195 protein-coding genes, 3 riboswitches and 1 other annotated feature (1 of these 199 cut by a window edge) are annotated in these 230,686 nt (G+C 37.6%); of the genes, 145 read left to right on the top strand and 50 right to left on the bottom strand.

Annotated elements, in window-relative coordinates; genetic code table 11:
- Nucleotides 1-1,053 carry the 5' end (the start) of an RNA polymerase recycling motor HelD gene (gene helD, locus AAJG31_RS11425; protein ID WP_279493770.1) on the bottom strand. 1,173 nt of this gene lie to the left of the window's left edge, so only the first 1,053 of its 2,226 coding nucleotides appear in the window; the start codon lies at nucleotides 1,051-1,053; its stop codon lies off the left edge, out of view.
- Nucleotides 1,054-1,210: 157 nt separating this feature from the next.
- Between helD and AAJG31_RS11420 the strand changes: the two genes are divergently transcribed.
- Nucleotides 1,211-1,927 carry a glycerophosphodiester phosphodiesterase gene (locus tag AAJG31_RS11420; protein ID WP_115674303.1) on the top strand — a complete coding sequence of 239 codons (717 nt, stop codon included), beginning with the start codon at nucleotides 1,211-1,213 and terminating at the stop codon, nucleotides 1,925-1,927.
- 91 nt (nucleotides 1,928-2,018) lie between these two features.
- On the opposite strand, the gene AAJG31_RS11415 is transcribed toward AAJG31_RS11420, so the two are convergent.
- Nucleotides 2,019-3,041: a DUF2804 domain-containing protein gene (locus AAJG31_RS11415; protein WP_054549082.1), complete on the bottom strand. Its 1,023-nt coding sequence runs from the start codon at nucleotides 3,039-3,041 to the stop codon at nucleotides 2,019-2,021.
- 182 nt (nucleotides 3,042-3,223) lie between these two features.
- Between AAJG31_RS11415 and AAJG31_RS11410 the strand changes: the two genes are divergently transcribed.
- Both AAJG31_RS11410 and AAJG31_RS11405 read left to right on the top strand, forming a co-directional pair.
- Entirely contained in the window at nucleotides 3,224-3,718 is a 495-nt protein-coding gene (locus AAJG31_RS11410; protein WP_004229655.1) for an amidase domain-containing protein, read from the top strand.
- Between the two features lie 97 nt (nucleotides 3,719-3,815).
- Nucleotides 3,816-4,388, top strand: coding sequence for a nitroreductase (locus AAJG31_RS11405; RefSeq protein ID WP_048393315.1), 573 nt, complete (start codon nucleotides 3,816-3,818; stop codon nucleotides 4,386-4,388).
- A gap of 58 nt (nucleotides 4,389-4,446) precedes the next feature.
- On the opposite strand, the gene AAJG31_RS11400 is transcribed toward AAJG31_RS11405, so the two are convergent.
- The 3 genes from AAJG31_RS11400 to AAJG31_RS11390 all read right to left on the bottom strand — a co-directional run bounded on the left by AAJG31_RS11400 (nucleotide 4,447) and on the right by AAJG31_RS11390 (nucleotide 7,624).
- Nucleotides 4,447-5,829: a dipeptidase gene (locus tag AAJG31_RS11400; protein WP_054549083.1), complete on the bottom strand. Its 1,383-nt coding sequence runs from the start codon at nucleotides 5,827-5,829 to the stop codon at nucleotides 4,447-4,449.
- A gap of 277 nt (nucleotides 5,830-6,106) precedes the next feature.
- On the bottom strand, nucleotides 6,107-6,850 hold the full coding sequence (locus tag AAJG31_RS11395; RefSeq protein ID WP_279493772.1) for a glucose 1-dehydrogenase: 744 nt from the start codon (nucleotides 6,848-6,850) through the stop codon (nucleotides 6,107-6,109).
- A gap of 18 nt (nucleotides 6,851-6,868) precedes the next feature.
- Nucleotides 6,869-7,624: a glucose 1-dehydrogenase gene (locus tag AAJG31_RS11390; protein WP_048393320.1), complete on the bottom strand. Its 756-nt coding sequence runs from the start codon at nucleotides 7,622-7,624 to the stop codon at nucleotides 6,869-6,871.
- Between the two features lie 192 nt (nucleotides 7,625-7,816).
- Between AAJG31_RS11390 and AAJG31_RS11385 the strand changes: the two genes are divergently transcribed.
- Nucleotides 7,817-8,947, top strand: coding sequence for a LuxR C-terminal-related transcriptional regulator (locus AAJG31_RS11385; RefSeq protein ID WP_279493774.1), 1,131 nt, complete (start codon nucleotides 7,817-7,819; stop codon nucleotides 8,945-8,947).
- A 303-nt stretch (nucleotides 8,948-9,250) separates the two neighbouring features.
- The gene (locus AAJG31_RS11380) at nucleotides 9,251-9,799 is read left to right on the top strand and encodes an RNA polymerase sigma factor (protein WP_036078118.1); all 549 of its coding nucleotides are present in this window, start codon (nucleotides 9,251-9,253) and stop codon (nucleotides 9,797-9,799) included.
- A gap of 106 nt (nucleotides 9,800-9,905) precedes the next feature.
- On the opposite strand, the gene AAJG31_RS11375 is transcribed toward AAJG31_RS11380, so the two are convergent.
- The 5 genes from AAJG31_RS11375 to AAJG31_RS11355 form a co-directional block, all read right to left on the bottom strand.
- Nucleotides 9,906-10,352: a MarR family transcriptional regulator gene (locus AAJG31_RS11375; RefSeq protein WP_009371643.1), complete on the bottom strand. Its 447-nt coding sequence runs from the start codon at nucleotides 10,350-10,352 to the stop codon at nucleotides 9,906-9,908.
- 23 nt (nucleotides 10,353-10,375) lie between these two features.
- Nucleotides 10,376-10,780 carry a transcriptional regulator Spx gene (gene spx, locus AAJG31_RS11370; RefSeq protein ID WP_004225558.1) on the bottom strand — a complete coding sequence of 135 codons (405 nt, stop codon included), beginning with the start codon at nucleotides 10,778-10,780 and terminating at the stop codon, nucleotides 10,376-10,378.
- A 437-nt stretch (nucleotides 10,781-11,217) separates the two neighbouring features.
- Nucleotides 11,218-12,789, bottom strand: coding sequence for an ABC-F family ATP-binding cassette domain-containing protein (locus AAJG31_RS11365; RefSeq protein WP_048393326.1), 1,572 nt, complete (start codon nucleotides 12,787-12,789; stop codon nucleotides 11,218-11,220).
- 34 nt (nucleotides 12,790-12,823) lie between these two features.
- Nucleotides 12,824-13,009, bottom strand: a complete 186-nt coding sequence (locus tag AAJG31_RS11360) for an SE1832 family protein (RefSeq protein WP_279493775.1) — start codon at nucleotides 13,007-13,009, stop codon at nucleotides 12,824-12,826.
- Between the two features lie 192 nt (nucleotides 13,010-13,201).
- Nucleotides 13,202-14,248, bottom strand: coding sequence for a hypothetical protein (locus AAJG31_RS11355; RefSeq protein ID WP_054549087.1), 1,047 nt, complete (start codon nucleotides 14,246-14,248; stop codon nucleotides 13,202-13,204).
- Nucleotides 14,249-14,566: 318 nt separating this feature from the next.
- On the opposite strand from AAJG31_RS11355, the gene AAJG31_RS11350 reads away from it, so the two are divergent.
- From AAJG31_RS11350 to AAJG31_RS11330, 5 genes are all read left to right on the top strand, one after another.
- Nucleotides 14,567-15,397 carry an oxidoreductase gene (locus AAJG31_RS11350; RefSeq protein ID WP_048393330.1) on the top strand — a complete coding sequence of 277 codons (831 nt, stop codon included), beginning with the start codon at nucleotides 14,567-14,569 and terminating at the stop codon, nucleotides 15,395-15,397.
- Nucleotides 15,398-15,525: 128 nt separating this feature from the next.
- Entirely contained in the window at nucleotides 15,526-16,080 is a 555-nt protein-coding gene (locus tag AAJG31_RS11345) for an NAD(P)H-dependent oxidoreductase (protein WP_279493777.1), read from the top strand.
- A 112-nt stretch (nucleotides 16,081-16,192) separates the two neighbouring features.
- Nucleotides 16,193-19,975 carry an AAA domain-containing protein gene (locus AAJG31_RS11340; protein WP_279493778.1) on the top strand — a complete coding sequence of 1,261 codons (3,783 nt, stop codon included), beginning with the start codon at nucleotides 16,193-16,195 and terminating at the stop codon, nucleotides 19,973-19,975.
- A 1-nt stretch (nucleotide 19,976) separates the two neighbouring features.
- Nucleotides 19,977-20,729 (top strand): hypothetical protein, encoded by a 753-nt coding sequence (locus AAJG31_RS11335; protein ID WP_279493779.1) that lies wholly within the window; start codon nucleotides 19,977-19,979, stop codon nucleotides 20,727-20,729.
- 156 nt (nucleotides 20,730-20,885) lie between these two features.
- Nucleotides 20,886-21,956: a glycosyltransferase gene (locus tag AAJG31_RS11330; protein ID WP_259949339.1), complete on the top strand. Its 1,071-nt coding sequence runs from the start codon at nucleotides 20,886-20,888 to the stop codon at nucleotides 21,954-21,956.
- A gap of 265 nt (nucleotides 21,957-22,221) precedes the next feature.
- Here AAJG31_RS11330 and AAJG31_RS11325 read toward each other — a convergent pair whose 3' ends face one another.
- A complete protein-coding gene (locus AAJG31_RS11325) occupies nucleotides 22,222-23,163 on the bottom strand; it encodes an NAD-dependent epimerase/dehydratase family protein (protein ID WP_257961666.1) in 942 nt (313 codons plus the stop codon).
- Between the two features lie 386 nt (nucleotides 23,164-23,549).
- Between AAJG31_RS11325 and AAJG31_RS11320 the strand changes: the two genes are divergently transcribed.
- The 5 genes from AAJG31_RS11320 (at nucleotide 23,550) to AAJG31_RS11300 (ending at nucleotide 37,859) form a co-directional block, all read left to right on the top strand.
- Entirely contained in the window at nucleotides 23,550-29,039 is a 5,490-nt protein-coding gene (locus tag AAJG31_RS11320) for a type I polyketide synthase (RefSeq protein ID WP_279493780.1), read from the top strand.
- A 2-nt stretch (nucleotides 29,040-29,041) separates the two neighbouring features.
- A complete protein-coding gene (locus AAJG31_RS11315) occupies nucleotides 29,042-35,533 on the top strand; it encodes a non-ribosomal peptide synthetase (protein WP_279493781.1) in 6,492 nt (2,163 codons plus the stop codon).
- A gap of 102 nt (nucleotides 35,534-35,635) precedes the next feature.
- Nucleotides 35,636-36,391, top strand: coding sequence for a thioesterase domain-containing protein (locus AAJG31_RS11310; RefSeq protein ID WP_257961663.1), 756 nt, complete (start codon nucleotides 35,636-35,638; stop codon nucleotides 36,389-36,391).
- Between the two features lie 3 nt (nucleotides 36,392-36,394).
- Nucleotides 36,395-37,090: a 4'-phosphopantetheinyl transferase superfamily protein gene (locus AAJG31_RS11305; RefSeq protein ID WP_279493782.1), complete on the top strand. Its 696-nt coding sequence runs from the start codon at nucleotides 36,395-36,397 to the stop codon at nucleotides 37,088-37,090.
- A 109-nt stretch (nucleotides 37,091-37,199) separates the two neighbouring features.
- A complete protein-coding gene (locus tag AAJG31_RS11300; protein ID WP_257961661.1) occupies nucleotides 37,200-37,859 on the top strand; it encodes a DUF2306 domain-containing protein in 660 nt (219 codons plus the stop codon).
- 252 nt (nucleotides 37,860-38,111) lie between these two features.
- Here the strand turns inward: AAJG31_RS11300 and AAJG31_RS11295 are convergent, their stop codons facing one another.
- Complete coding sequence (locus AAJG31_RS11295) at nucleotides 38,112-40,304, bottom strand: DNA topoisomerase III (protein WP_279493783.1); 2,193 nt, start codon at nucleotides 40,302-40,304, stop codon at nucleotides 38,112-38,114.
- A 234-nt stretch (nucleotides 40,305-40,538) separates the two neighbouring features.
- Here AAJG31_RS11295 and AAJG31_RS11290 point away from each other — a divergent pair, with 234 nt between their 5' ends.
- The 19 genes from AAJG31_RS11290 (at nucleotide 40,539) to AAJG31_RS11200 (ending at nucleotide 59,847) form a co-directional block, all read left to right on the top strand.
- Nucleotides 40,539-41,408: a MurR/RpiR family transcriptional regulator gene (locus AAJG31_RS11290; RefSeq protein ID WP_004225544.1), complete on the top strand. Its 870-nt coding sequence runs from the start codon at nucleotides 40,539-40,541 to the stop codon at nucleotides 41,406-41,408.
- A gap of 5 nt (nucleotides 41,409-41,413) precedes the next feature.
- Complete coding sequence (locus tag AAJG31_RS11285) at nucleotides 41,414-42,529, top strand: M20 peptidase aminoacylase family protein (RefSeq protein ID WP_279493784.1); 1,116 nt, start codon at nucleotides 41,414-41,416, stop codon at nucleotides 42,527-42,529.
- A gap of 23 nt (nucleotides 42,530-42,552) precedes the next feature.
- Nucleotides 42,553-43,365 (top strand): GNAT family N-acetyltransferase, encoded by an 813-nt coding sequence (locus AAJG31_RS11280; RefSeq protein ID WP_279493786.1) that lies wholly within the window; start codon nucleotides 42,553-42,555, stop codon nucleotides 43,363-43,365.
- 1 nt (nucleotide 43,366) lies between these two features.
- Nucleotides 43,367-44,473 carry an o-succinylbenzoate synthase gene (menC, locus tag AAJG31_RS11275; RefSeq protein ID WP_279493787.1) on the top strand — a complete coding sequence of 369 codons (1,107 nt, stop codon included), beginning with the start codon at nucleotides 43,367-43,369 and terminating at the stop codon, nucleotides 44,471-44,473.
- 39 nt (nucleotides 44,474-44,512) lie between these two features.
- Nucleotides 44,513-45,565 (top strand): hypothetical protein, encoded by a 1,053-nt coding sequence (locus AAJG31_RS11270; RefSeq protein WP_279493788.1) that lies wholly within the window; start codon nucleotides 44,513-44,515, stop codon nucleotides 45,563-45,565.
- 305 nt (nucleotides 45,566-45,870) lie between these two features.
- Entirely contained in the window at nucleotides 45,871-46,488 is a 618-nt protein-coding gene (locus AAJG31_RS11265) for a TetR/AcrR family transcriptional regulator (RefSeq protein ID WP_036078131.1), read from the top strand.
- Between the two features lie 120 nt (nucleotides 46,489-46,608).
- Nucleotides 46,609-47,751 (top strand): acyl-CoA dehydrogenase, encoded by a 1,143-nt coding sequence (locus tag AAJG31_RS11260; RefSeq protein ID WP_036078132.1) that lies wholly within the window; start codon nucleotides 46,609-46,611, stop codon nucleotides 47,749-47,751.
- Nucleotides 47,752-47,794: 43 nt separating this feature from the next.
- The gene (locus tag AAJG31_RS11255; RefSeq protein WP_103117376.1) at nucleotides 47,795-49,429 is read left to right on the top strand and encodes an AMP-binding protein; all 1,635 of its coding nucleotides are present in this window, start codon (nucleotides 47,795-47,797) and stop codon (nucleotides 49,427-49,429) included.
- 15 nt (nucleotides 49,430-49,444) lie between these two features.
- Nucleotides 49,445-50,803, top strand: coding sequence for an acetyl-CoA carboxylase biotin carboxylase subunit (locus AAJG31_RS11250; protein WP_115674313.1), 1,359 nt, complete (start codon nucleotides 49,445-49,447; stop codon nucleotides 50,801-50,803).
- A gap of 67 nt (nucleotides 50,804-50,870) precedes the next feature.
- The gene (locus AAJG31_RS11245; RefSeq protein WP_004225532.1) at nucleotides 50,871-51,083 is read left to right on the top strand and encodes an acetyl-CoA carboxylase biotin carboxyl carrier protein subunit; all 213 of its coding nucleotides are present in this window, start codon (nucleotides 50,871-50,873) and stop codon (nucleotides 51,081-51,083) included.
- A 14-nt stretch (nucleotides 51,084-51,097) separates the two neighbouring features.
- The gene (locus AAJG31_RS11240) at nucleotides 51,098-52,015 is read left to right on the top strand and encodes a hydroxymethylglutaryl-CoA lyase (protein WP_259949349.1); all 918 of its coding nucleotides are present in this window, start codon (nucleotides 51,098-51,100) and stop codon (nucleotides 52,013-52,015) included.
- Nucleotides 52,012-52,794, top strand: a complete 783-nt coding sequence (locus tag AAJG31_RS11235) for an enoyl-CoA hydratase (protein ID WP_054549095.1) — start codon at nucleotides 52,012-52,014, stop codon at nucleotides 52,792-52,794. The genes AAJG31_RS11240 and AAJG31_RS11235 overlap by 4 nt, the downstream gene beginning before the upstream one ends.
- Before the next feature lie 53 nt (nucleotides 52,795-52,847).
- Nucleotides 52,848-54,386: an acyl-CoA carboxylase subunit beta gene (locus AAJG31_RS11230; protein ID WP_259949351.1), complete on the top strand. Its 1,539-nt coding sequence runs from the start codon at nucleotides 52,848-52,850 to the stop codon at nucleotides 54,384-54,386.
- Nucleotides 54,387-54,431: 45 nt separating this feature from the next.
- The gene (locus tag AAJG31_RS11225; RefSeq protein WP_048393357.1) at nucleotides 54,432-55,085 is read left to right on the top strand and encodes a VanZ family protein; all 654 of its coding nucleotides are present in this window, start codon (nucleotides 54,432-54,434) and stop codon (nucleotides 55,083-55,085) included.
- 326 nt (nucleotides 55,086-55,411) lie between these two features.
- Nucleotides 55,412-56,137: a hypothetical protein gene (locus AAJG31_RS11220; RefSeq protein ID WP_048393358.1), complete on the top strand. Its 726-nt coding sequence runs from the start codon at nucleotides 55,412-55,414 to the stop codon at nucleotides 56,135-56,137.
- A 24-nt stretch (nucleotides 56,138-56,161) separates the two neighbouring features.
- Nucleotides 56,162-56,656 (top strand): Cys-tRNA(Pro) deacylase, encoded by a 495-nt coding sequence (gene ybaK / locus AAJG31_RS11215; RefSeq protein ID WP_009371630.1) that lies wholly within the window; start codon nucleotides 56,162-56,164, stop codon nucleotides 56,654-56,656.
- Between the two features lie 119 nt (nucleotides 56,657-56,775).
- Nucleotides 56,776-57,411: a YitT family protein gene (locus tag AAJG31_RS11210; RefSeq protein ID WP_009371629.1), complete on the top strand. Its 636-nt coding sequence runs from the start codon at nucleotides 56,776-56,778 to the stop codon at nucleotides 57,409-57,411.
- Between the two features lie 101 nt (nucleotides 57,412-57,512).
- Entirely contained in the window at nucleotides 57,513-58,589 is a 1,077-nt protein-coding gene (locus tag AAJG31_RS11205) for a nucleotide kinase (RefSeq protein ID WP_048393360.1), read from the top strand.
- 58 nt (nucleotides 58,590-58,647) lie between these two features.
- On the top strand, nucleotides 58,648-59,847 hold the full coding sequence (locus AAJG31_RS11200) for a glycine C-acetyltransferase (protein WP_016992223.1): 1,200 nt from the start codon (nucleotides 58,648-58,650) through the stop codon (nucleotides 59,845-59,847).
- 175 nt (nucleotides 59,848-60,022) lie between these two features.
- Here AAJG31_RS11200 and AAJG31_RS11195 read toward each other — a convergent pair whose 3' ends face one another.
- The 6 genes from AAJG31_RS11195 to AAJG31_RS11170 form a co-directional block, all read right to left on the bottom strand.
- Entirely contained in the window at nucleotides 60,023-61,219 is a 1,197-nt protein-coding gene (locus AAJG31_RS11195; RefSeq protein ID WP_103117384.1) for a CoA transferase, read from the bottom strand.
- The gene (locus AAJG31_RS11190) at nucleotides 61,216-62,376 is read right to left on the bottom strand and encodes an alpha-hydroxy acid oxidase (RefSeq protein ID WP_103117385.1); all 1,161 of its coding nucleotides are present in this window, start codon (nucleotides 62,374-62,376) and stop codon (nucleotides 61,216-61,218) included. Before AAJG31_RS11190 ends, AAJG31_RS11195 begins: the two co-directional genes overlap by 4 nt.
- Before the next feature lie 14 nt (nucleotides 62,377-62,390).
- The gene (locus AAJG31_RS11185; RefSeq protein WP_279493795.1) at nucleotides 62,391-63,170 is read right to left on the bottom strand and encodes an enoyl-CoA hydratase-related protein; all 780 of its coding nucleotides are present in this window, start codon (nucleotides 63,168-63,170) and stop codon (nucleotides 62,391-62,393) included.
- A gap of 13 nt (nucleotides 63,171-63,183) precedes the next feature.
- On the bottom strand, nucleotides 63,184-63,855 hold the full coding sequence (locus AAJG31_RS11180) for a methionine ABC transporter permease (protein ID WP_048393370.1): 672 nt from the start codon (nucleotides 63,853-63,855) through the stop codon (nucleotides 63,184-63,186).
- Complete coding sequence (locus tag AAJG31_RS11175; protein ID WP_279493797.1) at nucleotides 63,848-64,873, bottom strand: ATP-binding cassette domain-containing protein; 1,026 nt, start codon at nucleotides 64,871-64,873, stop codon at nucleotides 63,848-63,850. The genes AAJG31_RS11180 and AAJG31_RS11175 overlap by 8 nt, the downstream gene beginning before the upstream one ends.
- 107 nt (nucleotides 64,874-64,980) lie before the next feature.
- Complete coding sequence (locus AAJG31_RS11170) at nucleotides 64,981-65,811, bottom strand: MetQ/NlpA family ABC transporter substrate-binding protein (protein ID WP_048393373.1); 831 nt, start codon at nucleotides 65,809-65,811, stop codon at nucleotides 64,981-64,983.
- An 88-nt stretch (nucleotides 65,812-65,899) separates the two neighbouring features.
- A riboswitch (SAM riboswitch) is annotated at nucleotides 65,900-66,004 on the bottom strand.
- A 122-nt stretch (nucleotides 66,005-66,126) separates the two neighbouring features.
- On the opposite strand from AAJG31_RS11170, the gene AAJG31_RS11165 reads away from it, so the two are divergent.
- Entirely contained in the window at nucleotides 66,127-66,630 is a 504-nt protein-coding gene (locus tag AAJG31_RS11165; protein ID WP_279493798.1) for a DNA-binding protein, read from the top strand.
- A 42-nt stretch (nucleotides 66,631-66,672) separates the two neighbouring features.
- Here AAJG31_RS11165 and AAJG31_RS11160 read toward each other — a convergent pair whose 3' ends face one another.
- Entirely contained in the window at nucleotides 66,673-67,842 is a 1,170-nt protein-coding gene (locus tag AAJG31_RS11160; RefSeq protein ID WP_054549107.1) for a pyridoxal phosphate-dependent aminotransferase, read from the bottom strand.
- Nucleotides 67,843-67,938: 96 nt separating this feature from the next.
- On the opposite strand from AAJG31_RS11160, the gene AAJG31_RS11155 reads away from it, so the two are divergent.
- Nucleotides 67,939-68,733 carry a carbon-nitrogen family hydrolase gene (locus AAJG31_RS11155; protein ID WP_048393380.1) on the top strand — a complete coding sequence of 265 codons (795 nt, stop codon included), beginning with the start codon at nucleotides 67,939-67,941 and terminating at the stop codon, nucleotides 68,731-68,733.
- A gap of 52 nt (nucleotides 68,734-68,785) precedes the next feature.
- Here AAJG31_RS11155 and AAJG31_RS11150 read toward each other — a convergent pair whose 3' ends face one another.
- Nucleotides 68,786-70,354: a PucR family transcriptional regulator ligand-binding domain-containing protein gene (locus tag AAJG31_RS11150; protein ID WP_066037027.1), complete on the bottom strand. Its 1,569-nt coding sequence runs from the start codon at nucleotides 70,352-70,354 to the stop codon at nucleotides 68,786-68,788.
- A 233-nt stretch (nucleotides 70,355-70,587) separates the two neighbouring features.
- On the opposite strand from AAJG31_RS11150, the gene AAJG31_RS11145 reads away from it, so the two are divergent.
- The 14 genes from AAJG31_RS11145 to AAJG31_RS11080 all read left to right on the top strand — a co-directional run bounded on the left by AAJG31_RS11145 (nucleotide 70,588) and on the right by AAJG31_RS11080 (nucleotide 86,890).
- Nucleotides 70,588-72,000 (top strand): amino acid permease, encoded by a 1,413-nt coding sequence (locus tag AAJG31_RS11145; RefSeq protein WP_279493801.1) that lies wholly within the window; start codon nucleotides 70,588-70,590, stop codon nucleotides 71,998-72,000.
- Nucleotides 72,001-72,024: 24 nt separating this feature from the next.
- Nucleotides 72,025-73,554 carry a CoA-acylating methylmalonate-semialdehyde dehydrogenase gene (locus tag AAJG31_RS11140; RefSeq protein ID WP_048393386.1) on the top strand — a complete coding sequence of 510 codons (1,530 nt, stop codon included), beginning with the start codon at nucleotides 72,025-72,027 and terminating at the stop codon, nucleotides 73,552-73,554.
- A 24-nt stretch (nucleotides 73,555-73,578) separates the two neighbouring features.
- Nucleotides 73,579-74,931 (top strand): aspartate aminotransferase family protein, encoded by a 1,353-nt coding sequence (locus tag AAJG31_RS11135; RefSeq protein WP_048393388.1) that lies wholly within the window; start codon nucleotides 73,579-73,581, stop codon nucleotides 74,929-74,931.
- Between the two features lie 482 nt (nucleotides 74,932-75,413).
- On the top strand, nucleotides 75,414-76,997 hold the full coding sequence (locus AAJG31_RS11130) for a glutathione ABC transporter substrate-binding protein (RefSeq protein ID WP_279493804.1): 1,584 nt from the start codon (nucleotides 75,414-75,416) through the stop codon (nucleotides 76,995-76,997).
- A gap of 66 nt (nucleotides 76,998-77,063) precedes the next feature.
- A complete protein-coding gene (locus AAJG31_RS11125) occupies nucleotides 77,064-77,987 on the top strand; it encodes an ABC transporter permease subunit (protein WP_048393392.1) in 924 nt (307 codons plus the stop codon).
- A 13-nt stretch (nucleotides 77,988-78,000) separates the two neighbouring features.
- Nucleotides 78,001-78,897, top strand: a complete 897-nt coding sequence (locus AAJG31_RS11120) for an ABC transporter permease subunit (RefSeq protein WP_048393395.1) — start codon at nucleotides 78,001-78,003, stop codon at nucleotides 78,895-78,897.
- An 11-nt stretch (nucleotides 78,898-78,908) separates the two neighbouring features.
- Entirely contained in the window at nucleotides 78,909-79,901 is a 993-nt protein-coding gene (locus tag AAJG31_RS11115; protein ID WP_279493806.1) for an ABC transporter ATP-binding protein, read from the top strand.
- Nucleotides 79,894-80,859, top strand: coding sequence for a dipeptide ABC transporter ATP-binding protein (locus tag AAJG31_RS11110; RefSeq protein WP_258859131.1), 966 nt, complete (start codon nucleotides 79,894-79,896; stop codon nucleotides 80,857-80,859). Before AAJG31_RS11115 ends, AAJG31_RS11110 begins: the two co-directional genes overlap by 8 nt.
- An 18-nt stretch (nucleotides 80,860-80,877) precedes the next feature.
- Nucleotides 80,878-81,756, top strand: a complete 879-nt coding sequence (locus AAJG31_RS11105; RefSeq protein ID WP_259949383.1) for a sugar phosphate isomerase/epimerase — start codon at nucleotides 80,878-80,880, stop codon at nucleotides 81,754-81,756.
- Between the two features lie 13 nt (nucleotides 81,757-81,769).
- Nucleotides 81,770-82,828, top strand: a complete 1,059-nt coding sequence (locus AAJG31_RS11100) for a Gfo/Idh/MocA family oxidoreductase (RefSeq protein ID WP_259949385.1) — start codon at nucleotides 81,770-81,772, stop codon at nucleotides 82,826-82,828.
- 1 nt (nucleotide 82,829) lies between these two features.
- Nucleotides 82,830-83,711 (top strand): sugar phosphate isomerase/epimerase family protein, encoded by an 882-nt coding sequence (locus AAJG31_RS11095; protein ID WP_103117394.1) that lies wholly within the window; start codon nucleotides 82,830-82,832, stop codon nucleotides 83,709-83,711.
- Nucleotides 83,712-83,725: 14 nt separating this feature from the next.
- Nucleotides 83,726-84,877 (top strand): ROK family transcriptional regulator, encoded by a 1,152-nt coding sequence (locus AAJG31_RS11090; RefSeq protein ID WP_054549117.1) that lies wholly within the window; start codon nucleotides 83,726-83,728, stop codon nucleotides 84,875-84,877.
- Nucleotides 84,878-84,895: 18 nt separating this feature from the next.
- Nucleotides 84,896-85,897, top strand: coding sequence for an asparaginase (locus AAJG31_RS11085; protein ID WP_259949387.1), 1,002 nt, complete (start codon nucleotides 84,896-84,898; stop codon nucleotides 85,895-85,897).
- 12 nt (nucleotides 85,898-85,909) lie between these two features.
- Nucleotides 85,910-86,890, top strand: a complete 981-nt coding sequence (locus tag AAJG31_RS11080; protein ID WP_048393411.1) for a BadF/BadG/BcrA/BcrD ATPase family protein — start codon at nucleotides 85,910-85,912, stop codon at nucleotides 86,888-86,890.
- A 56-nt stretch (nucleotides 86,891-86,946) separates the two neighbouring features.
- On the opposite strand, the gene AAJG31_RS11075 is transcribed toward AAJG31_RS11080, so the two are convergent.
- The gene (locus AAJG31_RS11075; RefSeq protein WP_259955547.1) at nucleotides 86,947-88,122 is read right to left on the bottom strand and encodes an FtsW/RodA/SpoVE family cell cycle protein; all 1,176 of its coding nucleotides are present in this window, start codon (nucleotides 88,120-88,122) and stop codon (nucleotides 86,947-86,949) included.
- A 234-nt stretch (nucleotides 88,123-88,356) separates the two neighbouring features.
- Between AAJG31_RS11075 and AAJG31_RS11070 the strand changes: the two genes are divergently transcribed.
- The 3 genes from AAJG31_RS11070 to AAJG31_RS11060 all read left to right on the top strand — a co-directional run bounded on the left by AAJG31_RS11070 (nucleotide 88,357) and on the right by AAJG31_RS11060 (nucleotide 93,140).
- Nucleotides 88,357-90,027: a methyl-accepting chemotaxis protein gene (locus AAJG31_RS11070; RefSeq protein WP_279493813.1), complete on the top strand. Its 1,671-nt coding sequence runs from the start codon at nucleotides 88,357-88,359 to the stop codon at nucleotides 90,025-90,027.
- A gap of 351 nt (nucleotides 90,028-90,378) precedes the next feature.
- Nucleotides 90,379-91,332 carry an L-threonine 3-dehydrogenase gene (locus AAJG31_RS11065; RefSeq protein WP_279493814.1) on the top strand — a complete coding sequence of 318 codons (954 nt, stop codon included), beginning with the start codon at nucleotides 90,379-90,381 and terminating at the stop codon, nucleotides 91,330-91,332.
- Nucleotides 91,333-91,520: 188 nt separating this feature from the next.
- Nucleotides 91,521-93,140 carry a long-chain fatty acid--CoA ligase gene (locus AAJG31_RS11060; protein ID WP_066037065.1) on the top strand — a complete coding sequence of 540 codons (1,620 nt, stop codon included), beginning with the start codon at nucleotides 91,521-91,523 and terminating at the stop codon, nucleotides 93,138-93,140.
- A gap of 43 nt (nucleotides 93,141-93,183) precedes the next feature.
- Here AAJG31_RS11060 and trpB read toward each other — a convergent pair whose 3' ends face one another.
- Nucleotides 93,184-94,347, bottom strand: coding sequence for a tryptophan synthase subunit beta (trpB, locus tag AAJG31_RS11055; RefSeq protein ID WP_048393416.1), 1,164 nt, complete (start codon nucleotides 94,345-94,347; stop codon nucleotides 93,184-93,186).
- Nucleotides 94,348-94,405: 58 nt separating this feature from the next.
- Nucleotides 94,406-94,605: a binding site (T-box leader), on the bottom strand.
- 68 nt (nucleotides 94,606-94,673) lie between these two features.
- The gene (locus AAJG31_RS11050) at nucleotides 94,674-95,156 is read right to left on the bottom strand and encodes a QueT transporter family protein (protein WP_048393417.1); all 483 of its coding nucleotides are present in this window, start codon (nucleotides 95,154-95,156) and stop codon (nucleotides 94,674-94,676) included.
- A gap of 6 nt (nucleotides 95,157-95,162) precedes the next feature.
- Nucleotides 95,163-95,207: riboswitch (PreQ1 riboswitch) on the bottom strand.
- A gap of 330 nt (nucleotides 95,208-95,537) precedes the next feature.
- Between AAJG31_RS11050 and AAJG31_RS11045 the strand changes: the two genes are divergently transcribed.
- The 3 genes from AAJG31_RS11045 (at nucleotide 95,538) to AAJG31_RS11035 (ending at nucleotide 98,460) form a co-directional block, all read left to right on the top strand.
- A complete protein-coding gene (locus AAJG31_RS11045; RefSeq protein ID WP_257961635.1) occupies nucleotides 95,538-96,560 on the top strand; it encodes an ABC transporter substrate-binding protein in 1,023 nt (340 codons plus the stop codon).
- 84 nt (nucleotides 96,561-96,644) lie between these two features.
- Nucleotides 96,645-97,673, top strand: a complete 1,029-nt coding sequence (locus AAJG31_RS11040) for an ABC transporter permease (RefSeq protein WP_009371612.1) — start codon at nucleotides 96,645-96,647, stop codon at nucleotides 97,671-97,673.
- Nucleotides 97,666-98,460 (top strand): ABC transporter ATP-binding protein, encoded by a 795-nt coding sequence (locus AAJG31_RS11035; protein ID WP_279493818.1) that lies wholly within the window; start codon nucleotides 97,666-97,668, stop codon nucleotides 98,458-98,460. Before AAJG31_RS11040 ends, AAJG31_RS11035 begins: the two co-directional genes overlap by 8 nt.
- A 520-nt stretch (nucleotides 98,461-98,980) precedes the next feature.
- Here AAJG31_RS11035 and ilvA read toward each other — a convergent pair.
- The gene (gene ilvA / locus AAJG31_RS11030) at nucleotides 98,981-100,243 is read right to left on the bottom strand and encodes a threonine ammonia-lyase IlvA (RefSeq protein ID WP_048393422.1); all 1,263 of its coding nucleotides are present in this window, start codon (nucleotides 100,241-100,243) and stop codon (nucleotides 98,981-98,983) included.
- A 289-nt stretch (nucleotides 100,244-100,532) separates the two neighbouring features.
- Here ilvA and AAJG31_RS11025 point away from each other — a divergent pair, with 289 nt between their 5' ends.
- Nucleotides 100,533-101,276, top strand: a complete 744-nt coding sequence (locus tag AAJG31_RS11025) for a TerC family protein (RefSeq protein WP_054549126.1) — start codon at nucleotides 100,533-100,535, stop codon at nucleotides 101,274-101,276.
- Between the two features lie 41 nt (nucleotides 101,277-101,317).
- On the opposite strand, the gene bshB2 is transcribed toward AAJG31_RS11025, so the two are convergent.
- The 3 genes from bshB2 to AAJG31_RS11010 all read right to left on the bottom strand — a co-directional run bounded on the left by bshB2 (nucleotide 101,318) and on the right by AAJG31_RS11010 (nucleotide 103,213).
- Nucleotides 101,318-102,007 (bottom strand): bacillithiol biosynthesis deacetylase BshB2, encoded by a 690-nt coding sequence (gene bshB2, locus AAJG31_RS11020; RefSeq protein ID WP_048393426.1) that lies wholly within the window; start codon nucleotides 102,005-102,007, stop codon nucleotides 101,318-101,320.
- Nucleotides 102,008-102,020: 13 nt separating this feature from the next.
- Nucleotides 102,021-102,371, bottom strand: a complete 351-nt coding sequence (locus AAJG31_RS11015; RefSeq protein WP_004225428.1) for a YojF family protein — start codon at nucleotides 102,369-102,371, stop codon at nucleotides 102,021-102,023.
- A gap of 560 nt (nucleotides 102,372-102,931) precedes the next feature.
- Nucleotides 102,932-103,213: a hypothetical protein gene (locus tag AAJG31_RS11010; protein WP_054548582.1), complete on the bottom strand. Its 282-nt coding sequence runs from the start codon at nucleotides 103,211-103,213 to the stop codon at nucleotides 102,932-102,934.
- 196 nt (nucleotides 103,214-103,409) lie between these two features.
- Between AAJG31_RS11010 and AAJG31_RS11005 the strand changes: the two genes are divergently transcribed.
- The gene (locus AAJG31_RS11005) at nucleotides 103,410-103,958 is read left to right on the top strand and encodes an acyl-CoA thioesterase (protein ID WP_054548581.1); all 549 of its coding nucleotides are present in this window, start codon (nucleotides 103,410-103,412) and stop codon (nucleotides 103,956-103,958) included.
- A 45-nt stretch (nucleotides 103,959-104,003) separates the two neighbouring features.
- Here AAJG31_RS11005 and thiD read toward each other — a convergent pair whose 3' ends face one another.
- Nucleotides 104,004-104,834 carry a bifunctional hydroxymethylpyrimidine kinase/phosphomethylpyrimidine kinase gene (gene thiD, locus AAJG31_RS11000; RefSeq protein ID WP_054548580.1) on the bottom strand — a complete coding sequence of 277 codons (831 nt, stop codon included), beginning with the start codon at nucleotides 104,832-104,834 and terminating at the stop codon, nucleotides 104,004-104,006.
- Nucleotides 104,835-105,009: 175 nt separating this feature from the next.
- Between thiD and AAJG31_RS10995 the strand changes: the two genes are divergently transcribed.
- From AAJG31_RS10995 to AAJG31_RS10975, 5 genes are all read left to right on the top strand, one after another.
- On the top strand, nucleotides 105,010-105,687 hold the full coding sequence (locus tag AAJG31_RS10995) for a uracil-DNA glycosylase (protein ID WP_054548579.1): 678 nt from the start codon (nucleotides 105,010-105,012) through the stop codon (nucleotides 105,685-105,687).
- A gap of 75 nt (nucleotides 105,688-105,762) precedes the next feature.
- Nucleotides 105,763-105,939, top strand: a complete 177-nt coding sequence (locus AAJG31_RS10990) for a hypothetical protein (protein ID WP_048393435.1) — start codon at nucleotides 105,763-105,765, stop codon at nucleotides 105,937-105,939.
- Nucleotides 105,939-106,205, top strand: a complete 267-nt coding sequence (locus AAJG31_RS10985; RefSeq protein WP_048393438.1) for a YwdI family protein — start codon at nucleotides 105,939-105,941, stop codon at nucleotides 106,203-106,205. Before AAJG31_RS10990 ends, AAJG31_RS10985 begins: the two co-directional genes overlap by 1 nt.
- 26 nt (nucleotides 106,206-106,231) lie before the next feature.
- Complete coding sequence (locus AAJG31_RS10980) at nucleotides 106,232-106,612, top strand: DUF423 domain-containing protein (RefSeq protein WP_048393440.1); 381 nt, start codon at nucleotides 106,232-106,234, stop codon at nucleotides 106,610-106,612.
- A 163-nt stretch (nucleotides 106,613-106,775) separates the two neighbouring features.
- The gene (locus AAJG31_RS10975) at nucleotides 106,776-107,951 is read left to right on the top strand and encodes a M20 family metallopeptidase (protein WP_054548578.1); all 1,176 of its coding nucleotides are present in this window, start codon (nucleotides 106,776-106,778) and stop codon (nucleotides 107,949-107,951) included.
- 82 nt (nucleotides 107,952-108,033) lie between these two features.
- Here the strand turns inward: AAJG31_RS10975 and gerQ are convergent, their stop codons facing one another.
- Entirely contained in the window at nucleotides 108,034-108,369 is a 336-nt protein-coding gene (gene gerQ, locus AAJG31_RS10970; protein ID WP_004227629.1) for a spore coat protein GerQ, read from the bottom strand.
- 22 nt (nucleotides 108,370-108,391) lie between these two features.
- Complete coding sequence (locus AAJG31_RS10965) at nucleotides 108,392-108,817, bottom strand: cell wall hydrolase (protein ID WP_004227631.1); 426 nt, start codon at nucleotides 108,815-108,817, stop codon at nucleotides 108,392-108,394.
- A 245-nt stretch (nucleotides 108,818-109,062) separates the two neighbouring features.
- Here AAJG31_RS10965 and AAJG31_RS10960 point away from each other — a divergent pair, with 245 nt between their 5' ends.
- Nucleotides 109,063-109,233, top strand: a complete 171-nt coding sequence (locus AAJG31_RS10960; RefSeq protein ID WP_004227634.1) for a hypothetical protein — start codon at nucleotides 109,063-109,065, stop codon at nucleotides 109,231-109,233.
- A 462-nt stretch (nucleotides 109,234-109,695) separates the two neighbouring features.
- Here the strand turns inward: AAJG31_RS10960 and hemQ are convergent, their stop codons facing one another.
- Nucleotides 109,696-110,445, bottom strand: coding sequence for a hydrogen peroxide-dependent heme synthase (gene hemQ / locus AAJG31_RS10955; RefSeq protein ID WP_036078203.1), 750 nt, complete (start codon nucleotides 110,443-110,445; stop codon nucleotides 109,696-109,698).
- A gap of 156 nt (nucleotides 110,446-110,601) precedes the next feature.
- Between hemQ and AAJG31_RS10950 the strand changes: the two genes are divergently transcribed.
- Complete coding sequence (locus AAJG31_RS10950) at nucleotides 110,602-111,435, top strand: lipoate--protein ligase family protein (RefSeq protein WP_054548577.1); 834 nt, start codon at nucleotides 110,602-110,604, stop codon at nucleotides 111,433-111,435.
- Nucleotides 111,436-111,471: 36 nt separating this feature from the next.
- Here AAJG31_RS10950 and AAJG31_RS10945 read toward each other — a convergent pair whose 3' ends face one another.
- Entirely contained in the window at nucleotides 111,472-112,122 is a 651-nt protein-coding gene (locus AAJG31_RS10945; RefSeq protein ID WP_004227650.1) for an RsfA family transcriptional regulator, read from the bottom strand.
- Between the two features lie 235 nt (nucleotides 112,123-112,357).
- Here AAJG31_RS10945 and AAJG31_RS10940 point away from each other — a divergent pair, with 235 nt between their 5' ends.
- The 3 genes from AAJG31_RS10940 (at nucleotide 112,358) to AAJG31_RS10930 (ending at nucleotide 119,903) form a co-directional block, all read left to right on the top strand.
- Nucleotides 112,358-112,582 carry a DUF1450 domain-containing protein gene (locus AAJG31_RS10940; protein ID WP_004227652.1) on the top strand — a complete coding sequence of 75 codons (225 nt, stop codon included), beginning with the start codon at nucleotides 112,358-112,360 and terminating at the stop codon, nucleotides 112,580-112,582.
- A gap of 202 nt (nucleotides 112,583-112,784) precedes the next feature.
- Nucleotides 112,785-114,092 carry an HD domain-containing protein gene (locus AAJG31_RS10935; protein ID WP_004227654.1) on the top strand — a complete coding sequence of 436 codons (1,308 nt, stop codon included), beginning with the start codon at nucleotides 112,785-112,787 and terminating at the stop codon, nucleotides 114,090-114,092.
- A 372-nt stretch (nucleotides 114,093-114,464) separates the two neighbouring features.
- Nucleotides 114,465-119,903 carry a collagen binding domain-containing protein gene (locus tag AAJG31_RS10930; protein WP_279493830.1) on the top strand — a complete coding sequence of 1,813 codons (5,439 nt, stop codon included), beginning with the start codon at nucleotides 114,465-114,467 and terminating at the stop codon, nucleotides 119,901-119,903.
- Nucleotides 119,904-119,958: 55 nt separating this feature from the next.
- Here AAJG31_RS10930 and AAJG31_RS10925 read toward each other — a convergent pair whose 3' ends face one another.
- Nucleotides 119,959-120,627: a class A sortase gene (locus AAJG31_RS10925; protein WP_257961631.1), complete on the bottom strand. Its 669-nt coding sequence runs from the start codon at nucleotides 120,625-120,627 to the stop codon at nucleotides 119,959-119,961.
- 121 nt (nucleotides 120,628-120,748) lie between these two features.
- Entirely contained in the window at nucleotides 120,749-120,934 is a 186-nt protein-coding gene (locus tag AAJG31_RS10920; protein WP_004231516.1) for a 2-hydroxymuconate tautomerase, read from the bottom strand.
- Nucleotides 120,935-121,100: 166 nt separating this feature from the next.
- Between AAJG31_RS10920 and AAJG31_RS10915 the strand changes: the two genes are divergently transcribed.
- Nucleotides 121,101-121,619 carry a YwhD family protein gene (locus AAJG31_RS10915; protein WP_004231517.1) on the top strand — a complete coding sequence of 173 codons (519 nt, stop codon included), beginning with the start codon at nucleotides 121,101-121,103 and terminating at the stop codon, nucleotides 121,617-121,619.
- A gap of 354 nt (nucleotides 121,620-121,973) precedes the next feature.
- On the opposite strand, the gene AAJG31_RS10910 is transcribed toward AAJG31_RS10915, so the two are convergent.
- Complete coding sequence (locus tag AAJG31_RS10910) at nucleotides 121,974-124,028, bottom strand: PBP1A family penicillin-binding protein (protein ID WP_048393764.1); 2,055 nt, start codon at nucleotides 124,026-124,028, stop codon at nucleotides 121,974-121,976.
- A gap of 300 nt (nucleotides 124,029-124,328) precedes the next feature.
- Between AAJG31_RS10910 and speB the strand changes: the two genes are divergently transcribed.
- From speB to AAJG31_RS10805, 21 genes are all read left to right on the top strand, one after another.
- On the top strand, nucleotides 124,329-125,201 hold the full coding sequence (speB, locus tag AAJG31_RS10905; protein WP_279493837.1) for an agmatinase: 873 nt from the start codon (nucleotides 124,329-124,331) through the stop codon (nucleotides 125,199-125,201).
- Between the two features lie 164 nt (nucleotides 125,202-125,365).
- Nucleotides 125,366-125,641, top strand: a complete 276-nt coding sequence (locus AAJG31_RS10900) for a hypothetical protein (protein WP_004231520.1) — start codon at nucleotides 125,366-125,368, stop codon at nucleotides 125,639-125,641.
- A 24-nt stretch (nucleotides 125,642-125,665) separates the two neighbouring features.
- Nucleotides 125,666-126,298 (top strand): membrane protein insertase YidC, encoded by a 633-nt coding sequence (gene yidC / locus AAJG31_RS10895; RefSeq protein WP_115674198.1) that lies wholly within the window; start codon nucleotides 125,666-125,668, stop codon nucleotides 126,296-126,298.
- A 155-nt stretch (nucleotides 126,299-126,453) separates the two neighbouring features.
- Complete coding sequence (locus AAJG31_RS10890) at nucleotides 126,454-126,885, top strand: DUF1934 domain-containing protein (RefSeq protein ID WP_048393761.1); 432 nt, start codon at nucleotides 126,454-126,456, stop codon at nucleotides 126,883-126,885.
- Nucleotides 126,885-128,552: an arginine--tRNA ligase gene (gene argS, locus AAJG31_RS10885; protein WP_048393759.1), complete on the top strand. Its 1,668-nt coding sequence runs from the start codon at nucleotides 126,885-126,887 to the stop codon at nucleotides 128,550-128,552. Before AAJG31_RS10890 ends, argS begins: the two co-directional genes overlap by 1 nt.
- A gap of 232 nt (nucleotides 128,553-128,784) precedes the next feature.
- The gene (locus tag AAJG31_RS10880) at nucleotides 128,785-129,174 is read left to right on the top strand and encodes a MerR family transcriptional regulator (RefSeq protein ID WP_279496417.1); all 390 of its coding nucleotides are present in this window, start codon (nucleotides 128,785-128,787) and stop codon (nucleotides 129,172-129,174) included.
- Complete coding sequence (locus AAJG31_RS10875) at nucleotides 129,167-130,669, top strand: long-chain-fatty-acid--CoA ligase (protein WP_112117309.1); 1,503 nt, start codon at nucleotides 129,167-129,169, stop codon at nucleotides 130,667-130,669. The genes AAJG31_RS10880 and AAJG31_RS10875 overlap by 8 nt, the downstream gene beginning before the upstream one ends.
- A gap of 1 nt (nucleotide 130,670) precedes the next feature.
- Nucleotides 130,671-132,338, top strand: coding sequence for an acyl-CoA dehydrogenase family protein (locus tag AAJG31_RS10870; RefSeq protein WP_112117310.1), 1,668 nt, complete (start codon nucleotides 130,671-130,673; stop codon nucleotides 132,336-132,338).
- Nucleotides 132,339-132,395: 57 nt separating this feature from the next.
- A riboswitch (cobalamin riboswitch) is annotated at nucleotides 132,396-132,579 on the top strand.
- 136 nt (nucleotides 132,580-132,715) lie between these two features.
- The gene (locus AAJG31_RS10865; RefSeq protein ID WP_279493842.1) at nucleotides 132,716-133,684 is read left to right on the top strand and encodes an ABC transporter substrate-binding protein; all 969 of its coding nucleotides are present in this window, start codon (nucleotides 132,716-132,718) and stop codon (nucleotides 133,682-133,684) included.
- Nucleotides 133,681-134,682 (top strand): iron ABC transporter permease, encoded by a 1,002-nt coding sequence (locus tag AAJG31_RS10860; RefSeq protein ID WP_279493843.1) that lies wholly within the window; start codon nucleotides 133,681-133,683, stop codon nucleotides 134,680-134,682. Before AAJG31_RS10865 ends, AAJG31_RS10860 begins: the two co-directional genes overlap by 4 nt.
- Nucleotides 134,679-136,139, top strand: coding sequence for an adenosylcobinamide amidohydrolase (locus AAJG31_RS10855; protein WP_279493844.1), 1,461 nt, complete (start codon nucleotides 134,679-134,681; stop codon nucleotides 136,137-136,139). The genes AAJG31_RS10860 and AAJG31_RS10855 overlap by 4 nt, the downstream gene beginning before the upstream one ends.
- 12 nt (nucleotides 136,140-136,151) lie before the next feature.
- On the top strand, nucleotides 136,152-136,715 hold the full coding sequence (locus tag AAJG31_RS10850) for a cob(I)yrinic acid a,c-diamide adenosyltransferase (protein ID WP_004231536.1): 564 nt from the start codon (nucleotides 136,152-136,154) through the stop codon (nucleotides 136,713-136,715).
- Nucleotides 136,716-137,075: 360 nt separating this feature from the next.
- The gene (locus tag AAJG31_RS10845) at nucleotides 137,076-139,307 is read left to right on the top strand and encodes a heterodisulfide reductase-related iron-sulfur binding cluster (protein WP_279493847.1); all 2,232 of its coding nucleotides are present in this window, start codon (nucleotides 137,076-137,078) and stop codon (nucleotides 139,305-139,307) included.
- Nucleotides 139,308-139,503: 196 nt separating this feature from the next.
- A complete protein-coding gene (locus AAJG31_RS10840; RefSeq protein ID WP_103117415.1) occupies nucleotides 139,504-140,709 on the top strand; it encodes an acetyl-CoA C-acetyltransferase in 1,206 nt (401 codons plus the stop codon).
- Entirely contained in the window at nucleotides 140,709-141,560 is an 852-nt protein-coding gene (locus AAJG31_RS10835; protein ID WP_004269435.1) for a 3-hydroxybutyryl-CoA dehydrogenase, read from the top strand. The genes AAJG31_RS10840 and AAJG31_RS10835 overlap by 1 nt, the downstream gene beginning before the upstream one ends.
- A gap of 59 nt (nucleotides 141,561-141,619) precedes the next feature.
- Nucleotides 141,620-142,756 (top strand): acyl-CoA dehydrogenase, encoded by a 1,137-nt coding sequence (locus AAJG31_RS10830; RefSeq protein WP_279493849.1) that lies wholly within the window; start codon nucleotides 141,620-141,622, stop codon nucleotides 142,754-142,756.
- 166 nt (nucleotides 142,757-142,922) lie between these two features.
- A complete protein-coding gene (locus AAJG31_RS10825) occupies nucleotides 142,923-144,059 on the top strand; it encodes an acyl-CoA dehydrogenase (protein WP_016993589.1) in 1,137 nt (378 codons plus the stop codon).
- A 3-nt stretch (nucleotides 144,060-144,062) separates the two neighbouring features.
- The gene (locus AAJG31_RS10820) at nucleotides 144,063-144,695 is read left to right on the top strand and encodes a TetR/AcrR family transcriptional regulator (protein ID WP_048393737.1); all 633 of its coding nucleotides are present in this window, start codon (nucleotides 144,063-144,065) and stop codon (nucleotides 144,693-144,695) included.
- A 90-nt stretch (nucleotides 144,696-144,785) separates the two neighbouring features.
- On the top strand, nucleotides 144,786-148,034 hold the full coding sequence (gene icmF / locus AAJG31_RS10815; protein ID WP_048393735.1) for a fused isobutyryl-CoA mutase/GTPase IcmF: 3,249 nt from the start codon (nucleotides 144,786-144,788) through the stop codon (nucleotides 148,032-148,034).
- Nucleotides 148,035-148,483: 449 nt separating this feature from the next.
- The gene (gene rpoE, locus AAJG31_RS10810) at nucleotides 148,484-149,026 is read left to right on the top strand and encodes a DNA-directed RNA polymerase subunit delta (RefSeq protein WP_279493851.1); all 543 of its coding nucleotides are present in this window, start codon (nucleotides 148,484-148,486) and stop codon (nucleotides 149,024-149,026) included.
- Nucleotides 149,027-149,470: 444 nt separating this feature from the next.
- On the top strand, nucleotides 149,471-151,063 hold the full coding sequence (locus AAJG31_RS10805) for a CTP synthase (protein WP_279493854.1): 1,593 nt from the start codon (nucleotides 149,471-149,473) through the stop codon (nucleotides 151,061-151,063).
- Nucleotides 151,064-151,114: 51 nt separating this feature from the next.
- On the opposite strand, the gene AAJG31_RS10800 is transcribed toward AAJG31_RS10805, so the two are convergent.
- Nucleotides 151,115-151,645, bottom strand: coding sequence for a DUF2529 family protein (locus AAJG31_RS10800; protein ID WP_054548562.1), 531 nt, complete (start codon nucleotides 151,643-151,645; stop codon nucleotides 151,115-151,117).
- Between the two features lie 153 nt (nucleotides 151,646-151,798).
- Between AAJG31_RS10800 and AAJG31_RS10795 the strand changes: the two genes are divergently transcribed.
- The 48 genes from AAJG31_RS10795 (at nucleotide 151,799) to AAJG31_RS10560 (ending at nucleotide 197,440) form a co-directional block, all read left to right on the top strand.
- Nucleotides 151,799-152,158: a response regulator gene (locus tag AAJG31_RS10795; RefSeq protein ID WP_004269444.1), complete on the top strand. Its 360-nt coding sequence runs from the start codon at nucleotides 151,799-151,801 to the stop codon at nucleotides 152,156-152,158.
- 614 nt (nucleotides 152,159-152,772) lie between these two features.
- Nucleotides 152,773-153,627 (top strand): class II fructose-bisphosphate aldolase, encoded by an 855-nt coding sequence (locus AAJG31_RS10790; protein ID WP_048395593.1) that lies wholly within the window; start codon nucleotides 152,773-152,775, stop codon nucleotides 153,625-153,627.
- Nucleotides 153,628-153,777: 150 nt separating this feature from the next.
- Nucleotides 153,778-154,428, top strand: coding sequence for a fructose-6-phosphate aldolase (gene fsa / locus AAJG31_RS10785; protein ID WP_004269447.1), 651 nt, complete (start codon nucleotides 153,778-153,780; stop codon nucleotides 154,426-154,428).
- Nucleotides 154,429-154,490: 62 nt separating this feature from the next.
- On the top strand, nucleotides 154,491-155,777 hold the full coding sequence (locus AAJG31_RS10780) for a UDP-N-acetylglucosamine 1-carboxyvinyltransferase (protein ID WP_048395599.1): 1,287 nt from the start codon (nucleotides 154,491-154,493) through the stop codon (nucleotides 155,775-155,777).
- Nucleotides 155,778-155,871: 94 nt separating this feature from the next.
- Entirely contained in the window at nucleotides 155,872-156,828 is a 957-nt protein-coding gene (glpX, locus tag AAJG31_RS10775; RefSeq protein WP_004269449.1) for a class II fructose-bisphosphatase, read from the top strand.
- Between the two features lie 223 nt (nucleotides 156,829-157,051).
- Complete coding sequence (gene rho, locus AAJG31_RS10770; protein ID WP_016992739.1) at nucleotides 157,052-158,335, top strand: transcription termination factor Rho; 1,284 nt, start codon at nucleotides 157,052-157,054, stop codon at nucleotides 158,333-158,335.
- Between the two features lie 133 nt (nucleotides 158,336-158,468).
- Nucleotides 158,469-160,370 carry a helix-turn-helix domain-containing protein gene (locus AAJG31_RS10765; RefSeq protein WP_279493859.1) on the top strand — a complete coding sequence of 634 codons (1,902 nt, stop codon included), beginning with the start codon at nucleotides 158,469-158,471 and terminating at the stop codon, nucleotides 160,368-160,370.
- A 75-nt stretch (nucleotides 160,371-160,445) separates the two neighbouring features.
- Nucleotides 160,446-162,170: an ABC transporter ATP-binding protein gene (locus AAJG31_RS10760; RefSeq protein ID WP_103117424.1), complete on the top strand. Its 1,725-nt coding sequence runs from the start codon at nucleotides 160,446-160,448 to the stop codon at nucleotides 162,168-162,170.
- 37 nt (nucleotides 162,171-162,207) lie between these two features.
- Nucleotides 162,208-163,002: an ABC transporter ATP-binding protein gene (locus AAJG31_RS10755; RefSeq protein ID WP_048395606.1), complete on the top strand. Its 795-nt coding sequence runs from the start codon at nucleotides 162,208-162,210 to the stop codon at nucleotides 163,000-163,002.
- Nucleotides 163,003-163,034: 32 nt separating this feature from the next.
- Nucleotides 163,035-164,087, top strand: coding sequence for an iron ABC transporter permease (locus AAJG31_RS10750; protein ID WP_054548709.1), 1,053 nt, complete (start codon nucleotides 163,035-163,037; stop codon nucleotides 164,085-164,087).
- Complete coding sequence (locus AAJG31_RS10745; RefSeq protein WP_259949453.1) at nucleotides 164,084-165,118, top strand: iron ABC transporter permease; 1,035 nt, start codon at nucleotides 164,084-164,086, stop codon at nucleotides 165,116-165,118. The genes AAJG31_RS10750 and AAJG31_RS10745 overlap by 4 nt, the downstream gene beginning before the upstream one ends.
- A 123-nt stretch (nucleotides 165,119-165,241) precedes the next feature.
- Nucleotides 165,242-166,291, top strand: a complete 1,050-nt coding sequence (locus tag AAJG31_RS10740; RefSeq protein WP_054548733.1) for an NAD(P)/FAD-dependent oxidoreductase — start codon at nucleotides 165,242-165,244, stop codon at nucleotides 166,289-166,291.
- 203 nt (nucleotides 166,292-166,494) lie between these two features.
- Nucleotides 166,495-166,698: a 50S ribosomal protein L31 gene (gene rpmE, locus AAJG31_RS10735; protein ID WP_004269457.1), complete on the top strand. Its 204-nt coding sequence runs from the start codon at nucleotides 166,495-166,497 to the stop codon at nucleotides 166,696-166,698.
- A 116-nt stretch (nucleotides 166,699-166,814) separates the two neighbouring features.
- Entirely contained in the window at nucleotides 166,815-167,387 is a 573-nt protein-coding gene (locus tag AAJG31_RS10730) for a thymidine kinase (RefSeq protein ID WP_048395608.1), read from the top strand.
- A gap of 173 nt (nucleotides 167,388-167,560) precedes the next feature.
- Nucleotides 167,561-168,637: a peptide chain release factor 1 gene (gene prfA, locus AAJG31_RS10725; RefSeq protein WP_004269459.1), complete on the top strand. Its 1,077-nt coding sequence runs from the start codon at nucleotides 167,561-167,563 to the stop codon at nucleotides 168,635-168,637.
- On the top strand, nucleotides 168,624-169,484 hold the full coding sequence (prmC, locus tag AAJG31_RS10720; protein ID WP_112117318.1) for a peptide chain release factor N(5)-glutamine methyltransferase: 861 nt from the start codon (nucleotides 168,624-168,626) through the stop codon (nucleotides 169,482-169,484). Before prfA ends, prmC begins: the two co-directional genes overlap by 14 nt.
- Nucleotides 169,485-169,528: 44 nt before the next feature.
- Nucleotides 169,529-170,122 carry a stage II sporulation protein R gene (locus tag AAJG31_RS10715; protein WP_066036937.1) on the top strand — a complete coding sequence of 198 codons (594 nt, stop codon included), beginning with the start codon at nucleotides 169,529-169,531 and terminating at the stop codon, nucleotides 170,120-170,122.
- A gap of 101 nt (nucleotides 170,123-170,223) precedes the next feature.
- Entirely contained in the window at nucleotides 170,224-171,258 is a 1,035-nt protein-coding gene (locus AAJG31_RS10710) for an L-threonylcarbamoyladenylate synthase (protein ID WP_279493868.1), read from the top strand.
- Nucleotides 171,259-171,427: 169 nt separating this feature from the next.
- Complete coding sequence (locus tag AAJG31_RS10705) at nucleotides 171,428-171,925, top strand: manganese efflux pump (RefSeq protein ID WP_048395616.1); 498 nt, start codon at nucleotides 171,428-171,430, stop codon at nucleotides 171,923-171,925.
- Nucleotides 171,926-171,947: 22 nt separating this feature from the next.
- Nucleotides 171,948-172,388 carry a low molecular weight protein arginine phosphatase gene (locus AAJG31_RS10700; protein WP_279493869.1) on the top strand — a complete coding sequence of 147 codons (441 nt, stop codon included), beginning with the start codon at nucleotides 171,948-171,950 and terminating at the stop codon, nucleotides 172,386-172,388.
- A gap of 8 nt (nucleotides 172,389-172,396) precedes the next feature.
- Nucleotides 172,397-173,680, top strand: a complete 1,284-nt coding sequence (locus tag AAJG31_RS10695; RefSeq protein WP_279493870.1) for a HAMP domain-containing methyl-accepting chemotaxis protein — start codon at nucleotides 172,397-172,399, stop codon at nucleotides 173,678-173,680.
- Between the two features lie 328 nt (nucleotides 173,681-174,008).
- Nucleotides 174,009-174,446 carry a ribose 5-phosphate isomerase B gene (gene rpiB / locus AAJG31_RS10690; protein ID WP_004269466.1) on the top strand — a complete coding sequence of 146 codons (438 nt, stop codon included), beginning with the start codon at nucleotides 174,009-174,011 and terminating at the stop codon, nucleotides 174,444-174,446.
- Between the two features lie 86 nt (nucleotides 174,447-174,532).
- A complete protein-coding gene (locus AAJG31_RS10685; RefSeq protein ID WP_279493871.1) occupies nucleotides 174,533-175,075 on the top strand; it encodes a TIGR01440 family protein in 543 nt (180 codons plus the stop codon).
- 58 nt (nucleotides 175,076-175,133) lie between these two features.
- Entirely contained in the window at nucleotides 175,134-176,375 is a 1,242-nt protein-coding gene (gene glyA / locus AAJG31_RS10680) for a serine hydroxymethyltransferase (protein WP_048395620.1), read from the top strand.
- Between the two features lie 285 nt (nucleotides 176,376-176,660).
- Nucleotides 176,661-178,817 (top strand): EAL domain-containing protein, encoded by a 2,157-nt coding sequence (locus AAJG31_RS10675; RefSeq protein WP_066036935.1) that lies wholly within the window; start codon nucleotides 176,661-176,663, stop codon nucleotides 178,815-178,817.
- Between the two features lie 124 nt (nucleotides 178,818-178,941).
- Nucleotides 178,942-179,571, top strand: coding sequence for a uracil phosphoribosyltransferase (gene upp / locus AAJG31_RS10670; RefSeq protein WP_004269470.1), 630 nt, complete (start codon nucleotides 178,942-178,944; stop codon nucleotides 179,569-179,571).
- Between the two features lie 157 nt (nucleotides 179,572-179,728).
- Nucleotides 179,729-180,850, top strand: coding sequence for a UDP-N-acetylglucosamine 2-epimerase (non-hydrolyzing) (gene wecB, locus AAJG31_RS10665; RefSeq protein ID WP_004269471.1), 1,122 nt, complete (start codon nucleotides 179,729-179,731; stop codon nucleotides 180,848-180,850).
- Nucleotides 180,851-181,387: 537 nt separating this feature from the next.
- Nucleotides 181,388-181,759, top strand: coding sequence for an ATP synthase subunit I (locus tag AAJG31_RS10660; protein ID WP_004269472.1), 372 nt, complete (start codon nucleotides 181,388-181,390; stop codon nucleotides 181,757-181,759).
- Nucleotides 181,760-181,795: 36 nt separating this feature from the next.
- Nucleotides 181,796-182,506, top strand: coding sequence for a F0F1 ATP synthase subunit A (gene atpB / locus AAJG31_RS10655; protein WP_004269473.1), 711 nt, complete (start codon nucleotides 181,796-181,798; stop codon nucleotides 182,504-182,506).
- Nucleotides 182,507-182,569: 63 nt separating this feature from the next.
- Entirely contained in the window at nucleotides 182,570-182,794 is a 225-nt protein-coding gene (atpE, locus tag AAJG31_RS10650) for a F0F1 ATP synthase subunit C (RefSeq protein ID WP_004269474.1), read from the top strand.
- A gap of 172 nt (nucleotides 182,795-182,966) precedes the next feature.
- The gene (atpF, locus tag AAJG31_RS10645; protein WP_279493877.1) at nucleotides 182,967-183,491 is read left to right on the top strand and encodes a F0F1 ATP synthase subunit B; all 525 of its coding nucleotides are present in this window, start codon (nucleotides 182,967-182,969) and stop codon (nucleotides 183,489-183,491) included.
- Nucleotides 183,488-184,024, top strand: coding sequence for a F0F1 ATP synthase subunit delta (locus AAJG31_RS10640; RefSeq protein WP_054548716.1), 537 nt, complete (start codon nucleotides 183,488-183,490; stop codon nucleotides 184,022-184,024). Before atpF ends, AAJG31_RS10640 begins: the two co-directional genes overlap by 4 nt.
- A 28-nt stretch (nucleotides 184,025-184,052) precedes the next feature.
- Nucleotides 184,053-185,561, top strand: a complete 1,509-nt coding sequence (gene atpA / locus AAJG31_RS10635; protein WP_279493879.1) for a F0F1 ATP synthase subunit alpha — start codon at nucleotides 184,053-184,055, stop codon at nucleotides 185,559-185,561.
- A gap of 47 nt (nucleotides 185,562-185,608) precedes the next feature.
- A complete protein-coding gene (gene atpG, locus AAJG31_RS10630; protein ID WP_004269478.1) occupies nucleotides 185,609-186,466 on the top strand; it encodes an ATP synthase F1 subunit gamma in 858 nt (285 codons plus the stop codon).
- A 51-nt stretch (nucleotides 186,467-186,517) separates the two neighbouring features.
- A complete protein-coding gene (atpD, locus tag AAJG31_RS10625; protein ID WP_004269479.1) occupies nucleotides 186,518-187,933 on the top strand; it encodes a F0F1 ATP synthase subunit beta in 1,416 nt (471 codons plus the stop codon).
- A 24-nt stretch (nucleotides 187,934-187,957) separates the two neighbouring features.
- Nucleotides 187,958-188,365 carry a F0F1 ATP synthase subunit epsilon gene (locus AAJG31_RS10620; protein ID WP_004269480.1) on the top strand — a complete coding sequence of 136 codons (408 nt, stop codon included), beginning with the start codon at nucleotides 187,958-187,960 and terminating at the stop codon, nucleotides 188,363-188,365.
- A gap of 81 nt (nucleotides 188,366-188,446) precedes the next feature.
- On the top strand, nucleotides 188,447-188,686 hold the full coding sequence (locus AAJG31_RS10615; RefSeq protein WP_004269481.1) for a DUF1146 family protein: 240 nt from the start codon (nucleotides 188,447-188,449) through the stop codon (nucleotides 188,684-188,686).
- A gap of 463 nt (nucleotides 188,687-189,149) precedes the next feature.
- The gene (gene murA / locus AAJG31_RS10610) at nucleotides 189,150-190,460 is read left to right on the top strand and encodes a UDP-N-acetylglucosamine 1-carboxyvinyltransferase (RefSeq protein ID WP_048395622.1); all 1,311 of its coding nucleotides are present in this window, start codon (nucleotides 189,150-189,152) and stop codon (nucleotides 190,458-190,460) included.
- 81 nt (nucleotides 190,461-190,541) lie between these two features.
- Complete coding sequence (spoIID, locus tag AAJG31_RS10605) at nucleotides 190,542-191,480, top strand: stage II sporulation protein D (protein WP_048395630.1); 939 nt, start codon at nucleotides 190,542-190,544, stop codon at nucleotides 191,478-191,480.
- Between the two features lie 37 nt (nucleotides 191,481-191,517).
- A complete protein-coding gene (locus AAJG31_RS10600; RefSeq protein ID WP_048395635.1) occupies nucleotides 191,518-192,195 on the top strand; it encodes a M23 family metallopeptidase in 678 nt (225 codons plus the stop codon).
- Between the two features lie 156 nt (nucleotides 192,196-192,351).
- Nucleotides 192,352-192,612, top strand: a complete 261-nt coding sequence (locus AAJG31_RS10595; protein ID WP_004269485.1) for a sporulation transcriptional regulator SpoIIID — start codon at nucleotides 192,352-192,354, stop codon at nucleotides 192,610-192,612.
- Nucleotides 192,613-192,821: 209 nt separating this feature from the next.
- Nucleotides 192,822-193,817, top strand: a complete 996-nt coding sequence (locus AAJG31_RS10590; RefSeq protein ID WP_004269486.1) for a rod shape-determining protein — start codon at nucleotides 192,822-192,824, stop codon at nucleotides 193,815-193,817.
- A gap of 21 nt (nucleotides 193,818-193,838) precedes the next feature.
- Nucleotides 193,839-194,672, top strand: coding sequence for a flagellar hook-basal body protein (locus AAJG31_RS10585; RefSeq protein ID WP_066036934.1), 834 nt, complete (start codon nucleotides 193,839-193,841; stop codon nucleotides 194,670-194,672).
- 24 nt (nucleotides 194,673-194,696) lie between these two features.
- On the top strand, nucleotides 194,697-195,536 hold the full coding sequence (locus AAJG31_RS10580; protein ID WP_048395638.1) for a flagellar hook-basal body protein: 840 nt from the start codon (nucleotides 194,697-194,699) through the stop codon (nucleotides 195,534-195,536).
- Between the two features lie 47 nt (nucleotides 195,537-195,583).
- Nucleotides 195,584-195,874: a DNA-directed RNA polymerase subunit beta gene (locus AAJG31_RS10575; protein ID WP_004269489.1), complete on the top strand. Its 291-nt coding sequence runs from the start codon at nucleotides 195,584-195,586 to the stop codon at nucleotides 195,872-195,874.
- Between the two features lie 56 nt (nucleotides 195,875-195,930).
- Nucleotides 195,931-196,374 (top strand): 3-hydroxyacyl-ACP dehydratase FabZ, encoded by a 444-nt coding sequence (fabZ, locus tag AAJG31_RS10570; RefSeq protein WP_016991806.1) that lies wholly within the window; start codon nucleotides 195,931-195,933, stop codon nucleotides 196,372-196,374.
- A gap of 147 nt (nucleotides 196,375-196,521) precedes the next feature.
- Nucleotides 196,522-196,905, top strand: coding sequence for a hypothetical protein (locus AAJG31_RS10565; protein ID WP_048395640.1), 384 nt, complete (start codon nucleotides 196,522-196,524; stop codon nucleotides 196,903-196,905).
- 109 nt (nucleotides 196,906-197,014) lie between these two features.
- Nucleotides 197,015-197,440 carry a hypothetical protein gene (locus AAJG31_RS10560; protein WP_048395642.1) on the top strand — a complete coding sequence of 142 codons (426 nt, stop codon included), beginning with the start codon at nucleotides 197,015-197,017 and terminating at the stop codon, nucleotides 197,438-197,440.
- Nucleotides 197,441-197,825: 385 nt separating this feature from the next.
- Here AAJG31_RS10560 and AAJG31_RS10555 read toward each other — a convergent pair whose 3' ends face one another.
- Nucleotides 197,826-198,251 (bottom strand): YwpF family protein, encoded by a 426-nt coding sequence (locus AAJG31_RS10555; RefSeq protein WP_048395644.1) that lies wholly within the window; start codon nucleotides 198,249-198,251, stop codon nucleotides 197,826-197,828.
- Between the two features lie 297 nt (nucleotides 198,252-198,548).
- On the opposite strand from AAJG31_RS10555, the gene ssb reads away from it, so the two are divergent.
- Complete coding sequence (ssb, locus tag AAJG31_RS10550) at nucleotides 198,549-198,947, top strand: single-stranded DNA-binding protein (RefSeq protein ID WP_279493886.1); 399 nt, start codon at nucleotides 198,549-198,551, stop codon at nucleotides 198,945-198,947.
- 245 nt (nucleotides 198,948-199,192) lie between these two features.
- Here ssb and AAJG31_RS10545 read toward each other — a convergent pair whose 3' ends face one another.
- Together AAJG31_RS10545 and AAJG31_RS10540 are read right to left on the bottom strand one after the other, a co-directional pair.
- Entirely contained in the window at nucleotides 199,193-201,955 is a 2,763-nt protein-coding gene (locus AAJG31_RS10545) for a DEAD/DEAH box helicase (protein ID WP_279493888.1), read from the bottom strand.
- Nucleotides 201,952-203,526, bottom strand: coding sequence for a hypothetical protein (locus tag AAJG31_RS10540; protein ID WP_279493889.1), 1,575 nt, complete (start codon nucleotides 203,524-203,526; stop codon nucleotides 201,952-201,954). The genes AAJG31_RS10545 and AAJG31_RS10540 overlap by 4 nt, the downstream gene beginning before the upstream one ends.
- Before the next feature lie 204 nt (nucleotides 203,527-203,730).
- Between AAJG31_RS10540 and AAJG31_RS10535 the strand changes: the two genes are divergently transcribed.
- On the top strand, nucleotides 203,731-204,207 hold the full coding sequence (locus AAJG31_RS10535) for an IDEAL domain-containing protein (RefSeq protein WP_004269498.1): 477 nt from the start codon (nucleotides 203,731-203,733) through the stop codon (nucleotides 204,205-204,207).
- A 172-nt stretch (nucleotides 204,208-204,379) separates the two neighbouring features.
- Nucleotides 204,380-205,210: a flagellin gene (locus AAJG31_RS10530; RefSeq protein ID WP_279493891.1), complete on the top strand. Its 831-nt coding sequence runs from the start codon at nucleotides 204,380-204,382 to the stop codon at nucleotides 205,208-205,210.
- A gap of 40 nt (nucleotides 205,211-205,250) precedes the next feature.
- Here the strand turns inward: AAJG31_RS10530 and csaB are convergent, their stop codons facing one another.
- The 5 genes from csaB to AAJG31_RS10505 all read right to left on the bottom strand — a co-directional run bounded on the left by csaB (nucleotide 205,251) and on the right by AAJG31_RS10505 (nucleotide 212,750).
- Nucleotides 205,251-206,330, bottom strand: a complete 1,080-nt coding sequence (csaB, locus tag AAJG31_RS10525) for a polysaccharide pyruvyl transferase CsaB (protein WP_279493892.1) — start codon at nucleotides 206,328-206,330, stop codon at nucleotides 205,251-205,253.
- Nucleotides 206,330-208,243 (bottom strand): DUF5693 family protein, encoded by a 1,914-nt coding sequence (locus tag AAJG31_RS10520; RefSeq protein WP_279493893.1) that lies wholly within the window; start codon nucleotides 208,241-208,243, stop codon nucleotides 206,330-206,332. Before AAJG31_RS10520 ends, csaB begins: the two co-directional genes overlap by 1 nt.
- Nucleotides 208,244-208,263: 20 nt before the next feature.
- Nucleotides 208,264-209,820, bottom strand: coding sequence for a polysaccharide biosynthesis protein (locus AAJG31_RS10515; RefSeq protein WP_279493894.1), 1,557 nt, complete (start codon nucleotides 209,818-209,820; stop codon nucleotides 208,264-208,266).
- Nucleotides 209,817-210,557, bottom strand: coding sequence for a WecB/TagA/CpsF family glycosyltransferase (locus AAJG31_RS10510; RefSeq protein ID WP_279493895.1), 741 nt, complete (start codon nucleotides 210,555-210,557; stop codon nucleotides 209,817-209,819). The genes AAJG31_RS10515 and AAJG31_RS10510 overlap by 4 nt, the downstream gene beginning before the upstream one ends.
- A gap of 342 nt (nucleotides 210,558-210,899) precedes the next feature.
- Nucleotides 210,900-212,750: an S-layer homology domain-containing protein gene (locus tag AAJG31_RS10505; protein ID WP_279493897.1), complete on the bottom strand. Its 1,851-nt coding sequence runs from the start codon at nucleotides 212,748-212,750 to the stop codon at nucleotides 210,900-210,902.
- 632 nt (nucleotides 212,751-213,382) lie between these two features.
- Between AAJG31_RS10505 and AAJG31_RS10500 the strand changes: the two genes are divergently transcribed.
- Nucleotides 213,383-217,189, top strand: a complete 3,807-nt coding sequence (locus AAJG31_RS10500) for an S-layer homology domain-containing protein (RefSeq protein ID WP_279493900.1) — start codon at nucleotides 213,383-213,385, stop codon at nucleotides 217,187-217,189.
- Nucleotides 217,190-218,855: 1,666 nt separating this feature from the next.
- Here the strand turns inward: AAJG31_RS10500 and AAJG31_RS10495 are convergent.
- Both AAJG31_RS10495 and AAJG31_RS10490 read right to left on the bottom strand, forming a co-directional pair.
- Entirely contained in the window at nucleotides 218,856-219,650 is a 795-nt protein-coding gene (locus AAJG31_RS10495; RefSeq protein ID WP_279493903.1) for a hypothetical protein, read from the bottom strand.
- 375 nt (nucleotides 219,651-220,025) lie between these two features.
- The gene (locus AAJG31_RS10490; RefSeq protein WP_279493906.1) at nucleotides 220,026-220,592 is read right to left on the bottom strand and encodes a hypothetical protein; all 567 of its coding nucleotides are present in this window, start codon (nucleotides 220,590-220,592) and stop codon (nucleotides 220,026-220,028) included.
- Nucleotides 220,593-220,755: 163 nt separating this feature from the next.
- On the opposite strand from AAJG31_RS10490, the gene AAJG31_RS10485 reads away from it, so the two are divergent.
- The 3 genes from AAJG31_RS10485 (at nucleotide 220,756) to AAJG31_RS10475 (ending at nucleotide 226,498) form a co-directional block, all read left to right on the top strand.
- Nucleotides 220,756-221,115: a hypothetical protein gene (locus AAJG31_RS10485; protein ID WP_279493908.1), complete on the top strand. Its 360-nt coding sequence runs from the start codon at nucleotides 220,756-220,758 to the stop codon at nucleotides 221,113-221,115.
- 931 nt (nucleotides 221,116-222,046) lie between these two features.
- The gene (locus AAJG31_RS10480) at nucleotides 222,047-223,939 is read left to right on the top strand and encodes a stalk domain-containing protein (RefSeq protein WP_279493910.1); all 1,893 of its coding nucleotides are present in this window, start codon (nucleotides 222,047-222,049) and stop codon (nucleotides 223,937-223,939) included.
- Between the two features lie 66 nt (nucleotides 223,940-224,005).
- Nucleotides 224,006-226,498, top strand: coding sequence for an S-layer homology domain-containing protein (locus AAJG31_RS10475; RefSeq protein ID WP_279493913.1), 2,493 nt, complete (start codon nucleotides 224,006-224,008; stop codon nucleotides 226,496-226,498).
- A gap of 362 nt (nucleotides 226,499-226,860) precedes the next feature.
- On the opposite strand, the gene AAJG31_RS10470 is transcribed toward AAJG31_RS10475, so the two are convergent.
- The 4 genes from AAJG31_RS10470 to AAJG31_RS10455 all read right to left on the bottom strand — a co-directional run bounded on the left by AAJG31_RS10470 (nucleotide 226,861) and on the right by AAJG31_RS10455 (nucleotide 230,377).
- On the bottom strand, nucleotides 226,861-227,703 hold the full coding sequence (locus AAJG31_RS10470) for an IS3 family transposase (RefSeq protein ID WP_066038259.1): 843 nt from the start codon (nucleotides 227,701-227,703) through the stop codon (nucleotides 226,861-226,863).
- Nucleotides 227,700-228,206 carry a helix-turn-helix domain-containing protein gene (locus AAJG31_RS10465; protein ID WP_066038258.1) on the bottom strand — a complete coding sequence of 169 codons (507 nt, stop codon included), beginning with the start codon at nucleotides 228,204-228,206 and terminating at the stop codon, nucleotides 227,700-227,702. The genes AAJG31_RS10470 and AAJG31_RS10465 overlap by 4 nt, the downstream gene beginning before the upstream one ends.
- 237 nt (nucleotides 228,207-228,443) lie before the next feature.
- Nucleotides 228,444-229,700: an HlyD family secretion protein gene (locus tag AAJG31_RS10460; RefSeq protein WP_279493915.1), complete on the bottom strand. Its 1,257-nt coding sequence runs from the start codon at nucleotides 229,698-229,700 to the stop codon at nucleotides 228,444-228,446.
- Nucleotides 229,700-230,377: a hypothetical protein gene (locus AAJG31_RS10455; protein ID WP_279493917.1), complete on the bottom strand. Its 678-nt coding sequence runs from the start codon at nucleotides 230,375-230,377 to the stop codon at nucleotides 229,700-229,702. Before AAJG31_RS10455 ends, AAJG31_RS10460 begins: the two co-directional genes overlap by 1 nt.
- Between the last annotated feature and the right edge of the window lie 309 nt (nucleotides 230,378-230,686).

Raw genomic sequence — 230,686 nt, 5'->3', positions numbered from 1 at the left:
ACGCATGATACAGTATTTTTCAATATAGACATCTTCGAATTGCTCTGCGATCTTTTGTTCCAGCTTTTGTACGTAGCGTTCGATGACATCACGATAGTAAAGTGAACCTTTCATTTCAGCAATCCAGGCAGTAGGCTGACTGCCTCCAGCAACGAGCAATTCTAATTGTTCATTTGGATTTTGAAGCTTAAGCTTTAATTTAGTGGCAGAAAGAACGTAGTCTGTAAAAGTAGTTTGGCATATTTTATCGACGCCAAGCTCTGGTAAAACATCGCCTATATAATCAATAAATAACTTATTCGGTGCTAAAATCATGAGCTGCTCAGGATTAAAATGTTCACCCATTGTATAAAGGAAATAGGATATTCTGTGTAGAGCAATGGTTGTTTTTCCACTACCAGCAGCACCTTGCACAATAATTGGTTGACGAAGATGTGCTCGAATAATTTCATTTTGTTCCTTTTGAATGGTTGAAACAATTTCAGTTAGACGGACATCAGCTTTTCCAGCTAATGCTTCTTGTAGTAGTTCATCATTTGTTGTTAGATCAATATCTCGTATATCGAGTAATTCGCCATTTTCGATCTTGTATTGCCTTTTAGCAAAGAGATGTCCTTTATGAACTTCACCACGGACATCGTACTCCATGTCACCAAGACGTCCATCATAATAAACATTAGCTACGGGTGAGCGCCAGTCAACAATAATGGGCTCATGGGTTTCACGATGAAATAGTGATGTTTTCCCAATATAAAGGAATTCTTCTGGGTCACCGGTTTTTTGGAAATGGATTCTAGCGAAATAGGGCTTCTTGCGAACGGCCTCTAGACCTTCTTTTTGATTACGTGCCATTTCAAAAAATCTGGCATTTGTTAAGATATTTAAATAACTTAAACTCGAATCTAAGTAATCAAGATCGGCCATAGATTTGCGGATATTTTCTTGAGCAGATTTTAAATCTCGTTGTGATTCGTCTAATATTTGTTGCATATAGCCTTGGGTATACGCTAACCGCTCTACTTCAGCCTGAAAATCTGGATGTTGTACAGTCATTTTTTAGCACCTCCTAGGTACTTACAATTTCAAAGTAGATTATCATACTACTATATATAATATTTACCAGCAAGTGAAAGCTAAAATGTTAATTATGCAACTATTACATGGGGCTGGAAGGTTTTTCTTTGAATAATAATAGAGGAGGTTATTGAATTTGGACATATTTGCACATAGAGGTGTTTCGATAAACTATCCAGAAAATACGATGGCTGCCTTTCAAGCAGCATCAAAGCTTCCTATAGCAGGGATAGAGCTAGACGTTCATTTAACCGCAGATAAAGAGGTAGTGGTTATTCATGATGAGACCATTGATCGTACCTCCAATGGCTCAGGCTATGTAAAAGATTTTACATTACAACAATTACGTACATTTGATTTTGGCTCGTGGTTTTCACGGGAGTTCGGAGATGAAGTAATTCCTACCTTAGGGGAAGTGTTGGAGTTATTTGCAGGTACCAATCACCGTATCAATATTGAACTGAAAACAGACATTATTGCATATGAAGGAATCGAAGCGCTCGTGCTCAAAGAAGTAGCAGCACAGCAAATGACAGAGCGGGTGATCATTTCATCTTTCAATCATGAATCATTGCAAACAATATCAAAAATAGCGCCTTATATAGAAAGTGCAGCATTGTTTGCAGAGGTGCTGGTGGATTTCCCAACTTACATTGCTCTTATACCAGCTAAGGCGTTACATGTAAGTTTGCCAACTTCCTTCCGTAAATCAGTTAAACTAGCTCTCGCTGAAGGTGCAACTGTACGTGTGTATACCGTCAATGAACAACGCGATGCTCGAAGTTTACAACAGCTCGGTGTACAGGCGATATTTACAGATGATCCAGAAAAAATATTAAGAGCCCTTAGTTAGAGCAAAAGTGGACAGTTAGGAGACAAAAGCTTCCGTGGAATCATTTGCATTTTCAAAATACCCACGGAAAGCAACGTCTTCTAGAGGGTTTTTACCATTTTGCACGATGTTCCTCAATACATCCGAGCATTTGTTGAATAACCAGTGTTTCACCATTGTCGAGTAAAATAGAACCGTCGTAATAGCCAAATAGTTGATGTACCTCTGATTTAACTAGTTTGGCATTCGTTTGGGCTATACGCTCAAAAAAGGGTGAAAAGGTTAAGGAGACCTGATTAGAAAATTTTGTTTTCACTTTCCAACGCTGCATGTAATCTTCAGAATCATATTGAAATAATAAATCCTCATGTATTTTTGTCATTTTACCATCAACAAAAACAGCATTTTCAGTCATGCCTGTGCCATCTGTCCATTTACCTCCTAAATTAAGTCCGATGCGTCGTCCACGTACTCGTTGAGAGGCCATTCCCCAATTCCATAATGCTTCACGTGGCCATACACCTCGTCCATAATCCAACACAGCAAAATTCTCCTCAGCTGAGAAATTAAAACGCCGAGTACCAATTGTGACAACACCTGATGTTGGCAATATGTGATGCTTGCCTGTGAACTGAAATGTTTTGCGATTCCAAGGAATGACTACATTTAAGGTTTCGTCCGCTGGTGGGTGCTGAATGATAAGCTTTGCTCGTAAAACATCTCCGTCAAAGTTTGGTATGGAAACAGATAGATGTGTTTCATTTTGTATATATAATAAATCAATCATCATTTCACTATTTTTAAATGAAACAGATTCTAAAACCTGTGTAGGCATTTTTAGTTTACCACCAAAGGGGATTGTGATCGTTTTTTCAAAATAGCGCTGTGTTTCATATTCAAGGAAATAAACGAAGCAGACTGCTGCGTAATCTAGATGACTAATCGTAGCTGAAAACAAGATTTCATCACCGTAGACACACCAATAGTTCCATTTCTTTTTGCGCATGAGATGGCCGCTTAAATTGCTATTAATAAGTGGTTTGCGTGCAAATCCGATGGCTGCTGGATTTAAATTACCTTTTTTATCGCATAAAAGAGTTGGCTGTAAAATCTCTTTTTCAGCATGCTGCCTCACATTCAACATCCCTTCTGGTCATAAAATAAAATTGACATATCTTTAATCCTTATTGTAGCAAAAATGTTCTTGAAATTGGAAAGGAACATGCTGAATATAATGGATTTCAATAAGAATTATGAGGAAGGACCTAACTAATAGAAATGCTTAAATAGACATATGATGGCATGAGGAGGTTATGTATGGCAAAAATGTATAATAGGCAGGCTGCAGTTCAATATGCTAATTTGTGGTGGAACAGACGCAATCCTGCTTTTCCAAATTTTGATGTAGATTGCACGAACTATATATCTCAGTGTTTACTTGCAGGAGGGGCACCGATGCGAGGTGCACCAAGTAGAGAGAAAGGCTGGTGGATTCAGCAAGGGAATTGGAGCTTTAGCTGGTCTGTTGCCCATTCATTACGATGGTATTTAGAAGGTTCTACAACAGGATTGAAGGGTAGACGTGTTCAATATGCAGAGGAACTAGAGCTAGGAGATGTCATTTTTTATGATTTTCAAGGGAATGGTAGAATTGACCATTCCGTTATTGTTACAAGTATTCAAAATGGTATTCCTTATGTGAATGCCCACACCTCAGATAGTATTAATCGACCTTATTTTTATGAGGATTCCACCGCCTATACGCCAAGCATGACCTACTTTTTCTATCATATAGATGACAGCTTTGCTTAGGAACAGGTAGTTTTAAAGCATACAAATATATGATAATGTGAAAGATAGAAGAGATAAATTCTAATATGTTGTCTTATGGTAGAAGGAGAATTGATATATGAGCGAACAAATTTTATCTGTTAGAGATGCAATTATTCAACGTCGTTCCATTAAAAAGTTTAATGGCCAGCCTGTAGAGCGTGAGGATTTAATGGCTATTATTGACGATGCAGTATGGGCTCCCAATCATGGTAATCGTGAGCCGTGGCGATTAGTTGTTGCCTGTGGAAAGGAATTAACAAATCTTCATCAGCTATTACGTGACTTAACAATTCCTAAATGGCAGGAGCTTTCAAGCGAAGATTTAGCGAAGCAGATGTTGAAATTTACATTACCAGGTGGCTATGCCTTTGTTATCGTTCCAGAGGATGCGCGTCAAAAAGAACGTTTAGAAGATTATGCAGCAGCAAGTACATTTATTCAAAACATGCAGTTACTGGCATGGGATAGAGGCATAGGCTCTTGCTGGAAAACACCAGGCTTCCTAGATAATCCAAAATTCCGTGAAGCTTTAAAGGTACAGCCAGGTGAGCGTGTCATTGCTATGCTACAAGTTGGTTATTTTGATGAAGTGCCAAAAGGTAAAGAGCGCAAACAAGCAGCTGATATCGTTACGATTTTTGGTGAGTAATCAAAGTAAAAAAATCCCTTCACTTTGACAGTGAGGGGATTTTTTAATTAATCGATATTTATTTTTGTAATCCTGAAACCTCATATAAATAATCACTAAGAACACGTAAGCCTTTATCAAAGTTTTCTAAATGGAAGTGTTCATTTGGTGCATGGAAGTTTTCACTTGATAGACCGAAGCCCATTAGCACTACAGGTAAATCTAAAATTTCATCAAACGCAGCGACGATAGGGATGGATCCACCGCCACGTGTGTATGCTGTTGGTACATTATACACTTTTTCATAGGAGCGTCCAGCAGCCTGGATAAATGGATGATCGAAAGGCGTTAGGAATGGACGGCCTTTATCGAATTCAGAAATGTTGATTTCCACACCAGCAGGTTTGTGCTTTTCAACATGTGCTTTTAAAAGTGCTACAATTTCATCGGGCTCTTGATTTGGTACAAGACGACATGTGATTTTAGCGCCAGCTTCAGCGGGCAGCACTGTTTTGATACCTTCACCTGAGAAACCACCAAATACACCGTTAACCTCTAGGGTTGGGCGGGCCCAAGTACGTTCTAAATAAGAATACCCTTGTTCACCGAATAATTCTTTTACGCCAACTTCCTGTTTAACAGACTCTTCATCGAAGCCAAGCGCAAGATAAGCCTCACGTTCCTCTTCTGTTAATGGCAACACTTTGTCGTAGAAACCTTCAACTTGAATCGTACCATGCTCATCACGGAAGGATGCTAAAATTTCAGCTAATGCGTGAATAGCATTTTGTACGCCACCACCATAAAGACCGGAGTGTAAATCTCCCTTAGCTCCACGCACATCAATTTGAATGCCCGTTAAGCCCCGTAAACCATAGCATACCGCAGGCTTCCCAGGACCATAAAGACCTGTATCGGAAATTAAAATTAAATCTGCCGCTAGTTTTTCTTTATATTGTTCAACATAGGCAGGTAGATGTGGACTACCAATTTCTTCTTCACCTTCATAAATGAACTTAACATTGACAGGTAATGTCCCTGTTGTAGCAAACAATGCCTCAATCATTTTTAAGTGCATAAAGACTTGTCCTTTATCATCACTCGCACCACGAGCAAATAATTTATTGTCTCGAATTGTAGGATTAAAAGGCTCACTGTCCCATAAATTTAATGGATCAACAGGTTGAACATCATAATGACCATAAAATAAAATAGTTGGTTTACCCTCTGCATGTAGCCAGTCTGCATAAACAACAGGGTGCCCAGCTGTTTGTGTAATGGAGATATTTTCAAGATTTAGTTTTTCAAACGCACTGGCTAGCCATTCAGCTGCATGTTGAATATCCTCTTTATGCTCGGATAAAGAACTGATACTTGGAATTCGTAAAAATTCATTCAATTCATTTAAATGTGCCTCACGGTGTTCTGCAAAATAAGCATCAATTTGCTGTAAATTAGTCATTAAGCATCCCTCTTTCTAATATTTCGATAATAGAAATAGTATAGCACAATTTACTTTTAGGAATCTTAAATTGTCTTGAAAGATTACACATAGCACCTACAAAATAAACCACAAGAGCTAAATAGCAATTGTGGTTGAGTCTTTCTTGAGTGGATTATAAATTCTTCATTTTTCTGTGAAGGGTTCAGATACAACAGCCAGATCGCTTCGCACTTTTAACGGCTAGAATGGCATCATTAAATGCCCTAGCTTTCAGGCGAGTCTATTCAAAGCCTCATTAGTGAGCAGTATAACCACCATCAACAAGAAGCGTTGTACCATTAACAAAGCTTGCGTCATCGCTTGCTAAAAAGAGAACGGCTTTAGCGATTTCTTCTGGTTTACCAAGTCGACCTTGTGGGTGAAGGGATGCTAAATATTCTTTCTTCTGAGCATCGACCTCAGCTAATAGAGGAGTGTCGATATAGCCAGGACACACCGCATTTACACGAATACCCTGTTTAGCGTAAGCAGTACATAGGTTTTGTGTTAATAATTTAACGCCACCTTTTGCAGATGAGTAGGCTGTAGGGTTTGGTAAGGCAACGAAGCTATAAATTGAACCAGCGTTAACAATGACGCCACCTGTTCCTTGGGCAAGGAATTGCTCAATGGCATATTTATCCGATAGAAATACACCTGATAAATTAATATCAATTGTTCTTTTCCATTTTTCAAAAGAAAGCTCGTGTGCTGGTGCATCGTCAGCTACGCCTGCATTTGCATACATAATATCAAGTTTACCGTATTTAGTAACGGTTTCCTTTATCATGTTTTGAATGTCCGCTTCATTTGTTACGTCTGTTTTTACGAAAAGTGTATCAGAACCATTGTTATTTAATTCTTCAGAAACACTTTGTCCACGATCAGAAAAATCGGCAATAACGACTTTAGCGCCTTCTTCTACAAAGAGACGAACTGTGGCTTCACCGATACCACTAGCCCCACCTGTAACAATTGCTACTTTATCTTTTAGTTTCATATAAATGACCACCTTTAATTATTTTGCTGTTGCTCCGCCATCAATAACGAATTCTGCACCTGTTGAAAAGGAAGATTCATCAGAAGCTAAAAACAATACAGTTTGCGCTACTTCCTTTACAGAGCCTAAACGTCCTAATGGGAATAAGTTTTTGCCTAATTCATCTTTTGAGCTTCCTGTTGTTGCTGATGCATAGTCTGCCATACCTGTATCAATGTAGCCAGGATGAATGGAGTTGACACGTACGCCGTATGGAGCATACTCCATAGCAGCATCTTTTGTCATAATGCGAACAGCCCCTTTACTAGCGCCATATAATACGTGACCAGCAGCACCTGTTAAGCCTGCAATAGAGGAAGCATTAATAACAGAACCATTATGTTGTTTAGCCATAAGCGGCATAATATGTTTCATGCCTAAGAACACACCTGTCACATTGATGGACATTAAGCGGTTCCAGTCAGAAAGCTCGATTTCTGCAAGGGGTTTTATGATATAGATACCTGCATTATTGAAAAGAATATCCACTTTCTTAAATGTTTTTATTGATTCATCTGCAACCTTTTTCCAGTCTTCTTCATTACTAACATCGTGGCGGATAAATACTGCCTCACCGCCGATAGTTTGAATATCACGGACTGTATCGTTCCCAGATTGTTCATTTATATCAGTAATAACTATTTTTGCTCCCTCTTTAGCAAATAATAGTGCAGTTTCTTTCCCGATTCCTGTACCTCCACCTGTAATAATGGCCACTTTGTTTTCTAATCTCATTTCAAGCACGCACCTTTCATTATTTCTGGTTATATGGTTGCCTTAGGATTCAAAAGTATTCGCATTGTTTAGCGATACCTTCATCTTACTCCTTTCAATTTGAAATACTATCCTATAAGATGCTGTATAATATAGTGAGTGAATATCCTCCATTTATAGGGGTATTTTTAGTGTGAAGGAGAAGAATTTCCTATGACGCATCCATTTCAATCAATTGAAGAAGTAACACTTCAAGAGTTTGTGTTGTTTATTAAAATCCATCATCAGCAAATTGAAGAGAATACAATTATTTACCTTAATCTAGAACCTTCTATAACTGGGGCAGATCGAAAAAGAACAGCAATGCTATTAGATTCATTTTTGCGTTTAATGACACATGCAAATATCGATGAATTAAATAATGATGAGAAGTATTTTTTCAACACATGGCTTCAATCACAGTTGTCCATTATTGATAGGAAGAGCTTTAATTTATTTCAATTAATATTTGAGAAATCGTTGATTACTTTTATGATTCAACAGAAGAGTAGTCGAACGAACGCCATCTTCATGTATGTATTATCGACATTTACGTTTCTTGTAGAGCTTTATTATGACTGTGAGGGAGATAACCAAACTAGTAACATAGCTAGCGAAAATCAGAAAATTAGGCACTTACAATTATTAGATAGGCTTGATAAATTGCTTATTAGTTCCTCAGGTTATCAGGATTTAGCGCTGATTTTAAAAAAATGTGAAGAGTATTTTAGTTATAAAAGATGTGTATTTTACGCATATGTCCCATGGTCCAATCAATTTTATGGAGTTATTGGCGCAGAGCTGCCTAAGGTGCAAAGCATGAAAGGGGAGTTGACTGGGGAAAACACGATACTTAGTTCAAGAAAGCCCATTTATTTAAAAAATCCTAAAAATTACGTGAAAGAAGAGCATATCCAATTATTTAATTTATCCTCGATTATTTTTATTCCCATTTTGCGTCAAGAGCAATTATTTGGATGGCTAACATTTGATCAGCTAGGGGAGGAGTTTGATTGTACAAAGGAAGAATTAACACTCCTTGAGGAAGTAGGGAAGCGTTTAGGTTTATTTTTATCTCGTAAGGGGGAGAAGGTAGAGAAGAATACAGTGCTTCATTTAACTGAAAGGGAATCGATGATACTTGGCCTGCTTGCCGAAGGATATGATAATAAAAAAATTGCTGGTTTATTATTTTTAAGTGAGCATACTGTCAGGGATTATGTAAGCAGTCTTATGACAAAGCTCAAAGCAAAGAATCGAACACAGGTCGTTGCCTCAGCCTTTCGTCTAGGGCTGCTAAGCTAACACACCAATGCACTTCTATTAGGAGTGCATTTTGTGTTTCTTCAAATGACAATAAATTACTAATTAATATTCTGATAATAAATACTATTAAAAATATAGTTTAAATAATAGGTAACTATTGTCATCAAAAGCTTTTTTGGAGGGAAAGCAGTATAGTAGTAAAACAATTTTTACGAATATTACAAGTGAAAGCGATTAAGCTTACACGATTGTAATGAAATTGAAAGCCAATGCGATAGAGTGTAATACATTATTTTGCGAGAATGTGTATAGAAGCAAGAACAAGAAGCGGAGGCATACACAATGAATGAAAAATTAGAAGGCGTATACGAGGAATACAATCGTTATATATATCATTTATGTTTAAAACTAACTCGCAATAATATAGAAGCTGAAGATTTAATGCAAGAAGTTTGGGTTAAGGTTGTACGCTATGAAGATAGCGTGGCTGAAGTAGAGCATATTAAAGCTTGGCTGACAACTATTACAATGAATACATTTAGAGATCGCTATCGTAAAAAAGTACGACGTAGCAAATATATGATGAACCAACCTGAAACATTAGACGTGCCGATTCTAGATTTGGTTCCCAATAACGATATTTCTACAGAAGAAAAAATTGAAAAGGACATTGTAACAAAACTAGTCCAGGATAAAATGGAGCAATTAGATGCTATTTATAGAAAGACTTTATGGTATTTCTACATAGACCAATACTCACTTGCAGAAATCTCTACAATTATGAAAGTTTCCATTGGTACTGTGAAATCTCGTTTATTCCGTGCAAAGGCTCGATTAAAAGAAATGCTCATGTCAGATACAGCTATTGTGGAATCTGTGCTACCAGCGTAATAAAGCAGATTGGTCGCACATCACAGTACTTAGACGGAAGTATTTGGTCGACTAATCAAAAAAGATGCATTCGCAAACAGTTGCAAATGCATCTTTTTATTGTGCTTTAATCTGGTCGATTTGTCTCCACATCCAATAAACATTTAGAGAAAATAGTTCGTAAGGTTTGCAGTTCCTCCGCTGTTAGCATACCAAACATATTATTAATGATTTCGCTCACTTGTTGACGAGATTCTTTTAATATGTTTTCACCGTCAGCCGTAATGACTAGTTGAGAAGCACGGCGGTCTGTGGCATGCTGTGTTTTTTCAATAAAGCCACCATTTATCAGCTTGGTTGTTAAAACAGTGACACCACCAGTAGTTACTTTTAACCGCTCAGCAATAGCAGAAGGGCGTTTTGGGCCCTCCTGCGATAAGTAGTCTAAAATTAAAATATGGGATTTTGAAAAGCCGAGTACATTATGATTATTCCACTCGTTTGCCCACTTACGCTCAATAGATGAAACGACTTCAAACAACGAGGTAATGGCTTTTTGTTTTTCTTGGTCCATAGAAGGTCATCTCCAAAACTGTTTTAACTTTCTTGTGCCAATCTTGTCATCGCATTTAATTCGTAAGCACGTACTTTACGTGGGATAAAACGACGGATGTCCATCTCATTGTAACCAACTTGAATACGTTTTTCATCTATTATAATAGGGCTACGCAACATTCTTGGGTGTGCCTGAATGATAGCAAATAGCTCTTGAATAGAAAGTTGGTCGATGTCGATATTTAAGTTTTTAAAGTCATTTGAGTTTGTTGCAATGATTTCATCTGTGCCATCTTCAGTCATACTTAGAATTTCTTTGAATTCTGCAAGTGTAAGTGGATGAGATGTAATACGTTTTTCTTTATATTCTATGTTGTGATCTTTTAACCATTTAAGTGCTTTTCTGGATGAAGAACAGCTCGCTTGTGAGTAAATTGTAACTGTCATTCTTCATTCCTCGCTTTCTTTTTTAGATTATATTTTACAAATAGCTTATTAGTAAGTTAATAGTTTACATATATATCTTACTAGTAAGCTATATATAAATCAATAGTTAATTGAAAAAATTTCTCAATCGAATTATTATTTTTTCAGTTATATTAAAATATACGAAGATAAGCGTAAAAAGTTTCGTTTATTCAGCTTACAATGATGTAAGTTATGTTAACTCTATAGAAAATGTCTTTTTAAGCTATAAAATCCATGTTGAATTAATAGGAACTACTAGAATTCTAAGTTGTCTCGTAGGAGAGAGTTAGTTGGAAGTAGGGGTAAAATTGTTAGTCCACTGATTATAGTATGTTTAAATGAGGCTATTTATACATAGAAGTTAAAAAAATTTAAAAGAGCAGCCCCATAACATGTTGGAGCTGCCCTTGAAATAATTAGTCTTGGCCTTGTTGTCCAGAAGTAAACCAATCTTGAACATTCCAGACTTTTGTTACGAGTCCTTCATAGAAATCAGGTTCGTGACTTACTAGCACAATGGTACCTTTAAATTCTTTCATGGCACGTTTTAATTCATTTTTTGCATCTACATCTAAATGGTTTGTCGGTTCATCGAAGAGAAGCCAGTTAGCTTCCTCCATCATTAATTTACATAAACGCACTTTAGCTTGCTCGCCACCAGATAAAGAATTAAGCGGACGTGTAATATGGTCAGTTTTTAGGCCAGCTCTTGCTAAAGCTGCACGTACTTGGGCTTGTTCCATAGAAGGGAATGCATTCCAAACATCATCAATTGGCGTGATTTTCTCAGCTTTTACTTCCTGTTCAAAATAGGAAGGATATAGGTAGTCACCACGGACTACTTTCCCACCAAGCGCATTAATTTTACCTAACATTGTTTTTAATAATGTGGATTTACCAACACCATTCATACCGACTAAAGCAATTTTTTCTCCTCGTTCAATCGCAAAAGAAAGTGGAGGAAGTAATGGCTTGTCTTTATCGTAACCAATCACTAAGTTCTCAGCCTCTACAACATAGCGGCTAGACGAACGGGCTTCTTTAAAACCGAATTCTGGTTTTACAGCTGTTTCTGGGCGATCAATTCGCTCTAAACGATCAAGTTGCTTAGCGCGTGATTTTGCACGACCAGTAGTGGAGTAACGAGCCTTGTTTTTGGCTATAAAATCTTCTTGCTTCTTGATGAACTCCTGTTGCTTTTCATAGGCTTCAATATGCTGACGTTTATTGATTTCAGCAAGTTCAAGGAATTTTTCGTATGTTGCAGTATAACGAGTTAATTTAGAAAATTCCAATTGGAAGATGACATCCACTGTTTCGTTCATAAATTCTGTATCATGTGAGATTAGAAGGAAAGCATATGGATAGTTCTTTAAATAAATTTTCAACCAAGTAATATGTTCCTCATCAAGATAGTTCGTCGGCTCATCTAATAAAAGTACTTTTGGCTTTTCTAATAAAAGCTTAGCGAGTAGTACTTTTGTGCGTTGTCCACCAGAAAGAGCAGCTACATCACGTTCTAAGCCAATGGCATCCAAGCCAAGTCCACGTGCCACCTCTTCAATTTTCATATCTAATGAATAAAAATCTCCTGCATCTAATGCATCCTGCACTTCTGCCATTTGTTCTAAAAGTACTTCTAATTCTTCAGGCGTTGCGTCTGCCATCTTGCCTGTAATTTCATTCAGTTCTTCTTCTTTTTTATATAATGGTAAAAAGGCATCGCGTAACACTTCACGCATTGTTCTACCAGCCGTTAGTACGGTATGCTGGTCTAGATAACCATAGTGTGTACCAGGCAGCCACTCAACTTTTCCTGTATCGTGGATCGTTTGACCTGTAATGATGCCCATTAATGTAGACTTACCGACACCATTAGCCCCTACAAGTCCAATATGATCACCTTCCACTAAGCGAAACGATACATCTTTAAAGAGTGTACGATCACCGAAAGAATGACCTAAATTATCTACTGTTAATATTGCCATATCTGTTCCTCCAACTATCTTTCTTGTTTACATTTTATAGTTCTGCAAGCTGCTTGTTAAGTTTTGCTAATTGAGCTTCCATATTCGCAAGACGTTGCTCTGCCTTAGCTACCTGATCGTTGTGTCCAGTAGACTCCAACTTTTCTATATCACCTTGTAAATTCATATAGTCCATTTTTAACTCTCTAATTTGGTATTCAATATCACTTTTTGTTGGCATGAAGACTACTCCTTTTGAGAATATTTTTATAGTGAATGCGTGTAAAAGCGATGGAGGTTTTAAGAATCCCCCACCGCTTATTCTTTAAAATCAATCGGGTACTTGTTGAATTTATTTATGTCCCAACTACTGTAAGAGCTGTTGGAGTGAAAAATTCTTATATATTGTATCATAATCATCTTCGAAGTAGCACTAAGTAGAAGCGATATTATGACGATCGTAAGCAAAATCTAAGAGTAAAGCTTGAAGTGTTTCATTATTACCAGCAAGATTGAGTTGTCGCTGTTTTCTCACTGCTCGTTCACTGCGAGCTTCGTGTAAAAGAAATTCCATGACAGCATTTTGGATTTGTGATTGCTTCATTTTACGACCAAGTCCTAGATGGATAAAGCCATTATGCTCACGAGGAAAAGCATGTAAAAGCTCAGCTTCAGTTTGCGCAAGTGTAATGCATGGCACGCCATAAGAGGCAATTTTATAAGGTGTATAGTTAGCATTACAAATAATGACATCTGCTTTAGGTAGTAGTTTGAGGAGTGCATCTTTATCTCGAAGAATAGCAGTATTGCGACGACTAAGTACCATCATTTGCAAGTCATCCGTTGCATGGCGATAGCTGTCGTCAATCATAACTGTAATTTGTAGTGGTATTTGTAGCTGAGTTAGGTGTCGAAGTGTTCGATACGTTAAATTATGCTCGTCCCCATCCTCGAAAGCAACAACGATATGAGGCGGATTTTCAGGTGTTTTACTATCAGGTATATTATCGAAATGCTGATATGCATCTGGCAAGGCAAAAACAAAGCTTCCACCAATATAATGCGCTGGTAAATAATCTTTCACTTCTTGATAGAGTGCTAGTAGTACACAATCACAGGCTTGGCCACCTTCACCAAAATCATCAAAATGAATAATTGTTTTGCAGAAAGGTCGTAATTCCTCTACTTGCCAGCCTTCAGAATTTCGCCCATCTCTAACAATTAAATCAGGTTGAAGTCCTTTGATTTGCTTAGGTAATTCGTTAAAGTGATCAAATAGAATAGGAGTAACTCCTTCATTCATTAAAATTTGGATTCCGTCATTTGAAGGAGTCTTTACAAAGATAAAAACCTTCTCATTCGAAAGTAGTTTAGCTAATGTTGAAACCCGTTCAAAAGGATACAGCCCTTTATCAATACAGCTTTCAATAATGAAAACAATCGTTTTTTTTGGTTCAATTGCGTGTGTTTCGTTTTGCAAATGTATCCCATCCTTTCCTCTGTCTCTTTAAATTATGGCGAAGAAAGAGCAAGTATGTGTAAAATTTAGGATTTGATCATGAATGTCTCTAGCGGTATCTTCTAAAATAGCTATCTTTAATCAGTTTTAATCATCAAAAAAATGGTCGATATATATAGAAAGGCGAATTGTAGGAATATACATAACAATTGGAAGGTCTTTATCTTGGTTCGAAAAATCCCTCTACAAATGGAGATGATGGGATGTTTTGTTTAACTCCGATGTGTCAAGATAAGCGTAATTGATATACTATCAATAAGTAGAAGGACGGGAGAAAAAATGAGTATGCGTGCAGCGATTGTTGTAGGGGCGACTGGTTTAACCGGCTCCGCTCTAGTTGAACAATTATGTGAACATGATGAGTATATTTCAGTAACAGTTATTGCACGAAGAAAGCTAACTTATACGCATCCAAAGTTAGAAGTGAAAATTCGTGATTTTGATAGAATAGAAGAAAACGATATAGGATTTGCTCATGAATTGTATTGTTGCTTAGGCACAACCATTAAAAAGGCAGGCTCTCGTGAAATGTTTGAAAAGGTAGATTTTGAATACCCGTTAGCAATTGCCTCTTTAGCAAAAAAACGGGGAATCCCTCATTTTCTTGTGATTACTGCAATGGGAGCTAATGAAAATTCTCCATTTTACTATAATCGAGTTAAAGGTAAACTTGAGCGTGATTTAGAGGAACTAGGCTTACAAAGGCTTTCCATTATTCGCCCATCACTCTTAGTAGGGAACCGTGATGAATTTCGATTAGGAGAAAAGGCAGGAGAAAAATTATTAAAGCTTGCACAGCCTTTATTAATTGGACCTTTAAAACGTTCTAGAGCAATTGAAGCCACACAAGTGGCAAAGGCTATGATTATCATTGCCCTATATGGTAAACAACAGCCAGTCACTATTTATCCATCAGATGAGTTAGCAACATTAGAGTATCCGGAAGTACCAGAAGAGGACATTTCAAGAGAGATATTATTTAATTGGGATAAGCTGAATGAAGGCGAGAAAGTTAATCGTGAGGTTGTCATTAATCGAGATAAATATAAGCTTGAGGAAACGGTCATTGATAAGGAAGTCCATTTCCGACAACGTGATCAGGATAATTAATTTAGGGATTAAATTTGTCGTTCCGTCTAAAGACTGAATTTATATCAATTGTCATGACAATCCTTTCCGAGCCACTTTTCATTTGTTACAATATTATTGTAGAAGATGAATGTGGAGGCAAAGTAAAGATGAAAATTTTACTCGTAGATGGCACGATGTTTGGTCGTAAAACTGGTGCTATTTTAGAGCAAGTAGAGCAATATATTAAAGAATTAGATGCTAGTTTCGAGTTAGAAATGATGCATTTTAGTCAATATAAGCATCAAATTGTGGATGGTTCTCCATTAAATGATGATATGAAAAAACTGATTCAACAATTTGAGGAGGCAGACGCTTACATTATTGCAACGCCTATTTTCCAAGCGTCTATTCCAGGCGTTTTGAAAAATGCCTTTGACTTCTTACACCCTAAAACAATGCGCTATAAGCCCGTATCCATTGTTGCAAATGGAGGCACATATCAGCATCACCTTGTAGTCGAAAATCAGCTAAAACCTATTTTAGACTACTTCCGAGCGCTTGTTACGCCAAACTATGTGTATACACATACATCACATTTCGATGCAAATAATACTATTGTAGATGCAGACGTTCATAGTCGTTTACGTGAATTAGCTCGTGTATTTGTTCAATACTGTGAAATGAGCAAGAACTTGCCCAAAGAAACAATTGACCAACATTAAGATAGCCCTTGTACGGTGGTAAGAAATCACTGTGCAGGGGATTTTTCTTTGTAAGTATTGTTTTAGTATGTGATAAAATAAAACTTTAGTGACTCAGGAAGGAGGGCTGCTCATGCAGGACATCGCTTTACTAGAAAAACAACGCTGTAATCTTATTTTGACCAATAAGGCGAAGGAAGCGGTAGAGGAATGCTCAGCAAACGAGCATGCCTTTTTTGCGTTACAAAGATCTTTTACTGTCTATATTGAAAAACGAAAAGCAAAAACAGTTGGTGAAACCTTTTTATCCATCTATTTTAATGCGGAGGACAATGAAAAATTAAGCGATATTCTTACTGAGAAAACGGTTATTATGGATTGTGTGCTAAAGGTGGAAGGATTGCTGGCAACCAATATTCGATTTGTCCATATGCGTGGACCTATTAACACAAATCGTCGCTTAGCAGCCGCATTACAATTTGTGACGAAGCCTAATAATGGAGCAGGTATTCCACTTGAGCTTCACACCAAAATAAGACAGCTACCGATTGCAGAGGAACGTACAGAGTATGTAAAAAAACGTATAGCCAGCTGGGAAGGCTATTTAAAAATACAAGAACGAGATGCAACCATTGATGATATTCATACAGAATTTAAGCAAAGCTATTTCAATGAAGATTTTACACGCTTAACCATTGTATGTCCCTACATAAAGAGTAAAGAATGGAAAAAGCTAGAGGGGTTAAGTGTTAGCATACAAGGAATTCGAGGCGAGATAGGACAGGTTATTAAGGCTAATGCAGGAAAGCAAACGGTAGAAATTGATGTAAAGCCTTTTATACAGGATTTGGCTCGCAAGGACCAGCTGAATCTTCGTTCCAAACAAGCGAGCTTTAGTAATTTTGCAACATTAAGCCAAATTCGACGACTACGTAATGGTTTTACAAAGCTAGAAAAGGGTGAGGCAGTAAACCCTAATTTAGAAACCATACTGTTTGAGCGGCGTCCTGTAGTTCGGGCATCTAAGCTACGCGAAGATATTGAGTTTCATAATAATTTAAATGAATATCAACGACGAGCCGTTTTAGGTGCACTATCTGTTGAGGATTTGTATGTCATTCAGGGTCCACCTGGTACGGGGAAAACAACTGTCATTTCAGAGATTTGTCAGCAAAATGTTAAAGCAGGCTTAAAAACACTTGTTGCCTCACAGTCTAATTTAGCTGTAGATAATGCATTAGGACGCTTACTGTCCAATCAAGAAATTCGAATTTTACGCTATGGTAGAACGGAAAGTATTGAGGAAGAGGGTAAAAAATTCATAGAGGAAAATGTTGCGCTTCAATGGCGTGAGCAGACACTTGCTGCGATTGAAGAAGCAATTACAATATTTCCAGAACTTCAGCAAGAGCTAGAAGCAAACCTTGTAAAAGCAAAAGATGAGCTAGAGAAATTAGAGCAATGGCTAGAGCAATTAACACAGGAAATTGCTGCAAAAGAGCAGGCAGCTATGGAAGAACCCATTTTACAGCAAGAGATTCAAGCATTAAAAAAAGAATTGAAGGCTGTTAAAACAGAGCAACAAACATGTGAGACTCAAAAAGAGCATTATGAAAAACAGCTCGCACAAATTGAGCCAATTGTACAGCAGCTTGAACAGACACTTGCTGATTACCCTTCAGTCGAGCAACTACAGCGTACGATTGAGGAAACTACTGAAAAAGTGAAACATCTAGAGGCTGCTGCTCAATATAAAGAACTACAAGAACAAAAGCACCAGTTAACACAGCAATTTGAAGAGATACAGCAGAAATATGAAATCGAAAGTAATCGTCTAGTAATCATGAAGGAAGCGCAAAAATATATATACACCTTAACCTCATTTGAGCTTATTCAGCGTTTTTTACAACATTATCAAATTCGCCCTTCTCATGTACTTTCGCAACAAATAGGTCGCTTGCAGCATTTAGAGGATGCGAAAGATTTAGAGGCATGGTCAACGATTAATGCTCGTTTACAAAAGGCAATTGTGAAGCTAGAGGCTTTGGTTACGCATGAAGTCAAGGAGCGTGCCCTTGCTAAAAGTAGACTACAACCAGTACAATCGTTTTCTTTGCAAAACCTTACTGGTGTATTTGCACAATTAAACACGGCTTTTCAAGATGGTCAAGCACCAGCAAGTGATGTTATTGAAAGTTATTTGCTCGGGCTATATATGCGTCGTGATTTTGTTTGGCAAAAGGGAATAGCACTAAAGCAACAGCAAGAGCATAAAGATCAGGAATACGAAACTTTTCGTAAAAATCTAGTAACTTTAATTCATCAGGAGTGTGCAATAACTAGCTTCGATGTGCAAAGTTACCAGCGGCAGCTCCAACCATTTATACAGCATACTGAGCGGTTACAACAATTAGCAAACGCCTTTCAAATTACTGAAGAACCAGAAGAATCTGTAGAATATTTAAAAATTCTTGCCTCACAAGCTAGAGAGTCTCTTCTACAAGCAAAGCAGCAACTGGAGGCAGTGGAACAGGCTAAAGTACAACTCATTCCTAAACAAGCCTCTTTACAGACTGTCCAAACAAACTTGCAGGAAGTAGAACAGCAGCTAACGCTTATAGAAGAACAAATAAAAGATATTAATATAGCAGGATTGAAGAAAGAAAAGCAACTAGCTACCTATACAAAGCTCTTACAATCTATGCCAGAACGAACGGCTGAAGAGGTGAAAGAAGCTATTCAAACTGCAAAGCAAGCAATCGAAGCATTCCAACGTCAGGAAAAACAGCTACCTCTTCACAAAAAACTACAAGAACAATGGCGTGAAAAATTACAAAACGCAACAGAATATGATTTAGATGAAATTCGAAAATTGTATGTGCGTCATGCGAACGTTATTGGTACAACATGCGTAGCTTCTGCCAGTAAGGAGTTTATGGAAAATTATCCGACCTTTGATGTGGTTATTATTGATGAAGTTTCAAAGGCAACACCACCAGAATTGCTCTTACCAATGCTAAAGGGGAAGAAAGTTATTTTAGTAGGTGATCATCATCAGCTACCACCATTACTTGGGGATGATACGCTGGAGGAAACATTAAAGGCAATGCTAGAAGAAAATCCAAACTTTGAAGGCGCACAGGAATTAAAAAATCTGTTGCGTGAATCATTATTTGAGCGTTTATTTAATAATTTGCCACCAACACATAAGCAAATGCTAGCATTGCAATACCGCATGCATGAGAAAATCATGCAAAGTATCACACCGTTTTATGCGGAAGAAGAAAATGGCTTGCAATGTGGTTTACCAGATTCGGATGCAGCAAGAGATCATGGCTTAGAAGGGCAGTTTATAAAACGTGATGACCATTTACTGTGGATTGATATTCCAACAGAAAAACCTTATTTAGAGGAGCAAGTAAAAGGGGGAACGAGTCGTTTTAATGAAGGAGAATTGCTCACAATTAGACGTATTTTACTAGATCTCAATGAAGCTGTGAAGGCAGCAAAAGAAGCAGGCCGTATGCCGCAGGATGCTCAAAAAAGCGTTGGTGTCATCAGTTTCTATGGTGAGCAGGTAAAGAAAATTAATCGCCTTCTTCAGCAAGAATTACAGCTACCACATCTGCAATTTAGAACAGGGACTGTTGATAAATTCCAAGGGATGGAAATGGATGTCATTTTAGTGAGCATGGTTCGTAATACACCTAAAGGCGGGGATATTGGCTTTGCCAGAGATTATCGTCGATTAAATGTCGCGCTATCTCGTGCCCGTGAGTTACTACTGCTTGTTGGAAGTGCAGAAATGTTTGCAAAACGTGCAAAACATCAAGAGACAAGAGAGATGTATGCGAATTTGTTAAAAACAGTAAAATCCTACGATGGCTTACGTAATCATGAAGGATTGGTGATATAGATTGTCAAAATTACAACAACGACTAATGCGTGAGCTTCAGCAGAATCGTAATATTAAGATTGTCAAAACGGCTGAATGGTGTATTCCCATTCGAACAGTTGATGTGACCTATGAGCCTGTTCGTCGTTCAACAATGGATGTCTTAATGACAATGCTTCTGCTTAGTATTCAAGAGGCGGATTTTAGCAACGCACAGGAATTGAGCGAGTTATTGCTTGTAGACCCGTTATTTATTGAAGACTTGGTTTCTTTAATGATTCGAGTAAACCTTGTGAGGAATGAAGATGATTTCTATAGGCTAACTGAAAAAGGACAGAGGCAGCTAGAAAGAGGTATTTTTGAAGAAGAACTAGAGAAAGAAACCTCCACGCTTTACTTTAGTCCTTGCCATCAATCGTTTCTCACAGTCGATACGAATAATGATGAATATGATGAATTGCCAGAGCTTTATCGTTATATTGACAAAGAGGCAGAACAACAGGAACAATTTGAGGAGTCCATGGTGATTGCAGCTTTACAGGAAGCGGATGAAGAAGAGGAAGGTAGCTCTCAGAAAGTCATCGCAAAAATTGTTCAAACAGAAGCTCAACAAATTAATGATAGCCCATGTTTAGAGTTTGTTCTTTATGATAAGGAACAGGATATAGTATTTGTACGAGTATGGAATACATTACTCAATCAATGGGATCATCATTTAGAGCAACAGCTTACAGACAAAGAACAATTAACATGGCGTGAGCAATATTTATCTTGATTCAATAGGATTTCAATTGCTAGAAAAAACGAACGTAAATCGCGTTCGTTTTTTTTGTTTTACATTATAAATTTACAGAGTTAGGTGATAATCGAAAAATTTTTTCGATAAAATACTACATTAGCATAAATTAAACCATTGCTAAGGAGGGGACAGATGTTAACGATTAGTTTATGTATGATTGTTAGAAATGCACAATGTACGATTGAAAGATGCTTAGATTCGGTTCAGCACCTCGTGGATGAGATTAATATTATTGATACTGGTTCAACTGATCGTACAAAAGAGATTGTTCAAAATTTTACCTCTCGAATTTATGACTTTTCCTGGTGTAATCATTTTGCCAAAGCACGAAATTTTTCCTTTCAGCAGGCAACAAAAGACTATATTTTATGGCTTGATGCTGATGATATTATGACAAAGGAAAATCAGCACAAGTTCAGCCAACTAAAGCAAACATTATTTCCTTCTATTGATGCTGTAACAATGGATTATTATTTGACGCTTGATTGTGATGGGGAAGTGGAGTGTAGTGAACGAAAGTTTCGTCTAGTAAAAAGGGCGAATCATTTTCAATGGGAGGGTGCTGTTCATGAGAATTTAAAGGTGTCAGGGCAGCTCTTTCATAGTGATATCGCTGTCACACATTTACCGTTAACGAAAGATATTCATCGCAATATAAATATTTATGAGGGATTAATAAAGAATGGACATTCTCTTTCAGCAATTGAGAATTTTCATTATGCCAATGAACTAAAATTGCATCACCGTTACCTAGAAGCTATTAATCAATACAACCTATTTTTGGATAGCAACTTAGGCACTACAGATAATCGCATTGAGGCTTGTTTACATGTAGGGGAATGCTATCGACGTTTACATGATGATCAACAAGCACAGCAAGCTGTTTTGCAATCTTTCTTATATGATCGACCAAAGCCAGAAGCATGTTGCCGAATGGGCCAATTTTTTATGGAGCAATTAAAACATAAAGAGGCTATTTACTGGTACTCTCAAGCCTTGCAACAAGCTCCTGCCGATACAATGACTATCCAAAAGCGTGCTTATTCAACATGGATTCCTCATTTACAATTAAGCCTTTTATACAGGGAGTTACGGTTATTTGAAAATGCCTATCAGCATAATCTAGAGGCACAAAAATGGAAACCGAATCATCAGGAAATAATCAATAATGGGAAATATTTACTTAGTCAATTAAAGATATAAATCTTTCTTATGGAAAAGGTACATCAATAAACAAGACATAAATAGCTTGGCCAATTAACACAGAGACACCTACAACAACCGTCATAAAAATTACATTACGTGGCCTAAAATTTTTTGCTTCCATTAAAAACCTCCCTCGATATAGAATATTCAGTCAATTCAAGATATGTAAAAGAAGTTTGAGTATGAATCCTACGTAAATATTTTTTTGAAGAATTAGTCAATAAAAAAACTAGCGGATGAAAACCGCTAGTTCTGCTGAAAATTACTCATACTTTGTTTTATACCACTCGACAGTTTGGTAAATTGCCTCCTCCTGAGGTGTATTAGAAAACGAAAATTTTCTCTGAAATTTTTCTGAATCTACAACAAAATCATGTAAATGTTGATACATTAATTCTTTAAGTTCTCTCATGTCTGAGTTAAATATTCCTGCTATATTAACAATGAATTTTCCAGCAACCCTAAACTTAGCTGTAGTTCCCAGCTCTTCTGCAATTTTTTGTACTATTAATCTTGTTGTAGTAGGTTCATTGGTTGGTATATGCCAAATTTCACCAAATGCTTCTTCATTTTCCCCCAATATTATAAGTCCTTTAGCAAAATCTCGTATAAAAATATAAGAGTGTTTTGCATCAGGATTACCTAAAACATCTGCTGGCTTGCCGAGCATTAAATTTTTTATTACCTGCTCACCTAAGGCAGATGTTTTGACACGTGGTCCAAAAAAATCCGTACCTCTTCCAATAGTTGCTTTTACTTTACCCGCTTTATGAGCATTCATTAATTTTGTTGCTACCTCAGCTCTTACTTTAGTTTTTTTACCAATAGTATTATATGGATCATTTTCATGTAGAGATTTGTTTTGTGGACCGTATGCATAGAGATTATCTGCATAGACTATTTTGATATTATGGATTGACGCTGCCTCAATGATATTACTCATCATAAGTGGGAATAAGTCAGACCAAGATGAATAGGGAAGACCTAGGCAATGATAAATGACTGAAATTTTGTAAGAATTACAAATATCTATTACACTTTCAAGTTTAGTAGCATCTCCTTTTATGATTTTTACAGATTGTGGAGCATTTGCTTTTCCACTCCTGTTTACTAAGAGCACTTTTTTGTTTTCTTGAATAAGTTGATCCATAATTGCTAGTCCCAGTGGACCCGTCCCAAAAATCGCATGATACTCTTCGCTCATTAAATTACCTCCAAAAATATATTTGCTTCAATAAATTATTAACTAAATAGCAATAATAAGAATTTTATTCTTAATTTGTAATTTTATCAATGTTTTCCTATTTATACCTAATTATAATTTAACTAATTATTACAATAAGATGAAATATATAAAAATTCTAAAATATTTTTTGTAAATATGTTATATTATAGAAAAAATTCTAAAAATACCATAAGTTGTAAATTAAATATTTTATCCCTTAAATTGAATTTTATCAATAACTTTCTTCTTATAACTAAGTTTTAAATAAGTAAAATATTACAAATTATTGAAAAATGAATAATCAGGAAAAATAAAATTTACAATATGTTATATTTTTTCTATAAAATTACAAAGGAGATGGGTGCATGAGCGAAAAAAATGAACCAATTGCTATTATTGGGATGGGATGTAGATTTCCCGGAGGCAGTAATAATCCAGAGCAGTTTTGGAATAACATCAAAAATGGGAAGGACTCTATTACGGAGATTCCAAAGGATAGATGGAGTATTAATCGTTATTATGATACTTATAACAAAAAAAGAGGTAAAACTAGAGCTAAATGGGGAGGATTTCTCGATAAAGTTGCAGAGTTTGATGCTGAGTTTTTTGGAATATCGCCAAGAGAGGCTAGCTTATTAGACCCCCAACAACGTTTGTTGTTAGAAGTGACACATGAAGCAATTGAGGATGCTGGGTTACCAACTGAAAATTTAGCCGGAAGAAACGTAGGCGTTTTTATAGGAGCATTTACTCTAGATTGGAAATTGTTGCAATTTACAGAAAGTAACCGACGCGGAATTGATTCACATTCTGCCACAGGTTCAATGATGACATTATTATCTAACCGCATATCCTACGCATTTGATTTGAAAGGACCCTCACTTTCTGTTGACACAGCATGTTCCGCTTCCTTAGTAGCTTTACATCTTGCTTGTCAAAGCATATTGCAAAATGAATCTTCAATGGCTATAGTCGGCGGTGTAAATGTTATGTTAAAGCCAGAATATTTTATCGCTGAATCAAAAGCAGGAATGCTTTCACCAGATGGTCGTTCAAAAACCTATGATAGTCGTGCAAATGGGTATGTTCGTGGGGAAGGCGCAGGAGTAATTATTTTGAAACCACTTTCTCAAGCTATTGCAGATGGAGATCATATACATTCACTTATTCGTGCATCAGGAAGTAATCAAGACGGTCATACATCGAGTATTACAGTACCTAATGGTCAAGCCCAAGAAGATTTAATGAGAAATACATATGAAAAAAACAATATTTCACCTTCTAGCATTCAGTATATTGAAGCCCATGGTACAGGAACACCAGTTGGGGATCCAATCGAGGCCAAAGCAATTGGAAATGTCTTTTCAAAAGGACGTATAGATGGTGAAAAAATGTTAATAGGTTCTGTCAAAACAAATATAGGCCATACAGAAGCAGCAGCTGGCATAGCAGGTGTTATTAAGACTGTTATGAGTATGAAAAATAACTTAATTCCAAAACATCTCCATTTAAATAAAGTCAATCCAGATATTGATTTTGAAAAATTAGGCTTAACCATTCCAAAAGAAAACACACCTTGGCCAGAAACAAAAGGTCCTAAAAGAGCAGCAGTAAATTCTTTTGGATTTGGTGGAACGAATGCACATGTATTAATTGAAGAATATATCCCTGAACAAAATAATCTCTATGAAAATGATCAACTTGAGAAAAATTTATTAATACCGTTATCCGCTAAAAATAAAAATGCATTGCATGATTTTGCAAGTCAATTAAAAGCATCTCTTGATAGCAATCAAACTTCATTGAAAAGTTTAAGATATACATTAGCTTGTAGAAGGGATCATTATTCGCATAGGTTGTCAATTATTGCTAAATCGATTAAAGATTTAAAAAATAAACTTAATGCCTATATATCCGATGAATCAGATTCCTGTATATATGAAGGGGTTGTAACTAATAAATCTCCATTAGTATTTGTATTTACAGGTATGGGACCACAATGGTGGGGGATGGGCCATGAGTTGTATCAGAAAGAAGAAATATTTAAAAACACAATTGATAATATTGATCAAATTTTTCAAAACTTATCTGGTTGGTCTTTACGCGATGAAATGATGAAAAATGAAAGAGATTCATTAATGTCACAAACAAAGATTTCTCAACCCGCAAATTTTGCCATTCAAGTGGCCCTTTATGAATTATGGAAATCAAAAGGGGTTCTACCTGCTGCAATTATTGGCCATAGTGCTGGAGAGGCAGCTGCTGCATTTGTATCAGGCATCTTAAGCCTAGAAGATGCTGTTAAAGTTATCTACACAAGAAGTAGGTTGCAACAGCTATTAACTGGAGAAGGGAAAATGTTAGCGGTTGGCATGTCAGAAGAGACTATCCAACCCTATATTAAAAATTATGAGGATGTTGTATCTGTCGCTGCTATTAATAGTCCCACTTCAATAACACTTGTAGGAGATGAGAGTGCGCTAGGTGAGATTTTTGAATTATTAGATGCTAATAAAGTTTTCAGTAAATATTTACAAGTAGATGTACCTTATCATAGTCATTACATGGAGAGTATTAAAGAAGAATTATTACATTCTTTAAAAGACATCCGCACTCATAAACCAGTAATTCCAATCTATTCTACTGTTGATGGGGGAAAATGTAATGAAACATATTTCGATGCTGAATACTGGTGGAAAAATATTAGATTACCAGTTCGGTTTGCTGAAGGCTGTATAGAACTTATTAAAAATGATTTCTGCTCGTTCCTTGAAATAGGTCCTCATCCTGTTCTGACTTCGTCCATTTATGAATGTTTAAAACAATGTGGAGTTGATGGGCATGTTCATTCTTCTCTTAGAAGGAAAGAATCAGAAACTCAATATGTTAATCAAACCTATATGCAACTGTATGTCAACGGAATTGAATTAGATTGGGGAATAATGGATGGTTCTAATGCTTTTTCTACTAAGGTCCCATCGTATCCTTGGCAAAAAGAGTATTATTGGGCAGAAACAGAACCAGCGATGCGAGATAGATTAGGAAATAGTGAAACACATCCAATATTAGGTGAACGGATAGATACCTTAAATTATATCTGGAAAAACGAGTTAAATATTAATAATTCACCATTTATTGGTGATCATAAGATTCAAGGTACAATTGTTTTCCCAGGTGCTGGGTATGTAGATATGGCTTTATCCGCTGTAAGAGAGATATATGGAAAGGATGATGTGACATTAAGTGTGGAGAATGTTCAATTCAAAAAAGCGCTATTTTTAACACACGAAAAGGATGTTGAAATGAATCTCACATACAATGACAAAAAAGGTGAGTTTCAAATCTTTAGTCGTGGTTATGAAGAAGAAACTCCTTGGGATCTTAACGCTACAGGGGTTGTTTATCCAATTTCTACAACAACAAGGAAGATAGAAATTGAGGCTTTAAAAAAACGAATTACAGATGCAGTTAGCAAACAAGCATGTTATCAACATTTTAAAACATTAGGCTTAGAGTATGGTGAACAATTCCAAGGAATAGAACAGTTATGGAGAAATCAAAGTGAAAATGAATCTTTCGGTCGCATTCAAATAAAAGCAGAACTTTTAAAAGATATTAACGATTATACTATTCATCCTGCAGTGTTGGATTTGTGCTTTCAAGTAATGGCTGCAGCCTTGCCATTCGAGCAAACCCCTACCGTATATATGCCTATTGAAATCGGGAAAGGTAAAGTATATCACTCTCTAACTAAAGATATGTGGATATACGCAAAAATAAGTGAAAAATCTGAAGGTAATCTAATTGGTGATATTTATTTAGTAAATGAACAGGGTGAAGTAATTTTAGAAATTAATCAATGTAAAGCAGTTTCTTTACGAGATGCAAATCATTCATCATCCGATCAACAAAGAATTTATGAATTACAGTGGAAGGAATCGAAACTGAAGAAAGAAGAGAAGAAAGTAGCTATAGGTGAAGAATATTGGCTTATTTTTGCTGATAAAGGGGGAGTTGGATATAGAATAGCTTCTTTACTAGAAAAGGTAGGTGAGAAGGTTAAACTAGTACATTATTCTTTAGAAAACGCACAATCCACTACAGTTATTGATGCTAAAGATCAAGATTCATATAAAAAATTATTGGATACATATAATTGTAAACGGATCCTTCATTTATGGAGTCTTGATTTATTAGACAATGAAGCATTAGATTTGAATCTTTTAGAAAGAGCAGAGACATTAACGACAAACTCAGTTTTATTGTTATTAAGAGCTCTCTCAGATAGTAAAGTAACCAACAAAGAAGGACTAATCTGGCTGATTACTAGGGGGGCGCAACAGATAGTAGATAATGATTTAGTAAACGTTTCCCAATCCAGTATATGGGGTATGGCGCGAGTTATTGGTCACCAAGAATTCTACCATCTCTTTGGAGGAATAATAGATATAGATATTCATGATTATGATGAGGATTCAAAAAACATTTTAAATGAAATCTTATATGAAGATAACGAGGATCAAATTGCTTACAGAGATGGGAAAAGGTTTGTAGCTAGATTGGAAAAGAATCTTTTTAGTGAAAGTCACCCAAAGCCTTTCCCTGTTGTTTTTAATCCATCAGTAACGTATTTAATTACAGGAGGACTTGGTTCTTTAGGAATCGTTACAGCAAAATGGATGATTTCGAAGGGGGCACGCCACTTTATTCTTATGGGGAGAACTCAACTTCCGAATAGAGAAAGTTGGGGGGAGATAGACAGTAATAATCCTCATTATACAAAAATTAATTCTATTATTGAGTTGGAACGATTAGGGGCAACTATTCATGTATCATCTGTTGATATTACTAATAAAGAACAATTGACTGAATATATGGATAAATTCTATAAAATGGGCCTACCAGAGGTCAAAGGTGTAATTCATTCAGCAGGTACTGCAAAGCCGCAGTTAATGAAAGACATGGGAGTGGAGGAATTTAATAGTATTCTACGACCGAAAATCTGGGGTGCATGGAATATACACGAGTATTTTAATGATAAGGAATTAGAATTTTTAATATTGTATTCTTCAGTTGCTTCACTTGTTGTTTCTCCAGGTCAAAGTAATTATTCAGCAGCCAATGCCTTTCTCGATGCACTATCTTATTATAGAAATTCTATTGGAAAACGTACTATTAGTGTCAACTGGGGACCTTGGAAAGAAGTAGGGATGGCTACAAAATTGGATTTAAATACCTTCTTTACTGACAGAGGTTTATATCCAATGATTCCAGACGAGGGATTAAAGTGCTTAGAAATGATTCTAAGTCAATCAAAATCTCAATTAGCAGTGTTAGGTGCAGATTGGGATAAAATCGCAAAAAGAAATTATCCAGTCGAGTATACACCACTGATGATTTCTAATTTAATCGATTCAGCCTCAACTACAAAAACAATGGATTCGAAACAGACAGAGAGTATTTTAGCAAAAATTCACAGTTTAGAAGAAGATAGTGATAAGTTAAGTGCCATTCAAGAATATTTGCTAGACACTGTATCGACTGTTTTAAGGATGAGTAAAAAGAAATTAAACCTTTCGCAATCTTTAACAAGTTGGGGGTTAGACTCTATGATATCCATTGAATTAAAGAATTTTATCGAACGCGACTTAAATGTAGAAATGGCTGTTGTAGATTTATTAAAAGGAATTAATATTTTAGATTTATCCGAACAGATTCTTATAACCATCTTTGAATCAATTCAGTTAAAAGAGGATGTTGAACTTTCTGAGCTTATAAGTGAGATGGAATCGTATTCACAAACGGAAATAGAGGCAGTCTTAAAAGAAATTTCAGCAGGTGAAGAAGGAGAATAGGTGTGACGAATAGATTATTGGATAATATATCTAAGTTATCAGAAGAGAAAAAAGAGTTAATAAAAAAAGAGTTACAAAAAAAACTAAATAAAGAAAAGAAAAAGATTGTTCCGGGGGAAAGAGAGAAAACTTCTTTCCCTCTATCTTCAAGTCAACAAAGGCTATATTTTCTAGAAAATCTTGATTATGGAAATCCTTTTTATAATATTCCTGGTTGCTTAAGATTCAAAGGCTCATTAAATCCAAAAGTTTTGGAAGAAGCACTTAATCTAATAAACCAGAGACATGATATTCTACGTATGCATTTTTGGGCCGACGAAAATGGAGAAGGATACCAAAAAATTAATAATCAATTAAATCGGATAAATTTAGAGTTGAACAACGTACAAGGCTTTTCTAATGATCAGATTCAACAACGTATTACTGATATTCTTCAACAGCCATTTTATTTAGAACAGGGTCCCTTATGGAGCACTACTCTTTTACAAATAGAAGAACAGGAATTTCTACTTATTTTATCCTTCCATCATATTATTTTTGATGGTTGGTCACTTGAAAACTTTATCAAACAGCTATTAACAACTTATAAACAGTTAGAGGAAGGAAATATAATACAAGCCGTTGATAGTAAGGTACTTCAATATACTGATTATGTTGAGTGGGAAAAATCCTATATGACGGAAGAAAAAAGGGAAAAGCAGTTAGTATTTTGGCGGAAGGAATTAGAAGGGTGTACAGAATTACTTAATCTGCCTTTAGATTATAAACGGCCAAGGGAACAGCATCATAAGGGAGATTTATACTCGTTAGAGATGCCTAGAGATATCTACAATCAGTTAGCCGGTGTATGTAAAAAGAACGATACAACATTATTTATGATAACTCTTGCAGCATTTAAAGTCCTGCTTAGTCGTTATACAAACCAGAACGATATAACTGTAGGATTCCCCATCTCATGCCGGGATCAATCAGAGATAGAAGACTTGATTGGTTTATTTGTGAACACTTTACCTATTAGAACAAAATTATCAGACCAATTAACTTTTACAGATTTATTAAAGCAAGTAAAATCTAATTCCTTAAAGGTTTTTGAAAATAAATATGTTTCATTTGATTCCGTCGTAGAATGTATACGACCGACTAGAGAGCTAAGTTACAATCCAATATTTCAAGTGCTATTCTCTTATCAAAATGCCATTCCTTCCATACAATTAGAAAATCTAACTGTTGATTTCGAACATGTAAATCCAGGAACATCCAAATTTGATTTATCATTAGATATTTTCGAAGGAAGTGGGGATGTTCTACCTAAAATTGTATTTGAGTATAATACAGAATTATTCGAAAGAGATACAATCGAAAGGATGGCATCTCATTATTTACATTTATTGGGTCAAATCTCGGAAAATCCAGAACAGAATATCTTTCATTTAAATTTAATGTCAGAAAAAGAAAAAGAAGAACTAGTTGCATTAGGAAGTGGTCCAAAAATACCTTTTAACGCTTCTAATACTGTAATGACATTGTTTGAGAAGGTTGTTCAAGAAAACAAGGATCATATTGCTCTTTCTTACAAAGATCGTTCAGTAACATACGATGAATTAAATAAGGAAGTAAACCGTTTATCTAACTATTTGAATATAAAGGGTGTCAAAAAAAATGTTTTGGTTGGAATATCAGTTGATAAATCAATCGAAATGGTTACTAGTATTTTGGCAGTATTAAAATTAGGGGCGACTTATATTCCTATAGATCCTCAGTATCCTATTGAAAGGCAAGAATTTATTATAAAAGATAGCGGTATCAAAGTCCTTATTACTTCTTATAACTTCAATCCAGATGTATCTCTGGGTTTAAATGAAGTTATTGTTCTAAACAACACAATTAAAGAAAAATTGAGCGAAATGAATGAAAATTATCAAGGGGAAGAAATCGATTTAGATGACACTGCTTATATCATCTATACTTCGGGGACTACTGGACAGCCTAAAGGAGCGATTATTTCTCATGGAAATCTTCTTAATGCTTACTATGGCTGGGAAAAAGCATATGCTTTGAATAATGGAATAAAAAATCATTTACAAATGGCGAGCTTTTCCTTTGATGTTTGCACTGGAGATATCATTCGTGCGCTTTTATCTGGTGCAAAACTTGTTTTATGTCCTCCAGAGTATTTGACAAACTCAAGAGAATTATATGAATTAATTGTAAAGGAAAAAATTGATTTTGCAGAATTTGTCCCAGCAGTTTTCCGTCATCTTATTCAGTATTGCGAGGATAGCAAACAAAAACTAGACCAAATAAAAATTATAGTTCTTGGCTCTGATATTTGGTATATGAACGAATATAAATATTTTCGATTATATTTGAATGCAGAAACAAGATTAATCAACTCATATGGCTTAACGGAAGATACAATCGATACATCTTATTTTGAATGGAATGGGGAGTATTTACCTGAAGTATCTACTGTTCCCATTGGAAAGCCCCTTGCTAATAAACAAATGTTTATTTTAGACTCTAAGCGACACATCGTACCCTATGGTGTAGTTGGGGAACTATACGTCGGTGGGAGAGGAGTCGCTAAAGGTTATAAGAATCGAAAAGAATTATCAAACGAAAGATTTATCTATCATTCACTAGGGAAAGAGAACTCATTTATTTATAAAACAGGAGATTTAGCTAGATTTTTACCTGATGGGAATGTTGAACTTGTTGGTAGAATGGACAGTCAAGTAAAAATTAGAGGTTTTCGTGTTGAGCTCAATGAGGTGAGCTCTGTTCTTCTAAAGCTTGCTCATTTAAAAGAAGGTATTGTAGTTGATGTTGGTGAAAATGATGAAAAACAACTAATCGCCTATTATGTAGAAAGTGAAAAAGAAGTTTCAACAAAAGAAATAAGAGCCCATATGAAAAAGTATGTACCTGATTATATGGTTCCAAATCAATTTATTAAAATCGATCATATTCCACTCAATGCTAATGGAAAAGTTAATCGCAAATTGTTACCACTTCCTGATTTAGAAAAGTATATATCCTCCTATATCTCGGGAAGAACCTTAGTTGAAAGTATGTTACAAGACATTTGGGAACAAACATTTAAACAACCAAGAATTGGAGTTAATGATAATTTCTTTGAGTTAGGCGGCCACTCGCTTATGGCGATGCAAATCACTAGTCAAATTCGTAAAGCTTTTCATATAAATGTCCCACTAAAGGCAATATTTGAAAATGCAACTATATCAAAATTAGCTAAATACATTTCAAAGCTTGAGGGGGAGGAGCAGAATGAAGAATATGATCTTCCTGAATATCAACCTAGAAAGGAAGATAAGTATAAGCCTTTCCCATTAACTGATGTACAGCAAGCGTATTGGGTAGGCAGACAGGAAATATTTGAGTTAGGAAATGTTACAACACATAGCTATGATGAGTTAGAAGCTGAAGATTTAAGGATTGAGGCTTTTGAGCAAGCATGGAATCAATTAATTAACCGTCATGAAATGCTGCGGACGATTATTACAGAAGATGGGTACCAACAAACTTTAAAAGAGGTTCCGTATTATAATATTAAAGTACAAGATTTAGAGAATTTAAATGAGGAACAGTGTGCTAGTGGTTTACAAGAGGTAAGAAATGAAATGTCTCATCAACAATTATGTGTGACTGAATGGCCAACCTTCGACCTTCGGATCACAAAGTTACCTCAAAATAAAGCACGAATTCATTTTTCAACAGATGCCCTTTTTTGGGATGTCTGGAGCTTTGTCAATTTAGTTAGAGAGTTGGTTGTTCTATACGAAGGTAAGTCAGAGATGCTACCTGTATTAGATTTTTCATTTAGAGATTATGTATTTGCCGAACAAGAAATTATTAAGAATTCCCCAAAATATAAAGAAGCAAGAGAGTATTGGTACAAAAAAGTCAAATCATTGCCTCCTGCTCCTGATTTCCCAATAGCAAGAAATCCACGTTCAATTCATAATCCAAAGTTTACTCGATATCATCGAGTCTTAGAAAGGGAACGGTGGGAAGTATTAAAGAAAAAAGCGAGTAGTTATGGAATTACTGTTACTGCTTTATTATTAGCCATACATGCAGAAGTATTTGCTGCTTGGAGTAAGGAATCTGCATTTTCATTGAATTTGACGTTTTTAAGCAGGCATGCCGTTCATCCGCAAGTTACAGACATTGTAGGAGAATTCACTTCATTAACGCTATTAGCAATTAATCAACAAATGGATATTACATTTATTGAAAGGGCTCGAAAAATTCAAAAAGATTTATGGATAGATTTAGAGCATAATTATATTTCTGGAGTGGAAGTACTTAGAGCTATGACAAGTGTCCAAGGAGAAGCAACCCAAGCAAAGATGCCTGTTGTATTTACCTCGGCACTTGTGGTCCCAGTGCCTGATCAAGAAGATACACCGATTCCATTTAAGCCTGTAAGTGAAGATGGAATTACACAAACATCCCAAGTATGGCTCGATTGTGGTGTTTGGGAAGATACTAAACGATTGCTGTGCAATTGGGATGTTGTAGAAGAAGTATATCCTGATGGGTTTATTAAAGAAATGTTTGAATCTTATTGGTCGTTTGTTGAGAAGTTAGCTATAGAAGATGAAATCTGGGAACAAACTGTAATTTCTTTAATTCCGAATAATCAGAAAGAATTAAGAGCCCTAATAAATGATACAGAACAAGATTGGGAAAAGGAACTCCTGCATACAAGCTTTGAGAGGCAAGCATTACAGTACCCAAATGCAATTGCAGTTGAGACCACTAATCGTAACTTTACGTATCATGAGTTAAATAAAAAATCAAATTCTCTTGGTAATTATTTAATTGATTTAGGAGCAAAGAAAAATCAGGTTATCGGTATTTTCATGGATAAAGGATGGGAACAGGCCATTGGTGGATTATCCATACTTAAAGCAAATGCCGCCTATTTACCGATAAATCCAGAATTACCTAAAGAAAGGATCGATTATTTAATTCAAAAGGCAGATGTTAAGATTGTTCTAACTCAATCATGGTTGGATTTAAACATTGAAGAAAATCATTCAATACATTTAGTTGAAGTGGATACCTTTGATTTCTCTTCGTATAGTGAGGATACGATTCCAGCAAGAGTTAATCCTGATGATTTAGCCTATGTAATTTTTACATCTGGTTCTACTGGTGATCCAAAGGGCGTTATGATTTCTCATCAGTCAGCAATGAATACAATTTTAGATATTAATGACCGTTTTTCTATAGGTGCACAAGATAAAGTTTTAGCGTTATCTAGTTTTACATTTGATCTATCTGTATATGATTTCTTTGGAATGTTAGCAACAGGGGGGACAATTGTAATTCCGGACAAGGAGAAAGTTTTAGATCCTATCCATTGGTTTGAATTAATAAATGAAAAACAAATTACTATTTGGAATTCAGTACCACAGTTTATGTCGTTATTAGTAGAGTATGTCTATAGTAATACATTGAGTCTTCCAAAAACTCTTCGATTAATTATGTTAAGTGGAGATTGGATCCCACTATCTTTACCAGATCAAATAAAGGATTTATCGAAAAATACTAATCTACAAGTTATTTCATTAGGTGGTGCTACAGAAGCGTCAATTTGGTCTATTCTGTACCCTATAGAAACTATTGAGACAGATTGGAAGAGTATTCCTTATGGTAAGCCGATGAAAAACCAGAAGGTATATGTTTTAAATAAATTTTTAGAGCATTGTCCTATTTGGGGGTATGGAGATATTTATATCAGCGGTCTAGGGGTTGCGAAAGGTTATTGGAAAGATGAAGAGAAAACCCGAAATAGTTTTATTATTCATCCACGAACTGGAGAACGGATTTATAAAACAGGAGATATCGGGCGATATCTACCGGACGGTAATATTGAACTGCTAGGTCGCGAAGATAATCAAGTAAAAATCCAAGGTCATAGAGTAGAGCTTGGAGAAATTGAAGCAAACTTGATCAAACATTCAAAGATTGATAAATGTACTATATTAGCTTGCAATAAGGAGGATAATAAAAGCCTTATTGCATTCTATATAACCGAGTACGATATTGAAACTGAGGACTTATACCGTTTCCTTGAAAACAAGATAGCAAGTTATATGATTCCGTCTCAATTTATCCGTATTAAGTCAATTCCACTAACACCTAATGGAAAAGTAGATTATAAAGTATTGAATTCACTTATAAATGAGACAACTCATTTGGTGCAAAAGTGGGAGCCTCCAGTTACAGAAATGCAACGACTAATTGCTAAATTATGGTCTGAAATTTTAAAAGTTGAAGTGGGGAAAATAGGGATAAATAACACTTTCTTTGAAATAGGTGGGGATTCGATGCAGGCAATACGAATGATGACCAAACTGCAAAAAGAATTGTCCATTGAACTATCATTAAGGGATTTTTATCAAGATCCAAGCGTTCGTTCTTTAGCTGATTATATCGAACCTAAATTAATACATGTATAAAATCAAACGACTTTCAAAATTAGAAATAAAGATTTGAAATAAGGTACTGCTCTTTTCGTAGTTTTAAGAGCAGTACTCCTATCAGAGTAAGGAGTGAACCAATTGCAAAATAAATGGGTAATAATAGATGAGAAAAAAACAGAGGCACGATTGAGGTTGTTTTGTTTTCCTTATGCTGGTGGTGGATCTAATATTTATAAAAGATGGAATGAATATTTACCGGATGATATTGAATTGGCTTGTATAGAATTGCCAGGAAGAGGGAGACGAATCAACGAACCATCTATTCGTCAAAAAGATATTTTGGTGGGATCGTTAAAAAAAGCGATTATTCCTTATTTAGAGGAAAAACCGTTTTGTTTCTTTGGTCATAGTATGGGGGCTTTAATTGCCTATGAATTGATTCAGTCTTTAAATAAAGATGAAGGACTGTTGCCAAAGTACTTCTTCCCTTCAGCTCATCGAGCACCCCATCTTAATAGAAGTACTAATAAAAAGACGTATGATTTATCAGATAAAGAACTTATTCATAGATTAAGAGAACTAGATGGAACGCCAGAGACGATACTGAATAATAAAGAATTATTAAATTTAGTACTCCCAATTATGAGAGCTGATCTTCAAATTTGTGAAACTTACCAATTTTCTAATGATAATGATATAATTCCTGTTCCTATTACAGCTTTTTCAGGGATTAATGATAAAAATGTTACAGTTCAGTCCATTGAGGAATGGGGTTCACTGACAAATAGAAGCTTTGAAATAATTAAGATGGAAGGGAATCACTTCTTTATCCATCAGTTTGAACAATTAATTGTGCAACAAATAGTAGAGAAATTAGAATTATCTTTGGTATAAACAATGAGTATTGATTTATATCTAGTAAAAGTATTGGATTCCTTAGATGATAAAACATTAAATAGAGCTACGTGTTTTCTTCCTTTTGCCATAAAAGAGAAAATAAAATCATTCTATCATAAAGAAGATAAGGTCAGAAGCTTACTAGGGTATATGATGTTAAAAAAAATTCTAAAATATGATCAGTATTCCAATGCTATTAGTTTTACGAAATATGGAAAACCGTTTATTAGGGATCAAGAATACTTTCATTTTAATATTTCTCATTCGAGAAATTGGGTAGTATTAGCAGTTTCTAAAGAAGAGGTAGGTGTAGATGTTGAATATGTAAAGCCTGTTTGTTTAGAAACAATGGAAGGTGCTCTCACAAAGAAAGAGTATGAGAAATTAAAATCTCTTTCTAATCATGAAGCAATAAAGTATTTTTATATGATTTGGACCATAAAGGAAAGTTATTTAAAAATGATTGGCAAAGGTCTAAGTTTATCACCTAATCGTTTACAAACAAATGTTTATGCTAAAAAACCAACGATTATGTTAGATGGAAAACAACAAAATGTAAATATTCAAACCTTTCAAATTGAAAGTAGTTATCAAATTTCTCTATGCGTAAGAGAAGGGGGAAATATACAAATAGAGACATTAGATGCTAAAAAATTACTAAAGGATTTGATTAAAAAAGAGGAAAAATATAAATAAAGTTAAATGTGCAACTCTAAAAGTTTATTTTTACTAATAGTACATACAAATCGTTAGAAGTAATAAACATTATTTGGGTTATCCTAAAAGAGGAAGGTGGTCTTAATTTTTGACAGAACCTAGTAAAATAAAAATACTTTTTAAGTGGCTTGTGTTTGTATTAGGTTTTAGCATCGTCATATATGCTATTATTCAGTATGGGATTATAGGTTTGGTTAACTCTGGATTTTATTTTGTTAAAGTGTTTTATTATAAGGAGAAACTTTCTTATATATGGGATACAATGATTCTTATTCATATTATTGGGTCTTCTATTTCGTTACTGATTGGTCCCTTTTTATTTATTAAAAAGCTACGGAGAAAAAAAGTGACTGTCCATAGATACTTGGGTTACACGTATGTAGCGGGAATTCTAATTGGAGGAATATCAGGTTTCTATACAGCTTTATATTCAACAGGAGGGATTATTTCGCATTTTGGTTTTGGTATCCTCGCAATTTTATGGATTTACACAGGTTTGATGGTAACTTACTTTGCTATCAAAGGTGAGAAATACTTGCACAGAGCTTGGGCAATTAGAAGTTATAGTTTAACATTTGTAGCTGTTACATTACGTTTATGGCTTGGTTTATTTGCTCTCATATTTGGTGGTGAAGCATATGCATCCTATTATGTAGTAATTTCATGGTTATGCTGGGTCCCGAACTTAATTATAGCTTGGTTTTATACAGCTCCATTAATCAAAATGGGAAAAATATATGCTAAATAATATCTGATTAGTTTCCACGAATAATTAGGCTAATAAAGTAAAAATATAAGAGTGAATGCTTAGGCTGTTCACTCTATTTTTTCTTATTCGAGGAAGTTTTTAGATTTACCTTATAATGTTTTTAATTAAGAGGCTACAACTTTTTACATACATATACTGTTTTTGTGATTACACATTATTCAAACACACACAATTGATCATTTTGTAGATATTCGATCAATTGTGTGCTTTTGTTTAAGACAGGATATTTAATTAATCTAATTTTAATCCTTTTAATAAATCTGCAAACGCGTTATTAATTGGCTCAGCTTCTTTCTCTTGCTGTTTCAAATACTTTTGGACACTGCGTTTATCCACTTTTCCGCCGCCTTCTTTTTTACGTCTTGCTTCAAAGGCTGATAATTTTTCGCGATAGCCACATTTACAAACGAAAATTTGACCATCACCTTCTCCGCGAAGCTCTAATTTTTTATGACATTGTGGACAACGTGCATTTGTGGTACGTGAGACATTTTTCCGATGACCACATTCGCGATCTTGGCAGACAAGCATTTTTCCTTTCTTGCCATTCACTTCAAGCATTGGTTTACCGCAATCAGGACATGTTTTGGTAGAGATATTATCATGCTTATACTTTTTGTCACTACCCTTAATCTCTGTAACAATTTCCTTTGTGTAATTTTTCATCTCGCTAATAAATACATCTTTTTTTAGCTTGCCCTTTGCAATAAGTTCAAGCTTTTGCTCCCAATCTGCTGTCAGGGCAGGGGATTTTAATTCCTCTGGCACTAGGTCGAGTAGTTGACGACCTTTGGAGGTAATATAAATATCTTTGCCACCACGCTTTTCTATTAAGAAGGAATTGAAAAGCTTTTCAATAATATCTGCACGTGTAGCGACTGTGCCAAGACCGCCCGTAGATTTTAATGTATCGGCTAATTTTTTATCATTCGTTGCCATATACTTTGTTGGGTTTTCCATGGCTGATAAAAGAGTAGCTTCATTAAATCGAGCAGGTGGCTTTGTTTGACCAGAAGTTTGGGCAATAAGCTTTACTTTTAATATATCGCCCTTATCAATGCGTGGTAGTATTTGTTCCTTTACGTCATCTGTTGTGTCCTCATCATCAAAGCGATGCTCATAAACTTCCTTCCAGCCAGATGATAAAATCGTTTTTCCACGAGCAATAAAGCTTTCATCGCCAATTTTTGCACGCAGTGTTAGTTGTTCATATTCAAAAGCAGGCAGTAGAACAGCTAGGAAACGCTTTACAACAAGATCATAAATTTTACGTTCCTTATCTGTGAAAGCTGAATAATTTACATAGCCCTCTGTTGGAATAATCGCATGATGATCTGATACTTTACTATCATCGACAAAGGCCTTTGTTGGCTTGATTGGTTTAGTAAGCAGTTTATTGGCGATGGAGCGATATTCACCAATACCACAGGCCTTTAAGCGTTCTGGTAGTGTAGCAACGATATCCTGTGAAATAAAGCGAGAATCCGTACGTGGATAAGTTAACACTTTATGTTGCTCATAGAGTTTTTGCATGATATTCAATGTTTCTTTCGCTGAGTAGCCGAAGATTTTATTGGCATCTCGCTGCAATTCAGTTAAATCATAAAGACCAGGTGCAAATGATTTTTTAGGTTTCTTTTCAATGTCCGCAACGATGGCATTGTTATTTCCTATTTTTTTCACCAGTGTATTGATTTTATCTTTATCAAAGCTACGACTATTACCATTTTGGTCTTGCCATGTAAGCTTTAAGTTATCAGTTGTTTGCGCTTCAATACCATAATAAGTTTGTGCCTTAAAGTTTTTAATTTCATCTTCACGTGCAGCAATTATTGCTACTGTTGGTGTTTGTACACGTCCGCAATTCAACTGTGCGTTAAAGCGGGTAGTTAAAGCACGAGTAGCATTAAGCCCGATATACCAATCTGCCTCTGAGCGAGCTACAGCAGAGGCATAGAGATTATCATATGCATTGCCTGGCTTTAGATTGGCAAACCCATCTTTTATTGCCTTATCTGTAACAGAGGAAATCCATAAGCGTTTCAAAGGCTTTTTAATTTTCACTTTATCAAGTATCCAGCGTGCTACTAATTCACCTTCACGTCCAGCATCTGTAGCAATGATGATTTCATTAACATCATTACGTGTAAGCTGACTTTTGACCGCATTAAATTGCTTTCCAGTTTGCTTTATAACCGTTAATTTTAAGCGTTCAGGTAACATGGGGAGATCTTCAAGATTCCATGTTTTATATTTCACATCATAGCTTTCTGGGTCAGCCAGTGTTACAAGATGTCCAAGCGCCCAAGTCACAATATATTTATCTCCTTCAAGGAAGCCATTTCCTTTTTTATTACACTTCAGCACACGTGCAATATCACGTGCTACAGAAGGTTTTTCAGCAATTACTACGCTCTTTGCCATTGTTAACACCCTTTCATAGTTCCATGGTTTTAAATATAGCATAGGTTGAGTGGGTTCGCAGTTTAACTGAAGCGAATTTATTAAATGTCGGAGGATGATTTAGGCAGGTAACAGTTAAGAAAGTATAAATTTCAGAAAAAATATTGAATTCTGAAAATTATTATGTTAGTCTAGTGTACATGAAAATGAAGTAATGGCTTCATAGTATAAATAAAAAAAGGATGAGCTTCTTTTATGAGAGATCAAACAATTCAGCAAATGATTCAAGAGAAATATCAAGAGTTGTCTAAAAGTCAACAAAAGGTAGCTACATTCATATTAAAAAATTTACAGACAGTAGGAATCCACTCTGCTTCATATGTAGGGGAAAAGGCCGGAGTAAGTGAAACGACAGTTATCCGTTTTTGTTACGCATTAGGCTTATCTGGTTATGCACAATTGCAACGTCAGGTAACCATGCATTTATTTAATGAAGGGAATGCAAGTAGTTTGCAGAATTATTTGCAATCGAAGCAAGCTCTTTTTGAAAATCCACGTTTTTATGTAAAGACGATGGAAAAGGATGCATCTCGCATTTTAAATATGGCTAAAAACATTAACGAGGAAGACTTTAATCGAGCTTCAGTATTGCTCCATGAGAAGAAAAAAATATATATTGCAGGGAATGGCTCTTCCCATTTAGCTGCACAGTGGCTTCATTTTACATTAAATCTTTTGCGACCGAATGTTGTTTTATTAAATTTTGAAACAAGTGAGGTCATACGTGCTATTCAAGAGATTGATGAAAATAGTGTAGTAATTATTTTATCATTCCACCGTTACTTTAAAGAGCCGATCCAATTTGCAGCCGAATTACAAGAAAAAAAATGTGAGATTATTGGCATAACCGATTCTCAAATTGCACCTATTACTCAATATGCAACTATCACCTTTGTGAATGAACAACAACAAGAAGTTTCAACAATTGATGCTATGCCAGCACTCATAGCATTTTTAAATACACTAATAGCAGGAATGACTGCTCAAGATCATGACTATTATGAAAATCAGCGCGTAAAATATGACGATTTTCAAAATAGCTTTTTAGCAAACCGATGGAGTTGACTAATATGAACCAAATTTTACAAGAGTTACAGCCACTTCTTACAGATATTTTTAAACATTTACATGAACATCCAGAAGTTAGTTGGCAAGAGCACAATACAACTCAATATATAGCAAATTTATTAAGAGAGGCCCAAATGGAGCCACACCTTTTTGAAGATATGACAGGACTTTATGTTGATATAGGGGATGGAACACCTAGAGTAGGGTTCCGCACTGATATAGATGCACTTTGGCAGGAGGTTAATGGTGTCTTTCAAGCTAACCATTCTTGTGGACATGATGGTCATATGACGATGGCTATTGGAACTGCATTGCTGTTAAAGGACATGGAGCATTTACTGTCAGGTGCTGTACGCATACTATTTCAGCCTGCTGAGGAAAAGGCCCAAGGAGCACGCGCATTTGTCGAAAAAGGTATTATAGATGATTTAGATTATTTATTTGGTGTTCATGTTCGCCCATTAAAGGAATTACAGGATGGGTCATATGCGCCAGCGTTATACCACGGAGCAGCAAAGCTTTTTACAGGGACCATTATTGGGGAAGAGGCACATGGCTCACGACCAGAACTTGGCGTTAATGCAATTGAGGTTGGAGCAGCTATTGTCGAAGGTCTTCAAAAAATTTGGACTGATCCAACTATCTCTGCCTCTGTCAAAATGACACAGTTTAATGCGGGAGGCACCTCTACAAATATTATTCCTGGTAAAGCAACCTTTAGCATTGATGCAAGGGCCCAAACAAATGAAGTGATGCAGGTAATCACAGAGGGGGTGGAGCGTGTAAAAGCCTCTGTTAAAGCGATGTATGGTGCCAAGATTACCTTACAGGTAGATGCTCATATAGTGGCAGCATTGGTGAATGATGAAGCCTTACAACATATGAAGGCAGCTATTATTGATGTAGTTGGGGAAAAGGCTTGCGCTCCATCAGTTGTTACACCAGGAGGGGAGGATTTTCATTTTTATACCTATGAACGTCCGAAGCTTAAAGCTACAATGCTTGGATTAGGCTGTGGGGTTACTCCTGGCTTACATCATCCGCAAATGACCTTTAATCAAGACCGGCTGTTAGTAGGAGTAAATATTATTACAAGGGCTATTTTGAGAGCATTATAAAGATATAGAAAGAAGAGATAGCTATGATAGAGATAAGAGAAATCAAAACAATAGAACAACTTGAGCAAGTTCAGCAATTAGAGTTGAATGTATGGGGAATGTCTGCTATTCCTCTCCATCAAACGCTGACAGCAGTGAAAAATGGGGGCATCGTTGTAGGTGCCTATCAAGAAGATAAATTAGTCGGATTTAGTTATGGTTTTGCGGGTTTTCGAGAAGGAAAAAGCTATCTATGCTCTCATATGCTAGGGATTGATGAAAAATATCGATCACTAGGCATAGGAGAAAAGTTAAAGTACGAACAGCGAGCTATTGCTATTGAACGTGGCTATGACTTAATGGTATGGACATTTGACCCTCTTGAAACCCGAAATGCTTATCTTAATTTATCTAAATTAAAGGGTATTTGCTATACCTATATAGAAAATTGCTACGGTGAAATGCAGGATGGTTTCAATAAAGGGCTACCCTCTGATCGATTTGAGGTGAGCTGGCATTTAACTTCAAATTATGTGGTGAACGACATTACAATAGAAGTAGCGGATGCAAAACCAGTGGCAAGCTGTGAACTTACAAAGCAGGGCTTATTATGTTTAAAAATGACTGAAAATTTTGAATTTGTGGAAGAGTTGTATACGCTACCTGTTCCTAAGGACTTTCAAGCCTTAAAAGCACAAAATCCTAGCTTAGCATTGGATTGGCGTTTCAAAACAAGAACTATACTAAAGCAACTATTTTCAGCAGGGTATGCAGCAATTTCACTGCAACAACGAGAATGCTATAACGAATATGTTTTAGTGAAAAAAGCAGCTTTAAATTTGGAAGGAGCATTTTAATATGAAAATTACAGAAATCACAATACGACAATTGAAGATGAAATTAAAAGCACCGTTTACAACAAGCTTTGGCACGTTTGATGAGAGGAACTTTTTAGTCCTCGAGGCAAAAGATGAGACAGGCTTAATCGGTTGGGGAGAATCAGTTGCCTTTCATTCACCTTGGTACAATGAAGAAACACTTCAAACAAACTGGCATATGCTTGAAGACTTCCTCATTCCTCTTATTTTAAATAAAGAGATTCATCACCCAGCTGAAGTGAGTCAATTATTTGAGCCGATTCGCAAAAATAATATGGCGAAATCGACAATAGAAGGAGCTATTTGGGATATATATGCACAGCAAACTGGTCAATCCCTAGCAACAGCACTTGGTGGTAAAAAGGATAAAATTGAAGTAGGTATTAGTATCGGCATACAAAATTCAATTGAGGAGTTAGTTACATTAGTTGACGGCTATGTAAAGGAAGGCTATAAGCGCATGAAAATCAAAATAAAACCGGGCTGGGATATAGAGGTTATGCGTACATTAAGGGAAACATTTCCTGATGTAGCCTTTATGGCTGATGCCAATTCAGCCTATCGTCTAGAGGATACTGAAACATTGAAACAACTTGATGCATTTAACTTAACAATGATTGAGCAACCATTGGCTTCAGATGACATTATCGACCATGCTTCATTACAAAAATTAATGGAAACACCAATTTGTTTGGACGAAAGTATCCATTCGTTAGAAGATGCACGAAAGGCTATAGAACTAGGGAGCACCAAAATTATAAACATAAAAATTGGTCGTGTTGGTGGCCTAACAGAGGCAAAAAAAATACATGATTATTGTGAGACACATAACATCCCAGTATGGTGTGGCGGCATGTTAGAATCTGGTATTGGTCGTGCGCACAATGTAGCCTTAACAACGTTGTCAAATTTTATATTACCGGGAGATACTGCTGGCTCTAATCGATATTGGGAAAAGGATATTATCGAACCAGAAGTAGTTGTAAAAGATGGTTATATTGAAGTACCACAACAAGTAGGAATTGGTTATGAAATAAATAGGGAAACGGTTAATTCCTTCACAGTCGCACAGAAAACATATCAATAAATAGACTTAAATTTCTTATATTAGAATAGTAGGTGGGCTATGAAAAAAAGTTGGCAGATAGGTGGAGCATTTGTAGGCTTAATTGTTGGAGCAGGGTTTGCATCGGGTCAGGAAATAATGCAGTACTTTACTAGCTTTGGCTTGTACAGTATGGTAGGTGCCATTGTTGCTACCCTTGCCTTCGCATTTTTAGGAATGAGTTTAGCTCAATTAGGAACAGATTTACAAACAACATCACATAAAGAGGTGATCTATCATATAGGAGGGCGATATGTTGGCATTATTTTAGATATCGTTATCACGTTTTTCTTATTTGGCGTTGCTGTTGTCATGTTTGCTGGATCAGGCTCAACATTTCATCAGATGTTTGGCATCAATCCAGTAGTTGGTAGTATTTTTATGGTTGTTATAACTATACTAACCTTACTATTAAATGTTAATAATATTATTAATTTAATAGCATTGGTTACCCCTTATTTAATGGGTATCATTTTTATTATTTTGATTTATTCTATCTTTACGATGGATATATCCATTGCAGAGCAAAATACTTTAGCGAAAGCACAATCATCTGCAGCATCTAATTGGTTAATGGGAGCGTTACTTTATGTTTCCTATAATATCGCTGCTGGTGCAGCAATGTTAATTGTAATGGGTGGAACAGTAAAGGACCGCAAAGTTGCTGGCAGAGGTGGACTACTTGGCGGTTTAATGCTTGGTATCTTAATTGTATTAATCAATATAGCCATGTTTGCTAAAATAAATGTTATTGATGGAGTAGCAATGCCAACATTAGAATTAGCAAAACAAATTCACCCTATAGTAGGTGTCTTAATGTCTATTGCTTTATTAGGCATGATGTACAATACTGCGGTGGGGATGTTCTATTCATTTACAGTTCGATTTATTGCGCCAGACCATCAATATTTTAAAGTAGCTATTGTAGTTATAGGATTAATAGGTTTTGCTGCAAGCCTAGTAGGATTTACTACATTAGTTGGTAAAGCCTATTCAACAATGGGCTACTTAGGTTTCGCCTTAATTGTTGCTGTTATTATTTCGTGGCTACGTAAACTACCAAAAACTTTATAAAGTAAAAATTTCCCTTTTGTGAACGTAAGGGAAATTTTTTTGTTTTTTTGTGATGAAAGCAAGATATATATCATACAGTTAATTTGTGTTTGCGAAATCTATCCATGCTGTTTTAAGTAAAAATTATGCTCGAAACTATAGAAAAAAGCTATTCGGTGCTAGACACCAATTTTTGAGAATGTTATATTTGTATTGTCATAGTATTTTTATAATTAGGAAAAAATAGAATACTTTATGGGTTTAATGGTTTTTCCTGATTATAAGGAGTGATGAAGTATAGAGCTAGATGAAGGATGATAGGGCCTATGGTAAAGAAAACGTTAAAACAAAGAATTGTAGACGCTTCAGTTGAATTATTTCAACAAGATGGTTATCACAATGTAACCGTGGATCGTATTGTGGAATATATTGGGGCATCAAAGGGTGGATTTTATCATAATTTTAAATCAAAAGATGAACTGTTGTATGAAATTCATGATGTCTTTATTTCATATGTCATTCAACAATCGCAAGCTGCATATGACAAATTCGATACACCTATCACACGTTTGTGTGCCATGCTGCAAACACTGACACAAGTATTTGATATGTATCAAGCACATATTACGATTTTTTATGAAGAAAGTCGTTCACTCTCAGATGAATATAGTGACATCATCCATAAAAAGCGAGATCACTATCGTGATATTTTACAAAGAGTGATAGCAGAGGGTCAGGAAGCAAAGGTTTTTCGTACCGAATTACCTTGTACAATTGTAACAATGGCAATTGTCGGGATGATTAACTGGACGTACAAATGGTTTAAGCAATCAGGACCATTAACGATGGAGCAAATCACAGATGTTTTTACCGATATGGTATTACGGGCAATTGTGACAGAGCAAGCCATGGGAGAAGCGAAGCAATTTATAATAAAGGGGTAGCCAGTAGGAAACACTGGTTTTATTATTTGTTTTTACAAACCGACTAGTCGGTATTTCACTGTAAGCAATTGTTCTTGAGCTACATCTACTATGGCAAATTCAACAATAGGGGGATTAGGGATGAATTTTGAATTAACAAAAGAGCAAGAAATGATTCGAGACATGGTGCGTGATTTTGCTGAGAAGGAGATTAAACCGTATGCTCGTGAGGTTGATGAGACATCAACAATGAGAATAGAGAGCTTTAAGAAAATGGCAGAACTAGGCTTATTGGGTATCCCGTTTCCTGAAGAATATGGTGGATCAGGTGGGGATACAGTGTCCTACGCTTTAGCTGTAGAGGAAATTGGTCGAGCATGTGGGGGCACAGGGTTAAGCTATGCAGCTGCTGTTAGCTTAGGAGCCTCACCAATTTACAACTTCGGTACAGAAGAACAAAAGCAAGAGTGGCTAGTTCCATTAGCTAAGGGTGAGACATTAGGATCATTCGGTTTAACAGAGCCAAATGCAGGTTCAGATGCTGGTGGCACACGTACTACAGCTGTTATTGATGGTGATGACTACATCATTAACGGAGAGAAATGCTGGATTACCAATGCAGGATATGCTCGACAAATTATTGTAACTGCGGTAACGGGTAAACGTGAAGATGGTAAAAAAATTATTTCTTCTATTATTGTGCCAACAAACACACCAGGTGTAACAATCAACTGTAACTATGACAAAATGGGTGTACGTGGCTCCAATACATGTGAGATTGTGTTAGAAAATGTTCGTGTCCCAAGAACAAATCTATTAGGGGATGAAAAACGTGGCTTTAGCCAGTTTTTAAATACACTTGATGGTGGTCGAATTTCCATCGCTGCTCTTTCTGTTGGAATTGCCCAGGCTGCTTATGAAAAGGCACTAAAATTCGCGAAGGAACGTGAGCAATTTGGTGCACCTATTTCGAAGCTACAAGCGATCCAATTTAAATTAGCGGATATGGCGATGGAAATAGAGCTTGCTCGTACGCTAGTACATAAAGCGGCATGGTTAAAAGATCAAAAGAAGCCATTTGGCAAAGAAGCTGCGATGGCTAAACTATTTGCTTCTGAAATGGGCTTCCGTACATGTAATCAAGCAATCCAAATTCATGGTGGTTCTGGATATATGAAAGAATATGATGTAGAACGTCATTTACGTGACATTAAATTAATGGAAATCGGTGAAGGAACATCTGAAATTCAACGTCTTGTTATTTCTCGTCTAATTGGCTGTTAATCATCATCAGTTAAGTTAAATAGCATAAATAAGGGGGATCTTCATGGCAGAACTTGTGTATCAAACAATTGGTCAATTGCTAGATGAACAATCAAAAAAGTACCCGCAGAATGAAGCATTAGTCTATGCTGACAGAAATTTACGCATGACTTATGAACAGCTAAATCGTCAAGCACGATACGTAGCGAGAGGTTTAATGGCTCTAGGAATTGAAAAGGGAGACCATATCGCAGTATGGACGACGAATGTTCCTGAGTGGGTACAGCTTCAATTTGGTACAGGGAAGATGGGTGCTCCAATTGTAACGGTAAATACGAATTACCGTGCGAGTGAGTTGGAGTATTTATTGAAGCAATCTGATGCTAAAACGATTTTTTTAATTGAAAATTATCGAGACCATTCTTTTATCAATACACTGCAAGAGTTATGTCCAGAGCTTGAACATTGTGAACCAGGTAATTTGCAATCAAAGCGACTACCTTTATTAAAAAATGTTATTTTAATCGGTGAAACCAAATACCCCGGCGTACTTAATTGGTCAGACGTTTTAACTGCTGCCGAGCAAGTAACCGAGGAACAGTTAGATCAGAGAGAGCAGTCTCTTCATTATGATGATGTCATTAATATTCAATATACTTCTGGTACAACAGGCTTTCCTAAGGGAGTAATGCTAACGCATTTTAACTTAGTCAATAATGCTGTTAACATTGCAGAATGTATGCGTTTAACGGCAGAGGATCGTCTATGTATCCCAGTCCCATTCTTCCATTGCTTTGGTTGTGTCATAGGAACATTAGCCATTACAACAAGTGGTGGAACAATGGTACCAGTACAGGAGTTCTCACCTGAAGAGGTACTAAGAACCGTTCAACAAGAGAAATGCACTGCATTACATGGCGTGCCAACGATGTTCATTAGTGAACTGAATTTATCGAATTTTGCATCTTTCGATCTTTCAACTTTACGTACAGGAGTCATGGCAGGATCAAACTGTCCAATTGAGGTTATGAAAGCGGTCATTGAGAAGATGGGCATGAAAGATATAACAATATGCTACGGTCAAACAGAATCATCACCTGTTATTACACAGACAAGAACGGATGACCCGCTAGTGTTAAAGGTGGAGACGGTTGGCCGCGCTTTACCTAACCTAGAAGTAAAGATTGTTGTTCCTGGAACTACCGAGGAAGCTCCGACAAATGAACAGGGAGAGCTGTGTACAAGGGGCTATCATGTGATGAAGGGCTATTATAAAAACCAGGAGGAAACAGATCTGGCGATTGACGAGGATGGTTGGTTGCATACAGGTGATTTAGCAACGATGGATGAAGCAGGTTATGTCCGTGTAACAGGTCGTTTAAAGGATATGATTATCCGTGGTGGCGAAAACCTATATCCTCGTGAAATTGAGGAGTTCCTTTATACACATCCGAAAATTTCAGATGTTCAGGTTGCAGGTGTCCCTGATCCTGTTTATGGCGAGGAGGCGGCAGCTTGGATTGTTTTAAAAGAAGGAGAGCAGGCCACATCGGAAGAAATCCGAGATTATTGTCGGGATAAAATTTCAAGACATAAAATTCCACGACATATTTTCTTTATTGATAACTATCCAATGACTGCATCTGGAAAAGTTCAAAAATATAAATTACGAGAAGATTTCGTTATGACCGTAAAGTAAGGAGGGGCAGTGGATATGTTCAACAAGGTATTAATTGCAAATCGTGGGGAGATTGCTAGACGTGTGATCAGAACATGCAAGCGCCTAAATATTCATACGGTTGCTATCTATTCAGAGGCAGATGCTGAAAGCTTACATGTGAAAGATGCAGATGAGGCTTTCTGTGTAGGGAAGTCACCTGTTGCACAGAGCTATTTAAACATCGACCGCATTCTTGAAATTGCACTAGAAAGTGGCGCAGAGGCTATTCATCCTGGCTATGGTTTACTATCAGAGAATGCAAATTTTGCGAAACGTTGTACAGAGGCAGGTTTAGTGTTTATCGGGCCAAGTGCTGATGTGATCGCTTCAATGGGCAGTAAATTAGAGGCTCGTAAAACAATGAAAGCTGCTAGTGTACCGATTGTAGAGGGTGTAGAAGCGCCAGTGAAGGATGTAGAAGAAGCCACTGCCATAGCGGAGCGTTTAGGCTATCCAATTATGTTAAAGGCATCGGCAGGCGGAGGCGGTATCGGTATGCAGCTAGTTGAAAATGCTGAGGAACTAGCCAAAGCTTTCGAGGGCAATCAAAAGCGTGCACAATCATTCTTTGGTGATGGCACGATGTATATGGAGCGATTCATTGCTAACCCTCACCATGTCGAAGTGCAAATTATTGCTGATCATCAAGGTAATGTCGTTCCATTATTTGAACGAGAATGCTCTATTCAACGAAGAAATCAAAAAGTAGTAGAAGAAGCACCATCTCCGTTTATCTCACAAGAGACAAGAGAAAAAATGCTAGAAGCGTCAGTTAAGGCGGCGAAGCATATTGGTTATGTCAATGCTGGAACAATCGAATACTTGGTTGATGAAGATCAAAACTTTTATTTTTTAGAAATGAATACAAGACTACAGGTAGAGCATCCAGTTACGGAGGAAATTACGAAGCTTGATTTAGTAGAAGAGCAATTAAAAATTGCGGCAAAACAACCTCTTACGTTTACTAGAGAAAGTATTACTAAAGAAGGGCACGCGATTGAAGTGCGCGTATACGCTGAAAATCCTTCGACGTTTTTCCCGTCTCCAGGTACCATTACGACTCTTGAATTACCGACAGGTGAAGGAATTCGACATGAGTGTGGTGTAGAGTCTGGTTCAGTGGTAACACCATTCTATGATCCAATGATTAGCAAATTGGTGGTGTGGGGGGAAACAAGAGAAATTGCCTGTGAAAGATTAGCACAAGCGCTAAAGGCGTATAAAGTGGAGGGGATTCAAACGAATATCCCGATGCTGTTAAAAACCGTCACACATGAGCAATTTTTAAAAGGCTATACGACAACAAAATTTGTAGAGCAATATTATTTACCGCAATTAGCAGAAACAAAATAACAATTATCATGTATTCGTGCTTCTATAGAGGGACGAATACATGATAAAAAAATAGGAGTGAATGATTATGGCAACAGTAAAAGCAAGCATGGCAGGAACAGTATGGAAAATCGTCGTAACAGAGGGCGAGAAAGTGACAGCAGGTCAAGATGTAGCTATTTTAGAATCGATGAAAATGGAAATTCCAATTGCAGCAGAAGAGGATGGCGTAGTGACGAAAATCATTGCCAATGAGGGGGACTTTATTAACGTTGATGATGATATTTTAGAAATTGAATAAGAGGAGGCTTGTTTATGCAGCTACCTAAGCAAGTCACAATCAAAGAAGTTGGTCCCCGTGATGGCTTACAAAATGAAAAAATGCATATTTCAACAGCTGATAAAGTACAATTAGTAAATTTATTAGGTCAAACAGGATTAAATTATATTGAAGTGACATCTTTTGTGCATCCCAAATGGATTCCTCAATTGGCAGATGCAGTCGAGGTTCTGCAAGCCATTAAAAGACATAAGGATATTACCTATGCGGCACTTGTACCCAATATGAGGGGCTTAGAACGCGCATTACAGGCTGAAGTAGATGAAGTAAGTATTTTTATGTCTGCTAGTGAAAGCCATAACCAAAGTAATATTAATAAAACCATAGAAGATACATTTCCCATATTAGAGGAAGTTGTAGTAGGAGCTCAGGCTGCAAAAAAACATGTTCGAGGTTATATCTCAACGGTTATTGGTTGTCCCTATGAGGGGTATATACACCCTGACAAGGTATTACGAGTAACGGAAAAATTATTGGAGATGGGTGTGACTGAAATATCGCTTGGTGACACAATTGGTGTTGGTGTACCGACGCAGGTTGAGTTTCTTTTAGAGGAATTGCTAAAAAGGTATCCTGCTGAAAAATTTGCCATGCATTTTCATGATACACGTGGGACAGCATTAGCCAATATTATGAAGTCCTTAGAGATGGGTATTACCAAGTTTGATAGTGCGCTTGGTGGGCTAGGGGGCTGCCCATATGCGAAAGGTGCCTCAGGTAATGTAGCCACAGAAGATTTATTGTATTTATTCGATGAGATGGGCATTGAAACAGGCGTAGATCGACAAAAGGTGCTAGAGGCAGCACTCTTTATTGAAGAGAAGTTAGGCAAAGCAGTTGCCTCAAAGCAAATGGCTATTGTCCGCAATGAAAGGAGTGCAAATCAAGGATGACACAACTCGTTCGATTTGAATTACTAGAGGGTAGTATTGGACTTATTACTCTTTCAAGACCAGAAGCTGCTAACGCTATGTCGGTTCAATTACTGCATGAGCTGTCTGACACACTTGATCAAATCAATGGAGATCCAGCAGTGCGTGTAGTCCTTCTAACAGGTGCAGGCGAAAAGGCATTTTGTGCAGGTGCTGATTTAAAGGAACGTAAAGGAATGTCTGATCGACAAGTGAAGCAGATCGTGCAGCTGATTGGTGCCACTGTGGCAAAAGTTGAAACGCTTGCACAGCCTGTCATTGCTGTCCTAAATGGTGTTGCCTTTGGTGGAGGCTTGGAGTTGGCACTAGCTTGTGATTTACGAATTGCGGCTACACATGTAAAGCTTGGCTTAACAGAAACATCGCTCGGTATTATTCCAGGAGCTGGGGGAACACAGCGGCTTCCACGTCTAATTGGTCTTGGAAAAGCAAAGGAATTAATTTATACAGCACGTAGGCTCAATGCCGAAGAAGCTGAAAATTATGGCATTATCGAGTATGTTTATGAAGGACATGAGGTATTAGATAAGGCACAACAGCTTGCACTGGAAATGGCAAAAAATGCACCACTCTCTCTAGTGCAGGCCAAAGTTGCGATCAATCAAGGTGTTGAGGTAGATTTAGCTACCGGGTTAAAAATTGAATCACTTGCATATAGTGCACTGATCCCAACAGAAGACCGATTAGAGGGCTTACTTGCCTTCCAAGAGAAGCGAGCGCCACAATATTCAGGGAAATAAAACGCCAAGAAATAATTTTGGTGTAATCGATTGGGCAAAGGGAGGAAATAAACATGAGCAATATCTCGACAGAAAATACACCACCTACAATGAAAGATAAAATTTTAGCAGGTGGATTACCAAAATATCATGACAAAAATGCACAACAAGGCAAGCTATTTGTACGTGAGCGTCTTGAACTATTACTTGATGATGGTCTTCAATCAGAGGATGGACTCTATGCGAACTTTTTAGCAGGGGATTTACCAGCAGATGGCGTTATCACTGGTATTGGTAAAATCCATGGTCGCACAGTTTGTGTGCTAGCGAACGATTCAACGATTAAAGCTGGTTCTTGGGGAAAACGCACGGTTGAAAAAATGATTCGCATTCAAGAAACCGCTGAAAAGTTGAATTGTCCATTACTTTATTTAGTGGATTCAGCGGGTGCGCGTATTACAGATCAGCTTGAAATGTTCCCAGGGCGCCGAGGTGCAGGGCGCATTTTCTACAATCAAGTCAAACTGTCAGGAAAAGTTCCGCAAATTTGCTTATTATTTGGTCCTTCCGCAGCGGGTGGCGCCTATATTCCTGCATTTTGCGATATTGTGGTGATGGTAGAAGGGAATGCTTCTATGTATTTAGGATCTCCTCGAATGGCCGAAATGGTTATCGGTGAAAAAGTAGATTTAGAAACAATGGGTGGCGCAAAAATGCACTGTTCTGTTTCTGGTTGTGGAGATGTGCTTGTTAAATCCGAACAGGAGGCTATTACTTATGCGCGCAAATATTTAGGATATTTCCCGAATAACTATGCAGAGCGTAGCAATGTAGAGGCTCCTAAACCACCAGCTTCATTTGATAAATCTATTGAAGAATTAATTCCTCAAAATCAAAATGTACCATTTGATATGTATAAGCTAATTGATCGTATTATTGATGAAGATTCGTTTTGTGAGGTTAAGAAATTATTTGCACCAGAATTAATTACAGGCCTTGCACGAATTAATGGACAATCCGTTGGGATCATCGCTAACCAACCACGTGTTAAGGGAGGCGTGCTATTCCACGATTCTGCTGATAAAGCGGCGAAATTTATTTCACTTTGTGATGCATTCAATATCCCACTGTTATTCCTAGCAGACGTTCCAGGCTTTATGATTGGTACTCAGGTAGAAAAAGCAGGAATCATCCGTCATGGTGCTAAAATGATTTTTGCCATGAGTGAGGCAACTGTTCCTAAGCTAACGGTCATTGTGCGTAAAGCGTATGGTGCAGGATTATATGCAATGGCTGGCCCTGCGTTTGAACCAGACTGCTGTATTGCCTTATCAAATGCACAAATTGCCGTAATGGGACCAGAAGCTGCTGTCAATGCCGTCTATGCCAATAAAATTGCAGAACTTCCAAAAGAAGAGCAAGCAAGCTTCATTGCCGAGAAACGTAAAGAATATCAAGAGGAAATTGATGTGTATCGCTTAGCTTCAGAGCTTATCATTGATGATGTGATTGAGCCTAATGAGCTGCGTAAGGTACTAGAAAATCGCTTAGAACTTTATATGTCAAAATACTTATTATTCTCACAACGTAAGCATGGGGTAAACCCAGTTTAAACATACTTATTATAAGGCTGTCTCTGCTGGTAGGAGACAGCCTTTTTGGATGATAATTTTTTCAGCTACTTGCAAGCTATAGTTGAGCATATTAAAATATGGGAAGGAATAAAAGGGAAGTGGGTGTTAAGCTTGTCTAAAAACAACATAGCGGATGTTCAAAATAATGCCAAGCTCCCATTACCATATCGGGATGTCATTGATACATATCATTTGCCGCTAAAGATCGCAGGTTGGATTTTATTTAGTATCTATTCATTTATGGCTTTTTATAAATTGGTTATTGATCGCTTAGTAGATGTAGTCGTCATTTTATTAAGGGGAGATTATTCTATAGGTGACTTAGGATTGTTTGATTATAGTAGCTGGCGATTAACTACTAATTTTATTCCCTTCGAGACGATTCTCCGTTATATAAACTACTCTCAATATTTTAATTGGGAAATTATAATCGTTAACTTACTTGGCAACTTATTAATTTTTACTCCCATGGGCTTTTTACTGCCATTGCTATCGAAGAAATTCCGAAAAGCGTGGGTTATTATTTGTTTAGGCTTTATTTCTAGTCTTGCTGTCGAAACCGTTCAATTTATTTTTACCGTTGGTTCTGCGGATATTGATGATTTAATTTTGAATACAATTGGTGCATGGCTTGGTTACTTAGCCTATAAAGGGATATTGATTAGACCCAAAAAATAAGAAAAGCAGTCCAGTATGAAGGGCTGTTTTTTTACGTTGATTAACACTATTTGTGTAGTGTATATGGTAATAAATTTTATTGAAAAGGGTATGGAGCTAATAAATGAATATGAAAACATTAATTAGATGAGATTCTTTATACCTATTTTTGAAAATAATTAGTATCTCTTTAGGAGGTTAGTAGTAATTAGTGCTTGAATTTAATAGTGAAAATTCCGATAATGAGTGTACAGAAACTTATAAAATGGTATAGATAGAGTGTGAGGAAGAATGTTCATATCTATTAACTTATTAGCATATGTAGATAGAAGGGCGAGGTGAAAACTATGAAAATATCAAATTTAATGGAACAAGAAAGAATTTCATCCCAGCATAATCGTAAAAAAATACTTCAGCGTAAAGAGGCAGGAGATGCCTATAGAAAAAATGCGATGTATTTTCAGCCAAAGAAAAACCCATTATTGATTGAACTTGAAAATTTATTATTAGGACGTACTGACCAAGATTTGTATGACCAGCAGCAAGAAGAGTCAAAAGAAGTAACTCCTCAGCAGAAAGCCATTATGGAAGATTTACAGCAAACAGAAAAGAGTGTACGGGCACATGAGCAAACCTATAAAGTAGGAATGAATGATAACGCTGATCCCTCGAATATATCCGATTCAGAACTAGGTGACACACTACACATTTTAGAGCAGGTACGTAATGCAGCATTGACATCAGCAGAGCCTTCTCCTCAAGATTTACGTGTGGCGCAAAGCGTTGATGCTCAAATACAGCATATGTTAAATAATTCAAATGTTGACGAGGTTGCCACAAATGAAAGCGAACCATCTTTTGTACGTGACATCATTGAAGTGAAGGTTCCTGAACGTTACTCGAAGGAATTGAAATTGGACCCATTTGCAGATACAATTTTCGGTAAGAACTATGAGACTGCATTCAAGTTAAGAGCATTTAAACAGGCATCGGAAAGATATGCGGCTCACGTTCAAATGACGAAAAATGGCTATCGTCCAGACAAGGATTCTATGTTCTCTTTGATAGCCTGATGCTGTAGATAGGAGATTGTTGACATGGCAAAGGCAAAGCACGCGAAAACGAATGCGATTCGTTTATTAGAACAACAAAAAATTCATTTTGATGTGATGGAATATGAAACAGGGGACGGTCAAGTTGATGGTGTTTCTGTAGCTGAGAAAATAGGACAGCCTGTTGCTAGGGTATTTAAAACATTAGTAGCAAAAGCAAGTGCACAAAGGTTATTTGTATTTGTTATTCCAGTGGCTGAAGAGCTGGACTTAAAAGCAGCCGCGAAGGTAGTTGGGGAAAAGAAAATTGAAATGTTAGCGGTAAAAGATCTACTTAGCCATACTGGTTATGTTCGTGGTGGATGTTCACCAGTAGGGATGAAGAAGTTATATCCAACGGTCATCGATGTATCTGCTCAAGAACAAGGTAGTATAATCGTTAGTGCTGGGAAAATTGGTATGCAAATTCATGTACAAATAGATGATTTGAAGAATATAACAAAGGCACAACTTGCCTCAATTACAACTACCCATGAGTGAGAGAATGGGTAGTTTTTTATGTGGTAAGATAAACGGTTTAGTTTAAGCACTATAGCTTAATTTTGGTTGAAAGTATGATAAAGTAATAGCAATATTATTCATAGAGAGAAGGATAAGGAATGCGTAGAATAATGGGGTGGCGTTGGACCTTTTTTATTGGTGGCTTAATGGTGATGTCACTTGGAATCACGATGTCGATAAAGGGGAAAATCGTTGGCACAAGCCCATGGGATGTTTTACATGTAGGTCTCTTTCAAAATTTTGGGTTAAGTATCGGCACATGGTCTATTGTAACAGGACTCTTTATAGTTGCTTCAACATCCATTGTATTACGTCAATGGCCAAAGATAGGTACTTGGCTCAATATGCTGCTAATCGGCTCGTTCATTGATGTATTTAACTGGCTGTTGCCCTCAACGGATGTATATGGCTTACAAATTACATATTTTATAATTGGTTTATTTGTTTTGAGCTTTGGCTGTGGGATGTATATTGCACCGAATATGGGCGCAGGACCAAGGGATACCTTAATGATGATACTTGTTGAAAAATTTGGCGGATCTATTAAGACAGCAAGAATGGGAATTGAAGTACTTGTAACCATTGTTGGCTGGCTTCTAGGAGGACCAGTTGGAGTAGGGACGGTATTGATCGCCTTAACCTCAGGCTATATTGTGCAATATTCATTACCGTATTGTCGTAAAATATTGATGAAATGTATTGGAAATATGGAGGGCATGAAGCCATTCTATTAAACCAAGAAGCTACTTAGATCTGTAAAGGATAGAAGTAGCTTTTCATTTTTTTTAGCGTTCTTTCATATAATGCAGGGCATAAGCTAAAGGAGGAACGACATTTGAACGGAAATGTAACGTATTATTTTGGACACGCATTGACTGGCCAAGGTGTGAAGCATTTATATAAAGAAATGATGGAAGAGGCGTCTCTCGTTTATTTTTTGCAAGGGCCTGCCACATTTAAAGGTTCAGAACTGTTAAAAGAACTAGGATACTTCTATGTGAAACAGGGCTTTGCTGTCGAGTGGTTTAAGCATGCTTTATTAGAGGAGGTTGTTGAGGCCGTTTATATAAAAGGCTGTAACAGACTTTTTGTATGGGCATCTGAGTGGAATATCGAGCCAACTTTACTCGGTACAAAGCATCGTGTCATGTCTTTCTATGAATGCTTAGAAGACATACAGCTTAAAAAGGTTGGAGAACAGCTTGCAGAGGCGATGCAAGAGCGTGCAACATGGCGTGAAAAATGCATAGCGAAACTGGATCAAGCAATCAAGCTACATGATGACTGGGAGGTTATCACACAAAGCTGTATGAACTGGCAGGCATTAAATGAACAGGTGGAAAATTTAAAGTCGGAAGTGTTCCAATCTATTATTCTGAATAAAACAGGTATGCGGACACATCGTTTACTGGGAACGCTAACTCCTAGAGGTGCGGAAAATACAGTGGATAGTATCACCAAAAGTATCACGACTCGCTTCATGATTAAAGGTAAGCCAGGTACAGGCAAATCTTCACTAATGAAAAGCTTAGCCGATGAAGCAAATGCAAGAGGGCTTGATGCACAAATTGTTTGGTGTGGCTTAGATGCGGAATCTGTAGATATGGTCATTATCCCAGAGCTTAATTTCTGTATTTTTGATAGCACAGAGCCTCATATCTTTGATCCAGAGGATGGTAGGTTAGGGGATAAGATATTTGATATTGGTCAACATTGTGCGCTGTCAGAGGAAGCAGAAACTGCGATCGAGGCAGTGCGAGCACAATACAAAGAAGCTATACAGGATGCGATGGGCCATTCCAAACGATATGCAGAAGCTGAATATACCGTTCGTCGTTTATTAGATAATTGTCTATCGGCTTCTTTATGGCGCGAAAAAACAGCGCCACTATTCGAAAGATTAACAAAGTAATGTAGCTAATGGCTTGCATGTGCTAAACTAGGAGCGAGAACAGTTTTCCTAGGAAAGGATGATACGCTTGTCAAAAGTATTGAATGCATTTTTAGATGAAAACCTACAAGCCTTACATGAACAAGGCTTATACAATGAAATCGATCCAGTAGAGGGAGCAAATGGCCCAATTATTCAGGTCCGTGGCAAAAATCTTGTTAACTTATCCTCTAACAACTATCTTGGTTTAGCAACAAATGAAGAATTAAAGCGTATTGCCAAAGAGACAATTGATAAATACGGTGTTGGAGCAGGTGCTGTTCGTACAATCAACGGGACACTTGACTTGCACGTAAAATTAGAAGAAAAGCTTGCTGAATTTAAAGGAACAGAAGCGGCTATTTCTTATCAATCTGGATTTAATTGTAATATGGCAGCTATTTCGGCTGTAATGGATAAAAATGATGCCATTCTATCTGATCAATTAAACCATGCCTCTATTATTGATGGATGTCGCTTATCAAAGGCAAAAATCATCGCGTTTAATCACTCTGATATGGAGGATTTACGTGCAAAGGCAAAGGCAGCAAAGGAATCAGGTTTATACAATAAAATCATGGTTATCACAGATGGTGTCTTCTCAATGGATGGTGATATTGCTAAATTACCTGAAATTGTGGAAATAGCTAAAGAGTTTGATTTAATCACGTATGTGGATGATGCACATGGTTCGGGTGTAACAGGTAAAGGAAAAGGAACTGTGAAGCATTTTGGATTAGAAAAAGAAATTGATTTCCAAATTGGTACATTATCAAAAGCCATTGGTGTAGTAGGTGGCTATGTAGCAGGTAAGAAAAATTTAATTGATTGGCTAAAAGTTCGCTCACGCCCATTCCTATTCTCAACAGCATTACCACCAGGTGATGTAGCCGCTATTACAGCAGCCGTGCAAATGCTGATTGATTCAACAGAGCTACACGATAAACTGTGGGATAATGGTAATTATTTAAAAGCGGGGCTTGAGAAGCTTGGCTTTAATATTGGTGCGTCTGAGACACCAATTACTCCATGCATCATTGGGGATGAAAAATTAACACAGGAATTTTCAAAACGTTTATTTGAAGAAGGCGTTTATGCAAAATCAATTGTCTTCCCAACAGTTCCAAAAGGTACAGGTCGCGTTCGGAATATGCCAACAGCGGCACATACAAAAGAAATGCTTGATGATGCAATTGCGATTTACGAGAAGGTTGGTCGTGAATTAGGCGTTATTCAATAAGAAAAAGGCTTCCTCATGAATGGGGAAGCCTTTTTTGCATGATAGAAAAGAAAAAGTGAAGGATAGAATCAAAAAAGTGAAGGATAGAATCAAAAAAGTGAAGGATAGAATCAAAAAAGTGACCGATAGAAGCTTAAATCTAACTGATAGGGCGATCTAAAAATAGACAATCTCTTTATTTTGACCCAATTATTTTGCCTGCCTTGAGCTGTTGAATAGCTTGACCAGAAATATTTAATGCCTGTAAAATTTCTTCATTATGTTGTCCTAAAGTGGGTGCTGCACTTGTTAGCTGTCCAGGTGTTTGTGAAAACTTAGCTGGGAAGCCCAATGTTCTCATTGGTCCAGCAGTCGGATGCTCATAGGACAGTACCATGCCACGCTCTAGTATATGAGGGTCATTCAATGTTTGGTCATAAGAATAGATTGGACTAGATGGTACACCATGCTTATCTAATAGTTCGAGCCAGTAGATAGCCTTATGCTTAATTAGCTCGCTTTCAATTTCTGCTTCCAGCTCCCTCACATGTTGGGCACGTGAATAGTTGGTAGCAAAGAGAGGATTGTCTAACCAATCAGGTCGATTGACAACCTTTGCCGCAAAAATCTCCCATAGCTTTTGATTGCCAGCACCTACTAGAATATAGTCATCCTGTGTTTTGAAACCTTGATAGGGCGCAGACACACGATGGGCGGTTCCTGTTCGCTCAGGTAACTCACCCTTTCCGAAGTAAGCAGCGGCCTCCCAAACAGTCCACGCAAGACCTGACTCCACTAAGGACACATCAATATATTGACCTTCACCACTACGAAGCTTATAAATATAGGCCATTAAAATCGATTGTAAGGCTGTTTGTGCAGCAGCAATATCATTCACCGCAAAGCCAACCTTTACAGGTCGTCCATCTGCTTCACCTGTCATATGCATTAAGCCACTCAGACCCTGAGCCATAATATCATAGCCACCCTTTTGACTATAAGGACCTGTTTGACCATAACCGGAAATAGAGCAGTAAATTAGGCCCGGATTGATGGCTTTTAATGTGTCATAATCAATACCCAGCTTTTTCGTTACACCTGGTCGATAATTTTCCACAAGTACATCAACAGATTGAATCAATTCTTTAAATAAAGTCAGTCCTTCAGTCGTTTTTAAATTGATGCAGACACCTTTTTTATTACGATTAACCATCATATACATATGACTTTCTTCATTAACGAATGGACCCATTGTACGGGTATCGTCTCCATTTGGGTATTTTTCAATTTTGATAACTTCTGCACCCATATCTGCTAATACCATGGTGCAATAGGGACCTGCTAAGACTTGTGATAAATCGATAACCTTTAATCCTTGTAATGCTTGTTTCATTTACCCTCAGTCCCATCCTGTTTGACTAATGTGATGTTGCGTAATCCTTTGACAGAGGTAGCACCGGCTAATGCGATAGAAACCTTTAATTCATCATAAAGATTGGTCATCACCTTTTCGACACCTTGTTGTCCCTCAAGGGCTAGTCCATAGACGAAAGGACGTCCAATTGCAACTGCATTCGCTCCTAAAGCAAGTGCTTTTAAGGCATCCATGCCACGATATACACCACTATCTAATATAATAGGAATTTGTCCATTCACAACTTTCACAATAGCAGGAAGGGCATCAAGTGAACCAATCACACCATCTAATTGACGGCCACCATGGTTTGATACAATAATGCCATCAATACCATTGTCGATAGCATGTTTTGCATCTTCAGGATGTAAAATTCCCTTCAATAATATAGGAAGGTTGGTACGTTTTTTTAGCTCTCTAACATGTTCCCAATTAAGTGTTGGGTGGAAGACATTTTGCAAGACACCTTGTACGTAGGACTCGAATGAATCATCAGGTAAAGTGGCTGTAAAAACGGGATCATTCATATAATTTCCTCTTGCATAGCCTAGCTTCAATGGTGAAAATTGATTGCGTACATCTTCTTCACGCCAGCCTAGCATTACGGTGTCGACAGTTAAAACGATCGCTTCAAATCCAGCTTCCTCCGCACGTGCAGCCATGCTAAAAGCAATTTCTTCATTAGTAGACCAATATAATTGAAACCATTTTGTTGCAGAAGGCGCAGCTTGAGCAACTTCTTCAAGAGCAAAAGTGGACACAGTGCTTTGTATATAAGGGATATTTAAAAACTGGGCGGCACGTGCAACGGCAAGCTCACCTTCATCGTGAACCATTCCGTTCATGCCCACAGGAGCAAAAAGCAAAGGAGTTGGATATGTTTTACCAAACAAATGAACCGATGTATCAACGTTTGACACATCATTTAAAAATCGGGGAACAATGGAATACTTCTCAAAAGCTGCACGATTATTGCGCAGTGTTTGTTCACCGCCAGCACCTGAACGGATGTAGCCAAAAGGGCCAGCTTCGATTTTTTCCGCTACAGCCTTTTCTAAATCTGCAAAGCAAATGGGGAAGGGGGCTTGAGCAGTTATATTTTTTAAGAGTAGATCGCCATCAGTTATGTTTGTCATCGTTACTACCTCACTTATTTATTGAAAATAGGCTTTCTTTTATTTAAAAAGGCTTGAATACCTTCGTTATAATCGTCTGAACTAAATGAATCCAAAACTAACTGTGCCAGCTCATCGTTTTCTTCAATTTCACCATCAACAATTGCTTGGATAATTTTTTTGATGCCTGCGTTTGCAATGGATGATTTACTTAATAAATGTTCAGCGAATTGCAATGTCGCCTCATCAATTTCCTCTGGTTCGTGTAGGGCCGTAATTAAACCAATATTTTTTCCTTCTTCAGCTGTAAAAATAGTAGCTGTGTACAAAATTTCCTTTGCCTTAGCGACACCAACAATATTGATGAGACGTTTCGTGCTTTCTAAATTATATACAATACCTATGTTTGCAGCGGTAATGCCTAGCTTACTCTTAGGCGTTGCTATTCTAAAATCACAAGCATTTGCTAACTCTAAGCCACCACCAATTGCTAAGCCCTGAATCATAGCAATTGTCGGGTGTGGAAATTTATAGAGAGCATCGATCGCCTTTAGAGCCAATTCATTATAGGCTTTAGCATTGTCTGTAGCATAACGAACATCTAAAAACTCGCTAATATCTGCACCGGAAGAAAAGGCTACTTCATTGACACCGCGAACAATTAAAAGTTTGATGGAAGAATCTATACGGAGCAGCTCTAGTTGGTCTACTATGGCTTGAAACATTGCCCTTGATAAAGAATTCCGTTTATCCGGGCGGTTTAATACTAACGTTGCAATATAGCCACTTTTCTCTACATAAATTTCGTTTGTCATCTTCATTCTCCTCTTAATCTTTTTTCAACTTCGCGGCGAAGCGGTTACCAATGGATTGAATGCTCTGCACAAGGATGATTAAGATAAAGACAGTTGCATACATCACATCAACCTCATAGCGCAAATGACCATAACGATAGGCAAGGTCACCTAAACCGCCAGCACCAACCATTCCTGCCATTGCTGTTGCACCAATTAATCCTATTGTGGCAATTGTTAAGCCTAAAATAATAGATGGTCGCGCTTCACGTAATAGGACATGCCAAATGATATGGCGACGTTTAATACCCATGGCTGTGTAGGCTTCTACTACTCCGGAATCCACTTCTAAAAGCGCAGATTCCATCAGTCGTGCAATATAAGGAGCTGTGTAAACAACTAGTGGAACGATTACACCTTTAACACCAATTGTTGTACCTACAATTAACTTGGTAAAAGGTAAGATGAAGAATAATAAAATGATAAATGGAACAGAGCGAACAATATTGATAAATAGATTAAAAAACTGATAGAAAAATTTATTTTCAAAGGATTGTCCTGGTCGTGTTAAAACGATTAATAGCCCTAATGGAATGCCAATCAGAATGGAGAAAAATAATGAAATTCCGACCATTTGAAATGTTTCGATAATTGCTTTGCCAATAACATCTGACCAATCTGTAAAGAAGCTTTGGATACTACTCATTGAATGCACCTCCTAATTCTTCCACTGCCACGCCATTTTCTGAAAAATATGTTAACGCCTTTTGGACAATCTGCATTTCGCCATGTAAATGCACCACAATATTGCCGACAATACCGTTTTTTAATTCAATGATATTAGCTGTTAAAATATTTGGTTGCACATCATATACCTTAGTGACTTCTGCTAATAATGGCTTACCAGTACTTTCACCAAGGAATGTTAAACGGATTACACTTCCTGAAACATTTAATTGCTCAATAAGAGAGGGGGATAAATTACGTTGTGAAATTGTATTTAAAAACTTTCGCGTTGTAGGGTGCTTCGGTTTCGCAAAAAGTTCAATCGCTGTGCCAAATTCCACAACTTTCCCTGATTCTAGAACAGAAACCTCATCGCAAATTTTTTGAATTACATTCATTTCATGTGTGATGAGCAGAATCGTAATGCCTAATTCACGATTAATTTTTAACAACAATTCAAGAATGGCTTCCGTTGTCTCAGGATCAAGTGCACTTGTTGCTTCGTCACTAAGTAAAATCTCTGGTTCCTGTGCTAAGGCACGTGCAATAGCCACACGCTGTTTTTGACCACCTGAAAGTTGATTTGGGTAACTATCTAGTTTATCTGTTAAACCGACAATTTCAGCATACTTAGCTACTCGGTTTTTTACTTCCGCCTCTTTATAGCCTAGTAGCTTTAAGGGAACTGCAATATTATTGTAAACTGTTGCTGTTTTTAAGAGATTAAAGTGCTGGAAGATCATCCCGATTTTTTGGCGTGTTTGACGTAATTCGTGAAGAGAAAGGGTCGTAATGTCTACATTGTCTATCACTACTTTTCCTGCTGTAGGACGTTCTAGTAGATTAACGCAACGAATGAGTGTACTTTTACCAGCACCACTATAGCCGATTACACCATGAATTTGTCCCTTTTTTACGTGAAGGTTGATGCCATCCACAGCTTTTATGATGCCTTTTTTCGATTTAAATTCTTTTGAGATATTTTGTAATTGAATCATGCGATTGTTTGCTCCTTTCTCAACCTTCTAAAAAGCAAGAATCTGCTCGTCTTCCCATTGGGGAATTTCAGCAGATTCTTTGGCTTTATAGAAGCTTTCTGAACATATTACCAGCTAGGGATTACAGAACCTTTGAATTCCTCTTCGATGAATTGACGCACTTCGTCAGATTGGTAAGCCTCAACGAACTTTTTAATTGTTGGATCATTTTCATTTTCAGCACGTACAACAATATAGTTCACGTATGGAGAATCAGTAGATTCCAATAAAATAGAGTCATCTTTAGGGTTAATGCCAGCTTCTAGTGCAAAGTTTGTATTAATAGCTGCTACATCTACTTCACTAAGTTGTTTAGGAATTTGAGCTGCCTCTAATTCAATGAATTTTAAATTCTTTTTGTTTTCTTCTACATCACGGATCGAGGCTGTTAAGTCTGCACCCTCTTTTAACTTAATATAGCCAGCTTCCTGTAAAACAAAGAGGGCACGTGCTCCATTCGTTGGGTCATTTGGTAAGCCAAACGTTGCACCGTCAGGAATGTCATCAAAGGATTTATATTTTTCTGAGTAGATACCCATTGGATTTAAAATCGTCTTGCCCACTGGTACTAAATCTGTATCATGGTCTTTATTAAATGTATCTAGGAAAGGCTCGTGTTGATAGCTGTTCGCATCAAGATCACCTTCAGCTAAGGATGTATTAGGTAAAACATAGTCAGAAAATGATTTTAGTTCTACTTCTAGCCCATTTTCTTTTGCTACTTTAGCGGCTACTTCTGCAATTTGTTCGTGTGGACCAGAAGTGACGCCTACAACGATTTTCTTTTCATCAATTCCTTCAGCTTGGCTTTTACTATCTTCTTTAGAGCCACAGCCTGCTAAAGCTGCTACTAATGTTAAACTTGCTAAACCTACTAAAAATTTATTTTTCTTTTTCATGAAAATACCTCCAAGATTGTTTTTATCGGTTTTTTGAAAATAAAAAAACTCTCTTACAAATTAAGAGAGGCTCATGAAAAGATGTCCTCTCTTATCTATCAAACGAAGATCGTTTGCAGGATTTAGCACCTTCCTATAAAAAGGAGGTTGCCGAGCTTCATAGGGCCAGTCCCTCAGCTACTCTTGATAAGAGATTTATAATATTTTTTTGTAATTCCGATAGAACTAATATAATTTATAGGGTATAGTAAGTCAATAAATAATTTTTAAATTTTTTATATAATTATAATATTTCGACGCAAAAGAGGGATAACAATGTCTGTAAGAGTTAATTATGGTATAGGTTCATTTGGTAAGGTTATTAGTGCTCGTTTTCTAACGGGAACAGATATCATTGAAGGGATTGAAGCGCTTTGCAAAGAGAATAGCATAGAGTCAGCAACAATTGTAAGCTGTATTGGCAGCTTTCAAAAAAGCAGCTTTGTTTATTTAGTGCCAGATGCAACAGCTCAAATTCAAGTTCGTTTTAGTGATGTGATTGAAAAAGAGGGACCATTAGAATTTATTCAAGGTTCAGGTGTGGTGTGTAAGCGAGATGGTGGATATGAGACACATTTCCATGGTTCTATGAGCGATCAATGGGGTGTTGTATCAGGTGGGCATTTAATAAAAGGGGGCAACCCTGTTATTACTGCTGACATCGTGTTGGCAGAGGTACAAGGGATTCAACATATTCGAAAATGGGATGATGAAACAGGTCATGTTCAATTTTATCCATTAGAAAATGGTTTAGGGCAACCAAGGAAAATTGAAAAATAGTAATAATCCTGTAGCTAGGGATAGCTACAGGATACGGCGTCATTATCTTTTAAACAATTGTAATTGCTCGATTCTATGGATTGCTTCACGTAAGCGCTCCTCACTAACCAGCAATCCTACGCGTACATAGCCTTCACCATATTGACCGAAGCCATTACCTGCTGCTACAGCGATATCAGCTTTTTCGAGCAAAAGATCAGCAAACTGTTCACTTGTATAGCCTAGTGGTACAGGGAGCCATGCGAAGAAGGAGCCACTTGGAGCCGTAACATGCCAGCCAATTCTTCGAGCTTCTTCAATGAGTACATTGCGGCGACGCTCATAAGTAGCTCGTAGTTCATCCGCACATTGCTGGGAAGCCGTCAGTGCTACTGCTGCGGCTTGTTGAATGGCAGGGAATTGACTACAAAACAGATGATCCTGAATTAGATTAATAGCAGCAATAATCTCGGCATTCCCTACAGCGAAGCCTATACGCCAGCCAGCCATATTATAGGTTTTCGATAATGTATACATTTCAACTCCTACTTCTTTTGCACCCTTTGCTTGAAGGAAGCTAACTGGTTTATTACCGTCAAATCCTATTGCCCCATAAGCAAAATCATGTGATACGATAATATTGTGCTCCTTCGCAAAGCGAACGGTCTCTTCAAAAAACGCAAGTGATGCTGTACCACCTGTAGGGTTGTTCGGGTAATTTAAGTAAAGAAGCTTTGCTTTTTCTTTCACTTCATCAGGTAATGCATGATAATCAGGTAAGAAATCATTTTCAGCAAAAAGGGGCATTACTTCAAAATTGACGTCTCCTAGTACAACACCTGATAGGTAATCTGGATAGCCAGGATCTGGTAAGAGCATCGTGTCACCAGGGTTTAACACAGCTAAAGGTAGCTCAACTAGACCAATTTTTGTTCCACCAAGAATCGCTACCTCTGTATCTGGATTTAGTTCTACCTGATATTCACGTTGATAAAAGTCCGCAGCAGCTTGGCGTAATTCAGCGAGACCTCTAAATGGTGAATATTTGTGGTTTTGAGGATTTTCAGCTGCTTCCTGTAATGCTTGAATGATGTGAATAGGCGTTGGCTGATCGGGATTTCCTTGCCCAAGGTTAATGACATCACGCCCTTCTTCTAGAGCCAAGTTTACTTTTTGAACGAGTGCTGCAAAAAATTGAGTGGGTAGTTGCTGTAGTTTTTTAGAGAATTCCATGCATGATCACCTTTTTCAGAATATAATAATTATTATTGAAGAATATGAAGCAAATAGTATTACTTTTTCTGTTAATTGTCTAGAGGAGGAATAGAGATGAAAATCGGTTGTATTCAATTAAATGTTGGCTTTGGCAAAGTTGAAGAAAATTTTGAACGTGCCGAGGATAAGATTCGTGAAGCTGCAAAAAATGGGGCAGAAATCATAGTGTTACCTGAAATGTGGAATACAGGCTATGCTTTAGAGAAACTGCCTGAGCTAGCAGATATCAATGGTGAGCGGACAAAGGCCTTTTTGGCTAAACTTGCTAAGGAACTTGATGTACATATTGTAGGGGGCTCTGTTTCAACAAAGAAAGGCGATAAATTTTATAATACGATGTATACCTTTGATCGTAATGGAGAACTTGTTGGGGAATATAGCAAGGCACATCTTTTCCGTTTAATGGACGAGCATCTTTACTTGGAAGCAGGGGATGAAATGAATCGTTTTGCTTTAGATGATATTGAAGCTGCTGGTGTCATTTGCTATGATATTCGCTTCCCAGAATGGTTACGTGCACATGCATTACAAGGAGCAAAGGTATTATTTGTACCAGCGCAGTGGCCAACTCCAAGGATTGACCATTGGAAAACGTTGCTACAGGCTCGTGCGATTGAAAATCAATGCTTTGTCATTGCAGTTAATCGTATTTCGAAAAAGGTAGAAAATTTTAATGGGCAGTCTATGATTATTCAGCCTTGGGGAGAAGTATTATGGGTAGGTGCTGAGGACGAGGAAGTAGCAGTGATCGATGTAGACTTTTCCATTGTCGATGAAGTACGTGGAAGAATTCCTGTTTACGATGATCGTAGACCTGGATTGTATCACGATGTAGTTGTGAAAGGGTAATAAAGGGCACGCTTAGGAGGGGAGTTAACCTTTTAAGCGTGCCAACTTTTTTCTAGCTCTTATCCTCGATTAATGAATTGGCTAGTAGCATAAATTCAAGTGTAATGCGGTTATGCCCGTTCATAAAATTTTTACCAAGTAAACTTTCAAGCTTTTTTAAGCGGTGATAGAGTGTTTGACGAACAATAAACAATTGATTCGCTGTTTGCTGTTTAGAGCCATTTGTTTGTAAATACACCTGCAATGTTTCGAGAAGCTTACTATTATATTTTTCATCGTATTCAATAACGGGCTGTAAATAGTCATAAATCACTTCCTGTAAATCCACCTGCATTTGTAATTTATAGATTAAATGATATAAATGCAGATCATCGTAAAAGAACGAGGACGTTTGTACTTTTCGACAAATATATAAGGTTTCTAGTGCAGTTTGATAGCTTTTAGGAATTTCATCTACATCACAAACAACCTTCCCAATAGCTATCTGATAACCTTGTGCCTGCTGCTTTTTATAAAATTCAGTTTTGACCAAAGAGGAAAACATGTTGTTTAGCATATCACGAATGGCTTTACTATCTTTTGTATGCAGTAAAATAAAAATAACATAGCTTTTTCTTTCAAATAAAAATGGAATAAAGCCATGTTGCTCAAAGAGATTACGATAATAAAGCTTACTATAGACTACATCCTCCTGTGCCTTTGTCAACGTATTAGGAGAAGCCAAAATAAAGACAGTGCCACTGGATTGTGTATAGTTAGTATAATGTGTAACGATAAATTTATAGATTTCCTCCTTAGATAGTTTTTGATCAATCCAATCAGCTAAAATCGAAGCATCCTCAATATTCTTTTTTTCCTCAATATAGAACTCTCGCATTAAAAGCTGTGCCAACGCTGTTGCCGTGCGATCTAATATTAATAATTCAAATTCGGAGAAAAGCCCATCTTCTCGATAAATTGATAAATCGGCATAATGTTGATCAAATAGAAAAATAGGCTCATGTTTAAATTGCTGAGACGATGTATTCAATGTTAGGAATTGCTGCCGCTTTTTATGAGCCATATTCGGGAAAAAGACAGGTTCTCTTCCCTTAATGGAAAACATAATTTGTATTTTTAATTCATTATACATATTTTGTAAAATATCGTCCGTGTTTTGTCCCAATACTGCATTTTTGTTCAATGTTTGTGAGTAAGCTTCTAGTGAAGAAATCAATAGATATTGCTGATTGATAATTTGACTATGTAAATCCTGTGTAATACGAACAAAAGGAACTGCTTCATGGAAAACAATAATAGGAAACTGGTGGCGGTTGGCAAGTGTTAAAATCGCTTCGGGTACTGCTTGAATAGAGGTGCCATATTCAATACAAAGTGCTGCACAATTTTTTTGAATGATGGCTTCTATAAAGGACACAAAGTCCTCAATACTATGTTGGAGACTAAGCCCTGTAGTTAATACTAACTCTTCACCAACTAAAAAATTATCAACATGTATGATTTCTAGTACATGTGCCCATTTAACGCTCCTTGTTAATCCCTCATGACCTGCAACTACCTCTGCATTTTGAAAATATTTATTCTGTAAAACGTCTAGTACTTTTAGTTGAAATGGGCTCATTTTTGCCCCTCCTTTTGACATGCGTGTCAGCGGTTAGAATTCAAAAATTTCTGCTTGGTGCAGAGAATTTACTCATAAAATCGTTTAAAAATTATTTTAAGAATATTTAGTCTATTTTACATTATGTATAAAACAAAAGTATAGAATTTTACAGTTTGTCTATTACTTCAACGTTATGAAAGATGTAAGATTTTTGTAAGCGATCAAGCAATCTACTAAAAGAGGTGACAGATATGGGGCGACAAACGCATTTACAAAGAGGATTAAAGAAGCGGCATATGACGATGATTGCGATTGCCGGTGTAATCGGTGCTGGACTATTTATGGGGAGTGGCTCGGTCATTAATCTAGCTGGTCCAGGGGCAATTTTATCGTATATATTTGCAGGAATTATCGTTGTATTAGTTATGCGTATGCTAGGTGAGATGGCGGCAGTCAATCCAACGAGTGGATCGTTTGCTCACTATGCACATGAAGCCATTGGTCCGTGGGCAGGTTTTATGATTGGATGGTTGTACTGGTTTTTCTGGGTGATTGCCATTGCTTTAGAGGCAACAGCAGCAGCTGCCATTATTCAATATTGGTACGATGGGATTCCTTTATGGCTTTTAAGTCTGTTATTAACTGTAGCACTTACATTAACAAATGTTCTTTCTGTCAAAGCTTTTGGTGAGTTTGAGTATTGGTTCTCTCTTATTAAGGTTGCAAGTATAGTCGTTTTTCTAGGTCTTGGTGCTTTTATTATCTTTGGTATTGCTCCAAACTTTAATGCTGTTGGTATGACCAATTTAGTTGAACAGGGTGGTTTTTTGCCAAATGGTTTTGGCGCTGTTCTAATGGGTGTCGTTATCGTTATTTTTTCATTTATGGGGACAGAAATCGTTGCGATTGCTGCTGGTGAATCGGATGAACCGTTAGCCGCTGTCACAAAAGCTACCAATTCTATTACTTGGCGTATTTTAATTTTCTATGTAGGCTCTATTGCAGTTGTAGTGACGCTATTGCCTTGGCATTCCTCAGATATTTTAACAAGTCCTTATGTAGCGGTACTTGATTATATTGGTATTCCTGCAGCCGCACAAATTATGAATTTTGTTGTTTTAACTGCTGTATTATCATGCCTAAATTCAGCACTATATGCTACATCAAGAATGGTATTTTCTTTAGCGGAAAAAGGAGAAGCACCAAAGGCATTTTTAAAATTAAATAAAAATGGTGCACCTGTTAATGCCATACTTGCCGCAACATTTTTCTCATATATTGCGGTCATTATGAACTATGTGTCGCCAGATAAAGTATTTATGTTTTTATTAAGTTCTTGTAGTGCTATTACGTTGATTCTTTATTTAATCATTGCCTTTTCACAGTTAAGAATGCGACGGAAGATTGAGCAAGAAAATCCAGAGCTATTAAAGGTGAAAATGTGGCTATTTCCATATTTAACATATTTAACAATAGTAGCAACAACAGCATTACTCATTGCGATGTTCTTTATAGAGTCTATGCGCTCACAAATTTTATTTACATGCGTTATTGTGGCCATTGTGATGCTTTTCTATATGCTGACTCAAAAGAAAAAGGTGATCAAACAAGCCGATGAATCAAGTTCCCTTTTCACAAAAGACAAGTTTGATTTTGAACAATAAGACGAAAAAAAGGAGTGGTCAATTATGACAGTTCAACAAGAAATGAAAACGCTAACACATTTTATCAAAGGAGAAGAGGTAGCAGGTACAAGTAACAGATTCTCTGAAGTATATAATCCGTCAACAGGTGAGGTTATTGCAAGAGTACCCCTTGCTTCAAGAGCCGAGGTAAAGCATGCTATTCAGTTAGCTAAGGAAGCCTTTCCAGCATGGAAAAAAACATCAATTGGGAAGCGGGTAGAAGTGCTACATCGTTTCCGTCAGCTGTTAGTAGAAAGACAGGAAGAACTTATCAATGTGATTTGCCAAGAAAGTGGAAAAACTAAGGAAGATGCGAAAGGTGAAATTGTTCGTGGTATTGAATCTGTGGATATGGCGATCAGTGCCCCCCAATTGCTAAAAGGAGAGTATTCCGTCAATGTAGGTGGAAATATTAATGCTTTTTCTGCCAAATCGCCTCTTGGTGTAGTAGCAACCATTGCACCATTTAATTTCCCTGTTATGGTACCACTGGCTATTACAAGTATGGCTGTTGCGGTAGGAAATGCAGTTATTCTAAAGCCATCTGAACGTGTACCTATTTCAGCATTATATTTGTGCCAATTATGGAAAGAGGCAGGTCTACCAGACGGTATTTGGACAGTGGTTAATGGAGATAAAGAGGCAGTCGATGAACTATTAGAAAATAAAGAGATTCAAGCAATTTCATTTGTTGGCTCAACGCCTGTTGCTGAATATATCTATCAAACTGGGACAAAGCACAATAAACGAGTCGCTGCATTTGGTGGTGGAAAGAACTTTATGATTGTTATGCCTGATGCCAATTTAGAACAGACAGCAAATGCCTTTTTAGGAGCAGCATATGGCGCAGCATCTCAGCGTTGCATGGCTATTTCTGGTGCACTCGTTGTAGGGAAGGATACGGAGCAACGATTTACGGAAATATTGAAAAATAAAATTTCCGAACTAAAGGTAGGGCCTTATACAGAGCAAGACGTCGATTTTGGTCCTGTTATCACTAAACAATCAAAGGAAACGATTATACGTTATATCGATGGGGCGGTCAGTGAAGGAGCGAATCTTGTCATCGACGGAAGAAATCCAAAAGTATGTGAATCGTCAAATGGTTTTTATCTTGGTCCTACTTTACTTAATCATGTCACACCAGAAATGACGATCTTCAAAGAGGAGGTCTTTGGTCCAGCACGTATTGTAGTAGGGGTTGATTCACTACAAGAGGCTATTGATTTAATAAATGATCATGAGCTTGGCAATGGTGTCACAATGTTTACAAGCAGTGGTGCGGCAGCGCGTAAATTCCAAGAAGAAATAGAGGTGGGTATGGTAGGGGTAAATGTGCCAATCCCAATCCCAGTTGGCTATCATAACTTTGGTGGGTGGAAACGCTCTAAGTTTGGTGAAGGGCATATGTTTGGTCCAGATCAGGCGAGGTTCTTTACAAAGGCAAAAACGATTTCTGAACGTTGGCCCGATGAGACAGAGGATACAGCAAGCTCCTTTGCGTTCCCAAGTAATAACGATGCGAAAAACTAAAATAATAATGAGGGGTGTTTGGCGATGACGCAGATCAATCTTAAAAGTGATGTATTAGCAAAGGATGAGCAATATGTATGGCATTCGATGAAACCCTATAATCCACAAGCCACGTATGTAGTAGAGAAATCTGATGGTGCAAGAATTACTGATACAGATGGTGTGGAATATATTGATGCGATGGCTGGGCTATGGTGTGTCAATGTTGGCTATGGTCGTAAAGAATTAGCGGATGCAGCCCATGAACAAATGATGAAAAATGCTTATGCACCTTTATCTCAGGGACATTTACCAGCCGTGGAACTAGCCGAAAAACTTAATGAAATGCTTGGTGGAGATTATGTTATTTTCTTCTCTAACAGTGGTTCAGAAGCGAATGAAACAGCTTTTAAAATAGCTCGACAATACCATCAGCAAAAAGGACAAAGCTCGCGCTATAAAATCGTCTCTCGCTACCGTGCTTATCATGGGAACTCCTTTGGTGCATTAGCGGCAACAGGGCAGGCGGAGCGTAAATATAAATATGAGCCTCTATCACCTGGCTTTATCCATGTTGCACCACCTGATCAATATCGTGAGCATGAAAGTGAGACTATTGCACCATTAGATTTAGCGAGTGTAAAGGCCGTAGACAAAACGATGACCTGGGAGCTGGGCGATACAATTGCAGCAATGATCTTAGAGCCTATTATTACAGGTGGTGGTGTCATTATGCCTCCAGAAAACTATTTAAAAGGTATTGAAGAAGTATGCAAAAAACACGGCGCTTTAATGATTGTGGATGAGGTTATTTGTGGCTTTGGTCGTACAGGGAAGCCATTTGGATTTATGAATTATGGTGTAAAGCCTGATATTATTACAATGGCCAAAGGAATTACAAGTGCCTATTTACCATTATCAGCTACAGCGGTAAAGCGTGAAATATATGAGGCGTTTACTGGATCAGATGCATACGGCTATTTCCGCCATGTAAATACATTCGGTGGCTCACCGGTGGCATGTGCAGTCGCATTAAAAAATATTGAGATTCTTGAGCAAGAGGCTTTATTTGACCGTTCCAAGGAAATTGGTGCAGTAACACTAAAAACACTGCAACAAGAATTACAGCCTCACCCAAATGTAGGAGATGTACGAGGCAAAGGCTTATTGATTGGAATTGAATTAGTGGTAGATAAAGTTTCGAAAGAACCTTTACCTGTGGAGAAAGTGAATGCTGTCATTGCAGCATGTAAAGGGCAAGGGGTCATCATTGGGAAAAATGGAGCTACTGTAGCAGGGTTTAATAATGTCTTAACGTTATCACCACCACTTAATATTTCACAAGAAGATCTTGACCGCATACTAAATGTGGTTGTGAATAGTATAAATACGCTATAGCAACTATTCATGTAGGTTCTAAAAGCCATGTAATAAGGGCTTTTAGAACTTTTATTATTGGCCTTTGGGGCAACAAAAACTCTAGGGATAATTATTATAGTTCAATAAAAACAATTATAAAATTCTGAAATTTATTAAAAAAATAGTGGAAATAATAGATTTCATAGTTTATAGTTGTTAAAAAATAATTAATTTTCTGATAATAAAAATGTCCTGAGAGGGAATATTTTTTTACTCATTTATTTTCAGCAGTGGAATAAATACACCTTGTATTTTGAACTATACTTTCTGATTAAAAGCAATTGTGATAGTTGAGGGAGCAATTTTTCCTGAATTGAATTGTCTAATCGTAAGAAAATATAGTTTATTTTTTGCCTACTTATTTTCATCAGTGGAGAAAATAAATGTTTTTTGGTAATTATATTTCTTAATTTAAGTTATAAGAAATATTCTTATAGATTTTTACAAAGGGAGTAGATGAGATGAATTATGTTAAAAAATTGGTTTTTGTAATTCTATGTACGTTGCTTTTAGCAGCATGCGCAGAGAAAGACAATTCTAACGCATCAAATACTGGGGACAAGTCTACTACAGATTCAGGTACAGCTAGTTCAAAAAATGAACTTGTTATCGCTGTAAATGAAAACTTTATTTCAATGGATCCACATAACACAGGGGATACGAATTCGAGTTCTGTACAGGAGACAATGCTAGAAGGATTGTTAGGCTTTAATGCAGATGGTCAAATTATTAAGGTTCTAGCAGATGACTATTCAATTAGTGAAGACGCGCTAGTCTATACATTCAAACTTAAAGAAGGGGTTACTTTCCATGACGGGGAGCAGTTTAATGCTGAAGCTGTAAAGGTCAACATTGAACGAATCATGAATGATGAAAGCTTACGTTTATATTCTCGTGGTTTTAGCTTAATCAGCGATGTTGAAATCCTAGGCGACTATGAAATTAAAGTTACTTTAAAAGAACCATATGGACCAATGATTACGCGTTTCGGAGTTGCCAAAATGATTAGTCCAAAAATGATTAAAGAAAATTCAGCAGATATACCTAAAAAACCTGTTGGTACAGGACCATATAAATTTGTTGAATGGGTACAAGGAGACCATTTAACAATTGAAAACTTTGATGGCTATTGGGAAGGTGGAGAACGTGTTGCTAAAATCACCTATAAACCAGTGCCAGAAAACGGCTCGCGCGTAGCGATGCTAAAAGCGGGCGATGCTCAGGTTATCTATCCAGTGCCAGCACAAAATATTGATGAGCTTTCTAATAGTAAAGATGTAGAGGTAAATAAGGTTCCTTCTACAATTGCACATTACGTTTCATTAAATACCTATAAAAAACCTTTGGATGATATTAAAGTTCGACAAGCCTTTAACTACGCCGTGGACAAGGATGCTTATTTAAAAGTGGTGAATGCAGGGCTTGGTTTACCATTAGACTCTATTATTCCTTCCAAAACCGTTTATTATAAGCAGCAAAAAATGTATGAACACAATATTGAAAAGGCAAAAGAATTATTGGCTGAGGCAGGCTATCCAGATGGCTTTGATATTGAAATCTGGGGAAACACAAACTCGGATACGATGAAGGGTATGCAGTTTATTCAACAACAGTTAGGTCAAATCGGTGTAAAAGTAGAAATTAAATCAATGGAAGAAGGAACTTTATCAGACGAAATCTATGGTGCACAAACACCAGATGATGCGAAATTACAAATGTGGTATGTGAGTTGGTCAGCGTATGCTTCGGATATAACGAATGCAACAAAGCCTCTTTTCCATAGCGTATCATTCCCACCGAATGGTGCAAATACAGCTTACTATTATAACACGGAGGCAGATCAATTAATGGATGAAGCTAACTCCATTTCAGATGTAGATCGCCAAGCTGAATTATATGAAAAATTACAGGAAATCGTTTATCAAGATACACCTTGGATTTTCTTAGGGGTAGATGAAGTTGTATATGGTGTACGTTCAAATGTGAGCGGTGTGCTAGTAAACCCTACAGGTGGGCTTGATGTGAAGAATGCCAAAGTGGAGTAATGAACAGTAAAAGGAATTGATGCTCGTCAATTCCTTTTACATAAAAATAGAAAGGAGGAAGGCCACATGTGGAAGTATATAGCAAGAAGAACTGTTGAAATGATACCGATATTAATTGTCATTTCTATATTAACATTCTTATTTATTCATTTCATACCAGGTGACCCTGCAAGATTAGTAGCTGGTAAGGATGCCACGCTAGAAGATGTTGAAAATGTACGCCATGAGTTAGGTTTAGATAAACCCATTCTTAAACAATACATGGATTATATGAAAAATCTTGTGACGGGTGAGCTTGGAACATCTTTAACAACAGGACTACCTGTCATAGATATGTTTAAAACAAGGTTTATGCCTTCTCTTCACCTTACTTTCCTTTCCATGTTTTGGGCTACATTAATGGGTTTGGTGATTGGTGTTTTTTCTGCCATCAATAAAAACAAATGGCCTGATTATTTTGGTATGGTAACGGCTGTTTCTGGCATCTCAATTCCAGGATTTTGGTTGGGCTTATTATTAATTCAATTATTTTCAGTGCAGCTAGGGTTATTTCCGACGGGTGGATTAGATGGCTTTTCAAGTTATATTTTGCCCTCCTTGACTTTAGGGGCTGGCATTATGTCAATGATTGCGCGATTTACTCGTTCTTCCATGCTTGAAACGTTACAAGCTGATTTTATAAGAACAGGGAGAGCAAAAGGATTGAAAGAACACTCCGTTATTGTGACCCATGCTTTAAGAAATTCCTTGATTTCTGTGGTAACAGTAGCAGGTCTGCAATTCGGATTTCTCTTAGGAGGATCGGTGGTAGTGGAGACAGTCTTTAGTTTTCCAGGAATGGGACGACTTTTAATTGATTCGATTGCCTTTCGAGATTATCCCGTCATTCAGTCTGCACTACTGTTATTTGCATTTGAATTTATTTTAGTCAATTTAATAGTTGATGTGCTTTATACCGTGTTAAATCCAAAAATCCAATTAAATTCTTAAGGGAGGGAACAAAATGACTTCACCAACTACTGTGCAAAATAGCCAAGTGCAAAATACACAAAGAAAATACTCTCCTCTTAAAGAATTTTGGAAGTCTTTTAAAAAACAAAAGGCTGCTTTGGTAGCAAGTATCTTTATAGGATTGTTAATTGTAATCGCTATTATTGGCCCTTATATCGCACCTTACGATCCTTTTGAACCGAATTATAATGCTTTATTAGAGGGACCAAGTGCAAGTCATTTGGCAGGAACGGACGAGTATGGTCGAGATATTTTTAGTCGTTTAATAGTAGGCGCAAAAATATCCTTAATGGTGAGTTTCAGTGCCGTATTTTTAGGCTTAATACTAGGAACTATTTTAGGTTTAATTAGCGGTTACTTCGGTGGGTGGGTTGACAAAATCATCATGCGTAGCTGTGATGTGTTGTTTTCATTCCCTGATTTATTATTAGCGATTGCCATTGTAGCCTTATTGGGCCCTGGTATTAATAATGTCATCATTGCTGTGATGATCTTTAGTGTGCCATCTTTTGCTCGTTTAGTCAGAGGTGCTACATTGAATGCGAAGGAGAATGTCTATGTAGAAGCAGCACAATCTATGGGAGCATCGCATGTTAGAGTGCTGTGGAAACATATTTTCCCTGAAACAATTAGTGAGTTAATCATTTTTGTCACAATGCGTATAGGGACAGCCATTTTAGCAGCTTCTGGTTTAAGTTTTTTAGGCTTAGGTGCAAGCCCTGAAATGCCTGAGTGGGGAGTAATGCTAAGTAGTGGGCGCGACTATTTAGGGACATCTTCGCATGTAGTCATCATGCCAGGTATTGCCATATTTTTAACCGTACTAGCATTTAACTTAATAGGTGATGGATTACGAGATGTGTTAGATCCAAAAATAAAAAATAATTAAGGAGAATGCCTATGCCAGAACATGTATTACGAGTAATTGACTTAGAAACGTCCTTTACGCGTGATAATAAGGAAATCAAAATTTTAAGAGGTGTCAATTTTTCCATCCGTAAAGGAGAGATAGTAGGCTTAGTGGGAGAATCGGGCAGTGGAAAAAGCTTAACATCGTTATCCATCATGCAATTATTTCACGGTACTACAGGCAAAATCGTCAATGGCTCTATACATTTTAATGGACATGACTTGACGAAAATGTCCGAATCAGAAATTCGAAAGATTCGTGGCAAGCAAATGGCCATGATTTTTCAAGAGCCCATGACTTCTTTAAATCCTGTCTTAAAAATAGGCAAGCAGTTAATGGAAGCAATTGAGATGCATTTGAAGCTGCCGAAAAACGAAAGTAAGCATCATGCAATCCAAATGTTAAAAAGCGTGGGCATAGGAAGAGCCGAGGAAATCATTTATGAATATCCACATCAGCTCTCAGGAGGAATGCGCCAACGGGTAATGATTGCAATGGCTATGGCCTGCCACCCTAATTTACTTATTGCCGACGAACCAACCACTGCGCTTGATGTCACGATACAAGCTCAAATTTTAGAGCTAATGAAAAAGCTAAAGGAAGAAAATGAGACAGCTATTTTATTAATTACACATGATTTAGGTGTTGTGGCGGAAATGTGCGATAGGGTAGTGGTCATGTATGCAGGGCAGGTTGTAGAGGAAGCAGATGTCTTTGAATTATTTGCTAGCCCCAAGCATCCCTATACAAAAGGTTTAATTGCATCTGTACCGAAAATTGGTGATAACAAAGAAGTATTAGATTCTATCAATGGTCAAGTACCATCCCCACAAAATATGCCGAATGGTTGTAAATTTGCTCCACGTTGTAATCAAGCGATGTCTATATGCAATCAGGAGAGTCCACCGACAGTAAAAATTTCGGCTACACGCCAATGTAGCTGCTGGCTATATGTGAAAAAGGATGTGGAAGTAAATGCCTAACAGTATATTAAAAGTGGAGAATTTAAAAAAGAGCTTTCAAATAGCCGGAGGGTTATTTCAAAAAAAGCAATATGTTAACGCAGTTATAGATGTCTCCTTTGAAATAGAAGAAGGTACGACATTTAGTTTAGTTGGGGAAAGTGGTTGTGGGAAATCTACTACGGGCAGATTAATTACTAGATTAATAGCACCAACGAATGGAAGTATCGTTGTGGATGGGAAAGAAGTAGCTACTGCAAAGCCATCTGAATTAAGGCACTTAAGGCAAACTGTTCAAATGATTTTTCAAGACCCATATGCCTCATTGAATCCAAGAATGAAGGTCAAGGAGCTTGTTGGAGAGCCTTTAGAAATTCATACAAAACTTTCGAAAGTAGAGCGTGAAAAACTAGTGCTTGAAATGCTTGAAGTCGTTGGATTAAATGCTGAACATGCTGATCGCTATGCACATGAGTTCAGTGGTGGACAAAGACAGCGTTTGGGTATTGCCCGTGCTTTAATAACAAAGCCAAAATTAATTATTGCTGATGAGCCTGTGTCTGCGTTGGATGTATCTATACAATCACAAATATTGAATCTATTAAAGCAATTGCAGCAAGAATATAAAATATCTTATCTCTTTATTTCTCACGATTTAAGTGTTGTAGAACATATTAGCCATTATATTGGGGTTATGTATTTAGGATCCATTGTAGAAATTGGGCGTAAAGAAACCATATTTAATGAACCAAAGCATCCCTATACACAAGCGCTCATTGCTTCCGTACCGATTGCAGACCCAACATTACGAAAAAAGAAGATCGTTTTAACTGGTGATATTCCAAATCCTAAAAATCCGCCGAGTGGTTGTACCTTCCACACAAGGTGCCCCTTTGCATCAGATATATGTAAGCAAGTTATACCAGAAATGAGGAAAATTAACGAAGAGCAAAGTGTTGCATGTCACTTTGTTAACTAATGGAGAGGATGTTTATAAATGAAAATAGGGTTAAGCACATACAGCATGGTTAAAAAAATGAGACAGGGAGAGATGGATGTACTAGATGTTTTACAATGGGTAGCAGACAACGGTGGTCAGCATGTAGAATTAGTGCCCTATGAATTTACGGTTGTAGATAACTATGAACTTGCAACTGAAATTAAAGATAAAGCAGCAGAGCTAGGATTAGAGTTATCCGCCTATTCGTTACCAGCTAACTTTATTCAGGATACGGAGGAAGCTTTTTTAGAAGAAGTTGAACGTTTAAAGAAACATATTGATGTAGTACATCATATGGGTATTCACATTATGCGCCATGACGTTACTCTCTTTACCTTACCAAAGGAGCAAACATCCATTCATTATTACAACGAGCATTTTGAAGAAATGGTTAGAGGCTGTCAGTTAATTGCAGATTACGCGAAACAATTTAATATTACGACAACGATTGAAAATCATGGCTTTAATGTTCAAACAAGTGATCGTGTACAACAATTAATTCATGCGGTAAACAGAGCCAACTTTAAAACAACTTTAGATATCGGTAATTTTTTATGTATTGATGAAGAGCCTCTCATTGGTGTTATGAAAAACATTCCTTATGCTGCTACAGTGCATTTCAAAGATTTTTATATTCGTCCTTATTATGAAAATCCAGGTGAGGGCGAGTGGTTCCGTACAGTTCATAACAACTACATCAGAGGTGCTATTGTCGGGCATGGTGATATAAATATTCGAGAAATTATTAAACTCGTAAAAGTCAGTGGATATGATGGTTATCTTACTATTGAGTTTGAAGGGATGGAAGATTGCCAAGTTGGTTCAAAAATAGGGATGGATAATGTACGTCGTTTATGGAATGAATGCAAGCTCTAAAGGGGGAAAGCACATGGATAAATTAAAAGTTTGTGTCATTGGCACAGGTTCTATTTCAGATTTTCACTTAGGTTCCTATACGAATAATCCATACGTTGAATTATATGGCGTGTATGATGCTTCCATTGAACGAGGCAAAGCAAAAGCAGCCCAATTTGGAGCAACACATGTTTTTTCTTCAAAAGAAGAGCTATTCGCAGATAAAAATGTGGAGGCTGTCAGTATTTGTACATGGAATAATACGCATGCAGAATTGGCGATTTTTGCTTTGGAAAATGACTTACATGTTCTAATAGAAAAGCCGCTATCTATGACTTATGCAGAGGCTCTAAATATCCAAAAGGTTGCAGAAAAGCATCAGAAAGTATTTCAAGTGGGCTATGTAAGACGATTTGCAACAAATACCAAAGTACTGAAAAGCTTCATCGACGATAATAAATTGGGCGATATTTATTATGCCAAAGCTTCCTGCCTAAGAAGATTAGGGAATCCAGGAGGCTGGTTTGCCGAAATTGATAAGTCTGGCGGCGGACCTTTAATTGATCTGGGGGTACATGTAATTGATATATGCTGGTACTTAATGGGTAGACCAAAGGTGAAACGTATAACAGGTCATACTTACAATCAATTAGGAAATCGAAATCATATAGAAAATTTATCCTTCTATAAGGCTGCAGACTATGATGCAACGAAAAACACAGTAGAAGACTTAGCAAATGCCCTCATTACATTTGAGAATGGAGCATCGCTAATGGTAGACGTTTCCTATACACTACATGCTTTAAAAGATGAAATAAGTATTAAGCTATATGGCACGAATGGTGGAGCAGAGCTAGAGCCTGAATTAAAAATTGTAAGTGAAGAGCATAATACGATTTTAAATATTCATCCTCAAATTAACGATCTAACTTTTGATTTTGCAACTGCCTTTCAAAATGAAATTAATTCATTTGTTGATTGTTGCCTTCATCATTATGATTCAGTTGCACCTTTGGAGGATGGGGTAGAAATTATGAAAATCTTAGAAGGTATTTATATTTCTGCAACTGAAGGAAAGGAGGTTGTTTATTAAAATGGTGAAATTGGATAATAAAATCGGTGTGATAGTAGACAGCTTTCGTTTACCTATTCGTGAAGGTTTGTTAAAGGCGAAAGAAGTTGGGGCACAGGGGGTACAAATGTATGCCGTTTCAGGTGAGTTGGACCCCGATAACCTAAATGCTGAACAAAGAGCAGAATTGAAGGCGTATATTTTAGGGTTAGGTCTAGAAATCTCCGCCTTATGTGGAGATTTAGGAGGACATGGCTTCCAAGATAAAGCAGAAAATGCCTGGAAAATCAAGAAATCGAAAGAAATACTGCAATTAGCCAAGGACCTAGGAACATCCATTGTTACAACCCATATCGGTATTATTCCTGAAGATGAAAATGACCCAATCTATCAAACAATGCTGGAAGCTTGTGAAGAATTAGGACAATATGCTACATCATTAGATGCTTATTTTGCGATTGAAACAGGGCCAGAAACGAGTAAAACATTAAAAGAGTTTTTAGATAAGCTATCAACGAACGGTGTATCGGTTAATTTTGATCCAGCCAATATGGTGATGGTAACAAAAGATGATCCTGTAGCTGGAGTCAAACTATTAAAGAAATATATTGTACATACACATGTAAAGGATGGTATTCAACTGCAGTCAACGAATCCTAAAGATGTGTACGGGTACTTAGGATACGATTCTGGAACATCTCATGATAAAATAGAAGAAATGGTGGAAAATGGAGAGTTTTTCAGAGAACTTCCATTAGGTCATGGAGATGTCAATTTCGAGCTTTATTTTTCAGCTTTACAAGAAATCGGATACAATGGCTATTTAACTATTGAACGAGAAGTGAGATCAAATCCCGAAAAAGACATCAAAGAAGCTGTACAATTCATAGAAAAGTTTAAATAGGGGTTGAATCTAATTTGAAAAAGCAAGATCAAGTACAAATGCGAAGACAAAATAAATATATTGTGCTTGACGCAATAAGGCAGATGGCGCCAATTTCAAGAATTCAATTATCAAAATATACAAAAATGAGCCCTACAACCATTACGCGTATTGTGCAGGAGCTAGAAGCGGAAGGCTTTATTCTTGAAGGGGTATCGGAAGAAACAGCCATTGGTAGACGTCCTACGTTAATTCATATGCGAGAAGATGCTTTATATACGATTGGGATAGAAATTGACTGTTTTACTATTCGAATAGGTATACTAGATTTCTTAGGGAAGCTTATTGCCTTTCAGGAAGTCAAATGTAGCATCAAGCATCAATACGAAGAAGCTATATATCTACTTAAACGATCTATAGAAAATATCATGACAGAATATCAGATTGCTCAGGATAAATTACTAGGCATTGGGATAGGAATTCCAGGAGTAATCAATAACGAGGAAGGAATTATCGTTTCCTCTGAGCAATTGAAGTGGGAAAACTGCCATATAAGAGAAGATTTAAATGGTGTTTTTGGTTGTGAAGTCATCGTAGATAATGAATTAAAAATGCAAATCATTGCTGAAATTGGTGATATCTATACGCCACAGTATTCAAATTGTATTTTAGTCGGAATTGGAACGGGAATAGGAGCATCCATATTATTAAATGGAGAAGTGTATCGTGGCATTCAAAATAAAGCTGGAGAAATAAGTCATATAACGATTAATCCCTTTGGTGAAATGTGTCACTGTGGTAAAAGAGGATGCTTATCGATGTATGTTTCTGAAGTTACGCTGTTAAAAAGAACACCTAAAAATCTTAATATTCAATCAATAGAAGAGATTTTGCAGTGTGTTGATCAAGGTGAGCAATGGGCAATCGATATTCAACAAGATGTAGCTACTTTTCTAGCTATAGCCATCAATAATCTAGTTTGTTTATACGAACCAGAGGCTGTCATCGTCAGTGGAGAAATTATTGAGCACAATGTGACATTTCAAAAACTACTTAGTGAAAAGTGTAAACAGTATATATGGAAGGAATTACAACCCTACTTTGATTTGCAGTTTTCCAATCAATTAAAAGAAGGGGTTGTTAAAGGAGCGGCATTACAAGCACAAAAGCAGTTGCTGTCTGTTTAAAGAAAGGTTGGTTGATTCGTGGCTTACTCAGAATTTTTAAAGGAGTATCGTTCAGGATTAATGGAAAATGTGCATTATGGACAAATGAGTGCTGTGAATCTAACGAAGGAAGAATTCGTCTCTGTAGGTCAAGACTATGAGCCTGTGTATTTTCGTTCTGCAGCAAAACCATTTCAAGCCATTCCCATTTTTATGACTGATTTTATAGAAAAATACGGGATTACTTCAAATGAAAGTGCATTATTTCTGGCTTCGCAAAGAGGCGAAATTTATCATCAAGAGGCATTAGTCTCTTTGCTGGAAAAACTCCCTATTAATGAAAATGATTTAATTTGTGCAGCATCCTATCCGTTAAATGAGGAACCTAAAACACAGTATATTCAACAGGGATTTGAAAAGAGGAAACTCTTTCATAATTGCGCGGGCAAGCATTTAGGATTTTTAACTGCATGTTTAGCAAATGGCTATGATGTCAAGCAATATTGTCATCCAGAACATCCACTGCAACAGATGATAAAAAAATATATTGCTTATTTAAGTGAATATGAGATAGAGGGAATTCGTACAGGGATTGATGGCTGTGGTGCGCCCGTCTTTGCGATTCCGTTAAAAAACATGGCCATTGCTTATTTAAAGTTAGCAAGACCAGAATTAATTGATGATCAACTGATTCGTGAAGCAGTAATAAAGCTTACAACAGTAATGAATCAAGAGAGTCATATCATTGCAGCACAAAACTTTATTTGTACAGCATTATTAAAGGACCCTAATATTGTGGCGAAGGGCGGAGCACAGGGTGTATACTGTTTTGCTCTAAGAAATGAAGGAGTAAGTTTTGCCTTGAAAATTATGAATGGCTCCGAAAGTCCGTGGCCCAATGTAATTGCTTCTGTATTGGAACAAATGCAGTATACAAATCAAGAAACAATTGAGCGTATTAAAGCATTGTCTCCTGCATTTGTGCGTAATGATGCAGGGGTAGAGGTAGGAGAAATTGTATCTACAATTAAAATTGTATAGAGGTGAAGGCACTTGCATGTTTTGGCAATAGATGGCGGTGGAACGAAAACGATTGCAACAATCTCAACATGTCATGGGCAAATTATGGCGCTAGCAGAAACAGGCAAAAGTAATCCCACATCCATGAGCTTCGAGCATTTTACAGAGACGATAACAGAATTAATAAATAATTTAAAAAGACAACAGCCTCACGAATTTCAACACATTACAAAGTGCCATGCTGGCCTGTCTGGTGTAACAGAAAATAATAATGAGAAAATTACCTATGCATTATTAACCTCGCTTTTACCGAAAGACTGTCAACTATCACTATCGAATGATGGAATGAACGCGCTGTATGCGGGAACCTTGGGGCAGCCAGGCATTGTACAAATTTCTGGTACGGGTGCGATTACACTCAGTATAGATGCATCTGGAAGAATTGAGCGTACAGCAGGATGGGGTTATATTTTTGATGATGAGGGCAGTGGCTATGATATTGGCATTCGCACATTAAAAGCGGTATTTAAAGCATTCGACAAAAGAGGTCCTGAAACGCTTCTAACAGCAGCGGTATTAGAATATTTTCGATTACAATCCGTTCCGCAGATAATTGAAGTGGTATATGGCGAAGGGCATCCGCGGGATACCATATCACCTTTAAGTAAGGTTGCAATTGAATGCGCTAAACGTGGTGATGGAGAAGCCAATACAATTATTGATCAAGTGTGCCATGTTTTTTATCAAAGTATAGACGCTTGTTACAAAAAAAACCCGTTTGCACATAAGCAAGTCAAAGTAGTGCTAGCTGGTGGCGTTTTTAATGAATTGGAGCTATTTACTAAAAAATTAATCGCTATTGATAAAAAGAATAGTAATCAGTATGACTTCGTGGGTGCTTATAGCTTACCGGTAGGTGGTGCCGCTTTAGCTGCTTTAAGATTACCATATAATGAGGCAAAGCTATTTATCGATCAATATAATGCAAGTATGAAGAAGTTTTTAACGAATTAATCCCCCTTAACTTAGCAAGTAGAGAATAGCATATACATGTCTCTACTTGCATTTTGTCAGTCTCCTACTTTAAACATATACCCCTTATATGAATTATGAATGATCATGACGATTCCGATAAGCATAAAATTGGATAATAACGAACTTCCACCATAGCTTAAAAAGGGTAGGGTGACACCTGTGACAGGTAAAAGCCCAATGGTCATGCCGATATTTTGAGTAATTTGAAAGGCTAGTAAGCTTGAAATACCTGCCCCCATTAAAGTCATAAAGGGGTCTCGCGCTACTACCGTAATAACGACAATACGATAGATAACAAAAAAAAGTAGCGCGATTACAAATGCTCCTCCAATAAAACCTAGCTCTTCTGCAATAGCAGAGAATATAAAATCGGTATGTTTTTCTGGTACATAGACATTGTTATGTAGATAGCCCTTGCCCACAAATTCTCCTGACCCGATAGCCATAAAGCCTTGGCGTACTTGAAAAGAAGAATCTGTATATTCATAAGGCTGAAGCCATCCATAAATTCTAGAAATCTGATGTCCTGATAGAGCACCTAAAACCTTCTCTGTAAAAAATTCATTAAATCTGACATAGAGCACTACCAGCGTACTGATGATAACTAGAGGAACAGCCGTAAATACGACAAGAAGCTTTCTATGAATACCTGAAAAGAAAATCATCGGTAAAATCATTGCCATATACAACATGACCATACCTGTATCGGGTTGTCTATAAACAAGTAGCGTAGGAGGAAGGACAATTAGCCCGATTTTTATAAGTAACCAAAAATCTGCTAGATAGGAGGGGCGGACATTTTTCTCTTGATGAGCAATAATGACCTTACTCACAACTATTAAAAAAGCGAACTTTAAAAATTCCGAGGGTTGGAGAGAACCTAAAAACGGGATTTGATACCATGATTTTGCCTGATTGATCGTTCGAGCAATGCTTTCAGGAGCAACAATAAGACCAGCCGTTAAAGCAACTATTAGGAAGTAAAATGGCCATCCAATCTTCTTCAACTGTTCAATATCAAGCAAGGATATTCCAAGCATGATGGTTAATCCGATGACATAAAATAAAAACTGTTTGATAATAAAGGAGCTTGCATACTGTTCAAAATTTACACTACTAGAATGGACAAAAAGGCAACTAATAGCGCCGAGTAAAAGAAGACTTATTACTAAACTCCAATCTAACTTCTTGAATTGCGTCAAATGTAACACCTCCATTCTCTAGTATGAACGCTTACAATGTATGGAAGGTTGCGAATGTTTTTCTAAAAATAGTATGAATAAGTAGCAATAATCTGGCTAATTTAGCGAGTTAAATTACCTAAATAAAACTAAATGATGGGTATAAATTCTTAATATTTCGATTAAAATTTACAAAAATATAACACTGGCTTTATATCTCTATACTATCATTATTGGTAAGAGTTGGAGGAGGAGCCAAGGATCATGCATTTTTTCCGTTTCATTAAGGTGAAGGACAAGTTACTTGTACTCATGATTGTTTGTGTATTATCGAATGTATTGCTAGGTGTATTCAGTGTAGATTATTTAAGGAAAATGTCGTGGCATGCAAGTGAGAGTTACACACAGGGACTGGTCCCAATTGGATGGCTAAATGAGCTAGAAGAATCACAGCGTCGATTAGATTTTATAGTAGATTCGAAGGGTGACGATAAAGAAATGACAGCCATTTTACAAAACATGGCGCAGCCTTTAGATCATCTAGATAGCCAAGAAATTGACAAGAAGATGAGTCATCAAATTAAGAAGTATAAGTCATTGCTTAAGAAGCAGGAAGAAGCCATTGAGAACTTTAAGCAATTGAACCATGGTGAGCTAGATCAGTTTTATGTGCAAACATTTTTACCAATTAGTCAGGAGAGTCATGCATTATTAGAAGACACGCAAAATTATTTGGTTCAACGAGCAAAAGACCAACAGCAGGCTTATCAAAAAGATGTACAATTTGGCTACTGGTTACTAGGTGGCGTATGCTTAGCGGTTGTCTTGCTTGTTATCCTTATCGGCTTTATTGCAACGAAGGCAGTCAATGTGCCAACCCGTCAACTAAAGTCATTATTAAAACGAGCAGAACAAGGTGATTTCACTGCCAATGCAAGTTATGTAGCTCATGATGAGCTTGGTGAAGTAGTTCTGTCATACAATCAAATGGTAACAGAGGTGAAACGACTACTCCATACTGTCACAGACAGTGCCTATGAAGTAGAAGAAATGACAGGGAAATTGCAGAAATCCTCTGAGCAATCATCAACAACGACATTAAAAATAGCGAAGGATGTACAATCTATTTCAGAGTCAACGTCTGCTTCTTCTAGTAAACTAGCTTCGAATACTGCTTCCTTAGAGGAGGTTTTAAATGATGTACAGGTTATTTTAGAAAAGGTTCAGGTTGTAGAAAGTTTTGCACAAAAAACGGCCAGAGATGCAGAAAGTGGAACTGAAATTGTACAGGCTAATTTAACACAAATGCAAGCTATTAAGCAGGCGGTTGAAAAATCTAATACAGCTATCTTTAATTTAGTAGAGCGGGCTGCATCGATTGATCAAATGATTGAAGTAATAGAAAGAATAACAGCGCAAACTAACTTACTGGCTTTAAACGCTTCAATTGAAGCCGCTAGAGCAGGAGAGCATGGTAAAGGCTTTGCAGTAGTGGCTAATGAGGTTCGTAAGCTTGCAGAGCAAACTGTTCAATCGACACAAACGATTACATCCATTGTACAGAACATCCATCTAGATTCGAGTTATGCGGTACAAATGATGGAAGGGGTTTTAGTAGCGACTGAAAAAGGTGTAGCTGTTACAGGACAAACTGCGTCAAGTTTTGATCAAATTTTAGAAAAAGTACATACTATTAAGCCATATATTATGGAAGTATCTGCTACGGTTCAAGAGATTGCCAATCACACGAAGAAGGTAAGTGAGGATGCGGGTATGCTGACAGCCTTATCCGATACGAATGCCGTGTCTACTAAGCATGTTGCTACGTTAACAGCTGATCAATTAACAGCTCAGCAACAGTTCCATAATTATATTAAGGAATTGCGCAAAGTATCAAAAGTTTTGCAAATAGCTGTCAAACGTTTTTCGATATAATTTAATATTAAAGAATAATATTCAAAAAGGGTCTTCTTTGCAAAAAATAGCAAAGAAGATTCTTTTTTTGCATGGTTACAAAACTAGCTTATGAAAGTGTAAATGATTTGTGTTTTTGAGATGTACAAATGTGTTTTGTATATTTTTGTAGCACAATATTTTTCTTGTTCTCATATACTGTGAATAAGGGATTGTATGTTCTTTGTAAGGAATATTATTAATATAATTGTTGTATTTTCAAAACGAACACATTATAATGAATTTCATTGAAAGTGTTATTAAATCAATGTTTATTAATGTATTTTTGTACTTTCAGAAAGTACAATTGTTCACATGTGGAGGTTTTGGGAAATGAAAAAGGTTATTGTTACTGGAGCACTTGGTCAAATTGGTTCTGAGCTAGTAGAAAAACTTCGTGGTATTTATGGAGAGGACAATATACTTGCTACAGACATTAGAAAGCTTGAACATACTAAGGGCCCATTTGAAATATTGGACGTGACAGATGGACAAAGAATGCATGATTTAGCAAAGGACTTCGGTGCAGATACGATGATGCATTTAGCAGCACTATTATCAGCTACAGCAGAGAGAAATCCATTGTTAGCTTGGAATTTAAATATGGGTGGATTAATGAATGCGTTAGAAGTTTCACGTGAGTTAAATATGCAATTTTTCACGCCAAGCTCAATTGGTGCGTTTGGTCCGTCTACACCTAAGGAAGATACACCACAGGATACTTTGCAAAGACCAACAACTATGTATGGGGTAAATAAGGTAGCGGGTGAGTTATTATGCGATTATTACTTCAATCGTTTTGGTGTTGATACACGCGGAGTACGCTTCCCGGGGCTAATTTCTTATGTAACACCTCCAGGTGGTGGTACAACAGATTATGCTGTAGAAATTTTCTATGAAGCCATCGAACAAGGCAAATATACATCGTATATTCAGGAAGGTACATTTATGGATATGATGTACATGCCAGATGCCTTACAAGCTATTGTAGATTTAATGGAAGCAGACGGTAGTAAGCTTGTTCATCGCAATGCTTTTAATATTACAGCCATGAGCTTCGAACCTTCGCAAATCGCGGCTGAAATCAAGAAACACTTACCAAATTTCACAATGAGCTATCAGGTAGATCCTGTTCGTCAAGCCATTGCAGATAGCTGGCCAAACTCTTTAAATATTGAAGCGGCTCAAAAAGAGTGGGGCTTCAAAGCAGAATATGATTTAGCTAAAATGACGGTAGATATGTTAGAAAAATTGAAAATTAAACTGCATAAAAAAGCAATTTCATAATAGATAGGCAACGGGTGAAGACTAGACTTCATCCGTTTTTTTATATATAAAAGAAAATTATTGGAATATATAGATTAAATTATGAAATTAAAATATAATAATATTCGGAATATTAATAGTATTCAGTTAAATTGATGCTATGATAATTTCACAAGGGGAAATTCACAAATGAAGGGATGATGGGTTTTATGATGCAAGCACCATTAGTTTTAACTAGTTTTTTTAAACGAGCAGAGAGCTATTTTGCAAGAAAATCAATTATTTCACGGACAAGCCCACACAAAATACATCGTTTAACATATGGGCAGTGGGCAAAAAGAACGCGTCGTTTAGCAGATGCCCTTACGAAGCTTGGGATGACAAGAGGAACAAAAGTCGGCTCCTTTGCGTGGAATCAGCATCGACATTTAGAAGCTTATTTTGCTGTGCCTTGCTCAGGGGCAATCTTACACATGGTAAATATTCGTTTATCAGAAGAGCATTTGATCTATATTATTAATCATGCAGAAGATGAGATTTTAATGGTAGATGTAGATTTATTACCGATCATTGAAAATATTGCGCCAAAACTTGAGACAGTGAAACATTATATCATTATGACGGATGAACCAGCTTTGCCAAAGACTACATTACAAAATGTTTTATCCTATGAGGACATATTAGCTACTGCTGATGAAGAATTTCAATTTCCAGAGGATATTGATGAAGAAGCACCTGCCGGTATGTGCTATACAAGCGCCACAACAGGGAATCCAAAGGGGGTTGTCTATTCCCATCGGGGTTTAGTATTACACAGTATCATGCTGAGTATGTCTGACTCTATGGGAATTGCGGAAAGAGATGTCGTGATGCCGATTGTACCCATGTTTCATGCAAATGCATGGGGCTTGCCTTTTGCTAGTGTCAATGTGGGTGCTACACAAGTTCTACCAGGTCCGCAATTTACTTCAGCATTAATAATGGATTTAATCGAACAAGAAAAGGTTACATTAACTGCTGGTGTTCCAACCATTTGGATAGGTGCCCTGCAGGAGCAGGAAAAGAAAGAACGAGATATTAGTTCTTTAAGAGCGATATGCTGTGGTGGATCGGCTTCACCAACTCGACTCATTCGGACATTTGAAGAAAAATATGGGATTCCTTATATTGTTGTCTACGGCATGACGGAAACTACACCAATCGTGGCATTGTCTAATTATATGTCATGGATGGAAGATTGGCCGATTGAAAAACGTATTGAAGCTCGAGCGATGCAAGGGATGACAATGGCAGGTATCGAATCTAGTATTATTAATGAGGCGGGTGAGGTACCTTGGGATGGCGAAACAATGGGGGAATTACGTTTAAAAGGCCCATGGATTTCCAACGAATACTATCGTGATGAGCGAACAGCAGATGCCTATCGAGATGGTTGGTTATATACTGGTGATATTGCTGTACGAACAGCAGATGGCTTTATTAAAATTACGGACCGTACGAAAGATCTTATTAAATCAGGTGGGGAATGGATTTCCTCTGTTGATTTGGAAAATGCGCTGATGACTCATGATGCCGTTTTAGAAGCGGCTGTCATTGCCATGCCCCATGCTAAATGGCAGGAGCGTCCATTAGCTTGTGTTGTATTGAAAGAGGGACAATCAGTAACTGAACCAGAGCTTCTTGCTTTTTTAGAAAATCAATTTGCCAAGTGGTGGGTACCAGATGCAGTCGTCTTTCTAGAAGAAATTCCAAAGACATCTGTCGGAAAATTCCTGAAAGCGAAGCTGCGAGATAATGTAGCAGAAATTTATCCTAAATCATTGGTATAGGTAAAAGAGCGATTTCCGTAAATGGAAGTCGCTCTTTTTTGAGTTATTTAGTTAGCATGTGGAAGACTTGTTCAACGTCTTTATCGCCACGACCAGAGATATTAATAATAATGCTTTCCTCAGATGATAAAGTTGGTGCTAATTTTAGAGCATGTGCGACTGCATGTGAGCTTTCAAGAGCAGGAATAATACCTTCAACCTTAGAAAGTACTTGGAAGGCATCTAAAACTTCTTCATTTGTCACGGTCACATATTCAGCACGACCGATTGTTTTCAAATGGCTATGCTCAGGCCCCGCACCTGGATAATCTAAACCAGCTGCTATTGAATAGGTAGGTAGTGGGTTGCCTTCTGCGTCCTGAAGTACTAAACATTTGAAGCCGTGTAGCTCTCCTGGTGTTCCTTCGTTTAAGGTAGCAGCTTTGTCTGGCTCTATTCCAATAAGACGAACATCTTCGTCTGCAATATAATCAGCAAATGCCCCAATGGCATTACTACCGCCTCCTACACAGGCAAGAACAGCTGTCGGCAGCTTTCCTTCCTTTTCTAAAATCTGTTCACGACTTTCGCGGCTAATCACTGATTGAAAATGTTTAACCATTGATGGGAAGGGGTGTGGTCCAACTGCTGAGCCTAATAAATAGAAGGTTGTTTCATAGTTTTCTACTAAGTCAGCGAATGCCTCATCTACTGCATCCTTTAAGCGTCCTTGCCCTTTATCGACAGCTACAACTTTCGCTCCGAGAAGTTCCATGCGAAATACGTTCAATGCCTGACGTTTTGTATCTTCCAAGCCCATATAAATCGTGCAATCCATTCCAAACATGGCACACGCTGTAGCTGTTGCTACACCATGTTGACCTGCCCCTGTTTCGGCAATCACGCGATTTGCTCCCATACGTTTAGCTAGTAAAATTTGTCCTAATACATTATTGATTTTATGGGAGCCTGTGTGGTTAAGGTCTTCACGTTTTAAATAAATTTTTGCGCCACCTAATTGCTTTGTTAAATTCTCTGCAAAATAAAGAGGGGATTTACGACCGACATATTCACGGAAATAGTAATCTAATTCTTGCTTAAAATCATCATCCTCTTTATACTTTTGAAAATTCTCATCTAGTCTATTTAAAACATTTTGAAGCTCCTTTGGAACAAAGCTTCCACCAAATTCACCGAAATATCCCTTTTTTTCTACTACTGTACTCATCTTAACTCGACTCCTCTATGCTAATTTTTCCAAAAAAAAAGCCACTCCAATCCCTCATAAAAAGGACGAGTAACCGTGGTGCCACCTTCATTCGCAATTTTTGCGCGCTTTCCTGCTCCGGTAACGGGGAGCGAAACGGCCTTACATTTGATAAGGCTGCTCTGAAGTCCATTCACAAGTCTGTACTACTGGTTTGCACCAACCACCAGCTCTCTAAAAGTAACAATGCTTGCTACTACTCTTCTTCCTTGCATTTATTAGAAAGAATTGTAGAGTATTTTCAGAATAGTGTCAAGAAAAAAGACGAATCTAAAAAGATCCGTCAGTTAAATCAAATTTTTAAAGTGAAGGCGTTTGTTTAATACATACATAATCGGTGCACCTACAGCTAATACAACAAATTCACCCGCCGCGACTGTTAGCCAAGTCCAGAAAAATGGCAACTCTAAAGCCAAGTTCAGCTCAAAGGCAATGATAAACATAGTACATGTAAAGAGCAATGTATTAATAATTAAACGTGCCCAAATATTTTTGACAAATTTACAGATTAAAATAAACAGGCCAAGTGTAATCATTGAATGACCTACACCAAAAACTAAATCGTAAATGCCAAGTGGTGAAAAGAGATTAGAGATCAATACACCAATAATAATCCCTACGGCAAAGCGTGGATTAAAGGCCACTAAATGGTTAAACATCTCAGATACTCGGAACTGTACCTCTGTAAAACCAAATGGGGCAACAAGCATGGTTACAGCTATATATAGAGCCGCAATGATACCACTTGCTGCTAAAAATTTTATCTTCATATTCATTTCTCCTTAGTTTTTTTTCGTGGGATGGTTACGAACCACGGTGCTTTCACACAAGTAAATATTCTATTATAGATATCTAGTAGAAGTCAAATGTCAGACTTTGTCTATTATGTCCTATCGTCGCAAAATTGTCATAAATAATTTTTACTATGTTGAAAAAAGAAATCGATTAACTAAAACAGCGTAGTTTAGCGGTTTAAAGCGCCAAATTAAATGAAAAACTAAAATATTTTGTCACTTTTAAAAGTCAGAACATTCATAATGTTGTTGACGGAGCTCGATAATAACGATAATATAGCGATACATTCACACTTTGTTTGGATAAAGTGCGATAGATATTCGAGAATATAAAGAATATAATCGGGGGGATTATTTGTGAAAAGCAATGTAAAGAAGTTGTCATTCCTTCTTTTTGGATTAGTGTTGCTTCTTGCTGCTTGTGGTAGCGGTGGCTCAGGTACAGCAGATTCAAAAGGAAATGAAAAAAACAATGCAAGTGAGAGCGGAAATGCAGATGATAAAACATATAAAATCGGGATTACTCAAATTGTTGAGCATCCATCGTTAAACGCAGCAACGGAAGGCTTTAAAAAAGCAATTGAAGATGCTGGTTTAAAAGTTGACTACGATCCACAAATTGCACAGGGAGATAATAGCCTTAACACAACGATTGCTAACAATCTAGTAAGTGCAAACGTAGATTTAATTTTTGCAAACTCTACACCTTCTGCACAAGCCGCTGCAACAGCAACAAGTGATATTCCAATTATTTTTACATCTGTTACAGATGCTGTTGGTGCACAGCTAATTGACTCAATGGAGAAGCCAGGGAAAAATATTACAGGCACAATCGATTTACATCCAGAAACGATTTCTAAAACTGTAGCATTCCTAAAAGAACTTGGTGCGAAAAAAGTAGGGATGGTCTACAATGCGGGTGAGCAAAACTCAGTTGCACAAGTTTCAGAAGTGAAAAAGGTTATGGACGAACAAGGTTTAGTGGTGGTAGAAGCATCAGCATCTACTTCAGCGGATGTAAAACAAGCGACAGAGTCTCTAATTGGTAAAGTAGACGCTTTCTATATTATTACTGATAACACAGTTGTTTCTGCATTAGAATCGGTAATTGATGTTGCCAATACGAATAAATTACCATTAATTGTAGGAGAACTAGATTCTGTAGCACGTGGCGGTTTAGCCGCTTATGGTTTTGAATATTTCGATATCGGTTATGAAGCAGGTCAAATGGCTGTGAAAATTTTAAAAGGTGAAGCGACACCTGCCGATACACCAGCACAATACCCACAAAATCTGAAATTATTAATCAATAAAAAAGTTGCAGATGATTTAGGCATCGAAATTAAAGATTCTTGGGGTGCCGAAATTCTAGAACAGTAAAACGAAGCGGGGTGCATTATCCCCGCTTTATCTTCATTTTACAAGTGATATAAATAATAAAGAGATTTAGGAGATGATTCAACGATGTTTTTAGCATTATTTGGCGCAGTGGAGCAAGGAATCATCTATGCAATTATGGCACTTGGTGTATATTTAACATTTCGGGTGTTAGATTTTCCGGATTTAACGGTTGATGGAAGCTTTGTAACAGGGGCGGCAACTGCAGCAACAATGGTTTTGCTTGGCTACCACCCAATCTTAGCGACTTTAGTGGCAATTGTTGCTGGATTTATTGCTGGATGTATGACAGGAATTCTTCACACGAAAGGAAAGATTAATCCGTTATTATCAGGAATTTTAATGATGATTGCTTTATATTCGATTAATCTACGTATCATGGGGTTAACTGCAGAAAATACGATAGGTCGCCCGAATATTCCACTACTAAACTCTGAAACAATCTTTTCAAAGTTTCAATCTTTTTGGAGTAATTTAGGGATCGATGATGCTATCAATAACCTATTAAAAAGCATAGGCTTTCAGCATGTACCAGGTACATGGAGTGTGCTGATTGTTGTATTAATCATCACGATTTTAATTAAGTTAATAGCAGACTGGTTCTTAAAGACAGAGGTTGGGCTAGCTATCCGAGCAACTGGTGATAATAAACGAATGATTCGCAGCTTCTCTGCAAATACAGACACACTTATCATTTTGGGGCTAGGTCTTTCCAATGCGCTTGTCGCATTTTCTGGAGCTTTAATCGCACAATACTCGAAGTTCTCTGATGTTAGTATGGGGATTGGTATGATTGTGATCGGTCTCGCATCCGTTATTATTGGTGAAGCTATTTTTGGGACTAAAACTATTATCCGTACAACGTTTGCAGTTATTGCAGGAGCCATCATTTATCGTATTATATTAGCTTTAGCATTACGTGTAGATTTCCTTGATTCAGGAGACATGAAATTAATTACAGCGATTATCGTTATTTTGGCGCTGATCTTACCGCAATTTATTAATAAGAGTAAAGAACGTAAACGTAAAGCTAAACGTGCTGCAGAACTTTCACAAGTAAAAAAAGTAGAGCAGGGAGGTAATGGCCTTGCTTAAATTACATGGTATTAATAAGGTATTTAATGAAGGAACACCTGATGAGAAGATTGCACTTGCGGAGATAAACCTACATTTAAAGCCCGGTGATTTTGTGACAATTATAGGTAGTAATGGTGCAGGTAAATCAACGATGATGAATATGATTTCAGGTGCTTTAACACCCGATTTCGGTACAGTATTGATTGATGGTAATGATGTGACAAGTTTGCCTGAATTTAAACGCTCTCAATACATTGGGCGTGTCTTCCAGGACCCAATGGCAGGAACTGCACCTACGATGACAATTGAAGAAAATCTAGCATTAGCATACTCTCGAAATAAGCATAGAGGACTACGCAATGGTGTGGACAAAAAGCGTCGTGAATTTTTTAAAGAATCGCTAGCGATGCTTGGTTTGAATCTTGAGAATCGTCTTTCTGCTAAGGTAGGTTTACTTTCAGGTGGGGAACGTCAAGCTTTGTCGCTCTTAATGGCTACCTTCACAAAGCCATCTATTTTATTGCTAGATGAACATACAGCTGCACTTGATCCATCACGTGCAGAATTAATTACCCGTATTACGAAGTATTTAGTGGAAAAAGATAATTTAACGACATTAATGGTAACGCACAATATGCAGCAAGCATTAGATTTAGGGAATCGTCTTATTATGATGGACAAAGGCCAAATCATTTTAGAAGTTGGTGAAGATCGCAAACATGAATTAACAATTCCTGATTTAATGTCCGAGTTTGAACGTATTCGTGGGGAAAAAATGAATTCAGACCGTGCTCTATTAGGTTAATATCGAAACGCTCATACACTTGTATGGGCGTTTTCCATAGTGTAAAAAATTTCATCCATAGTGTTTTTATGAATGGTGTAAATGAATGACCGTTGCAGGTTCCCTAATTTCATGTGTGGGGGGTGCCGATCTATCTTATGGGAGTCTAGTAGCCTTCCAATCCAGCTCATTAATTTAGCAAAGGTCCTCACTACTCTTTATGGAGGGCGTTGTCACACATCGTTTTTCCGCATTGTTAGTATGATAGAAAATGAAAGGGCACAGTTTTAAAAGGGTTGATTGGAGAGGAGTTGCCCCTTAGGGGATTTAGCGGCTCATCAGACGCCACCTGGACGCTGGCGGAACAGATATCAATCTCTCGCCTAGCCAGAATGTCTCTTTCCGCAGACAATATTGTTTTTTCAACATCATATAAAACGCTCATGCACTAGTTTGAATAATTTTATATAGGGAAATTAAACGATCGATAAACTTTATCACATAAAAAAGCCTCACTTTCAGAGAAGTGAGGCTCTTCATTTTAAACGAGTAAGCCAAATAGTTGAATATCGTTGTTTACTTCTTTGTATTTGAAGCCGAATTCATCCATTCGGGCAAGTAGTCCTTCATATTCAGCACGATCACCTAACTCAATGCCGACTAGTGCAGGGCCACTTTCTTTATTATTTTTCTTGGTATATTCAAAGGTAGTAATGTCATCGTTTGGTCCAAGTACACTAGTGAGGAATTGACGTAATGCTCCGGCACGCTGAGGGAAGCTGACGATGAAGTAGTAAAGTAATCCTTCGTGTATAAGTGACTTTTCTTTAATCTCCTGCATTCGTCCAATGTCATTATTCCCACCACTGATGATGACAACGACTGACTTACCTTTAATTTCTTCTTTATAAAAATCAAGAGCTGCCACTGATAATGCTCCTGCAGGCTCAGCGATAATCGCATGTTTATTATATAGATCTAGAATGGTTGTACATACCTTGCCTTCAGGTACAAGAACAATATCATCTAAATAGCGACGACAAACATCATAAGTGTGGTGACCGACGCATTTTACTGCAGCACCATCAACGAATTTATCAATCCAATCAAGAGCAACTGCGCCACCTTCAGCAAAGGCAGCCTTCATACTACCAGCACCAGCAGGCTCCACACCAATAATTTTACTAGCAGGAGAGAGATTTTTAATGTAGGCAGACACGCCTGACATTAAGCCACCACCGCCAATACTTCCGAATACGTAGTCGATTGGCTCCTCCATATCATTCATAATTTCTACCGCTACCGTTCCTTGACCAGCAATGACATCAAAATCATCAAATGGATGAATGAAGATTTTACCATGCTCTTCACAATAGCTCAACGCGCTTTCAGCAGAATCATCGAATGTATCTCCTGCTAAAATAATTTCCACATATTCACGTCCAAACATACGTACTTGGTCTATTTTTTGCTTCGGCGTTGTTTGTGGCATAAAAATGCTTGCTTGAATTTTTAATTGGGCACAGGCATAAGCTACACCTTGTGCATGATTGCCTGCACTTGCACAGACAACCCCAGCATCGCGCGCTTCATCCTCGATTTTTTTAATTTTATAATAGGCACCACGAAGCTTGAATGAGCGTACATGCTGTAAATCTTCGCGTTTAATATAAATATTAGCTCCGTATTTCTCGGATAAATAGTCGTTTTTTTGTAGTGGTGTGTGCACAACTACATCTTTTAAAAAATGATGTGCAATCAGGACATTCTCCACTTGCACGGTTCTAGTATCAGCAACTTCCATAGTATTCATCCTCCGTTATACGTTTAAAACATTTATCTATGATAGCACACTTTATTTGCTTTTTGTGATTAATTTTTAGTAAATTCTAAATTTTCCGTGTCTATTTTATGATGTAAGCGTTTTATCTTGATATAGCTAATTATTTTATAAAGAAGCAATATCTCAGACCTAGAATTAGCTCAATTTAAGGGGAGAAAATCTGTTGTTTCAAATCTAAAAAATACTACTCTCATAACAAAAATGGTCAAGCATATACTAGATTAGCTTAGGACAAGTAGGAGGGTATGTAGTGGAAATCATTCAAGGAATTTTATCAACATATTGGAAGTTTTTTGATTTGGCGATGTGGCAAGAAGTACTAATGGACCCTGTCTCCTGGGGACTAATATCCTCATTAATTATTATAGAAGGTTTGCTGTCGGCAGATAATGCACTGGTTTTAGCGGTACTAGTGAAACATTTACCAGATAAACAGCGAAAACGGGCATTAATGTATGGTATGCTAGGTGCCTATTTTTTTAGATTTTTATTTATTGGCATAGGTGTTTATCTAGTAGAATTTTGGTTTATTAAAGTATTAGGTGCTTTGTATTTAGGTTGGCTTTGTGTAGCTCATTTCCTTCACATAGGGAATGAGGATAGTGTAAAAGAGGTAAAGAGGTCAGGATGGATGGTGCGTCTTTTCGGCACGTTTTGGGCAACTGTCATTTCTGTTGAGCTAATGGATATTGCTTTTTCAATTGACTCAATCTTTGCTGCGTTTGCGATATCAGATCAGGTCTGGGTGCTTTTAATTGGAGGGATGTTAGGAATATTAATGATGAGGACGATTGCAGGTGTTTTTTTAATCATCATTGAAAAAATACCAGAGCTTGAAGCAACAGCCTTCATAATTATAGGTGTCATAGGCTTAAAAATGTTAGTAAGTGTTTTCAATATCCACATCCCTCATTATTTATTCTTCCTTTTCTTAGTGATTGCTTTTTTCATCACGATCATTGTGCATATGATGAAGAGAGTAAGATCTGCCTAATTAAAAAGTACTGTTCTCCAAAAATGAGAACAGTACTTTATTTATTTTACATATTTATCTGGGTCAACAATATAGAACTTTTCAACATTAAGCCAGCTCTCGCTCATTGGTTCGCCGTCATCAATACGTTTTTCAGTCTCCTGCATCATCCAACCAGTCTGAGACGCATGGGCTTGTAATGCTTTTAATTTGTCCATTCGCATTTCCCGAATATCATAGACCACATGTGGTTCACCATTTTTTTCAATCGTATCATTGGCGAAGGCACAACCGAATATTTGTGGACGAGCAGCCTTTGGCATACGACGTACAGCTTCAATTACAGCACGTGCTGTTGCTTCATGGTCTGGGTGAACAGCAAAGCCAGGTAAAAATGTGAAAATTAAAGAAGGCATTAGTTCTTCGATTAGCCCTTCCATTAATTTTACCATTTTCTCATCATCTTCAAATTCTATTGTTTTATCACGTAGACCAAGCATGCGTAAATCTTGAATACCCATTGCCTCTGCCGCTGCAACCAATTCCTTACGACGGATTTCAGGTAAAGACTCGCGTGTAGCAAAGGGTGGATTACCTAAATTACGTCCCATTTCGCCTAATGTTAAACAGGCATATGTAACAGGTGTATTCATTTTCTTTGTATAGTAGGCGATGGTTCCCGCAACTGAGAAAGCCTCATCATCTGGGTGAGGGTACACAATTAAAATATGACGTTGTGGTTGTAAATTCAAATAGTCGTCCCCCTTAGTAAGTAAATGGCGTTTCACTAATTTCAAGCGCAATCGCCAATTTTCCAGAGTAGTCTAGTCCAGCCATTAATAAACGGCCTAAATCATCTAATTCAAAATGTGTAATGCCTTGAGCATAAACCCAGCCATGAGGTAATTTTAAACCCACACGATGAGGTGCATTATCTACAACCTTAGCAAGCTCATAGTTAATTTTAGCATTGCGAATAAAAGCACCTGCATTAAAAAACTGTTCATCATAGTGTGCTGCATAAGATCCGTTTGTCGTCTCAAGATGAATATAAACGTCTTTGTTGGCGAAAGAATTCAGCAATTTTTGCAACGTCTCTACTTGTACTTCTTGCATCTTAACACTCCTCTCGATCATTTCTCCTTTAAGTATAGTAAAAAAAATTCGCAAAGGGAAATTGATTGCTTTGATAAAAAAATTGATGATTTATATTTACAAACCTTAGCGCCATTTGGTCCAAATTTTTGAGAGTGTGAAAATGAATCGTAGCATCCAGAGAAATAAATCATCATCTCTAAATCTATGACAAGTTCTTAAGCAATATTCTTGAAAAAATTATTGTAATGTATCAATATAGGGAGTGTGAAAATAAATATGTACAAACTGTGTCGTTTCGCATTGTATCCGTTTTCACATCTGAAAAGATATTGCAACCATGACTTCTTCCTAATTTGTGTGTGTAGACAGCTCCACCTGTTGAAGGTAGTATTATTTCAGAAATAATGAATTCTATCTTGGTACAATAGATGACGTTCCTTGAACAGGTTATGCAAGGTAGCTGTGAAAAAGGGAAGAAAAATGAAGCTCATTATCATAGTATAATAAAAACCGCGACTCTCTTTATGACGGAGAGTCGCGGTTTTTTTTATTAAAAATTAATGTAGGCTATGTATTTGTTAGTATCGATTGAGCTTTCGTTCTATTGTATCTAAACGATTATTAACATTTTGTAATTGTTTAAACATTTGCTTCATATAAAGATTTTGATCTTGGGTTTCAGTAGTTTTGACTTGTGCCAATTCTTCCTCCTCCTGCAGAGCTAATATTGTGGCAAGGGTGGATAATGAGTAACCAAGTGTTAATATGATGGAGGCAATTACTTCAACTTTTGAAGAGGTGATTTCTCCAGCTAGTAAACCTGATTCTTCCGTTAAGTCTTCTACCTTGTTTTTTTTCATTTTTTCCCCTCCCATACAGCTAATATATGGGGTATGAGGCATTAACGTATCTTGTCCTATTTTAATCTTTATCAGCTAAATACTCATCATTAAATAATTGTTTAGTATTTGTAATTTTCTAATAATTACATTGATTTTTCCATTTAAATATAGCATTATAGTAGGAATAAACAAGACGTTTAGAGGGGGAATTAGAGTGAATAAGGACTTTAAATATTGTAAGGAATCAAGAGTGATGCGTACCAGTCGTGTATTTCCAAACGATGTGAATAATCATAATACATTATTTGGCGGACGATTGATGAGCGATATTGATCAAGTTGCTTCCATTTCAGCTGCAAAGCATAGCAGAAGAGATTGTGTTACAGCCTCAACTGATTCAGTCGATTTCCTACATCCCATTCGCCCAACAGATTCGGTTTATTTCGAATCCTATGTAACTTGGACGGGGAGGTCTTCTATGGAGGTTTTTGTTAAAGTCATTGCTGAAAACTTGAAAACTGGGGAGAGAAAGGTGGCAGCGACTGCATTATTAACTTTCGTGGCATTGGATGAAAATAACAAACCAGCACTGGTCCCACGAGTAATACCTGAAACAGTAGAAGAGACAAAATTGCATGAAACAGCTTCAGAACGAGCGAAGGCCCGTGCTGAACGTAAAAAGGAAAGTAAAGCATTAGCGCAATTTATATCTATGAACGATCCATGGGATTATCGGCTAGAAATGATGGAGAATTATATGTAAAAAAAGAGGGATGTCTCAAATGACTTTGAGACATCCCTTTCATCCTTATATTTCTGTTACTGTTATGTGTGGAGCACCAAAGCGTGATTTCGCTCCATGCATGACAGGACCTACATATTCATTTAGCGCCCAGCCATGTGCAATAGCTGCCGATACAAACTCTTTTGCTTCAATGACAGAATCTTTAATAGTAAGTCCATTCGCAAGATTCGCTGTGACAGAGGCAGCAAAAGTACAGCCTGCACCGTGGTTATTTGTAGATGCAACTTTTTCAGATTCTAATAAGTAGAATGTTTCACCATCAAAGAATAAGTCTATTGCTTTTTCGGTAGCTAGGGCTTTTCCACCTTTTATGACAACAGCTTTAGCTCCTAGTTCATGGATTTTACGAGCAGCAATCTTCATGTCGTCAATGTTTTTTGGTGTACCTGTGCCAGCTAATTGTCCAGCTTCAAAAAGGTTTGGTGTTGTTACCGCTGCTAGTGGTAAAAGATGCTGAATCATGGCATCTGTGTTACCTGGATTCAGTACTTCATCGTCACCTTTACATACCATAACAGGATCGATGACAACATTTTTAGTCCCTGAATTTGCAATAGCCTTTCCAGCAATACGAATAATTTCTTCTGTTGAGAGCATTCCTGTCTTAATGGCATCAATTCCTGTGGAAAGTGCTGTGTCAATTTGTTTTTGTAGTAAATCAGTTGGCAAAGGTGTGACGTTATGTGTCCAGCCGTTAGGGTCCATTGTTACGACAACTGTTAATGCCACCATCCCATATGTACCGTGCTCTTGGAATGTTTTAAGGTCAGCTTGCATTCCTGCACCGCCTGATGTATCTGAACCAGCAATTGTTAATGTTTTTTTTAGAGTCATGTAAAGGATCTCCTTTATCGTTAAGAGTTATAAAATTAACATCTAGTATAGTCCGATTCTGATTCTATAAAAATAGCCAGAATACTATATTTTTATATGGTCAGTTTCAACTGATGCTTGAATTCATCTTTAATTTTTTGTACCGTTGTAAGAAGAGAAAGGGGCTTAAAGAACGATGAAACAAGTATTCCCGAATGATTGGCAAGAAGTACTCAAAGAAGAATTAGAAAAACCATATTATCAAAAACTACGTCAATTTGTCGCAAATGAATATTCGACACAAACTATTTATCCACCAATCAATGATGTGATGAACGCATTCTATACAACAGCATATCATGATGTGAAGGTTGTTATTTTGGGACAAGACCCTTATCATGGGCCTAATCAAGCGCATGGGCTAAGCTTTTCTGTTAAACCAGGTATTCCACATCCTCCTAGCTTACGGAATATGTTTCAAGAGCTACAGGATGATTTAGGCTGTCCAATTCCTCAAAATGGAACGCTAACAAAGTGGGCTGAACAGGGTGTTATGCTATTAAATACGGTGCTTACAGTTCGAGCAGGACAAGCGAATTCCCATAAAGAACGAGGGTGGGAGCAATTTACCGATGCTGTTATCGATCTATTAGCTGCAAGGGAAGAACCACTAATTTTTGTATTGTGGGGCAAACCAGCGCAACGCAAAAAGCAATTAATCCGAAAATATAAAACACCACATGTCATACTCGAAGCGCCACACCCAAGTCCATTAAGTGCTTATCGAGGATTCTTTGGTAGTAAACCTTATTCAAAGATAAATCAACAATTAGTGGAGTGGGGCAAGCAGCCGATTGATTGGTGTTTAGAATAGATTGGCACAAATCGTTTGCTTTATACGCTTTAGCAATCATGTTACATTTAATATAGAAGAAAGTGAGGGACATTGATGAAGGTGAATTGTTTTAAGTGTCAATTTTTTAAAGTAACCTGGGACCCTCAAAACCCACGAGCATGTGCAGCTTATGGCTTTAAAACAAAGCAAATACCATCCGTTGTTGTGAAGCAATCCTCGGGTGTAGATTGTTTAAAATTCGTACCAAAAGTAGAAAGTGGGAGAATGTAATGATTTCTTATCAAGCCGTTATACAGCAACTTGAAAAACAATTATCTTACGCAAAAAATGCGGGAAATGATCAGCAAATTCGTGAGGCACTTACAGCCATTCGAGCATTATGTGATGTGGTGTTAGATTCTTCAAGTGATGCACCATCTATCACTCCTCATAAGCATGTACCGCAAATGCTTGTATCAGAGTCAAAACCATCCACTTTATATACAGCAAAGATTGAAGAAGATGGAGCCAATGGCGATTCCATTTTTGATTTTTAATCCATTTTAAAGGTAGGGTAACGAAAATGAAAAGATTTATCGTGACAGGTGCTCTTCATGGCCTATTAGCAGTAGCATTCGGTGCATTTGGTGCACATGCTTTAAAGGAAATTTTAGATGAATATAGTCGAGGTATTTGGGAAACGGCTGTTCAATATCAAATGTTTCACGCTACAGGATTACTAATCATTGGTCTGTTAATGAGCTCTAAACTATTAGGTGAAGTGAAACAATTAAATCTAGCAGGTATTTTCTTTAACCTTGGTATTGTTTTCTTTTCTGGGAGCTTATATGTTCTAGCGATAAGTGGTATTAAAGTATTAGGAGCTATTACACCAATTGGTGGCGTACTATTTTTAGCTGGATGGCTACTTATTATTTTAACTGCTCTCAAGCATGCTCGCTAATTTTAAGCTGACTCTCTTACATTATTTGTAGGGGGGTTTTTCTTTGTTATGAGTCATCTTTCAAAGATAGGGATTTAAATCCTATCCATTTTGTAAGAATTTATAGTACACTACTAATATTACTTGCAATATTTCGAAAATACCAAAAGTGAGGTTACGTAGTATGGAAAAACTATTTACATTACTGGATGCTAACTATAATGAGATGGTAGGGATTCGTCGCCATTTACATGAATACCCTGAATTATCCTTTGAAGAAGTCGAAACGCCATCCTATATAGCTACTTTTCATAGAGAATTGGGTCATGTGGTTCGAGAAGGAGTGGGAGGACGTGGCGTCGTAGCGATATTACGTGGCGGAAAGCCGGGCAAAACGGTGGCTTTACGAGCTGACTTCGATGCATTAGCGATTCAAGAAGAAAATGATGTACCTTACAAATCTAAAATAGCTGGAAAAATGCATGCATGTGGACATGATGGACATACAGCTACATTGCTTGGGCTAGCTAAGGCATTGAATGCGATGAGGGACCAAATTGAAGGCAATGTCGTATTTATTCATCAGCATGCAGAGGAAGTGGCTCCAGGTGGAGCTAAGCCAATGATTAAGGATGGTTGTTTAGAAGGTGTAGATGTTATTTTTGGTACACATTTATGGGCACCTACACCATTAGGAGAAATATTAGTGAAAGATGGAGCCATCATGGCTGCCGCGGATAAAGTAGAAATAACGGTACAAGGAAAGGGTGGTCATGGCGCAGAGCCTCATCATTCTATTGATGCAGTTACCCTAGCCTCCCAATTTGTCGTTAATGCTCAACAGCTTGTTTCAAGACGAATTGACCCATTGAAATCAGCTGTTTTAACAATCGGTCATTTTGAGGCAATTAATCCGTTTAATGTTATAGCTGATCGGGTAGTTTTAGCGGGGACAATTCGTACATTTGAAGAAGAAGTACGCATACAAATGGAACAAGAGTTAGAAGCAGTATTAAATGCGACTTGTCTGGCATTTGGGGCAAGTTACGAATATCGTTACACAAGGGGTTATCCACCTGTTTATAACCATCAGAGAGAAACCGAGTTTTTGGCACAATTGGCGTCGACTGTACCAGGGGTAGATCAAGTAATAACATGTCCACCATTTATGATTGGGGAAGATTTTGCGTATTATTTAGAAAAAGTACCAGGCACATTTTTCTTCACAGGAGCTAAAAAGCCAGAATGGGAAACGGCCTATCCGCATCATCATGCACGCTTTGATTTTGATGAACGTGCTATGCTAATTGCAGCAAAAACCTTAGGTAAAGCAACCTTAACGTATTTAAAAGAAAATTGAACATAGCGAATGATAAAAATCCGCATACGCCCATCGACTTTTGGTCAGTGAGTGTATTGCGGATTTTTACTTAGAGATAGAATTATGGATTTTGATTAAAGTAAGCCATTTCCTCATCATACTCAGCAAAATCGAAATAAATCATAGGGAAAAGAAAACGATGATTAGACTTAAGCTCACGAATAATGACATGATCTCGACCAGCTGCTTCTACCACACCACGAACAGTTTTTGTGTTTTTTCCCTGCTCTACTGCGTGCTCAAAAGAAAAATGGAAGGTAGCTGGTTTTCCACGGTTCAAACGTAAAATATTTTCTATATAGGACTCCTCACGGCCAGGTGGTCGTCCGCTCGGAAGTGTGACTGGAGGAGGAGTCATTTGTTGTTGCGTTGTTGGTGTCCAATAATAAGGCATCATCAATTATCAACCTACTTTCTTTTTAAATTTGAGGACAATCTTGTTCAGTTGGCGAGAAAAAACAATGGGATTTGAACCTGCCAGTATTCCATTGGCCATACCATTGTGCAGGACAATCACCTGCTGGCATGAAAAACCACAAAGAGCGGGTAGCTGGATGAAATCTTTCACCCTGAATCACCCTTTTAGCTAACCGGATATCTTGATCACGTGCTCTTTGATAAAAATAACCCTTTTGTGTTGCCTCAAAGCCTCCCGGACGCTGATAAACCATTTGTTCAATTGTTCGAATATCACCAAAATCTAAACAATCACCTCTTACACGATTAACGCCAACATTCCCAACCATCAGCATGCCTAACTCTCCTTCGCCTTCTGCTTCGGCACGCATTAGTCTTGCAAGTAGGGCTGTCTGTGCATCATTCGTCTTAATAACAGCGATTTTCATACCTCCTCGCAGACAGTATATGCACGAAGGTATAGTAGTCATGTTCAATTTTATTAAGAAAGACAATCACATATTAAAGTTACTATGCATATAGTAGTAATAACGACAAGTACGTAGAAAATACTTCAAATCCTGCAAGGCCCGATAGTTTTTATAGCAAAAAGGGTAAATAGAAAAAAATAGATTTAGGGGAACGTGAGATCAATGAATTGCATGTGTATCTAATACATGTGAGGTGATGGCTTATGGAAATTGGCGTTTGGTTTGGGATCTTATTAAGTGCAGTACTGGCTTTTCTATTAGGGGAGTTTTATGGACAGCCGCTCCACTGGTATCTCTTTATTGTTATTATAGTGATTGGTTTTTTTATTCAAACGGTTATCTTAATTTTAAAAGTAAAGAACGAGAGCTCTTAATGAGGTATATAGAAGAAACGTGTTGAGGTTAAGAAAGTGTCATCGCTAAAAGATGGCACTTTTTTATATTGTGAGTAAAAGGGTGGAAAGCAGGGCATCAGGAAAAATGCCTTTACAATGCTTGTTTTAGCTGATATCCAATAAGACATAATTATTCTTGCCTAGTAAGTATATTAAAAATATAGCGTGACATACTAAAATTGACTTTATTTTTGCTTTTATGAAGGAGCGTTTCCATGCGTATTTTTAGTATGTTTGTAGCGATCATCATCAGCGCTTTTCTGGCAGTTGGAATAGCAGAATATTATCATCAACCATATAATTGGTATTTAGTTTTTCTTATGATTCTAACTGGGATTTTTATTCATATTATTATTTTAATATTCGAATCCGAGAATGCAGAAGAAAACGAAATTTAAAAATGCGAGTCCGTCAATATGGACTCGCATTTTTAATTAGATATTAAACAGTTAAGAATTTAACCAATTTTTCTTTATCAAGTAGGTTGCCGACGAAGAATTCCCCGAACTCGCCATAGCGAGCTGACACTTCGTCAAAGCGCATTTCATATACTAGTTTTTTGAATTGTAGTACGTCATCAGCAAATAAAGTTACGCCCCATTCGTGATCATCGAAGCCTACAGAGCCAGTGATAATTTGTTTTACTTTACCAGCATAGCCGCGACCAATCATCCCGTGAGAACGCATTAATGATTTACGCTCATCCATTGATAGCATGTACCAGTTATCGTTCCCTTGACGGCGTTTATCCATTGGATAGAAGCATACATATTTAGCACGCGGAAGCTCAGGATATAGACGCGCACGTACATGTGGATTTTGGTAAGGATCTTCATTTGATTCGCCAGCTAGATAGTTTGAAAGCTCTACAACAGATACATAAGAGTATGTAGGAATTGTAAAATCTGCAATAGCTAATTTATTGAATTCCGCTTCAAGCTCTTGTAACTCGTCCATCGTTTCACGTAATGTCATAATCATAAAGTCTGCTTTTTGACCAACGATTGCATAAAAAGCATGAGCACCTGTTTTAGCTACGTCTGCTTCGTTCAGTTTTTCTAAATAAGCAATAAATTCCTCTACTGCTGCTTGACGTTCCTCTGCAGAAACAAGTTTCCAAGATGCCCAGTCGATTGAGCGGAAATCATGTAAAGCGTACCAACCATCTAACGTAATTGCTGCTTCATTCATTATTGAAAACACTCCTTTATAAGTGAATACCATTCAAAAATTAGTTTATCATAGTTTGTACAAAAACCCTAAGTTCATGATAGTAATTCACGAATTTGACACCATCTAAAGATCATGTATTCTAAAGAGAAGAGATGTAATAAGAGGAGTACCAAAATGAAACATATTTTACAACAGCCAATTTGGCGTTATTATGATCAATCCATTAGTGCGAAGCAAAGATCACCGCTTGAATCTTTTGCGACGGACGATACATTGTGCCAATTAGTTGGCCAATTGATGTCTCCTCCAACAATTCGTACATGGGTTCATGAGGCATCTGTTGTGCTAGGTATTCAAGACCATCGGTTACCTTATGTTCAGCAAGGTATGGAATTACTAGAATCTAGAGGCTATCATCCTATTGTTCGTAATTCTGGTGGACTAGCGGTTGTGCTAGATGAAGGGATTCTTAATATTTCCATTGTATTGTCTGAACAAAAAGAGTCGCTCAGTATAAACGATGGCTATGATGTGATGGTGGACCTTGTGAAGGGATTGTTCCCAGAAGTAGCTGAAAAAATTGAGGCTTATGAAATAGTGGGCTCTTATTGCCCAGGTTCTTATGATTTAAGTATTGATGGGAAAAAATTTGCTGGTATTTCACAAAGACGCTTACGTCAAGGGGTGGCAGTGCAAATTTATTTATGTATTGAGGGGAGTGGCTCACAACGCGCGGCACTTATCCGTGACTTTTATGAAGAGAGCTTGCAACAAGAGGAAACAAAATTCGCTTACCCTCAAATCGTGCCAGAAGTCATGGCTTCGCTATCGGAGCTTATAGACCCTCATTTAACAGTAGAAGCGGTTGTTATTCGTCTACAGCAACTACTTAATCAGTGGGCCGAGGAAGTACGTCCACAGTCCTTTTACGACGAAGAATTAACGTTGTATGGTTTTTATTTACAGCGGGTTTTTGAGCGCAACACCAAAATGCTTGAACGTAAGTAAGCTAGTTGATTATATGAAACAGAAAAAGCGATGCGGCTAATTTAGCGCATCGCCATTTTCTGGTTGATAAATAGAACTGCTAGTTACAAGATTTCCGTTCTTCTCCATTTTAAAAACAGGTGCAATTCGCTCTTCCTCTTCATCAAGCGTAACAAGACGTCTAGCACGATTCATAATTTGAACAAATTGCTCGTAATCTTTGCGAATCGCTCGATTTTCCTCTTCTAGTTTTGTAATGGTTTTCTCTAGTTTTTTATTTTTCTCAGATGTTACATGTACAAGTTGTCGCCATTTTGAAGATTCATTTCCTACTTCACCAGAATGCTGTAAACGTAGTAAATAAGCTATGACAATATCAAGAGAAAGGGCAGATAGCGGAATTGATTTTCCTTCTGCAGCACTATTATTTACGGTAAACATACTAGAAGCACGGCGTCTTGCTGGCGCTCCCAACACTCGCATTCTCTCTTTTCTTTCCTTTTTAGCTTCTGCTAATTGTTCCTCGTATTCTTTACGAACAACGGCATTCCAACGAAAACCACAGGCTGCCGCAGTACGATTTAATGCATCGCCTGCTTCCTCAAAGGCATTAAGCTGTGTGCTTCCTTCTGTTACATGACGGATTACAGCCTCTGCTAGTAATTCATCGTTTTCTTTTAACCAAGCATCTTGTCTTACTTTACTCATATTAAAATCCTCCCACCTTTATCTGGAACTTGTTATTTAAGACTAGCATGACCAATCTTTTAACCTTTTATTCATCTATGTAGAAGGAATTATGCTTGAATAGAAGGGGAAAAGTACGATACAATACCCGATGTAGGTTTGCGCACATGCTGCATACTTAAATATGTGAAGGTCATGTGTGCAATAAAGCGAGATTATGTTTGAAAAATACTATATAGAAAGGGTTGTTGACAAAATGGCAAACGAATTTAAAGTTTGCGATGAATGTCAGGCCGTTAACTTAAAAACGTTAATTCCAAAATTAAAGGAAATCGATCCTGATGCAACCATCGAAATTGGCTGTCATTCTTACTGTGGTCCAGGACGCAAAAAGACATTTACCTTTGTAAATAGCCGACCTGTTGCTGCATTAACAGAAGATGAACTAATGGAAAAGGTTTTAGCAAAATTAAAAAAGTAAAACTAAAAGCTATCTCTACTTGGGGGATAGTTTTTGTTTTGCTTTTTTTATATGTTGAGAAATTAGACCAATATAAATATAAAAATAATGATAAAGGTAATCGAAATAGGTTGTTAATATCTATAGAAAAATGGCAATAAGTATGCTAGTCCTAGATTTATCGCATATAATAGAACTATAACAAAATGGGGGTGCTATCCAAATGACATATGCAAACGCTAAATTAGAAGAAGAAAAGGTATTTAAAGATCCAGTACACCGTTATGTACATGTTCGAGATCAAGTGATATGGGATTTAGTGGGTACAAGAGAATTTCAGCGTTTACGTAGAATTCGTCAACTAGGTACCACATTTTTAGTATTTCATGGAGCAGAGCATAGTCGCTTTAGTCATTCTCTGGGGGTTTACGAAATTGTACGTCGCATAGTAGATGATATCTTTGTAGGGCGTCCAGATTGGGATGAAAGTGAAAGATTATTAGTGTTATGTGCAGCCCTTTTACATGATTTAGGTCATGGCCCATTTTCCCATGCCTTTGAAAATGTATTTGAGCTTGATCATGAATATTTTACAAGGCAGATTTTGTTGGGAGATACGGAAGTAAATGCGATCTTAAAAAAAGTGGCAGCTGATTTTCCTGAAAAGGTATCCCAAGTAATTGAAAAGACATATCCAAATAAGCAAGTAATTAGTTTAATTTCGAGCCAAATTGATGCAGATCGTATGGATTACTTACAACGTGATGCTTATTTTACAGGTGTAAGCTACGGTCATTTTGATATGGAACGGATTTTAAGAGTAATGCGTCCAAGAAAAAACCAAGTAGTAATCAAAGCAACAGGCATGCATGCGGTGGAAGACTATATAATGAGTCGCTATCAAATGTACTTACAAATTTATTTCCATCCTGTTTCACGAAGTGCAGAGGTAATTTTAAATAATATATTAAAAAGAGTAAAACAATTAAGCTTAGCGGGCTATACATTTAAGCATGAGCCTACTCATTTCCTAGCATTTTTCCGAAATGTTATTACATTAGAGGATTATCTTGCGTTAGACGAGAGTATACTTTTTACATATTTTCAGTTATGGATGCAAGAGGAGGATGCCATTCTAAGTGATTTAAGCCGCCGCTTTGTGAATCGTAAGCTATTTCAATACATTGATTTAGACCCTGGAGTAGAGCTCAATAAATATCAAAAACTCCAAGAGCTTTTCAAAAAGGCAGGATTAGACCCCGATTATTATCTTGTACATGATACAACAGCAGATCTGCCATATGATTTTTACAGACCAGGAGAGGAAGAAGTGCGTGTACCAATTTTTTTAGAAATGAAAAATGGTGAGCTACGGGAGCTTTCACGTGAATCCATTATTGTGGATGCTATCTCAGGGCGTATGAAACGAGATCATAAAATCTATTTCCCATTAGATTTCTTAGAGGACGATTCAACAAACTCAACTGTAAAAAAACAAATATTAATGTTATTAAGGAAAGACAATAAATAAATATAAATTTTAAAAATAATAAAGCAGTAAACACGTTCCAATGGGATGTTGTTTACTGCTTTATTATTTTTAGATAATTGTTTAGAAACTGTTAAGTTGAATTAGATATAATTAATCAATAATTTTGAAATGGAGGTGGTGCAAATTGATTGTTGTGATACAAAAGTGCCGTGAAGATATGTGGAAACATATTTGAGTGATTCTAATGACCTATATTAAGATAATGGTTGATTTTTATTTGAGATGTTTCCATAAAAATTAAAGGAAAGAGAGAGTGACCTATTGTTTGTTCATTCCTTTCCTAAAACTGAAAGGATCAATCTTTGTAGCAAACAGTATCAGGTATCTCTCTAACTAAAAAAGGAGAGAAACATGAAAAAATTAAACATAGCGATAATTATATTGCTACTTGTATTTCAAACAGTACTTTCACCAATTTCAGTGTTTGCCGACGAGAGTCAACCACCTGTGACTCCTCAAAATGAATCTAGCGAAAATACTGTGATTGATTCTGATGGAGAAGTAGGAAACCAAAATACTACAAGTGAAATACCAAGTGAAGATGCTGCTGAAGTGACAACTCCAGAAGATGAAACAAAATCAGAAGAGCAAACAGAAGGACAGCAAGAAGAGCAGCCAGAAGAACAACAAGAAGAGCAACCAGAAGAACAGCAAGAAGGACAGCCAGAAGAACAACAAGAAGAGCAGCTAGAAAACCAGCCACAGTTAATAATGCCATTAGGTGCGCCAGTAGGTTACCCTGTTGAAAATATGCAAGCAGATGTGATGATGTCATTTAGTGGCTTAAAGCTCTTTTCACAAGGTGGAGCATTAATTACAAATGCTACAGATTTAGCAAATTATTCAGGGCCAAAACCTAAAAAGGGTGATGTAGTATATCTAAACTACACATTCTCTTTGGATCCAACAATTGATTATGGAATAGGTTCTACGTTCACATTCCAATTACCTGCCAATATGATTGAAGAGTACACAGCAGGTTCTTTTAATCAATCAAGAACATTAACAGAGACTGGTGATTGGTTAGCCTATTCGTCAAGCTATAACAGTGCTACAAAAACAGTAACAGTCACAATAGATAGTGAATTAGAACAAGGACAATCAGGTAGTATGAACTTTGAGTTTATGGCGAAATTTGATAACTTTGCTGATGAAAGTGAACTTGAACAATCATTAATAATCCCTGTGCTTGGAGGAGCAGATGTTCAACTAGACTTTGAATTTGCACCTACAGATAGTGGGGAATTACTAACTAAAAATGCTGGTTCTATTACACGAGACGCAAGTGGTGAAGTAACGATTCCCTGGACAGTTTGGGTGAATACTGGTGGGCAAAAACTTGAAAGTGCAAGTTTGAATGATGTACCAGATATAAAGCATGAGCTGGCTGGAAATATTACAGTTGAGCGATACAAAATAGGATTGAATGGGTTTAATTCAAATAGCCCAGGTGCTGTAGACGATACAAACATTGAAACCTCATTCCCTATTTCATTGACAGATGGATACTATGCATACAAAGTAACATATAACACTGTTGTAACAGCAGATCCAACTGCATCAAGTATGTCCTATACAAACGTAGCTACTTTGACAGGGACAAATATTCCTGCTAACACAACAGCCAATGGAACACAAACTGTACAATATGGACCGAGCTTAGATAAAACAAGAAGTGGCGATAAATATAATTCGACATGGACAATCAAGTATAACTGGCTAGGTCAAAAAATACCTGCTGATAAAGCGAAACTAACAGATACACTAACAGGCTCGTCGCCAACAACTGGTAAGCATAAAATTGATTACAGTAGTTTTGAAGTATATCGTGTAACTTTATCGAATGACGGTCAAACGGAGCAATCTTCAATTCTGTTAAGTGAAGGTCAAGATTATAGCTTCGATTCACAAAATAATTATAATTTTATAATCAACTTTGATCATTCAACAAATACTACAGGTCCAGCTGGTGAGGTGACATCAGCGTTTAAAGTTGTCTATGATACAGAGCTGGAAGATGAATTTGTTACAGATGCAAATACGGGCACGATTACAAATACTGTAACAAGAGGAGATAGTGGTTCAGACACAGCAACTCTAGACCTGGCTTCAAACATCTTTAATAAAGCACGCGGGGCAATTGACTATGTAAACAAAACAATTACATGGACTTTAACCATTAATGCTGAGAAAGATTTGAAAAACTTTGTAATAGAAGATGACTTTACAACCACAAATAAAGCTGGAGAAACGTTAAAACACACTTTAACACCATGGAACGGTACTGACTTCTATGAGGTTACTGGTGCAAATGGTTTAACGTACACGATTACAGATAAGGGGGGGAGTGCCCCAACTATAGGCAACGAAGGTTTTAAAATGGAATTTTCAAGTGACATTCCAAAAGACCGCACAGTTACTATTCGATACAAAACAAAGTACGATATTAAGCCAAACGGAGGTGTAGCAACCGCGTATATTAATACGGCTGATGCAACATGGGATGGCGCAATAGATTCTCATAACCAAGCATTAGATAGAACTGCTAATTATACGCCAGATTCTACTTCTCCAACAAACAATAATGGCTACAAAAAAGTTGTCGTAGATAACCAGACACAAGAGTTTTCTTGGCGTATTGGGGTTAATATCAATAAACAAGATATAAACAGTGCTACCTTAACAGATACATTAGGTGCGGGTCATTATATTCCTGTTCCAGATGGTCAAACATTAAAAGATCAAATTACCATATCTAAGCTAAACTTAACAACAGAAGAGGGAACAAAAAATGGTACATTAGATCCTGCTAAATGGACTGTTACAGAAACACTAACAGATAACAAGGTTACAGGTTTTGAAATTACGTTTATTAACCTAGATCCAATTACTGATAACAACGAAGCGTATTTAATTGAATACAAAACAAAAGATGCTGACGATATTTATGGTCAAAACTCAACTAATGCTCCAAGAGATTACACAAATACAGCGACTCTAGATACTCCACACAATGGAAGCTATAATTATAATGCAACAGCAAAAATTAGTAATCTTGCAAATGAGTTAATTAAAAAAACAGCGACACCTGTTCCAGCCAGCGATATTATTAATTGGGCAGTTACAGTAAATGCTTCTAATTCAAAATTAGGAAATATTACATTAACAGACAAACCATCAAGTAACCAAAAAATATTAACAAATACGTTCAAGAAACAAGAGATTAAACTAAATGCAAATGGGACTTCTCAAAATATAGGATCCCCTATTACTGTGGATGCTAGCGAAATTGTCCTAAATCAAGATGGTAGTTTTAGTCTTAATTTGGGAGAATTAAATGGCAAAGGTTATGTTGTTACGTATTCCACATTCTTTATGGGGGATGGTAACGCGGGTGAAACAATTTCTAATAGTGCCTCTATTGGTTACGCTGGAGCAACAGCTGCAGGTACAAGTGACCACGGTGGCGATAGCAAAACATTTAAATATAGCTCATCTGATACAAGTGCATCAGGTGTTAAGGGTACATTGCAATTAAAAAAATATAAAGTAAATCCTTTAACAGGTAAACGTGAACAGTTTGCTGGTGTTAAGTTTGAATTATGGAATAAAAATAACACAATCAAACTTGATGAAGGAACAACAGATGCAGATGGTACATTGACATTTGAACAAGTGCGTTACGGAAAGTATACGTTAAGAGAGGAATCACCAGGGGGCTATATTGCGATTGCGCCAATCACGATTACAATGGGAGCAAATATAGATATTACTCCAGGTGTGGATGGGAAAGCATATGTTATTGATAACATTGAGGATGTTAATTTAACAAATGCCTGTCCAGCATTCACATTAACAGTGAAAGATATTGATGGTAATGCTATTGCTAATAAAAATATTAAATTAATTGATAGCAACGGCAATGCAAAATACACGGGCACAACAAATGCTGCGGGGCAAGTATCAGATATTAAGCGACCTGGTACAGGTGGTAAAGAAGTCCAAGCAGGCGTGTATACATTAGTGGACGAAAATGACATTCCTTTAGGTACTGTTACCGTTAAATATGGTACTGGAGAATGTCAAGATACAGTCCAACCTACAAATTCATGTCCTAACTTTAAAATTACTGTAAAAAATGAGAATGGAAATCCACGTCCAAATGTATCAGTTACACTTAAAGATCTAAGTAATACTGTTATAGCTACTGGCACAACAAATAGTGATGGTCAATTCATCATTGATAAAACAACTCCAGCAGGAAAATATAAGCTATATGAGGGTACCCAGTATTTAGGTGAAGTAAATGTTACGTATCACAATGATAATTGCCAAAGTGAAGTACAGTTAGCACCAAAATGTGAAACGTTTGAATTAACTGTCTATGATGTTGATGGTAATTTAGTTGCAGATGGTACTTCAGTAACGGTTAAAAATAAAGATACAGGTAACATTATAGCTACAAAAACTACAAAAGACGGTGTAATTGAATTAAGTGATTTAGAGCCAGGTGTTTACACAGTTGTAGTTGATGGAGAAGAAATTGATGAGTTTGAAAGCAATATCGATTGTAAAGCGAGCGTTCAACCAACACCAAAATGTGAAAACTTCACAGTAATAATCAAAGATAATACTGGCATCATCAAGCCAGGTAACGATGTCATTATTAAAGATAAATCTGGAAAAGTAATCTCAACAAATAAGGATAAAGATGGAAATTTAACATTTGTATCTAAAACAACTCCTGCGGGTAAATATGATGTATATGATAAAAATATTTACTTAGGTGAGATAGAAGTTTCTTATGCGAGTGTTCCTTGTGAAATTACATTATCAATTGCACCAGTTTGTCCAGCCTTTACATTGACAATTAACAATATGTTTGGTCAACCACGTGTAGGCGTAAAAGTAACAATAACAGGTGAAGATGGTATACAGGTTGAAGATAATGGTTCAACAGAGTTTATAACAGATAGTAAGGGTCAAATTACGATCAATAATTCAATTATTAAGCCAGGTAAGTATATTGTAAGGGAGAATGGTAAGACAATTATTGGTACAGTTATCGTGGGTAATACATGCGAGGCTAAAATTCAGCCAAGTCTACCAGTAACACCTCCTACAACTAATCCAGGAAATCCAGATCCAGACCCAGAAAAACCAGTGGATCCGAACAAACCGAATCCAGATCCAGAGAAACCAGTGGATCCGAACAAACCGAATCCAGATCCAGAGAAACCAGTGGATCCCAACAAACCAAATCCAGATCCAGAGAAACCAGTGGATCCGAACAAACCAAATCCAGATCCAGAAAAACCGGTGGATCCGAACAAACCAAATCCAGATCCAGAAAAACCGGTGGATCCGAATAAACCAAATCCAGATCCAGAGAATCCTGTAGAACCAAACAAACCAAATACAGATTCAAATAATTCGGCCAATCCTGGAAAAACTGAGGGATCTAAACCTTCTGTTCAAGGTGTCATTGATCAAGGGAAAAACTTACCGCCTTATAATCCAACTAAAGCTACAAAAGATACATTAGATGCTTATAAGGATTTCTTGAATAAATATAGTCAATTAACTAAAGAGGAACAGGAAGCTGTTGCAGAATCACTTGATATTAACAAAATTAAATCGGATGCAAAACGATTAGAAGCTCAATTAAAAGCACAAGGTAAATTACCTCAGACAGATGGTGCCGATCAAACAGCACTAATGCTGATTGGAGTAGCACTTATTCTTGGTGCATTATACTTCTTACGTCGCCGCAACGCTGAAGTTAAATAATTACTTAAAAGAAGAAGCCCCTAAGACTCTTAAATCTTAGGGGCTTCACCTATTTCTAAAATGCTTCTGATAGCTTTTCAGGTGCTTTATCAAATGGATATTGTTGAACAAAATCAGCTTGTATGGCAAGACGCTTTGATCCATTATCAGCACATGTAATGAGTGTTAAAACAGTTTTATTTGGAATATCATCGATTACATAAATATCTGTTGCCGCGATGACTTTTTTAGAAGCTAATTGATATTCATAAATATTGGTTAAATCCGTTACATAGACTGTATCTCCTATACTTGCTTTATATAGAGGACTAAATAAGATATCCTTTTCTTCAAAATAATGTCCTGCTAAGGCGTAATTTCCCTGCCCGAGGCTTTGATTTGGTTTCATGGTACCTGCCCCTACGGCAAGTGCAGCATTTCCAACACCTTTGACAATCGGAAGTTGCATGTCAACACTTGGTATGGCGATACTACCAATTATGGGCATTTTATTGGCCTTTGTTTGAGCCTTTAATACCTCCGCTATGGACAGCGATTGTACATCCTCAAATACATAATCTGCATTAACCTGATTATTCTTTTCAATCTCTTCTACACTGATTTCAGTAGTATTTAATTGATGGCTTAAATGGGCAATGATCGCATTTTGAATGGGGCTGATAAATACAAGTATTAGGCCAAGGACGAGCATAGTGATGAGCAATATTATCTTCAGTTTATTCATGTCGTAGATCACATCCTTGTTTTTGAAATAGAAGGTTTTATTCCAGCAAAAGATGGTTAACTTATGACCATTTTAAAAAAATGGATAGAGCGTTAAGATGCTTGCTCTATCCATCTTACTACTATTTGTCGCTAAAACGAACGCCTGCAACGCCGTAATGGTTTTTAGACATTTCTTCAATAAAAACTGTTACATTTTCTGCAGGTGCATTAACTGTGCGAGATACTGCTTCTGTTACTTCTTTTACAAGAGCACGTTTTTGTTCCTCTGTACGACCTTCAAGCATTTTCACTGTTACGTATGGCATAATATTGCCTCCTTTATAGAATAATGTTGTATAGTTAGTTTATAAGAAAGTATAAACTTCTTACTTGCGTTGAGGCATATACGCAATGGCGAAAATAGTGATTGTTTCGATAAAATATGCGTTGATATGCTTTCCTTTATAATAGCAGAATGGAGGATATTTAAGTATGACAAATGAAGAAAAACCAAAACAAAAAATGGGTTTTACCATTATAAAAAACGATCCAACAGATGGACATAAAGGGTTTGGTATCGGTTCACTTTCATTAGAGAATGTATCGCCTGTAATAGTGGACGTAGAAGAGGGGACGGCTTCTGTTGAAATTGGTGCCATGCATGCAAGAAGTGACGTAGAGCGTGGTATTAAATTTACAATGGACCGTGCTGATTCAGAGGGCGGGAAACCGTATTGGCTCGTGTGGGTGACGATAGACCATAAAGAAAATGGGCCATATTATGCAGGAGTTACAGCCTGTGAGATGGTTGTAAATCGTGAAAAACGACGTGGCTATAAAATTCTAGCTGATCATGTAAATAAAATGGATAAATCCATGAAACGTCATATTATTGTAGAGCATATGGATGCACCGTCTAAAAAAGTGTTAGCTTCTTTCCTTAAACAACTTAATCCAGAATTGTGGGAACGTAGTGAGGAGCAATTGCGTCAAGACTTATTTGTCGAATAGACTTGTAATGATTGAACAATCTGTGACATTTTGCAATCGCTTTCGATATTAGGTTGAAAGTGTGTTTGAAACAAAGTACACTTGATGCAGAGCTTACATTTTAGTAAGCTAGGACACTTGGTATCGCGAATGTGATGAGCGCTATGCGGCATTTGAACAACCCAAACCCAAGCCAAATGCCCCATGATGCTCATACTTCGCGGACCATAAAAAAAGAAAAGCTTTCTGTTCCCACGGACACGTCTCCGGGGAAGAGAAAGCTTTTCTTATTTTTAGTATATCAGTTACTTTGTCGAGAGCCTTCATAGCTAAAAACGTATTAGGATTAAAAAGGTTTCCGAAATTATCTTGTTTTTAGTCCTTAAATATAGAGAATGGTAGCATATTCCAAAATTCTCCCCATGTATTACTGTCGAGAATATCGAAGTTTGTACATTTTTCAGTAGGTACATCCTTCGACTCTACATAGACTAGACGTTGTTTAGGACAAGCGTCAGTCGCTAATTTACCTGTTTCAATATCAATGACAACGCCCTCTACACCTTTAGGTTTTTTGAAATCCTCATTTTTTGTACCTTTGTTGACAGTTTCCATAAAGTCAATCCAGATTTGCTTTGTTGCAGCAGTATCTTCCTTCGTGGTAAGGTTTTTACCCTGATCATAGCCATTCCATACACCAGCAGTTAGTTTTGGAGTAAAACCAATTAACCATTGATCACTATTCGTAGAACCTGATTTAGCAGCATATGTGTGTGTCATACGTGAACGAATACTGATTCCTGTAGCGGGTGAATAGTCACTGAAAACAGGATCAAAAATACCTGTCATCATTTCTGTTAAGATGTATGCATTTTCTTTAGAAATGGCTGTTTCAGCTTTGCTTGCTACATCTTTGTTTTCATAAATAACATCTCCATGTGCATTTTTAATGGATACAATGGTTGTTGGTGTTGTTTGCTGTCCTTGCGACGCCAAAATATTATATGCATTTGTCATTTCGTATAATGTCGTTTCAATCGTTCCTAGTGCAATGGATAAATTATCCTTCGCACCAATTCCTACATTAAAACGGTTTGCCATATCATGAAACTCTTTGAAGCCAATGTCCTCTAAGGTTTTTACTGCGTAAATATTATCTGAGATAGCAATAGCTTGTGCCATTGTCATATCATGATCTGCAAATTGACCGTTGACGTTTTTAGGTGCATAAGTGCCACGCCCATTATCATACGTAAAAGTTGTTTCACCAACATCTAAAAAAGTTAGTGGCGTGTAACCATTTTCTAGCGCCGCTGCATATAAGATCGGCTTAATAGTAGAGCCTGGTTGACGTTTGGCTTGTGTAACTCGGTTAAATGAGCTTACTGAATAATCACGACCACCGACTAGTGCAGTGACAGCTCCTGTTTTAGATTCCATACTTACAAACGCAGATTGCAGATCATTGGCAGGCATATTTTTGGCTACTGCTTCTTCAGCTGCTTTTTGATGCTCCAGATTAAGCGTTGTTTGAATCGTCCAGCCACCTTCACTAATATCAAGGTTTTTTGATTTTAAGATTTCACTGGCTTCTTGCCAAGCCACATCCAAGAAATAAGGGGCAACAGATTTGGTTGCAACCCAGCTATCATTTTTTAAGACGAGCTGTTCATTTTCAGCACGCGTTTTTTCTTCTTGTGTAATGGCACCTTGGTCTGCCATAAGTTTTAAAATAACGTGTTGACGATTGGTAGCCTTATCTAAATTGGCAATTGGTGAGTAAATACTTGGTCCTTTTGGTACGCCTGTTAGCATTGCTGCTTCAGCAAGCGTTAAATCACTGGCAGATTTTCCGAAATAAAAACGACTTGCAGCTTCTACTCCATACATGCCATGACCGTAATATACCGTATTCAAATAGCCCTCTAGTATTTCGTCCTTGTCATAAAAAACTTCTAATCTATAAGCATACAGGGCTTCGTTTAATTTACGTGTCCAAGACTTTTCATGGGAAAGATAAAGGTTACGAGCATATTGTTGCGTAATGGTACTAGCTCCTTGAACCTTACCGCCAGCCTTAATGTCCACTAAAATGGCACCAGCAATACGTGAATAGTCGAAACCGCCATGTTGATAGAAATCTTTATCTTCAACAGCAACAACTGCTTCCTTTAAATAAGGTGACATCTCATCGAGGCCGACCCAATATCGTCGTTGATTTGTAAAGTGATCCCCAATTTGGTTCTCATTTTCATCTAAGAAAATAGAAGCCTTTGGTACGGTTAAAGGCGGTGCACCAGCCACTTGAACATAGATGCGGAGTGCGACAAACGCTACGACAATTGCAGATGTAAAGGCCACGAATAACGTAAGACTTTTGCGTGTGCGCTTTACACGTTGTTGCTTTCGATGATAGCTTTTTCGTTTCATCCGACTTCACCTCGTTTTCTCACAACTTCGAACTTAGCTTTAGTATGTGTTCGAACATTCATCTTTAATCGAAATTCTAACTAAAAACTATTGCACTTTATTCAAAAACATCTATACTTTTTTTGTACTACTTGAAATGCTGGCATTCGACAAAAAATCGCACCTTGTAGATTTTAATCGAAATTTGCTAGACGTTCCAATAATGTATACGAGGATAAAAGGATACAGGTTTCATTACAATCCTGTAAGCCATAATAGAAGAAGACGAAAAATGATGATTAATTATATGGAGGGCTAGCAATGAGATTTGATGAAGCTTATTCAGGAAATGTTTTTATAAAAAGTCATCCTACATATGACGATGCACAGGCAGTAATTTATGGTATGCCAATGGATTGGACAGTAAGTTACCGTCCAGGATCACGTTTCGGTCCACAGCGTATCCGTGAGGTATCCATTGGTCTTGAAGAGTACAGTCCATATCTAGATCGTGAGCTTGAGGAAGTAAAGTACTTTGATGCAGGGGATATTCCACTACCATTCGGTAATGCACAGCGTTCTTTAGATGAAATTGAGAAATTTATAGAGAAATTATTAGCGGATGGCAAGATTCCTGTCGGCATGGGTGGCGAGCATCTAGTGTCTTGGCCAGTAATGAAGGCTGTATCAGCTAAATATGATGATCTTGCTATTTTTCACTTTGATGCACATACAGATTTACGTGTGGAATATGAGGGAGAGCCACTTTCGCACTCTACACCAATCCGTAAAATTGCGGAACATATAGGACCTAAAAATGTCTATTCATTTGGAATTCGTTCAGGTATGAAAGAGGAATTTGAATGGGCAAAGGAAAACGGCATGCACATTTCAAAATTTGAAGTACTTGAACCGTTAAAAGAGGTCCTACCAACACTAGCTGGACGCAATGTGTATGTAACAATTGATATCGATGTTTTAGATCCAGCACACGCACCAGGCACTGGTACAGTAGACTGTGGTGGTATTACTTCGAAAGAATTACTCACTTCCATCCATGCTATTGCAGCAAGTGGTGTAAATGTAGTAGGTTTCGACCTAGTTGAAGTAGCACCGATCTACGATTCTTCAGAAATGACAGCAAACACAGCTTCAAAATTATTACGTGAAATGATATTAGGCTGGGTAAAATAAATAAGATTGGTTGAATGGGGTTTAGCTATGAGCAAGCCCCATTTTATATTTTTGAAATGAGGAATGAGCCTTAGCATAAAATTGAAACTTATTTTACTTTGTAGCGTAGATAAGTTAGGTAAAATGTATGTTTCTTCAATTTAAATAAAGGAAGGAGGAGTATTATGATTTGGTCACTTCTCATGAATGATTTATTCATTTTTGTCAGTACAATGGAATACTTTTGGCTATTAGCATCTTTGGTTTTAACTGTATTAAGTGTTCATTTGCATCTGTATCTCGTCAATAAAATAACCGTTCAAGATGTGAAGGACGAGGAGTTTGAAGTTGACTATACTATCACGAATACTTGGACTCCACCTATGCTAACGTGGTTTGTTCTGTGTATTAGAATGTCCGAAGACAATGAGGAAGAAAGTGTATCTCCTAGTTTGATTTAAACTTTAAAACTAGGAGGACAACCATTGTTAACATTTTTAGCACAACCTATTATTACCCTCATTCATTTCATCCATTCTTTTACAGGTAGCTACGCACTTAGTGTCATTGGTATTACGATTGCAGTCAGATTAATTCTTATGCCGTTATTTATTCGATCGGCAAAACACCAAAAGCACTCAAAAGAATTAATGACTACCATTAAGCCTGAATTAGATGCGCTTACAGATAAATATAAGAATAGTCAAAGCGAATCTGAAAAAAGAATGGTACAGCAACAAATCCAAGAGCTAACTTCAGATTCATTGAAAAGCTCTTTACTAGGTTGTTTACCAATCATTATTCAATTACCGATATTATTTTCACTGTACTACGCGATTAAGCTAGATTCAGTGATTGCCAGTGAAAATTTCCTTTGGATGAATTTAGGGACGATTGATATTGGGGTTTCGATGATTGCTTGTTTGATTTATTTCATTCAAAGTTGTATAGCCCTAGAGAAAAGTCAACCATTAAATATGAAGATAATGGTATTTATTAATCCTCTCATGATCCTCATTTTTAGTCTGTTCAATCCAGCGATTATCCCGATCTATTGGACTGTTAGTGCTTTATTGTTAATAGTTCAACAATTGATTATAAGAAAATGGTATAGATAAAATGAAATCCTCTCTTTCCGTTATGGAAGGAGAGGGTTTTTATTTTCTCGAATAAACTTGTTGAGGAGCTTTACATCACTTCTATCTTGAAAAACCATAAGTATTCATCCTATAATAAAAAGGTTATAGTAAAAGACTAAAAAGGGGCATCCGTTATGGCGAACGAAGTAAGATCGCATGTGAACATAAAGCTCATTTCTACCATTCGTCCAAGTGATGGGGAGTCCGAAAGTTATGAAATGTGGCTCAAAGGGCAGCTACTTGAAAAGGCAGGAAGCTTGTATTTGAAATATGATGAGGTGCAGGAGGATAAAATCGTCCGCACAACGATGAAGTTAGGTCATGAGAAGGCACTAATTATGCGTGCTGGAGCGGTTAATATGCGATTACCGCTGAACATAATCGAACAACAAAAAGGGCATTATGAAAGTGAGTTCGGTTCTATGCCACTCGTGATTGATACGAAAAATATGACGTTTACAAAACTGGCAACAAGCGGAGATTTCCATGTACAGTACGATTTACTAATGGGTGGGCAATCCGTTGGCAACTATACATTAGATATTACATTTACGGAGGTACAATGATGAACGCAGTAGAACAAGTACAACAGGCTATTAAAGCAGCGATCGTGCAGGCTGTTGAAAAAGCTGGTCTAGTTGAGGCTGGCACAGAATTATCGATTCACCTAGAAACACCAAAGGATAAAGCAAATGGTGACTATGCAACAAACATTGCGATGCAATTAACGAAGTTAGCTAAAAAGCCACCACGTGCTATCGCCGAAGCTATTTTAGAAAATCTTGATCCATCAGGCACTGATATTGAAAAGATTGATATTGCTGGCCCAGGCTTCATGAATATCACAGTGCGTAAAGATTTCCTAACAGAGGTAGTGACACAGGTGCTTGAGCAAGGTACGGACTATGGCCGCTCAAATGCAGGTGCTGGGGAAAAGATTCAAGTGGAGTTCGTTTCAGCAAATCCTACTGGAGATCTTCACCTAGGACATGCTCGTGGTGCTTCTGTTGGTGATTCCTTATGTAATGTGTTGGATATGGCTGGTTACAGTGTCTCTCGTGAATATTATATTAATGATGCAGGTAATCAAATTAATAACTTAGCTTATTCATTAGAAGCTCGTTATAAACAAGCATTAGGAATGGAAGCTGAAATGCCAGAAGACGGCTATCATGGGCAAGATATTATTGATATTGCGGGTAAATTAGCAAAAGAGCATGGGGATGCAATTTTAGCAAAATCAGATGATGAGCGTTTTGCCTTCTTCCGTCAGCACGGTTTAGCTTTAGAATTAGATAAATTAAAAACAGACCTAGCAAACTTCCGTGTAAATTTTGATGTCTGGTATTCTGAAACGTCTCTATATGAAAACGGGAAAATCGAAGTAGCTTTAGATAAATTAAAAGCTAATGGACATGTGTTTGAAGAGGATGGTGCTACTTGGTTCCGCTCTACAACATTTGGTGATGATAAAGATCGTGTGCTAATTAAAAATGATGGGTCATTCACATATTTAACACCAGATATTGCCTATCACGAAGACAAAATTGTCCGTGGCTTCGATAAATTAATCAATATTTGGGGAGCTGATCATCACGGATATATTCCACGTATGAAAGCAGCGATTCAAGCACTTGGTTATGATCGAGATACGTTAGAAGTGGAAGTTATTCAAATGGTTCAGCTTTATAAAAACGGAGAAAAATTCAAAATGTCTAAGCGTACAGGGAATGCAGTAACTATGCGTGAGCTTGTAGAAGAGGTTGGTCTTGACGCAGTTCGTTACTTCTTTGTAAAAACAGCTGGCGATTCTCATATGGACTTTGATCTTGACCTTGCAGTATCACAATCTAATGAAAACCCTGTGTACTATGCACAATATGCGCATGCACGTATTTCATCTATTTTACGTTCAGCAAATGAACAAGGCTTTGCTGCTACAACAGAACATCTCAATTTGTTAACAGCAGAAAAGGAAATTGATTTACTGAAAAAGATTGGTGATTTCCCGAAAGTGGTAGCGGAAGCAGCGAAACACCGCACACCGCACCGTATCGCAAACTATATTCAAGAAACAGCAGCTGCATTCCACAGCTTCTATAATGCAGAAAAAGTATTAGATGCTTCAAATAAAGAGTTAACAGAGGCTCGTTTAGCATTAATTACGGCTGTCCGCACAACAATTGCGAACGCATTACGCTTAATCGGCGTATCTGCACCTGAAAAAATGTAATTAAACTTTAGGCTCCTAACATGAAAAGTGTTAGGGGCTTTTTTTAATGGATAGAAGGCTGAATATGAGAGATAAAGTTCCGAATGTGTTGGATAGAAAGACAAAAGAAACAGATAAAACGTGGGAAATTAGCTGTCCCAAACTTTATTTTTCTGTTAATTCCGAAAATTTTGTTGAAGTTTACGTTAACGTCAATGGTATACTGTTGCCAATTAGGAAAGGGGAGATGGTTTTGAAGACGATTCAGGAGGTAGCAAAGGAGTTTAATGTGTCTACGCGGACAATTCGTTATTATGAGGAACTTGGGCTTCTTTGCCCCCATCGTTCATCTACCAACCAACGAACCTTTTCCAAAAAAGAATTGGCGAAACTCAAGCTTATTTTCAGAGGCAAGCGATACGGATTTTCGTTGGAGGAAATCAAAGAGATGGTTCTACTATTTGATTTTGATCGCTCAGGAATTCAGCAATTAGAGCGAACGGTTGAATACGGGGAACAAAAAATTCAAGAGATTGACAGTAAAATAGCTGAGCTGACGCAGATGAAGCGTGAGTTACAACAAATGCATGGCATGTTTAGCGAAAAATTAGTGACTTTAAAGGGAGAGATGCAAGATGAATAGTTCCAATTTATTAGCACGTAATGCCCGTAAGTATCCGAAAAATGAAGCCGTTATTTGTCATGGCAGAAGAGTAACCTACCAAGATTTAGATAAGCAGGTGACATGTTTTAGTCATGCTTTACTAGAGCAGGGAGTAAAGCAGGGGGATAAGGTTTTAATTTTTATGCCAAATGTTTTAGAGTTTGTTGTCAGTTACTTTGCTATTCAGCGTATTGGAGCGATCGTTGTACCAGTCAATGCGAAGTTTACATTGCAAGAAGTAGAGTACGTGGCGCAGCATGCAGAGGCGAAGGCAATTGTCGTACATGAGGTTATTTTTGCAGCAGTTGAACAGCTAGCCGGTATTCCGTTAAAAATTAAAACAGGTCAAGAAAAAGTGGGATGGCATCAGTATGAATCAATGCTTCAAAATGCTAGTACACAAACAATTGATTGTCAGTTACAAGAGGATGACCCTTCCACGATTTTATATACATCTGGCACGACAGGAAAACCAAAGGGTGTGTTATTTAGCTACCGTAATATTTTAACAGTGGCGCAAATGATAGCTGTTGAAATGGAGGTAAAGCCTGAGAGCCGTATTTTGCTTATGATGCCATTAACACACTCTGCACCATTACATTTATTTTTAATGGCGGGTGTATTGGTAGGCTCAACAAATGTATTAACACCAACTTTTACACCCGATTTATTCATTGATTCCATTGAAAAGGAGAAAACAACACATTTCTTTGGTGCACCTGTTGCTTATTTATTAACGGCACAACTGCCAAGGCTACATTCGGCAGATTTGTCTTCTATGAAATGGTGGGTCTATGGTGGGGCACCGTTATCTCAAAGTGAGGTTCGGTTCATTCAGCAGGCATTCCGCACAAATAATTTGACTTGTGTATATGGATTAACAGAGGCAGGTCCAAGTGGTTCATTATTATTTGGCAAGGAGCATGAAGCAAAGGCAGGAAGTATTGGTCAGCGGGCGCCACTTGGTACAGAGTTGCGTATTGTGAATGACAGTGGAGAAGATGTAAATGTAGGCGAAGTAGGGGAAATTGTCTTGTTGGGTGAGGGCAACATGCTTGGCTACTATAAGGATGAAGTAGCTACTAATGAAGCCTTTATTGATGGTTGGTTAAAAACCGGAGATCTAGCTCGCAAGGATGAAGATGGTTTTATTTGGATCGTAGATCGTAAAAAGGATGTCATTATTTCGGGAGGTGTCAACATTTATCCGAAAGAAATTGAAGATTGTTTATTGAGCTTTGAAGGTATATTCGAGGTTGCGGTAATTGGTGTACCACATCCGCAATGGGGGGAAACTGTAAAGGCGGTGTATTCTGCTAAACAAGACATCCATGAGGAAGCTTTGAAAGCTTATTTAGAGGAGCATCTTGCAAAGTTTAAAATACCACGTATTTTTGAAAAAGTAGAAGCGCTACCACGCAATGCATCAGGCAAAATATTAAAACAAAATTTAAAGGGGCAAGAGGTGAGATAGCATGAAAGTATTACAACAAGAAGCAATGCGTACTACGAACTTTTTTACTGAAGATGACACGCTTCAAAAAATAGTAGAAATGATGTTAGATAAAGAGTTTTTATCCTATGCCCAACGAGAGTTAACAGATTTTGGTGAGCTATGTGCAGGTGATATTGATGCGAGGGCAAAACATACAGATAGGCAGGGTGAGCCTCGCCTTCAAAAATATGATGCCTATGGTGAAGAGATATCGGAGGTTTGGGTTAATGATGGCTATAAAAAAACGATTGAAGAGACATATAATACTGGGATTGTAGGCTATGTACACAAGCATATTCCGCAGCTAGGACACAAGGGGAATTATGTTTATAGCTTTGCACAAGGTTATTTGCTATCACATGCAGAGCCCGGTTTTTATTGTCCAGTAACATTGACAATGGCAACTGCCTATCTATTAGATCATTATGCAGATGAAGAGGTAAAGCAGCGTTTTTTACCACATGTGTGTGCAACAGGTGACACAGATTTATATGAAGGTGCGACCTTTTTAACAGAACGTCAAGGGGGCTCTGACGTAGGTGCAAATGTGGTGGAGGCGAGAAAGGATGGCACTGCTTATCGTCTATATGGTGAAAAATATTTTGCATCCAATGCGGGCATGTGTGGTGTAGCGATGGTATTAGCACGACTAGAAGGTGCGCCAGCAGGTTCCAAAGGCTTAACATTGTTTGCAGTTCCTTGGCGCAAAGAAGATGGAACAACAAATCATTTACGTATTCGCCGACTGAAAGATAAGCTAGGCGTTCGGGCAGTTCCCTCTGGTGAGGTAGAATTTGATGGTGCACTTGCCTATGTTGTAGGGGAGCAAAATAAAGGGATTTATTATATGCTAGAAGCACTAAATCTCTCTAGAATTTGTAATGCAGTCGCTTCAATTGGTATTATGCGTCGCGGCTTCTTAGAGGCAAAACATTATGTAAGCAATCGACATGCATTTGGCAAGCCCTTAACACAGTACCCTATGATTCAGGATACTTTAGGGAAATTTGCAGCTAAGTTGCACGTGGAAGTAGCGACAGTTTTTGATCTTATCCAATTATACGATAAAGTGACAAGTGGACAGGGAACTCAGCAAGATCTTATTATGAATCGTTTATATATTGCCATTATGAAAAAGGAAACAGCAGAGCAAGCTGTTCATTATGCTAGTGAGGCAATTGAATTACACGGAGGTAATGGCTATATAGAAGACTTTGTAACGCCCCGCTTATTAAGAGACGCCCAAGTGTTAACGGTGTGGGAGGGTACGGCTAATATTTTGGCCTTAGAACTCATTCGTTTAGTAGATAAGTTTCATGCTCATGAACTGTTTGTACAGGAGATGGAGGAACGATTAGACAAATTAGCTGACAGCTCACTAGTACAAATCGTTAAAGAACAATTGGCGAATATGTCTGTGAAACTGCAAATTTTTAGCGCTTTAGACGAGGCAACGAAAACTTTTGAAGCTAAGGGTATGGCGGAAAAAATGGCTCACCTTTATGAAAGTGTCATAGCGGTTGAGTGGGCACATAAATTTGGTGGGAAATATGAAAAACTAGCGGACGTTTATTTAGAACAGACATGGTCATTAAGAGAAATGGGTGCTCAAATGAAAACAGTCCAATACTTTTCTGAAATTGTATAATGGCCGGGGAGTCGTCTTGAATGGAGGCGACTTTTTTCATTTTCATGTATAATGAAATCAACTGAATATTATAAAGGTTCTTTACTTAAGTAAAGTGAAAAGGGAAATCGGTGTAATTCCGATGCGGTCCCGCCACTGTAAGTGTGAGTTTTTTCAAATGATGCCACTGAAGATTTCGGGAAGGCTTGAAAAATCGCAAGTAGCACTAGCCAGGAGACCTGCCTTTATAACGACATGACAACCTACGAGGATAGGGTGGTGGATTTTGTATCAGTTTTTTTGGTGCGATTTTGCCCCCTCATCGATCAAAGATGAGGGGTTTTATTTTGATGTAGAATAAAGCGAAATGTCGCACGGATCAACGAAGGAGGATTCACATGAAGAAATTTTGGAAAATAGGATTATCAGCATTTTTAGCAGTAGGCTTGCTAGCTGCTTGTGGGCAGGAAGCAAAAGATAACAAGCCATCTAACGAGCAGCAAACACAGCAAGAAACAGCACAGGTGGATGAAGCAACATTCCCAATGACGATAACAGATGCCCTTGGTAAGGACATTACACTTGAAGCACCTCCTGAGAAAATTGTTTCACTTATTCCAAGTAATACTGAAATCCTTTTTGGACTAGGTTTAAATGATGAAATAGTTGGTGTTACGGACAACGACGATTATCCGCCAGAGGCAACTGAGAAGGATAAGGTTGGCGGTATGGAATACGATATTGAAAAAATTATTGCCTTAAAACCAGATATCGTTTTTTCACACGAATCTAGCATGTCTCTTTCAGAAGAGGCTATTGCACAGCTTGAATCAGCAGGTTTGAAAGTATTTGTTGTAAAAAATGCACAAGACTTTAATGAAACATATACAACAATTGAGCAACTTGGACGTGCTACAGGGAAATTACCAGAGGCAGAAAAAATTGTTGCGAATATGAAGGCAAAAGTAGAAGAAGTTTTGTCTAAAGTCAAGGATGTTGAACCCAAAAAAGTGTTAGTTGAAGCATCAGATGAGCCAGATATTTATACAGCTGGCAATGGCACATTTATGAACGCTATGCTTGAAATGATCAATGCAGAGAATGTAGCTGTAGATGGCGATAATTGGTATAAAATTGATGCAGAACAAATTATCGCAAAAAATCCAGATGTCATCGTGGTGACATATCATTATGTACCAGATATTTTAACGAAAATACCAAAACGTGCGGGCTTTGATACGATTAATGCCGTAAAAAATAATGCGATTGTGCAGGTAGATGAAAGTACAACAAGTCGTCAAGGGCCACGTTTAGCAGAAGGTCTAGAAGAATTAGCAAAAGCGATCTATCCTGAGGTATTTAAGTGAAAAAAATAGCACTAGCCTATACACTAACATGTACGCTTCTTCTTATTAGCATCTGGTGTGGCGTAGCGATAGGCTCAGTTCATATTCCACTAGAAGTATTGTGGAATGAGGCGGTTGATGAAACAGCCGCCAATATCTTTTGGAAAATTCGTTTGCCTCGCGTGTTATTAGCGGGACTAGTAGGCGCATCTCTAGCTATTGCTGGAGCAGCTTTCCAAGGTTTATTAAAAAATCCATTAGCAGATCCATATACACTAGGGGTTTCATCAGGGGCTTCTGTTGGTGCTGTTTTAACGATCTTTTTTAGTATTTCTATACCTGTTGTCGGTTTGTATGCGCTGCCAATCTTCAGTATGATTGGTGCTATCATTACGATGGTAGTTGTTATGAGCTTTGCTAGACTCGTAGACCGCTCATTAAAAATGGAAACGTTGATATTAACAGGTGTTATTTTTAGTTCTTTTTTAGGTTCCCTTATTTCATTAATGATTGCCTTATCTGGTGAAGAATTACGTCAGGTAATAGGCTGGCTACTTGGTTCTGTTTCGATGCGTGGTTGGCCATATGTCCAAATGATCATTCCATTTGTGATTGTAGGTTCAATAATGCTATGGACACAAAGACGAGAATTAAATGTCTTGTTGTATGGTGAAGAGCGAGCAAAACATTTAGGTGTTAATGTAAAGCGCAGTAAATATTTGATATTAGCAGGTGGCTCCATGTTAACTGGAGCGGCTGTAGCGGTTTCTGGCACAATTGGCTTTGTAGGATTAGTGGTGCCGCATATGACAAGGATGATTTGGGGTTCTGATCATCGCCACTTATTACCATTATCTTTTTTCAATGGTGCAACATTACTCATTATTTGCGACTTAGTAGCACGAACAATCATTGTGCCAAGAGAGCTACCAATTGGTGTTATTACGGCATTTATTGGAGCACCTGTTTTCTCCTATATTTTTTATAAGCAGCGAAGAAGCAAGGGGGTACGGGCATGATTGTTGTTGAACATCTATCAGGTGGCTATGAAGATGTACCAATCGTCAGGGACATTAGTTTTACTGTTGAAAAAGGAAAAATTCTTGGCATTCTAGGGCCGAATGGTAGCGGGAAATCCACATTATTAAAAGTAGTGAGTGGTATTTTACCAGCTACTGCTGGAACCATTTTGATTGATGGACAGAATATTCTTTCTTATAATGCTCGTGCTTTGGCGAAAAAAATGGCTGTATTACCACAGCTTCATGCAAATGCTTTCTCAAACAGTGTGAGAGAGGCAGTTTCACTGGGGCGCTACCCACACCAAACAGGCTTTTTCTCGAGTTGGTCCGAACAGGATGAACAGGCTGTGCAACATGCTATGCTACAAACAGGTGTAAAGCGATATGAGGATACACCAATGGAATTTTTATCTGGTGGTGAACAACAAAGAGTTTTTGTTGCACAGGCATTAGCTCAAACAGCTGAAATCTTACTGCTGGATGAACCAACGAATCATCTTGATATTGCCCACCAACGTCAAATTTTAGATATGGTGCGGAAGGAAGCCATGGAGTGTGGTTTAACAGTCGTTATGGTACTACACGATATGAATTTAGCCTCTCTTTATTGTGATGAATTATTGCTGATGGAAAGCGGACAAATGAGAGCACTTGGTGCACCACATGAAGTATTAATTGCCTCCCAAATTGAAGAAGTTTATCAAGCACGGGTGACTACATATGCTCACCCTGAACTACCAAAACCTCAAATTACAATGATGCCCGCAGCTACAGACTATCAGCAGCGAGCTGTCATCAAAAAAGAGCACTTTACGATAACTGAACAATATATCCAACTTCAATCAGAGCTTCCTCTGAAGACCGTATCTTCTGCAGTTCATAACCCAGGTATTGGCTGGCATAATTGCTTATTAAATCGCTCAGTTCCTGGTGATTATGTCATTAGCGATGTGAAAAGAGAAGTTAAAGAATTTTTGAAAAGGGAAAATTTTTCATTTACAAATACTGTTGTTATGCTTACAGCAGTACCAACAGCTCTAGTGGCCATCAATGAATTTTCAGCACCTTTTGGCAGTATAATCGTAGCTGTAACAGCTGGCGTAGGCAATGCAGTTGATGTATCTCGAGTACACGAAAGACAAGATGATCCATATATTGGTACTATTAATACATGGGTTATCGTTAATGGTTGTTTATCGGAAGAGGCATTTTTTCAGGCATTGATGACAGCAACTGAGGCAAAAACAAAGGCGTTGCAATCAGAAAATATTCGTGATGAGCGGAGTGGAACAATTGCAACAGGTACTGCTACAGATAGTCTGTTAATTGCTGCAACTCAAAAAGGAGAAGAAATGCTGTATGGTGGCCCAATTACGGAAGTTGGTAAAATGATTGCAAAGGGTGTCTATGAAACAACAGTTCATGCGATTAGGAATTATAAAAACCAGTTTTAGGAGATGAGAGAAATGAAGCTTTACACGAAAACAGGCGATACGGGGAAAACAAGTCTTATTGGAGGACGGGTTGATAAAGATAGTTTACGTGTGGAAACATATGGGGCAATTGATGAATTAAATTCCTTTATTGGGAAGGCCGTAAGTGAATTAGATCAAGCGCTTTTCAAGGATATTTTAACAGACCTAGAGACAATTCAGCATGAGTTGTTCGATGCTGGTGGAGACCTTGCTAATGTGATGAAAGAACGTCATTATAAATTAACAGAGCAACCGATTGAAGTACTTGAAGCTCGTATAGATGCTTTATCAGACGAAGCGCCACCTTTACAACGTTTTATTTTACCAGGAGGTGCACCAGCAGCGGCAACTTTACACATTGCACGCACGGTTGCACGCCGAGCAGAGCGTGAAATGGTGACACTTATGAAAGAAGTTGAAGATGTACCAAAGGTTGTACAAAAATATTTAAATCGCTTATCGGATTATTTATTTGCAGCTGCACGTGTTGTAAATGCTCGCTTAAACGTAGCAGATGTTGAATATATTCGCAGTGGGAATGTTTTTAAAAAATAAAGTTTGATTTAAAAAATGTTTTTGTACAAAAAATGAATTTCCAGATGTTAAGCTACGGGGCGGTATAGGTTTGTATGCAATTTAGCAGATGTTCAAAAAGTCTACTGAATATGCGACATCCCCCTAAGTATAATAGTTAAGGAAAGTAAAAATTGCTACTTTGAAAAATTCAGGGTGGCTTTTTTTCTTGTAAAATGTAAGAATATAAAATTATCAGAAATATTTCCGTTTTATGTTGACTGAATGCTCACTCATTTATTAGAATAGGAATATAATGATAAAGTGAAGTACATTTCTGTTTGAACTAGCAAATTCGTCACAAAGAGAGAAAATTACGACAAACTAAAGGGGGGACCAACCATGAGTCCATTATTAATTGCTAACATTGTCTTAACAGTCGTGGTTGTGCTTTATGCAGTAGGATTGTTCTTCTACCTGTTGAAAACACGCTATAAGTATGTGCAATTGGGGAAAAAGGTTGAGTTTGATGAAAGTGTTAAAGAACGACTTCGTTATATTATGGTCAATGTATTTGGTCAAAATAAGCTATTAAAGGATCCAAAGAGTGGTTTAATACATGTTATGTTTTTCTATGGATTTTTGATGGTACAGTTAGGGGCCATTGATTTAATTTGGAAAGGACTAGCACCAGAGTCACATCTGCCACTAGGCATTTTCTATGGTGTCTTTATATTCTTCCAAGAATTGGTGGTTTTAATGATTTTAGTCGCGGTAGTGTGGGCATTTTACCGCCGCTATGTTGAAAAGCTAGTGCGTCTAAAACGAGGATGGAAAAACGGCCTTGTATTAATTTTCATTGGTGGGTTAATGGTATCTACATTAATCGCTAATGGTATGGGATTAATTTGGCATGGTGAGGGATTAACTTATACGGAGCCAGTTGCTTCAAGTATTGCTGCTATTTTTGGCTTCCTACCTACATCAGTTGCCGCTGGTGTGTTTTATGTAATGTGGTGGGCACACCTTTTAATTCTATTAACATTCCTTGTATACGTACCGCAGTCTAAACATTTCCACTTAATTGTCAGTCCACTTAATGTTTACATGAATCGTTTAGATCGTACGGGTACATTAACACCAATTGATTTTGAGGCCTTGGAAGAAGCTGGAGAAAATGCTGAAAGCGAAGAGGATATGCCTTCTATTGGGGTAGGACGCATACAGGACTTCACACAAAAGCAAATGCTTGATCTATATTCTTGTGTAGAATGTGGACGTTGTACAAACATGTGTCCAGCAACAGGAACAGGAAAAATGCTGTCTCCTATGGATTTAATCGTAAAATTGCGTGACCATTTAACATTTACGGGCGCAGTCGTAACAAAACAAAAACCATGGGTGCCTTATCAATTCTTTGCCAATACAAAGGGTAACCAGCTTGCAATTGCAGCTGGTGCTGAAGGTGCTGTAATTGAGAATATCTACAGTCCATCTTTAATTGGCGATGTCATTACAGAAGAGGAAATTTGGGCTTGTACGACATGTCGTAACTGTGAGGATCAATGCCCTGTAATGAATGAGCATGTTGATAAAATTATTGATCTACGTCGTTATCTAACAATGACTGAAGGGAAAGTAAATCCTGATGCTCAACGTGCAATGACGAATATCGAACGACAAGGTAATCCTTGGGGCCTAAACCGCAAGGAAAAAGAAAATTGGCGTGATCTAGATCCAACAATCCAAATTCCAACTGTAAAAGAGCTGAAAAAATCTGGCGAGGAAATGGAGTATTTATTCTGGGTTGGTTCGATGGGAGCTTTCGACAACCGCTCTCAAAAAATCGCTTTAGCATTCTGTCGTCTATTAAACGAGGCTGGTGTGAAGTTTGCAATCTTAGGTAATAAAGAGAAAAACTCTGGGGATACACCTCGTCGTTTAGGGAATGAATTCTTATTCCAAGAGCTAGCTACAGCAAATATTGATGAGTTTGAGAAAAATGACGTGAAGAAAATTGTAACAATCGATCCTCATGCCTACAATATCTTTAAAAATGAATATCAAGACTTTGGCTGGAAAGGTGAAGTGTATCATCACACTGAGTTATTAAATCAGTTGATTGAGGAAAATCGTCTAGCTCTAAACTATGAGGTTCATGAAACGATTGTTTTCCATGATTCCTGTTATTTAGGCCGCTACAATGATGTGTACGATGCCCCACGTGAGATCCTTCGAGGAATCCCTGGCGTGAAGCTTGTTGAAATGGAACGTAATCGCGAAACAGCGATGTGCTGTGGAGCTGGTGGTGGATTAATGTGGATGGAAGAGCATGTAGGAAATCGCATAAACGTAGCGCGAACAGAACAGGCTCTTGCAACAAATGCATCAGTTATTTCATCAGGCTGTCCTTACTGCCTAACAATGCTAGAGGATGGTACAAAGGCTAAAGAGGTTGAAGACTCTATTGGAACATTTGATGTTGCAGAATTACTAGAACGTTCTGTGTTCGGTGAAAAAGTAAAGGCAGTTAATCCTTCTTCCGAAGAAACAGAAGAAACATACGAAGAAGTGGTAGCGTCTATAGAAAATGTTCAACAAGACGAGAATACGGAAGCGAACGCAGAAAAATGATTGCTATTGCAGAAATATTTTAGTTATCTGAAAAATATAAATTGCACAATAAAAAATTGTTTTGTAGAATAAGATTAAATGGGAATGGGAGTTGAGATAGTAAACTCCCATTTTTCCTCGATAGAAGTCGAGCGAGCGTTCAGTCAATAATGCTTTGCATCTTCATCGAGAACGTAAAACAAAAGGGGTGTTTTACTTGAATAGAGCTGTAATTTTAGCAGGAGCAAGAACTGTGTTTGGTAAATTTGGAGGTTCATTATCAGCATTACATGCAAGTGATTTAGGTGCGATTGCCATTAAAGGGGCATTAGAGAAGGCAAATCTTGCACCTGAGCAAGTGGATGAGGTAATTTTAGGTTCTGTTTTACAAGGGGGACAGGGGCAAATTCCTTCTCGACAGGCTGCGCTGAAGGCCAATTTACCAACAGCAGTAAAAACAGAAACAATCAATAAAGTTTGTGCTTCAGGGATGCGTGCGGTGACATTAGCAGATCAATTGATTCGTTTAGGGGACGAAGAAGTGATTATTGCGGGTGGCATGGAATCTATGTCCAATGCACCATATTATCTTCTGAATGGTCGAAATGGTTTGCGTATGGGAGATTCTACAATGGTAGATGGCATGCTATATGACGGCTTAACATGTGCTTTCGATAAAGCAAGACCACATATGGGTAGCTATGGTAATGCAACAGCTAAAGAGTTCTCGCTAAGCCGGGAAGAACAGGACACTTGGTCAGTACGCAGTCATGAACGCGCGTTAGCCGCAATTGAAAAAGGTTACTTCGCTGAAGAAATCGTACCAGTGGAGATTCCTCAACGAAAAGGTGCACCACTTATTGTTGATACAGATGAGGCACCAAGAGCAGGGACGTCTTTGGAAGTACTGGCGAAGCTAAAACCAGCTTTTGACAAGGATGGCACGATTACAGCAGGTAATGCACCTGGGGTTAACGACGGTGCATGTGCACTTGTCGTTATGAGTGAAGAACGTGCAAAACGTGAAGGTAGAGAACCATTGGCAGTAATCATTGGTCACGAAGAACTTGCGCTTGAGCCAGAAAACTTCCCGCAAACACCAGGTCTTGTTATTAATAAATTACTGAAAAAGACTAACAAATCATTAGCAGATATTGATTTAATTGAAATCAATGAAGCCTTTGCAGCGGTAGCTTTAGTCAGCAAGCAGTTGGCAGATTTAGATGCAGAAAAAGTGAATGTTAATGGCGGTGCAGTTGCTTTAGGTCATCCGATTGGGGCATCTGGTGCACGTATAATATTAACACTTGCACAGGAATTGAAGCGTCGTGGCGGTGGCATTGGCATTGCCGCAATTTGTTCAGGCGGCGGCCAAGGTGATGCAATTATGATTGAAGTACCAAAAACAGGGGGACTGAACTAATGGGAATTCAAAAGGTAATGGTCATTGGTGCAGGGCAAATGGGCTCTGGTATTGCCCAAGTTTGTGCACAAGCAGGCTTTGATGTGAAATTGAACGATATCAAACAAGAATTTTTCGAGCGTGGATTAGGGGTTATTACGAAAAATTTATCACGTGATGTAGAAAAGGGTCGTAAAACTGAAGATGAGAAGGCTGCTGTTCTAAGTCGAATTAGTATGTCGCTAGATTTACAAGATGCTAGTGATGTAGATATTATCATTGAAGCAGCTGTGGAAAATATGGAAATTAAGCAATCCATCTTTAAGCAACTTGATGGCATTGCGCCAGCACATGCTATTTTAGCTACGAATACATCTTCACTGCCTATTACAGAAATTGCAGCAGTAACAAAGCGTCCAGAGCAAGTAATTGGTATGCATTTTATGAACCCTGTACCAGTTATGAAACTTGTTGAAATCATTCGAGGTTTAGCAACAACAGATGAAGTGTACAAAGCTGTCGAAGAGATGACGGTTAAATTATCGAAAACACCAGTAGAAGTGAATGATTTCCCAGGATTTATTTCAAACCGAATCCTACTACCGATGATTAATGAAGCGATTTACGCACTTTACGAAGGTGTGGCAACAAAAGAAGCAATTGATGATGTGATGAAGCTTGGTATGAATCATCCGATGGGGCCATTAACATTGGCAGACTTCATTGGTTTAGATACTTGTCTTTACATCATGGAAATTTTACATGAGGGTCTTGGAGACAGTAAATATCGCCCTTGCCCACTGCTACGTAAATACGTTGCAGCTGGCTGGTTAGGTAAGAAATCAGGAAGAGGTTTTTACGTTTACGAATAATCCTATGGGGATGGGGTTATTTAGATGTTTCGGGACAACTTAGAGGGGTGACATTATAGATGCATTTGCAATTTACAGATGAGCAAATTATGATGCGCGATATGGTTCGTCAATTTGCTCAGGAAAAAATTCAACCATGGGTGGAGCGAATGGAAGCGGGAGAATTTCCACGTGAGCTTCTACAGCAAATGGGTGAACTTGGCTTAATGGGGATTACGACTCCAGAAGACTTAGGTGGCTCTGGTATGGATTTTACATCTTATATTATTGCGATTAATGAACTATCAAAAGTAAGCGCTGTAATGGGTGTTATTTTATCCGTCCATACTTCAGTTGGAACGAATCCAATTATTTACTTTGGGAATGGAGAACAAAAGAAACGGTATGTACCAAAGCTTGCAACAGGCGAATATTTAGGTGCATTTTGTTTAACAGAACCAAGTGCAGGCTCAGACGCTGGCTCTTTACAGTCAAAGGCAGTGCGTGATGGCGATGAATATGTGATTAACGGCTCCAAAGTATTTATTACAAATGGTGGAGAAGCTGATGTCTATATTGTATTCGCATCTACTAACCCAGCTGAAAAAACAAAGGGTATCTCAGCATTTATTGTTGAAAAGGGAACACCTGGTTTAATCATCGGAAAAGATGAGCATAAGATGGGCTTACACGGCTCACGTACAGTTCAGCTGACATTCGATAATTGTCGCATTCCAGCCGACAACCTACTTGGGGAAGAGGGAGAAGGCTTTAAAATTGCGATGGCCAATTTAGATGTTGGACGAATCGGCATTGCGGCACAGGCGTTAGGAATTGCTGAGGCGGCACTAGAGGCGTCTACTGCTTATGCTAAAGAACGCATTCAATTTGGTAAGCCGATCGCCGCACAACAAGGTGTTGGCTTTAAGCTTGCGGATATGGCAACGGCTGTTGAATCTGCAAAACTGTTAGTCTATCGTGCAGCCGATTTACGTGCAAAAGGTTTACCATGTGGAGCAGAAGCTTCAATGGCTAAACTTTTCTCATCACGAACAGCGGTACAAACGGCAATAGAGGCTGTTCAAATATTTGGCGGCTACGGCTATACGGAAGATTATCCAGTAGAGCGCTATTTCCGCGATGCAAAGGTGACAGAAATCTATGAAGGTACAAGTGAAATTCAACGACTAGTCATTAGTAAACATTTACTGAAATAAAGCCTGATATTGCGAATGGTACAAAGTGATGGAAACCGTTCAAGAGTGAGGGGAAAACGTTTATTAAGGGTGTGAACTGCTCTGAAATAAGGCAAACCCGCTCAATCCAACCTAACAATAATCAGGTAACACAAAACAGAGTCTAACTAAAAAGGGGAAATGGACAATGAACTTTCAGTTAACAGAAGAGCATGAACAATTACGTGAAATGATTCGTGATTTTGCTATAAATGAAGTGGCGCCAACAGCTGCTGAACGTGACGAAAATGAAGAATTTGACCGTGCGATTTTCGACAAAATGGCGGAGCTTGGGCTTACTGGTATTCCATGGCCTGAGGAATATGGTGGTGCAGGATTTGATTACCTTGCATATGTCATAGCTGTTGAGGAACTTTCACGTGTTTGTGCTTCGACTGGTGTAACTTTATCTGCACATACTTCACTGGCAGGTTGGCCACTTTACAAGTTCGGTACAGAAGAACAAAAACAAAAATACCTTCGTCCAATGGCTGAAGGCAAACATATTGGTGCATATGGTTTAACAGAACCTGGCTCTGGCTCTGATGCGGGTGGCATGAAAACTTATGCAAAACGTGATGGCGATGATTATATTTTAAATGGCTCAAAAATCTTTATTACGAACGGTGGAGTAGCAGATACATATATTGTATTTGCAGTAACAGACCCAGAAGCAAAACATGGCACATCCGCATTTATCGTGGAAGCTGGATTTGAAGGTTTCTCTGTAGGGAAGAAAGAAAAGAAATTAGGAATTCGTTCATCTCCAACAACAGAGATTATTTTTGATAACTGTCGTGTTCCAAAGGAAAATCTATTAGGGGCTGAAGGGGAAGGCTTTAAGATTGCCATGACGACACTAGATGGTGGACGTAATGGTATTGCGGCTCAAGCAGTAGGAATTGCACAAGGAGCACTCGATGCAGCAGTTGACTATGCCAAAGAACGTGTGCAATTTGGTAAACCGATCACTGCAAATCAAGGCATTTCCTTTAAATTAGCCGATATGGCAACTCAAATTGAGGCTTCTCGACTTCTTACATACCAAGCGGCATGGTTAGAATCTAATAACCTACCATATGGTAAGGCATCTGCAATGGCGAAATTAATGGCTGGCGATACAGCAATGAGTGTAACGACAGAGGCGGTTCAAGTTTTTGGTGGCTATGGTTATACAAAAGATTACCCTGTAGAGCGCTTTATGCGTGATGCTAAAATTACACAAATTTACGAAGGTACGCAGGAGATTCAACGTCTTGTTATCTCGCGTATGCTAACGAAATAATTGATGACTGATAAAGATAAAAGGCCCCAAGTACAGTCAACCGTAAAAGATGAAAATCTAATCGCCATTCGTCGTGAACAAATGATTCAAGGAGCTATTAAGCTATTTAAAGAAAAAGGCTTTCACCGTGCCACGACGAGAGAAATTGCAAAAGCTGCTGGCTTTAGTATCGGTACTTTGTATGAATACATCCGAACGAAGGAAGATGTTCTATACCTTGTTTGTGACAGTATCTATCACCATGCAATGGAGCGTCTTTCAAGTTATGAGATTAAAGCAGGAACTATTGATGAGTTAAAAGAAATGATTCGGGAATACTTCCTGCAAATCGATAGTATGGTTGATGAGCTAACAATCATGTATCAAGAAACAAAATCATTGTCAAAAGAAGCACAACGCTATGTTTTTAGTAAAGAGTTTGAAATGGTTGCCACATTTGAACGCTTGTTACAGCGATGTGTCCAGTCTGGCGAACTAACTATGACAGAGAAGCAAATCCATTTAGCAGCCAATAACTTAGTTGTTTCAGGACAAAGCTGGGCGTTTCGCAAATGGGCTTTACATCGTCAGCATTCAATAGACGAATTCATTGACATGCAAATCACCTTGTTCATTTCAGGCATAAAGGGGTTTTAATATTTGTAAGGGGTTTGTCGGCAATTGCATATAGCGATATTGCAATGCCGGCTTTTTTTATTCAATAAGGGGAGAAAGTGGGGATTTCATATGACAAAGGTAGAAGTATATCGTCCAAAAAATCACGTACGTTTTGTGACAGCATCGAGTCTTTTTGATGGACATGATGCTTCAGTCAATATTATGCGACGCATTTTACAATCGAGCGGTGTAGAAGTAATCCATTTAGGTCATAATCGTTCTGTTGAAGAAGTCGTGAATGCTGCGATACAAGAAGATGCACAAGGGATTGCGGTTTCTTCTTATCAAGGCGGACATATGGAATACTTTAAATATATGTATGATTTACTGCGTGAAAAAGGAGCACCACATATTAAAATTTATGGCGGTGGTGGAGGAGTTATTTTACCTCGTGAAATTAAAGAGCTTCATACGTATGGCATTGCAGGGATATTCTCACCAGAGGATGGCCGTGTTTTAGGGCTACAGGGAATGATTAATGAACAAATTAAAGGTACAGATTTTCCTACTGCAACAGGTAATTATTTAGAGAAATTAAAGTCTTTAACGACAGAGACGCCTGAAATTTTAGCCAATCTAATAACAGCAGCTGAGTCAAATGACGATGAAGCTACGAAAGAAATGCTAGCAGAGGCAAGAAAGCTTTCAAAAGGTACGCCAGTAATGGGGATTACGGGAACAGGTGGTGCAGGGAAATCATCCTTAACGGATGAACTGATTCGCCGCTTCCTAAAAGAATTCCCAGATAAACGTGTAGCCATTCTATCAGTCGATCCAACAAAGCAAAAAACGGGTGGAGCATTGCTTGGGGATCGTATTCGCATGAACGCTATTTTTAATAACCGTGTTTATATGCGTAGTTTAGCAACACGTGGCTCACGTACAGAATTATCTGCATCAATTGGTGATGTGCTAGATGTAGTACGTGTAGCAGGTTATGACTTAATCATCGTAGAAACAAGTGGAATCGGTCAAGGTGATGCCGAAATTACTAAATACACGGATCTATCTATGTATGTCATGACAAGCGAATTCGGTGCACCTACACAACTTGAGAAAATTGATATGATTGACTTTGCAGATGTTATTGCGATCAATAAATTTGAGCGAAAAGGCTCAGAGGACGCCCTTCGACAAGTACAAAAACAATATCAACGTTCCCGCGAGCTTTGGGATGAATCACTTGATAACATGCCAGTCTACGGTACAATAGCTAGCCAGTTTAATGACAAAGGCACAAATGCGTTATTCGCCGCCCTCGTTAAAATAATTAACGAAAAAACAGGTTTTAATTGGGAAACAAGCTATGAGCAATTTGCGAAAACGCAAAAGCAAGATGTTATCATTCCAAACGATCGCCGTTATTATTTACGTGAGATTACGGACACTGTCCGTGGCTATCATAAAAAAACTGAGCAGCAGGTGGCATTTGCTCGTCGACTATTCCAATTAGAAGGTGCTATTGCAGCTGTCCAAGAAAAAGCTCCAGATGATGTGCTTGTGGCATCGCTTACTTCTTTAGCAGAAGGTGTTAGAGATGAATTAACAGCAGAATCCAAGCGTATATTGGATAATTGGCAGGCATTAAAAGAAGCGTATGCTGGCGATGAGTTTGTGACTAAAGTTCGCGATAAAGAAATTCGTACCATCTTAAAAACAACTAGTCTTTCTGGCACGAAAATTCCAAAAGTAGCATTACCGAAGTTTGAAGACTATGGGGAAATCTTGCGTTGGGTTTATAAAGAAAATGTTCCTGGCGAATTCCCATATACGGCGGGTGTATTCCAATTCAAACGTGAGGGTGAAGATCCGAAGCGTCAATTTGCTGGCGAGGGAACACCAGAACGTACAAATAAACGATTCCATTATTTATCAAAAGATGATGATGCAAAACGTTTATCTACAGCTTTTGATTCTGTAACCTTGTATGGGGAAGACCCAGATTACCGTCCAGATATTTACGGTAAGGTTGGAGAATCAGGTGTATCGATCTGTACACTAGAAGATATGAAAAAACTTTACGCAGGCTTTGATTTATGTGCACCGTCTACATCTGTATCAATGACTATTAATGGACCAGCACCTATTATTTTAGCAATGTTTATGAATACAGCAATCGATCAACAAGTTCAATTACGTGAGCAAGAGCTAGGACGAACTTTGACAGTTGAAGAGTTTACCGAGACACGTGAAAAAACATTGCAAGTCGTACGTGGAACAGTACAAGCTGATATTTTAAAAGAAGATCAGGGCCAGAATACATGCATTTTCTCAACAGAGTTTGCTTTGCGTATGATGGGCGATATTCAGCAATACTTTATAGACCATAAAGTACGTAACTATTATTCTGTTTCCATTTCTGGTTATCATATTGCGGAAGCTGGAGCAAACCCAATTTCCCAATTAGCCTTCACCTTAGCTAATGGCTTTACGTATGTAGAGTATTATTTAAGTCGTGGCATGAATATCAATGACTTTGCACCAAATTTATCATTCTTCTTCTCAAATGGACTAGATCCAGAGTATACAGTAATCGGCCGTGTGGCACGACGTATTTGGGCTATTGTAATGCGTGATAAATACGGTGCTAATGAGCGCGCTCAAAAGCTAAAGTATCACATTCAAACGTCTGGGCGTAGTTTACACGCACAAGAGATTGATTTTAATGATATTCGTACAACATTACAGGCTTTAATGGCATTACAAGATAACTGTAACTCATTGCATACAAACGCCTACGATGAGGCCATTACTACACCTACGGAGGAATCTGTAAGACGTGCTATGGCAATTCAAATGATTATTACAAAAGAGCATGGTTTAGCAAAAAATGAAAACCCACTACAAGGCGCGTTTATTGTTGAAGAATTAACAGATCTTGTGGAAGAAGCGGTTCTTGAAGAGTTTGATCGTATTAATGATCGTGGCGGTGTGTTAGGTGCTATGGAAACGCAATACCAACGTGGTAAAATTCAAGAAGAATCAATGTACTACGAAATGTTAAAACATTCAGGAGAGTTACCAATCATTGGTGTTAATACTTACTTGAACCCAAATCCACCTTCAGATGCTGATATAGATAATATGGAAATCGCACGTGCATCGACAGAAGAAAAAGAGACACAAATTCGTAATTTACAAGCTTTTTGGAAAGCCCATGAAGAGGAAAGTGAAGCTGCGATTGCACGTCTACAAGAAGTGGCTGTCAATAATGGTAATATTTTTGCTGAGCTGATGGAGTCAGTAAAAGTAGCAAGTTTAGGACAAATTACAAAAGCTTTATATGAAGTTGGCGGACAATATCGTCGTAATATGTAAGCAAGGTTGATCAAAACTTCTTGTTTTCTATTCAAGTATCATGCTTCTCTAATTTCTAGTGTCTAGTCTTAAGATTAGGCACTTCTTTTTATTTTCGTTATAATAGAAATGTAAAAAAAGGGGAGGCGCAGTAGAGGATGAAATCAGCTATTCACTACATAATTATATTAGCTTTAGTATTGGGAGCCTTTTTCCTGTATAATAAGCAAATTGGCGCTATTCCTTTACTACTATTATCTGTCTATTTGTTTTATCTTGGAATAAAAAAAATGCGTAATATAAAAAACAGTAATTGAAGCTAGCAAAGGGGCTAAAACTTTGTATATAATGGGTATTATGCTTATTGTATGGAAAGAACCTTTTGCGTGGCCTTTTTTGCTGCGCTTGGAGAATAAAGCACCATGTAATTTTAAAACGTCCATTGTGATGAGGGAAAGGAAGTGCACGAATTGAATTTTCGTGAAATGACAAAGGAACAATTAACAGAAGAATCGTTAATTAACTTAGCTTATGCAATTTTAAATGAAAAACGTGCCTCAGTGTCTTTTAATGATTTATTAAAATTAATTCAAGAGCTTGTGGGCTATAGTGATGCAGAAATGAAATCCCGTCTGTTACAATTTTATACAGATATCAATATTGATGGTCGCTTCTTATATAATCAAGAAGCAGGCTGGGGCTTACGTGAATGGTTTAAAGTTGAGCAAATCGAAGAAGAAACAGCTCCTTCTGTTAAGACTCAAAAGAAAAAATCTAAAGCTGCCTTTGATGATGAAGATCTTGATGAAGAGGTAGACTTAGATGAAGAAGATATCGACTTTGATGAAGACTTTGAAGAGTTCATTGATGAAGAAGAACTTGATGAAGAAGATGATGATAAAGAAGATATTGACTTTGACGATGAAGAACTAGAAGAAATTGATGAAGAAATCGATGAAGAGTTTATTGATGAAGAGGAAGAAGAATTTGAGGAAGAAGAGGAAGAGATTTAATACAGTACTCTTAGAATTTTCTTTCTTTTAAGCTAGAAGCAAAAAATCTTGACTTCTATCACGGTTACGTTTAATCTTTTACTTGGGCTCCTTAAAAGAAGGAGAAAGACCGTGTATATAATACGCTCCCCCTGCAAACCTATGCAGGAGGAGCGTTTTTTTGTTTTTAACTTTAATCATTTTAGTTCTCCCATACTTTTAATACCGATATGAATATAAATGTTTTTAATTATTCATGATGTATAGTAAACGGTGACTGAAAAGTTATTAGAGTTTTATGGTTTAAAGGAAAGTGGAAAAGAGATAGAACCGATTACAGCTTCGAATCGACTACATTTTGTAGACATTCTCGGCTTTTCTTTTTTTAGGGTATTAGAATGTAAATGGTTCTGATCCCCCCTAAACGCACTAATATTTTAGAACATCATAAGGAGGAATTTATTCATGACGAAGTATATTTTTGTAACAGGTGGGGTTGTATCATCACTTGGAAAAGGGATTGTTGCAGCATCTTTAGGCCGTTTATTAAAAAATCGTGGGTTAGAAGTGACGATTCAAAAATTTGACCCATATATCAATATTGACCCAGGTACGATGAGTCCTTATCAACATGGTGAGGTTTTTGTAACAGATGATGGTGCTGAGGCTGATTTAGACTTAGGACACTATGAACGTTTTATTGATATTAACCTAGGGAAACATTCTACAGTAACTTCAGGTCGTGTTTACCAATCTGTATTACAGAAAGAACGTCGTGGAGATTATAATGGTGGAACAGTCCAAGTAATTCCTCATATTACAAACGAAATCAAAGATCGTATCCAACGTGCTGGTCGTGAAACAAATGCAGACGTTGTGATCACAGAGGTTGGTGGAACAGTAGGTGATATTGAATCATTGCCATTCCTAGAAGCCATTCGCCAAATGAAAACAAATTTAGGGCATAACAATGTAATGTATATTCACTGTACACTTATTCCTTATATTAAAGCAGCTGGTGAACTTAAAACAAAACCTACACAGCATTCTGTTAAAGAATTACGCTCTTTAGGTATTCAGCCAAATATTATCGTAGTTCGTACTGAACAAGAAGTACCACAAGAGATGAAAGAGAAATTAGCATTATTCTGTGATGTTCAACCACATGAAATTATTGAATCTCGTGATGCTGAGCATTTATATGAAGTACCATTAAACCTACATGCGCAAGATATAGATGATATCGTTTTGGATCATTTTGGTATGGAAGCTCCAGAAGCAGATATGGAAGAATGGCGTGACCTTGTAGAAAAAGTGAAGAACTTACCAAATAAAAGAAAGGTAGCATTAGTAGGGAAATACGTAGAACTACAAGATGCTTACATTTCTGTAGTTGAGGCATTAAAGCATGCTGGATATGCATTTAATTCTGATATTGAAATTGACTGGATTAATGCAGAACACGTTGATGCTAACAATGTGGCCTCTCTATTAAAAGGTGCTGACGCTATTTTAGTACCAGGCGGCTTTGGTGATCGTGGTGTTGAAGGTAAAATCTTAGCAACACAATATGCACGTGAAAATAATGTTCCTTTCCTAGGCATTTGTTTAGGTATGCAATTAGCAACAGTAGAATTTGCACGTAATGTACTTGGCCTAAAAGGTGCTCATTCTACAGAGCTTGATGCAAATACGGAGTATCCAATTATCGACTTCCTACCAGATCAAAATGATACTGTAGATATCGGTGGTACTTTACGTTTAGGTTTATACCCATGTAAATTAAAGGATGGTTCAAAAGCTGGCCAAGCCTATGGTAAAGAGCTTGTTTATGAGCGTCATCGTCACCGCTATGAATTTAACAATGAATATCGTGAGGCAATGGAAGCAGCTGGCCTTGTCTTCTCAGGTACAAGTCCTGATGGCAAATTGGTTGAAATTATTGAGCTACCAGAAAACAACTTCTTTGTAGCATGTCAATTCCACCCAGAGCTAGTGTCACGTCCAAATCGTCCACAACCATTGTTCCGCGATTTTATCGGCTCAACATTTAAATAATCAAAAAGAGTTGTCTCGTTAAATACGAGACAACTCTTTTTAATTTGCTGACTACAATTCTTCTTCATCCAACCCAAGCATTTCATCATAAGCAATTTTGACAGCTTCATATACAAAGAGTCCTGCAAGCGCATGTGGTACAACAATACGTTGACCTAGATCATTTGGTATTAAACCGCCTTTAATGCGTGTAGAAACATACGTATAGGCTAAATCAGCAAGAGGGTTATCTACACTAGCTGCTTCACTAGCTATAGCAGCAAAGGGAATAAATTGCGTATTTAATTTTTGTGCTAAGACGAGTGCTTCTTCATCATATGCACTACGAGTAAAAATGCAAACCCGATCAGCTTCTGTTAAGCTTGTGTCTGTAGTCCAAGGTGCTAACTTGCTAAAGGGTTCGACTGCTTGAAGTGCATTTAATGCCACAACCTGCATTTCTCCAAAGCAAGCAAAATAGACATTTCCTTCGCCGATTGCGGCTTGTGCTAATAACCTTGCTGTTTCCTCGATAGCATCTTCTTCATTTTGTATAATTCTTTGTAATAATCCACTTAATTGTGTTGTTAGAATTTTTGACATGTTCCCACCTCTATTCATATTATAGGGGGTAAAAGGTAGAAAGCAAAAGCAGATAATTTATAATACTAGAAGGTATTAAGCTGAAAAAGGAGAATTATACATAATAAAGAAAGTTTTTGTGTAAGAATAAAACTAAAAAGGGCGGAATGCGATGTGAAACGATTACTAATTGTCGATGATCAGCAGGGAATTCGTTTACTTTTAAATGAAGTGCTGAAAAAGGAAGGATATATTACATATTTAGCAGCGAATGGTTCAGAGGCATTAAAGTATGCAGACGAACAAGAGATGGATTGTGTTTTACTGGACATGAAAATTCCAGGAATGGATGGTATTGAAATTTTGAGACGTTTAAAAAAGAAGTTTCCGAAGCTGCCTGTTTTTATGATGACAGCATACGGAGAATTGGATGTTGTGCAAGAAGCGTTAGAATTAGGAGCCATTCGTTACTTTACAAAACCGTTCGATATTTTCGAAGTGCGTGATGAAGTAAATAAAGCTTTACAAGTTTAAAAAGCAGGCAGTGGACACACGGCCTGTTTTTTTATGTAGATTAATAGCCCCTGCTTTTCAGGTGAGAGGACTTCGTTACGTTACACTCCACTTCGTCACCCCTGCCGCTACGTTACACTACGCTTTCGGGTAGAAAATAATAGCCCCTGCTTTTCAGGTGAGAGGACTTCGTTACGTAACACTTCACTTCGTCACCCCTGCCGCTACGTTACACTACGCTTTCGAGTAGAAACTAATAGCCCCTGCTTTTCAGGTGAGAGGACTTCGTTGCGTTACACTTCACTTCGTCACCCCTGCCGCTACGTTACACTCCGCTTTCGGGTAGAAAATAATAGCCCCTGCTTTTCAGGTGAGAGGACTTCGTTGCGTTACACTTCACTTCGTCACCCCTGCCGCTACGTTACACTCCGCTTTCGGGTAGAAAATAATAGCCCCTGCTTTTCAGGTGTGAGGACTTCGTTACGTAACACTTCACTTCGTCACCCCTGCCGCTACGTTACACTCTGCTTTCGGGTAGAAAATAATAGCCCCTGCTTTTCAGGGGCTATTATTTTTGCTATGATTGAGGAGCATGTTTATGTAGAAAGAATAGTCCTATGAGGAGGATTTTTAGTATGGCATTAGTATCTATGAAAGAGATGTTAATTAAAGCAAAAGCAGAAGGTTATGCTGTTGGTCAATTCAACATTAATAACCTTGAATGGACTCAGGCAATTTTACAAGCAGCTGAAGAAGAAAAATCTCCAGTGATTCTTGGTGTTTCTGAAGGCGCAGGTAAATATATGGGCGGATTTATTTCTGTTGTTCATATGGTAAAAGGTTTAATGGAATCTTACGGTACTACAGTTCCTGTAGCAATTCACCTTGACCATGGTTCTAGCTTTGCAAAATGTAAAGAAGCAATTGATGCAGGCTTTACCTCCGTGATGATTGATGCATCACATCACCCATTTGAGGAAAATGTGAAAATTACTTCAGAAGTAGTAGAATACGCACATGCTAAAGGTGTTTCTGTGGAAGCAGAATTAGGAACTGTTGGTGGAGATGAAGATGGCGTAATCGGTGGTATTATTTACGCTGATCCAGAAGAATGTCGCAAAATGGTTGAACTAACTGACATTGACTGCTTAGCGCCAGCACTTGGCTCTGTACATGGTCCTTACAAAGGAGAGCCAAACTTAGGCTTTAAAGAAATGGAGGAAATCTCTAAATTGGCAAACCTTCCACTTGTTTTACATGGTGGTACAGGTATCCCAACAAAAGATATCCAACGTTCTATTTCGTTAGGTACGGCTAAAATTAACGTCAATACTGAAAATCAAATTGAAGCAACAAAAGTAATTCGTGAAATTCTGGACAACGACAAAGTTGTTTACGACCCACGTAAATTCCTTGGTCCAGCACGTGAAGCCATCAAAGCTACGGTTATTGGTAAAATTCGTGAATTTGGAAGTGCACAAAAAGCATAATTTTTGCATTTAATATGTTACAAAAGCATAGATAAATACACATAATAAGAGAAGTGTTGATGCTTTCAATCGACCTTCTCTTGTTTTTGAAATAAAGAAATTTTGGAAAATATTTAATAATATAAGAAAAATGATCAGGAGGAAATAATTATGAAATTTTTCATTGATACAGCAAACTTTGAAGAGATTAAAGAGGCACATGCATGGGGTATTTTATCAGGAGTGACGACAAACCCATCGTTAGTGGCTAAAGAAGAGAATGTTTCTTTCCATGATCGTCTTCGCGAAATCGCTGAGCTCGTTGATGGCTCTGTAAGTGGAGAAGTTATTGCACTTGATGCAGAAGGTATGATTAAAGAAGGTTTGGAATTAGCTGCGATTGCGCCAAACATCACAGTAAAGCTTCCTATGACACCAGCTGGATTAGAGGCATGTCGATTCTTTGCAAACAAAGGAATTAAAACAAACGTGACATTAATTTTTAGTGCTAACCAAGCATTAATGGCTGCGCGTGCAGGTGCTACATACGTATCACCATTTATCGGCCGTTTAGATGACATTGGTCAAAATGGTGTTGAGTTAATTGAAACAATTGCAGATATTTTTACAATCCATAATATCGATACACAAATTATCGCTGCCTCTGTCCGTCACCCGCAACACGTTACAGCAGCGGCTTTAGCAGGTGCACATATTTCAACTACTCCGTTTAAAGTATTAAAGCAGCTTTTCCACCATCCATTAACTGAAAAAGGAATTGAAGGATTTTTAGCGGATTGGAATAAGAGAAAAGGCGAATAATAAGATTATAAAGTGTGCAAATTGCAAAAATACTACTTTCCAATCATGAGGGAGAACGCAAAATGGATGTTTATAAAATTACTGGCGAAAATCGTCTACAAGGTACAATTAAAGTTAGTGGTGCAAAAAATAGTGCAGTCGCCTTAATTCCTGCATCAATTTTGGCGAACTCTCCAGTGACTATTGGAGGGATACCCGAAATTTCAGATGCTTGGACGTTAAAGGCTCTATTAGAGGAAATTGGTGGGGAAGTTTCATTTGAGAATGGAAAAATGACAATCGATCCAACAGAGATGATTGCATTGCCCTTACCAAACGGCAACGTTAAAAAGTTACGTGCTTCTTATTATTTAATGGGTGCTATGCTTGGACGTTTCAAAAAAGCAGTTATTGGTTTACCTGGAGGCTGTTTTTTAGGACCTCGACCTATTGATCAACATATAAAGGGCTTTGAGGCTTTAGGAGCTAAAATTACTAATGAACACGGAGCCATTTATTTACGTGCAGATGAGTTGATAGGGGCAAAAATTTATTTAGATGTGGCAAGTGTTGGGGCTACGATTAATATCATGCTTGCTGCTGTCCTTGCTAAGGGACGTACTGTCATTGAAAATGCTGCAAAAGAACCTGAGATAATTGATGTGGCGACACTTCTAACAAATATGGGTGCCAATATTAAAGGTGCAGGTACAAGTGTCATTCGTATCGAAGGCGTAGAAGAGCTACATGGTACTGAACATACGATTATACCTGATCGCATTGAGGCCTCCACATTTTTGATTATGGCTGCAGCAGTCGGTGATGGTATAACAATCGATAACGTTATTCCACTGCATTTAGAAGCAATTATTGCCAAGCTTCGTGAAATGGGTGTGAAAATTGAGATTGGTGAAGAAAGTATTTATGTACCAAAAACAGACCTCTCAACATTACAGGCAGTGGATGTCAAAACATTGGTATACCCTGGATTCCCAACGGATATTCAACAACCGCTTGCCGTGTTAATGTCACAAGCATTCGGTTCCTCAAAAGTAACAGATACTATTTACACAGCTCGTTTCAAGCATATTGATGAGCTTCGTCGTATGAATGCAGATGCTCGTGTAGAAGGAAACACAGCAATTATTAAAGGGCCAAGTAGATTACATGGCTCAACTGTAACAGCTACAGATCTTCGTGCTGGAGCAGCTTTAGTGTTAGCTGGACTCTTAGCAGAAGGAGAAACTGAGATTCAGGATATCTATCATATCGAACGTGGCTATAGCTCACTTATTGAGAAATTACGTGATTTAGGCGCTGATATTCGACGTGAAACAATTGTGGCACGTGTAGCTGAGACAAAGGAATAATGAGAGCTAAAAGTTTTCAACCAATTATGTTACAATAGAGGTAATTTGAATGTTTTGGCACGAAAAGGTGCCGATAACGGGAGGCAAAGCAACAATGGAACGTAGTTTATCGATGGAAGTAGTACGAGTAACAGAAGCAGCAGCAATCGCATCCGGGAAATGGATGGGGCGCGGTTTGAAAATTGAGGCAGATGATGCAGCAACAACAGCGATGCGCAAAATGTTCGATACAATTCCAATGCATGCTACAGTAGTAATTGGTGAAGGCGAAATGGATGAAGCACCAATGCTTTATATTGGTGAAGAACTTGGTTTACGAAATGGTGGTCCTAAAGTAGATATTGCAGTAGATCCTTTAGAAGGTACAAACATTGTAGCAAAAGGTACAAATGGTGCTATGACAGTTCTTGCTATTGCAGATAAAGGGAATCTGTTAAATGCACCAGATATGTACATGGAGAAAATTGCTGTAGGACCAGAAGCGGCGGGCAAAGTGGATATCAATGCTTCCGTCACTTATAACTTATTACAAGTAGCAAAAGCTAAAAATAAAGATATTTCTGATGTTGTAGCTACTCTTTTAGATCGACCACGTCACCAAGCGATTGTTGATGAAATTCGTGAGGCTGGTGCACGTATTAAATTTATCCAAGATGGCGATGTTGGTGCAGCAATCAATACGGCTTTTGATGAAACAGGCATTGATATTATGTTTGGAACAGGTGGTGCACCTGAGGGTGTTATAGCAGCAGTAGCTTTAAAATGCCTTGGTGGTGACTTCCAAGCAAAACTAGTACCAGAAGATGAAGAGCAATTAGAACGCTGCACAAAAATGGGTGTGGATGTTGAAAAAGTTCTTTATTTAGATGACCTAGTAAAAGGTGACGATGCTATTTTTGCAGCGACAGCAGTAACAGATTGCGAGCTTTTAAAGGGTGTTCAATATAAAGGTGCTTATGCCTTAACTCATTCAGTAGTTATGCGTGCTAAATCTGGTACGGTTCGCTTTGTTGAAGGCCGTCACGCTCTTGAGAAAAAACCTAGATATTAATGTTATTTTCTTCTAAAATATACCTAGTACATCTATTGTGCTAGGTACCTTCTTCTTTAAATAACCATCCCATATTTTTAAGGCAATGTTTAGTTATATGGTGGAAGTATTTCAATAGATATTATTAAAGGCAACCATATAAGCGTTAGCAGAGCCAATCGTAAACTTCAATGATAACCCCATTAAATTGAATTATATTTTGAAAAAGACTGGAGTTGTGCATATGTCTGCATTGACAATCGCTCAATTAGAAAACATGACGTTAAAAGAGCTTTACGCCCTTGCACGCCAATATAAAATTTCTTATTATAGCAAGCTAACGAAAAAAGAATTGATATTTGCTATTTTGAAAACGCGTTCAGAGCAAGAGGGCTATTTCTTTATGGAAGGCGTACTAGAAATTGTTTCGCAAGAGGGCTTCGGCTTCCTTCGACCAATCAACTACTCACCAAGTAAAGAAGATATTTATATTTCTGCATCCCAAATCCGTCGCTTTGATTTGCGTAATGGGGACAAGGTGTCAGGAAAGGTGCGTCCACCGAAGGAAAATGAGCGCTATTATGGCCTATTACAAGTAGATGCTGTCAATGGCGAAGATCCTGAAGTGGCGAAAGAACGAGTTCATTTCCCAGCACTAACACCTTTATATCCAAATCGACAAATTAAACTAGAAACAACACAACGCAATTTATCCACACGTATAATGGATTTAGTGGCACCAGTAGGCTTTGGACAACGTGGGTTAATTGTAGCTCCGCCAAAGGCAGGGAAAACGTCTTTATTAAAAGAGATTGCGAACGCTATTACAACCAATCATCCGCAAGCGGAGTTAATTGTCCTATTGATTGATGAACGACCTGAGGAAGTGACAGATATTGAACGTTCTGTCAATGCAGATGTTGTAAGCTCAACATTTGATGAAGTACCTGAGAACCACGTCAAAGTGGCTGAAATAGTATTAGAACGCGCACGACGTTTAGTGGAACATAAACGTGATGTAATTATTTTAATGGACTCTATTACACGTTTAGCTCGTGCTTATAACTTAGTAATTCCACCAAGTGGACGTACACTATCTGGTGGTATTGATCCTGCTGCATTCCATAGACCGAAACGTTTCTTTGGTTCGGCTCGTAATATTGAAGAAGGCGGTAGTTTAACAATTTTAGCGACGGCTTTAGTGGATACAGGTTCTCGTATGGATGAAGTTATCTATGAAGAATTTAAGGGAACAGGGAACTTAGAGCTTCATCTTGATCGTCAGTTAGCGGAACGCCGTATATTCCCTGCGCTTGACATTCGTCGTTCGGGTACACGTAAAGAAGAGCTTCTTCTGGAACCAGAACAACTTGAAAAGCTATGGGCAATTCGTAAAACGTTTTCTGATGCACCTGATTTTGCAGAGCGCTTCCTGAAAAAAATACGTACAACAAAATCAAATGAAGAATTTTTTGAAAAGCTAAACGAAGATATGAAAAAAGCAACAAAGGGTAAGGGACTTTTATAAAGGGCATCACCATTGACAATCAAATTGTCAGTGGTGATTTTTTTTGTATATGTTTATTTTATAAATGTATATTGAAATTGATAATCATTATCAATATAATGGTAAGTAAATATGTGTTCTGAAGGAGACGAAGATGAATTATGATGCCTATATGCTTCTTTGGCAAAATGCATTTATCCAGTTGAAGCAAATCGATTACATAAATAAATCAGACATTCATGTGTCAAAGGTTTTAACATATAGCTCGTTTCTTATTGTCACAGCAGGCGGTGCACAGATTGTCATTGATGATCAATCTTATCATGTGCAGCGCTTCAGTATTTTTCATCTAGGTAAATCTCAATCTCTTCACATTAGGGCACAGCAGAGTGTTAGCTATTTTCTCATTAGCTATAAAGGAGATGTCATGTACAAAGATGCCTTTATGCAGCATTTGCACATGCACTATCAACCATTCCAAACACATTTCTCTTGTGTACCCGCAAATCCGATAGTCATTCACAGCATCCTTCAGGATATGTATAGCAAATGGCAATCTGGCTCTATACAGGAGCATTTATCTGTAAGGGCATCCTTCTATGAGCTTATCTATCATGTCTTTCGAGAATTAGCAGAAGGACAAGGGAAACCACATGAAATTGATAAGGCAGAAGCCGCACGATTATTTATAAAACAACACATTCATCAACCATTATCTATCCAGACATTAGCAGATATGCTTCAGATTAGTACACGACATTTATTACGCATCTTTAAAGCTCGCTATGAAATAGGTCCACAAATATATTTACAACAATTAAGAATAGAGCAGGCTAAGCAGTATTTATTAACCAATCAATATGGCATAAAAGAAATTGCCATATCTCTTGGATTTGAAGATGAATATTATTTTAGCCGTGCTTTTAAAAAAGCAACAAAACTGGCTCCAAGTAGCTTTAGGCTGAAATATGCATCTAATATGTCCGAAATTGCCATTACAAATGAGAATCATTTTCAATACAATAATAATCAGCTCGCGCAAGCAAAACGATTTGAGAATGGAGAAAATGAAATCATGATGAAGAAGATGATTCACCATATAAAGCTACCTTTTTTATTAAGCCTGTTCGTTTTACTGGCAGCGTGTAATGAAGAGACAAGCCAATCTAAGGTTGATGAACCAACTTCGCCCGAGAAGGCAGAGACTAGAACCGTAACAGATGATAGTGGACGCGAAGTAGAAATTCCAATGCAGGCAGAGAGAGTCGTAACTGATTGGTATCTGGGGCAAATTTTAGCGTTAGATGTTGTACCAGTTGGAGGCGTAACGGCTAACCTTGATTATGCTGCTTTCTTAAAGCAACACTATAAGGATGGTGAAATTACGAATATTGGTACAGATGGTAAGGTGTCATTAGAAAAAGTTTTAGAGTTAAAGCCAGACTTGATTATTACTTGGAATATTGAAGATGTAGCGAAATATGAAAAAATTGCCCCGACAATTGTCTTCGCTGAAGATGCACATCAATCAGCGATTGAGGAGATTAAGGCAATGGGGAATTACTTAGGAAGACAAGCAGAGGCTGAGGCCTTTACAAAAGAATTTGAAGATCGGATCGCAAAAGCTAAAGAAAAAATCATGGATGTGATTCCAAAAGGATCTACATTTACTATTTATGAAATGTTTGAAAAAAATGCAACGATTATAGGGAAATCTAGTGTATCGGGCGGTAGAGCACTCTATCAAATTTTGGGCATGAAACCTCAAGAAAAGGTGCAGGAGATTTTTGATACAAAGGAAGCAAGTAATGGACGTTATGAGATTTCCTATGAAGTAGTAGGTGATTATGTAGGTGACTATAACTTCATGATTAATTTCTTTAACAAAGATAGCCAGTTACCAGCAACATGGACAAACTTAGATGTCGTTAAAAGTAATCAAGTATTAGAGCTTCCATCTGAATATTATTTTGCTTCTGATCCGCTCTCTGGCTTACACCAAGCTGAAGAACTAGCTGACAAAATAGTTGAATTTACAAAGGCTCATCAACAATAACTAGATAACAGGAGAGCTATTGTAGATAGCTCATTTATAGATACGTAAAACGAGATCACGATAGGAGGCTACACCATGTTATTACGGCGATTTTTTTCATATTATAAGCCCTATAAAGGCTTATTTATTTTAGATTTTAGCTGTGCCATATTAGTGGCACTAATAGAGCTTGCGTTTCCGATTGTTTTAAATAAAGTAATTGATGATATTCTGCCAGATGGGGAATTGAAATGGATTATTATGGCGAGTTTATTGCTGTTTGGATTATATATTTTTAACTCCATTCTTCATTTTATCGTTTCATATTGGGGACATATGCTGGGCATTAATATTGAGACGGATATGAGAAAAGAATCCTTCAGCCATGTACAAAAGCTATCCTTTAGATATTTTGATAACAACAAAACAGGGCATCTTGTTTCTCGTTTAACAAATGATTTGATGGATATTGGTGAACTTGCTCACCATGGTCCAGAGGATATCTTTATTGCAGCGATGACGATTATTGGAACATTTGGTGTCATGTACTATATTGATCCAACCTTTACGATTCTTATTTTCTTACTTGTTCCGATTATCTTAATCTTAACCATTATTTTCGGGAAATTAATGTCCAAGGCATTCCGTCAAATGTTTGGAGATATTGCAGATTTTAATGCACGTGTTGAAAACAATGTAAGTGGTATTCGTGTTGTACAAGCTTTTACAAATGAAGATCATGAGATTAAACGCTTTAAAGTAAATAATGAAAGATTCCGTATGACAAAGCTGTTTTCCTATAAAGTAATGGCTTGGAATGAAGCTATTTCAGGCATACTCACGAAGGTATTATCACTCTTTACTTTATTTGTTGGGGCTTATTTTGTATTAAATGGGCATTTAACAAATGGCGATTTTATCGCATTTATTTTACTATCAGGTATTCTCTTAGGCCCAATTAACAAAATCAATATGTTTATAGAAAGCTATCCAAAGGGCATGGCAGGATTTAGGCGCTATATTGAATTCCTCGAAACGGAGCCCGAAATTGCGGACCGTCCAGAAGCGAAAACAATCGATGAAATTGATGGTGAAATTACTTTTTCTAATGTATCGTTTGGCTACGCTGCCAATAATCATGCCTTACATCAAATTAATTTAAAGGTACGTCCTGGTGAAACGGTTGCCTTAGTAGGCCCTTCTGGTGCAGGGAAATCTACCATCTGTAGCCTATTGCCACGTTTTTATGAGGTGAATGAGGGTTCCATTAAGATTGATGGTGTTGATATACGAGATTTTAAACTGCAATCTTTACGTTCGCATATCGGGATTGTCCAGCAAGATGTCTTTTTATTCGATGGTACCATTCGAGAAAACATAGCCTATGGTGATTTAAATGCCAGTGAAGAAGATATTTGGTATGCCGCACAACGAGCACAACTGACGGATGTAATTAATGCTTTACCAGAAGGCATGGATACTCTCATAGGTGAACGTGGTGTCAAATTATCAGGTGGACAAAAACAAAGATTATCAATTGCGCGTATTTTCTTGAAAAATCCAAAAATCTTAATACTAGATGAAGCAACATCTGCATTGGATACAGAAACAGAACAAGCTATCCAGCAAGCCTTAAACGAGCTTTCTATCGGTCGTACTACATTAGTGATTGCCCACCGTTTAGCAACGATTAAGGATGCAGACAGAATTGTTGTGGTATCGAAAAAGGGCATTATTGAAGAAGGCACACATGAGCAATTAATGGAACGCCAAAATGCTTACTATGGCTTGTATACAGCCCAATTTGGTTTACAAATTTAAAAGTAATAGCATTCTCAAAAGTGAAAGGAAGTTAAAGATGTCAGTACTTGAAATAGATCATGTTGCGATTGGTTACTCTTCAGCGCTCATCGTCAATGATTTAAGTGTGGAGATTCCGAAAGGGGAGATCTCCACGATTATTGGTCCAAATGGTTGTGGCAAGTCTACTTTATTAAAGGCTGTAGCACGTGTATTACGCACACAAAATGGAGCTGTCTATTTAGATGGCAAAGCTATACATCAATTAAAAACAAAAGAAGTGGCCAAAAGAATGGCTATTTTACCTCAAACAGCAACAGCACCAGGAGGATTAACGGTTTTTGAACTGGTATCCTATGGTCGTTTTCCTCATCAAGTAGGGTTTGGTACATTGCAAAAGGAAGACTATGAATATATCCATTGGGCTATTGATGTTACGGGGCTAAGAGAATTTAGTGATCGACCAATCGAAGCATTATCAGGTGGTCAGCGTCAGAGAGTATGGATTGCTATGGCATTGGCGCAAGGCACGGATATTTTAGTACTGGATGAACCAACAACTTATTTAGATTTAGCACATCAGCTCGATATTTTATTGTTGCTACAAAAGTTAAATAAGGAAGAAGGACGAACAATTATCATGGTTTTACATGATTTAAACCATGCATCACGGTTCTCTCATTTTATGATGGCCATGAGAGACGGCAATTTAATGGTGAATGGCAGTCCAAAAGAAGTGATGACAAAAGAAAATTTACAAAGGGTATTTAATATCGATGCAGAAATGGCTGTATGTCCCTATAGTGAAAATCCAATCTGCCTATCTTATCAGTTGTACGATATGAAAAAATAAAAGCTAGTTGGAAGTTATGAGGAGGAAATAAAATGACTACGTCGACAGGAGTAGGAGAGCTCCACGATTTAGAAGAGCTACAGAAGCGATCTCATCCGATCCGTGGAGTAGTGGCTTTAATCGTAGGAGTAATTGGATTAATAGTTGCCATTGGCTTATCAATTTCTTTTGGTGCAGCAGATATTTCATTGGGTACTGTTTGGACAGCAGTTACCCATTTTTCACCAGAATTAACAACACATCAAATTATCCATGATATTCGCTTACCACGGGTACTTGGAGCAGCATTAGTCGGTGCAAGCTTTGCGGTAGCGGGTGCGATTATGCAGGGGATGACACGTAACCCTTTAGCAGACTCAGGGTTATTAGGCTTGAACTCAGGAGCTGCCTTTATGTTAGCCGTATGTTTTGCCTTCTTCCCTGGGTTGCCTTATATGTATTTAATTTTATGGTCCTTTGTAGGTGCAGGTCTTGGTGTGGCCATTGTTTATGGTATTGGCTCGCTTTCTAAAGGTGGCTTAACACCTATGCGACTAGTTTTAGCAGGAGCTGCTGTTAGTGCGTTACTTGGGGCGCTCGGAGAAGGAATTGCTCTTTATTTTCGTATTGGACAAGACCTCGCATTTTGGTATGCGGGTGGGGTTTCAGGCACAAAATGGAGCCATCTACAAATCTTATCTCCATGGATACTTGTTGCGATGATAGGAGCTCTTATCCTATCACGCTCCATCACCGTACTGAGCTTAGGTGAAGAAATTGCAGTCGGGCTAGGGCAACGTACTGCTGTGGTAAAAGTATGGGGAATGATCATTGTTTTAGTTTTAGCGGGTGCAGCAGTTTCTGTTGTCGGTGCGGTTGGTTTTGTAGGGTTAATTATCCCTCATTTAACCAGATACATAGTTGGTCATGATTATCGCTGGATCATCGCTTGTTCCTTGGTATATGGAGCATTGCTTGTTGTGTTAGCTGATTTAGTAGCACGTGTTATTAATCCACCTTATGAAACACCCATTGGTGCGCTCATAGCCTTTATTGGAGTACCATTCTTCCTTTATTTAGCTCGAAAAGGAGGGAAAGAACTATGAGTAACAGCTATTTAACACCAAGTCAGCTAAAGGCGAAAAGGAAACATTTTTCCATCCTTGCTACGCTCAGTGTGTTAATCGTTATTACCTTTGTCATAAGTATGAATACAGGTGTCATTAAACTGACACCATTGGAGGTTCTTCGGACTCTTTTTGGTCAAGGTGATGCACAACAGCAGCTTATCTTATATGAATTCAGACTTCCAAGAATTGTGATTGCTGTATTAGTAGGTATGGGGTTAGCTATATCAGGCGCTATTTTACAGGGCATTTCTAAAAATGCCTTAGCAGACCCAGGAATCTTAGGGATTAATGCGGGAGCGGGACTAGCGGTTATGCTCTATGTGTCATTTTTTCCAACTACGAAAGCAGCACCTGTTTATTTACTGCCTATACTGGCTTTTGTAGGAGCAGGTTTGACAGCTGTACTGATTTATTCACTTTCTTATCGACGCCATGAGGGGATTACACCAATGCGTTTAATCTTAACTGGGGTAGCTGTGGCAGCAGGGATTAGCTCGGCTATGATTGTGCTAACACTACGTCTATCGCCAGAGAATTATCAATTTGTAGCAACATGGCTAGCGGGTAGCATTTGGGGCTCAAATTGGAGATTTGTTCTGTCGTTATTACCATGGTTAGTTATCTTATTGCCATTCGTCTATTCAAAATCACGTGTATTAAACATATTGAATTTAGGCGAATTAACAGCAGTAGGACTAGGTGCCTCGATAGAAAAAGAGCGACGCTGGTTGTTGGCTGCTGCTGTTGGTTTGGCTGGAGCTAGTGTTTCAGTAAGTGGTGGAATTGGTTTCGTTGGCCTTGTTGCGCCACACTTAGCTCGACAGCTTGTTGGGGCTAAACACCAGTTTTTATTGCCAACCGCAGCATTATTAGGAGGTTTTTTAGTGTTAATGGCTGATACAATCGGTCGTTCCATTTTAGAACCTTCAGAAATTCCAGCAGGGATTGTGGTAGCAGTTTTAGGAGCACCTTATTTCTTGTATTTACTAGCACGATTAAAAGAGTAAATAGCACTCTTTCCTTTGTGTGTGAATAGTATTGCCATGAGGGGAAAGAATAGACGGTTATTAGATTAATTCTTGTCAAACAATTTACGTTTGAATAGATTAGAAGGGGATGGAGAAGAGGAAATGTCAGAGGAACTATATGATGTAACGATTGTTGGTGGTGGTCCAGCAGGGCTTTATACTGCCTTTTATAGTGGAATGCGAGATTTAAAAACGAAAATTATCGAGTATAGCTCACAACTAGGTGGTCGTATGTTAATATATCCTGAAAAAATGATTTGGGATGTAGGTGGAGTAACACCTATTTTAGGTGGTCAGCTTATTAAACAACTTGTGGAGCAAGCTGAAACCTTTGATCCAACGATTGTCTTAAATCAAAAAGTGGAAAAGTTAGATAAGCAACAGGATGGAACATTTATTTTAACATCCTCTACAGGAGAAAAGCATTATTCCAAAACGGTTATTTTAGCAGTAGGCTATGGCGTCCTTTCTATGCAAAAGCTTGAAATTGAAGGAGCGGATCGCTACGAAGTAACGAATTTACATTATACAGTTCAGGAATTAGAAATCTTCCGAGACAAGCATGTGTTGATTTCAGGTGGTGGTAATTCTGCGGTTGATTGGGCTAATGAGCTAGAGTCAATTGCCGCAAGCGTCACGATTGTTCATCGGCGAGATGATTTTGGTGGACATGAAAAAAATGTCTTACGTATGAAAGAATCCTTAGTTCATGTAAAAACGCCCTATGAAGTGGTTCAATTGCATGGGGACGGTGATTTAATTCAATATGTATCTATTGTCAATAAAGATACCGATGAATTGGAACGAGTAAAGGTAGATGCTGTCATTGTAAATCATGGTTTAAAATGCGATTACGGTGCGCTTGAAGAATGGGGATTAAATATTCAGGATGGCGTAGCAATTGTTAATGAGAATCGGGAAACGAACGTAGCGGGTATCTATGGAGCTGGTGATTTTATTGATCATCCTAGTAAAGTTAGATTAATAGCTGGTGCATTTACTGATGGAATACTAGCATTAAATAGTGCAAAACTATACTTGGAGCCAGATGCACCGAAAGTAGCCTATGTATCTTCACATAATATTCGCTTTAAAGAACGAAATGAGAAAATTGGGTTAGTAGACAATGATTATCGTGAAGTTCGCGGTTAGGTATTAGGGATGGTTTGCTTTTAATATTTTTTACTTGAAAATGATAAAATGTCTATGCTATACTTCAAAAGTATGCAACGTGTACATATGTAGCTGACGTTCCACTTCGACACAACTTTTGTAGTCGACATATTCGGGCTATGTAAGGTACAGTTCGATAATACTCTGTTCCAGATGGTTCAGGGCGAGAGGAGAAAACGAATATGAAACAAGGAATTCATCCAGACTACAAAGAAGCAACAGTAACTTGCTCTTGTGGGAACACTTTCAAAACTGGTTCAGTAAAAGAAAACATCGTTGTCGAGTTCTGCAACGAATGTCACCCATTCTACACTGGCCGTCAAAAATTCGCGTCTGCTGATGGTCGCGTGGATCGTTTCAACAAAAAATACGGTCTTAAAAACTAATGTTAGTTTAATACCTGCCAAGCATGCGCTTGGCAGGTATTTTTTTCAGTAAATAATACACGTTGATGCAAGTCTTTTCAAAATCCAGATTGACACAAAGAAAGGGAGAAGACAAAATGGCACAGCTATATTTTAAACATGGTGCAATGAATAGTGGGAAGTCAATAGAAATTCTAAAAGTTGCCCATAATTATGAAGAACAACAAAAACCTGTAATGATGTTTACTTCAGGTCTAGATACGCGTGATGAGGTGGGCTTCGTTTCCAGTCGAGTAGGTTTACGACAACAAGCCATTCCTGTTTATGAAGATACAAATATTTTTGAAATAGTGAAAACTAATGCTGTCAAACCTTATTGTGTGCTTGTGGACGAAGTTCAATTTCTAAAAAAAGCACATGTTTTACAGCTAGCTAACATTGTGGATAAATTGGACATTCCCGTAATGGGCTTTGGTTTAAAAAATGATTTTCAAAATGAGCTATTTGAAGGTAGCCAGTACATGCTTACATATGCAGATAAAATTGAAGAAATGAAAACAATTTGCTGGTTCTGTCATAAAAAAGCAACAATGAATTTGCGAGTAGATGAAAGTGGAAAGCCAGTTTACACAGGAGATCAAATTCAAATCGGTGGCAATGATTCGTATTATCCTGTTTGCCGAAAATGTCATGCAAATCCACCGCTTTAAAGCTAAGTAGCTTGTTAAAGCGCAAAGAAAAAGTAGCATACATGTGAAAATTTCCTTATACTAAGTAGTGGAAATAAGAAATGAAAAAACCATTACGCCTTAGCGTAATTTTGATGAAAGCGGCTTCTCTGTAAAAAAGGAGCAATTTAAAAAACTAAATAGAGGTGAAATCCATGTTTGATCGATTACAAGCAGTGGAAGATCGTTATGAAAGGCTTACTGAGCTTTTGAGCGATCCAGATATTGTTAATGATAGTAAGAAATTACGCGAATATTCTAAGGAACAATCAGATATCCAAGAGACAGTAGATACTTATCGTGAATATAAAAGTGTTAAAGAACAGCTAGTAGATACACGAGAAATGTTAGATAGCGAAAAAGATCCTGATATGCACGAAATGGTAAAGGAAGAATTTAACCTATTAAAAGCACAGCAGGAAGAGCTAGAAGAGCGATTACGTATTTTATTAATTCCAAAAGATCCGAATGATAATAAAAACGTTATTATGGAAATCCGTGGGGCAGCTGGTGGTGACGAGGCTAATATTTTTGCAGGTGACTTGTTCCGTATGTATTCTCGCTATGCAGAAACGCAAGGCTGGAAAATTGATATTATGGAAGCTACACCAAACCCAATGGGCGGCTATAAAGAGGTAATCTTTATGATTAATGGACAAGGAGCCTATTCAAAATTCAAATTTGAAAATGGCGCACACCGTGTACAACGTGTCCCTGCTACAGAATCACAAGGCCGAATTCATACATCAACAGCAACAGTTGCTTGCTTACCTGAGGTTGAGGAAGTAGATGTTGAAATCCATGAAAAAGATATCCGTGTAGATACATTCGCATCTTCTGGTGCGGGTGGTCAATCTGTAAATACAACAATGTCTGCTGTTCGTATGACCCATTTACCGACAGGTGTTGTGGTTTCGATGCAGGATGAACGTTCACAAATTAAAAACCGTGAAAAAGCAATGAAAATTCTTCGTGCTCGTGTTGCAGATATGTATATGCAGGAAGCGCAAAAAGAGATTGATGCTACACGTAAATCAGCTGTTGGATCTGGTGACCGCTCTGAGCGAATTCGCACATACAATTATCCACAAAACCGCGTAACCGACCACCGTATCGGCTTAACGATTCAAAAGCTAGATCAAATCGTTGAAGGCAGACTAGACGAGATTATCGATGCTCTTATTTTAGAAGAACAAGCATCGAAGTTAGAGCGTTTAAATGATGACTTATAAAAATGTGATGGAGGCCCTTGAGTGGGCTTCTTCTTTTTTAGTGGATAATGGTTGTGAACAAACAGCAGCGCGGATTGTTATGCAACATGTGCTTGGTACTAGTTATGGAGAAGTTATGTTGCATTTGCAAGATGAATTAACAGCAGCGCAGCAAATGAGATTTAATGAGCTCATAGAAGAACATGTCAATGGACGCCCTGTCCAATACTGTGTTGGGTATGAGGAGTTTTATGGCCGTTCATTCTTAGTCGATGAATCTGTCTTAATACCACGACCTGAAACAGAGGAATTGGTGCTTGGAACAATTAATCGACTACCTAAATTATTTACAAAGCAAACATTGAAGCTGGCTGATATAGGTACAGGTAGTGGAGCCATTGCTATTTCAATGAAGCTGGAATGCCCAGCATTAACGGTCATAGCTACCGATTTATCAGAAGCTGCACTAGCAACTGCTCAAAAAAATGCAAAGCAATTAGAGGCAGATATTGATTTTAGATTGGGAGATTTAGCTGCTCCACTTGCAGGAGAAAAATTTGATATTGTTTTATCGAACCCACCGTATATCGCATTTGATGAGGCACAAGCAATGTCAAGCGTTGTGCTAGAGCATGAGCCGCATAGTGCCCTCTTTGCCGAGGAAGATGGTCTTATTTTATATAGAAAATTAGCCGAACAATTACCAGCTTATATGAATAGGCCAGCGTTGATTGGATTAGAAATCGGTTATACACAGGGGGAGAAAGTAGCCAAATTCTTTCAAGATAGTTTTCCACAGGCGACAGTTTCAGTAGAAAAAGATATTAACGGTAAACCTCGAATGATTTTTTGTGAGCTACATGTATAAAGTTTCTTATTCTTGCCAACAATGTTGAGCAAGGAGGGATTTTTATGTTGAACGAATACAAGATTATTAGATTACCTAAACAAAATATCTTTCTAGCTTTTGCTAGACTAGTATTAATTGCGATTGTTTTACAGTTATGTGTTTTATATATTCCAACATTAGTAGGTTTGGCGAAGGAATCTTCCGGTGATGTGCAAGAAAAAGATTTTCGTATACGTGTTATCGCAAACAGTAATACTGCACAAGATCAGCTAGAGAAACAGCAGCTTGTCCAAGATTTAAAGCCATACTTTCTACAACTGGGTACGGCTGGATTTGCTGGGAATGAGCAAATTCTTTCGTTAAAACAACAAATTGAAGCTGAACTGAGCGAAAATTATCCACAATTGGATGCACAAGTTGTTGTTGGGGATAATTTATTCCCACCAAAAAGACAAGGTGCTGTACTTTATCCACAAAATGTCTATCAATCAATTGTTGTAAAGATTGGTGATGCCCGTGGAGATAACTGGTGGTGCAGTATCTTCCCATCGATATGTGAGCCTGATAAAGAAGAGGTAAAAGAAGAAGTAGAAGTAGAAGAAAAAGAACAAGTTACATTCTTTATATGGGAATGGATTAAAGGACTTTTTGAATGAATTGTGCACAAATTCAGACAACTTATACACATTTTTTATTAAGTTATAAACAATATGTGGATAATTCAGTAAAAACGAATAATTGAAGGTAGGTATTAATCATGAAAACTGTTTGTAAGGTTGTGGACAGTAATGTGAATAGTCAGATTAATTATACACAAGCTGTGGATATCTTAAATGCAGGAGAGGTAGTTGCATTTCCAACAGAGACGGTTTATGGCTTAGGAGCGATTGCCACAAATGATCTGGCAGTTAAAAAGATATTTGAAGCAAAAGGTCGACCTTCAGATAATCCTTTAATTGTCCATGTTGGTACAAAAGAGGAAGTAGCGATCTATATCGAACATATTTCTGACATAGCTAAACAATGCATGGATTTATTTTGGCCAGGACCATTAACACTGGTGATGCCAGTGAAGCCAGATGTATTAGCTAAAAGTGTCACAGCTGGGTTATCAACAGTTGGCATTCGAATGCCTGATCATCCAGTAGCGCTCGCCTTACTACAACAGCTCCAAAAACCGCTTGCTGCACCGAGCGCTAATCGTAGTGGAAAGCCAAGTCCTACAGAAGCCGTTCATGTTTTAGATGATTTAGAAGGGTACATACCTTATATTTTAGATGGAGGTTCTACAGGCATAGGGCTTGAGTCTACTGTACTAGATGTGACACATGAACCTCCAGTAATTTTACGTCCAGGTGGCATTACGAAGGAAATGCTTGAGGCTAAGATTGGTCCAGTGATTCAGCCAACTAAAATAGAACAGAAGCTAGACGCAACGCCTAAGGCACCGGGAATGAAATATACGCATTATGCACCAAATGCTCCCGTGTATTTAATAGACTGTGATGTTGAGAAAGTCAACGAAGCTGTTCTGCATTTACAGAGACAAGGACATAGTGTAGCACTACTTGCACCTGAGAACTTTGAAGAAATTAAAGTGGATTTTTACTTCTCTATTGGTGAAGCAGGAAGTAAAGAAGAAATGGGTGCGGCCTTATATAATGCACTTAGAGCATGTGATAAAACTACCGCTACCGTAATATTAGCAACAACTACTTCAATAGAAGGAGTAGGTGCAGCTATTATGAATAGACTTGAAAAAGCCTCTGGAGGTAAATGGTATTCATTGTAAATAATAATAGAACAATTATAGGCAAAAGACATTGAAAAACCACATGTTTTTTGTCTTTTTTTGTCCAATTATTATATGTTAAAAATGAAAAACAATAGTAAACAGTTATGATAATAATGTATTTTCGAGCATAAAATGATAAAATATTAGGGAGCGAAGGAGTGCGTTCTTGCAGGGAATTCTTGCAGGTATATTAACGTCTGTTGATGTGATTGGTCTATATGTTTTGCTGCCAAATGTTAGATATCGATTATTTTTATCATTATGGACGGCTGCATTACATATGCTTTTTCCTTTATTAGGGTTTGAATTAGGAAGCTATTTAGTTCGATTTCTATTAGAATGGGGACAATGGATTTCAAGTATTTTATTATTTTGTATCGGGATGCATTTATTATTATTTTCTCACAGAGATGAAAAAGTAACGATTTCACCTGTGCTTTTAGCAGTGACTGCAAGCCTAGACACCTTTTCAGTTAGTGTTTCTTTTGGTATGCTTAACTTAGAAAAAACGATTTTTATTATGAGTGCAGGCTTAAGTGCATTAATTTGTGCTTATGGGTCATTAGTTATAGCACGTAGGAGCCAAGTTTTTTTTGGCAATAAAATTCAAATCATTGCTGGCATTATATTTATAATCATGAGTATTCTAGCTATTCAACAATAGATAAAATTGGAGAGTGATAAGTGTGAAAATATTATTTGTTTGTACAGGCAATACTTGTCGCAGTCCGATGGCAGAAGCTATTTTAAAACATAAACAAATAAACAATGTAGAAGTGCGCTCAGCGGGTATTTATGCGATGCCTAATGCACAAATGTCAGCACATGCACAACAAGTGTTAAATGAAGCCCAAATGTCCCATCAACATTTTGCGACGCAATTATCACAAGCTGAAATGGTATGGGCAGACTTAGTTTTAACGATGACGACTGCTCACAAAGGTACCGTCATTTCCAATTATCCAGAAGCTGAGCATAAAGTATTTACATTGAAAGAGTATACAAATGAGGGCAGTTTAGAAAATGTAGCGGATCCTTATGGTGGTAATAGAGCAATTTATGAAGCAACATTTGCAGAATTAAAAGAACTGGTTGATCAATTAATACAAAAACTAGAAAAGAATTGAGGGGTCCTATGAAAAAACAATTTGGTTTACGCCTAAAGTTGGTGTTATTTGTTAGTGTTCTTGCACTAATCACCTACAGTGTCAGTTTTATATTCATTGAGTTTTTACAACCTACCTTCTTCCCTGACACAAATCGAAAAGTTTTTGAAGTGATTACGTATGCGTTAGGCATAACTTGGTCAGGGATATTAGCTGCCTTTTTAAGTGTAATCCTCATCAAGCCGTTGCAGCAGCTTGAGCACTCAGCAACACTTGTGGCAGAAGGAAAAATAGGACAGGATGTACAAATGCCTAATACAAATGATGAGATTCGATCTGTTGCAGAGGCATTCCAACAAATGGTGTTAAACTTACGTCAAATGGTGGAAAGTATTGATCATAACTTCCAACAAACGAATCAATCGATTATCCAGCTTTCAGATGAAGCAGGAGTGGCAACAAGAAAGGCAGAAGGCATTGCATCTACCGTAAAGCATATTTCTACAGGAGCAGAAGCATCTGCAACTGCTGTACAAGATACTGCTGAAGCCATTGAAGATGTAAGAACGCTTGCAACAGAGGTAAATAGTAGGGCAGAAGCATCAGCATCACAAACTAAAGAGATTCTACATAATTTATCGACAACAACAAAAGCCATTGAAACATTAGTGAATAGTATTCAACAAATTGCGACAGGCAATAATGAGGCATTAAAAAGCATTCATGCGCTAGAAGAGAATGCTGGACAGGTAGAACGAATAATTAGCTTAGTTGGTGACATTGCAGCACAAACCAATCTGTTGGCACTAAACGCCTCTATAGAAGCTGCTCGTGCAGGAGAACATGGAAAAGGCTTTGCAGTAGTAGCTGAAGAAGTCCGTGGTTTGGCTGATGAAAGTGCAAAAGCAGTGCAAGGAATTACAGCTTTAATTCAAACCATGCAGCACAACGTAGAAGTAGTTGTGAAACAAATGAACGAACAAGTTGCCTTTGCAACAAAGGAAGCCGATCGAGTTTCTGAAACAACGACAGCAGTAGAAAATATGGCTTCTAATGTACATGAAATGGCAACATCAATTGTTGAGATTTCTTCTTTAATTGAACAGCAAATGCATAATATTGAAACGACAGCTCGACAATCACAGGAAGTTGCTGCCATTGCGGAACAAACGTCAGCAGGTGCACAGGAAGTTCGTAGTGCTGCTGAAGAGCAAGCCTATGCAATTGAACAAGTCGAGCATCTGGCTCAAAGTTTGAAAAAGCAATCGGAAGCATTGCATAAAATGATCCAACAATTTGATAGACACGCATAGTCCTGAAGGTTATACATAAATCCCATGAAAAATCGGATTTATGTATAACCTTTTTTATTAAAGGACAATTTATGTCCACTGTAAGTAAAAAGCTAAAAAAACTTCAGTAGATGGAATATTACAACAAAAGACCATTATCCGAACTTATTAACATGATATTCACATTATCCACAAAAAAATAAGTTTAAAAGTGAATAATTTTGTGTTAACATACAATTAATGTTCGTCTTTCGGGAAAAATCAACGTAAAAACATAAGAAAAATCGTGTTATTCTTCAGAAAGAAGTGGTACACTAAGGTTGACTATAATTCGAAAAGAGGGAACCCAGTGAGAATAGCAATTTCTTCTGATCACGGAGGCAATAACTTACGGCGTGAGATTATGCAGCTATTAGATGAACTTCAAATTAGCTACGAAGATTTTGGTCCACAATCTGCGGATTCAGTAGACTATCCAGACTATGCAAAACCTGTATCTGAGGGTGTTGCTAACGGAGAATTTGATAAAGGCATTTTAATTTGTGGCACAGGAATTGGTATGTCCATTGCCGCTAATAAGGTCAAGGGCATACGTTGTGCATTAGTACATGATGTATTTAGTGCCAAGGCAACGCGTTGCCATAATGATTCAAATATTTTAGCAATGGGCGAACGTGTAATTGGCCCTGGCCTTGCACGTGAAATCGTACAAGCATGGCTAGAAACCGATTTTGAAGGTGGCCGTCATGTACGCCGTATTGAAAAAATTACTGAACTAGAGCAATAATAGTTTTGTTATTCCGTATATGGCATTCGTATAGGATGTCATATATGGCATGATTTTAATGGATATAGATGAAGGAGCTGAGCTTAATGGTTGTAAAACAAATACGAACACATTTGACTCAGTTACTCAGTGAATTTGAAGAGCAAGTAACATTACGACCCCATACAATTTTTGTAGTAGGGTGCTCTACATCTGAAGTGATTGGTCAGAAAATTGGCACAGCGGGAGCATTGGAGATAGCAGAAGCCATTTTTGAGCCGTTACAAGAATTTGCAGCAAAGCATCAATTGCTTTTAGCATTCCAAGGTTGTGAGCATATAAATCGCGCCATTACTATGGAAGCATCTACAGCTGAAAAATTTGGCTATGATCCAGTAGCGGTTGTCCCAGTACGTATGGCAGGCGGCTCAATGTCAGCATATGCCTATACGCAATTTGATAACCCAGTGATTGTTGAAACAATACAGGCACATGCAGGTATTGATATTGGACAAACATTAATCGGTATGCATTTGAAAGCAGTAGCTGTACCTGTTCGAACATCGGTAAAAATGGTAGGAGAAGCTGTTGTGACGATTGCAACAACACGTCCTAAGCTAATTGGCGGAGAACGTGCAGTATATAAATAATTACCACCCTATTTAGTGGTAGAGATGAATAACGATACTTTAGGAGGCTTTTTCAAACATGGCATATGAAAAATTAGCAGTACAAGACAAAGCAGTACTAGATGGAATTCTTGCAGAAAAAACACGTCAGCAAGCAAATATTGAATTGATTGCATCAGAAAACTTTGTATCCGAAGCAGTGATGGAAGCGCAAGGATCGGTACTGACAAATAAATACGCTGAAGGTTATCCTGGTAAACGCTATTATGGTGGCTGTGAGCATGTAGACGTAGTAGAAGACATTGCACGTGATCGTGTAAAAGAACTCTTCGGAGCAGAATATGCAAATGTGCAACCACACTCAGGTGCACAAGCAAACATGGCTGTTTACCATACGATTCTAGAACCAGGTGACACAGTTCTGGGTATGAACCTTTCGCATGGTGGTCACTTAACACATGGTTCTCCAGTAAACTTCTCTGGTATTCTATATAATTTTGTAGAGTATGGTGTAACACAAGATACACAAGTGATTGATTATGAAGATGTACGACAAAAGGCTTTAGAGCATAAACCGAAACTGATTGTTGCTGGTGCATCTGCTTATCCACGTGAAATTGACTTCTCTAAATTCCGTGAAATTGCAGACGAAGTCGGAGCCTATTTCATGGTGGATATGGCACACATTGCTGGACTTGTAGCTGCTGGCGAACATCAATCACCAGTGCCATATGCTGATTTTGTTACATCAACTACACATAAAACATTACGTGGACCACGTGGTGGATTAATTCTTGCTTCAAAAGAATGGGAGCAAAAACTAAATAAATCTGTATTCCCAGGCATTCAAGGTGGCCCATTAATGCATGTTATTGCTGCAAAAGCTGTAGCATTTGGAGAAGCTTTACAACCAGAATTTAAAGACTATGCAAAACAAATTAAAGCCAATGCAAAGGCATTAGCAGAAGTATTAATTGCTGAGGGTGTTGAAATTGTTTCTGGTGGTACAGATAACCATTTATTACTGCTAAATGTTAAATCTCTTGGTTTAACAGGTAAAGTAGCAGAGCACGCACTAGATGAAGTAGGTATTACAACAAATAAAAATACAATCCCTTACGATACTGAATCCCCATTTGTCACTTCTGGAATTCGTATTGGTACTCCAGCGGTCACTTCTCGTGGCTTTAAAGAGGAAGATATGAAAGAAGTAGGAGCAATTATAGCGGCTGTTCTTAAAAGCCCTGAAGATGAGGCAGTTAAAGCAGATGCAAAAGATCGTGTGAAGGCATTAACTGATAAGCATCCACTATATGTATAATCAATAGAATAATAGCTGTATTTAAAGTACAAAATTTACTTTAAATACAGCTTTTTATTTTGGAAATGGAGGATTAAACTGTAAAAAACATCTTTTTTCTAATAAAGTAGAATAATACCCTTATTTTTGAATAAATTTACATAAAAACGGTATAAAGGGATATATTATAGTAGGCAGAGGACAGATAGTGTCCTAGAAAAGAAGTTTTTTTTAATAAAAGTGAAAATTTAATTAAATTTTATGTACAATGGAAATGAGATGAAGTGATAGAAAAGGAGGGGTTGGATGGTCACTAAATCGTTAAACACAGATTATGATGTATTATTAAACAGCATTCGCAAATTAGGTAATAATTCGAAAGAAAGCTACGTTATTTTTGATGCGACGAAGCATCATTACATAGTAGAGTGTAATGATTCTTTTTGTATGCTTACTAATGCTGCACGTTCACAAATTCTAAATACTGATTATTTTTCATGGCTATCAATGGACGAAAAAATGACAACCATTGAAATGATTAAAGAAAAAATACATAACGGCATAATGGTGCAGGCGAAGCTATATCATAATGGCATCGATAAACCTCCCTTTTGGGCAGAAATACAAGCATTACCTTTTTGCAATGAGGCAAATGTAACGCAATTTGTTTTAGTATTAGTGAAGGATGTTACATATTATCATACGGAAGACTTCTTAATGCGTTTAGAAAATGATATGTACAGGGCAATTGAGAAGGAGTTTACTTTTGAGCAAAAGATGAAGCTTATTTGTCAAGGCCTCGATGAATTTTTCATGCCAAATATTGCAAGTATGGTGCTTATAAAAACAGAAGTAAACCAATTACAAGTTTTCATAGGAGATAATCAAACAGAGAGCGTACCAAAATGTTGTACAAACAATGATTTCTTTAATAAGGTAATGCAATCAGAAACGTCTACTTTCATAGAAAATTTAGATGAAGTGAATATTCCTAAAGAACATAAGCAATATGCTTCGCTAGCTAAAAAGCCGCATGGATGGTTTATCCCTATACGTAATCAACAGCGGCAAGTAATAGGTGTTTTCTCGATATTTAGCCAAAAAACACAAAGTGACCAAATGCTTAAAAATATGTTTCGAAAAATGGGTGCTCTTGTTGCATTGGCTTATTCATATGCAAGGACGCAGAAAAAAATTTGGGATTTAGCCTATACAGACATTACAACAGGTCTGCCTAATCGTCACAGCTTTGTTAATACGATTGAAAGGGAAGTCCAGCAGGGGCAAAGCGGCTTTATTAAAATATTAAAACCTAGTGAATTTCATCAAGTAGTTGAATTATATGGCCGTGAAATTGGTGATGAACTTTTAAGACAACTTGCCAAACGTCTTGAGCAAGACAAGTCAGAAAGTAATGAGTATGTTGCTAGATTCACTAGCTCTAGTTTGATTATGACTACAATGTCACTTCATGAAGATTTGAATGATTATGAGATGAGAATAAAAGAAACGATTCGCCAGCCTTTTATTATAGGAGGAAAGCAAATCTATATTACATTAAAAACAGGCATTGCTTCCTATAATGATGACATAAATATTAATGATGCGATTCGTTTTGCAGATAATGCGTTATCCTTTGCAATCGATAGGCCAGGCACACATACTGAAATATTTACAACAGAGAAAAATGATGTGCTTGTACAGAAGATGACGGTTTTAAATCATTTGTCAGAAGCCATCAAAAATAAAGAAATAACAGTCCACTTACAGCCTAAAGTAGATTTACGCAATGGGGAAATTCAAAGTATTGAAGCACTTGCAAGATGGATTTCTCCAAAATTGGGTTTTGTTTCACCTGCAGTCTTTATTCCAGTAGCTGAGAGTGCTGGTAAGGTTCGAGAAATTGATGTGCTTATTTTAGAGACGGTACTCTCATGGCTTTCAGAACGACAACGCCTGGGAAGGAAATTAGTGAAAATAGCTGTCAATATTTCACCTGACCATTTTTACTACACGCACTTTGTTCAGGATACACTGAAACTTGTGCGGAAGTATAATATTGACCCTAGCTATATTATCTTAGAGGTGACAGAAAATATTGGTTTAGTAGATTTCCAATCAGCCTATAAGATCATTCAAGAGCTGAAGAGCTATGGCTTTAAAACATCCGTAGATGATTTTGGAACAGGCTTTTCTTCATTAAGCTATTTACAACAACTACCGTTTGCTGAACTAAAGATTGATCGTAGCTTCATCAATGCTATTGAAGATCCAGCAACACTTGCTATTGTTCGCTCTATCATTCAGTTAGCATTAAATTTAGGGATGATTTCAGTGGCAGAGGGTATAGAGACAGAGGAACAGGTTGAGATTCTACGTGCGCTAGGATGCACAGTAGGACAAGGATACTTTTATTTCAAGCCAATGCCAATTGAACAATTAGATATAATCCTTGATCAATAACTTAGTTTTGACATAAGAATAGATGATAAATGGAGTTGTCCTAAATTTATTTTTGAGGCGACTCCTTTTTTCTGTTATACTAGTTGAGATAAAAATGAATCCGAACGGTGAGGAGAGAATCCCTTTGAGCAAAGTCTATGTATTTGATCATCCACTAATCCAACACAAATTAACTTATATTCGCGACAAGAATACAGGAACAAAAGAATTTCGTGAGCTAGTAGACGAAGTGGCAACACTAATGGCATTTGAAATTACACGTGATATGCCAGTAGAGGAAATTGAAATTGAAACACCTGTAACAATTGCAAAAACAAAAGTACTTTCTGGTAAAAAGCTTGCAATCGTACCGATTTTACGTGCAGGTATCGGTATGGTAGATGGCGTATTAAAGCTTATCCCTGCTGCAAAAGTTGGTCATATTGGTCTTTACCGTGATCCAGAGACATTAAAACCAGTTGAATATTACGCAAAACTTCCTGCAGATGTTGAAGAACGTGATTTCATCATTGTAGATCCAATGCTTGCAACTGGTGGTTCTGCAGTGGAGGCAATTCATTCACTGAAAAAACGTGGAGCTAAAAACATTAAATTCATGTGCTTAATCGCTGCACCAGAGGGTGTGAAAGCTATTCAAGAAGAACATTCGGATGTAGATATTTACATTGCTGCACTTGATGAAAAATTAAATGACCATGGTTATATTGTACCAGGCTTAGGTGATGCTGGAGACCGTCTATTCGGTACAAAATAAAAATCCATACATGAAATTTCCTCATTTAGGAAACTAATAACTTGTGAAAGCGTCCTTCAAATTGAAGGGCGTTTCATAGTATGTGTAGGTAAGTAATCCCTCATCAACAGGAGATTGATCTTACCATACAATAATAAAAAGGACGGTGCAGATCGTTTTGACAAAGAAATGGAAAGTAATGACGATTTTTGGTACAAGACCAGAAGCAATTAAAATGGCTCCTCTTGTTTTGGAGTTACAAAAGTATCCTAAGCAAATAGAATCTATTGTAACTGTAACAGCACAGCATCGCCAAATGCTCGATCAAGTATTAGAGACGTTTAGTATTACGCCAAACTATGACTTAAATATAATGAAGGATCGCCAAACATTAATTGATGTAACGACAAACGCATTACAGGGTTTAGATAAAGTAATGAAGGAAGCACAACCAGATATCGTTTTGGTACATGGTGATACAGCAACGACTTTCATTGCAAGCCTCGCTGCGTTCTATAACCAAATTGCTATAGGACATGTAGAAGCGGGACTTCGAACATGGAACAAATATTCACCATATCCAGAGGAAATGAATCGTCAACTAACAGGCGTGATGGCAGATTTACATTTTGCGCCAACTGAAGTATCTAAAAAGAATCTTTTAGATGAGAACAAAAATCCAGCGACGATTTTTGTTACAGGTAATACAGCAATAGACGCATTAGCAACAACAGTCAGTGAACACTACACTCATCCTGTATTAGATAAAATTGGCGAGGATCGCATGATTTTATTAACGGCACATCGTCGCGAAAATCTTGGTGAACCAATGCGCCATATGTTTAAAGCGATCACCAGAATACTCGCAGAACATGAGGATGTTCAAGTTGTTTATCCAGTTCATATGAATCCGGCTGTAAGAGAAATTGCTAATGAAATTTTAGGGAATAATAAACGAGTGCATTTAATTGAGCCTCTTGAAGTATTTGATTTCCATAACTTTGCGGCTAATTCATATATGATCTTAACGGATTCAGGCGGTGTACAAGAAGAGGCACCTTCATTAGGGAAGCCAGTGCTTGTTCTTAGAGATACGACAGAACGTCCAGAGGGGATTGCAGCAGGAACATTAAAGCTAGCAGGAACAGAAGAGGAAACAATTTACGCCTTAGCAAAGGAATTACTAACAGATAATAATGCCTATGAAGCAATGGCTAAAGCATCAAATCCATATGGGGATGGACATGCATCTAAGCGTATTGTTGAAGCATTGCTAGGATTTTTACAAAAAACTAATTAAAATACTATATTTTATATTAAAAATAAGTCTAATGTACCTGTTGAAATGGGTAAGCTAATTTACGAGCATAATCTTGTCGTAAATTAGCTTTTTTTATGCGTGAGAAGGTTGAGAAATTTTGAAACTATGAAATTTCATACACAAATTTGTCAACAATTTGACAAGAGTATAGAGGCTGTGAAGTTTTTCTCCTTTACCAATTGACTTCAAATATCACCTATTGTATGCTTACAAAGGGTAAGAATGATAAGGGTTTCTGTTCATAAATAGGACGTTGAAACACTTGTTATATCAACTTTCTACTAAATTGACAGTTCAAAATAAGACTGTCGATTTGCAACGTTTTGTGCGTTTCGGTTTTTACCGAGTCGGTAAGGGGTGTAAGTTATTTTTTTGGGCATTTACACCTGTAATTGAAATGACTCTCCCATTACTATTCCGCTGTGAGTAGTGCTTTTCACTGCTCTTTTCTGATTTCACATAGTGGTCAGCAAACGTTTTCATTACTCGAAAAAATGATTCAGGAGATTACAACCAATGCTAGATTTGCATCACATTTTTGCTGTGCAGAAGAGGGCGTTATTTTTTTTGCTTGCACTCTGCGCATTAGGCTGGGGATTTACCCCCTATCAAACTGTTTTTGCGGGCATCGCAGTCGGTGCATTCTTTGGTACGTATAATTTTTGGATTTTAGTTCGGCGTATGGAGAAGTTTGACAGATCCATTAGTGAAGGGAAGAAAATAGGCTCACTTGGTACAGCGCTTCGCTTTGGATCAGGTGTTGCGGCAGTCGCAATAGCCATTTCGTTGCCAAACTATTTTCACTTAATTAGCACGGTTATAGGGCTAATGATTCCGTACGTTTTTCTCTTTGTCGAGAGAATTGTGTCACATGTAAGGAACCGCTAATGTGCTTTAAATTAGAAAGAGAGGTGAAAAATAACAATGAATCATGAAGCTCCGTTACTAGAAGTCGGTTTTTTAACATTTAACTTATCAACAGTTATGATGTTACTAGTTGCAGCAATTATCGTATTTTTAATTGCCTTTATTTCAACTAGAAGCCTAAAGTTAAAACCTACTGGTATGCAAAACTTTATGGAATGGATTATGGATTTCGTTAAGAATATCATTAAAAGCAACATGGATTGGAAAACTGGTGGTCGATTCCACGTTCTAGGTATCACACTAATTATGTTTATCGCAGTATCTAACTTACTAGGTCTTCCTTTCTCAATTGTCTATGGGCATGAGCTATGGTGGAAATCACCAACAGCTGACCCTACAGTAACGATGACATTAGCAGCAATGATATTAGTCTTAACGCATTTCTATGGTGTAAAAATGAAGGGTACAGGTCATTATGTTGGTACATTCTTCAAACCAATGTCATTCATGTTCCCACTTAAAATAGTAGAAGAATTTGCAAACACATTAACATTAGGTTTACGTCTTTACGGTAACATTTACGCGGGTGAGATTTTACTTGGCTTACTTGCAGGTTTAGCATCATCAGGTGCTGTGGGATTCATCGGGGCAATCGTTCCTATGATGGCATGGCAAGGTTTCTCAATTTTCATCGGCTTTATCCAAGCCTTTATCTTCACAATGTTAACAATGGTTTACATGGCTCATAAAGTGAGCGATGACCATTAATATAAAGCATATACCCTATGCTTGAACAACAAAAACAAACAATTCCAAGGAGGAAATTTTCAAATGACAGGTTCATTAGGTTTATTAGCAGCAGCAATCGCAATCGGTTTAGGTGCACTTGGTGCAGGTATTGGTAACGGTCTTATTGTATCAAAAACAGTAGAAGGTATCGCTCGTCAACCAGAAGCTCGTGGCGTTCTTCAAACTACAATGTTCATCGGGGTTGCATTAGTTGAGGCCCTACCGATCATCGCAGTAGTAGTAGCATTCATCGTAATGAACAAATAATTCAGTTGAACACTGAATTTTACTAGTGGCGAAGCAGGATTCTCCAGATGAAACTTCGCCCTTCATTTTGGAACTGATAAAAGCTATGTGTAAATATAGCTTTTTAAAATAGGTAGTTTTTTAGTCATTAAATTATGTTGAAGTTAAAGCTCTTGAAGGGAGTGAAACAATCGTGTTTTTAGATAATCTTGTACTAGGTTCAGGCGCTGGTGGAGGTTTTAACAATGGTGATATCATCTCAACATTGGTTATCTTCATAGTGTTAATGTTATTACTTAAGAAATTCGCTTGGGGTCCGCTAATGGGCATCATGCAACAACGTGAAGAATTAGTAGCGAGTGAAATCGAAGCAGCTGAAAAAGCGCGCAAAGAATCGCACCAATTTTTAGAAGAACAAAAGAGCCTTCTTAAGGAAGCTCGTACAGAAGCACAATCGATTGTTGAAGGCGCAAAGAAGCAAGGCGAATTACAAAAAGAAGAAATTCTTACTGTAGCTCGTAATGAAGCAAATCGCTTAAAAGAATCGGCTTTACGTGAAATTGAGTCTGAAAAAGAAAAAGCTATTGCAGCTGTACGTGATGAAGTCGTTTCATTATCTGTACTTGCAGCATCTAAAGTCCTTAGCAAAGAGATTTCTGAGGCAGACAACCGTGCTCTAATTGAAGAGACGATTGCGAAGGCAGGGGAAGCTCGATGAGTAATTCAACTGTAGCAAAACGTTACGCTCAAGCGCTTTTTGAATTGGCGCAACAAAAAAATATTCTTACTGAAGTAGGAGCAGACTTAAGTGAACTAGCAAAAGTAGTAAAAGAATCGCCTGATTTTTTAACGCTTTTAAATGCACCTAAGTTCTCCGTTGAACGAAAAAAACAAATGGTAGCTGATATCTTTAATGGTGCAACACCAGAAGTTTTACACACTGTTCAACTTCTAGTTGAGAAAAAACGTGTAAACGAGATGATACAAATTGCTAAGGCATATGCTGAACTTGCTGCGCAAGCACAAGGCACTGCAGATGCAACAGTATTTTCAACACGTGCACTTTCTGCAGAAGAAAGCGCTAATATTTCAGCAGCGTTCGCGAAACTTGTTGGAAAACAATCATTAAATATTACAAACGAAGTTGATCCATCTTTACTTGGTGGTATTCGTGTTCAAATCGGTAACCATATTTATGATAGCTCAGTAGCAAACAAACTAGAGCGTCTAAAACGTGAATTAATCGGTTAATAATTTAGAAATGTGAGAGGTGACATACATGGGCATCAAGGCTGAAGAAATCAGCAGTCTGATTAAACAACAGATTGAGAATTATGAATCTGAACTTAAAGTAAGCGAAGTTGGTACAGTTATCCGTATTGGTGACGGTATTGCTCTTGCTCATGGCCTCGACAACGCCATGGCTGGAGAACTACTAGAGTTCTCTAATGGTGTTATGGGTATGGCTCAAAACCTAGAAGAAGGTAACGTTGGTATCGTAATCTTAGGTCCATACACTGACATCAAAGAAGGCGATGAAGTTCGTCGTACAGGTCGTATCATGGAAGTACCAGTTGGTGAAGAACTAATTGGTCGTGTTGTAAACCCACTTGGACAACCAGTGGATGGACAAGGTCCTATCAACACTACAAAATCTCGTCCAATCGAAAGTCCAGCTTTCGGTGTAATGGCTCGTAAATCAGTACACGAACCACTACAAACTGGTATTAAAGCGATTGACGCATTAGTACCAATCGGTCGTGGTCAACGTGAGTTAATCATCGGTGACCGTCAAACTGGTAAAACATCTGTAGCTATCGATACAATTCTTAACCAAAATGACCAAAATATGATTTGTATCTACGTAGCAATCGGTCAAAAAGAATCTACTGTACGTGGTGTTGTAGAAACTCTTCGTAAACATGGCGCTTTAGATTACACAATCGTTGTGACAGCTTCTGCTTCTCAACCAGCTCCATTATTATTCTTAGCACCATTTGCTGGTGTATCTATGGCTGAAGAATTCATGTTACAAGGTAAACACGTATTAATCGTGTATGATGATCTTTCTAAACAAGCATCAGCTTACCGTGAACTTTCACTTCTTCTTCGCCGTCCTCCAGGTCGTGAAGCATATCCTGGTGACGTTTTCTACTTACACAGCCGCTTACTTGAACGTGCTGCGAAGTTAAATGAAACATATCAAAATGGTTCAATTACAGCTCTTCCATTCGTTGAGACACAAGCTGGGGATATCTCTGCATACATCCCAACTAACGTAATCTCAATCACTGATGGACAAATCTTCTTACAATCTGACTTATTCAACTCAGGTGTACGTCCAGCGATTAACGCCGGTCTTTCTGTATCACGTGTAGGTGGATCTGCTCAAATTAAAGCGATGAAAAAGGTTGCGGGTACACTTCGTCTTGACTTAGCTGCATTCCGTGAGCTTGAATCATTTGCTCAATTTGGTTCAGATTTAGATAAAGTAACACTTGCTAAACTTGAGCGTGGTAAACGTACGGTTGAAGTTCTTAAACAAGACCTTAACAAACCACTAAAAGTTGAAAAACAAGTTGCAATCCTTTACGCATTAACTAAAGGTTATTTAGATGATATTCCAGTACAAGATATCGTTCGCTTCGAATCAGAATTCTTAAGCTGGTTAGATTCAAACCACACAAACGTTTTAGATCATGTTCGTACTACTAAAGAGCTTGCTCCTGATGCGGATTATGAAGCAGCAATCAATGCATTCAAAAAAACTTTCGCTAAATCAGAATAAGTCTTAGCTAGTCACTTGATTAAAAAACAGAAGGTGGTGAAATACCAGTGGTAAACTTACGCGAAATTAAAGGTCGTATTACTTCAACAAAGAGTACGAAGCAAATTACAAAAGCAATGCAGATGGTTTCTTCTTCTAAGTTACGTCGTGCAGAGCAAAATGCTAAAGCTTACGTTCCTTACATGGAAAAAATTCAGGACGTAGTAGGCGCGATCGCTTCAGGGACAAAAGACAGCGGACATCCAATGTTAACTGCTCGTCCTGTTAAGAAAACGGCTTACTTAGTCATTGGTTCTGACCGTGGTCTTGCAGGTGCTTACAATTCAAGTATCCTACGTCAAGTACAACGTACGATTAACGAGCGTCATAAATCAAAAGACGAATACGTTATTTTAGCAGTAGGTCGTGTTGTTCGTGACTACTTTGTGAAACGTGATCATAATGTCATCAGTAATGTTGTCGGTCTACCTGACCAACCAACATTTGCTGATATTAAAGAAATCGCTCGTAATGCTGTTGGTATGTTCATTGATGGTACGTATGACGAACTTTATATGTACTATAATCACTTTGTCAGCGCTATTGCTAGCGAAGTGACAGAGAAAAAACTTCTTCCATTAACAGATATTGCCCCTGCAAGCGGTACTGCTTCTTATGAATTCGAGCCATCTGGTGAAGCAATTCTAGAAGTGTTACTTCCACAATATGCGGAAAGCTTAGTTTATGGCGCATTATTAGATGGAAAAGCAAGTGAACATGCTTCTCGTATGACGGCTATGAAAAATGCAACAGATAATGCAACTGATCTTATTTCAGACCTTTCTTTGCAATATAACCGTGCACGTCAAGCGGCGATTACACAAGAAATTACAGAAATCGTTGGTGGAGCTGCAGCCTTAGAGTAGGCAAGCAGCTTCCCAATGTCGTATAAGAATACGATAGGAGGGTACACAGTAATGAATAAAGGACATGTTATTCAAGTAATGGGTCCAGTTGTTGACGTTAAATTCGACAATGGCCAATTACCAGCAATCTATAACGCTTTAACAGTTAAGATTGAACGTCCTAATGAAGAACCAACAATTCTTGCATTAGAAGTTGCGCTTCATTTAGGTGATGATTCTGTTCGTACAATTGCGATGTCATCTACTGATGGCTTACAACGTGGAGCAGAAGTAACAGACTTAGGAAAAGCTATCTCAGTACCAGTTGGTGAAGTTACACTAGGTCGTGTATTCAACGTACTTGGAGAAGTAATTGACTTAGGTGAAGAGATTCCAGCAGACGCACGTCGTGATTCAATTCACCGTGAAGCACCAACTTTCGAGAATCTTTCAACTACAGTTGAAATTCTTGAAACAGGTATCAAAGTAGTAGACTTACTTGCACCATATATCAAAGGTGGTAAAATCGGTCTATTCGGTGGTGCCGGTGTAGGTAAAACTGTATTAATCCAAGAATTAATCAACAATATCGCACAAGAGCACTCTGGTATCTCTGTATTCGCTGGTGTAGGTGAGCGTACTCGTGAAGGGAACGACTTATTCTTCGAAATGAGCGATTCAGGCGTTATCAAGCAAACAGCGATGGTATTCGGTCAAATGAACGAGCCACCTGGTGCACGTATGCGTGTTGCTTTAACTGGTCTTACAATGGCGGAATACTTCCGTGATGAGCAAGGTCAAGACGTACTTTTATTCATCGACAATATCTTCCGTTTCACACAAGCAGGTTCTGAGGTTTCTGCCCTATTAGGTCGTATGCCTTCTGCGGTAGGTTACCAACCAACACTTGCAACTGAAATGGGTAAACTACAAGAGCGTATCACATCTACGAACAAAGGATCTGTAACTTCTATTCAAGCGATTTATGTACCAGCCGATGACTATACTGACCCGGCTCCAGCTACAACTTTCGCCCACTTAGATGCAACAACTAACCTTGAGCGTAAATTATCTGAAATGGGTATCTACCCTGCGGTTGACCCATTAGCTTCGACTTCTCGTGCATTATCACCTGAAATCGTAGGCGCTGAGCACTACGCAATTGCTACTGGTGTACAACGTACAATCCAACGTTACCGTGAATTACAAGATATCATTGCAATCTTAGGTATGGATGAGTTATCTGATGAAGATAAACAAACAGTAGAACGTGCTCGTCGTATTCAATTCTTCTTATCACAAAACTTCCACGTAGCGGAACAATTCACTGGTCAAAAAGGTTCTTATGTACCTGTAAAAGAAACTGTTCGTTCATTCAAGGAAATCCTTGATGGCAAATGGGATCACCTACCAGAAGATGCTTTCCGTCTAGTTGGTTCAATTGATGAAGTAGTTGAAAAAGCGAAAAGCATGGGCGTAGAGGTTTAATACTAGGGACGAGGAGGAAAAAATATGAAGACAGTTCTAGTCAATATTGTCACTCCCGACGGCCCAGTATACGATTCTGAAGTATCAATGGTAATCGCTAAAACAACTTCAGGAGAAATCGGTGTTCTTGCAGGCCATATTCCAATGGTTGCTCCACTTGCAATTGGTGCAGTGAAGCTTAAAAAAGAAAACGGTTCAACTGATATTGTTGCAGTAAGCGGTGGTTTCATTGAAGTTCGTCCAGAAAAAATCTCAATTTTAGCGCCGTCTGCTGAAATTGCTGAAAGCATCGATGTTCAACGTGCTAAAGAAGCCGTTAAACGTGCTGAAGGACGTCTTCAAAGTAAACAAGACAACATTGATTTCAAACGTGCTGACCTAGCATTAAAACGTGCGTTGAATCGTATCAACGTTCATGAGGGTAATATCTAATTCATTTTTAACGGGCAGATATCGCATCTGCCCGTTTTTTAAGGTGAATAAACATATTGAAGGAGAAATGGAGGATGCTACATGGAAATATATGAAGCGATCGGACAAGAAGCTTTATTGGGTATTTTATCTCACCTATTTTTTATTGCTATTACTTTTTACGCATTACAAGCTTTTATGATCGAAAAACTATTTAAAAAGAATCGAGTTTTTCAAATTCAGCTCATTTATATTTTACTTAGTATTGCGATAGGCTCAGCAGTATCTAATTTCTTTCTTCAAATATCTAGCTGGTCAGGCAAACTTCCTTATTTATTTTAAAGAATTCGTTGCTTTCTTTCATAAATTTATAGGTCTACATACTTCAAAGGACTTTATAATACCATTTGTGTGGCCCTTTGAACTATGTAAAAAGACGCTAATACATTAAATTCTTATGAATTTTACGCTATTAGCTACCAAGATACCCATTGATAAATGTACGATAATAGGGCCTGCCACTTAATTTTTTATAGAAAAAAGTGAAAAGTTGTTTTTTATTCATATATCTTTGGGTATGTATTAGAAGCGAACGGGTTATTGGTCATTCACAAAAAAAATTTAGCAGCGTACAATAAATAAATAGCAAAAAATCTAATAATGGCTTAAAATAGTGATTTGGACGCTTGAACGAGCGTTAGAAAAGTTGTACTATAGAGTTGTTTGTTTACTGATTATGACATTATACTTCTTTATTAAAATAAAAATTTGGTAGGTTAATAGATTGAATTCGGAGGGACATAGGGTGGATAAAATAATAGTGACTGGCGGCCAAAAACTACAGGGAAAAGTACGTGTAGAGGGCGCAAAAAATGCAGTGTTACCAATCCTTGCAGCAGCTTTACTTGCTTCAAAAGGAGAAAATGTAATTAAAGAAGTCCCTAATTTAGCAGACGTCTTTACAATAAATGAAGTACTTAAAAGTTTAAACGCAGCAGTTACATATATACCTGAAGATAATGCCGTATATATAGATGCAACAAAAGAACTTTCAAGTGAAGCTCAATTTGAATTTGTTAGTAAAATGCGTGCATCTATTTTAGTAATGGGATCTCTACTTGCTCGTAATGGCTATGCTCGTGTAGCACTTCCTGGAGGCTGTGCAATTGGATCACGTCCGATTGAATTACACTTAAAAGGCTTTGAAGCAATGGGTGCAAAAATTTCATTTGGCCATGGCTATGTTGAGGCGAAGACAGAGGGTCGCTTAAAAGGGGCTAATGTGTATTTGGATTTCCCAAGTGTTGGGGCAACTGAAAATATTATGACAGCTGCATCTTTAGCTGAAGGGACAACTGTAATTGAAAATGCAGCGAAAGAGCCTGAAATCGTGGATCTTGCAAACTTTATTAATAGTATGGGTGGCCGTGTAATCGGAGCGGGGACAAATACGATTCGTATCGAAGGAGTCGATACATTATATGGAGTAGAGCATCATATTATTCCTGACCGTATTGAAGCTGGTACATTTATGGTGGCAGCAGCTATTACGAGAGGAGATGTGGTGATTGAAAACGCAGTTCCTGAGCATATGACTGCTTTAATAGCTAAAATGCGTGAGATGGGCGTAGAAATTACTGAGTTGGATGAAGGAATCCGTGTACGAGTTCCTAAAACACTAAAAGCAGTTGATATCAAAACAATGCCACATCCTGGTTTCCCAACAGATATGCAATCACAAATGATGGCGTTAATGCTTACTGCTGAAGGTACGAGTATTATTACAGAAACGGTATTCGAAAACCGTTTTATGCATGTTGAGGAATTCCGTCGCATGAATGCTGGTGCTAAAATAGAGGGACGTTCTGTGTTTATCGAGGGGCCTGTGGATCTTCAGGGAGCTGAGGTAATGGCAACGGATTTACGAGCTGCGGCTGCATTAATTTTAGCGGGTCTTGTATCAGAAGGAATGACACGTGTCACAAAACTTCATCATTTAGATCGTGGTTATGTTGATTTCCATGGAAAATTAGCATCTCTTGGTGCTAATATTGAACGTATTACAGAAGAAGTAGTGACAATTGAAGATGTAACAGTTGAATTGCCTACAAACTAAATAGATTTTAAAACCCTTTGCTTTTTATGCAGAGGGTTTTTGTTTTCTCATAACTACAAGAAATCTAGCATATTATTCCTTATGAAAAAATGGATGATTAGTATAGGTGTCATTTGCTTGATTGGGGCATTATATATGCTTCCTATAGTAGGGTTTAGTGAAAGACAAGAGGCTATCATACCTCAAACTAGTGATAAGAATGCTTGTGAAATATTTATAGAAGTGGAGGGGCAAGAAGAAAAAATCCCTTTAGAAACGTATATTACAGGAGTAGTTGCTGCAGAAATGCCCGTTTCTTTTAAAAAAGAGGCACTGAAGGCACAAGCTATTGCAGCACGCACATATGCGTTGAAAACGACAAATTACGGAAAAATTGCGATCGCCCCAACTGTGGCAAAGCAAGTCTTCTATGATGAAGAGCAAAGAAAGGCGAATTGGGCTAGCAATTTCCTGGGAAATGAAAAGAAAATTGTCGAAGCTATCAATGAAACACAAGGACAAGTTATTCTTTATAATAATGAATTGATTACAGCCATGTTTCATTCAACAAGCAATGGTAAAACAGAAAGTGCTTATGGATATGGTGGAAATGATATTCCATATTTGCAAAGTGTTGCAAGTATATCTGATCAAACATCTCCTAAGTTTGAGGCTGAGCAAGAATGGACTTTAGCTCAATGGAATAAGCTCTGGCCTATACAATGGCAACCTAGTGATTTTAATCGTATCCAGTTATTTTATAATGATTCTGGACGAGTAGAACGTTTACAGCTAGGGAATAACGTCTGGACAGGGAGAGAGGTAAGGACGCTTCTTGGTATACCATCAACTGATTTCACAATCATCTTTAATGCCAATAAAAGAAAGGTTCAAGTGAAAACTCAAGGTTATGGGCATGGAGTGGGCATGAGTCAATATGGAGCTGAGGCAATGGCAAATGAAGGGAAAACAGCTGCCGAAATTTTACACTATTATTATCAAGATATTGAAATAAAAAAAATAGATGCATGTTTAAAATAACTTCTAGTTGTTCACACTGCAACTAGAGGTGATGAAAATGAGAGAGGATAAAAATAATAAAGCTTCTCAAAACCAAGATCCAAATCAAAAGGAAAATGGCCAATTACAAAAGAAACCGTGGTTTTGGCCAGTAGTTTACACAGGTGGTGCACTTGTTCTAGCAGGATTGTTATTTGGTTACAATAGTCTCGTATCAAAAGTAGAAGAGGCTCCTTTACCAGATTTAGCTGAAGTAGATCCAGGTCCTGTTGTGGAAACTAATGCACGAACTGAAAACATGAAGTATCCATTCAAAGAAGAGAATTTTAGTAAAGTACAAGTCTTACAAGAATTTTACGAGTTAGAGGCAAATGAAGAGTCTCGTGAAAATGCACTAATGGTATTTAATCAAACATTTACTACATCTTCAGGAATCTCTATTGCTATGAATGGTGAAGAGTTTGAAGTACTAGCTGCTATGAGTGGTAAAGTACTAGAGGTAAAACTAGACGCATTTACAGGCAATAAGATCGTGATCGAGCATCCAAATGGTATGCAGACACATTATAGTTCTGTGAAGGATATCGCTGTTAAAGAAGGCGATGAGGTTACACAAGGTCAAGCATTAGGAAAAGCGACTGACAACGAGTGGAATCAAGCGGCTGGCGTCCACATGCATTTCGAAATTCTTGAAAACGGAAAATATATCAATCCGAAAAAATTACTAGCTTTTTAATGAGAAAAGCTAGTAACGCATAAAAAGTCAGCATTTTATCAAGAAAATGCAAAACGTGTTCTGAATAGCTTTGTCCTCACATAAGGTGAAGAAATGCGCAAATGTGCATCTGATTGCCAAAGCATTTTGTGAAATTGTGTGGAAAGGACGAAGAACGTGCATGAGCACATTCGGAAGCGCTGCATACGCCTCGGTGAATTACTGATTGAGACGCGTGAGACTGTGCGTGTCCTCGCGAAAATGACTGGTTATTCAAAAAGTACGGTGCACAAGGATTTAACAGAGCGATTACCAACAATTCATGAAGGATTAGCTGACCAAGTGAAAGAAATACTCGCCTACCATAAGGCCGTACGTCATATTCGCGGAGGAGAAGCAACGAAAAACAAGTGGAAAGAAAGAGCGAGTCAAGAATGATTCGTTCTTTTTTGTTGTGTTGGACAAGCATAAGTGATGATTTTCTAAGAATAGTAATTCTATATTATAGCCGTTCACTGCCTAAAAAGAAAACAGTCTTATTCACTAAATTTAGGTGAAATTACCAATAGAATATGATAAAATATTCTAGATAAAGAGATAAAATGAACGTTATGTAGTTGGAACTGGCGGGAAGGAGAAATTATAAAATGTTTTCGAAAGATATTGGCATTGACTTAGGGACTGCGAACGTATTAATCCACGTTAAAGGGAAAGGGATCGTCCTCAATGAACCATCTGTTGTGGCGATCGATAAAAAGACAAATAAAGTATTAGCGGTTGGGGAAGAAGCCCGCCAAATGGTAGGGAGAACGCCAGGTAATATCACAGCTATTCGTCCACTAAGAGACGGAGTCATTGCAGATTTTGATGTGACAGAGGCGATGTTAAGACATTTCATCAATAAATTAAACGTAAAAGGATTTTTGGCGAAGCCACGCATATTAATTTGTTGTCCAACGAATATTACAAGTGTTGAACAAAAGGCAATTCGTGAAGCTGCTGAAAAATCCGGTGGTAAAAAAGTATATTTAGAGGAAGAGCCAAAAGTTGCAGCAATAGGTGCTGGAATGGATATTTTCCAACCAAGTGGAAATATGGTAGTCGATATCGGGGGCGGAACGACAGATATCGCAGTTCTATCAATGGGTGATATCGTAACAAGTGAATCCATTAAAGTAGCAGGCGATGTGTTTGATAACGATATTTTGCAATATATTAAAAAAGAATATAAATTGCTGATTGGAGAACGTACTGCAGAGGCAATCAAAATGACAATTGGTACAGTTTTCAAAGGTAGTCGCAATGATACAATGGATATTCGTGGCCGTGATATGGTAACAGGTTTACCACGTACAATTACAATTGAGTCTGAAGAAATTGAACGTGCACTACATGAATCAGTAGCCATGATTGTCCAGTCAGCTAAAAATGTCTTAGAAAAAACACCACCTGAACTATCAGCCGATATCATTGATCGTGGAGTGATTATAACTGGTGGTGGTGCATTGTTACATGGAATGGACCAGCTATTAATAGAAGAGTTGAAGGTACCTGTTTTCATTGCAGAGAGACCTATGGATTGTGTAGCCATTGGTACAGGTATCATGCTTGAAAATATTGATCGTGTGCCAGCATCCTTATAAAAATAAAATGAGGTGATTTCTTTGTTTAAAGGATTTTATACAGTTGCAACAGGTATGATCACGCAACAAAGAAGAACAGAATTACTTACCAATAATTTATCAAATGCGAATACGCCAGGATTTAAGGCAGATCAATCTACGATTCGCTCATTCCCAGATATGCTAATGTCTAGCATTGGAAAAACAAATGCTCCTGCTCACCAACAAGCCGGCGCTGAATATATGAGTCAAGTAGGAGCTTTAAATACAGGGACATATTTACAAGAAACATTGCCAAATTACATACAAGGCCAAATCTATAACACTGATTTTACAACAGATATGGCATTGATTAATGGAAACTTACCACAAAATGAAGATGGGGTTATGGGTTCAATTTTCTTCCGACTAGAACATCCTGCTGGTGGTGAGGCTTACACACGTAATGGTAATTTCACGTTAGATGGGCAAGGCTATTTAGTTAATGGTCAAGGATTATATGTACTAAATGATGCTGGGCAACGTATCCAGCTACCAAATGATGATTTCCGATTAGATGAAAGTGGCGCTATCTTTGTAAATAATCAACAAGTAGCTCGTGTTGGTGTATCATTTGCTGCAAACCCGAACATGCTACAAAAACAAGATAATGGCCTTATTCGTACAGAAAATGGTGAGAACTTGCCAACAGCTTATGGAGCGAATGGTGTTTCCTTTACACTACGTCAAAACTTTTTAGAAGGGTCAAACGTAGATTCTGGTCGCACAATGACAGATTTAATGACTGCCTACCGTGCATTTGAAGCAAATCAAAAAGTATTACAAGCTTATGATCGTAGCATGGAAAAGGCTGTAAATGAAATCGGAAAAATTTAATGGGCGAACAGGAGGCTTTTATCAATGCTACGTACAATGATTACAGCTACAAACACAATGGGGCAATTACAAAACAAACTGGATACCATTAGTAATAACATTGCTAACAGTAATACAACGGGCTATAAAACAAAGGAAGCATCCTTTAATGAATTACTTTATCAGCAATTTAATAATGATAAGCAGGATCGCGCAGAACGACAAACACCTGTTGGTATTCGCTATGGATCTGGCGCAATGATTGGGCAAATTAAATCCAATGAAAAGCAAGGTTCATTACAAACAACTAATCGTGATTTAGACTTAGCTTTCACAAAAGCGAAACAATATTTCAATATTTTGATGCCAGATGGTGAAAATGGAACTGAAACAGTGTATACTCGACAAGGTGACTTTTATTTATCTCCATTGAATAATGGAACAGTTATGCTTGTAACAGCAGAGGGTTATCCAGTAGCTAATGCTGCAGGACAAGCTATTACATTACCAGACACGGTTCAAAAGTTTGCTGTTCGAGATGGTGGCGTATTAGAAGCATCTTATCCAAATGGGGATATTATTCGTACGGATTTAGCTGTAACAGAATTCCAAAAGCCGCAATTAATGGAGCATGTTGCCGGTTCTTATATGGGATTACCTAATAATTTAGCTGAACTTGGCTATACGCAGGCAGAAGTTTTGACAGAGCTTGTGGGAGCCAACCGTCAGCAAATTGGCATGCAAAGTGGTACACTAGAAATGTCCAATGTTAACCTCTCGAAAGAAATGACAGAACTCATTCAAACACAACGTTCTTATCAATTCAACGCAAGAGCGGTGACATTAGCAGATCAAATGCTAGGACTAATTAATGGCATTCGATAGGAAGTTATCCAAAAACGCATAGTAAGGAATGAAGAGGAGTACAATCTATGACAAACGATTCACGTCGACGTTCTGTGCCGACACAAGAAACCGATACGCAACCGCAACCAGAAAAGAAAGAACGCCGCTCGACTGGAGAGCAACGCGAGGTTCGATGGGTGCAAATCCGACTGATTCCGATTTGGTTACGCATTGTAATTGTTCTCATTTTAGTCGTTGTTGCCGCAGCATTAGGCGCAATGTTTGGCTTTAGCGTTATTGGAGAAGGCAATGCTATGGATATTTTTAAACGAGAAACATGGCAGCATATATTTGATATTATGAATGGTAAAGAATAACATTATTCTTTACCTTACTTTGTGTATACATACTTAATTTTTGAGGGGGAAATGACATGTTAACTGCAGAACAAATTCAAGCAATTTTACCACACCGCTATCCTTTTTTATTCGTCGATCGCATCATTGAATTAGAAGAAGGGAAACGTGCAGTAGGATTAAAAAACGTTTCAATTAACGAAGATTTTTTTAATGGGCACTTCCCAGGTTATCCAGTTATGCCAGGTGTGTTAATTGTGGAAGCTTTAGCTCAAGTAGGTGGAGTGGCTTTATTAAATGCTGAAGAATTTAAGGGTCGTTTAGCGTTTTTAACGGGTGTTGATAATTGTCGTTTCAAGCGTCAAGTCGTACCTGGCGACCAACTTAAATTGGAAGTAGAATTTGTAAAACTTCGTGGCGCAATGGGTAAAGGTCATGGTGTAGCAACTGTAGATGGAGAACTTGTATGTGAAGCCGATATTCTATTTGCAATTGGGCCTGAACAGCCTAAACAAGCTTAATTTGCATTTGTAGACCAAAAGATATAAAATAGATAAAGTCAAGTCAAAAATTGATTAGTAGGTTCTTAAATTGCGATGGTAAATAAGCGATTGTGAATTGAAATAGATGTAATTTTTAGGTTTTACAAACGTAGGAGGATTATTAAGATGTATAAGGAATTGTCTTCAGGTATTAAAATTAGCATTACTCGTTCGATTTCAACATCTTTTGAAACATACTTAGCAAGTATTGGTTGGGATGAAGAGCGCTTTTCCATGGAAGACTTCATTGCAAACTGGCAGACTTATTTTCAGGAGAATGCCGCGTGGATCGAAAAAATCCCTGCTGATACATTGATGAGCGCACAGTTTCATGAAGAAATGGCACAAAAAATCGATGAGGTTATTGCCAAAATTTTAAATGAAGAACCAACAGCACAGCAAGTCGAAACAATCGAGGCATTGCAAAAAGAGCTAGGCACAAACTATAGCTACGACTGTAAAGCAGAGGCAGCATATATTGAACAGTTATTAAAAGAAAAACAAAAATAGTTTGTACAAAAATCGGATAGTTCCCTCCTTTCTCGGGCAATCTATGTAGGATCACAAATACAGTAGATGTATTTGATGACATAGTACCCAAGAAAGGAGGTTTTTTACTATGTGGAAAATGTCATTTTTAACCATCATTCTTGCAACTGCATTCCTTGGAGGTTGTAACTGGGGAAATAATGCAGTAGAAGATCACCCTGTTCGAGAAGTCGAGAATGACGTACGTCGAGGAGTCGACGATGTCGAGGACGCATTAGATCCGAATAATCGTGACGATGCATACGATCGCAATAATGTAAATGGGAATGGTGTAGATCGAGGTACTGTTAACGATAATACAACATTACCAGAAGCAACAACACCTGGTTCAAATGCCGATATCAACAGCACAAACGGCTATGACAACACACCAAATGCAAACGGTGTAAATGGTGTTGAACGTAATGACAACATGAACGGTAACAATAATAATGATGTTGTCGACGATAAAGTAAACAACACTGAAAAATACCGTGATGGTATGAATAACCGATAACATAAAAAGAGTGTTTCCTCTGCGGAAAACACTCTTTTTTCAATTTAGAGGAAAGCAAAGCGAATACCGGTGGAAGCAGAGTAAGTACCCGCGAAAACAGAGTGAATACCTGCAAGCTAAGCAAAACTCCCATCAAAAAAATTCTTCATATGCTCCAGTATATTTTCTGTAAACACGATTCTTATAGGTACCGGTATATGGAAACTGAAACTTCCGGAGCAATCGAGTAGCTACATCGTTGGAATTAATTTAAAAAAACGCTATAACTGTTTTAAAGGCTTCTTCCTTATAGCAACCACCAAATGAAACCCTCCTTTTTCAAATTGTATTGTACAAAAAAATTACTGCTTGTCCAATAAAAAAAACGATGCAAAAATTCGCATCGTCAGTCATTTTTTAATTTTGGTCGCTTTTTCATATCTTGTGTAAAGCGATCCAGTAAATCCTCTAAAGAAACACCCTCAGCAAGTAGCTCGGAAAGTAATTGTTCTGCATATTTTGATCGTTTAATTTTAAGCGTACCTTTTAATAGGACTGAAACATGATTACCGATTTCTTCAACAGTATGTACGATCACCTGAAAAGGAGCGGGTTCATTATCTGGGAATGAAATAACTGCACGTACATTGAAGACTGTAGCATTCGCTAAGAGCTCATCAAAGGTTGAGCGATATTGTTTTTCCATAAACAATTCAAGTACCCAAGATTGATGGCTATTTTCCTGATTAATAATGATGCCATCGATTAAAGGGAATGGTTGCACGCCATCTTTCGTGACAAGGTCAAAGGAAAGCATTTTAAAGGTTTTCAATATGTATATTCCTCCTAAGTCTGTCATTCTTTTAGTATAACACATGAGACAGCTGTTGTTTGTGATGCGCACTTGTGACAGTTTTTCAAAAACTGCGAAATTGCAGATTTCATGGAATAGCATTTGCCATTACAGCCTAAAGCATTCAGCTAGAAAATTAATAAAAAATAGAAAAATAAAAATGCCAATTTACCCAATTTATGCACAAAAACTGAAGGAAATTAACAATATTGATTTTTGCGAATACCGGAATCATTTTGTAAGATGAGAGCAATCAAAAGCAAAGGAGGTGAATGAATGAATCAAGTCGGATTGGTTGGAAGGTTTACAAAAGACCCGGTGTTACGTTACTTATCTGGAAATCGTGTGCAAACTCATTTCTCACTAGCCATTAATCGTAATTTTAAAAACAATCAAGGGGAAGTAGATACAGATTTTGTTTTCTGTACAGCTTTGGGAAGGCTTGCAGAGAATATCGTTAAATATTGCGGTAAAGGTTCATTAATCGGTACCACTGGCCGTATTCAAACAAGGTCATTTGTAAATGAGGAAAGCACTAAGATTTTTATGACAGAGATAGTGGTTGAGGATGTTAGATTTTATCAACTTAAACAAAGAGATAGTGACGAAGCAGTTACTATACCGCCACAGCCACCGAATGAACAGGAACACTTAAAGGATTTTGTTTTACCTTAGCAAGCATGGCTTACATACGGGGCAAGAGAACATTCATTGTCTGATCCGCCATTCTCCTTATATTTCTTGCACCGTAACAAACAGAAAGGAATGATGTGGAACACAAATAAAAAACATTGCTGAAGACCGCACAGCAATAGAATTTTCTTACAACTAAATACAAATGATGAAGTAAGTAGGGAAAAGAAGTAGCAAGTTCCACTAAAAGAGCGCCAAGAACTATTTGCTCTTGGCGCATCTCATTATTATATATCTAATGTTATTAAATCGCGGAGTTCTTGATCTTCTAACTCGGTCAACCACTGGCTTGATTGAATAAGCTCTTCGGATAATGCAGATTTCTGCACCAGCATCTTATCAATTTTTTCCTCGATCGTGCCAATTGTCACAAATTTATGGACCTGCACAAATTGTGTCTGTCCGATGCGATATGCTCGATCTGTTGCTTGGTTTTCAACAGCAGGATTCCACCAGCGATCTGCATGTAAAACATGATTAGCTGCTGTTAAATTAAGTCCTGTTCCACCAGCTTTCAAAGAAAGGATAAATATAGGGAAATCTCCTGCCTGGAAAGCCTCTACTAAGCGGTCTCGCTGCTGCTTAGGCATGGCACCAGTTAAAAACGGTGCATCTACATTATATATTTCACTAAAGCAATGTTGTAGCAATTGTCCCATTCCAATATATTGTGTAAAGATGAGACATTGCTCTCCATTGTCCACAATCTCAGCTGCCATTTGTACAATGCGCTCTAGTTTAGTCGAACGCGCAAGCATTGTTTCGGCATCCTCGAAAGGTTCCTTTAAATATAAGGCAGGATGATTACATAGTTGCTTTAATTTACTGAGCATCTTTAAGACGCGACCCTTTTTTTGAAAGCCTGTTAACTGCTCCAGCTGATCAAGCGTCTCTAAAATATAGCCCTCATAGAGTGAAGCTTGCTCTGTTGTTAATGGACAATATTCATTCGATTCTAGCTTATCTGGTAAGTTAAGCTGTAAATGTGGATCTCGCTTTGTACGACGCAATAAGAATGGCTGAATTTTAGCTCGAAGCTTCTGCTTATGCGACTCTGATTCGTCTCGTTCAATAGGCAAAATAAATTCTTCATTGAAGCGACCAAAACTACCTAGATAGCCCTTATGAATGAAATCAAAAATAGCCCATAACTCAGATAAACGATTTTCTACAGGTGTCCCAGTAAGAGCTATGTGATGGTCACCTAGCAATTTACGAATGGCTTTCGATTGTAATGTTTGCATATTTTTTATGTTTTGTGCTTCATCAAGTACTACCGTTGCCCATTCGATATCCTGTAAAAATTCAGTATCCTGTGACACAGTACCATAGGTTGATAAAATGACATGTGGCCTTTCTGCTGTCACTAGCTTTTTAAACTCTTCATCCTTTGCTCGATTTGCTTGATAATGTGTATGCACAATCAGGGACGGGGCAAATCGAGCAAGTTCTTTTTGCCAGTTCCCAAGTACTGAAGTTGGACAAATAATGATGGATGGCTTTGTGTAAGTTGATGACTCATAAATATGGAGCAAATAGGTAATCAATTGAACCGTTTTTCCAAGTCCCATATCATCAGCTAGACATGCACCGAAACCTTGTTGGCGCATAAAGACTAACCATTCAAAGCCTTCTAATTGATAAGGGCGTAATTCGGTTTGTAGAGACAATGGAATCGAGACGGCAGGCAAGCCTTTCTTCTCCAAAAGTTGCTCCATGTATGCTTTTAATGATTGTTGTATTTCCAATGCAAAGATTGGATCATCTCTCAGTGCATCATCTGCATCTTCTTCCTCAAGAGGGGCAGACAAGTCTTCTGGTAACTCTCTAAATAATAATTCTCGAACAGTCCAACTTTCATCTTCTGCTTGTTGCATCAATTCACGCATTTCTTGCATCCAATTGGCATCTACTCGGAACCATTCAGTACCAATACGAATAAATTCACGTTTCTCATCCACAAGTTTTTTAAATTGCTCAGCTGAAATCGTTTGTCCGTTCATAGAAAACTGCCATTTAAACGTTAAAATATCATCTAAACCTGCTACCTTCCTTGTGGAAACATTATTGGTTGTCACGCGTACTCGAATTTTGGATTGTTTTAAATCCTTTAGCCATGCTGGCAGTACAACATCAAAACCAAGTGCCTGCAATCTAGCAAGATCCTCACGTAAAAAAGAGCGAACTTCTAAATCTTCCAGTGTCACACGAATAAAGATATCACTATTAATTGTATCGATGGATAGAAGTTCTACAATTTGCTGTTGTTGCTGCGTAATTTCAGTCGCGAACATTCGCCACTTTGTAGGTAGTGCTTCTTCAATAGGTAAGGATTGTTTACGTATAGCAGGTGTCCAGTAGTTTTTGGTTGTAGCAGTGCTTAGGACCGTTTCTAATAACCATACATCGGCATCTTCTTCTGGCTCACTTAATCGTAAAGAGACGGAAACAGCTCCAGCTTGACGAGCTTGATCCAAAGGCCAGCCGCCACGTAGGAAAAAGGGTAGTAACTTTGGTAAATCAGCTAGTATTAGCCCAACCTGTGAAAGCTTCTGCTGTACAGCCGTTTCCAATAATGCTGAATCGATATGATCAATAGGGAAAGTTAATGATGAAAAATCATCTGCAATCACAGCATGTGACCAAAGTGATGGCTCTTGCCAGTATGCTTGTAATGCATAAACTTTATTTAACCATTTTATACTTTCTTCATTTGCACCACTCCAATTGATGAAAGGGTGCTGGAAGCTTGTTGAAAAAATATCGAGTAATTCAGCCGTAGAAACTTCAATCGTAAAATCAGCCCGATTTGTTAATAATCCATAAACATTTGCCTCATAAGTAAAGAATAGCGAAGAAATTAATGTATCAACATCGATTGCTGTACCATTTGCAGTAAAACCCTGCAACGTAAAATATCCTTCCCGAGCTACTTCGATACGGAGCTGTTGTGTTTTGGAAAAAGGGGAAGGAGCATTTATTGTCATCATACTAAGTTTCCTTTCTCAATTTCTTCTTGTAACGCACGTAGTCGTTTATATTCTGCACGAATGGTTTGCATATATGTTTCAAAATAAGCTGCTTTACCAGCTCGCTTTGCAGCGCTACGCATACTTTTCCAAATACGCACAGCCTGTTTATAATTTAAGCGTGATTTTTGCGCAATTTCAGCCATTGCATAGACATGATATAAAGGTAAAACAGTTGCAGGTTCAACCTGTAATACATCCTTTAATCCACACATTTCTAAGTAAGAGAGGGATGATGGGTTAAGTTGATGTAGAGCTGCCCATTCCCGATAGCGACCTTTTTTAATTAAAAAACTTGAGAACGGCTGTAGTCCATACACACCAAAGGCACTATACAGCATTGCTTCCTCTTCCTCCGAAAGCTGAATCTCGTCAAATAAAAGTTGGAATTGCCTTACGTATTGGGCACGCTGAACGACTGGAACGACCTCCTGTAGAAACACTTCAGTCAAAGGTAAAATTGCTCGTAAAATGACTGCTAATGAATTTGACTCTCCAGCACGTTGAGCAAAAGTAGCTAGTTCAAACAAATCCTGCATTTGTGGTAAATCGACCTGTGCCAACTTTTCAAGCAGTAAATCCTCTTTCTGTAATAGCACATAAAATAATAATTTTAGTGATTGTAGAGAAATTTCTGCTGAAGAGTGAACAAGATTATTTATAAATGCCAATTCCTGTTCACGACGAGGCTTCTCATAAAAAAGTACTGCCCATAGTAGCATATATAGACGAAGGCGATTGGCAAAAAGCCCTTGTCTTTCTAATAAAAATTCTCTTACTAGCTCTTGGATGGCATCATAAAATGGATCTGTCGCAAATAGTCGTGATCGATTAGAAAGCTCTGTAAGAATGCTCTCAAAAGATTGCGTGCTTTGTTCGATAAAATATTTCATATAAGGTGAATCTAACGAATGTCCAGGTGTTTCATTTAAATGTCGCCATATCGAATTAAAAATGGCTAGCTCCATATAGAGCTTATAAAGAGGTTGCCATTCACGCTCAAAGGGCATATGTCGACGAAGACGCTCCAAAGCATCGGTTCTTACAGCGGAAAGCCCATAGCCTTCTAGTATGCGCCCAGGTGTTAATAATCGTTTCATCACCTCATCCACCATCATCGACCAGCTTTGCGGGCTGCGTTCATCTGCTAAAGATTTTAATTGAACAGATTTTTGTGCACGCCAAGCACTCGACCAATTTTGAACCGAATCAAAATATTGGTAGAGAGCGAGTAAAGCACCTATTTGATGTCGACACCATTTTGCTTGAGGACAGCTACAATGTAGCTCTTCCTTTGAAAAATCAATTTCAACAGAAGCGGGTCTGACATCTTGAACACTTGCATATAATATAGAACTTGCTCCATTAAATCGTTCAAAAACAATGGACTTATTCCTTACTGAAAAGACAGCACGGCGCACTAGTTCCTCATCTTCGGTAGAGGAAGGATGTAACCCTTGTTCAGCTTCTTTTAATTTAGTCAGCACAAATGTTTGATGTTCCTTAGCTAATTGCGATATAGACAATGCCATAACCTCACTCCTTTCATCATGTATGGCTATAGTTAACATTGTTAATTGTAAAAAGGAAAAAAAGACTGTCCTTCCATTATACGATTAAAATGCAGTAATGATAAGCTGAATGATCAGAAAGAAAAAAATGAGGTAAAGATAGTTAACAAGGCTTTTGATTTGTGTTAAAATCTGAATAATCAGATAACTAGGGAGGGATGAAGGATGATGCAAGTTCAATACATGAAGCCGTTTTACACAAAAGTTACTGGAGATAAATTACGTCTCGTATTTGCTTATCAATATTTCTCTATTTTAAAAGAGAATGAGATTTTCCATTTCATTCCCATAGAAGGTAAAGAGATGATCATCAACATGAAGACACAGCAGATTGAAAATTTATCTGAGGTTTTTGTTTTCCAAAAAGGAAATCGCTTTATTCGGTTACCACTTTATCAACTATTGCTTATTACTAATGTTCATGAGCATCTAGCACCAATACTTGAAAGCGCTACACCAAAGCAACAAATTCCGATGGTTTCTACTGTGACGGTTGGTGAAATCGATCAGCTTATTGCAGAGTTAGAGGAGAAAAATTTGGATCATTTGATTGATCAGGCATTACTAGAGAATGATAAAGAACTCTTTTTCGAATTGCTACAGCAAAAGAGCCATCAACTTGGGGGTTTCAAAATTGAATAGATGGAATGTCCAGTAAGCACCTACTTATCATAAATGACAAGCAGGTGCTTTTATTATGTAGTTAATCAACTATAAAATGTTAAAAACGCATAAAAAATTAGAAACCATTTCCAGTATAAAGGTCAATAGATGAGATGTTGAACCGATATAAAAACAAGAAGGTGGTGAAATCATGCTTGGTAAGTGGTCAGCAACAGGGATGGCAATTATGAATAATATGAATCGTCATTATGGGGCGATGAGTAAAGCTATGCTACGAATTTCTTCCGGATATCGAATTAATAGTGCAGCGGACGATCCAGCTGGACTGGCGATTTCTGAAAAAATGCGTGCTCAAATTCGTGGCTTGAATATGGCAGCTAAGAATATACAGGATGGTATTTCGCTTGTGCAGACGGCAGAGGGGGCACTGAATGAGACACATGCCATGATTCAGCGTATGCGTGAGTTAGCAGTGGAGGCAGCCAATGATACATTAACAGATGATGATCGTAAAAAATTAGATTTGGAATTTCAGGAATTAAAAAAGGAAATCCAGCGCACATCAACCGATACAGAATTTAATACGAAGACATTACTTAATGGGGATTATGAAACAAATGGCATCAAGATTCAAGCAGGCGCTAATGAAGGACAGAGTATCGAATTATTTATCAATGGGATGGGGTCCGAGGCACTTGGGTTGAAGGATGCTTCTATTGCTACTCGTGAGGATGCGGAAAAAGCTATGTCTTCAATGGATGAAGCCTTAAAACGTGTTTCCAATGAGCGCTCACGTCTTGGTGCCTATCAGAACCGCTTGGAACATGCCTATAATGCTAATGTGAACACGGCAGAGAATTTACAAGCAGCAGAGTCTCGTATTCGAGATGCAGATATCGCAAAAGAGATGATGAATATGGTGAAGGCGCAAATTTTAATGCAAGCAGGTCAATATGTTTTAGCCATGCATATGCAACAGGCCCAATCCATTTTAAAATTATTAGAAGTAGGAAAAAAATGATGAATTTCAATTAACATTGAAATTCATCATTTTTTAATGTTTATTTTGACAAAGCATCAATTGCTAATTTAGCAGTTGCAGTTGCTTCATCTTGCAATGGGATGACGGCCTGGCGCATTTTTTCTTGAACTGTTGTATAGGATTCAAGAATTGCTACAGCTTGTTCAAACAATGTTACACCATTCCAATCATCAACCTCGACATGACCGATGACAGGCTGATCAACGATATCAGCAAACGCATCAATTTTCGGATCATACGAAATGGCAATAAACGGTGTTGCATAGATTGCCGAGAAAATTAAGGAGTGCAGTCGCATACCTATTAATAGTTGAGATTGACCTATCACTGCGATTTTTTCCGCAATAGATAAATCAGCAGGAGCAATCAAGCTCTTTTCCTTCATAAGTGCTGCTACTTCCTGTGAAGTAATAAAATCATGCTCACCATGCATAGGCAGGAAAACGATTTGCTCACCCTGACGTACTAATTCATCTAGGCTGTGTGCAATTTTTTCCTTGTAGGCAACAGCGGATGGCCAATCTCGAACGCTTACAGAGATATAGCTATCGGCTGACAAAGAGACATTTTCTAGCCACTCACAATAAAAGTCATTACCGTTAAGTCCCATAACAGGATCTGGTACGATCTTTGTTTCTTTTCGTACACCGATCTCTGTTAAAAGAGCTAGAGAGGCTCTATCTCTAACCGTTATTTGCTCTACCTTATTAAAGACTGTACGAACAATGAATTTACTAAGTGGGTGATTAATCGGACCCATACCTTGGGCGTAAACAAATACTGGCTTCTTCAACCATTTTGCAATTTGAATAACGCCCGCATAGTAAGGAATAGTTTTCATGCCTGTTTGATCCTGCATAAGACTACCGCCACCACTAATCAGTCCATCCGCTGTTTTAAGTAATTGGCGAATTTCTTTCATTTTCCAACGATTAACGGCTTTGACACCATATGTTTGCTCAGTAGCTGCTGGATTATTCGATAATACCGTGATCTCTATATCACTTTGCCACTTTTTTAATGATTGGATAATGGACAGTAGAATGGCATCATCTCCGACATTATCAAATCCATAATAGCCAGATAAAACAACGTGCATTATGACCACCTCGCGATTGCCTTAGAAACCCAACGATAACCGATTTTGAAGATTAGGATAAACACTAGTCCTACTACAAGACCTAGAGATACGCTGTATAGTGTACGTAACACAGAAACAGCTACTGGGATGTGTAGGTGAGTAAATGTATTCATGATGGATAGGAAACCGATAACACCTGGTACAAGGAGAATACTACCCCATTTACGATTAATACCCATTACATATAACGCTAAAATGAAGAATGGGAAACCAATTAAAAATTCCTTCGTTCTTGGTCGAACATACAATGTATTTTCTAGCCATTGTCTAAAGGCTAATTCCATATCACTTACAGAACCAGAGTTTCCTGTTCGGCTAATGTAAAATAATCCGACACCAGCCAATACAATGAGTAGTAGCACATGCCAATATTTTAATTCTTTATTTAACAATGTTACCGTATTGGATAAAGAGTTCTTAATGTTTTGATCAGCTAGTCGGTTCATCTCAATTACTGTAAATAGTAAAACACCCATAATTGGAATAAGATAAACAAGCTTAACCCCTTTAAATACAGCAAACCCTGTCATAAAGGCATTACCATTCAATAAGCCAATAACAATTACAATGCCAATAACGCTAATTGCTACTGCCTTTAAGTATTGGAGCAATATGTTAGACACCTTCGTAGAACCTTGCGCTGATTTGATGACTGCATAGGTTGGGGCAAGGACTGCAATAATGAGTGCAAATGCTTGTAAAAATAGAGTACTTTTCAGGATAAAGTACGCAATTGCTAGTACAGCCATAAAGCCAGCTGCCGCGATACGAAGAGGCATCCATTTTACTAATTCTGAAATGATAAAGGTAAATAAAATACCTGCTACTAATACGGCTGCTGTGACCCAAGCTGGCACGACTACTTTATCAAATAGCTTAGGTTCACCTGCTTTGAAATGATCTGGCATTGTGTCATGCACACCATTTAGATAATCAATCGTTTCTTCTACATTTTCTTTGGCATTACCTGTTGTTTTAATATGATAGAAAATGGAGCGAATATTACGCTCTTTGACAGCTCGTGTTGTACGATCAATACTTGCATTTAGCTTTAATTTAGTCTCTCTGTTGACATTGATACTATGCAAACGAATCATATTGTAATCCGTCATTTGAGCGATTTTACTTTCGCCTTTAAGTGGGTTACTTTCAATTGTGTAGAAGTAATAGCCAGCATCATTTAATTTTTCAACTAATTGATTGCCGTCTTCTTGGCCAAACCCGATGGCTTCATCACCTTGACCAAGTAAGCGGCCTGCCGAAGCCTCTTTTAAAGCGACTAATTGATTAACCAACTTTTCATTAGCTACTTCATTATCTGCATTTTCCACCTTAAAGATGTGGGCTAGTCCATGCTTACTAATCATGTCAATAGCAGGCTGATCATAGCCAATTGGTGTTTTTAAATCAAAATTGTGGTTAGAAGTAGGAAGGAAATAAAAAGGCTCTTCTCCTATTTGTACTTCCTCTGGTTCAATGCTCTCCATGATCAGCTTTTGGTAGCTCTCATTTTCAGGCACTCGAATATAATAGCCGCTATTAGAGATATCAACAGCATCTTTATAAGGTGTAAACAATAATTGGGCTGCTAACTCACTTTCTTTATAAACGGTAATTAAGTTTTGCTTTTCCATTTCCTTTAATGTTAAGGGCTCTAGACTCACAGTATTCAGCCCAGCATCCTTTAAGGAGGAAAGAATTTCATCCATTGTTAGGTCGCTATTTTTTTCTGCGGTTTGTATTTCATCATAGGGAATAACAATCTCATAAGCATCATTCGATTGCTCCGCATTCCACCTCTTCATGATACCTGTAGAGGAAACGACGAGTAAAAGAACAATGATTCCCCAAAGCCATTTCTGTTTTGACATAAGTGTCCTACCTCTCTTATTTATGAAAATCTTTTTCCGATAACAGGGATTTTCTTTAAATCTTGTTTATGAATAGCTTTCATCAGCCATAGTAGAAGGAAGTAAAGAGCTCCACCAACTACGATTGCGACAGTTAGATAGCCCATTGCCGACATTCTTGACCAATGTGTAAAGTCAAGCCAAAGTGTTGGTAATCCAACTGCTACTCCCATTACAATGGAAGACACAATCATTTTCACCGTATCTTTTCCAAGGACAGTAAAGCGAATCATACGATAAATAAAGACAGAATTCACAATAAATAACACAAAATACACTAGCAAAGTTGCATAGGCAGCACCATCTAAACCAAATGCTTGAATAAGGAAGATGTTAGAAAACACCTTAAGGACAACACCACTCAAAATAATGAGAGCTCCTGTTTTGGCAGCATTCATACCCTGTAGAATTCCTGTTCCAAGCAAAGTTAGTGATGTAAAGACAGAGCTTAGATTGATGATGGCTAACATTAAGCTTCCCTCTAAGTCTTTAAAAAGAGCTAGATTTAAAGGCAAGGTTAAGGCTAGTAACCCAATAGCAGCTGGCCATGAAATAAGGTGTGTCATACGATGAGTTTGCTCAATAATAGTGCGTGTTTCATCCAATTTACGCTCAGCTAGCTTCGTTGTAATCAACGGCACAAGTGGCAAGATAATCGACGAAGCAAAAACAGTCGTAATTTGAACTAATGTTAGCCCTCGACCATAAATACCATAAAGGTAGCTAATTTCACTCGCATCTGCACCAGCACTTCTTAAGCCATATGTAACCGTAAAGGAATCAACAAAGTTAAAGAGTGCCATTGTCACTGAACCGATCGCAATGGGAATAGAAATTTTTAAAATGGTTTTACTGTATTTAGAGAAATCCTTACCAGAATATTTCTCCTTACTCGTTACTTTTACCGAAGAACGGAAATATTTAAAAAGTAAATAGAAAAGTGACCCGAGGGCTCCTAATACAGAGCCCGCCATAATTCCACCAGCTACGATATCATTTGAATAATCCATTGCTACTAAGAAATACGCAACAATTAAAATTAAAGCAACACGTACTAACTGCTCAATCACTTGAGAGATGGCAGTAGGTCGCATATCCCCAAAACCTTGGAAAAATCCACGATAGACAGCCATATAAGGAGCTACCAGTAATGTAAGGGCAACTATAATTAAGGCTATCTCTGTTGAGGGCCCACCAAGTGCATTCGCTATCTGCTCTGAAAAGCCGTAAATGATTGTAAAACTAATGACGCCAAAGGATAATGCAAGGATTCTTGCAGTCACATAAATTTTCTTAATTTTGGCAGTATCATGACTCGTCCTAGCTTCCGCAATCAGCTTAGAAATAGCGATAGGGATACCCGCAACGGATAAATAAAGTGCTACCATATAAACAGGATAGACAAGACTAAAAATACCAAGTACTTCATCACCAGCAATATTTTGAAGTGGTATACGGAAGATACTACCGATTACTTTTGAAAGTAAGGTGGCAATCGTTAGGATGAGTGTGCTTTTAACAAATGTTGACTGACTCATTTTGTTTTGCCCTGACCTTTAAGCTTTAATGCAAATACCTTTAAAGCAAAGCGAGGGAGTACAAGCATTCTGCCAAATCGACTTGGCTGGCGTAACAGTCGATAGAGCCATTCAAGATTTAACTTTTGCCAAATTACTGGTGCACGTTTTACAGTACCAGCGATGACATCGAAGGAGCCACCCACACCGATAAATACACCCTTTGAAAATTTTTCAAGGTTTTCTGTTATCCATTTTTCCTGTCTTGGTACACCTAATGCCACAAATACAAGATCAGGCTGTAAAGTTGCAATTTCTTTTGCAAAATCATTATTATTCCAGTCGAAGTAGCCATCATGATAGCCAACGACATCAACGTTTGGATAGTTCTTATGAATATTGGCAACCGTCTTTTCGATGGTTTCCTTTTGAGCACCTAGTAAATAGATTTTAAAATGCTTTTGCTGACCAACCTCTAACAGACGTACCATCGTATCATAGCCAGTTACACGCTCTGGAAGTGAATCTCCAAGGATTTGTGCAGCCTTAACGACACCAATACCATCTGCACAAATGTATGTTGCCTGCTTTAAGTAGTTCATGACAGTTGGATTTTCATTTGCCTGCATGACAACTTCAGGATTGGCTGTCACAACGAAAGTTTTTTCTTGCTGTTCAATACGATTAACGAGTAAATCAACAAACCCTTGTTGACTAATATGTAAAAAGGGTACGCCCATAATCGTTACATGCCTCATATAGTGTTCAAACCTTTCTGTAATTCCATTTTCACTGCAATCTATCATACCACAAAAGCAATATTGACAGGAAATTTTCGATAATGGGTTTAACGATGATTACTTAAAGTATAGCTCTTATTAGTAACGATTTTTACATGGTATAGCAATTGTCCTATTAAGCTTTTTTAGGACACTATTTTGACGTAGAATTTACTAAATTTTAGGGGGATAGTATGAAAATTATATCCTAAAATTTCGAGTTTCTTCTATTATATAGCGCTTTCATCTCGTTGATAAAAAATGACTAACAAAAAGAGTGCGAATCATCATCGCACTCTTCTTTTGCGCATCCTATTAAAATCATTTTTTTACAATATAATCGCCATGTACCCAGCCTGTTTTTCCGTTGTAAAGCACCTGATACCAGGCACCATTTTTTATAAACTCACCTTTATCGTCTACAGCCCCGATAATAAAGCCATTCGGTTTAACAGTACCTAAAATAGCACTTGTCGTAGATGGTTCGCTTCGAACATTGAGTGTAATATTCATATTAACAATTTGTAAGCCATTTTCAAGACTCACATAATCATCAATCACCCAGCCCTCTTGTCCATTGACACTTACTTTCAACCAACCACCATTTTCACCAAGAACTTTAAAGGAGGTATCCTTTGGCAAATTCGTAATAATCGAAGCATTATCTGCTGTATTCGGATACGTTCTCATATTGAGATTAATCGTCGTTTTACCAGTTGCTCCAGCTAACCCTAAATCCAATGCGTATTGCTTCGATGGACTCGGTAATGAAGGAGCGGAAGATTGACTTTGATAGGCAGGCACATCAAACACTAGGTTTGTTGTTGTATGAGCACCAATTAATTCATAAATATCATAGATCTTTTTCGCTTGAATGACAGCCCACATCACATGTGTTGCATATTGGTGGACTGTCGGATTATCAGGATTCCAACGCATTTTATAGAGCGTATCCTGCCCCCTGCTAATATACTGATCCTTTACAAATTGGGCACCGCCGATAATGGCATCCTGAACAGTAAACCAGCCATTTGTATAAGCGCGCTCCGCACCATACTTATTAGCATCGGCATCTATAGCGCCAATACCGTAAGCATTGTAGGTTGTCTTAATAGCAGTTAATTTTTCACGATTTTCTGGTGTTGCTACCATCGGCTTGCCATTTGTATCTAAGCCAACCTCGATCCCTTTAATAAGTGCAGAACCACCATTGGCTGTTTCATGCAAGGCATGGGAGACTAAATAAATAGCATTGATCTTATTGTCTATACCAGCTTGAATGAAGGCATCCGCTGTACCTGCTAAGCTTCCTTTATTGGCAAGTACTTTATCATTTAGCTCTTTTGCACTCAAATTATTGACGACAGTAGATAATTTTAGGAATTGATAATAAGATGGGCTATCCTGCATAAAACTTTTTGGGTGTACATAGTATGACACTAGTGCCTCGCTAGCCGTGAAAATGCCAGCACCATCGACCTTTGGATTATTCATTGTTTGTTTACTTACTACAGAGGAGTAATCATATGAGTAATTCGTCGTCATATATTGCTTACCACCTGTCCCAGGAGCCTCTAGATGGATTAAACGATAGAGCACGGTAGCTGCCTCAGCACGAGTTGTTTGAGCAAGAGGGGCAAATTGATTATTTGGCTTCCCAACAAGTAGTCCTGTTGTGACGACAGCTTGTACATCTGCATAGGCCCATTTGGCAATGCGCGCATTATCACTAAAAGCAATAGGGGAGGAAGATGTATTGATGTTTTGATAAGTAAGAGCTCTTTTTAACATAGCGGCCATTTCCTGACGATTAATGTGATTATTCGGATGGAATTTGCCTTGCTCGTCACCTTTAATTAGCCCATGATAGCTTGCTTGCTCGACTACCCCATAATACCAGTCACCTTTTTTTACATCTGTAAAGGTTGTCTGACTAGAAGCTGCTGGCAAGTTCAGTGTTCTAACAAGAAAGGCTGCAAATTCAGCACGAGTGACAGCATCATTCGGACGATAATGGCCGAATTCATCGCCCTTCATTAAATCGTTGGTAATAAGATAGTTCATTTCATGGTAGGCCCAGTGCTTCGAAATATCTTCCGCTGAAGCGGAAGTTGGCGCAAGATATAACATGCCTGCCAGCACGGCCCCGTAAAGAGGAAATTTACGTTTCATTTTTTAAGCTCCCTTCAATAGCTGATATGTTCTATCAAACTATCAAAAGTGTAGCATAAAAAGTGGCAATCTATTATTACAACATGGGGACAGATAGATTTAGCTTTTTACTTAATAAAGAAGAAACTCATAAAGTTGGTGAGGAAGAGGCAGAATTCGCTATGAAACGCCTTCTATATTTCTGTTTCTTTACAATTATAACTAAAATATTACGGGAGTCTTTAATTTTTGACAATTTAGTAACCATTCCAGAAAATGCTTGGTTATTATTGAGAGTAAGGTATAATAGGTAACGGAACTATATGTTACCAATCCAAATGAGGATATAATTAGTTGTGATTTTAATGGTTTCTATTAAATACCATATTAGGTATGGTAAAAAAATCTTCTATAACTAAATTTATGTCCCAATGCTTGAATTTCGGAAAAGATAGTGTTATATTATTGTAGAAAGTGAATAAACTTACTAGAATGGTATTCTACTACGCTTTTTCTAGTAAATTTACTAACAAATTTGCTTTAGTTTTGTATTATTCAAGAAAGCTATAATACATACATTTAGGTAACTAGGCGGTACTATAGTTTTCGTTGGATTAATATCAATTTAAGGAATTTTAGGGAGGAATACATTAATGGCAAAGCAAAACAAAGGCCGTAAGTTCTTCGCGGCATCAGCAACAGCTGCATTAGTTGCATCGGCAATCGTACCTGTAGCATCTGCTGCGCAAGTAAACGACTATAACAAAATCTCTGGATACGCTAAAGAAGCAGTTCAATCTTTAGTTGACGCTGGTGTAATCCAAGGTGACACTAACGGGAACTTCAACCCACTTAACACAGTAACTCGTGCACAAGCTGCAGAAATCTTCACGAAAGCTCTAGAATTAGAAGCTGACGGCGATGTAAACTTCTCAGACGTTAAAAAAGGTGCTTGGTACTACAACTCAATCGCAGCAGTAGTAGCAAACGGCATTTTTGAAGGCGTAAGTGCAAACGAATTCGCTCCAAACAAATCTTTAACTCGTTCTGAAGCAGCTAAAGTTCTTGTAGATGCTTTCGGTTTAGAAGGTAGCGAAAGCCTAAGCCAATTCGCTGACGCTTCTCAAGTTAAACCATGGGCTAAAGATGCTCTAGAAACTGCTGTAGCAAACGGAATCTTCACTGGTTCTGAAGAAAACGGTAAATTAAACCTTAAACCAAACGCAGCGATCACTCGCCAAGACTTCGCAGTAGTATTCGCTCGTACGCTTGATCTAGCTGTTGAAACAGTTGATGCTTCTGTAAAAGCTATCAACGCTACAACTGTTGAAGTAACATTCGACGAAGAAGTTGATAACGTAGAAGCTCTTAAATTCAAAATCGATGGCTTAGAAGTTAAAAACGCTGCTGTTAAACAAACTAACAAAAATGTTGTTGTATTAACTACTGAAGCTCAAACTGCTGACAAAGAGTACGTTGTAACTCTTGATGGCGAAGAAATAGGTAAATTTAAAGGTATCGCAGCAGTAGTACCAACTGCTATCAACTTAACTACTACATCTGTACAAGGTGTTGTTGGTCAACAAGTATCTCTTAAAGCTGAAGTTAAAGTTGCAGAAGGTCAATCTAAAGCTGGTATCCCAGTAACATTTAACGTTGACCCATACGATTCTAACTCAGAAAAAGTAAGTTCATTAAACAAAGCACAAGTTGTTGAAGTAACAACTGATGAAAATGGTGTTGCTACTTACACGTATACTCAATACAATGCTGGTGCTGACCAAGTTGTAGCATACGCAACTGGCAACCCTGCTAACCGTAGCTTTGCAAAAGTTTACTGGGGAGTTAAACCAATTTTATCTCTTACTTCTAAAGAAGGTAATACTTTAGATAACGGTAAAGCAAAAACTTATACAGCTACTTATTTAGATCCTGTAACTGGTACTCCAGTTAAAAACCAAGAATTAAAAGTTACATTCAAAGAAAACATTGATGAGTCTGTAACTAACGATACAAATGCAGTAGCTACAGATGTAGCAACTGGTGCAACAGCTAAACCATTTGAATCAAAAACTGACCAACGCGTATTATCAGTTAAAACAAATGATAAAGGTGAAGCTACATTCACAGTTACTGGTGCAAACACTGCTGTAACTCCAATCGTTTACAAAGATAGCGATGCTTTAAATACTTCAGGTTGGAATCGTTTAGATGTTCGCGATTTACAAGTTAAAGCTGAAGAAACTAAATTTGTTGGTGGAGCTTATACATTCAAATTCAACAAAGAAGAGCAATTTGAAGCAGTAGCTGGTAAAGCATTTACTTATGAAGTAGAAGTATTAAAAGCTGACGGTAAACCATATGCAGGTGGTACAGCAACAGTTGCATTAAACGAATTAATCGACTCTAGCTTAACAACTAATACTGAAGCTTACATTGTAAATAACTCAAAGGTTAAACCTGTTTCTGGTAAAACTGGAGTTTACACTTTAACTCTTGATAAAGATGGCAAAGCTAAGTTTGACGTTAAAGCAGACAAAACTGAAGTAAGTGCAACTCCAGTAGTATGGATTGACATTAACTCAGCATCAAACGTTCAAGGTACTCTTGAAAAAGAAGAATCATTCAAACTTGCAGGTTCAGTAGTATTCCGCTCAGAAGTTATTGGAAGTGCAAAACTTGAAGATAAATCTGATGTAACTGGTGTCTTTGGCGTATCAGGTACTGGTTTACAACAACCAACATACAATATTCAATTATTAGACCAAGCTGGTAGTGAGTATTCTAAAAACGATTATGCGGTTAACCGTGTAACTTATACTCTTTCTAACACTGGTAACAGTGCTGTAGATTTAACATTAGCTCCTACAAACTTCAATGTTGATAGTATTTCTAACAACAATGGTTCTGCTAACTTAAATGTACACATTGCTGCAGGTCAATCAGTAACAGTAACTGGTCACACTACAACTAACCCTAAAAATGTTGCATTAAAAGTACAAAATGCAAAAGCCGGTAAAGTAGAAGTAACTGGAAGTGTTACTACAAGTGTTAAAGCTTCTAACGGTACTTGGACAACTAGCAATTCTTACTATTCTGCTGGAACAACAACTTCTGAGTGGGTAGATGCTACAGTAGCAGGTACTGAAGTAACTGGTCTAGTTAAAGGTTTCCAAACTGTAGATTTAGGTGCTGGTGAATGGGGTTACGCTCTAGTATTAGTTGATGGTACTTCTTCATACCAAATCGTGAAATACGGTCAATCTAACACTTACTTCACAGGTACACAAACAGACTTCAACCGTCTAACTTCTACTGATGCTAATGGTTTCGAAAAAGCAATTTCATTAGAAGACCGTCTGAACATTAAAAATTCAGAAGTTCGTCTAATTAATGTTGATGCTTCTAACAAAGATAGCCAAGCAAAAGGTAATGATACAAGTGTTGTTGGTACTGGAATTACTCAAGCTGTTGTTAACGCAGTAAATAGTGCGTCTAACACTGGTCAAGTGAAAGAAGCATTGAAAACAGTTAATGCGTTCAAAGCATTATCTGATGCAGATCAAAATGCTGTAGCAACTGCTCTTACACCAGCTCCAGGTACTTTATATACTGTTGATACTTTAACTACTGCATTCAACACTGCAATTAGCACACAAGTATTTGCACCAAAAGTAGCTGCTGTAAATGGTGCTGCAACTTATGCAGCTTTAATCGCTGCTGTTAAAGAAGTACCAGGTGCAGCTTCAAGCGTAACAGCATTAGAAGCAATTACTGATGTTAACGTTCAAGCTTATTTAGTTGGAACTTCTACATTTGTTGGTACTGATTCAACTACATTCAACACTTCTGTTACTGCTGAAATTGCTGCTGCAAAAGCTTCAGTAGATGCAGGTAAAGTTACTGCTGCTCTAGCTGCTGTAAATACTGCTTTAGGCAATGTTGTTTCAGCAACTGATGCACCAACAGTTACTGCTGCTATTCAAGCGTTAAATGATAATGCTGCTACACTACAGCTTACTTTAACTTCTTTCAATAGCTTAGATGCTACTAAGAAAGCACTTGTAGTTGATGCTCTTGCAAATAACTATACAACTGCACAAGGATTACAAACTGCAATTAATAACTTGGTTGCTTCTGCTAATGATGTTACAGCTCCAACAATTCAATCTATTGCAACTGATGGATCTGATGTTGTAATTACATTCAGTGAGAATGTAAATGTAACAGGTACTGCTACTATTGATTTCGTAGCTGGTGCTACACAAGCTACAGTAGTAGCAACTGGTGCTGCAACTGCTTCAGGTAACACAGTAACATTTACTTTAACTGGTGCTCCAACTAACTTTGTAAGTGGTGTAACAGTTAATGGAATTACTGGATTAACAGTAACTGATACTGCATTAACACCAAATACAGTTACGTTTACTGGTTTAAACATTACTACAGTAGCTAAATAAAATTAATTCTTTAAAGAAGTTGTCGATTTTCGACAACTTCTTTTTTTATTTTAATAAATTGTAAATAATGAGAGTATTTATCTATTCCTGATTATCAAGTCTGAAAATATACATTTATAATTAAACTCAGTGTTTTAATTTTTTAATCGATAACTTGATGTAGATATTCCTTAAATATAATATACATAATATTTGAAATTAGGCATTTCAGTTTTTTGCAAGGAAGGTAGACAGTATTTTAAGTAGAAAAAAGAGATTAGAATACTTAGGGAATTTAAAATTTAAAAATTTTTCAAGTTAAGTCATATCCGTAATAACACACACATCTAACAGTTAATATATTATTGATAGAGAAATTTAAGAGCCTTTATTCCTTTTTTAGGAGTGAAGGCTTTTTATGTCTGAGGAGTAATTCATATAGTAGAGAAACAATATGCATTTGTAAGTAAAAGGAAGTTTAGAGGATCGAATCATTACAACAATTTATAGAAGGCATGAGTAGGTTAATAGGAAAGATAAACTTAATATAACAGTTAACAATAATGTTAACACATGCTGGAGATGTAAGAATGAAAGAAAGGATGGTAACATATGACCGATATTACAAGGAAATATTGGATTAGCACTCATGAGGGAATTCCCAAACAAACGAGAAAGATAATAAATGAATATTTACTAAGTTTAAAATTAGCGAATAAAGCGGAAGCAACGATTTCAAAATATCGTTCGTTCTTAGAGCGATTTTGTAGCGAGTGTTTAGTTGAGTTGGACTCGCTAACCTCCGAAGACTGTTGTATTAACAGTAACTGATGGAGCTACTGGAATCGATTTAGGTGCTGCAGCTAACCAAGGTGCAACTTATACATTCACTGCAACAGTAACTAAAACAGACTTCTTTGCTAAAGACGTAATTGTTGAAGTTAAATACAATGGTACTTACTGGGTAGTGGTAGTTAAATAATCCACATTCCTGTTAGTTACTAGTCTAATTTAATTTCAAATAATTCTAAAACCCAATCGATATTTTCGATTGGGTTTTTTAAATGAAAAAAGAATAATTCTTTGAATTCAGAAGACGTCTTAGTAAATCCCTCTTACTTCAAATAAATCTTGAAGTAAGAAGTCACACTCTTAACTCTCTACTACTTTTTTTAAAAGAACATAAAATTCCTTTAACTCATATCATAGTATTGAAAGGATTTTACCAGATTTTTTAAACAAAAAATATTTTATTGAACAAATAGTTTAATAGAATGAAGTCTTTATTTTATTAATAGAATTAGAAGCTATTTATGTTTTAAATTCAAAGCAGAGAAATATCATGTAACTGCAAGCTTGATATTGTGTTGTTTAAGTTAATCCGTAAGAAAACAGTCCGTTACAAAAACAGCACTATTTGATTACCTAATAAAGTCAACTTACTATCTCAACAAATGCTCATAAATGGTGACAAAGGATTTTCTATCAATTTATATAAAATATTAATAAAGGTTCCAAAGATATATAGAATATTTAACTGATTTTGTTTAAAAATCATTTTTTAAAAATTCATAATAAATTCTCTAAAAGAATGATTAAATGGTCTATATGACTCACACTTGTCATAGGAAAAAAACTTACGAGAGGGGTTAAAAGCCTGTAATCTTTTTATAAGTCAACAAGTCTACTAGAAATTTTCAATAAATTCGTTGTAAGAAAGTACTTTTGTATTTATTTTTAAAAAATGATAAACAGCTTTACATTTCTCTCTAAATTTGTTGTCCTCAACAATAAAAAAATCACATTGACTAGCATAAATTGCATGTGAAACATCATGCATTCTAGAACGCGCCTTTTTCGCGGCTTCTGGTCTAAAGCCAACTATTTCAAGAACATTAAACAAAACAGCAATAGAATGCTGTAATTCAGTAAAATTTTTTTTAGTTGCGGAATTTAATGTTTTTCTTAAAGACTGTAAAAATACTGGATTGTTTATTGCTAGTTCTTCTACAAATAAAAACACATCAGCATGATTAAATATTTCATCAAAAGGGATATTACTCATTTTTTTAGGGTCAAAATTTAACTCTTTACATTGTGATTTGAATAGGGAGAATTGAGATTTTTCATGTTCTTCAGCTTTTTTACTTAGATCTAGTGATTCTGTTACGCGTTTTAAAACAGTTGCAGCAGACTCTTGTACCTTAACTAGTTTGTTTGTATCCGTGGGTCTGAAAGTATGAAATTCAAACAATGTATCGATATCATTTTTATGTGATTGAATATGCTCGAACTTTTCAGATGGAATGTTCGCAACTTCCTCTAAGTACGGGGGACCATAACAATAATTATACTGTGTTTTTTTATTATGAAGTATTTCCCTAACATCTTGATGATTTCTGTAATTGATAAAGACATTATAATCTAAGTAAACGGTACTTTGGATACTTTCTTCATTTGATTTCAAATGATTAGTAATCATTACATAACATCCTTTCTTTTAAATATCCCTTGCTATACGGATTAATGATCAAAAAAAGTTTCAATTATATAGAATTAAAAAACCTTTTAACAAGAGGATGCGAAACTATTTTTACAGCTCATTGCTATTCGTTATGAGAAACGTAGAATAAGCACGAATTCAGTATTTATTCAATAGAAGCACAATTAGCTTTGACAAAAGAACAAAATAAAAAGTCTACAAGTCAAATTGAAGTACTAACAGAGTAAGTTTGTCAGCTAACGAAAATGATATTTATGGCTCACGCTCAGAAAAGAAGAAATACTAAGCACTAGATGGACAATACTCGCTTTTTTTATTAGTATTCTCCTTCAGTTGTCTATTTGGATTATGGGTCTATTTTTTTTCTGAATAATACCTAGTAAGTGCTTCTGCGGCTTTAAGGCGAATTTCTGTATTATGATCGTCTAGTAATACCTCCAATACATGTATGGCTTTATCTAGAATGGGATTGCTGTTTTCCTCATTCTTGGTATTGGATTCATTATTTATAAGGCCTTCAACAATGGAACGATGTTTTGTGATATTAGCAATGGTTCCTGGATATCTCAATGAGCCTCTGAGTTCTTCAGGTAATTGACTTCTCAATAGTGGCTTCTTATCAAAGAACCATGTTACTTTTCGTTGATGGGGATAGAATCCATCATTTGGCTTATCGACAGCTGGTTCATGATAATAATCACTAGTGATTTCTCCAATATATACATCCTTTTTATTATCATCAGGAACAATGACATAATCTCCAACATTCATCATTAATACAAACAAATTAACATTTCCAATTCCTTCAGACCAATCTTCTTGGTCTAATATACCCTTTAATTCATCATAGCTTTTCCCTGTAAACGACTTTCCTGCTGGATAACCAATTGCAATGAATCCATCATCCAAGAATTGTTTCATTCTGTTAATGCTATGTGGCATAGGTCGTAGTATCCAAACATTTTTTTCAATAATTATCTTAAACACTCCTTCAATATGTAATCACATCTGTTTACATATTATAATAACTATGTTATCTTTAAATTGCAAGTATTACCAATTACGTGTTAATGGAGGAATTCTTATGTTGTATTCAATTGAAGGAAAGAGAATGGCAAAAGTACCCCATTATGATAAGTTCCTGTTTTACTATGACAAAATGGATAAGGGAAAGTTGGACCAAATCATTTACCACTTAGCAACTATAATTGAGAATGAGGAAGTTTTTAATTCGAGTTACTTACCTCCAAAGCATTGGAAGGGCAGTGTGTTCTATCCTATTTATGAACTGATACAAGATAAACAAACATCAGCATTCTTCTATGGTCAATTATTATGGAAACTTATCATGGAAGACGAGAAAAAGTGGATGTTTCAGCAAGCAGATAATACATTAGGTAAACTATATTTCTTAGTGGAAAATCCCGACAAACTAACTGGTTAACGTAAAAAACAATGATTTATATATATGCAAGCTCAAGATATAGTTGGTTGGACAAAACGGTTTATTTTTTATCTCTCTGTATTTGTGTTAGAGGAACTGAGGAATATTGGGGATTGCTTGGCACCCATCGGATACGTGGTATTTTAGTTTTTATTAGGTGAATGGGGAGCGGACATCCTCCAGCAACATATTTACTCCGGATTTGGTTATGATTGAGTCTGTATAACGACTATACTATACCCTATAAGATAGAAACTTTGAGAAAATCTATCTTATAGGGTACTTTTGTTTAAAATGAGAAAAAGATAATGGGGATAAGCGACAAAATATTATTTACTAAAAAAGAAAAAGAACAACTAAACTGTAATCCTAAATATCTAGGCTCTTTTAGTGATAAAGCAATTACTTATAGAGGAATTTAAATGCCATTTTATTGAAGGGAATGACATAAGCAAACTCCTAAAGAATGAATTTTGAGGACGCTGGCTTAAACGTTGAACGGATTGTCTTAAAACGCCTTAGTTTAGCAGGTAAGCGTCGGTGTGCAACTTATCGTGTGACACATCTAATACTCTTTTAGATAGATTGTTATTTCTAGCATAATACATTATTCATATAGTTTACCCCAATAATGCGACTCAATCGTTCAATTTCTCAAAAAGAAATTGATAATTATGTAACTTTTTGAGGCTATTACTAGTCTACCTTATAGAGAAGTTTGATGTACTAATAGTGTGAAAGCAACCACAATAAGTTTTATAGAAAATGACCATGGTATTTTGGAATATCATTTACTTTATATGAAGCTTTCGAAGGAGAAAGGCTAGCACTCTAGTACCGAATTCTACTCTTTTCGATATAAATCCCACATTTTAGGGGTTTTTCGTGTTAAGATGATAAAGACTATTGTAAGAGGAAAAAGGAGATTAAGATGTTTAAGAAACTTAGGACTACATGTGTTGTATCAGCAGTTGCGTTGGCTACGATTTTGCCAGGACAAGCGTCTGCATCAGCGACTAGTAACAATGGCATTCAGATAAAAAACAATGTTTCGATTACGATTAATGGAGAGACGATTCAAGTCAATGATCCTATTTTAAATAAATCGGATTTCTTATTATTACCAATGCGTGCATTGTATGAAGCGGTTGGTGCAAGTGTGGATTGGGATAAGGAAACGTTGACGGCATCGGCAATTCGCAATGGTAAGATGGTTGATTTAACGATCGATTCGATGACTGCTTTAATAGACGGAGAAGAGGTTGCAATGGATGTTGCGCCATTTATGTATAAGGATCGTACCTACATGCCATTACGTTTCGTCAGCGAAAACTTTGATGGAGTTGTTAATTGGGATGAGGCTACTCAATCGGTGGATATTACATTATCAGATGAAACAACAGCACCACCGCAGGAAGACCCATATATCTTACATATCAATAACAAACGTATTGTCATGAAAGATCCGATTGTTTCAAAGGATGGAAGAACCTATTTACCTGCTAGCTATATTTATGATTATTTAGATGATTCATCTGGTACTTGGCAGCCTGATGGTTCCTTTGAATTGTTAATTGGTGGGATGAGCTTTATTTTCAATGATAACAGCAATCAGGCTTTGGTTAATAATGAAGCAGTGACAATGATCGAAAAGCCATTTATACAAAAAGGCAAAATGTACATTCCTGCTAAGTTTCTTGTGGATGCATTAGGTGGAAATTTACGTTATATCACAGAGAAAAAAGAAATGTATATTTATGTTTACCGTTATATGTTTACAAGCCCCTTCCTAGATAAATCATATGGCACGACGTCATCACCAGAGGCTGTTCCTTCTGCTCGTTTAGAGGGGGATCGTGATTTATTTATTAGTGATAATCCCGAAACGTTAACACGTAAGCTTGTGCCAATGAATAATGCGACGCTTGCCCAATATGATGTCAAACCAACTGCGGCAACGAATAAGCATCGTGTTTTTGGCTGGCATTACAACACATTAGGTACGGATGTCACTCTTGGCATTACCGTTCAAAACAAGTCTACGACAGAGAGCATTAAAGTGACTGACTCGAAGGGCATTAGCCAAAAAACGGGTAATAGCTGGGTAGGTCATGACCTAGGTTTGTCAATTGCGGACGCTACTTTAAATAACAAGCTTCAAAAATCAGAAAGTAGTGGTATTGTCATTGCACCAGGGGAAACAAAGATCATTGAAACATACGATTTACACTATGATTATATTATCGGCTTTTTACATGATTTAGATATTCAAGCAGTCAATGGTGGAAAGCCAGAGTATACGATTCGTACTGTGCTTTCAAAAGATAATACAGATTTAACAACAATCCAATCAGAACAGGTTGCCGTGGATGAGTATGCGAAGCATCCAAGGGGTGCGTGGCCAAGTGCTACCATTCTAGCAGAGCTACCAGCCTATACAGTAGATACTCCAGAGGTAGGCTATAACATTTCCAATGGCCGTACAGACCATTTACAAACAGCTGAAAATTCATTTTCTCAAATCAATGGTGCTGTAGGAAACCCAGGTCACTTCGGTATGAACTATAAAGTATCCATTCCTGTTGTCAATCCAACAGGCTCTACAAAAACGATTAAGCTGAAGTTAGCTGGTCGAGGAGGATTATACAGCGGAGCGATTAAGGTGAATGGCAAAGTGTATTTAGTGCCTTCTTTAAGAGTAGGGGCAGAGTATGTTGAATTACCAGATTTCAAAATGAAGGGTTCAAAAGATACGATTGAATTAGAACTAATGCATGCTGGTGGTGTCAACCTTCCAGTAGCAATCTATGTAGAAACAAAATAAAAAAGTCACTGGCACGGGTCACGTGACATGGTACGTGCCATACTTTGAATTAATTCGGAGTGAAAAATGGCAAGAAAACTAATAACGATTATTGTAGTCCTTTTCATGCTTACACTAACAGTTAGCCCCATCAATGGACAAGCTGCTGGTTTAGGCAATAAAGTCAGTGAAGTTAAAACAGAGGTTTCACCACAGGTAATACATTCACAGCAAAACTATACGTCAGGTTCGATACGTCAGTTTGTAAATGTTTTAGATGTCAATTTAAATAATACATATACAAAACTAGAAATTGGTATGCCCAATCCTATTAATTCATTAAAAACAACATCAGCGATGGCCAAGCAAAACACATATGATGGGCATCGTGTTGTTGGGGCTGTCAATGCCTCTTACTTTTTAGGAAATGGTATGCCTGCGAACTTGTTAGCAGAAAATAATGAAATTGTGAACTATGGTATTTTGGGAGATACATATGATAGCCCAACACAAAAGCCAGTTGCATTTGGTTTATCGAAATCAGGGAAAGCGATTGCAGACTATTATTCTACGAATCTAACTTTCCAAGTGAATGGCAAAAGCTATCCTATCGATCTTATTAATAGTGAACGAGGAACAAATAAAAACGTTTTATATACACCGGAAAAAAGATCAACAGGGACAAATACATGGGGTGTAGAACTCGTTGTGTCGGGCGCTAGTCAAGATACAAGCACCTTGCATTTTGGTGACCAGTTCTCTGGTACAGTATCTCATGTAACAGCATATGGAGCAGAAGGTAACTCTTCTGTACCAGCAGATGGCTTTGTTATCTCTGTCCAAAATAAAGAGTTAGCCGCTGAATTAAGTAGCATTACAGCAGGTACAAGCGTGGATGTCAGCTTATCGATCGATCAAAAATGGATGGATGCACAGTTCATCTTAGCTGCTGGACCAATGCTTGTGCGTAACGGCAAAGTGGATATTTCTATGCCAACGAATTCAGGGTTTGCTTCTACACGTAGTCCACGTACAGCAGTAGCTATAGATGCTACAGGTACAAAGGTATCTCTTGTAACGATTGATGGACGCATAAGTGGTCATAGTAATGGTGTTAATTTATCAGATTTAGCTGCTCATTTAATTTCAGTGGGTGCTTCTTCGGCTATTAACCTAGATGGAGGCGGCTCTACAGCAATGGTGGCGCGTAATCCAGGAGGTTATTTCGCTAATCTAGTGAATAGACCGTCAGAGGGTAGTGAACGTCGTGTATCTGCCATTTTACAGGTAGTGAATACAGCGCCACCAGGGAAAGTAAAATCAATTACGTTAAGTAGTGTTGGTCAGGTAATGAAAGGATCTTCTGTAGATATGCAAGTTGCAAGTGCCTATGATCAATACTTGAATCCAATGACCATCAACCCAGCAAATATGAACTGGACAGTTGAAGGAAATATCGGCAAAATGGACGGTGCAACCTTCACAGCAACACAAAAGGGTGAAGGAAAAATTATTGGCGAGTATGAAGGAATTCGTACGTCTACAGCTGTGAAAGTAGTAGATCTAGCAGAGAAACCTATTGTACTAGATAGCTTTGATAATACGTCATCTTGGACAACAGAAGTGGCGAAAGCTAATGCTTCATTAGCAAGCTCTAAAGAGTATGCAAGACAGGGAACGGCTAGCTTACAATTAAACTATGATTTCACAACTAGTGGCACAGGCACAAAAGCTGCCTATATGGTTGCGAAAACACCAATTGCTATTTCAGGGCAGCCTAAAAATATCGGTCTTTGGGTATTTGGCGATGCTGGTAAGCATTGGCTAAGAGGCGTTGTGATTGATGGTGCTGGAGCTAAGCATACAATTGATTTTACAAGCCAGGGTGGTTTAGACTGGAGTGGTTGGAAGTACGTGACGGCGAATATTCCGAGTGACTTACCACAGCCATTGAAATTCGAGCGTTTGTATGTTGCTCAGCCAACAGCATCTCTTCAGAAGAAAGGACAGCTGTATTTCGATCAATTACAAGCCGTTTATAAAGATAATCATGAGGAATTAGTTTATACAGATGTAACAAAAGGACATTGGGCATTTTCCGAAATCCAAAGCTTATACGATCAATCTCTTATTAAAGGATACTCAAATGGAACGTTCAAACCTGAGGCATCCATTACACGTGCCGAGGCAGCTACGATCATCGCTAGAGCTTTAAATCTAACTACAACGAAGGATTCTAGCTTTAAAGATGTGAGTAAGAGCCATTATGCATACAGTGCCATTGCCGCAGTTGAGCAGGCTGGCATTATTAAAGGGCAAGAGGCAGGGAAGTTTAATCCAAACGGACAGCTTTCACGTGCAGAAATGGCAGCGATTTTAACAAGAGCGTACAAATTAACTGGTACAAGCAAGGTAAACTTCACAGATATTAAATCAACACACTGGGCGTACAGCAATATCCAAGCGCTTGTGGCGAATGATTTAACAGGAGGCTTCCCAGATAATACGTTTAGACCTGACGCACAAATTACGCGTGCTCAATTCGCAAGCTTCTTAAATAGATGCTTATCTTTAAAATAAACATGAATCCTCTGTAGCTTCTACAGAGGATTTTTTGTGTTGTTTAAAAAGGAATGTTTGCGTTAAAGCGAGAGTTGATTTCCGTTCCAGGGCTACTTGCTTCATTGTGGGCGAGCTTCGAGCCTTCGTGCAGGGTCTTGCCAGTCTTGCTATCACACTGAGTCAAGTAGCATTCCACTCCAACGTACAATTTAGCAAAGGTTTTTAAATAATGTGAAGGTGTACACTACTCATTTTATTTTGATTGCTACGGCTAGTAGGAAAGATAAGTAAATGCCACTTTTTTGCAGAATGGTTGATTGGAGTGGAGCCAGCGTAACTCCTAGGGGATTAGTGATCTGACCCCAAAAATATAAACTTTTTTACGAAGCTTTTCGATACTCAACGGGACTTTTTCCGTTGAGTTTTCTTTTAATCCGCTCATGATTGTAATAGTAAATATAATCTGCTAATGCTTTTGTAAATTCTACATAGTTTTTAAACGTAGTTGTGTACAGAAATTCTGATTTCAGAATACCAAAAAAGCTTTCTATTACGGCATTATCTAAACAATTTCCTTTCCGTGACATACTTTGCTTGATTTCATGCGTTGTCAATAACGCTTTAAAACGGGGTATTTGATATAACCATCCTTGATCAGAATGAATGATTAAGCCACTCTTTTTCGATAACTTTGTATACGTAAACGCCTTTTTAAAAGACTGTTGAACTAACTCAAAATTAGGTGATTTTGATACCTCATATCCAACGATTTCTCGATTGAATAAATCTAATACAGCCGATACATAGATTTTTTGACCGTTTATTTTAAACTCTGTGACATCGGTTACCCATTTCTGATTGGATGCAGTGGCTTCAAAATCACGTTGGATGACATTCTCTGCGACATAGCCGACTGTCCCTTTATACGAACGGTATTTTTTAGGGCGTACCGTCCCTTTTAAGCCCAATTCTTGCATCAATCGTTGTACCGTTTTATGGTTGATGAAAAAACCTTCATTTCGGAGGGCAAGACAAATACGACGATAGCCATAACGCCCCTTATGGTGATGAAAAAGTGTCTGGATTCGTTCTTTGATCGCCTGATATTTATCTGGTTTTACCCATTTTTGAAGATGATAATAATACGTACTTTTCTTGATTTTTGCCACTTTTAATAGAGCTTGAAGTGGAAATTCCAGCCTTAGCTCATACACAGCTCTCATTTTTTCTTCGGTTTGAATGCTTCCTTTTCTTGAACTAAGGCTTTCAACTTTTTTAAATAGGCATTTTCCATCCGTAAATACTCAATTTCCGCTTTTAACTCTTCCGTTGTTTTTTCATTTAAATCAGACGAAGGTGGTTGTTTTTTTGGCATTGATTGGTGCTCCTTTTCTATTTGATAGAGCACCTTTCCAGCCTTGGACATCCACTGTTTTTTCCATCTCCGAATGGTTTCACGAGAAGGAATATTAAACTTCGCAGCAGTCTGAAGGAGCGAATCGCCCGTCTCTATCAGGTGTTGAATTACTTTTATTTTAAAAGAATCTTCGTAATTCGTGAACCCTTGAGGACGAATAATTCCTTCAATGCCATGGTATCGATATAATTCAATCCATAATCGAACGTACTGTCGATCCCTCTGTAATCTATTGGCAATCTGATACGTACTTTCCTTTTCTTCAATGTAAGCTAGAACTGCGGCTAACTTTTGTTCATCAGAAATCACTAACTGCACCCCCTATATTAGATTTTTTAAGTCCAATATTTTGGGTGCAGTTCATAGCGTCACAGATGAGACCCTGGAGCGAACGTAGTGAGTGAAGCGGCTCATCGGACGCCCCCTGGAAAGGACGCTGGCGGAACGGAAATCAATCCCTTGCTCGCTTTTCCAAAAAGATCTTTAATTTTGTTTTTAATAATAAAAAATCCGCCTAGCCCCAAAAAAAGGCGAAGCGGATTTAGATTAGAAAACGATGTATTTCACATATTGTTTCCACGTTAAATCTTTAAAGTGGTTCCATTGTATTTTTTCAACGGGTAATGTTCTGAAGGTATAGGCTTCAATATTACGTTTCTCATTAGTGAGCATTGGCGTTCCTTCATCTATATAGTCCATAAAAATAGCTGACTTAGCAGTATTAAATTGTACATTGATATCGATCAGCTGAATTTTGCCATCCTTATTGATAATATACAGCTTTTTATTGCCCTTTTTAGTCGTTGCTAGCCACGATTTATCAACTTTATAGGAATCGAACGCTTCATTGACAATAATAGAGGCCTTGCCCGTTGTTGAAAATGGGATGTCCTCTAAAGGAGCGTCTTGTTGTAGTTTGACTTCATAATTTGTTGGTTGTGGCAATGCTGCTGTTTTGGCTAGTTCATTTGCCCAAAATGTATCATCATCAGTCGCAATCATTTGTTTTTCTAATACGACGCCAGATAATGCATCTTTGACATGCTTCACCTTAAAATCAACAGTTTGGCCTTCTTCAACCTTTTGCCATTCTCTTTCGGATAAATAAGCATACATAGCTTTTTCATTTGAATAGATTTCAAACGTCAGTGCACCTGCATCTTCTTTAATCGCTGACACAACACCATCGATTGGACTGACAATACCTTGACGGGACTGTATTTGTGTAATCTGTGCCTCAATTAGCGCAATTTGACGATTGGTTTCAGCAATATGTCGATTTAACAGGGCAACTGCTGTTGATGGTGAATTTTGCTGAGCAAGCTCTAATTTTAGCGTAACAGAAAGCTTATCATTCATTTGATCTGTATTAATCGAGCTTTTTGGATCAGAGCCATCGCCGTATTCATCCTCAATTTGATCAAGTGCATCCTGTAAATCGCTTAATTCAGTTTCATAGGCTGTACGTTCCGATTCAAGCTTTGTTAGCTCCTCGTCCACTTCATCCGTTTGATAGGTAGCAAGTAAATCATTCATCATGACTTTCTGGCCACGCTTTACATTTACTGCTGATAAGCTTGTTGCATCAGCGGTAATAGTATATATTTCAGCAGGTGCTACAATCGTTTCCTTGTTAACACGTTCTTTATTTGTTCCGATGTGAGCCTTTTGAAATTCGTCGATAAAGTAGGATCGTGTCACGCTGCTATCATCTTTGAATACGAAATAAGCATTGATACCGATTACTAGCATCGCTAACACAATGGTCAAACTTGTCCATGGTCTTGCTTTAATCCATGCCATCATCCTAACCCCCTAGCAATCCATTCTTTAATTGGTAGAACACTTATCATGCCAACAAATAGAGCCATAAATAGCTGTATACCAATCAATTTGACTACTAACATCTTTCTACTAGCTTCTTCCTCCCATTTGGACAGGAATAAATACTGCACAATAATGATTAAAACGGTTGTTACCGTCAATTGGTTAACAGTGAATAACACGAAATCTGTTTCAATCAGTTGTAAGGCAGCGGGAGCTAAAGAAAAGAACGAAAACATCGTTGTATAGCCTACAGCGTAGAAAACAGCAAAGAGAATCGCTTTTTCAATTAGTAGAAAGACAACAACATAGAGTTGGACTCTTTTTATCCAAGTATAAGGAATATCCGTTAATAAATGTAATAAATAAGTAACCCCATAATAATGGAAGCAAAAATAGAGGGTCGCCCACAAAATGGCACCGAGCATTGACAGTATACGTGCTACAAAGTATTCATTTTGTAAATCTGAAGCGAATAAGGTCGTTAAATTTTCTGTCCCCATTCCCCAATATTCGCGAGCAGCGAATAGGGCGATGAATAGGATAAACACCGTTAATGCGCGTTTTTTATATCCAGTTACTTCGCCTTCCTCTACGACGTTTGTAAAGTATGTAGGATTTTTTAAGCTATGCCAGAACTTATAGTGGTAAAACATAAACAGCGTCCTTTCTTCCAAATTAGGCTATCAAAGTTGTAGTATACACCTTGTAAAGACATTATGACATATGAAAATAGCTGTTTTTTTTCATGAATTTCGTTGAAAAAAGCATATTTCGTTAGTGTATGTCACTTGATGCAGAACCCACATCCATTACGTCTCGGCATACTATGTCCTGATTTTTTTCGTGCTTGTCGAAAATCAGTGACAACTCCCGAAGACTTTTTCTTAATTCAGTAAATGTTCAAACCTTTTGCTGAATCTACATAAATCTATTGTATAGTATAATTGAAATAACTTCCTGTT

The sequence above is a fragment of the Lysinibacillus sp. BS3 genome, from assembly GCF_039614735.1.
GTDB lineage: Bacteria > Bacillota > Bacilli > Bacillales_A > Planococcaceae > Lysinibacillus > Lysinibacillus capsici.
The sequence above is the reverse complement of the archived record's forward strand: the minus strand, read 5'-3'. Positions and strand labels throughout refer to the sequence as shown.

Bases quoted from the DNA above. Each gene is read 5' to 3' on its own strand.
- AAJG31_RS10915 (WP_004231517.1), top strand. From the start codon at position 121,101: ATGACAAATGAAGAAAAACCAAAACAAAAAATGGGTTTTACCATTATA.
- AAJG31_RS10850 (WP_004231536.1), top strand. From the start codon at position 136,152: ATGAAGCTTTACACGAAAACAGGCGATACGGGGAAAACAAGTCTTATT.
- spx (WP_004225558.1), bottom strand. From the start codon at position 10,780: ATGACAGTTACAATTTACTCACAAGCGAGCTGTTCTTCATCCAGAAAA.
- AAJG31_RS10985 (WP_048393438.1), top strand. From the start codon at position 105,939: ATGATTTCTTATCAAGCCGTTATACAGCAACTTGAAAAACAATTATCT.
- speB (WP_279493837.1), top strand. From the start codon at position 124,329: ATGAGATTTGATGAAGCTTATTCAGGAAATGTTTTTATAAAAAGTCAT.
- AAJG31_RS11145 (WP_279493801.1), top strand. From the start codon at position 70,588: ATGGGGCGACAAACGCATTTACAAAGAGGATTAAAGAAGCGGCATATG.
- ssb (WP_279493886.1), top strand. From the start codon at position 198,549: ATGAATCAAGTCGGATTGGTTGGAAGGTTTACAAAAGACCCGGTGTTA.
- AAJG31_RS11305 (WP_279493782.1), top strand. From the start codon at position 36,395: ATGAGTATTGATTTATATCTAGTAAAAGTATTGGATTCCTTAGATGAT.
- AAJG31_RS10520 (WP_279493893.1), bottom strand. From the start codon at position 208,243: ATGTCAAAACAGAAATGGCTTTGGGGAATCATTGTTCTTTTACTCGTC.
- atpA (WP_279493879.1), top strand. From the start codon at position 184,053: ATGGGCATCAAGGCTGAAGAAATCAGCAGTCTGATTAAACAACAGATT.
- AAJG31_RS11015 (WP_004225428.1), bottom strand. From the start codon at position 102,371: ATGCAAGAAGTACAAGTAGAGACGTTGCAAAAATTGCTGAATTCTTTC.
- AAJG31_RS10475 (WP_279493913.1), top strand. From the start codon at position 224,006: ATGGCAAGAAAACTAATAACGATTATTGTAGTCCTTTTCATGCTTACA.
- AAJG31_RS10590 (WP_004269486.1), top strand. From the start codon at position 192,822: ATGTTTTCGAAAGATATTGGCATTGACTTAGGGACTGCGAACGTATTA.
- AAJG31_RS11270 (WP_279493788.1), top strand. From the start codon at position 44,513: ATGAAAAAAAGTTGGCAGATAGGTGGAGCATTTGTAGGCTTAATTGTT.
- AAJG31_RS10530 (WP_279493891.1), top strand. From the start codon at position 204,380: ATGCTTGGTAAGTGGTCAGCAACAGGGATGGCAATTATGAATAATATG.
- AAJG31_RS10940 (WP_004227652.1), top strand. From the start codon at position 112,358: ATGGCAAACGAATTTAAAGTTTGCGATGAATGTCAGGCCGTTAACTTA.
- AAJG31_RS10980 (WP_048393440.1), top strand. From the start codon at position 106,232: ATGAAAAGATTTATCGTGACAGGTGCTCTTCATGGCCTATTAGCAGTA.
- AAJG31_RS10910 (WP_048393764.1), bottom strand. From the start codon at position 124,028: ATGAAACGAAAAAGCTATCATCGAAAGCAACAACGTGTAAAGCGCACA.
- AAJG31_RS11220 (WP_048393358.1), top strand. From the start codon at position 55,412: ATGAAAATATCAAATTTAATGGAACAAGAAAGAATTTCATCCCAGCAT.
- AAJG31_RS10565 (WP_048395640.1), top strand. From the start codon at position 196,522: ATGTATAAGGAATTGTCTTCAGGTATTAAAATTAGCATTACTCGTTCG.
- AAJG31_RS10500 (WP_279493900.1), top strand. From the start codon at position 213,383: ATGGCAAAGCAAAACAAAGGCCGTAAGTTCTTCGCGGCATCAGCAACA.
- AAJG31_RS10535 (WP_004269498.1), top strand. From the start codon at position 203,731: ATGATGCAAGTTCAATACATGAAGCCGTTTTACACAAAAGTTACTGGA.
- AAJG31_RS10540 (WP_279493889.1), bottom strand. From the start codon at position 203,526: ATGGCATTGTCTATATCGCAATTAGCTAAGGAACATCAAACATTTGTG.
- AAJG31_RS11125 (WP_048393392.1), top strand. From the start codon at position 77,064: ATGTGGAAGTATATAGCAAGAAGAACTGTTGAAATGATACCGATATTA.
- AAJG31_RS10790 (WP_048395593.1), top strand. From the start codon at position 152,773: ATGGCATTAGTATCTATGAAAGAGATGTTAATTAAAGCAAAAGCAGAA.
- AAJG31_RS11175 (WP_279493797.1), bottom strand. From the start codon at position 64,873: ATGATTCAATTACAAAATATCTCAAAAGAATTTAAATCGAAAAAAGGC.
- AAJG31_RS10755 (WP_048395606.1), top strand. From the start codon at position 162,208: ATGTCAGTACTTGAAATAGATCATGTTGCGATTGGTTACTCTTCAGCG.
- AAJG31_RS10930 (WP_279493830.1), top strand. From the start codon at position 114,465: ATGAAAAAATTAAACATAGCGATAATTATATTGCTACTTGTATTTCAA.
- glyA (WP_048395620.1), top strand. From the start codon at position 175,134: ATGGCATATGAAAAATTAGCAGTACAAGACAAAGCAGTACTAGATGGA.
- rho (WP_016992739.1), top strand. From the start codon at position 157,052: ATGTCTGCATTGACAATCGCTCAATTAGAAAACATGACGTTAAAAGAG.
- AAJG31_RS11295 (WP_279493783.1), bottom strand. From the start codon at position 40,304: ATGGCAAAGAGCGTAGTAATTGCTGAAAAACCTTCTGTAGCACGTGAT.
- AAJG31_RS10865 (WP_279493842.1), top strand. From the start codon at position 132,716: ATGAAGAAATTTTGGAAAATAGGATTATCAGCATTTTTAGCAGTAGGC.
- AAJG31_RS11285 (WP_279493784.1), top strand. From the start codon at position 41,414: ATGAACCAAATTTTACAAGAGTTACAGCCACTTCTTACAGATATTTTT.
- fabZ (WP_016991806.1), top strand. From the start codon at position 195,931: ATGTTAACTGCAGAACAAATTCAAGCAATTTTACCACACCGCTATCCT.
- gerQ (WP_004227629.1), bottom strand. From the start codon at position 108,369: ATGATGCCTTATTATTGGACACCAACAACGCAACAACAAATGACTCCT.
- AAJG31_RS11170 (WP_048393373.1), bottom strand. From the start codon at position 65,811: ATGAAAAAGAAAAATAAATTTTTAGTAGGTTTAGCAAGTTTAACATTA.
- AAJG31_RS10745 (WP_259949453.1), top strand. From the start codon at position 164,084: ATGAGTAACAGCTATTTAACACCAAGTCAGCTAAAGGCGAAAAGGAAA.
- AAJG31_RS11405 (WP_048393315.1), top strand. From the start codon at position 3,816: ATGAGCGAACAAATTTTATCTGTTAGAGATGCAATTATTCAACGTCGT.
- AAJG31_RS10805 (WP_279493854.1), top strand. From the start codon at position 149,471: ATGACGAAGTATATTTTTGTAACAGGTGGGGTTGTATCATCACTTGGA.
- AAJG31_RS10460 (WP_279493915.1), bottom strand. From the start codon at position 229,700: ATGGCATGGATTAAAGCAAGACCATGGACAAGTTTGACCATTGTGTTA.
- AAJG31_RS10830 (WP_279493849.1), top strand. From the start codon at position 141,620: ATGCATTTGCAATTTACAGATGAGCAAATTATGATGCGCGATATGGTT.
- AAJG31_RS10695 (WP_279493870.1), top strand. From the start codon at position 172,397: ATGAAAAAACAATTTGGTTTACGCCTAAAGTTGGTGTTATTTGTTAGT.
- atpD (WP_004269479.1), top strand. From the start codon at position 186,518: ATGAATAAAGGACATGTTATTCAAGTAATGGGTCCAGTTGTTGACGTT.
- AAJG31_RS10975 (WP_054548578.1), top strand. From the start codon at position 106,776: ATGGAAAAACTATTTACATTACTGGATGCTAACTATAATGAGATGGTA.
- AAJG31_RS11255 (WP_103117376.1), top strand. From the start codon at position 47,795: ATGGCAGAACTTGTGTATCAAACAATTGGTCAATTGCTAGATGAACAA.
- AAJG31_RS10780 (WP_048395599.1), top strand. From the start codon at position 154,491: ATGGATGTTTATAAAATTACTGGCGAAAATCGTCTACAAGGTACAATT.
- AAJG31_RS11330 (WP_259949339.1), top strand. From the start codon at position 20,886: ATGTTAACGATTAGTTTATGTATGATTGTTAGAAATGCACAATGTACG.
- AAJG31_RS11240 (WP_259949349.1), top strand. From the start codon at position 51,098: ATGCAGCTACCTAAGCAAGTCACAATCAAAGAAGTTGGTCCCCGTGAT.
- AAJG31_RS11325 (WP_257961666.1), bottom strand. From the start codon at position 23,163: ATGAGCGAAGAGTATCATGCGATTTTTGGGACGGGTCCACTGGGACTA.
- AAJG31_RS10620 (WP_004269480.1), top strand. From the start codon at position 187,958: ATGAAGACAGTTCTAGTCAATATTGTCACTCCCGACGGCCCAGTATAC.
- AAJG31_RS11235 (WP_054549095.1), top strand. From the start codon at position 52,012: ATGACACAACTCGTTCGATTTGAATTACTAGAGGGTAGTATTGGACTT.
- AAJG31_RS11095 (WP_103117394.1), top strand. From the start codon at position 82,830: ATGGTGAAATTGGATAATAAAATCGGTGTGATAGTAGACAGCTTTCGT.
- AAJG31_RS11210 (WP_009371629.1), top strand. From the start codon at position 56,776: ATGCGTAGAATAATGGGGTGGCGTTGGACCTTTTTTATTGGTGGCTTA.
- AAJG31_RS11130 (WP_279493804.1), top strand. From the start codon at position 75,414: ATGAATTATGTTAAAAAATTGGTTTTTGTAATTCTATGTACGTTGCTT.
- AAJG31_RS10455 (WP_279493917.1), bottom strand. From the start codon at position 230,377: ATGTTTTACCACTATAAGTTCTGGCATAGCTTAAAAAATCCTACATAC.
- spoIID (WP_048395630.1), top strand. From the start codon at position 190,542: ATGAAAAAATGGATGATTAGTATAGGTGTCATTTGCTTGATTGGGGCA.
- argS (WP_048393759.1), top strand. From the start codon at position 126,885: ATGAACGCAGTAGAACAAGTACAACAGGCTATTAAAGCAGCGATCGTG.
- AAJG31_RS10640 (WP_054548716.1), top strand. From the start codon at position 183,488: ATGAGTAATTCAACTGTAGCAAAACGTTACGCTCAAGCGCTTTTTGAA.
- AAJG31_RS10855 (WP_279493844.1), top strand. From the start codon at position 134,679: ATGATTGTTGTTGAACATCTATCAGGTGGCTATGAAGATGTACCAATC.
- AAJG31_RS11150 (WP_066037027.1), bottom strand. From the start codon at position 70,354: ATGAGCCCATTTCAACTAAAAGTACTAGACGTTTTACAGAATAAATAT.
- AAJG31_RS10685 (WP_279493871.1), top strand. From the start codon at position 174,533: ATGGTTGTAAAACAAATACGAACACATTTGACTCAGTTACTCAGTGAA.
- glpX (WP_004269449.1), top strand. From the start codon at position 155,872: ATGGAACGTAGTTTATCGATGGAAGTAGTACGAGTAACAGAAGCAGCA.
- AAJG31_RS11070 (WP_279493813.1), top strand. From the start codon at position 88,357: ATGCATTTTTTCCGTTTCATTAAGGTGAAGGACAAGTTACTTGTACTC.
- AAJG31_RS11350 (WP_048393330.1), top strand. From the start codon at position 14,567: ATGAGTATGCGTGCAGCGATTGTTGTAGGGGCGACTGGTTTAACCGGC.
- AAJG31_RS10580 (WP_048395638.1), top strand. From the start codon at position 194,697: ATGCTACGTACAATGATTACAGCTACAAACACAATGGGGCAATTACAA.
- AAJG31_RS11245 (WP_004225532.1), top strand. From the start codon at position 50,871: ATGGCAACAGTAAAAGCAAGCATGGCAGGAACAGTATGGAAAATCGTC.
- prmC (WP_112117318.1), top strand. From the start codon at position 168,624: ATGATGACTTATAAAAATGTGATGGAGGCCCTTGAGTGGGCTTCTTCT.
- atpE (WP_004269474.1), top strand. From the start codon at position 182,570: ATGACAGGTTCATTAGGTTTATTAGCAGCAGCAATCGCAATCGGTTTA.
- AAJG31_RS11230 (WP_259949351.1), top strand. From the start codon at position 52,848: ATGAGCAATATCTCGACAGAAAATACACCACCTACAATGAAAGATAAA.
- AAJG31_RS10485 (WP_279493908.1), top strand. From the start codon at position 220,756: ATGTTGTATTCAATTGAAGGAAAGAGAATGGCAAAAGTACCCCATTAT.
- AAJG31_RS10470 (WP_066038259.1), bottom strand. From the start codon at position 227,703: ATGAGAGCTGTGTATGAGCTAAGGCTGGAATTTCCACTTCAAGCTCTA.
- AAJG31_RS11200 (WP_016992223.1), top strand. From the start codon at position 58,648: ATGATACGCTTGTCAAAAGTATTGAATGCATTTTTAGATGAAAACCTA.
- AAJG31_RS10935 (WP_004227654.1), top strand. From the start codon at position 112,785: ATGACATATGCAAACGCTAAATTAGAAGAAGAAAAGGTATTTAAAGAT.
- AAJG31_RS11360 (WP_279493775.1), bottom strand. From the start codon at position 13,009: ATGCCAACAAAAAGTGATATTGAATACCAAATTAGAGAGTTAAAAATG.
- AAJG31_RS10730 (WP_048395608.1), top strand. From the start codon at position 166,815: ATGGCACAGCTATATTTTAAACATGGTGCAATGAATAGTGGGAAGTCA.
- AAJG31_RS10925 (WP_257961631.1), bottom strand. From the start codon at position 120,627: ATGAATAAACTGAAGATAATATTGCTCATCACTATGCTCGTCCTTGGC.
- prfA (WP_004269459.1), top strand. From the start codon at position 167,561: ATGTTTGATCGATTACAAGCAGTGGAAGATCGTTATGAAAGGCTTACT.
- AAJG31_RS11105 (WP_259949383.1), top strand. From the start codon at position 80,878: ATGAAAATAGGGTTAAGCACATACAGCATGGTTAAAAAAATGAGACAG.
- AAJG31_RS11120 (WP_048393395.1), top strand. From the start codon at position 78,001: ATGACTTCACCAACTACTGTGCAAAATAGCCAAGTGCAAAATACACAA.
- AAJG31_RS11065 (WP_279493814.1), top strand. From the start codon at position 90,379: ATGAAAAAGGTTATTGTTACTGGAGCACTTGGTCAAATTGGTTCTGAG.
- AAJG31_RS10965 (WP_004227631.1), bottom strand. From the start codon at position 108,817: ATGAAAATCGCTGTTATTAAGACGAATGATGCACAGACAGCCCTACTT.
- AAJG31_RS10900 (WP_004231520.1), top strand. From the start codon at position 125,366: ATGATTTGGTCACTTCTCATGAATGATTTATTCATTTTTGTCAGTACA.
- AAJG31_RS11345 (WP_279493777.1), top strand. From the start codon at position 15,526: ATGAAAATTTTACTCGTAGATGGCACGATGTTTGGTCGTAAAACTGGT.
- AAJG31_RS11165 (WP_279493798.1), top strand. From the start codon at position 66,127: ATGTCTGTAAGAGTTAATTATGGTATAGGTTCATTTGGTAAGGTTATT.
- AAJG31_RS11280 (WP_279493786.1), top strand. From the start codon at position 42,553: ATGATAGAGATAAGAGAAATCAAAACAATAGAACAACTTGAGCAAGTT.
- AAJG31_RS11155 (WP_048393380.1), top strand. From the start codon at position 67,939: ATGAAAATCGGTTGTATTCAATTAAATGTTGGCTTTGGCAAAGTTGAA.
- AAJG31_RS11060 (WP_066037065.1), top strand. From the start codon at position 91,521: ATGATGCAAGCACCATTAGTTTTAACTAGTTTTTTTAAACGAGCAGAG.
- thiD (WP_054548580.1), bottom strand. From the start codon at position 104,834: ATGACTCTAAAAAAAACATTAACAATTGCTGGTTCAGATACATCAGGC.
- hemQ (WP_036078203.1), bottom strand. From the start codon at position 110,445: ATGAATGAAGCAGCAATTACGTTAGATGGTTGGTACGCTTTACATGAT.
- AAJG31_RS10615 (WP_004269481.1), top strand. From the start codon at position 188,447: ATGGAAATATATGAAGCGATCGGACAAGAAGCTTTATTGGGTATTTTA.
- atpB (WP_004269473.1), top strand. From the start codon at position 181,796: ATGAATCATGAAGCTCCGTTACTAGAAGTCGGTTTTTTAACATTTAAC.
- ilvA (WP_048393422.1), bottom strand. From the start codon at position 100,243: ATGGAAGTTGCTGATACTAGAACCGTGCAAGTGGAGAATGTCCTGATT.
- AAJG31_RS10890 (WP_048393761.1), top strand. From the start codon at position 126,454: ATGGCGAACGAAGTAAGATCGCATGTGAACATAAAGCTCATTTCTACC.
- AAJG31_RS11340 (WP_279493778.1), top strand. From the start codon at position 16,193: ATGCAGGACATCGCTTTACTAGAAAAACAACGCTGTAATCTTATTTTG.
- AAJG31_RS11265 (WP_036078131.1), top strand. From the start codon at position 45,871: ATGGTAAAGAAAACGTTAAAACAAAGAATTGTAGACGCTTCAGTTGAA.
- AAJG31_RS11375 (WP_009371643.1), bottom strand. From the start codon at position 10,352: ATGGACCAAGAAAAACAAAAAGCCATTACCTCGTTGTTTGAAGTCGTT.
- AAJG31_RS10675 (WP_066036935.1), top strand. From the start codon at position 176,661: ATGGTCACTAAATCGTTAAACACAGATTATGATGTATTATTAAACAGC.
- AAJG31_RS10765 (WP_279493859.1), top strand. From the start codon at position 158,469: ATGAATTATGATGCCTATATGCTTCTTTGGCAAAATGCATTTATCCAG.
- AAJG31_RS10490 (WP_279493906.1), bottom strand. From the start codon at position 220,592: ATGAAACAATTCTTGGATGATGGATTCATTGCAATTGGTTATCCAGCA.
- trpB (WP_048393416.1), bottom strand. From the start codon at position 94,347: ATGAGTACAGTAGTAGAAAAAAAGGGATATTTCGGTGAATTTGGTGGA.
- AAJG31_RS11380 (WP_036078118.1), top strand. From the start codon at position 9,251: ATGAATGAAAAATTAGAAGGCGTATACGAGGAATACAATCGTTATATA.
- AAJG31_RS11400 (WP_054549083.1), bottom strand. From the start codon at position 5,829: ATGACTAATTTACAGCAAATTGATGCTTATTTTGCAGAACACCGTGAG.
- AAJG31_RS10510 (WP_279493895.1), bottom strand. From the start codon at position 210,557: ATGAGGCATGTAACGATTATGGGCGTACCCTTTTTACATATTAGTCAA.
- rpmE (WP_004269457.1), top strand. From the start codon at position 166,495: ATGAAACAAGGAATTCATCCAGACTACAAAGAAGCAACAGTAACTTGC.
- AAJG31_RS11100 (WP_259949385.1), top strand. From the start codon at position 81,770: ATGGATAAATTAAAAGTTTGTGTCATTGGCACAGGTTCTATTTCAGAT.
- AAJG31_RS10600 (WP_048395635.1), top strand. From the start codon at position 191,518: ATGAGAGAGGATAAAAATAATAAAGCTTCTCAAAACCAAGATCCAAAT.
- AAJG31_RS11395 (WP_279493772.1), bottom strand. From the start codon at position 6,850: ATGAAACTAAAAGATAAAGTAGCAATTGTTACAGGTGGGGCTAGTGGT.
- AAJG31_RS10715 (WP_066036937.1), top strand. From the start codon at position 169,529: ATGTTGAACGAATACAAGATTATTAGATTACCTAAACAAAATATCTTT.
- AAJG31_RS11160 (WP_054549107.1), bottom strand. From the start codon at position 67,842: ATGGAATTCTCTAAAAAACTACAGCAACTACCCACTCAATTTTTTGCA.
- AAJG31_RS10760 (WP_103117424.1), top strand. From the start codon at position 160,446: ATGTTATTACGGCGATTTTTTTCATATTATAAGCCCTATAAAGGCTTA.
- AAJG31_RS10750 (WP_054548709.1), top strand. From the start codon at position 163,035: ATGACTACGTCGACAGGAGTAGGAGAGCTCCACGATTTAGAAGAGCTA.
- ybaK (WP_009371630.1), top strand. From the start codon at position 56,162: ATGGCAAAGGCAAAGCACGCGAAAACGAATGCGATTCGTTTATTAGAA.
- AAJG31_RS10870 (WP_112117310.1), top strand. From the start codon at position 130,671: ATGAAAGTATTACAACAAGAAGCAATGCGTACTACGAACTTTTTTACT.
- AAJG31_RS10800 (WP_054548562.1), bottom strand. From the start codon at position 151,645: ATGTCAAAAATTCTAACAACACAATTAAGTGGATTATTACAAAGAATT.
- AAJG31_RS11260 (WP_036078132.1), top strand. From the start codon at position 46,609: ATGAATTTTGAATTAACAAAAGAGCAAGAAATGATTCGAGACATGGTG.
- AAJG31_RS10845 (WP_279493847.1), top strand. From the start codon at position 137,076: ATGAGTCCATTATTAATTGCTAACATTGTCTTAACAGTCGTGGTTGTG.
- AAJG31_RS10710 (WP_279493868.1), top strand. From the start codon at position 170,224: ATGAAAACTGTTTGTAAGGTTGTGGACAGTAATGTGAATAGTCAGATT.
- AAJG31_RS11180 (WP_048393370.1), bottom strand. From the start codon at position 63,855: ATGAGTAGTATCCAAAGCTTCTTTACAGATTGGTCAGATGTTATTGGC.
- AAJG31_RS10875 (WP_112117309.1), top strand. From the start codon at position 129,167: ATGAATAGTTCCAATTTATTAGCACGTAATGCCCGTAAGTATCCGAAA.
- AAJG31_RS11365 (WP_048393326.1), bottom strand. From the start codon at position 12,789: ATGGCAATATTAACAGTAGATAATTTAGGTCATTCTTTCGGTGATCGT.
- AAJG31_RS10495 (WP_279493903.1), bottom strand. From the start codon at position 219,650: ATGATTACTAATCATTTGAAATCAAATGAAGAAAGTATCCAAAGTACC.
- AAJG31_RS11040 (WP_009371612.1), top strand. From the start codon at position 96,645: ATGTTTTTAGCATTATTTGGCGCAGTGGAGCAAGGAATCATCTATGCA.
- AAJG31_RS11290 (WP_004225544.1), top strand. From the start codon at position 40,539: ATGAGAGATCAAACAATTCAGCAAATGATTCAAGAGAAATATCAAGAG.
- AAJG31_RS10920 (WP_004231516.1), bottom strand. From the start codon at position 120,934: ATGCCATACGTAACAGTGAAAATGCTTGAAGGTCGTACAGAGGAACAA.
- AAJG31_RS11110 (WP_258859131.1), top strand. From the start codon at position 79,894: ATGCCTAACAGTATATTAAAAGTGGAGAATTTAAAAAAGAGCTTTCAA.
- AAJG31_RS10995 (WP_054548579.1), top strand. From the start codon at position 105,010: ATGAAACAAGTATTCCCGAATGATTGGCAAGAAGTACTCAAAGAAGAA.
- AAJG31_RS10960 (WP_004227634.1), top strand. From the start codon at position 109,063: ATGGAAATTGGCGTTTGGTTTGGGATCTTATTAAGTGCAGTACTGGCT.
- AAJG31_RS11050 (WP_048393417.1), bottom strand. From the start codon at position 95,156: ATGAAGATAAAATTTTTAGCAGCAAGTGGTATCATTGCGGCTCTATAT.
- AAJG31_RS11185 (WP_279493795.1), bottom strand. From the start codon at position 63,170: ATGACAAACGAAATTTATGTAGAGAAAAGTGGCTATATTGCAACGTTA.
- AAJG31_RS11385 (WP_279493774.1), top strand. From the start codon at position 7,817: ATGACGCATCCATTTCAATCAATTGAAGAAGTAACACTTCAAGAGTTT.
- AAJG31_RS10560 (WP_048395642.1), top strand. From the start codon at position 197,015: ATGTGGAAAATGTCATTTTTAACCATCATTCTTGCAACTGCATTCCTT.
- menC (WP_279493787.1), top strand. From the start codon at position 43,367: ATGAAAATTACAGAAATCACAATACGACAATTGAAGATGAAATTAAAA.
- AAJG31_RS11410 (WP_004229655.1), top strand. From the start codon at position 3,224: ATGGCAAAAATGTATAATAGGCAGGCTGCAGTTCAATATGCTAATTTG.
- fsa (WP_004269447.1), top strand. From the start codon at position 153,778: ATGAAATTTTTCATTGATACAGCAAACTTTGAAGAGATTAAAGAGGCA.
- AAJG31_RS10545 (WP_279493888.1), bottom strand. From the start codon at position 201,955: ATGATGACAATAAATGCTCCTTCCCCTTTTTCCAAAACACAACAGCTC.
- icmF (WP_048393735.1), top strand. From the start codon at position 144,786: ATGACAAAGGTAGAAGTATATCGTCCAAAAAATCACGTACGTTTTGTG.
- AAJG31_RS10820 (WP_048393737.1), top strand. From the start codon at position 144,063: ATGACTGATAAAGATAAAAGGCCCCAAGTACAGTCAACCGTAAAAGAT.
- AAJG31_RS11140 (WP_048393386.1), top strand. From the start codon at position 72,025: ATGACAGTTCAACAAGAAATGAAAACGCTAACACATTTTATCAAAGGA.
- AAJG31_RS10660 (WP_004269472.1), top strand. From the start codon at position 181,388: ATGCTAGATTTGCATCACATTTTTGCTGTGCAGAAGAGGGCGTTATTT.
- AAJG31_RS10990 (WP_048393435.1), top strand. From the start codon at position 105,763: ATGAAGGTGAATTGTTTTAAGTGTCAATTTTTTAAAGTAACCTGGGAC.
- AAJG31_RS11250 (WP_115674313.1), top strand. From the start codon at position 49,445: ATGTTCAACAAGGTATTAATTGCAAATCGTGGGGAGATTGCTAGACGT.
- AAJG31_RS10825 (WP_016993589.1), top strand. From the start codon at position 142,923: ATGAACTTTCAGTTAACAGAAGAGCATGAACAATTACGTGAAATGATT.
- AAJG31_RS11320 (WP_279493780.1), top strand. From the start codon at position 23,550: ATGAGCGAAAAAAATGAACCAATTGCTATTATTGGGATGGGATGTAGA.
- AAJG31_RS10835 (WP_004269435.1), top strand. From the start codon at position 140,709: ATGGGAATTCAAAAGGTAATGGTCATTGGTGCAGGGCAAATGGGCTCT.
- AAJG31_RS11115 (WP_279493806.1), top strand. From the start codon at position 78,909: ATGCCAGAACATGTATTACGAGTAATTGACTTAGAAACGTCCTTTACG.
- AAJG31_RS11010 (WP_054548582.1), bottom strand. From the start codon at position 103,213: ATGAAAAAAAACAAGGTAGAAGACTTAACGGAAGAATCAGGTTTACTA.
- AAJG31_RS10950 (WP_054548577.1), top strand. From the start codon at position 110,602: ATGAAACATATTTTACAACAGCCAATTTGGCGTTATTATGATCAATCC.
- AAJG31_RS11195 (WP_103117384.1), bottom strand. From the start codon at position 61,219: ATGAAACAAGCATTACAAGGATTAAAGGTTATCGATTTATCACAAGTC.
- AAJG31_RS11135 (WP_048393388.1), top strand. From the start codon at position 73,579: ATGACGCAGATCAATCTTAAAAGTGATGTATTAGCAAAGGATGAGCAA.
- csaB (WP_279493892.1), bottom strand. From the start codon at position 206,330: ATGCACGTTGTTTTATCTGGCTATTATGGATTTGATAATGTCGGAGAT.
- AAJG31_RS11190 (WP_103117385.1), bottom strand. From the start codon at position 62,376: ATGACAAACATAACTGATGGCGATCTACTCTTAAAAAATATAACTGCT.
- AAJG31_RS10945 (WP_004227650.1), bottom strand. From the start codon at position 112,122: ATGAGTAAAGTAAGACAAGATGCTTGGTTAAAAGAAAACGATGAATTA.
- AAJG31_RS10740 (WP_054548733.1), top strand. From the start codon at position 165,242: ATGTCAGAGGAACTATATGATGTAACGATTGTTGGTGGTGGTCCAGCA.
- AAJG31_RS10515 (WP_279493894.1), bottom strand. From the start codon at position 209,820: ATGAGTCAGTCAACATTTGTTAAAAGCACACTCATCCTAACGATTGCC.
- AAJG31_RS10575 (WP_004269489.1), top strand. From the start codon at position 195,584: ATGACAAACGATTCACGTCGACGTTCTGTGCCGACACAAGAAACCGAT.
- AAJG31_RS10480 (WP_279493910.1), top strand. From the start codon at position 222,047: ATGTTTAAGAAACTTAGGACTACATGTGTTGTATCAGCAGTTGCGTTG.
- AAJG31_RS11390 (WP_048393320.1), bottom strand. From the start codon at position 7,624: ATGAGATTAGAAAACAAAGTGGCCATTATTACAGGTGGAGGTACAGGA.
- AAJG31_RS10505 (WP_279493897.1), bottom strand. From the start codon at position 212,750: ATGAAACGTAAATTTCCTCTTTACGGGGCCGTGCTGGCAGGCATGTTA.